General features: G+C 70.3%; 191 protein-coding genes, 2 tRNA genes, 16 pseudogenes and 1 riboswitch (1 of these 210 cut by a window edge). Of the genes and pseudogenes, 115 read left to right on the forward strand and 94 right to left on the reverse strand.

The genetic code is table 11. The features are described from left to right. Nucleotides 1-1,810: 1,810 nt before the first annotated feature. Together ACZ6ZQ_RS01710 and ACZ6ZQ_RS01715 are read right to left on the reverse strand one after the other, a co-directional pair. The gene (locus ACZ6ZQ_RS01710) at nucleotides 1,811-4,027 is read right to left on the reverse strand and encodes an OmpL47-type beta-barrel domain-containing protein (protein WP_469766547.1); all 2,217 of its coding nucleotides are present in this window, start codon (nucleotides 4,025-4,027) and stop codon (nucleotides 1,811-1,813) included. Next, nucleotides 4,024-6,540, reverse strand: a complete 2,517-nt coding sequence (locus tag ACZ6ZQ_RS01715) for a ThuA domain-containing protein (protein WP_469766548.1) — start codon at nucleotides 6,538-6,540, stop codon at nucleotides 4,024-4,026. Before ACZ6ZQ_RS01715 ends, ACZ6ZQ_RS01710 begins: the two co-directional genes overlap by 4 nt. A gap of 179 nt (nucleotides 6,541-6,719) precedes the next feature. Between ACZ6ZQ_RS01715 and ACZ6ZQ_RS01720 the strand changes: the two genes are divergently transcribed. Then, entirely contained in the window at nucleotides 6,720-7,727 is a 1,008-nt protein-coding gene (locus ACZ6ZQ_RS01720) for a multicopper oxidase domain-containing protein (protein WP_469766549.1), read from the forward strand. On the opposite strand, the gene ACZ6ZQ_RS01725 is transcribed toward ACZ6ZQ_RS01720, so the two are convergent. Then, nucleotides 7,715-8,416, reverse strand: coding sequence for a TetR/AcrR family transcriptional regulator (locus ACZ6ZQ_RS01725; RefSeq protein ID WP_469766550.1), 702 nt, complete (start codon nucleotides 8,414-8,416; stop codon nucleotides 7,715-7,717). The genes ACZ6ZQ_RS01720 and ACZ6ZQ_RS01725 overlap by 13 nt on opposite strands. Nucleotides 8,417-9,203: 787 nt before the next feature. Between ACZ6ZQ_RS01725 and ACZ6ZQ_RS01730 the strand changes: the two genes are divergently transcribed. The 3 genes from ACZ6ZQ_RS01730 (at nucleotide 9,204) to ACZ6ZQ_RS01740 (ending at nucleotide 11,811) form a co-directional block, all read left to right on the forward strand. Then, nucleotides 9,204-9,995 carry a VOC family protein gene (locus ACZ6ZQ_RS01730; RefSeq protein WP_469766551.1) on the forward strand — a complete coding sequence of 264 codons (792 nt, stop codon included), beginning with the start codon at nucleotides 9,204-9,206 and terminating at the stop codon, nucleotides 9,993-9,995. Nucleotides 9,996-10,114: 119 nt separating this feature from the next. Continuing rightward, complete coding sequence (locus ACZ6ZQ_RS01735; RefSeq protein ID WP_469766552.1) at nucleotides 10,115-10,384, forward strand: WhiB family transcriptional regulator; 270 nt, start codon at nucleotides 10,115-10,117, stop codon at nucleotides 10,382-10,384. 89 nt (nucleotides 10,385-10,473) lie between these two features. Then, nucleotides 10,474-11,811, forward strand: a complete 1,338-nt coding sequence (locus ACZ6ZQ_RS01740; RefSeq protein WP_469766553.1) for an SDR family NAD(P)-dependent oxidoreductase — start codon at nucleotides 10,474-10,476, stop codon at nucleotides 11,809-11,811. A 96-nt stretch (nucleotides 11,812-11,907) separates the two neighbouring features. Here ACZ6ZQ_RS01740 and ACZ6ZQ_RS01745 read toward each other — a convergent pair whose 3' ends face one another. The 4 genes from ACZ6ZQ_RS01745 to ACZ6ZQ_RS01760 all read right to left on the reverse strand — a co-directional run bounded on the left by ACZ6ZQ_RS01745 (nucleotide 11,908) and on the right by ACZ6ZQ_RS01760 (nucleotide 16,820). Beyond that, entirely contained in the window at nucleotides 11,908-12,828 is a 921-nt protein-coding gene (locus ACZ6ZQ_RS01745) for a chitosanase (protein WP_469766808.1), read from the reverse strand. Between the two features lie 157 nt (nucleotides 12,829-12,985). Further along, nucleotides 12,986-13,960 (reverse strand): acyl-ACP desaturase, encoded by a 975-nt coding sequence (locus tag ACZ6ZQ_RS01750; RefSeq protein ID WP_469766554.1) that lies wholly within the window; start codon nucleotides 13,958-13,960, stop codon nucleotides 12,986-12,988. Nucleotides 13,961-14,151: 191 nt separating this feature from the next. Continuing rightward, nucleotides 14,152-14,928, reverse strand: a complete 777-nt coding sequence (gene ddaH / locus ACZ6ZQ_RS01755; RefSeq protein ID WP_469766555.1) for a dimethylargininase — start codon at nucleotides 14,926-14,928, stop codon at nucleotides 14,152-14,154. 251 nt (nucleotides 14,929-15,179) lie between these two features. Then, nucleotides 15,180-16,820, reverse strand: coding sequence for an ABC-F family ATP-binding cassette domain-containing protein (locus tag ACZ6ZQ_RS01760; protein WP_469766556.1), 1,641 nt, complete (start codon nucleotides 16,818-16,820; stop codon nucleotides 15,180-15,182). Between the two features lie 392 nt (nucleotides 16,821-17,212). On the opposite strand from ACZ6ZQ_RS01760, the gene ACZ6ZQ_RS01765 reads away from it, so the two are divergent. Then, complete coding sequence (locus ACZ6ZQ_RS01765) at nucleotides 17,213-18,064, forward strand: isocitrate lyase/PEP mutase family protein (protein ID WP_469766557.1); 852 nt, start codon at nucleotides 17,213-17,215, stop codon at nucleotides 18,062-18,064. Between the two features lie 79 nt (nucleotides 18,065-18,143). Here ACZ6ZQ_RS01765 and ssgD read toward each other — a convergent pair whose 3' ends face one another. After that, nucleotides 18,144-18,560, reverse strand: coding sequence for a spore wall synthesis regulator SsgD (ssgD, locus tag ACZ6ZQ_RS01770; RefSeq protein WP_469766558.1), 417 nt, complete (start codon nucleotides 18,558-18,560; stop codon nucleotides 18,144-18,146). A 168-nt stretch (nucleotides 18,561-18,728) separates the two neighbouring features. On the opposite strand from ssgD, the gene ACZ6ZQ_RS01775 reads away from it, so the two are divergent. Continuing rightward, on the forward strand, nucleotides 18,729-19,814 hold the full coding sequence (locus ACZ6ZQ_RS01775) for a WD40/YVTN/BNR-like repeat-containing protein (RefSeq protein ID WP_469766559.1): 1,086 nt from the start codon (nucleotides 18,729-18,731) through the stop codon (nucleotides 19,812-19,814). 276 nt (nucleotides 19,815-20,090) lie between these two features. Here ACZ6ZQ_RS01775 and ACZ6ZQ_RS01780 read toward each other — a convergent pair whose 3' ends face one another. Next, nucleotides 20,091-20,393: a YciI family protein gene (locus tag ACZ6ZQ_RS01780; RefSeq protein ID WP_469766560.1), complete on the reverse strand. Its 303-nt coding sequence runs from the start codon at nucleotides 20,391-20,393 to the stop codon at nucleotides 20,091-20,093. 40 nt (nucleotides 20,394-20,433) lie between these two features. On the opposite strand from ACZ6ZQ_RS01780, the gene ACZ6ZQ_RS01785 reads away from it, so the two are divergent. After that, the gene (locus ACZ6ZQ_RS01785) at nucleotides 20,434-21,156 is read left to right on the forward strand and encodes an endonuclease V (protein WP_469766561.1); all 723 of its coding nucleotides are present in this window, start codon (nucleotides 20,434-20,436) and stop codon (nucleotides 21,154-21,156) included. Here ACZ6ZQ_RS01785 and ACZ6ZQ_RS01790 read toward each other — a convergent pair. Continuing rightward, nucleotides 21,153-22,343 carry a saccharopine dehydrogenase family protein gene (locus ACZ6ZQ_RS01790; RefSeq protein WP_469766562.1) on the reverse strand — a complete coding sequence of 397 codons (1,191 nt, stop codon included), beginning with the start codon at nucleotides 22,341-22,343 and terminating at the stop codon, nucleotides 21,153-21,155. The genes ACZ6ZQ_RS01785 and ACZ6ZQ_RS01790 overlap by 4 nt on opposite strands. Before the next feature lie 138 nt (nucleotides 22,344-22,481). On the opposite strand from ACZ6ZQ_RS01790, the pseudogene ACZ6ZQ_RS01795 reads away from it, so the two are divergent. The 6 genes and pseudogenes from ACZ6ZQ_RS01795 (at nucleotide 22,482) to ACZ6ZQ_RS01820 (ending at nucleotide 29,872) form a co-directional block, all read left to right on the forward strand. Beyond that, nucleotides 22,482-22,864: pseudogene (locus tag ACZ6ZQ_RS01795) on the forward strand (MmcQ/YjbR family DNA-binding protein). A gap of 124 nt (nucleotides 22,865-22,988) precedes the next feature. Further along, nucleotides 22,989-24,137 (forward strand): CaiB/BaiF CoA transferase family protein, encoded by a 1,149-nt coding sequence (locus tag ACZ6ZQ_RS01800; RefSeq protein ID WP_469766563.1) that lies wholly within the window; start codon nucleotides 22,989-22,991, stop codon nucleotides 24,135-24,137. Continuing rightward, entirely contained in the window at nucleotides 24,137-25,162 is a 1,026-nt protein-coding gene (locus ACZ6ZQ_RS01805) for an LLM class F420-dependent oxidoreductase (RefSeq protein WP_469766564.1), read from the forward strand. Before ACZ6ZQ_RS01800 ends, ACZ6ZQ_RS01805 begins: the two co-directional genes overlap by 1 nt. Before the next feature lie 12 nt (nucleotides 25,163-25,174). Beyond that, nucleotides 25,175-26,317: an acyl-CoA dehydrogenase family protein gene (locus tag ACZ6ZQ_RS01810; protein WP_469766565.1), complete on the forward strand. Its 1,143-nt coding sequence runs from the start codon at nucleotides 25,175-25,177 to the stop codon at nucleotides 26,315-26,317. Between the two features lie 113 nt (nucleotides 26,318-26,430). After that, nucleotides 26,431-27,645: an acetyl-CoA C-acetyltransferase gene (locus ACZ6ZQ_RS01815; protein ID WP_469766566.1), complete on the forward strand. Its 1,215-nt coding sequence runs from the start codon at nucleotides 26,431-26,433 to the stop codon at nucleotides 27,643-27,645. Nucleotides 27,646-27,688: 43 nt separating this feature from the next. Further along, nucleotides 27,689-29,872, forward strand: coding sequence for a 3-hydroxyacyl-CoA dehydrogenase NAD-binding domain-containing protein (locus ACZ6ZQ_RS01820; RefSeq protein ID WP_469766567.1), 2,184 nt, complete (start codon nucleotides 27,689-27,691; stop codon nucleotides 29,870-29,872). A gap of 222 nt (nucleotides 29,873-30,094) precedes the next feature. On the opposite strand, the gene ACZ6ZQ_RS01825 is transcribed toward ACZ6ZQ_RS01820, so the two are convergent. Then, a complete protein-coding gene (locus ACZ6ZQ_RS01825) occupies nucleotides 30,095-30,865 on the reverse strand; it encodes a MerR family transcriptional regulator (RefSeq protein ID WP_469766568.1) in 771 nt (256 codons plus the stop codon). A gap of 120 nt (nucleotides 30,866-30,985) precedes the next feature. Here ACZ6ZQ_RS01825 and ACZ6ZQ_RS01830 point away from each other — a divergent pair, with 120 nt between their 5' ends. Then, a complete protein-coding gene (locus tag ACZ6ZQ_RS01830) occupies nucleotides 30,986-31,465 on the forward strand; it encodes a macro domain-containing protein (protein WP_469766569.1) in 480 nt (159 codons plus the stop codon). Between the two features lie 79 nt (nucleotides 31,466-31,544). Next, nucleotides 31,545-32,039: a hypothetical protein gene (locus tag ACZ6ZQ_RS01835; protein ID WP_469766570.1), complete on the forward strand. Its 495-nt coding sequence runs from the start codon at nucleotides 31,545-31,547 to the stop codon at nucleotides 32,037-32,039. Nucleotides 32,040-32,187: 148 nt separating this feature from the next. On the opposite strand, the gene ACZ6ZQ_RS01840 is transcribed toward ACZ6ZQ_RS01835, so the two are convergent. The 4 genes from ACZ6ZQ_RS01840 to ACZ6ZQ_RS01855 form a co-directional block, all read right to left on the reverse strand. Beyond that, nucleotides 32,188-33,006 carry a DUF2785 domain-containing protein gene (locus ACZ6ZQ_RS01840; RefSeq protein ID WP_469766571.1) on the reverse strand — a complete coding sequence of 273 codons (819 nt, stop codon included), beginning with the start codon at nucleotides 33,004-33,006 and terminating at the stop codon, nucleotides 32,188-32,190. Between the two features lie 98 nt (nucleotides 33,007-33,104). Then, entirely contained in the window at nucleotides 33,105-34,091 is a 987-nt protein-coding gene (locus ACZ6ZQ_RS01845) for a cation diffusion facilitator family transporter (protein ID WP_469766572.1), read from the reverse strand. 148 nt (nucleotides 34,092-34,239) lie between these two features. After that, a complete protein-coding gene (gene sph, locus ACZ6ZQ_RS01850) occupies nucleotides 34,240-35,229 on the reverse strand; it encodes a sphingomyelin phosphodiesterase (RefSeq protein WP_469766573.1) in 990 nt (329 codons plus the stop codon). Between the two features lie 132 nt (nucleotides 35,230-35,361). Then, entirely contained in the window at nucleotides 35,362-36,084 is a 723-nt protein-coding gene (locus ACZ6ZQ_RS01855) for an aspartate/glutamate racemase family protein (protein WP_469766574.1), read from the reverse strand. A 121-nt stretch (nucleotides 36,085-36,205) separates the two neighbouring features. Here ACZ6ZQ_RS01855 and ACZ6ZQ_RS01860 point away from each other — a divergent pair, with 121 nt between their 5' ends. Further along, the gene (locus ACZ6ZQ_RS01860) at nucleotides 36,206-37,087 is read left to right on the forward strand and encodes an oxygenase MpaB family protein (RefSeq protein ID WP_469766575.1); all 882 of its coding nucleotides are present in this window, start codon (nucleotides 36,206-36,208) and stop codon (nucleotides 37,085-37,087) included. Here ACZ6ZQ_RS01860 and ACZ6ZQ_RS01865 read toward each other — a convergent pair. Then, a complete protein-coding gene (locus ACZ6ZQ_RS01865; protein ID WP_469766576.1) occupies nucleotides 37,050-38,090 on the reverse strand; it encodes a LacI family DNA-binding transcriptional regulator in 1,041 nt (346 codons plus the stop codon). The two genes, ACZ6ZQ_RS01860 and ACZ6ZQ_RS01865, sit on opposite strands and share 38 nt — an antisense overlap. A gap of 97 nt (nucleotides 38,091-38,187) precedes the next feature. Next, nucleotides 38,188-39,717 (reverse strand): M1 family metallopeptidase, encoded by a 1,530-nt coding sequence (locus ACZ6ZQ_RS01870; protein WP_469766577.1) that lies wholly within the window; start codon nucleotides 39,715-39,717, stop codon nucleotides 38,188-38,190. 200 nt (nucleotides 39,718-39,917) lie between these two features. Here ACZ6ZQ_RS01870 and ACZ6ZQ_RS01875 point away from each other — a divergent pair, with 200 nt between their 5' ends. The 3 genes from ACZ6ZQ_RS01875 to ACZ6ZQ_RS01885 all read left to right on the forward strand — a co-directional run bounded on the left by ACZ6ZQ_RS01875 (nucleotide 39,918) and on the right by ACZ6ZQ_RS01885 (nucleotide 44,982). Continuing rightward, complete coding sequence (locus ACZ6ZQ_RS01875) at nucleotides 39,918-41,897, forward strand: Xaa-Pro dipeptidyl-peptidase (RefSeq protein WP_469766578.1); 1,980 nt, start codon at nucleotides 39,918-39,920, stop codon at nucleotides 41,895-41,897. After that, nucleotides 41,894-43,186, forward strand: coding sequence for a M14 family metallopeptidase (locus tag ACZ6ZQ_RS01880; protein ID WP_469766579.1), 1,293 nt, complete (start codon nucleotides 41,894-41,896; stop codon nucleotides 43,184-43,186). Before ACZ6ZQ_RS01875 ends, ACZ6ZQ_RS01880 begins: the two co-directional genes overlap by 4 nt. 152 nt (nucleotides 43,187-43,338) lie before the next feature. Further along, on the forward strand, nucleotides 43,339-44,982 hold the full coding sequence (locus tag ACZ6ZQ_RS01885) for a BCCT family transporter (protein WP_469766809.1): 1,644 nt from the start codon (nucleotides 43,339-43,341) through the stop codon (nucleotides 44,980-44,982). Nucleotides 44,983-45,046: 64 nt separating this feature from the next. Here ACZ6ZQ_RS01885 and ACZ6ZQ_RS01890 read toward each other — a convergent pair whose 3' ends face one another. Further along, nucleotides 45,047-46,018: an FAD-dependent oxidoreductase gene (locus tag ACZ6ZQ_RS01890; protein WP_469766580.1), complete on the reverse strand. Its 972-nt coding sequence runs from the start codon at nucleotides 46,016-46,018 to the stop codon at nucleotides 45,047-45,049. Nucleotides 46,019-46,084: 66 nt separating this feature from the next. On the opposite strand from ACZ6ZQ_RS01890, the gene ACZ6ZQ_RS01895 reads away from it, so the two are divergent. From ACZ6ZQ_RS01895 to ACZ6ZQ_RS01905, 3 genes are all read left to right on the forward strand, one after another. After that, nucleotides 46,085-47,104, forward strand: a complete 1,020-nt coding sequence (locus ACZ6ZQ_RS01895) for an oxidoreductase (RefSeq protein WP_469766581.1) — start codon at nucleotides 46,085-46,087, stop codon at nucleotides 47,102-47,104. Nucleotides 47,105-48,149: 1,045 nt separating this feature from the next. Beyond that, the gene (abc-f, locus tag ACZ6ZQ_RS01900; protein ID WP_469766582.1) at nucleotides 48,150-49,787 is read left to right on the forward strand and encodes a ribosomal protection-like ABC-F family protein; all 1,638 of its coding nucleotides are present in this window, start codon (nucleotides 48,150-48,152) and stop codon (nucleotides 49,785-49,787) included. After that, nucleotides 49,787-50,203, forward strand: a complete 417-nt coding sequence (locus ACZ6ZQ_RS01905) for a hypothetical protein (RefSeq protein WP_469766583.1) — start codon at nucleotides 49,787-49,789, stop codon at nucleotides 50,201-50,203. Before abc-f ends, ACZ6ZQ_RS01905 begins: the two co-directional genes overlap by 1 nt. 235 nt (nucleotides 50,204-50,438) lie before the next feature. Here the strand turns inward: ACZ6ZQ_RS01905 and ACZ6ZQ_RS01910 are convergent, their stop codons facing one another. Further along, the gene (locus ACZ6ZQ_RS01910) at nucleotides 50,439-52,838 is read right to left on the reverse strand and encodes a Tex family protein (protein WP_469766584.1); all 2,400 of its coding nucleotides are present in this window, start codon (nucleotides 52,836-52,838) and stop codon (nucleotides 50,439-50,441) included. 391 nt (nucleotides 52,839-53,229) lie between these two features. Then, a complete protein-coding gene (locus ACZ6ZQ_RS01915; RefSeq protein WP_469766585.1) occupies nucleotides 53,230-54,093 on the reverse strand; it encodes an SCO6745 family protein in 864 nt (287 codons plus the stop codon). Between the two features lie 87 nt (nucleotides 54,094-54,180). Here ACZ6ZQ_RS01915 and ACZ6ZQ_RS01920 point away from each other — a divergent pair. After that, nucleotides 54,181-54,392: pseudogene (locus tag ACZ6ZQ_RS01920) on the forward strand (DJ-1/PfpI family protein); the annotation flags it as partial. A 22-nt stretch (nucleotides 54,393-54,414) separates the two neighbouring features. Here the strand turns inward: ACZ6ZQ_RS01920 and ACZ6ZQ_RS01925 are convergent. After that, nucleotides 54,415-55,185: an enoyl-CoA hydratase/isomerase family protein gene (locus ACZ6ZQ_RS01925; RefSeq protein ID WP_469766586.1), complete on the reverse strand. Its 771-nt coding sequence runs from the start codon at nucleotides 55,183-55,185 to the stop codon at nucleotides 54,415-54,417. Nucleotides 55,186-55,250: 65 nt separating this feature from the next. Here ACZ6ZQ_RS01925 and ACZ6ZQ_RS01930 point away from each other — a divergent pair, with 65 nt between their 5' ends. Together ACZ6ZQ_RS01930 and ACZ6ZQ_RS01935 are read left to right on the forward strand one after the other, a co-directional pair. Further along, nucleotides 55,251-55,862: an HdeD family acid-resistance protein gene (locus ACZ6ZQ_RS01930; protein WP_469766587.1), complete on the forward strand. Its 612-nt coding sequence runs from the start codon at nucleotides 55,251-55,253 to the stop codon at nucleotides 55,860-55,862. A 136-nt stretch (nucleotides 55,863-55,998) separates the two neighbouring features. Next, complete coding sequence (locus tag ACZ6ZQ_RS01935; protein ID WP_469766588.1) at nucleotides 55,999-56,469, forward strand: ATP-binding protein; 471 nt, start codon at nucleotides 55,999-56,001, stop codon at nucleotides 56,467-56,469. Nucleotides 56,470-56,509: 40 nt separating this feature from the next. Here the strand turns inward: ACZ6ZQ_RS01935 and idi are convergent, their stop codons facing one another. The 4 genes and pseudogenes from idi to galE form a co-directional block, all read right to left on the reverse strand. Further along, a complete protein-coding gene (gene idi / locus ACZ6ZQ_RS01940; RefSeq protein ID WP_469766589.1) occupies nucleotides 56,510-57,103 on the reverse strand; it encodes an isopentenyl-diphosphate Delta-isomerase in 594 nt (197 codons plus the stop codon). Nucleotides 57,104-57,240: 137 nt separating this feature from the next. Continuing rightward, nucleotides 57,241-58,220 (reverse strand): annotated as a pseudogene (locus ACZ6ZQ_RS01945) (class I SAM-dependent methyltransferase). Between the two features lie 186 nt (nucleotides 58,221-58,406). Then, a complete protein-coding gene (locus ACZ6ZQ_RS01950) occupies nucleotides 58,407-59,345 on the reverse strand; it encodes a cation diffusion facilitator family transporter (RefSeq protein ID WP_469766590.1) in 939 nt (312 codons plus the stop codon). Nucleotides 59,346-59,488: 143 nt separating this feature from the next. Next, complete coding sequence (gene galE / locus ACZ6ZQ_RS01955) at nucleotides 59,489-60,472, reverse strand: UDP-glucose 4-epimerase GalE (RefSeq protein WP_469766591.1); 984 nt, start codon at nucleotides 60,470-60,472, stop codon at nucleotides 59,489-59,491. 436 nt (nucleotides 60,473-60,908) lie between these two features. Between galE and ACZ6ZQ_RS01960 the strand changes: the two genes are divergently transcribed. From ACZ6ZQ_RS01960 to ACZ6ZQ_RS01990, 7 genes are all read left to right on the forward strand, one after another. Further along, a complete protein-coding gene (locus tag ACZ6ZQ_RS01960) occupies nucleotides 60,909-62,663 on the forward strand; it encodes a DUF5941 domain-containing protein (protein WP_469766810.1) in 1,755 nt (584 codons plus the stop codon). After that, on the forward strand, nucleotides 62,660-63,412 hold the full coding sequence (locus ACZ6ZQ_RS01965; RefSeq protein ID WP_469766592.1) for a phosphocholine cytidylyltransferase family protein: 753 nt from the start codon (nucleotides 62,660-62,662) through the stop codon (nucleotides 63,410-63,412). The genes ACZ6ZQ_RS01960 and ACZ6ZQ_RS01965 overlap by 4 nt, the downstream gene beginning before the upstream one ends. Continuing rightward, nucleotides 63,400-64,461 (forward strand): iron-containing alcohol dehydrogenase family protein, encoded by a 1,062-nt coding sequence (locus ACZ6ZQ_RS01970; RefSeq protein WP_469766593.1) that lies wholly within the window; start codon nucleotides 63,400-63,402, stop codon nucleotides 64,459-64,461. Before ACZ6ZQ_RS01965 ends, ACZ6ZQ_RS01970 begins: the two co-directional genes overlap by 13 nt. After that, nucleotides 64,439-65,218, forward strand: coding sequence for a CDP-alcohol phosphatidyltransferase family protein (locus tag ACZ6ZQ_RS01975; protein ID WP_469766594.1), 780 nt, complete (start codon nucleotides 64,439-64,441; stop codon nucleotides 65,216-65,218). Before ACZ6ZQ_RS01970 ends, ACZ6ZQ_RS01975 begins: the two co-directional genes overlap by 23 nt. A 13-nt stretch (nucleotides 65,219-65,231) precedes the next feature. Further along, complete coding sequence (locus ACZ6ZQ_RS01980; protein WP_469766811.1) at nucleotides 65,232-66,104, forward strand: glycosyltransferase family 2 protein; 873 nt, start codon at nucleotides 65,232-65,234, stop codon at nucleotides 66,102-66,104. Between the two features lie 92 nt (nucleotides 66,105-66,196). Further along, nucleotides 66,197-67,126 (forward strand): ABC transporter permease, encoded by a 930-nt coding sequence (locus tag ACZ6ZQ_RS01985; protein WP_469766595.1) that lies wholly within the window; start codon nucleotides 66,197-66,199, stop codon nucleotides 67,124-67,126. Then, a complete protein-coding gene (locus ACZ6ZQ_RS01990; protein ID WP_469766596.1) occupies nucleotides 67,113-67,913 on the forward strand; it encodes an ABC transporter ATP-binding protein in 801 nt (266 codons plus the stop codon). Before ACZ6ZQ_RS01985 ends, ACZ6ZQ_RS01990 begins: the two co-directional genes overlap by 14 nt. Before the next feature lie 110 nt (nucleotides 67,914-68,023). On the opposite strand, the pseudogene ACZ6ZQ_RS01995 reads toward ACZ6ZQ_RS01990, so the two are convergent. Then, a pseudogene (locus ACZ6ZQ_RS01995) lies at nucleotides 68,024-68,311 on the reverse strand (MMPL family transporter); the annotation flags it as partial. Between the two features lie 410 nt (nucleotides 68,312-68,721). Between ACZ6ZQ_RS01995 and hpnC the strand changes: the two are divergent. The 12 genes from hpnC (at nucleotide 68,722) to ACZ6ZQ_RS02055 (ending at nucleotide 81,449) form a co-directional block, all read left to right on the forward strand. After that, nucleotides 68,722-69,636, forward strand: a complete 915-nt coding sequence (gene hpnC / locus ACZ6ZQ_RS02000; RefSeq protein WP_469766597.1) for a squalene synthase HpnC — start codon at nucleotides 68,722-68,724, stop codon at nucleotides 69,634-69,636. Nucleotides 69,637-69,644: 8 nt separating this feature from the next. Continuing rightward, nucleotides 69,645-70,583, forward strand: a complete 939-nt coding sequence (gene hpnD / locus ACZ6ZQ_RS02005) for a presqualene diphosphate synthase HpnD (RefSeq protein ID WP_469766598.1) — start codon at nucleotides 69,645-69,647, stop codon at nucleotides 70,581-70,583. Then, entirely contained in the window at nucleotides 70,583-70,747 is a 165-nt protein-coding gene (locus ACZ6ZQ_RS02010) for a hypothetical protein (RefSeq protein WP_469766599.1), read from the forward strand. Before hpnD ends, ACZ6ZQ_RS02010 begins: the two co-directional genes overlap by 1 nt. Continuing rightward, the gene (hpnE, locus tag ACZ6ZQ_RS02015; RefSeq protein ID WP_469766600.1) at nucleotides 70,744-72,204 is read left to right on the forward strand and encodes a hydroxysqualene dehydroxylase HpnE; all 1,461 of its coding nucleotides are present in this window, start codon (nucleotides 70,744-70,746) and stop codon (nucleotides 72,202-72,204) included. Before ACZ6ZQ_RS02010 ends, hpnE begins: the two co-directional genes overlap by 4 nt. After that, nucleotides 72,201-73,301, forward strand: coding sequence for a polyprenyl synthetase family protein (locus ACZ6ZQ_RS02020; protein ID WP_469766601.1), 1,101 nt, complete (start codon nucleotides 72,201-72,203; stop codon nucleotides 73,299-73,301). Before hpnE ends, ACZ6ZQ_RS02020 begins: the two co-directional genes overlap by 4 nt. A gap of 169 nt (nucleotides 73,302-73,470) precedes the next feature. Further along, complete coding sequence (gene shc, locus ACZ6ZQ_RS02025) at nucleotides 73,471-75,459, forward strand: squalene--hopene cyclase (RefSeq protein WP_469766602.1); 1,989 nt, start codon at nucleotides 73,471-73,473, stop codon at nucleotides 75,457-75,459. After that, the gene (locus ACZ6ZQ_RS02030; protein WP_469766603.1) at nucleotides 75,460-76,116 is read left to right on the forward strand and encodes a phosphorylase family protein; all 657 of its coding nucleotides are present in this window, start codon (nucleotides 75,460-75,462) and stop codon (nucleotides 76,114-76,116) included. It begins immediately after the preceding gene. Between the two features lie 5 nt (nucleotides 76,117-76,121). Then, a complete protein-coding gene (gene hpnH, locus ACZ6ZQ_RS02035; protein ID WP_469766604.1) occupies nucleotides 76,122-77,144 on the forward strand; it encodes an adenosyl-hopene transferase HpnH in 1,023 nt (340 codons plus the stop codon). A 74-nt stretch (nucleotides 77,145-77,218) separates the two neighbouring features. Next, on the forward strand, nucleotides 77,219-79,117 hold the full coding sequence (gene dxs / locus ACZ6ZQ_RS02040; protein WP_469766605.1) for a 1-deoxy-D-xylulose-5-phosphate synthase: 1,899 nt from the start codon (nucleotides 77,219-77,221) through the stop codon (nucleotides 79,115-79,117). Between the two features lie 49 nt (nucleotides 79,118-79,166). After that, the gene (locus ACZ6ZQ_RS02045) at nucleotides 79,167-80,552 is read left to right on the forward strand and encodes an aspartate aminotransferase family protein (RefSeq protein WP_469766606.1); all 1,386 of its coding nucleotides are present in this window, start codon (nucleotides 79,167-79,169) and stop codon (nucleotides 80,550-80,552) included. A 61-nt stretch (nucleotides 80,553-80,613) separates the two neighbouring features. Further along, a complete protein-coding gene (locus tag ACZ6ZQ_RS02050) occupies nucleotides 80,614-81,234 on the forward strand; it encodes a helix-turn-helix domain-containing protein (RefSeq protein ID WP_469766607.1) in 621 nt (206 codons plus the stop codon). Nucleotides 81,235-81,314: 80 nt separating this feature from the next. Beyond that, entirely contained in the window at nucleotides 81,315-81,449 is a 135-nt protein-coding gene (locus tag ACZ6ZQ_RS02055; RefSeq protein ID WP_469766608.1) for a DUF6126 family protein, read from the forward strand. Between the two features lie 19 nt (nucleotides 81,450-81,468). On the opposite strand, the gene ACZ6ZQ_RS02060 is transcribed toward ACZ6ZQ_RS02055, so the two are convergent. After that, nucleotides 81,469-82,284, reverse strand: a complete 816-nt coding sequence (locus tag ACZ6ZQ_RS02060) for a tyrosine-protein phosphatase (protein WP_469766609.1) — start codon at nucleotides 82,282-82,284, stop codon at nucleotides 81,469-81,471. 104 nt (nucleotides 82,285-82,388) lie between these two features. Here ACZ6ZQ_RS02060 and ACZ6ZQ_RS02065 point away from each other — a divergent pair, with 104 nt between their 5' ends. The 4 genes from ACZ6ZQ_RS02065 to ACZ6ZQ_RS02080 all read left to right on the forward strand — a co-directional run bounded on the left by ACZ6ZQ_RS02065 (nucleotide 82,389) and on the right by ACZ6ZQ_RS02080 (nucleotide 87,363). Then, a complete protein-coding gene (locus ACZ6ZQ_RS02065) occupies nucleotides 82,389-82,631 on the forward strand; it encodes a hypothetical protein (RefSeq protein WP_469766610.1) in 243 nt (80 codons plus the stop codon). 9 nt (nucleotides 82,632-82,640) lie between these two features. Next, nucleotides 82,641-84,737, forward strand: coding sequence for an alpha-galactosidase (locus tag ACZ6ZQ_RS02070; protein ID WP_469766611.1), 2,097 nt, complete (start codon nucleotides 82,641-82,643; stop codon nucleotides 84,735-84,737). 510 nt (nucleotides 84,738-85,247) lie between these two features. Then, nucleotides 85,248-85,406, forward strand: a riboswitch (cyclic di-AMP (ydaO/yuaA leader). 4 nt (nucleotides 85,407-85,410) lie between these two features. Further along, nucleotides 85,411-86,379 carry a M23 family metallopeptidase gene (locus tag ACZ6ZQ_RS02075; RefSeq protein WP_469766612.1) on the forward strand — a complete coding sequence of 323 codons (969 nt, stop codon included), beginning with the start codon at nucleotides 85,411-85,413 and terminating at the stop codon, nucleotides 86,377-86,379. 192 nt (nucleotides 86,380-86,571) lie between these two features. Next, nucleotides 86,572-87,363: an SGNH/GDSL hydrolase family protein gene (locus ACZ6ZQ_RS02080; protein ID WP_469766613.1), complete on the forward strand. Its 792-nt coding sequence runs from the start codon at nucleotides 86,572-86,574 to the stop codon at nucleotides 87,361-87,363. Here ACZ6ZQ_RS02080 and ACZ6ZQ_RS02085 read toward each other — a convergent pair. Together ACZ6ZQ_RS02085 and ACZ6ZQ_RS02090 are read right to left on the reverse strand one after the other, a co-directional pair. Continuing rightward, nucleotides 87,324-87,722, reverse strand: a pseudogene (locus ACZ6ZQ_RS02085) (STM4011 family radical SAM protein); the annotation flags it as partial. The gene ACZ6ZQ_RS02080 and the pseudogene ACZ6ZQ_RS02085 sit on opposite strands and share 40 nt — an antisense overlap. Beyond that, complete coding sequence (locus ACZ6ZQ_RS02090; RefSeq protein ID WP_469766614.1) at nucleotides 87,644-88,888, reverse strand: helix-turn-helix domain-containing protein; 1,245 nt, start codon at nucleotides 88,886-88,888, stop codon at nucleotides 87,644-87,646. The pseudogene ACZ6ZQ_RS02085 and the gene ACZ6ZQ_RS02090, both read right to left, overlap by 79 nt. Before the next feature lie 102 nt (nucleotides 88,889-88,990). Between ACZ6ZQ_RS02090 and ACZ6ZQ_RS02095 the strand changes: the two genes are divergently transcribed. Both ACZ6ZQ_RS02095 and ACZ6ZQ_RS02100 read left to right on the forward strand, forming a co-directional pair. Beyond that, nucleotides 88,991-89,398 carry a hypothetical protein gene (locus tag ACZ6ZQ_RS02095; protein WP_469766615.1) on the forward strand — a complete coding sequence of 136 codons (408 nt, stop codon included), beginning with the start codon at nucleotides 88,991-88,993 and terminating at the stop codon, nucleotides 89,396-89,398. A gap of 8 nt (nucleotides 89,399-89,406) precedes the next feature. Further along, nucleotides 89,407-89,547, forward strand: a pseudogene (locus ACZ6ZQ_RS02100) (DUF6745 domain-containing protein); the annotation flags it as partial. Here ACZ6ZQ_RS02100 and ACZ6ZQ_RS02105 read toward each other — a convergent pair. The 5 genes from ACZ6ZQ_RS02105 to ACZ6ZQ_RS02125 form a co-directional block, all read right to left on the reverse strand. Further along, the gene (locus ACZ6ZQ_RS02105; protein ID WP_469766812.1) at nucleotides 89,538-90,416 is read right to left on the reverse strand and encodes a carbohydrate kinase family protein; all 879 of its coding nucleotides are present in this window, start codon (nucleotides 90,414-90,416) and stop codon (nucleotides 89,538-89,540) included. The pseudogene ACZ6ZQ_RS02100 and the gene ACZ6ZQ_RS02105 overlap by 10 nt on opposite strands. Before the next feature lie 167 nt (nucleotides 90,417-90,583). After that, nucleotides 90,584-91,204, reverse strand: coding sequence for a TetR/AcrR family transcriptional regulator (locus ACZ6ZQ_RS02110; protein ID WP_469766616.1), 621 nt, complete (start codon nucleotides 91,202-91,204; stop codon nucleotides 90,584-90,586). A 72-nt stretch (nucleotides 91,205-91,276) separates the two neighbouring features. After that, a complete protein-coding gene (locus ACZ6ZQ_RS02115) occupies nucleotides 91,277-92,482 on the reverse strand; it encodes an amidase family protein (RefSeq protein ID WP_469766617.1) in 1,206 nt (401 codons plus the stop codon). A 411-nt stretch (nucleotides 92,483-92,893) separates the two neighbouring features. Continuing rightward, nucleotides 92,894-94,087: a glutamate dehydrogenase gene (locus tag ACZ6ZQ_RS02120; protein WP_469766618.1), complete on the reverse strand. Its 1,194-nt coding sequence runs from the start codon at nucleotides 94,085-94,087 to the stop codon at nucleotides 92,894-92,896. Nucleotides 94,088-94,384: 297 nt separating this feature from the next. Continuing rightward, nucleotides 94,385-94,972 carry a carboxymuconolactone decarboxylase family protein gene (locus ACZ6ZQ_RS02125; protein ID WP_469766619.1) on the reverse strand — a complete coding sequence of 196 codons (588 nt, stop codon included), beginning with the start codon at nucleotides 94,970-94,972 and terminating at the stop codon, nucleotides 94,385-94,387. A gap of 280 nt (nucleotides 94,973-95,252) precedes the next feature. On the opposite strand from ACZ6ZQ_RS02125, the gene ACZ6ZQ_RS02130 reads away from it, so the two are divergent. The 6 genes from ACZ6ZQ_RS02130 to ACZ6ZQ_RS02155 all read left to right on the forward strand — a co-directional run bounded on the left by ACZ6ZQ_RS02130 (nucleotide 95,253) and on the right by ACZ6ZQ_RS02155 (nucleotide 100,958). Continuing rightward, nucleotides 95,253-96,494 (forward strand): MBL fold metallo-hydrolase, encoded by a 1,242-nt coding sequence (locus ACZ6ZQ_RS02130; RefSeq protein ID WP_469766620.1) that lies wholly within the window; start codon nucleotides 95,253-95,255, stop codon nucleotides 96,492-96,494. A 474-nt stretch (nucleotides 96,495-96,968) separates the two neighbouring features. After that, the gene (locus ACZ6ZQ_RS02135; RefSeq protein ID WP_469766621.1) at nucleotides 96,969-98,957 is read left to right on the forward strand and encodes a sensor histidine kinase; all 1,989 of its coding nucleotides are present in this window, start codon (nucleotides 96,969-96,971) and stop codon (nucleotides 98,955-98,957) included. Between the two features lie 7 nt (nucleotides 98,958-98,964). Then, a complete protein-coding gene (locus ACZ6ZQ_RS02140; protein WP_469766622.1) occupies nucleotides 98,965-99,399 on the forward strand; it encodes a roadblock/LC7 domain-containing protein in 435 nt (144 codons plus the stop codon). A 2-nt stretch (nucleotides 99,400-99,401) separates the two neighbouring features. Further along, nucleotides 99,402-99,773, forward strand: coding sequence for a DUF742 domain-containing protein (locus tag ACZ6ZQ_RS02145; protein ID WP_469766623.1), 372 nt, complete (start codon nucleotides 99,402-99,404; stop codon nucleotides 99,771-99,773). Continuing rightward, nucleotides 99,751-100,386, forward strand: coding sequence for a GTP-binding protein (locus ACZ6ZQ_RS02150; protein ID WP_469766624.1), 636 nt, complete (start codon nucleotides 99,751-99,753; stop codon nucleotides 100,384-100,386). The genes ACZ6ZQ_RS02145 and ACZ6ZQ_RS02150 overlap by 23 nt, the downstream gene beginning before the upstream one ends. Next, nucleotides 100,383-100,958, forward strand: coding sequence for a GAF domain-containing protein (locus ACZ6ZQ_RS02155; RefSeq protein ID WP_469766625.1), 576 nt, complete (start codon nucleotides 100,383-100,385; stop codon nucleotides 100,956-100,958). Before ACZ6ZQ_RS02150 ends, ACZ6ZQ_RS02155 begins: the two co-directional genes overlap by 4 nt. 200 nt (nucleotides 100,959-101,158) lie before the next feature. Here ACZ6ZQ_RS02155 and ACZ6ZQ_RS02160 read toward each other — a convergent pair whose 3' ends face one another. The 3 genes and pseudogenes from ACZ6ZQ_RS02160 to ACZ6ZQ_RS02170 form a co-directional block, all read right to left on the reverse strand. Further along, complete coding sequence (locus tag ACZ6ZQ_RS02160; RefSeq protein WP_469766813.1) at nucleotides 101,159-102,355, reverse strand: acyl-CoA dehydrogenase family protein; 1,197 nt, start codon at nucleotides 102,353-102,355, stop codon at nucleotides 101,159-101,161. 450 nt (nucleotides 102,356-102,805) lie between these two features. Further along, complete coding sequence (locus ACZ6ZQ_RS02165) at nucleotides 102,806-103,945, reverse strand: mandelate racemase/muconate lactonizing enzyme family protein (protein ID WP_469766626.1); 1,140 nt, start codon at nucleotides 103,943-103,945, stop codon at nucleotides 102,806-102,808. Between the two features lie 38 nt (nucleotides 103,946-103,983). Then, nucleotides 103,984-105,041: pseudogene (locus ACZ6ZQ_RS02170) on the reverse strand (LacI family DNA-binding transcriptional regulator). Nucleotides 105,042-105,227: 186 nt separating this feature from the next. Between ACZ6ZQ_RS02170 and ACZ6ZQ_RS02175 the strand changes: the two are divergent. The 4 genes and pseudogenes from ACZ6ZQ_RS02175 to ACZ6ZQ_RS02190 form a co-directional block, all read left to right on the forward strand. Then, nucleotides 105,228-106,076, forward strand: a complete 849-nt coding sequence (locus tag ACZ6ZQ_RS02175; protein WP_469766814.1) for an ABC transporter permease — start codon at nucleotides 105,228-105,230, stop codon at nucleotides 106,074-106,076. Nucleotides 106,077-106,148: 72 nt separating this feature from the next. Beyond that, on the forward strand, nucleotides 106,149-107,171 hold the full coding sequence (locus tag ACZ6ZQ_RS02180) for an ABC transporter substrate-binding protein (RefSeq protein WP_469766627.1): 1,023 nt from the start codon (nucleotides 106,149-106,151) through the stop codon (nucleotides 107,169-107,171). Between the two features lie 2 nt (nucleotides 107,172-107,173). Further along, on the forward strand, nucleotides 107,174-108,022 hold the full coding sequence (locus ACZ6ZQ_RS02185) for an ABC transporter ATP-binding protein (protein ID WP_469766628.1): 849 nt from the start codon (nucleotides 107,174-107,176) through the stop codon (nucleotides 108,020-108,022). Continuing rightward, nucleotides 107,992-108,218 (forward strand): annotated as a pseudogene (locus ACZ6ZQ_RS02190) (GNAT family N-acetyltransferase); the annotation flags it as partial. The gene ACZ6ZQ_RS02185 and the pseudogene ACZ6ZQ_RS02190, both read left to right, overlap by 31 nt. Before the next feature lie 124 nt (nucleotides 108,219-108,342). Here the strand turns inward: ACZ6ZQ_RS02190 and ACZ6ZQ_RS02195 are convergent. Continuing rightward, nucleotides 108,343-109,230, reverse strand: coding sequence for a sugar phosphate isomerase/epimerase family protein (locus tag ACZ6ZQ_RS02195; RefSeq protein ID WP_469766629.1), 888 nt, complete (start codon nucleotides 109,228-109,230; stop codon nucleotides 108,343-108,345). 13 nt (nucleotides 109,231-109,243) lie between these two features. Further along, complete coding sequence (locus tag ACZ6ZQ_RS02200; protein ID WP_469766630.1) at nucleotides 109,244-112,720, reverse strand: ThuA domain-containing protein; 3,477 nt, start codon at nucleotides 112,718-112,720, stop codon at nucleotides 109,244-109,246. Nucleotides 112,721-112,900: 180 nt separating this feature from the next. Between ACZ6ZQ_RS02200 and ACZ6ZQ_RS02205 the strand changes: the two genes are divergently transcribed. The 3 genes from ACZ6ZQ_RS02205 to tgmB all read left to right on the forward strand — a co-directional run bounded on the left by ACZ6ZQ_RS02205 (nucleotide 112,901) and on the right by tgmB (nucleotide 114,931). Further along, entirely contained in the window at nucleotides 112,901-113,269 is a 369-nt protein-coding gene (locus ACZ6ZQ_RS02205) for an MmcQ/YjbR family DNA-binding protein (RefSeq protein ID WP_469766631.1), read from the forward strand. 516 nt (nucleotides 113,270-113,785) lie between these two features. Next, entirely contained in the window at nucleotides 113,786-113,977 is a 192-nt protein-coding gene (gene tgmA, locus ACZ6ZQ_RS02210) for a putative ATP-grasp-modified RiPP (RefSeq protein ID WP_469766632.1), read from the forward strand. 15 nt (nucleotides 113,978-113,992) lie between these two features. Beyond that, the gene (gene tgmB / locus ACZ6ZQ_RS02215) at nucleotides 113,993-114,931 is read left to right on the forward strand and encodes an ATP-grasp ribosomal peptide maturase (RefSeq protein WP_469766633.1); all 939 of its coding nucleotides are present in this window, start codon (nucleotides 113,993-113,995) and stop codon (nucleotides 114,929-114,931) included. Nucleotides 114,932-114,951: 20 nt separating this feature from the next. Here tgmB and ACZ6ZQ_RS02220 read toward each other — a convergent pair whose 3' ends face one another. Beyond that, nucleotides 114,952-115,863, reverse strand: a complete 912-nt coding sequence (locus ACZ6ZQ_RS02220) for a transketolase family protein (protein ID WP_469766634.1) — start codon at nucleotides 115,861-115,863, stop codon at nucleotides 114,952-114,954. A 37-nt stretch (nucleotides 115,864-115,900) separates the two neighbouring features. Then, the gene (locus ACZ6ZQ_RS02225; protein WP_469766635.1) at nucleotides 115,901-116,623 is read right to left on the reverse strand and encodes a transketolase; all 723 of its coding nucleotides are present in this window, start codon (nucleotides 116,621-116,623) and stop codon (nucleotides 115,901-115,903) included. A gap of 125 nt (nucleotides 116,624-116,748) precedes the next feature. Here ACZ6ZQ_RS02225 and ACZ6ZQ_RS02230 point away from each other — a divergent pair. From ACZ6ZQ_RS02230 to ACZ6ZQ_RS02240, 3 genes and pseudogenes are all read left to right on the forward strand, one after another. Beyond that, nucleotides 116,749-116,822: transfer RNA gene (locus ACZ6ZQ_RS02230), tRNA-Pro, on the forward strand. Between the two features lie 425 nt (nucleotides 116,823-117,247). Next, on the forward strand, nucleotides 117,248-118,705 hold the full coding sequence (locus tag ACZ6ZQ_RS02235; protein WP_469766636.1) for a gluconokinase, GntK/IdnK-type: 1,458 nt from the start codon (nucleotides 117,248-117,250) through the stop codon (nucleotides 118,703-118,705). A 22-nt stretch (nucleotides 118,706-118,727) separates the two neighbouring features. Beyond that, nucleotides 118,728-118,946: pseudogene (locus ACZ6ZQ_RS02240) on the forward strand (SulP family inorganic anion transporter); the annotation flags it as partial. Between the two features lie 210 nt (nucleotides 118,947-119,156). Here the strand turns inward: ACZ6ZQ_RS02240 and ACZ6ZQ_RS02245 are convergent. The 7 genes from ACZ6ZQ_RS02245 to ACZ6ZQ_RS02275 form a co-directional block, all read right to left on the reverse strand. Then, a complete protein-coding gene (locus ACZ6ZQ_RS02245; protein WP_469766637.1) occupies nucleotides 119,157-120,227 on the reverse strand; it encodes a class I SAM-dependent methyltransferase in 1,071 nt (356 codons plus the stop codon). After that, nucleotides 120,224-121,516, reverse strand: a complete 1,293-nt coding sequence (locus tag ACZ6ZQ_RS02250; RefSeq protein WP_469766638.1) for a glycosyltransferase — start codon at nucleotides 121,514-121,516, stop codon at nucleotides 120,224-120,226. Before ACZ6ZQ_RS02250 ends, ACZ6ZQ_RS02245 begins: the two co-directional genes overlap by 4 nt. After that, nucleotides 121,513-122,466 carry an alpha/beta fold hydrolase gene (locus ACZ6ZQ_RS02255; protein ID WP_469766639.1) on the reverse strand — a complete coding sequence of 318 codons (954 nt, stop codon included), beginning with the start codon at nucleotides 122,464-122,466 and terminating at the stop codon, nucleotides 121,513-121,515. The genes ACZ6ZQ_RS02250 and ACZ6ZQ_RS02255 overlap by 4 nt, the downstream gene beginning before the upstream one ends. 3 nt (nucleotides 122,467-122,469) lie before the next feature. After that, complete coding sequence (locus ACZ6ZQ_RS02260; protein ID WP_469766640.1) at nucleotides 122,470-122,823, reverse strand: acyl carrier protein; 354 nt, start codon at nucleotides 122,821-122,823, stop codon at nucleotides 122,470-122,472. Continuing rightward, a complete protein-coding gene (locus ACZ6ZQ_RS02265; protein ID WP_469766641.1) occupies nucleotides 122,820-127,616 on the reverse strand; it encodes a beta-ketoacyl synthase N-terminal-like domain-containing protein in 4,797 nt (1,598 codons plus the stop codon). The genes ACZ6ZQ_RS02260 and ACZ6ZQ_RS02265 overlap by 4 nt, the downstream gene beginning before the upstream one ends. Before the next feature lies 1 nt (nucleotide 127,617). Further along, nucleotides 127,618-134,910, reverse strand: coding sequence for an SDR family oxidoreductase (locus ACZ6ZQ_RS02270; protein ID WP_469766642.1), 7,293 nt, complete (start codon nucleotides 134,908-134,910; stop codon nucleotides 127,618-127,620). A gap of 411 nt (nucleotides 134,911-135,321) precedes the next feature. Next, complete coding sequence (locus tag ACZ6ZQ_RS02275; RefSeq protein WP_469766643.1) at nucleotides 135,322-135,783, reverse strand: MarR family winged helix-turn-helix transcriptional regulator; 462 nt, start codon at nucleotides 135,781-135,783, stop codon at nucleotides 135,322-135,324. Between the two features lie 105 nt (nucleotides 135,784-135,888). On the opposite strand from ACZ6ZQ_RS02275, the gene ACZ6ZQ_RS02280 reads away from it, so the two are divergent. Then, nucleotides 135,889-136,728, forward strand: coding sequence for an SDR family oxidoreductase (locus tag ACZ6ZQ_RS02280; protein ID WP_469766644.1), 840 nt, complete (start codon nucleotides 135,889-135,891; stop codon nucleotides 136,726-136,728). A gap of 22 nt (nucleotides 136,729-136,750) precedes the next feature. Here the strand turns inward: ACZ6ZQ_RS02280 and ACZ6ZQ_RS02285 are convergent, their stop codons facing one another. Together ACZ6ZQ_RS02285 and ACZ6ZQ_RS02290 are read right to left on the reverse strand one after the other, a co-directional pair. After that, nucleotides 136,751-139,627, reverse strand: coding sequence for a helix-turn-helix transcriptional regulator (locus ACZ6ZQ_RS02285; RefSeq protein WP_469766645.1), 2,877 nt, complete (start codon nucleotides 139,625-139,627; stop codon nucleotides 136,751-136,753). A gap of 231 nt (nucleotides 139,628-139,858) precedes the next feature. Next, nucleotides 139,859-141,553, reverse strand: coding sequence for a S8 family peptidase (locus tag ACZ6ZQ_RS02290; protein WP_469766815.1), 1,695 nt, complete (start codon nucleotides 141,551-141,553; stop codon nucleotides 139,859-139,861). Between the two features lie 549 nt (nucleotides 141,554-142,102). On the opposite strand from ACZ6ZQ_RS02290, the gene ACZ6ZQ_RS02295 reads away from it, so the two are divergent. Then, entirely contained in the window at nucleotides 142,103-142,522 is a 420-nt protein-coding gene (locus ACZ6ZQ_RS02295; protein ID WP_469766646.1) for a DoxX family protein, read from the forward strand. A gap of 29 nt (nucleotides 142,523-142,551) precedes the next feature. Here ACZ6ZQ_RS02295 and ACZ6ZQ_RS02300 read toward each other — a convergent pair whose 3' ends face one another. Then, the gene (locus tag ACZ6ZQ_RS02300) at nucleotides 142,552-143,526 is read right to left on the reverse strand and encodes an ArsR/SmtB family transcription factor (protein ID WP_469766647.1); all 975 of its coding nucleotides are present in this window, start codon (nucleotides 143,524-143,526) and stop codon (nucleotides 142,552-142,554) included. Between the two features lie 60 nt (nucleotides 143,527-143,586). On the opposite strand from ACZ6ZQ_RS02300, the gene ACZ6ZQ_RS02305 reads away from it, so the two are divergent. Then, complete coding sequence (locus ACZ6ZQ_RS02305; protein WP_469766648.1) at nucleotides 143,587-144,792, forward strand: MFS transporter; 1,206 nt, start codon at nucleotides 143,587-143,589, stop codon at nucleotides 144,790-144,792. 35 nt (nucleotides 144,793-144,827) lie between these two features. Here ACZ6ZQ_RS02305 and ACZ6ZQ_RS02310 read toward each other — a convergent pair whose 3' ends face one another. The 3 genes from ACZ6ZQ_RS02310 to ACZ6ZQ_RS02320 all read right to left on the reverse strand — a co-directional run bounded on the left by ACZ6ZQ_RS02310 (nucleotide 144,828) and on the right by ACZ6ZQ_RS02320 (nucleotide 147,060). After that, nucleotides 144,828-146,099 carry an RNA polymerase sigma factor gene (locus tag ACZ6ZQ_RS02310; RefSeq protein ID WP_469766816.1) on the reverse strand — a complete coding sequence of 424 codons (1,272 nt, stop codon included), beginning with the start codon at nucleotides 146,097-146,099 and terminating at the stop codon, nucleotides 144,828-144,830. 3 nt (nucleotides 146,100-146,102) lie between these two features. After that, nucleotides 146,103-146,507 carry a YciI family protein gene (locus ACZ6ZQ_RS02315; protein ID WP_469766649.1) on the reverse strand — a complete coding sequence of 135 codons (405 nt, stop codon included), beginning with the start codon at nucleotides 146,505-146,507 and terminating at the stop codon, nucleotides 146,103-146,105. A gap of 121 nt (nucleotides 146,508-146,628) precedes the next feature. After that, nucleotides 146,629-147,060 (reverse strand): SRPBCC domain-containing protein, encoded by a 432-nt coding sequence (locus tag ACZ6ZQ_RS02320; RefSeq protein ID WP_469766650.1) that lies wholly within the window; start codon nucleotides 147,058-147,060, stop codon nucleotides 146,629-146,631. 247 nt (nucleotides 147,061-147,307) lie between these two features. Here ACZ6ZQ_RS02320 and ACZ6ZQ_RS02325 point away from each other — a divergent pair, with 247 nt between their 5' ends. From ACZ6ZQ_RS02325 to ACZ6ZQ_RS02340, 4 genes are read left to right on the forward strand one after another with little or no spacing between them, the layout of a single operon-like run. Beyond that, nucleotides 147,308-148,528, forward strand: coding sequence for a cytochrome P450 (locus ACZ6ZQ_RS02325; protein ID WP_469766651.1), 1,221 nt, complete (start codon nucleotides 147,308-147,310; stop codon nucleotides 148,526-148,528). A 29-nt stretch (nucleotides 148,529-148,557) separates the two neighbouring features. Further along, entirely contained in the window at nucleotides 148,558-149,292 is a 735-nt protein-coding gene (locus ACZ6ZQ_RS02330; RefSeq protein WP_469766652.1) for a (Fe-S)-binding protein, read from the forward strand. Continuing rightward, nucleotides 149,289-150,734: a LutB/LldF family L-lactate oxidation iron-sulfur protein gene (locus tag ACZ6ZQ_RS02335; RefSeq protein WP_469766653.1), complete on the forward strand. Its 1,446-nt coding sequence runs from the start codon at nucleotides 149,289-149,291 to the stop codon at nucleotides 150,732-150,734. Before ACZ6ZQ_RS02330 ends, ACZ6ZQ_RS02335 begins: the two co-directional genes overlap by 4 nt. Continuing rightward, on the forward strand, nucleotides 150,731-151,480 hold the full coding sequence (locus ACZ6ZQ_RS02340; RefSeq protein WP_469766654.1) for a LutC/YkgG family protein: 750 nt from the start codon (nucleotides 150,731-150,733) through the stop codon (nucleotides 151,478-151,480). Before ACZ6ZQ_RS02335 ends, ACZ6ZQ_RS02340 begins: the two co-directional genes overlap by 4 nt. 2 nt (nucleotides 151,481-151,482) lie before the next feature. On the opposite strand, the gene ACZ6ZQ_RS02345 is transcribed toward ACZ6ZQ_RS02340, so the two are convergent. Next, a complete protein-coding gene (locus ACZ6ZQ_RS02345; RefSeq protein WP_469766655.1) occupies nucleotides 151,483-151,974 on the reverse strand; it encodes a DUF309 domain-containing protein in 492 nt (163 codons plus the stop codon). Between the two features lie 277 nt (nucleotides 151,975-152,251). Between ACZ6ZQ_RS02345 and ACZ6ZQ_RS02350 the strand changes: the two genes are divergently transcribed. The 3 genes from ACZ6ZQ_RS02350 to ACZ6ZQ_RS02360 all read left to right on the forward strand — a co-directional run bounded on the left by ACZ6ZQ_RS02350 (nucleotide 152,252) and on the right by ACZ6ZQ_RS02360 (nucleotide 153,990). Beyond that, nucleotides 152,252-152,325, forward strand: a tRNA-Pro gene (locus tag ACZ6ZQ_RS02350). Between the two features lie 372 nt (nucleotides 152,326-152,697). Continuing rightward, on the forward strand, nucleotides 152,698-153,621 hold the full coding sequence (locus tag ACZ6ZQ_RS02355; RefSeq protein WP_469766656.1) for a pirin family protein: 924 nt from the start codon (nucleotides 152,698-152,700) through the stop codon (nucleotides 153,619-153,621). A gap of 30 nt (nucleotides 153,622-153,651) precedes the next feature. Next, on the forward strand, nucleotides 153,652-153,990 hold the full coding sequence (locus ACZ6ZQ_RS02360) for a GNAT family N-acetyltransferase (protein WP_469766657.1): 339 nt from the start codon (nucleotides 153,652-153,654) through the stop codon (nucleotides 153,988-153,990). 231 nt (nucleotides 153,991-154,221) lie between these two features. Here the strand turns inward: ACZ6ZQ_RS02360 and ACZ6ZQ_RS02365 are convergent, their stop codons facing one another. From ACZ6ZQ_RS02365 to ACZ6ZQ_RS02380, 4 genes are all read right to left on the reverse strand, one after another. After that, nucleotides 154,222-154,881 (reverse strand): 4'-phosphopantetheinyl transferase family protein, encoded by a 660-nt coding sequence (locus ACZ6ZQ_RS02365; RefSeq protein ID WP_469766658.1) that lies wholly within the window; start codon nucleotides 154,879-154,881, stop codon nucleotides 154,222-154,224. Between the two features lie 147 nt (nucleotides 154,882-155,028). Next, nucleotides 155,029-155,490, reverse strand: a complete 462-nt coding sequence (locus ACZ6ZQ_RS02370) for a Crp/Fnr family transcriptional regulator (RefSeq protein ID WP_469766659.1) — start codon at nucleotides 155,488-155,490, stop codon at nucleotides 155,029-155,031. A gap of 113 nt (nucleotides 155,491-155,603) precedes the next feature. After that, entirely contained in the window at nucleotides 155,604-156,563 is a 960-nt protein-coding gene (locus ACZ6ZQ_RS02375) for a DUF8017 domain-containing protein (protein WP_469766660.1), read from the reverse strand. Nucleotides 156,564-156,824: 261 nt separating this feature from the next. After that, a complete protein-coding gene (locus ACZ6ZQ_RS02380) occupies nucleotides 156,825-158,231 on the reverse strand; it encodes a short-chain fatty acyl-CoA regulator family protein (RefSeq protein WP_469766661.1) in 1,407 nt (468 codons plus the stop codon). Nucleotides 158,232-158,558: 327 nt separating this feature from the next. Between ACZ6ZQ_RS02380 and ACZ6ZQ_RS02385 the strand changes: the two are divergent. Further along, a pseudogene (locus tag ACZ6ZQ_RS02385) lies at nucleotides 158,559-158,789 on the forward strand (isocitrate lyase); the annotation flags it as partial. Between the two features lie 322 nt (nucleotides 158,790-159,111). Here ACZ6ZQ_RS02385 and ACZ6ZQ_RS02390 read toward each other — a convergent pair. Continuing rightward, complete coding sequence (locus ACZ6ZQ_RS02390) at nucleotides 159,112-160,002, reverse strand: LysR family transcriptional regulator (RefSeq protein WP_469766662.1); 891 nt, start codon at nucleotides 160,000-160,002, stop codon at nucleotides 159,112-159,114. A gap of 139 nt (nucleotides 160,003-160,141) precedes the next feature. Between ACZ6ZQ_RS02390 and ACZ6ZQ_RS02395 the strand changes: the two genes are divergently transcribed. Next, a complete protein-coding gene (locus ACZ6ZQ_RS02395) occupies nucleotides 160,142-161,167 on the forward strand; it encodes a DMT family transporter (protein WP_469766663.1) in 1,026 nt (341 codons plus the stop codon). Here ACZ6ZQ_RS02395 and ACZ6ZQ_RS02400 read toward each other — a convergent pair. Next, a complete protein-coding gene (locus ACZ6ZQ_RS02400) occupies nucleotides 161,145-161,576 on the reverse strand; it encodes a rho GDP-dissociation inhibitor (RefSeq protein ID WP_469766664.1) in 432 nt (143 codons plus the stop codon). The two genes, ACZ6ZQ_RS02395 and ACZ6ZQ_RS02400, sit on opposite strands and share 23 nt — an antisense overlap. Nucleotides 161,577-161,794: 218 nt before the next feature. Here ACZ6ZQ_RS02400 and ACZ6ZQ_RS02405 point away from each other — a divergent pair, with 218 nt between their 5' ends. The 3 genes from ACZ6ZQ_RS02405 to ACZ6ZQ_RS02415 all read left to right on the forward strand — a co-directional run bounded on the left by ACZ6ZQ_RS02405 (nucleotide 161,795) and on the right by ACZ6ZQ_RS02415 (nucleotide 165,772). Beyond that, nucleotides 161,795-162,190, forward strand: coding sequence for an STAS domain-containing protein (locus ACZ6ZQ_RS02405; protein ID WP_453668572.1), 396 nt, complete (start codon nucleotides 161,795-161,797; stop codon nucleotides 162,188-162,190). Nucleotides 162,191-162,192: 2 nt separating this feature from the next. Next, entirely contained in the window at nucleotides 162,193-162,705 is a 513-nt protein-coding gene (locus tag ACZ6ZQ_RS02410) for an ATP-binding protein (protein ID WP_469766665.1), read from the forward strand. Nucleotides 162,706-162,790: 85 nt separating this feature from the next. Continuing rightward, nucleotides 162,791-165,772: a hybrid sensor histidine kinase/response regulator gene (locus ACZ6ZQ_RS02415; RefSeq protein ID WP_469766666.1), complete on the forward strand. Its 2,982-nt coding sequence runs from the start codon at nucleotides 162,791-162,793 to the stop codon at nucleotides 165,770-165,772. A 147-nt stretch (nucleotides 165,773-165,919) separates the two neighbouring features. Here ACZ6ZQ_RS02415 and ACZ6ZQ_RS02420 read toward each other — a convergent pair whose 3' ends face one another. Together ACZ6ZQ_RS02420 and ACZ6ZQ_RS02425 are read right to left on the reverse strand one after the other, a co-directional pair. After that, nucleotides 165,920-168,415, reverse strand: a complete 2,496-nt coding sequence (locus ACZ6ZQ_RS02420) for a SpoIIE family protein phosphatase (protein WP_469766667.1) — start codon at nucleotides 168,413-168,415, stop codon at nucleotides 165,920-165,922. A gap of 106 nt (nucleotides 168,416-168,521) precedes the next feature. Beyond that, nucleotides 168,522-168,830, reverse strand: coding sequence for a DUF6381 family protein (locus ACZ6ZQ_RS02425; protein ID WP_469766668.1), 309 nt, complete (start codon nucleotides 168,828-168,830; stop codon nucleotides 168,522-168,524). A gap of 246 nt (nucleotides 168,831-169,076) precedes the next feature. Here ACZ6ZQ_RS02425 and ACZ6ZQ_RS02430 point away from each other — a divergent pair, with 246 nt between their 5' ends. After that, a complete protein-coding gene (locus ACZ6ZQ_RS02430; protein ID WP_469766669.1) occupies nucleotides 169,077-169,502 on the forward strand; it encodes a CBS domain-containing protein in 426 nt (141 codons plus the stop codon). A 151-nt stretch (nucleotides 169,503-169,653) separates the two neighbouring features. Here ACZ6ZQ_RS02430 and ACZ6ZQ_RS02435 read toward each other — a convergent pair whose 3' ends face one another. Then, the gene (locus ACZ6ZQ_RS02435) at nucleotides 169,654-170,004 is read right to left on the reverse strand and encodes a PRC-barrel domain containing protein (protein WP_469766670.1); all 351 of its coding nucleotides are present in this window, start codon (nucleotides 170,002-170,004) and stop codon (nucleotides 169,654-169,656) included. Nucleotides 170,005-170,085: 81 nt separating this feature from the next. Between ACZ6ZQ_RS02435 and ACZ6ZQ_RS02440 the strand changes: the two are divergent. After that, nucleotides 170,086-170,261: pseudogene (locus ACZ6ZQ_RS02440) on the forward strand (plasmid stabilization protein); the annotation flags it as partial. A gap of 187 nt (nucleotides 170,262-170,448) precedes the next feature. On the opposite strand, the gene ACZ6ZQ_RS02445 reads toward ACZ6ZQ_RS02440, so the two are convergent. The 3 genes from ACZ6ZQ_RS02445 to ACZ6ZQ_RS02455 all read right to left on the reverse strand — a co-directional run bounded on the left by ACZ6ZQ_RS02445 (nucleotide 170,449) and on the right by ACZ6ZQ_RS02455 (nucleotide 172,126). Next, nucleotides 170,449-170,643 (reverse strand): hypothetical protein, encoded by a 195-nt coding sequence (locus tag ACZ6ZQ_RS02445; RefSeq protein WP_469766671.1) that lies wholly within the window; start codon nucleotides 170,641-170,643, stop codon nucleotides 170,449-170,451. Between the two features lie 188 nt (nucleotides 170,644-170,831). Further along, the gene (locus ACZ6ZQ_RS02450) at nucleotides 170,832-171,254 is read right to left on the reverse strand and encodes a DUF350 domain-containing protein (RefSeq protein ID WP_453660524.1); all 423 of its coding nucleotides are present in this window, start codon (nucleotides 171,252-171,254) and stop codon (nucleotides 170,832-170,834) included. A gap of 194 nt (nucleotides 171,255-171,448) precedes the next feature. Then, entirely contained in the window at nucleotides 171,449-172,126 is a 678-nt protein-coding gene (locus tag ACZ6ZQ_RS02455; protein WP_469766672.1) for a helix-turn-helix transcriptional regulator, read from the reverse strand. 83 nt (nucleotides 172,127-172,209) lie between these two features. Here ACZ6ZQ_RS02455 and ACZ6ZQ_RS02460 point away from each other — a divergent pair, with 83 nt between their 5' ends. Both ACZ6ZQ_RS02460 and ACZ6ZQ_RS02465 read left to right on the forward strand, forming a co-directional pair. Continuing rightward, on the forward strand, nucleotides 172,210-172,647 hold the full coding sequence (locus ACZ6ZQ_RS02460; protein WP_469766673.1) for a hypothetical protein: 438 nt from the start codon (nucleotides 172,210-172,212) through the stop codon (nucleotides 172,645-172,647). A 132-nt stretch (nucleotides 172,648-172,779) separates the two neighbouring features. After that, a pseudogene (locus ACZ6ZQ_RS02465) lies at nucleotides 172,780-173,004 on the forward strand (trehalase-like domain-containing protein); the annotation flags it as partial. Here the strand turns inward: ACZ6ZQ_RS02465 and ACZ6ZQ_RS02470 are convergent. Next, entirely contained in the window at nucleotides 172,906-173,217 is a 312-nt protein-coding gene (locus ACZ6ZQ_RS02470) for a hypothetical protein (RefSeq protein ID WP_469766674.1), read from the reverse strand. The pseudogene ACZ6ZQ_RS02465 and the gene ACZ6ZQ_RS02470 overlap by 99 nt on opposite strands. 216 nt (nucleotides 173,218-173,433) lie before the next feature. Then, nucleotides 173,434-173,823 carry a VOC family protein gene (locus ACZ6ZQ_RS02475; protein WP_469766675.1) on the reverse strand — a complete coding sequence of 130 codons (390 nt, stop codon included), beginning with the start codon at nucleotides 173,821-173,823 and terminating at the stop codon, nucleotides 173,434-173,436. A 194-nt stretch (nucleotides 173,824-174,017) separates the two neighbouring features. Between ACZ6ZQ_RS02475 and ACZ6ZQ_RS02480 the strand changes: the two genes are divergently transcribed. Together ACZ6ZQ_RS02480 and ACZ6ZQ_RS02485 are read left to right on the forward strand one after the other, a co-directional pair. After that, nucleotides 174,018-174,905, forward strand: coding sequence for a LysR family transcriptional regulator (locus ACZ6ZQ_RS02480; RefSeq protein WP_469766676.1), 888 nt, complete (start codon nucleotides 174,018-174,020; stop codon nucleotides 174,903-174,905). Between the two features lie 410 nt (nucleotides 174,906-175,315). Beyond that, complete coding sequence (locus tag ACZ6ZQ_RS02485; RefSeq protein WP_469766677.1) at nucleotides 175,316-175,690, forward strand: VOC family protein; 375 nt, start codon at nucleotides 175,316-175,318, stop codon at nucleotides 175,688-175,690. A 205-nt stretch (nucleotides 175,691-175,895) separates the two neighbouring features. Here ACZ6ZQ_RS02485 and ACZ6ZQ_RS02490 read toward each other — a convergent pair whose 3' ends face one another. Then, nucleotides 175,896-176,396 carry a maleylpyruvate isomerase N-terminal domain-containing protein gene (locus tag ACZ6ZQ_RS02490; RefSeq protein ID WP_469766678.1) on the reverse strand — a complete coding sequence of 167 codons (501 nt, stop codon included), beginning with the start codon at nucleotides 176,394-176,396 and terminating at the stop codon, nucleotides 175,896-175,898. 994 nt (nucleotides 176,397-177,390) lie between these two features. Here ACZ6ZQ_RS02490 and ACZ6ZQ_RS02495 point away from each other — a divergent pair. Further along, the gene (locus ACZ6ZQ_RS02495) at nucleotides 177,391-177,963 is read left to right on the forward strand and encodes a GNAT family N-acetyltransferase (RefSeq protein WP_469766679.1); all 573 of its coding nucleotides are present in this window, start codon (nucleotides 177,391-177,393) and stop codon (nucleotides 177,961-177,963) included. A 280-nt stretch (nucleotides 177,964-178,243) separates the two neighbouring features. On the opposite strand, the gene crcB (ACZ6ZQ_RS02500) is transcribed toward ACZ6ZQ_RS02495, so the two are convergent. The 4 genes from crcB (ACZ6ZQ_RS02500) to ACZ6ZQ_RS02515 form a co-directional block, all read right to left on the reverse strand. Then, nucleotides 178,244-178,615: a fluoride efflux transporter CrcB gene (gene crcB, locus ACZ6ZQ_RS02500; RefSeq protein WP_469766680.1), complete on the reverse strand. Its 372-nt coding sequence runs from the start codon at nucleotides 178,613-178,615 to the stop codon at nucleotides 178,244-178,246. After that, nucleotides 178,612-178,950, reverse strand: coding sequence for a DUF190 domain-containing protein (locus tag ACZ6ZQ_RS02505; protein ID WP_469766817.1), 339 nt, complete (start codon nucleotides 178,948-178,950; stop codon nucleotides 178,612-178,614). Before ACZ6ZQ_RS02505 ends, crcB (ACZ6ZQ_RS02500) begins: the two co-directional genes overlap by 4 nt. Nucleotides 178,951-179,047: 97 nt before the next feature. Then, the gene (gene crcB, locus ACZ6ZQ_RS02510) at nucleotides 179,048-179,662 is read right to left on the reverse strand and encodes a fluoride efflux transporter CrcB (RefSeq protein ID WP_469766681.1); all 615 of its coding nucleotides are present in this window, start codon (nucleotides 179,660-179,662) and stop codon (nucleotides 179,048-179,050) included. Between the two features lie 379 nt (nucleotides 179,663-180,041). After that, nucleotides 180,042-180,392, reverse strand: a complete 351-nt coding sequence (locus tag ACZ6ZQ_RS02515; protein ID WP_469766682.1) for a DUF190 domain-containing protein — start codon at nucleotides 180,390-180,392, stop codon at nucleotides 180,042-180,044. Between the two features lie 264 nt (nucleotides 180,393-180,656). Between ACZ6ZQ_RS02515 and ACZ6ZQ_RS02520 the strand changes: the two genes are divergently transcribed. From ACZ6ZQ_RS02520 to ACZ6ZQ_RS02545, 6 genes are all read left to right on the forward strand, one after another. Then, nucleotides 180,657-180,998, forward strand: a complete 342-nt coding sequence (locus ACZ6ZQ_RS02520; RefSeq protein ID WP_469766683.1) for an ArsR/SmtB family transcription factor — start codon at nucleotides 180,657-180,659, stop codon at nucleotides 180,996-180,998. A gap of 68 nt (nucleotides 180,999-181,066) precedes the next feature. Continuing rightward, a complete protein-coding gene (locus ACZ6ZQ_RS02525) occupies nucleotides 181,067-182,728 on the forward strand; it encodes a SulP family inorganic anion transporter (protein WP_469766818.1) in 1,662 nt (553 codons plus the stop codon). Continuing rightward, the gene (locus ACZ6ZQ_RS02530) at nucleotides 182,725-183,135 is read left to right on the forward strand and encodes a pyridoxamine 5'-phosphate oxidase family protein (protein ID WP_469766684.1); all 411 of its coding nucleotides are present in this window, start codon (nucleotides 182,725-182,727) and stop codon (nucleotides 183,133-183,135) included. Before ACZ6ZQ_RS02525 ends, ACZ6ZQ_RS02530 begins: the two co-directional genes overlap by 4 nt. Further along, nucleotides 183,135-183,557 (forward strand): ATP-binding protein, encoded by a 423-nt coding sequence (locus ACZ6ZQ_RS02535; RefSeq protein ID WP_469766685.1) that lies wholly within the window; start codon nucleotides 183,135-183,137, stop codon nucleotides 183,555-183,557. Before ACZ6ZQ_RS02530 ends, ACZ6ZQ_RS02535 begins: the two co-directional genes overlap by 1 nt. A gap of 27 nt (nucleotides 183,558-183,584) precedes the next feature. Next, complete coding sequence (locus ACZ6ZQ_RS02540; RefSeq protein ID WP_469766686.1) at nucleotides 183,585-183,998, forward strand: STAS domain-containing protein; 414 nt, start codon at nucleotides 183,585-183,587, stop codon at nucleotides 183,996-183,998. Nucleotides 183,999-184,034: 36 nt separating this feature from the next. Next, on the forward strand, nucleotides 184,035-184,256 hold the full coding sequence (locus ACZ6ZQ_RS02545; protein WP_469766687.1) for an alkylphosphonate utilization protein: 222 nt from the start codon (nucleotides 184,035-184,037) through the stop codon (nucleotides 184,254-184,256). Between the two features lie 322 nt (nucleotides 184,257-184,578). Here the strand turns inward: ACZ6ZQ_RS02545 and ACZ6ZQ_RS02550 are convergent, their stop codons facing one another. Both ACZ6ZQ_RS02550 and ACZ6ZQ_RS02555 read right to left on the reverse strand, forming a co-directional pair. Then, entirely contained in the window at nucleotides 184,579-184,998 is a 420-nt protein-coding gene (locus tag ACZ6ZQ_RS02550; protein ID WP_469766688.1) for a BlaI/MecI/CopY family transcriptional regulator, read from the reverse strand. A gap of 348 nt (nucleotides 184,999-185,346) precedes the next feature. Further along, nucleotides 185,347-185,697 carry an STAS domain-containing protein gene (locus ACZ6ZQ_RS02555; RefSeq protein ID WP_469766689.1) on the reverse strand — a complete coding sequence of 117 codons (351 nt, stop codon included), beginning with the start codon at nucleotides 185,695-185,697 and terminating at the stop codon, nucleotides 185,347-185,349. Between the two features lie 404 nt (nucleotides 185,698-186,101). Between ACZ6ZQ_RS02555 and ACZ6ZQ_RS02560 the strand changes: the two genes are divergently transcribed. From ACZ6ZQ_RS02560 to ACZ6ZQ_RS02590, 7 genes are all read left to right on the forward strand, one after another. Then, on the forward strand, nucleotides 186,102-186,452 hold the full coding sequence (locus ACZ6ZQ_RS02560) for an ArsR/SmtB family transcription factor (protein ID WP_469766690.1): 351 nt from the start codon (nucleotides 186,102-186,104) through the stop codon (nucleotides 186,450-186,452). Nucleotides 186,453-186,659: 207 nt separating this feature from the next. Further along, on the forward strand, nucleotides 186,660-187,142 hold the full coding sequence (locus tag ACZ6ZQ_RS02565; protein WP_469766691.1) for an NADH-quinone oxidoreductase subunit B family protein: 483 nt from the start codon (nucleotides 186,660-186,662) through the stop codon (nucleotides 187,140-187,142). Next, entirely contained in the window at nucleotides 187,139-189,175 is a 2,037-nt protein-coding gene (locus ACZ6ZQ_RS02570) for a proton-conducting transporter transmembrane domain-containing protein (protein ID WP_469766692.1), read from the forward strand. Before ACZ6ZQ_RS02565 ends, ACZ6ZQ_RS02570 begins: the two co-directional genes overlap by 4 nt. Next, the gene (locus tag ACZ6ZQ_RS02575; RefSeq protein WP_469766693.1) at nucleotides 189,172-190,125 is read left to right on the forward strand and encodes a respiratory chain complex I subunit 1 family protein; all 954 of its coding nucleotides are present in this window, start codon (nucleotides 189,172-189,174) and stop codon (nucleotides 190,123-190,125) included. The genes ACZ6ZQ_RS02570 and ACZ6ZQ_RS02575 overlap by 4 nt, the downstream gene beginning before the upstream one ends. A 7-nt stretch (nucleotides 190,126-190,132) precedes the next feature. After that, entirely contained in the window at nucleotides 190,133-190,825 is a 693-nt protein-coding gene (locus ACZ6ZQ_RS02580) for a hypothetical protein (protein WP_469766694.1), read from the forward strand. Beyond that, entirely contained in the window at nucleotides 190,825-192,429 is a 1,605-nt protein-coding gene (locus ACZ6ZQ_RS02585; RefSeq protein WP_469766695.1) for a proton-conducting transporter transmembrane domain-containing protein, read from the forward strand. Before ACZ6ZQ_RS02580 ends, ACZ6ZQ_RS02585 begins: the two co-directional genes overlap by 1 nt. Nucleotides 192,430-192,433: 4 nt before the next feature. Continuing rightward, a complete protein-coding gene (locus tag ACZ6ZQ_RS02590; RefSeq protein ID WP_469766696.1) occupies nucleotides 192,434-193,909 on the forward strand; it encodes a hydrogenase large subunit in 1,476 nt (491 codons plus the stop codon). Between the two features lie 10 nt (nucleotides 193,910-193,919). On the opposite strand, the gene ACZ6ZQ_RS02595 is transcribed toward ACZ6ZQ_RS02590, so the two are convergent. From ACZ6ZQ_RS02595 to ACZ6ZQ_RS02620, 6 genes and pseudogenes are all read right to left on the reverse strand, one after another. Next, nucleotides 193,920-194,351: a pyridoxamine 5'-phosphate oxidase family protein gene (locus tag ACZ6ZQ_RS02595; protein ID WP_469766697.1), complete on the reverse strand. Its 432-nt coding sequence runs from the start codon at nucleotides 194,349-194,351 to the stop codon at nucleotides 193,920-193,922. A gap of 285 nt (nucleotides 194,352-194,636) precedes the next feature. After that, nucleotides 194,637-194,801 carry a DUF6126 family protein gene (locus tag ACZ6ZQ_RS02600; RefSeq protein ID WP_469766698.1) on the reverse strand — a complete coding sequence of 55 codons (165 nt, stop codon included), beginning with the start codon at nucleotides 194,799-194,801 and terminating at the stop codon, nucleotides 194,637-194,639. Then, nucleotides 194,794-195,291: an ATP-binding protein gene (locus ACZ6ZQ_RS02605; protein ID WP_469766699.1), complete on the reverse strand. Its 498-nt coding sequence runs from the start codon at nucleotides 195,289-195,291 to the stop codon at nucleotides 194,794-194,796. Before ACZ6ZQ_RS02605 ends, ACZ6ZQ_RS02600 begins: the two co-directional genes overlap by 8 nt. Further along, nucleotides 195,288-195,635: an ArsR/SmtB family transcription factor gene (locus ACZ6ZQ_RS02610; RefSeq protein WP_469766700.1), complete on the reverse strand. Its 348-nt coding sequence runs from the start codon at nucleotides 195,633-195,635 to the stop codon at nucleotides 195,288-195,290. Before ACZ6ZQ_RS02610 ends, ACZ6ZQ_RS02605 begins: the two co-directional genes overlap by 4 nt. Nucleotides 195,636-195,640: 5 nt before the next feature. Then, the gene (locus ACZ6ZQ_RS02615) at nucleotides 195,641-195,820 is read right to left on the reverse strand and encodes a hypothetical protein (protein WP_469766701.1); all 180 of its coding nucleotides are present in this window, start codon (nucleotides 195,818-195,820) and stop codon (nucleotides 195,641-195,643) included. A gap of 113 nt (nucleotides 195,821-195,933) precedes the next feature. Further along, nucleotides 195,934-196,044, reverse strand: a pseudogene (locus ACZ6ZQ_RS02620) (IS982 family transposase); the annotation flags it as partial. Nucleotides 196,045-197,054: 1,010 nt separating this feature from the next. On the opposite strand from ACZ6ZQ_RS02620, the gene ACZ6ZQ_RS02625 reads away from it, so the two are divergent. Further along, complete coding sequence (locus tag ACZ6ZQ_RS02625; protein WP_469766702.1) at nucleotides 197,055-197,897, forward strand: DUF4394 domain-containing protein; 843 nt, start codon at nucleotides 197,055-197,057, stop codon at nucleotides 197,895-197,897. A 416-nt stretch (nucleotides 197,898-198,313) separates the two neighbouring features. Here ACZ6ZQ_RS02625 and ACZ6ZQ_RS02630 read toward each other — a convergent pair. Continuing rightward, nucleotides 198,314-198,418, reverse strand: a pseudogene (locus ACZ6ZQ_RS02630) (IS5 family transposase); the annotation flags it as partial. Between the two features lie 810 nt (nucleotides 198,419-199,228). On the opposite strand from ACZ6ZQ_RS02630, the gene ACZ6ZQ_RS02635 reads away from it, so the two are divergent. The 3 genes from ACZ6ZQ_RS02635 to ACZ6ZQ_RS02645 all read left to right on the forward strand — a co-directional run bounded on the left by ACZ6ZQ_RS02635 (nucleotide 199,229) and on the right by ACZ6ZQ_RS02645 (nucleotide 202,513). Beyond that, the gene (locus ACZ6ZQ_RS02635; protein WP_469766703.1) at nucleotides 199,229-200,107 is read left to right on the forward strand and encodes an LPXTG cell wall anchor domain-containing protein; all 879 of its coding nucleotides are present in this window, start codon (nucleotides 199,229-199,231) and stop codon (nucleotides 200,105-200,107) included. A 433-nt stretch (nucleotides 200,108-200,540) separates the two neighbouring features. Continuing rightward, entirely contained in the window at nucleotides 200,541-201,623 is a 1,083-nt protein-coding gene (locus ACZ6ZQ_RS02640) for a glycosyltransferase family 4 protein (protein ID WP_469766819.1), read from the forward strand. A gap of 263 nt (nucleotides 201,624-201,886) precedes the next feature. Next, nucleotides 201,887-202,513 carry a methyltransferase domain-containing protein gene (locus ACZ6ZQ_RS02645; RefSeq protein ID WP_469766704.1) on the forward strand — a complete coding sequence of 209 codons (627 nt, stop codon included), beginning with the start codon at nucleotides 201,887-201,889 and terminating at the stop codon, nucleotides 202,511-202,513. Nucleotides 202,514-202,587: 74 nt separating this feature from the next. On the opposite strand, the gene ACZ6ZQ_RS02650 is transcribed toward ACZ6ZQ_RS02645, so the two are convergent. Together ACZ6ZQ_RS02650 and ACZ6ZQ_RS02655 are read right to left on the reverse strand one after the other, a co-directional pair. Beyond that, nucleotides 202,588-203,574, reverse strand: a complete 987-nt coding sequence (locus ACZ6ZQ_RS02650) for a glycosyltransferase (protein WP_469766705.1) — start codon at nucleotides 203,572-203,574, stop codon at nucleotides 202,588-202,590. 266 nt (nucleotides 203,575-203,840) lie between these two features. Next, nucleotides 203,841-205,025 carry a glycosyltransferase gene (locus ACZ6ZQ_RS02655; protein ID WP_469766706.1) on the reverse strand — a complete coding sequence of 395 codons (1,185 nt, stop codon included), beginning with the start codon at nucleotides 205,023-205,025 and terminating at the stop codon, nucleotides 203,841-203,843. 457 nt (nucleotides 205,026-205,482) lie between these two features. Here ACZ6ZQ_RS02655 and ACZ6ZQ_RS02660 point away from each other — a divergent pair, with 457 nt between their 5' ends. Together ACZ6ZQ_RS02660 and ACZ6ZQ_RS02665 are read left to right on the forward strand one after the other, a co-directional pair. Continuing rightward, nucleotides 205,483-206,928, forward strand: a complete 1,446-nt coding sequence (locus tag ACZ6ZQ_RS02660) for an O-antigen ligase family protein (RefSeq protein ID WP_469766707.1) — start codon at nucleotides 205,483-205,485, stop codon at nucleotides 206,926-206,928. 1,886 nt (nucleotides 206,929-208,814) lie between these two features. Then, nucleotides 208,815-210,554, forward strand: coding sequence for a DUF4012 domain-containing protein (locus ACZ6ZQ_RS02665; protein WP_469766708.1), 1,740 nt, complete (start codon nucleotides 208,815-208,817; stop codon nucleotides 210,552-210,554). Between the two features lie 13 nt (nucleotides 210,555-210,567). Here ACZ6ZQ_RS02665 and ACZ6ZQ_RS02670 read toward each other — a convergent pair whose 3' ends face one another. Genes ACZ6ZQ_RS02670 through ACZ6ZQ_RS02680 form a run of 3 tightly spaced genes read right to left on the reverse strand, consistent with a single transcriptional unit; the run spans nucleotide 210,568 to nucleotide 213,238 of the window. After that, on the reverse strand, nucleotides 210,568-211,188 hold the full coding sequence (locus tag ACZ6ZQ_RS02670; RefSeq protein ID WP_469766709.1) for an arsenate reductase/protein-tyrosine-phosphatase family protein: 621 nt from the start codon (nucleotides 211,186-211,188) through the stop codon (nucleotides 210,568-210,570). Continuing rightward, nucleotides 211,167-212,306: a glycosyltransferase gene (locus ACZ6ZQ_RS02675; protein ID WP_469766710.1), complete on the reverse strand. Its 1,140-nt coding sequence runs from the start codon at nucleotides 212,304-212,306 to the stop codon at nucleotides 211,167-211,169. Before ACZ6ZQ_RS02675 ends, ACZ6ZQ_RS02670 begins: the two co-directional genes overlap by 22 nt. Beyond that, a complete protein-coding gene (locus tag ACZ6ZQ_RS02680; protein WP_469766711.1) occupies nucleotides 212,303-213,238 on the reverse strand; it encodes an FkbM family methyltransferase in 936 nt (311 codons plus the stop codon). The genes ACZ6ZQ_RS02675 and ACZ6ZQ_RS02680 overlap by 4 nt, the downstream gene beginning before the upstream one ends. Nucleotides 213,239-213,412: 174 nt before the next feature. Here ACZ6ZQ_RS02680 and ACZ6ZQ_RS02685 point away from each other — a divergent pair, with 174 nt between their 5' ends. Together ACZ6ZQ_RS02685 and ACZ6ZQ_RS02690 are read left to right on the forward strand one after the other, a co-directional pair. Then, nucleotides 213,413-214,612 carry a glycosyltransferase gene (locus tag ACZ6ZQ_RS02685; protein WP_469766712.1) on the forward strand — a complete coding sequence of 400 codons (1,200 nt, stop codon included), beginning with the start codon at nucleotides 213,413-213,415 and terminating at the stop codon, nucleotides 214,610-214,612. Between the two features lie 6 nt (nucleotides 214,613-214,618). Next, nucleotides 214,619-215,596: an NAD-dependent epimerase/dehydratase family protein gene (locus ACZ6ZQ_RS02690; protein ID WP_469766713.1), complete on the forward strand. Its 978-nt coding sequence runs from the start codon at nucleotides 214,619-214,621 to the stop codon at nucleotides 215,594-215,596. A gap of 61 nt (nucleotides 215,597-215,657) precedes the next feature. Here the strand turns inward: ACZ6ZQ_RS02690 and ACZ6ZQ_RS02695 are convergent, their stop codons facing one another. Together ACZ6ZQ_RS02695 and ACZ6ZQ_RS02700 are read right to left on the reverse strand one after the other, a co-directional pair. Beyond that, a complete protein-coding gene (locus ACZ6ZQ_RS02695; RefSeq protein WP_469766714.1) occupies nucleotides 215,658-216,617 on the reverse strand; it encodes an MraY family glycosyltransferase in 960 nt (319 codons plus the stop codon). A gap of 41 nt (nucleotides 216,618-216,658) precedes the next feature. Further along, nucleotides 216,659-217,726, reverse strand: coding sequence for an NAD-dependent epimerase/dehydratase family protein (locus tag ACZ6ZQ_RS02700; protein WP_469766715.1), 1,068 nt, complete (start codon nucleotides 217,724-217,726; stop codon nucleotides 216,659-216,661). A 254-nt stretch (nucleotides 217,727-217,980) separates the two neighbouring features. Between ACZ6ZQ_RS02700 and ACZ6ZQ_RS02705 the strand changes: the two genes are divergently transcribed. The 5 genes and pseudogenes from ACZ6ZQ_RS02705 to ACZ6ZQ_RS02725 all read left to right on the forward strand — a co-directional run. After that, on the forward strand, nucleotides 217,981-219,252 hold the full coding sequence (locus ACZ6ZQ_RS02705) for a nucleotide sugar dehydrogenase (protein ID WP_469766820.1): 1,272 nt from the start codon (nucleotides 217,981-217,983) through the stop codon (nucleotides 219,250-219,252). Nucleotides 219,253-219,370: 118 nt separating this feature from the next. Continuing rightward, a complete protein-coding gene (locus tag ACZ6ZQ_RS02710) occupies nucleotides 219,371-220,816 on the forward strand; it encodes a tyrosine-protein kinase domain-containing protein (RefSeq protein WP_469766716.1) in 1,446 nt (481 codons plus the stop codon). Nucleotides 220,817-221,044: 228 nt separating this feature from the next. Next, entirely contained in the window at nucleotides 221,045-221,821 is a 777-nt protein-coding gene (locus ACZ6ZQ_RS02715; protein WP_469766717.1) for a glutaminyl-peptide cyclotransferase, read from the forward strand. A gap of 63 nt (nucleotides 221,822-221,884) precedes the next feature. Then, entirely contained in the window at nucleotides 221,885-222,070 is a 186-nt protein-coding gene (locus ACZ6ZQ_RS02720) for a hypothetical protein (RefSeq protein WP_469766718.1), read from the forward strand. A 184-nt stretch (nucleotides 222,071-222,254) separates the two neighbouring features. After that, a pseudogene (locus ACZ6ZQ_RS02725) lies at nucleotides 222,255-222,503 on the forward strand (hypothetical protein); the annotation flags it as partial. 153 nt (nucleotides 222,504-222,656) lie between these two features. Here the strand turns inward: ACZ6ZQ_RS02725 and ACZ6ZQ_RS02730 are convergent. The 4 genes and pseudogenes from ACZ6ZQ_RS02730 to ACZ6ZQ_RS02745 form a co-directional block, all read right to left on the reverse strand. Further along, a complete protein-coding gene (locus ACZ6ZQ_RS02730) occupies nucleotides 222,657-223,016 on the reverse strand; it encodes a MerR family transcriptional regulator (RefSeq protein WP_469766719.1) in 360 nt (119 codons plus the stop codon). 10 nt (nucleotides 223,017-223,026) lie between these two features. After that, nucleotides 223,027-223,752 carry an SDR family NAD(P)-dependent oxidoreductase gene (locus ACZ6ZQ_RS02735; RefSeq protein ID WP_469766720.1) on the reverse strand — a complete coding sequence of 242 codons (726 nt, stop codon included), beginning with the start codon at nucleotides 223,750-223,752 and terminating at the stop codon, nucleotides 223,027-223,029. 123 nt (nucleotides 223,753-223,875) lie between these two features. Continuing rightward, the gene (locus ACZ6ZQ_RS02740) at nucleotides 223,876-224,142 is read right to left on the reverse strand and encodes a hypothetical protein (RefSeq protein WP_469766824.1); all 267 of its coding nucleotides are present in this window, start codon (nucleotides 224,140-224,142) and stop codon (nucleotides 223,876-223,878) included. A gap of 210 nt (nucleotides 224,143-224,352) precedes the next feature. Beyond that, nucleotides 224,353-224,592 (reverse strand): annotated as a pseudogene (locus tag ACZ6ZQ_RS02745) (NAD-dependent epimerase/dehydratase family protein); the annotation flags it as partial. A 449-nt stretch (nucleotides 224,593-225,041) separates the two neighbouring features. Here ACZ6ZQ_RS02745 and panD point away from each other — a divergent pair. Beyond that, nucleotides 225,042-225,280, forward strand: the 5' portion of a protein-coding gene (panD, locus tag ACZ6ZQ_RS02750; protein ID WP_469766721.1) for an aspartate 1-decarboxylase. The gene runs 196 nt beyond the window's last position; 239 of the gene's 435 nt are visible here — the first part of the coding sequence; the start codon lies at nucleotides 225,042-225,044; its stop codon lies beyond the right edge, outside the window.

Consider the following 225,280-nt stretch of genomic DNA (forward strand, 5'->3'; position numbering starts at 1 on the left):
CGGAGGAACCACCACTGCTGCCACCGGTCGATCCGCCGGAGGAACCACCACTGCTGCCACCGGTCGACCCGCCCGAACTCGGGCCACCGATGACACCACCGACCAGACCACCGATCAGACCGCCATCGGCGCCGCCGGAGGAGCCGCCCGATGAACCTCCGGAGCTGGAGCCGCCAGAGTTGGAGCCGCCAGAGTCGGAGCCGCCTGACGTGTCGCCGGAGGAGCCGCCGTTGTTGCCGCCGGTTGACCCGCCAGAGCTGGAACCCCCGGGGTTGGAGCCGCCCGACGCGTCTCCGGACGAACCGCCAGTGTTGCCGCCCGATGAACCGCCCGATGAACCTCCGGAAGAACCGCCACTGCTGCCACCGGAGGCACCACCGGAGCTCGTGGCTCCGTCAGAGCCACCGCTGTTGCCCCCCGTCGAGCCGCCCGAGCTGGACCCGCCCGAGCTGGACCCACCGTCGGCGCCGCCACTGCTCCCGCCAGTGTCGCCACCAGTCGAGCCACCAGAGCCTGAACCCCCGGAGCCTGAACCCCCGGAGCCTGAACCCCCGGAAGTGGAGCCGCCCGAATCACTTCCACCGGAATCTGTCCCGCCGGAGCTCGTCCCGCCCGAACTCGTACCCCCCTCAGTGCCCCCGCTGTCGCCGCCGGTCGAACCATTCGAACTGGTCCCGCCGTTGTCCCCGCCGCCGTTGTCTCCGCCGCCGGTGCTCCCCGTGCCGCCGGTGCCCCCGGTGTCTCCACCGGTCGCACCGCCCGTTCCGCCGCCACCTGGCCCGCCGCCGCCCGTCCCGCACGACGAGTCGGTGATGTTGCAGACCGCGGTCTCGAGCCCTTCGGTGATGCGACGCGATATCCCACCGGTCACCAAGGCCAGAATGATCAATGCGACGAGCACGAGGAGTCCCACGTACTCCACAGCCGTCTGTCCCCGGTCGCGTCTCCAGAAGAGCATCGGCGAGAGGGATAACCGAGAGAGCGCCTCACGAAGGTCCCGTGTCCGCGCCGGCACCCCGAACCACCTGCGGCTCTGGGCCTGGGTGAGGAACGTCAGGATCAGGACCGGTAACAGCAGTTGGCTGAGGCCCCGGTACGACCCGGCGGCGAGGTTGAACAGGCTGCCGGCGATCAGCCACACCTGTACGGCGACCAGACCGCCCCAGACACGCCTGCCGCCTCTGGGCATATGCCACACGAGCACCCAGGCCAGGACACCCGGCGCGGCAGCGTACAGTGCAAGACCGAACAGTCCGGGAGTCATCAACTGGGTGGCGAAGGCGGAGCCGATCACCCCGAGTCCGCCGACGACCGTGAACGCGAACAACGCGTGCAGCAGAATACGCGCGGCCTTGAGCGAGGGCGGCAGTGTGCGGCGATCGCCCGTGTACGGCGTGGGCCTACCGCTGTAGGTGACGCCGGAATGCGTGCGGAGACCGAGCCCCGACAAGCTCCTCACTCAACCTCTCCCGTCTGCGCTTGAATTGACCAGCGCCCACACAAACAGAGCGTCGGGAAGAGCCCCGTCGAAACCAGGCATCAGGTCCGCCGGACTGTTCCCGCACGTTTGTGCGTCCCCCGAGAGCAATCACCCACGCTAGGTCCGTACCTGGGCCCAGAGACAGGGTCCACGGGCCTACCGCGGACCCAAGGTCCTCGGCGGGGACCGCGCCTCACCCGACCACGACCTTTCAGTACAGAAGACCTGTCGAACGCGCGCCGTGCCCGGATCACGCGCCGGCTCGCAGGTCTGCCGCACGCCACTGACTACGCCGCGTGCGGCAGACCCGGAAACCGTTGCGGTCCGGCGTTACAGCTCCTTGATGCGGATGTTCCGGTACGAGATCACGTCGGTCGTTCCGTGGACCTGGAGTCCGATGTATCCCTGCGCGTACCGCCGCCCGTCCGTACCCGGGTCGTCGGCGCGCGGCGGGACGAAGTCCTGGCCGCCGGTGTTGTCGAACTCGTTGATCAGGACACCGTTGCGGTGGACCGAGTAGTGCTGGCCGACCACGCGGATCTCGTAGTCGTTCCAGGTGCCCTTCGGAGTGACCCCGGCGCCGCCGAGGCCCACGCGGTCGAAGCCGTAGATCGACCCCGTCTTGTACATGTCGCCGTCGGGCCGGTCCAGTACCTGCACTTCATGGCCGTACTTGATCGCGACCCACTCGGGGCGCGGCTCCTCCGGGTTGTCGTGGACGTACGGGAAGCGCACGAACACACCGCTGTTCGCGTTCCCCGTTCCCGGGGCGTCGTCGCGCCACTGCAGCTTCAGCGAAAAGTCGCCGTACTGCCGCTGCGGGAACCACAGCATGCCCAGGCCGCCCTTGGTGGTGCCGCTGGTCATCGAGCCGTCGGTGTTCAGTCCGAACGAACCCCCGCCCACGTGCTGCCACTTGGCGAACGAGGCGGCCGTGCCGTCGAACAGATCGCGGTAGCCGCTGGTCTGGCCCGGTTTGCCGATGCCGGACTCCTTCGCCGCCCGGTAGATCTTCTTGTGTTCGCGCTGGTCGATGACGCCGTCCGCGAGCAGGTTGTCCAGCACCTTGTCGACGTGCTTGAGGAACAGCGCGTGGGACGTCCAGTCCTTCTCGTCCTCGATCAGCTCGTTGATGGTGCAGCGGGAGCGGGTGATCCGGTTCGGGACGCCCGTGTCGACCGTGCCGACGATGACGGTCAGGCGCTCGTCGAACTCCGGGCAGTCGGGCGCCGGCACGCCACCGCTCTCCGCGACGGTGAAGGACACCTTCTGCGCCTCCGACGTGTTGCCGGCCTTGTCGGTCGCCCGGTGCTGCACGGTGTGGAAGCCGACCCGGTCGACGATCACCGGCGTGGTGTAGGCGAGGTACGGACCGCCGTCGAGCGAGTACTCCACCTTGTCCACACCGGAGTCCGCGTCGCTCGCGGTCACCGTCACCGTGGCGCTCGTGATGAACGCGCCGTCCGAGTTCTTGGTCCCCGTCACGGTCGCCGAGGTCTCCGGCGGTGTCTTGTCCTGCGTCGGCGGGGAGACGACCGTGAAGTCGACAGCCTTCTCGGCAGCCGCGTTGCCGGCCTTGTCGGTGGCCCGGTAGCGGACCTTGTGGGTGCCCACCTCATGGACCATCACGGGCGCCGAGTACGGCTGCCAGGCGCCGTCCGCCCCGAGCGCGTACTCGATGGTGTTGACGCCGGAACCGGTGTCCGAGGCGGTGACGGTGACCGTCGCCATCCCCAGATACTGGCCCTGTTCGTTCTTCTCGCCGGTCACGGTCGCCGAGGTCTCCGGCGGTGTCCTGTCGTCCGTCGGCGGGGAGACGACCGTGAAGTCGACAGCCTTCTCGGCAGCCGCGTTGCCGGCCTTGTCGGTGGCCCGGTAGCGGACCTTGTGGGTGCCCACCTCATGGACCATCACGGGCGCCGAGTAGGGCTGCCAGTGGCCGTCCGCCCCGACCGCGTACTCGACCTTGTCCACGCCCGAGCCGGCGTCGGTCGCCGACACGGTCACCGTGGCATGACCGATGTATGCGCCGTCGGCGTTCTTCTCGCCCTCCACCTTCGCCGAGGTCTCCGGCGCGGTGGTGTCCTCGCCGCCGCCCTCGGTCACGGTGAGGATGCCCTGCATCTGCCCGTGGCCGGGAATCGTGCAGTGGAAGCGGTAGCGGCCCGGTGTGAGCGTGACCTCCACCGAATGCTTTCCGCCCTGGTCGTCATTGGGGTTCGCCAGGATGTTCAGCGGGACGTCGTTGTTGTACTCGGGGTCGGAGACGTCGAAGGTCAGCGTGTGCGGCATCCCGGTGGTGTTGCCGGTCGCCGTGCTGTTCTCGAAGACGATCGTCGTCGGCCCCGCCACCGCGGTGGTGGGGAAGGACGCATAGCGGTCGATGGCGTCGCCCGCGGTCCAGGTGAGGACCTGGGCCGCGGCCACGTCGGCCTCCCTCTCGCCCGCCCGCCCGTACGCGACGGTCGAGGTCAGCCCCAGGACCAACGCCAGCGCCCCGAGCAGCGCGGTCCACAGACGGAGTTGCCGGTGCGGTACGTGTCTCACTGGACGGCCGCCTTCCTCGCGAGCTGATCGGCGGCCGGGGTCGGCCCGCCGCCCTTGTACGTCACGCGCCACAGCGCGGACTTGGAATCGGAGGTGAAGAAGCCGCGCCCGTAGTCGAGGACGTACAACGAGCCGTCCGGTGCGAACTTCCAGTCCATGAGGTTGCGGATGCCGGTCGTCCCGGTCGGGACGATCTTCTTCAGGGACTCGGCGTGGACCGGGATCCCGCCCTTGCCGATGGTCTTCGGGTCGGTCAGCACCGCGTGACGCGGCTGGTCGCCGTCGTAGAAGTCACCGACGAACCACTTCCCGTCCCAGTACGACGGCCACTTCACCGCGGAGTCACTCGCCGCGTCGAAGCGGTACACCGGGCCGTTCATCGTCGCCTGGCCGCCGCCCTTGAGCCACGGCAGCAGCAGCTTCTGCTCCTCCACCTTGTAGCTCGGGATGCCGGCGGCGTCGCGCGGGTAGTCCGGGCCGCCGCCCTGCGGCGAGTACCAGATGGTGTTGGCGGTGATCGGCGGCAGCTTCACCAGGCCGTCGTTGTTGGGCGACTCGTTCTTCGGCGCGTCGCAGTCGTACCAGCCGAGCGGCTTGCTCGGATCGGGCAGATTGCGGTCCCGGTAGGGCTGCTTGTTGCCCATGCAGTACGGCCAGCCGTGGTTGCCCGCCTTGGTGATGGCGGCGAAGGTGTCGTACTTGGCCGGGCCCCAGGTGGTCGACGGCGAACCGGCGTCCGGGCCGACCCAGCCCGCGTACAGAATGTCGGTGCTCCTGTCGACGAAGATGCGTGCCGGGTTGCGGACCCCCATCACATAGATCTCGCCGCGCGTCCTGCCACCGCCCTCGTCGGGCTCCTTGCCGGTGAAGAGGTTGCCCTCGGGGAGGGTGTAGGTGCCGTCGTCCTCGGGGTGGATACGGAGGATCTTGCCGTTGAGGTTGTTGGTGTTGCCGGCGGTGCGGCGCGCGTCCGCGAACGAGACGCCCTTGAAGTTCGGCTCCGGGTTGTTGCCCGAGTAACCGGAGCTGAATCCGGAGGAGTTGTTGTCACCGGTCGCGATGTACAGATTGCCCTTGGAGTCCCAGGACATCCCACCGCCGGCGTGGCAGCAGCTGTGGATCTGCACCGGCCACTTCAGCAGCACCTTCTCGCTCGCCAGGTCCAGCTTGTTGGTGGCGAGGTCGAGGGTGAAGCGGGAGACGTACCGCTCGGCCATGTGCGTGTCGCGGTTGATCCGCGAGTGCGGTGTGTAGTGCAGGTACACCCAGCCGTTGGTCATGAAGTCCGGGTCGAGCTCGACGCCGAGGAGCCCCTCCTCGTTCTTGGTGAGTTCGTCGCCGCCGCCCTTGTTGCCGAAGACCGTGAGCGCGCCTGCGAGCGTCACCTGCTTCGTCTTCGGGTCGTAGACGTGGATCTCGCCCTTGCCCTTGCCGATGTCGGGGTTGTTCCAGTCGGTCACCACCGGCTGGGAGGAGTCGGCGCCGCCCCGCCCGATGTAGAGCATCCGCCCGTCGGGGGCCGCGACCAGGCCGTGCGGCTCGCCGATCTGGTCGTTCCGGCCGGGCTGGTTGGGCTGGGTGACGCGCTCCGCCGTGTAGTTGGCGGTGATGGTGGCCTTGCAGTCGGCGCGGGAGGTCCGCGAGGTCCATGCCAGCGCGCCGCGCAGATGGTCGCGGAAGTCGGTCTCGGCGTACGAGTCGACCGTGCCGCCCATTCCGGTGTAGAAGGACCGGCCGCCGTCGTAGTCACGGCACCAGGAGACGGGATGGTCCCAGCCGTTCGCGCCCTGGCCGGGCTGGTACGAGCTCTCCTTGAGCCGGGCGACCGTGTGGACGGAACCGGACGGGTTCACCGCCCAGTTGAACCACTTGTCGGGCCGCTTCCAGTTCAGCGGGAGGCTCTTGGTGGCGGGGTGCTGACGGTCGCCGACCTCGACGACCGCACGCTGCACGGTGGCGGGCGAGGTGGTGGGCCGGGCGCCGACGAGACCCGTGAACCAGTCCGAGTACGGCTCGGTGCGGGCCGCGTCATGGATGCCGACGAAGCCGCCGCCCGCCTCCATGTACGCCTCCAGTCCCGCCTCCTGCTCCGGGTCCAGCACGTCCCCGCCGCCGGTCAGAAAGACCACGGCGTTGTACCTCCCGAGCCGCTTGGCGTTGGTGAAGACGGAGGCGTCGTCGGTGGCCTCGGTACGGAAGCGGGCCGCGGCCGGTCCGGTCAGGCCGATCTGCTCGATCGCCGCGATACCGGCGTCGACGGTCGCCGACTCGTCGGTGGCCGAGGCATGGAAGACGAGCACCCGTACGTTCGCACCGCCCGGCGGTGAGGGCAGAGACAACGTTGTCGGCGCGTTCGGCGTGGTCGGCGTGTTCGCCGACGTGCTTGTCGGCGGATCCGGAGCGGGCCGGGCCGCCGCCGTCCCGCCGAGCAGGGACACGGCCAGCGATCCGGCCAGCAGTGCCGCCGCCGTCCCGCGCCGGGATCTCGACCGGTGATGTGGTGCACGGTGCATGTGGTCACCCACCCCTCATTGGTCACAGCAACAGCGGTGAAGCTAGACCCCTTTTGGCGAGTCGCCAATAGGTATGGCTGCGATCGGACGAACTTTGTCCTGGGTGTGGAGAAACGGAGCTCACCCGGTTACCGTGTGCCCGGCTCAACCCAATTTCCCGACGGCACTGGGGAGTTCGCATGGACAGACGGAGCTTCAACCGGCGTCTGCTGGCGGGAGGCGCGGTCGCGGCGACCGGTGTGACATCGTTGTCTCCTGTCGCTGTCCCGGCCGCCACCTCCGCCGACGCCACACCGGAGACTGCCCCGGCCGGAGGTCGGATACGCCATCTCAAGCTGTACGCGGAGAAACTGCCGGACGGTCAGATGGGGTACGGCCTGGAGAAGGGCAAGGCCACTGTGCCCGGGCCGATGATCGAGCTGATCGAAGGCGACACCCTGCATATCGAGTTCGAGAACACGATGGATGTGGCGGCCAGTCTCCATGTGCACGGTGTGGACTACGACATCGCCAGCGACGGCACGAGGATGAACAAGAGCCATGTCGAGCCCGGTGGCACACGTACGTACACCTGGCGCACCCATGCCCCCGGGAGCCGCAAGGACGGGACCTGGCGGCCGGGCAGCGCGGGCTACTGGCACTACCACGACCATGTCGTGGGCACGGACCACGGGACGGGCGGCATCCGCAAGGGCCTGTACGGCCCGGTGGTGGTGAGGAGGAAGGGCGACATCCTCCCGGACAAGCAGTTCACGATCGTGTTCAACGACATGACGATCAACAACAAGCCGCCGCATCAGAGCCCGAACTTCCAGGCCACGGTGGGCGACCGGGTCGAGATCGTCATGATTACTCACGGCGAGTATTACCACACGTTCCATATCCACGGTCACCGTTGGGCGGACAACAGGACCGGACTGCTCACGGGCCCGGACGACCCGTCACGCGTCATCGACAACAAGATCACAGGTCCGGCCGACTCCTTCGGCCTGCAGGTCATCGCGGGCGAGCACGTGGGCGCGGGTGCGTGGATGTACCACTGCCATGTGCAGAGCCATTCGGACATGGGAATGGCCGGGCTGTTCCTGGTGGCGAAGCCGGACGGGACGATTCCGGGGTACGAGCCGCATCATCCGGCCGCGCAGGACGCGAAGTCGTCGGACTCCTCCGGACATCACGCCCACTGACGGCGCAGGCGGTCCGCGAAGGAGCGGGCGGGTGGCTGGTCCGGGAGGACGCCCGGGTCCGTGGCCACGGCGCGCAGCAGGCGCAGAACACCGTGCGCCGCCCGGTCGTAGGCCGAGGAGTCGTCGTGCAGCACCGACTGCGCGTTCGCCGCCTCCAGCAACGCGATGATCTCGAAGGCGAGCTGCGGTACGTCCACCTCCGCGACGAGCCCGCCCGCCTTCCGCGCCGCGTCCAGCGTCCGCTGCACATAGGCCACCCAGTCCTTGCGGGCCTTCGCGATCGCGTCGTGGAGCGGGCCGCTGCGGGCGTCGAACTCCGCCGAGACGCCACAGAAGAAACACCCGCCGTCGAACACCCGGTCCGCCGAATAGGCCAGCCAGTTCCTGCAGAGCGCCCACACCCGGCCCGGCCCCGGCGGCAGCGCGCGCACCGGGGCGACGACACGGCCGACGTACACGGCGACCGCCGCCCGTACCGTCGCCAGCTGCAGTTCCTCCTTCGAACCGAACAGGGCGAAGACACCGCTCTTGCTGAGGTTCAGCTCGGTGGCGATCCGGCCGAGGGAGAGCCCCGCCAGCCCTTCCACCGACGCGATGTTCATGGTGCGGCCCAGCACCAGCCGCCGCGTCCGGTTGCCGCGCTCGACGCGTCCGTCCGTCCGTGTGCCGCTGCCCGTCGCATCCGCCACAGTGCCGAACGTACGGCCGTGCGGACATTCCCGCACGCCGTGCCGGACGGCTTCAGCGGCCGTAGTGCGCCCGGCACAGCTCGACGAGGGACGGATCCGCGACCCCGTCCGACGACGCGCACACATCGCTCATGCCGTGGTGCGATCGTGGACGGGGCGGGTGTACGGCGGGACGCGGCTTGTGCGTCCGTGGCGGCCGGACGTGATCCGCAGGAGCCGAGTCCCGTTGCTCCTTCCGGGGACGCTGCCTCGGCGCCGACGGCGGATCCACGCGGTCCGGCCGCGCACGCTTCTTCCTCTCTTCCCGCTTCCCATGCGGGCCCTGCTTCTGCGGCTGCGGTGAGTTCTCCGGTCCGGTCGTGGCGAGTTCCCCATGTGCCGGCGGCGGGACCCGCTGCTCCTGGCCGACCGATGACGGCGACCGGTCCGCTGCCGGGGCACGGCCCGGTGTCGGAGGTTCCGGCGACGCGGCGGGCACGGAGACACAGCCGGTCGTGGCGAGGAGTACGGCAAGGGTGAGAGGCCTGATCCGGTGGCGCATCCGCCCACCCTGCCGCAGTGCGCAGGTGCCTCAGGGCCGTAACGCGGCCGGACCACCGTGACGAGTGATCACACGGGACGTGGGACGACGCCGGGCATGACCTCGGTGCGCGCGGCACTGCGTGCGGCGGGCACGGATCGGTAGGAGACTCGTGGGACAGGGCGAGTCACGACGAGGCCCGACGAGGCCGACGAGGCACGACGGCGGGGACCGCACCGCGGCCCGCCCACGAAGGAGCGACGCGCCATGCTCACCACCCGCTATCTCACAGGTTCCCCGAACTGGCTCGACCTCGGTACCCCCGACATCGAGGGCGCCGGCACCTTCTACGGCGGTCTCTTCGGCTGGACCTTCCACTCGATGGGGCCCGACGCCGGCGGTTACGGGATGTTCCAGCTCGACGGTAAGACCGCGGCCGGCGGCATGACCGTGACCTCGGAGCAGGGCGCGTCCGCGTGGACCCTCTACTTCCAGTCCACCAGCGCCGACGACACGGCCAAGCGGGTGAGGGACGGCGGCGGAGCCGTCGTGTCCGAACCCATGGACGTATGGGACCTGGGCCGCATGGCGATCTTCTCCGACCCGGCCGGCGTCGGCTTCGCGACCTGGCAGCCGGGCACGAACAAGGGCCTGGACGTGGTGAACCAGACGGGCGCGCTGTGCTGGGCCGAGCTCTACACCCCGGACACGGACGCGGCTCTGGCCTTCTACCGGTCCGTCTTCGGCTGGGACGATTTCGGAGTACCGATCCCGGGCGGCGACACGTACACGACCGTCAACCCGGCGGGCGCGGGAGCGGACGCGATGTTCGCGGGCCTCGTCCCCCTGGAAGTCGATCCGGTGGAGGCGGCGGACGGACCGTACTGGCTCCCGTACTTCGAGGTCACCGACACGGATGCGACCGCGGCCCGGGCGAAGAAGCTCGGCGGGCACGTCCGGACGGAGCCGATGGACCTGGAGGACGTCGGCCGCATCGCGAAACTCGCGGACCCGTACGGGGCACGCTTCGCGGTGATCAAGAGCGCGCCGCGGTCCTAGGTCCTGACCGGGGCAGGTCCGGGGCGGATCGACAGGGCCGGGCAGGGGCAGGCGGGTCCGGTCGGGTCGTTGAGCTTTCATTGACATGGTGTTTATCGACACCGGGCACGGTGTCCACCATGCCGATCAACACCACTGTCCCCAGTACCACCGACCACGAACTCGCCTGGCAGGAAACGGCCCTGTGCGCCCAGGCCGGCCCCGAGTTCTTCTTCCCGGCCCCTGGCTCCTCCACACGCGAAGCGAAGCAGCTGTGCGGCGCGTGCGAAGGGCGGGTGGCGTGCCTGGAGTACGCGCTCGCGAATGACGAGCGGTTCGGTGTGTGGGGCGGACTGTCGGAGAAGGAGCGGGGCAGGCTGCGGCGCTCCGAGATCCAGCAACGCGGGTAGCGGCCGAACTGCTCCGCGCACATACCGCTCTCGAGCGGCAGGAAACCGGGATGCTGATGCCGCACGCCCACCACTAGGATCACCTGCGCATGGAGCAGAGGCACGCGCTGACGGACGAGGAGCTGGCCGCTTTCGGCCGCACGGTGGAGAGGCTGAGGCGGGCGCCGCTGGACGATCCCACCCGCGCGCGGGCCGAAGAACTCGCCGCCTCCTTCGCCCGGGAGAGCCGGAACAAGCGCCGCAAGGCCCGTCAGCGGACGCGTTCCGAGGCCGATGCCGCGCTCGGCGCCGCTACCGCGACCGGTGCGCTCGACCGTCGCGAGGACACCGCTCTGGAGCTCCGGCAGGGGAGCCCGGGGGAGTACCTGAAGCCCCGTCATTGCTATGTCTGCAAGTCGCTCTATCGACAGGCTGATGCGTTCTACCACCGGCTCTGCCCGGACTGCGCCCGTGACAACGCTGCCCGGCGCGCCCTGAGCACCGACCTGTCCGGCCGCCGTGCGCTGCTCACCGGCGGCCGGGTGAAGATAGGCTTCCAGCTGGCGCTCATGATGCTCCGCGACGGGGCCGACGTCCTCGTCACGAGTCGCTTCCCGCAGGACACCCTGCGGCGGTTCCGCGCGGCGAAGGGCAGCGAGGAGTGGATCGAGCGGCTGACCGTGGTCGCGATCGATCTGCGCGACCCGCGCCAGGTGCTCGGCCTGTGCGACCGGCTGCGTGCGGACGGCGAACCTCTCGACATACTCGTCAACAACGCCGCGCAGACGATCCGGAGGCCGCCCGAGTCGTATGCCCTGCTGGCCGCGGCCGAGGAGGGCGCGCGTCCGCCGGGTGTGCTCGCCGCACCGGGGTACGCGCCGATGTCCGCGACCGGCCGGCGGCCCGGTTCGCTCGACCTCGTGCTCCCCGGTGCGGACGAGGCAGGGCTGCTGCCCGACGTCTCGGCGGCCAACTCCTGGTCGGCGCGCATCGGTGAGCTCGACCCGGCCGAGCTGCTGGAGGTGCAGCTCGTCAATGCCGTCGCGCCAGCGCTGCTCTGCGACCGGCTGCTGCCGCTGCTGCTCGCGTCGCCACGCCCGCGCCGCTACATCGTCAACGTGTCGGCGGTCGAGGGCCGGTTCGCCGTGCGCAACAAGACCGGCGGACATCCGCACACCAATATGGCGAAGGCCGCGCTGAACATGCTGACCCGTACCAGCGCCCGGGAACTCGCCGCGCAGGGTGTGCACATGTGCAGTGTGGACACGGGCTGGATCACCGACGAGAACCCCGCCCCCCGCAAGGCACGGATCGCCGCAGCGGGTACCCGTACGCCGCTGGACATCGTGGACGGCGCGGCGCGCGTGTACGACCCGATCGTGCGGGGCGAGGCGGGTGCACCGGTGGCCGGTGTCTTCCTCAAGGACTACCGGGTGGCCGACTGGTGACCGACGGCCCGACGCCGGGCCGGCCGTCCGTCGGACGCCGTTCCGTTCCGTCGGGTCGCTGTCCCGTTCCGTCGGGAGGCCGTCCCGACGATCCCGTCAGGACGCCGGGATACGGAACGTCTCCCCGTACGTCTGCCACACCAGCGGCGTCGCCAGATCCATGTTCCCGTTCCGCAGGAACACCCGCTGTGCGGTGTCGATGCGCGAGGTGTCGCGCTGGGTCTTGGTGAACTTGGCCTTCGTGACGGAACGGCCCTGGTCGAGGAAGGCGTTCAGGTACGCCTTCTCGTCACCGCCCTCGGCGGCTGTCCTCGCCTGCCGCATGGCCGCCTCGCGGATCCCGTAGAAGCCGTGTTCGTCCAGGCCGGGGCCGTGCAGCACCATCGCGTCGTAGTAGATGAACTGGCCGAGCGTGCCGAGGCCGTCCATCTTCGCGAGCCGTACGGCCGGGTCGAAGTAGATCCGGTCGCGTGCCGTGTCCTGGGCCTGGCGGAAGGCGGGCTTCCGTGCCTCCGCCACCCAGGCTTCCGTGAAGCCGGGGTCCAGACCGTCATGGGCGTCGGTGCCGTCGACCTGCTTCAGCGCGGGGAGATAACGGGCGAGGCCGTTGTCCGGGTGTGCGGCGGTGTACGCCTCGACGAGCTGGAGCATGTCGTTGGTGCCGGAGCAGAAGCCGACGATTCCGGCGGTGTAGCCGTTGCCGTCGCCGAGGTCCTCGATCGTGTCGTACTGGCCGCGCCAGTCCAGCGTCGAGTACTCGGCGCTGGCCACGAGCCGAGCGGCGATCTCCTTCTTGGCGGGGTCGGCGAGGCCGGGCGGCAGCTTGGCGATCCGGGCGTCCAGTGCCTGCTGCTCCGACGCCGTGCCGGCCTTCAGAGGGTTCGGCGCGGCGCCGGGCGCCTGCTGAGTCGTCTCCGGCGGCCGGTCGGCGAGCGGGATGTCGTCCTCGCCGCCGACGCCGAGGACCAGGGACACGGCGACGGCGACCGGGGCGCCGATGAGGACGATGCGGGTCACAGGCTTCACGCGGCACAGGGTACGGCGCGCCTCACCCCGCCTTGGACGGGGCTCCCCCTGCCCGACGCATCAAGCGCCGGACGGGCCCGGAGAGAGCCTGCCCGGCGCTTGAGGAAACGGCCGAAGGCCGTACGGCGATCCGGTGCGGAGCCCCCGGTCAGTTCGCCGCGCGCGCCGCCATCCGCGCCTTGCGGGCCGCGAGCTTCTCGTCGAACTTCCGTGCCTCCGAGTCCAGCCCGCCCATGTACATCCCGAGCTCCTCCTGCGCCTTCAGGCCCTCGGGGCCGAGTCCGCCGATCTCCAGGACCTTCAGGAAGCGCAGCACCGGCTGCAGCACGTCGTCGTGGTGGATCCGCATGTTGTAGATCTCACCGATCGCCATCTGCGCCGCCGCTCGCTCGAATCCCGGTATCCCGTGCCCGGGCATCCGGAAGTTGACCACGACGTCCCGCACCGCCTGCATGGTCAGGTCCGGCGCGAACTCGAAGGCGGCGCCCAGCAGGTTCCGGTAGAAGACCATGTGCAGGTTCTCGTCGGTGGCGATACGCGCCAGCATCCGGTCGCAGACCGGGTCGCCCGACTGGTGACCGGTGTTGCGGTGCGAGATACGGGTCGCGAGCTCCTGGAACGCGACGTACGCGACGGAGTGGAGCATCGAGTGGCGGTTGTCGGACTCGAAGCCCTCCGACATGTGCGCCATGCGGAACTGCTCCAGCTTGTCCGGGTCGACGGCCCGCGACGTGAGCAGGTAGTCACGCATCACGATGCCGTGCCGTCCCTCCTCGGCGGTCCAGCGGTGCACCCAGGTGCCCCAGGCGCCGTCGCGGCCGAAGAGCGTCGCGATCTCGTGGTGGTAGCTGGGCAGGTTGTCCTCGGTCAGCAGGTTCACGATGAGGGCGGTTCTGCCGATGTCCGTGACCTTGGACTGGCCGGGCTCCCAGGCCTCGCCGTCGTCGAAGAGTCCCGGGAAGTTCCGGCCGTCCGACCACGGGACGTACTCGTGGGGCATCCAGTCCTTGGCGACCTTGAGATGGCGGTTGAGTTCCTTCTCGACCACCTCCTCCAGCGCGAACAGCAGCCGGGCGTCGGTCCACGCTTCCGAACTGCCGAGGTGGGGAGAGGTGATCGTCACGGGGGCTCCTGGGAAGGACGGGTACGGGGGACGGAACGGAGAAACGAGCGGAACCGGAGCAGCGCAGGGCAAGGCGCTGACCGAATACAGGCATACGTCTTACCTACGGCCTCGTAGGTTACGAGACCGTAGGTTAAGGGTCGGGTAAGCCGTCGGCCAAGCCCGTGACCGTCATGTTCCATAGCGTCCTGTTATGAGTGCAGGTCTCGTAGCCGCACCGAGAGACAGGTCACGCACCCTTCGAGCTTCTCGAACTCACTGATGTCCACCGGAATCGGTTCATATCCAAGATCCGTGAACAGCTCGGCCGTCTTCGGCGCGCTGGCCGCCATCAGCAGTTTTCCGCCACCGAGCAGCACCACATGCGCTCCGGACTCCTCGGGCACCGGCAGAAAGCGCGGGAACAGCGAAGGCTGCTCGACCAGCGGCTCGTAGCCGATCACGGTCCCGTCCGGCAGCGCCGTCACCGCCGACTTCAGGTGCAGCACGCGTGACACCGGGACGGGGACGACGCGCGCTCCCAGCGGCTCGAAGGCCGCGCGCAGCTGCTGCACGCCCGCCGCGTTGGTCCGTCCGCCGCGCCCCACATAGACCGTGTCGCCGATCTTGAGGACGTCGCCGCCGTCGAGGCTGCCCGGCTCCCACACCCAGTTCACCGAGCAGCCGAGCCGGGCCACGGACTCCTCGACCCCGGGAGTCTCCGGACGGCGGGACTCGGCCCCGGAACGGGCGATGAGTGCCACGTTCCGGAACATCACCACCGTGTCCTCGACGAAGACCCCGTCCGGACAGTCGTCGGCCGGCTCGGCCTCGACCGTCTCCCAGCCGTGGGCGCGCAGGGCGTCCCCGTACGCCTCCCACTGGGCGAGCGCCGCCCTCGTGTCGACAGGGCGGCGCTCCACATGTGTGACCAGGCCCTCGGCCAGGCGCGGGCTCGGGCGTCGGATCAGAGCTTTTCTGCTCGACACGGGCTCTCCAGGGGGCGGACTCGGGGGATGACGGCGCCATCATCAGCCACACCTGCCCCGTCCCGTAAGCACCCACACAGACCTACTCCTGACATCGGGCCTGTCTTCCGGATCTTGCCGGGCTGATCCAGACGACAGGCCCTGGGCCCGCCCCGGCCCGCCGACGAGGACGATTCGGGCGGGCAGGAGCGGGGAGGGGGCGCGGGGGCGGGCGCGCGCGACGCGGGCTGCGGCCTTGCCGCGACCAGGTGTCACTCCATCGCCAGCACCTCCCGTACGTCTGCCTCGGTCGTGGGGCGCAGCTCTCCGTCGAGCAGCAGCCAGCGGGTGATCCCGAGAGACTCCAGGAACCGCACGTCGTGGCTTGCCACGATCAGGGCTCCCTCGTACGCCTCCAGCGCCGCGGTCAGACTCCGCACGCTCGCCATGTCCAGATTGTTCGTCGGCTCGTCCAGCATCAGGAGCTGCGGCGCGGGCTCGGCGAGCAGCAGCGCCGCCAGCGAGGCGCGGAACCGCTCACCGCCGGACAGGGTGGCGGCCGCCCGGTCCGCGCGCGCCCCCCTGAAGAGGAATCGCGCGAGACGTGCCCGGATCGCGTTGACCGTCGCCGCAGGCGCGAAACGGGCCACGTTCTCCACCACGCTCAGCCCGTCGTCGAGCACATCGAGGCGCTGCGGAAGAAAGCGCAGCGGTACCTGCGCCTCCACCTCGCCCGCGACCGGCGTCAGTTCGCCGGCGATGGTGCGCAACAGCGTGGTCTTGCCAGCCCCGTTGCGCCCCACGAGCGCGATCCGCTCCGGTCCGCGGAGCTCGAACTCGCCCGCGATCCTGGCCCCGTAGGCCAGCTCCACGCCGGACAGCCGCAGCACACCGCGCCCCGGATGCACCTTCGTGTGGGGCAGCTCGACGCGGATCTCGTCGTCGTCCCGCACCGCCTCCACCGCCTCGGCGAGCCGCTCCTTCGCCTCGCCGAGCTTCTCCGTGTGCATGATGCGGTGCTTGCCCGCCGAGACCTGCGCCTGGCGTTTGCGCGCGCCCATCACGATCTTCGGCTCGCGCTTCTGCTCGAACATCTTCTGTCCGTAGCGCTTACGGCGAGCCAGTTTGACCTGGGCATCGGCCAGTTCACGTTTCTGCCGCTGCACATCGGCCTCCGCGACCCGGACCATGCGCTCGGCCGCCTCCTGCTCCACGGCCAGTGCCTCCTCGTACGCGGAGAAGGCGCCGCCGTACCACGTCACCTCGCCGTCCCGGAGATCGGCGATCTGGTCGACGCGCTCCAGCAGTTCGCGGTCGTGGCTGACCACGATCATCACGCCGGACCAGGCCTCCACGGCGTCGTACAGGCGCCGGCGCGCGTACAGATCGAGGTTGTTGGTCGGCTCGTCGAGCAGCAGCACATCGGGCCTGGCCAGCAGCAGCGCCGCGAGCCGCAGCAGCACGCACTCGCCGCCCGACATCTCGCCGATGGTCCGGTCGAGGCCGATGTGCGCGAGCCCGAGCTGATCGAGCGTGGCACGAGCCCGCTCCTCCACGTCCCAGTCGTCACCGACCGCCGTGAAGTGCTCCTCGCGTACGTCGCCCGACTCGATCGCGTGCAGCGCAGCGCGGGTTGTCGCGATGCCGAGCGCTTCGTCGACGCGGAGCGCCGTGTCGAGCACCAGGTTCTGCGGCAGGTAGCCGACTTCGCCCGCGATCCGCACGGCTCCCTCGACAGGGGCGAGTTCACCGGCGATCAGCCGCAGCAGCGTCGACTTGCCGGAGCCGTTGAGTCCGATCAGTCCGGTCCGGCCGGGGCCGACCGCGAGCTGGAAGTCGTCGAAGACGGGGGTTCCGTCGGGCCAGGAGAAGGACAGCGAGGAGCAGGTGACATAGGTGGGGGATGTAGACATACGGGTCTCCCTGTTGCGGTGGAAGGGGATGGGGCAACGGGTGAGACACCGGTCGGGACAGCACAAAGGCCCTGGTCCGGGAGACGGAACGGCTCGAACGCCGAGGTCGCACACGGGCACGCGGGCAGAAGCCGCGTGACACGGTGTCTCAAGACCTCAGACGAGCAACGTCCTTCTCCGATCGACGACAACAGGGCCAGGTACGAAGGTACGCCCGGACGAACCGGCCCGGCAATCGATTTATTTCCGTTCCCCGGTGGGCCCGTTCCCCGGTTGTCCCGTATCCCCCTTGTTCACGGATCCCGGCTGTTTCACGTACCCCGGCCCCTGGCGTACGTCGATGTCGGAAAGTCGCCGGACCGGACCCGCCCACGGGTGCTTGAGTGAACCGCATGACGACCCTCGCCGACCGCGCCCGCCACTTCCGTTCCCTCCATATCCCCGGCCGCCCGCTGGTCCTGCCCAACGCCTGGGACATCCCGAGCGCCCGGATCATCACCGCCGCCGGAGCCGCTGCGATCGCCACCACCAGCGCAGGAATCTCCTGGGAGCGGGGCGTGCCCGACGGCGACCGGATGGACCGGGCCGCCGCCATGGCTCAGCTCGCCACCATCGCCGCCGCCACGGACCTGCCCGTCAGCGCAGACATCGAGGGCGGCTACGAGGAGGACGAGGGAGGGGTCGCCGGTACGGTCCGCGCGGTGCTCGCAGCCGGGGCCGTCGGCATCAACATCGAGGACGGTCCCCGGCCGCCGGCGGAGCACGTCCGGCGGATCGCCGCGGCCCGCTCGGCCGCCGACACTGAAGGCGTGCCGCTCTACGTCAACGCCCGGATCGACACCTATCTCATGGGTCTGGGGGCGGAGCACGGCCGGCTGGGGGAGACCCTGGAGCGGGCCGCCGCCTGTGTGGCGGCCGGTGCGGACGGGGTCTTCGTCCCCGGTGTCGTGGACCCGGAGACCGTGCGGGCCCTGGTCAAAGGGATCGACGCACCGCTCAACGTGCTGGTCGGGCCCGGGGCGCCGGCGGTGGCGGAACTGGCGGAACTCGGCGTCGCGCGCGTCAGCGCCGGGTCCTCGATCGTCCTCGCTGCCCACGGCCTGGTGCGTGACGCGACCCGGGAGCTGCTCACGGAAGGGACCTGCGGAAAGCCGGCCGGAGGCTACGCGTACGGGGAGCTGAACGCACTCATGGGCAACGCCCCCACGGGAGCGGAGCGGCCCGTTCAGCAGGCGTCCCGATAGGGCGCCTCAGCCGACGGCGCGCAAACAGGCCTCAGTCGGCGGCGCGCAACAGGCCTCGGCAGGCGTCACGTATCAGGCCTCAGCAGGCGTCGCGCATCAGCTCGGCCAGATCCTCGTCCAGGTCGAGATAGAGATGCTCGCGCCCGGCCGGGACGAGGCCCTGGGCGCGCCTGAGGAAGCGCCGCAGCTCGGACGTGCGGATGTGCACCATCGCGGTGCCCTCCGGGGCATGGAACTCCAGCACGGTGCGGTCGTATCCGTACGGCCGCACCCGTACGTCACCGACTCCGGCCGGCGCGTCCATGCCCTGGGCAAGCAGCTCTCGCGAGAACGCCCAGGACACTTCGGTGCCCTCCAGCGTCGCCGGCGGCGGGAACTCCATGCTGACGGCGAACGGATCATGCCGGTCGTAGCGCAGGGTCGCGGGTACGGTCTCCATCTGCGGCGCGGAGGCGACCAGACGGGCCTGCACAGCCTGCTCAATGACGCTGGACAAGGCCTGCTCCCTCACTTCGCTGCGGCTCGGCCGACACGTGGCTGACTTTTCCTTGCGCTGAGGAAGACGGCGGAACAACGAAATCCGTGCATCGGGGGAGGGCGTGACCTGTGTCACCGCCGGAGGCGCTCTGGACCGCATGCTGGCGGTCGGCTACGTTCGCGCGCCATGAGACCCAAGGGGAAGTCGAGACGAATGGTGTCGGCGGTGCTGTGCGGGGTGGCGCTGGCCGCGGCCCTGGCCGCCCCGGCGCAGGCGGAGCCGCAACAGACACCGGGCAGCACACCGCACTGGGAGCTCAAACCGACGGGCACGGACGCAAGGTTCCGGGGCCTCGCCGCGGTCAGCAGGACGACGGCGTGGGCAGCGGGCTCCAAGGGCACCGTGCTGCGCACCACGGACGGCGGCCGGACCTGGCGGAACGTCTCACCGCCGGGGGCGGGCGAGCTGGAGTTCCGTGACGTCGAGGCCTTGGACAGCCGGAGGGCCGTCGTGCTGGCCATCGGCGAGGGCGAGGCGTCGCGCGTGCTGCGCACCGAGGACGGCGGAGCGACCTGGACCGAGTCGTTCCGCAACACCGACCCGAAGGCCTTCTACGACTGCATCACCTTCTTCGACCGGCAGAGCGGCCTCGCCATGAGCGACCCGGTCGACGGCAAGTACCGGATCCTTTCGACCAGCGACGGTGGAAAGTCGTGGAAGGTGCTGCCCAGCGCCGGGATGCCGGACGCGCAGCCCGGCGAGGCGGGCTTCGCGGCGAGCGGCCAGTGCCTGGTGAGCGCGGGCTCGAAGGACGTCTGGCTGGCGACCGGCGGCGGCGCCACCGCACGCGTCCTGCACTCCGCCGACCGAGGACTGCACTGGACCGCCACCGAGTCGCCGATCCCGGCCGGCGACCCGGCCCGCGGGGTCTTCGCGCTCGCCTTCCGCGACCGTACGCACGGACTCGCCGTCGGCGGCGACTACCGGTCCGGGCAGCCCTCGCCGCAGGCGGGCGCGGTCACCCGGGACGGCGGCCGGACCTGGCACGAGTCGTCGGCCCCGCCACCCGCGTACCGCTCGGGAGTCACCTGGCTGCCGCACAGCCGCTCGGCAGCGCTGGCCGTCGGCCCCACCGGCACGGACCTGACGACGGACGCCGGCCGCACCTGGCGCACCGTGGACACCGGCTCGTACGACACCGTCGACTGCACGCCGGACTTCGGATGCTGGGCGTCGGGCGAGAAGGGCCGGGTGGCCAGGCTGGAGCCCTGACCAGCCGGGCCGGATACCGGCCGGGGCCAGGCCTGGCATCCGGGCCTTGGCCGGGCCGGCCCACCGGCACTGGGCACCACTGGCAACGGGCCCCACCGGCAACGGGCACCTCTGGCAGCGGGACCCATCGGCAGTCGGAGCCGCGCCGTCGCGCGCGGCCCGGCAGACCGGCACTCCGGCGGCCCGGTAGTCGGGCAGTCGGGCAGACCGGCAGTCCGGCGGCCGGGCAGTTCGAGAGGTGGTCGGCTCCCGTCCCGCGGCCCCGCCGGCCACGGGCTACGCAGGCGGCAGCTGCTGCTTGTACGGCTCCAGCCCGGGCGCGGTCTTCGTCGCGATGAATTCCGTGATCCGGTACTCGCACACCCCGCCGGTCGTGAAGGGGTCGGTCGCCGCGATCTCCTCGATCCGCGCGCGGTCGGTCCCGACGGCCAGGATCACGCCGCCGTCACGCGGGTTCTTGCGGCCGGAGGCGATGAAGACGCCGGCCTCGTACTGCGCGTCCAGCCAGACGATGTGCGCGTCGTGGAGCTCTTCAACGCGCTCTACCGGGGCGATATAGGTCAATTCCATTACGAACATGATCGGCAGGCTATCCAAGGTGTCTAAGGTGGGGTTCACCATGACCACCATCAGGACACCTGCCGACGAGACCGAGGCCAGGGCCGTCCAGGACGAGCTGCGTGCCCGCGTCGTCCTGGACGAGCCCGGGCCGCCGCCCGGGACCGGCCTCGTCACCGGGGTCGACGTGGCCTACGACGACGAGCGCGATGTCGTCGTCGCAGCCGCGGTGGTCCTCGACGCCCGCACGCTCGCCGTCGTCGAGGAGTCCACCGCGGTCGGTCGGGTCGCCTTCCCCTACATACCGGGGCTGCTCGCCTTCCGCGAGATCCCGACCGTGCTGGCCGCGCTGGAATCGCTCGACAGCGGCCCCGGGCTCGTCGTCTGCGACGGGTACGGGCGCGCCCACCCCCGCCGCTTCGGACTGGCCAGTCACCTCGGTGTGCTCACCGGACTGCCGGTGATCGGCGTCGCCAAGAACCCGTTCACGTTCTCGTACGACCCGCCGGGCGACACCCGCGGCGACACCTCACCGCTGCGCGCGGACGACGGCGAGGAGGTCGGCCGGGCGGTGCGTACGCAGACCGGGATCAAGCCCGTGTTCGTGTCGGTCGGCCACCGGGTCTCCCTCGACAACGCATGTGCCCACGCACTCGCGCTGTCGCCGGACTTCCGCCTTCCGGAGTCGACCCGCAGGGCGGACGCCCTCTGCCGGCGTGCGCTGCGTGAGGCGACGGCGAATGTCAGCCCGTCGGGCGTCCCCCCCTTTGGCGACACTCCCTAACGCGCGTTCGCGACCCGGAAGACGATCCCCGCCGCCCGCAGCCGTTCCAGCAGCGCGTCGCCCATCGCGACCGCCGTGGTGACCTGCCCCGCCGTCGGCGGCAGATCGTCGAACGCGAGGCTGAGCGCCGACTCCGCGAGCATCTTCGCCGTCTCGCCGTAGCCCGGGTCGCCGCCCGAGACCTCGGTGAAGACCCGCCGCCCGCCGCCCTCACCGACGAAACGAACCCGGAACCAGCTGCGTTCGCGCTGCTCCGCGCTGGGGCCGCGGCCCGGCTCGTAACGGTTCATCAGCCAGGTGCGGGCGGGCGGGATCTGGGCCAGCGCCGCGAGCGCCCCGAGGGCGGTGGGAGCGCCGATCGCCATCGGGAGCGTCTTGACCGAGGCGTAGTGCCGGTACTGGAAGTCGGGGCCGTACCGCTTCAGCCCGGCAGCCGACCGCGCCACGATCTGCGGGTCCAGCGTGGGCAGCGGCAGTGCCCAGGCGCCGGTCTCCTTGCTGAACCGGGGCGCCGGCAGCGGCGCCCTGGCCCGGCGGCCCACCAGGCGCGGTTCGTGCAGCCGTCGCTCGTGGGCCGCGCGGACGGTCTGGCGCTGCCGCCCCATCGCGGTGACCGCGGAGGCGAACGTACCGCCGGAGAACATCGCTCCGCCGCGAACGAATCCGTCGACGCGCAGCGGTACGTCCTCCGGCAGCTGCAGGACAGTGAAGTACGCCCCCAGGTCGTGCGGCACCGAGTCGAAGCCGCACGCGTGCACGATCCGGGCGCCGGTCTCGCGGGCCCGCGCGTCGTGCCGTACGAACGTGGTGTCCACGAACTCCGGCTCACCCGTGAGGTCGGCGTAGTCCGTCCCGGCCTCCGCGCAGGCCGCGACCAGCGGCTCCCCGTACCAGACGTAGGGGCCCACGGTCGTCGCCACCACATGGGTGGACTCGGCGAGTTCGCGCAGCGAATCCGGGTCCGCCGCGTCGGCGACGATCACAGGCAGTCCGGCGCACGCGGGATCGATCACGGCGAGCCGCTCGCGCAGCTGCTCCAGCTTGGTGGCGCTGCGCCCGGCGACGGCCCAGCGGCAGCCCTCGGGCGCATGCGCGGCCAGGTACTCGGCAGTGAGCGTGCCGACGAAGCCGGTGGCTCCGAAGAGCACGATGTCGTACGGCCGCTCCGGCCCGTTCTGCCTGTTCACTAGCCCCTCCGCCTGGCTTGAGGTCCTGCCCGCCCGATCCCGCCGGGCTCGTCGACCGGGACAGGACCTTGCCCCGCGCCGACGTCGGTGGCCGAGGCTAGCGTGAGACAGGACAGTCCGCGCGACCGGGAGGACGGGATGGCGGCACCACCGAAGCATGCCCTGGCGAAATGGGAGAAGGTGCGGTCCTTTGCCCTGGGCCTGCCGGGCGCGGCCGAGGAGTTCCCCTGGGGTGAGACGGTCGTCAAGGTCAACAAGAAGATCTTCGTCTTCATGGGTGTGGACGACGGCAGCAGTCCGCTGGGCATCGGCGTCAAACTCAAGGACGACGCGATGCACGCGCACGCCCTGTCCTGCCCGGGTGCCGAGCGGTCGGGCTACGGCCTGGGGAAGGCGGGCTGGGTGCGGATCCCACTCGACCGGAAGGGTGCTCCTACGGCGGACATGCTCTGCGACTGGGTCGAGGAGAGTTACGGACGATCGCCACGAAGAAGCTGATCGCGGTGCTGGACGCGCGGTGAGCCTCCGCCGCCGCAGGGCTTGTGGAAAAACAAGCGCTCGCTTGTCCACAGGGCTTGTGCGGAGTGGAACCCGTTCTTAACATCACTGATGTTACATCAGTTGTGTCATAGTGCTGGGGGCTTGATGGCAGCGACAGGGAACGGTCCGCCGAGCGGTCCGCTGGCCGGGGTGCGCGTGGTCGAGCTGGCGGGCATCGGGCCCGGCCCGTTTGCCGCCATGCTGCTCGCCGACCTCGGCGCCGACGTCGTCCGTATCGACCGCCCCGGCGGGGCGGGACTCGCGATCGACCCCGCGTACGACCTCACCAATCGCAACAAAAGGTCCGTTCTGATCGACCTCAAGGCCGACGGCGGACCGGAGCAGGTGCTCGACCTCGTCGAGCGCGCCGACGTCCTCATCGAGGGCTACCGCCCGGGTGTCGCCGAGCGGCTCGGCGTCGGGCCGGAGGAGTGCCACGCCCGCAACCCCAAGCTGGTGTACGGCCGGATGACCGGCTGGGGGCAGGACGGGCCGCTCGCCCAGCGCGTCGGCCACGACATCGCGTACATCGCGATCACCGGCACCCTCGGCATGATCGGCAAACCCGACGAGCCGCCCGCCGTCCCCGCCAATCTCGTCGGTGACTACGCGGGAGGCTCGCTCTATCTCGTCATCGGCGTGCTGGCCGCACTGCAGCACGCCCGCGGCGAGGGCGGCACGGGCCAGGTCGTGGACGCGGCGATCGTCGACGGTGCCGCCCATCTGGCCACGATGATCCACGGAATGATGGCGGCCGGCGGCTGGCAGGACCGCCGGGGCGCCAATCTCCTCGACGGCGGCTGTCCCTTCTACGGAAACTATGAGACCGCCGACGGGGAGTACATGGCGGTGGGGGCCCTTGAGCAGCAGTTCTACAACGAGTTCATCGAGCTGCTCGGCATCGAGGACGAGACACCGGCCCGCAAGGACTTCGCCCGCTGGGACGAGCTGCGCGCAGCTGTCGCCGACCGCTTCCGCACGAAGACGCGCGAGGAGTGGACCGCGGTCTTCGAGGGCTCCGACGCGTGCGTCGCGCCCGTACTGTCGCTGCGCGAGGCGCCGAGGCACCCGCACCTCGCGGAGCGCGGCACCTTCACCGACCACGGCGGGATCACCCAGCCGGCCCCCGCGCCGCGGTTCTCCGCGACTCCGGGGTCCCTGCGCCGCCCGCCCGCCCAGCCAGGCGCGGACACTGAAGAGGTGGCCCGCGACTGGGGCGTACCCGGCATCCTGCACACGGAGGGAGACCGCTGATGGAACTGTCCACTCCGTTGAGCTACGCGGGCGATCCGCGCCGGGCCGCCGACGAGATCGCCGCGCTGGAGTCCGCAGGGCTGGACGCCGTCTGGGTCGCCGAGGCCTACGGCTTCGACTCGCCGACGATCATGGGCTACCTGGCAGCCCGTACCGAGCGGATGAAGATCGGCGCGGCCATCCTCAATGTCTACTCCCGCACCCCCGCGCTCCTCGCCCAGACCGGCGCCGGACTCGACGCGATCTCCGGCGGCCGGGCGATCCTCGGCCTCGGCGCCTCAGGGCCGCAGGTCGTCGAGGGCTGGCACGGCAAGCCCTACGACAAGCCGCTCGGCCGCACCCGCGAGGCGATCGAGCTGTGCCGCCGGATCTGGCGGCGCGAGGTCATCGACCATCACGGCATCACCGACATGCCGCTTCCGCCGGAGAAGGGCGGCCGGCTCGGCAAGCCGCTGAAGATCCTCACCAAGCCGGTGCGCGACACGATCCCGCTGTACGTCGCCTCGCTCGGCCCGGCCAACGTCCGGATGACCGCCGAGATCGCCGACGGCTGGCTGCCGACGCTCTTCGTGCCCGAGAAGGCCCACCAGGTCTGGGGCGGCGCCCTCGCCGAGGGCGCCGCCCGGCGCGACCCGGCACTCGGGCCCCTGCAGACCGTCGCGGGCGGCCTGCTCGCCATCGGCGACGACGCCGCTGCGGTACGTGACCTCGCGCGCCCCCAGATCGCCCTCTACGTCGGCGGCATGGGCGCACCCGGGAAGAACTTCTACAACGACCTCGCCGTCGCCTACGGCTACGAGGAAGAAGCGAAGAAGATCCAGGAGCTGTATCTCTCCGGCCGGAAGAAGGAGGCCGAGGCGGCCGTCCCCGACGAGTTCTGCGAGCTCATGTCGCTCTGCGGCCCGGAGAGTTACGTCCGTGAGCGTGTCGAGGCCTTCCGCGAGGCCGGCGTCACCATGCTCAACGTCATTCCCGTCGGCGCCGAGCCGGCCAAGTTGATCGAAACCGTCAAGGGCTGGCTGTAGGGAGACCGGAAGATGAAACGGCAGATCTTCACCACCGAGCACGACGCGTTCCGCGAGACCGTCCGCACCTTCCTCGCCAAGGAGGTGCTGCCGTACTACGAGCAGTGGGAGAAGGACGGCATCGTCTCGCGCGGGGCCTGGCTCGCGGCGGGCAGGCAGGGACTGCTCGGTCTCGCTGTCCCCGAGGAGTACGGCGGCGGGGGAAACACCGACTTCCGCTACAGCGCGGTGCTCGCCGAGGAGTTCGCCCGCGCGGGCGCCCCCGGGCTCGCGATCGGACTGCACAACGACATCATCGGCCCGTATCTCACCTCGCTCGCCGACGAGCAGCAGAAGCAGCGGTGGCTGCCGGGCTTCTGCAGCGGAGAGATCATCACGGCCATCGCGATGACCGAGCCGGGTGCCGGCTCCGACCTCCAGGGCATCCGGACCACCGCGGAGGACCGCGGCGACCACTGGCTGCTGAACGGCTCCAAGACGTTCATCTCCAACGGGATCCTCGCCGATCTGGTGATCGTCGTCGCGAAGACGACCCCGGAGGGCGGGGCGAAGGGCCTGTCGCTGCTGGTCGTCGAGCGGGGCATGGAGGGCTTCGAGCGCGGCCGCAATCTGGACAAGATCGGGCAGAAGTCCCAGGACACCGCAGAGCTGTTCTTCACCGACGTGCGGGTCCCGAAGGAGAACCTCCTGGGGAACCTGAACGGCGCGTTCGTCCATCTGATGACCAATCTCGCCCAGGAGCGGCTCAACATCGCGGTGGCCGGGGCCGCCGCCGCCGAGTATCTGCTGGAGATCACCACCCAGTACGTGAAGGAGCGCGAGGCCTTCGGACGCCCGCTCTCGAAGCTCCAGCACATCCGTTTCGAAATAGCCGAGATGGCCACCGAGTGCGCCGTCACGCGTACGTTCCTCGACCGCTGCATCGTCGACCACTCGAACGGGGAGCTCGACGCAGTGCACGCCTCGATGGCCAAGTGGTGGGCGACGGAGCTGCAGAAGCGCGTCGCGGACCGGTGCCTCCAGCTGCACGGCGGCTACGGCTACATGACCGAGTACCGGGTCGCCAAGGCTTTCACCGACGGTCGTATCCAGACGATCTACGGTGGCACCACCGAGATCATGAAGGAGATCATCGGCCGCTCGTTGCTCTCCTGACCCTTGCTCTTCCGGCCCTTGCCCGCTCGACCCTTGCCCTTCCGCCCCTTCCAGGGCTCCTGACCCTCACCCTCGACTGCGCACCCCTCATTCGTGATGCGAAAGGCTCTGTTGTGAGTACCCAAGCGTTTGTGTACGACGCGATCCGCACCCCGCGCGGCCGCGGCAAGGCCAACGGGGCCCTGCACGGCACCAAGCCGATCGACCTGGTCGTCGGCCTGATCCATGAGATCCGTTCCCGTTTCCCAAGCCTGGACCCGGCGGCGATCGACGACATCGTGCTCGGCGTCGTCGGCCCGGTCGGCGACCAGGGCTCCGACATCGCCCGGATCGCCGCCATCGCGTCCGGACTCCCCGACACCGTCGCGGGCGTCCAGGAGAACCGCTTCTGTGCCTCGGGTCTGGAAGCCGTCAACATGGCGGCGATGAAGGTCCGCTCCGGCTGGGAGGACCTGGTGCTCGCCGGCGGTGTCGAGTCGATGTCGCGGGTTCCGATGGCGTCCGACGGCGGCGCATGGTTCGCCGACCCGATGACCAACTTCGACACCAACTTCGCGCCGCAGGGCATCGGCGCCGATCTGATCGCCACCATCGAGGGTTTCTCGCGCCGCGACGTGGACGAGTACGCCGCGCTCTCGCAGGAGCGTGCCGCCGCGGCCTGGAAGGACGGCCGCTTCGACCGTTCCGTGGTCCCGGTGAAGGACCGCAACGGACTCACGGTCCTGGACCACGACGAACACATGCGTCCCGGCACCACAGCGGACTCGCTGGCCTCCCTCAAGCCGTCGTTCGCGGGCATCGGCGACATGGGCGGCTTCGACGCCGTCGCGCTGCAGACGTACCACTGGGTGGAGAAGATCGACCATGTCCACCACGCAGGCAACTCGTCGGGCATCGTGGACGGTGCCTCGCTCGTGGCCATCGGCTCCAAGGAGGTCGGCGAGCGCTACGGACTCACGCCCCGTGCCCGGATCGTCTCCGCGGCGGTCTCCGGCTCCGAGCCCACCATCATGCTCACCGGACCCGCGCCCGCCACCCGCAAGGCGCTCGCCAAGGCCGGACTGACCATCGATGACATCGATCTGGTCGAGATCAACGAGGCGTTCGCGGCGGTCGTGCTGCGCTTCGTACGGGACATGGGACTCTCCCTGGACAAGGTCAATGTGAACGGCGGCGCCATCGCCCTGGGCCACCCCCTCGGCGCCACCGGCGCGATGATCCTCGGCACGCTCATCGACGAACTGGAGCGCCAGGACAAGCGCTATGGCCTCGCCACGCTCTGCGTCGGCGGCGGCATGGGCATCGCCACGATCGTCGAGCGTCTCTGACCGTCCCGTCCCTCCCCTCCCCTTCCTTTACGGAGAAGCAGCAATGACAGCAACGCCGGTGAGTTCCACCATCCGCTGGGAGCAGGACGAGACCGGGATCGTCACCCTCGTCCTCGACGACCCCAACCAGTCCGCCAACACCATGAACCAGGCCTTCAGGGACTCCATCGCGGCGATCGCCGACCGCGCCGAGGCCGAGAAGGACAGCATCCGCGGCATCGTCTTCACCTCCGCCAAGAAGACGTTCTTCGCGGGCGGCGACCTCAAGGACATGATCAAGGTCGGCCCGGAGAACGCCCAGCAGGCCTTCGACATGGGCATGGGTATCAAGCACGCCCTGCGCCGTATCGAGACCCTCGGCAAGCCGGTCGTCGCGGCCATCAACGGCGCGGCGCTGGGCGGCGGTTACGAGATCGCCCTCGCGTGTCACCACCGCATCGCGCTCGACGCGCCCGGCTCCAAGATCGGTCTGCCCGAGGTGACACTGGGTCTCCTTCCGGCCGGCGGCGGTGTGACCCGTACCGTACGGCTCATGGGTATCGCCGACGCGCTGCTCAAGGTGCTCCTCCAGGGCACCCAGTACTCCCCGCAGCGGGCGCTGGAGAACGGTCTGATCCACGAAGTGGCCGCGACGAACGAGGAGATGCTCGCCCAGGCGCGTGCCTTCATCGAGGCGAACCCCGAGTCGCAGCAGCCCTGGGACGTCAAGGGCTACAAGATCCCCGGCGGTACGCCGTCGAGTCCGAAGTTCGCCGCGAACCTGCCCGCGTTCCCGGCGAACCTGAAGAAGCAGCTGAACGGCGCCCCGTACCCCGCGCCGCGCAACATCCTCGCGGCCGCCGTCGAGGGCTCGCAGGTCGACTTCGAGACCGCGCAGACGATCGAGGCGCGGTACTTCACCGAGCTGCTGACCGGGCAGACCGCGAAGAACATGATCCAGGCGTTCTTCTTCGATCTCCAGGCGGTCAACTCCGGTGCGAACCGTCCCAAGGGCATCGAACCGCGCCCGGTCCGCAAGGTCGCCGTGCTCGGCGCCGGAATGATGGGTGCGGGTATCGCCTACTCCTGCGCGAAGGCCGGGATCGAGGTCGTCCTCAAGGACGTCAACGCCGACGCGGCCGAGCGGGGCAAGGCGTACTCGGAGAAGCTGCTGGACAAGGCGCTCAGCCGCGGCCGTACGACCGAGGCCAAGCGCGCAGAGCTGCTCGCCCGGATCACCCCGACCGCGGACCCGGCCGACCTCGCGGGCTGCGACGCCGTCATCGAGGCGGTCTTCGAGGACCCGGCGCTCAAGCACAAGGTGTTCCAGGAGATCCAGGACATCGTCGAGCCGGACGCGCTGCTCTGCTCCAACACCTCGACCCTGCCGATCACGCTGCTCGCGGAGGGCGTCGACCGGCCCGTCGACTTCATCGGACTCCACTTCTTCTCGCCCGTCGACAAGATGCCGCTCGTCGAGATCATCAAGGGTGAGCGTTCCGGTGACGAGGCGCTGGCCCGCGCCTTCGACCTGGTCCGCCAGATCAACAAGACGCCGATCGTCGTCAACGACTCGCGCGGCTTCTTCACCTCGCGGGTCATCGGCCAGTTCATCAACGAGGGCGTGGCGATGGTCGGCGAGGGCGTCGAGCCCGCGTCGGTCGAGCAGGCCGCTGCCCAGGCCGGCTACCCGGCGAAGGTGCTCTCCCTGATGGACGAGCTCACCCTCACCCTCCCGCGGAAGATCCGGGACGAGACGAGGCGGGCCGTGGAGGAGGCGGGCGGCACCTGGAAGGGGCACCCGGCGGACGCGGTCATCGACCGGATGGTCGACGAGTTCGGCCGCACCGGCCGCAGCGGCGGCGCCGGCTTCTACGAGTACGGCGAGGACGGCAAGCGCGCCGCGCTCTGGCCGGGCCTGCGCGAGCACTTCACCCGCGCGGACGTCTCGGTCCCCTTCGAGGACATGAAGGAGCGCATGCTCTTCTCCGAGGCCCTGGACACGGTCCGCTGCCTGGAGGAGGGCGTGCTGACCTCGGTCGCCGACGCCAACATCGGCTCCATCATGGGCATCGGCTTCCCCGCGTGGACGGGTGGCGTGCTTCAGTACATCAACGGCTACGAGGGCGGTCTGCCCGGCTTCGTCGCCAGGGCCCGCGAGCTCGCGGCGGCGTACGGCGAGCGCTTCGAGCCGCCGGCGCTGCTCGTGGAGAAGGCGGAGAAGGGCGAGGTCTTCACCGACGCCTGACCCGGCCCGGTATCGCGGGGCGGACGGGCCTGCCACTGGCGCGGGCCCGTCCGCTCGGGCAGGGTCCGGCCGCGTTCCAGCAGCAGGACGATGTGCGGGTCTGCCTGGATCCGGCAGGGCATCCGTTCTGGCTGTGGCTGTGGCTGTGGCTGGGCCTAGGCCGTGTCGGACAAATCCCGCCTGGCGCCCTGCGGGCGGACGGCGCTATTTGTCAGACACGACCTAGGGGGTGTCCCCCTCGGCACAGTGCTCGTCGGCGCCGTGCTCCTCGGTGCCGAACGCGGCACGCAGCTCTTCCCTCAGCGACCGCTGGAACGCCGTCACGAGGGCCTGGATGACCATCGGCTGCATATGAGCCGACAGCGACTTCATCGTTGCGACGTGATGAGGGTCCGACTCGCGCTCCCGGTAGGGGTTCCACACCTCGTCCCGGAACAGCCGCGTCAGCTCGTGCGCCGCCGCCCGGGCGTGCTCCAGCAGGACAGCCCGGGAGGCGAGGATCGTCTCGTGCGCTATGGGTACGTCCAGCAGCTCCACCCCGAGCCGCAGCAGCCCGCCGTCGAGCCGGAACACGTCCGGCGCGCTCCCGCGGCCCAGCACACCCATCGCCGCCAGCCGGTCGACATCCTGGTCCGACAGCGGCCGCCCGGCCCGGCGCTCCAGGTCCTGGCGGCTGGTCTCCTCCGCCGACTCAGGGGCCCAGGAAGCCACGAGGGCCCGGTGGATCGCCAGTTCGTGGGCGCTCAGGTCGGCCGGCAGCTGCTCCACATAGCGTTCGATCGCGGCGAGCGTCATGCCCTGGTGCTGCAGTTCCTCGATCAGAGCCAGCCGGTACAGATGATCCGCGCCGTAGTGCCCCACCCGGCGCGGCCCGATCACGGGCGGCGGCAGCAGGCCCCGGGTGCTGTAGAAGCGGATGGTGCGGACGGTGACACCGGCGCGCGCGGCCAGTTCGTCGACGGTCAGCGTCGGCTCCTCGGTCTCGGTCGCCATGGTCTCCCTCGCCTTCTCCGTACATCCATCCGATGCAACAGTAATGCTGTCTCACCAGTGTTGTGAAAGCGCTCGGAAACTTCGAGGCGGATTGTCAGTGATGCCTCGTACGGTGGTGGCATGTCGGGGATCACGTATGTACGGGGGGACGCCACCGCGCCGCACGGCAAGGGCGTCAAGCTGATCGCGCACGTCTGCAACGACCTGGGCGGCTGGGGGAAGGGCTTCGTCGTCGCGATATCCCGCCGCTGGCCGGAGCCCGAGGCGGCGTACCGGCGCTGGCACCGCGAGCGGGCGCGAAACGACTTCGGGCTGGGCGCGGTCCAGTTCGTCCAGGTCAGCCGCTATGTGTGGGTGGCGAACATGGTGGGGCAGCGGGGCATGCGCACGGGCAGCAAGGGGGTGCCCGTGCGGTACGAGGCGATCGGCACGGCCCTCGGCGCGGTCGCCGACAAGGCGGTAGAGCTCGGTGCGTCGGTCCATATGCCACGCATCGGCTGCGGGCTGGCGGGCGGCACCTGGACGAGGGTGGAGCCACTGATAGCGGAGCGGCTCACCGCGCGGGGCATAGCGGTCACGGTGTACGACCACGACGCGTAGCCCCACGCGTGGCTTGGCGTGTACCTGGCGCTAGAGTGCGGTGCTTGTTCGATTTGCCACGCGACAAAGGGGGAGGGGCATGAGCACGCAACTGAGGGAGACCGCCACGGAGTTGGCGGAGATCCTGTGGCGCGAGCACACCGTGTACCGCGACCGGGCGGGAGGCGTGGTCATCCGGGGGGAGCACGTCCAGCGCTGGATCAGCATTGCCCCCAGGGGCGGCAGGGACGAGGTTCTCGTCCGTGCGGGCCGGATCCTCGACGGGGGGACGACTGCCCCGGCGCGCTCGGAGGTCGTCGCGAACCTCACCGCCGGGACGAGCGAACTCGCCGCGATCTGCCGTCGGCTGCTGGCCGAGGCGGCCGCGGATGTCGTGCCCGGCGCGACGCAGGCGAGCGGCCCGGCCAGGTCCGGCCGCCCGGCCGAGCGATCCAAGGGACCCAAGAGATCCAGGAGACCCAAGCGGTCCGGACGAGCCGGACGGCACACGAGCTTCGGCTCCTGGGTGGTCATCATCTGCGCGGTCGCACTCGTCGCCCTCTACGCGTACAACGTGGCCGGGGCGTACCGGTAGCCGGCCTCGCGCCCCGCCCGTCCAGTTCCGTCACCGCCACCCAGGCCCCGAGCAGCGACGGTCACGTCCGCCGGCCGACGGGGCTGTCCGGCCAGGTCACACAGCGCCGCAGCCCCGCAGCCCACGTCCGCGGCCACGCACCCGAACGTCAGGCGAGCCAGCTGTAAGGCAGGCGCAGGATCGCGGCAACCTGCGCGGCCACCACCGGAGCATGCGGTGGAACGCCTCCGTCGGCGAGGCCGCGGGTCAGGTGGAGATGAAGGGACTGAAGCGTGGCGAAGCTGTTGAAGGCCCACGGTGGGACGGGGCCGGGGCCGCCGCCTTCGAGGGCGTCCGTGACGACGCTCAACCAGGCGGTTGCCTGCTCGGCCGTCAGGCCAGGGGCGAGCAGAATCCCGCTGAGCGCGCGGGCGAGGCGCGCGTCCTCCAGCTGCTCGTAGCGGTAGTCGGCGTGTGCGGCCGTCATCCGGTGGGCGCACAGTTCCAGCAGTTCGGTGCGGCGGGCAGGCAGAGCCCGTGCGAACGCCGCGGCCGCGTCGGCGCCGTGGGCGACGGCGTGCAGCCAGCCGAGGGAGTCGTCCCAGCCGCGGGTGTCGCGCTCTGACGGGTACCAGGAAGCGAAACCGGTGTACCAGCGCTCCGCGGCCCGCTCCGGCACGGTGCCAGGAACGGCGTCCGCGCGCGTCAGAACGCACCGGAGCACGAGCGGAGCGAAGGTTCGGGCCTGAACCTCAGGATGGGTGAAACGGTCCGCGGCAGTGTCACCGAGGTCTTCCAGGACCTCGTCCAGGTGCCCTTCCCGTATCCAGCGCGCGGTCGCAGTGTAGGCATGGTCGTCACGGACCTCAGGGTCACGAGACACGAGCATGGCCGACAGCTCGTCACTGAGCCGGGAAGCCGGCACGGCATCGGGGAAGGGAAAGTCCTCGGCGGCGATCGACGACCAGTCGACAAGATCCGTACTCATCGCGTCAGCCTTCCACGCGCCTCAGGGCCCGGCAAGATCCGGAAGAGAGGCTCCAGGGCACCCCATCCACGCGGCTACGCGGCTACGCGGCTGCGCGGCTACGCGAAATGATGGGCCAGGGCCGCATGCGGGTCCTGGTCCGTCGTGTGCCCGTGGTCGACATGGACGGTCGCGCCCGCCAGCCGTGGCACGGCGTGCAACAGCGCGTGCTCGGCGGCCACGGCCACCGCATGGGCTTGGACGACCGTCAGCGCCGGGTCGACCTCGACGGAGGTCTCCGCGCGCAGGCTGTGCCCGAGCCAGCGCATCCGTACGGCTCCCACCGCCCGTACGCCCTCGACATGGGAGAGCGCGTGCTCGGCCTCGTCCACCAGCGCGGGGTCCACGGCGTCCATCAGCCGGTGCCAGATCTCCCGTGCCGCGCCCCGCAGCACGAGCAGGATCGCGCCGGTGATGACGAGTCCGATCAGCGGGTCGGCATAGCGCCATCCCAGCGCCGAGCCTGCCGCGCCCAGCAGCACGGCGAGCGAGGTGAACCCGTCGGTGCGGGCGTGCAGTCCGTCGGCGACGAGTGCGGCGGAGCCGATGCGCTTTCCGGTACGGATACGGGCCCTGGCCACCCACTCGTTGCCCGCGAAGCCCACGAGTGCGGCCGCGGCGACGGCAGGCAGGTGGCTGACGTCCTGCGGGTCCAGCAGCCGCCGGACGGCCTCATAGCCGGCGAAGGCGGCGGACGAGGCGATCACCAGCACGACGAAAACCCCGGCCAGGTCCTCCGCCCGCCCGAAGCCGTACGTGTAGCGGCGGGTGGCGGCCCGCCGGCCCAGCACGAAGGCGAGGGCGAGCGGGAGCGCGGTCAGCGCGTCGGTCGCGTTGTGGACGGTGTCGCCCAGCAGCGCGACCGATCCGGACAGTGCCGCGACGACCGCCTGGACGAGGGTGGTCGTGGCGAGGATCCCGAACGAGAACCAGAGCGTCCGCAGGCCGTCGGCGGAGGCCTCGAGCGCGGCGTCGATGCGCTCGCCGTGATGGTGGTGATGGTGGTGTCCATGCCGGTGGCTGTGACTGTGCCCATGACCCTTCATGGACACCACCATGGCAGCCGGACAGCCTTGCAGCCACTGCCGAAAAGCGGCCTCTGACCAGCTGCGAAAGGCTTGCGACTACGGTCTCGCGGCTACTGCCCCGGGCCTGCTCCCGCGAGGCTGCGGCCCTGTGCCCGCTGCCGGGCGGCTACTGCCCGGACGCGGTGACCGGGTAGTGGTCGGACAGGTTCGTGTATGTGTAGTCCGTTCCCCAGCTGGAGACCGTCCAGGGCGCGCTCTGCTCCTTGATCACGTTGTTGTTCCAGCCGGCCGGCTTGGCGTGGCCCGCCCGGTGGAGCACGTAGTCGAGGTCCTCGCGCGGGTCGTCCGGGTAGCGGTCGGCCGCGATCGAGTTGTCCTGCGTGTCGAAGGAGTACGGGTGGCCGGTGCGCGAGTCGGCGCCGGTGAGGCCGCCGTCCGCCAGCATCGTCGCGTACTCGGGCGTGCGCGAGTCCACATTGAAGTCGCCCGCGACCAGCACCTGCTCCGAGGCCGGGATGTTCTTGGCGTCGAGGAACGCGTCGATCGCCTTGAACTGGCGGCTGCGCATCTGCGCCGCCTCACCCGCGCCGCAGCCCGGGTCGGTCGACTGCGCGTGCGTGCCCACGACGTGCACCTTGGTGCCGTTCACGTCGAGCACCACGTACACGAAGCCCTTGTTGGACCACCAGTCGGCGCCGCAGGCGTCCTTGTAGACGTACTGCTCCTTGCGCAGGATCGGCCACTTGCTGAGGATCGTGACGCCGCCGTCCTCGGGGGTCGTCGCGGAGTACGAGCCACCGGTCGCGTCCCAGCCGCTCTTGCTGCGGCCCATCACCGGGGTCTGGTACGGGTACTGGGCGCGGGCGTTCTGCTGCAGCGCGTCGGAGGCGGAGTTGTCGAACGCCTCCTGGAGCACGACGACGTCATTGCCCCGGAAGAACGAGGTCTTCGGGATCTCGGCGGCTCGGTGGTCCTGGCCCCAGTTCGGGTACAGGGTCTTGCTGAACAGGAAGACGTTGTACGTCAGCACCTTCAGCGACGGCGTCGCGGCGGCCTCTGCGGCGGGCGCCGAGGGTGCGGCCACCGCGAGGGTGGCGGCGGCGAGGGTGCTGGCCAGGGCTGCGCCGGATATGCGGCGGAGCACGGATTGCGGCACTGGAACTCCCGTTTCTGATGGGGGGTATTGAACCGGCGCGCACATCAAAGCAGCGGGAGTTACCTTCGGGTAACCGTTAGGTGCCCGAATTCTTTCCGGAGGTTCACCATCCGCAGAACTTGTACGGACAACTCAGAGGGGGCCGCCGTGCCACACCGGCAACGGCCCCGTGCCGACGGCCGTTTCGAACGCCGCGCGGGCCAGCAGCCGCGTCGAATCCAGCGTCGGCAGCGGCGAGACGTCCGGCGTCACCAACAGCGGGATCTCGGTGCAGACGAGCGCGACGGCGTCGCAGCCGCGCGCCGCCAGCCGTTCGATGACACGGACGTACGCCTCGCGTGAGGCGTCCGTGAACTCGCCGTTCACCAGCTCCTCGAAGATGATCCGGTCGACGGCCGAACGGTCCTCCGCCCCCGGCACCTCGCCGACGATCCCACGACTGCCGAAGGCCCGGGGATAGACCGGACCTTCCATCAGATACCGCGTGCCGAGGACGCCGACGCGCGAGCGCCCGTCCCGTGCGGCCCGCTCCGCGACCACCTCGGCGATGTGCAGCCCGGGCAGGGCGAGGTCCTCCCCGGGCAGCTCCAGGGCCTGGTGGGCGGTGTTGTCCGGGCAGACGAAGAAGTCCGCGCCGGCGCCCGACAGCCGCCGTACGCTCTCCGCGAGCGTGGCCCGGATCGCGGCGTGGTCCCCGGAAGCCCACGCGGGCATGCTGCGCGCGAGCGCGATGCAGTCCAGGGTCACATCCGGATGGTCGTGCGGTCCCAGCTCACGGAAGCCTTCCCGGCAGAATTCGCGGAAGCACAGCGCCGCGCCTTCCGCGCTGTGCGCGAGAATCCCGAGGTGCGTCATGGGAGCTCCAGAGGTCCGGTGCCGGTGCTCCTCACACTGAACACCGGCGTGATCGCATACTGGAACGGAGAACGGGACCGGACACGGAGTCCCGCCACCGCCGACCCCTGGGAGCGCATGCATGAGCAGGCCGCCGGATCCCGTACCGCCACCGCCCGGCGGTGTGCTGTGGAGCCTCGCCGGCGACATCCGCGGACTGCTGATGCTGCCCGCCGCACTCACCATGCAGGTCGCGCACCCCGCCGTCGGCGCCGGAGTCGACGAGCACTCCGTCTTCCGCACCGACCCGTGGGGACGCGGAGAGCGCTCCCTGCGCTCGCTCCAGCTCTGGGTGTACGGCGGCGAAGCCGCGGCCGAGGAGGGCCGCCGGCTGCGGCAACTGCACAGGACCATCCAGGGCACCGACACCCGCGGCCGCCGGTACCACGCGCTCACTCCCGAGTACTACGCATGGGTCCACGCCACCGGCTTCCCCGTCTACCAGCACGCCGCCCGCTATCTGTACCGCCCGTTCACCGCGGCGCAGGAGCGCAAGCTGTACGCGGAGTGGCTGCAGGTCGGGCGGATCCTCGGCATCCACGACCGGGACATGCCGCAGACCATCGAGGAGTTCTGGCCCTACTACCGCAAGGTCCTCGCCGACGAACTGGAGGTGACTGTCGTCGTGCAGGACCTCACCGCGACCGACCGCCCCGTACCGCCACCGGACCGCGGGCCGGTGCTGCTCAGGCTGCTGCTGCGCGCTTTCTGGCCGCTGATCCTGCCGCCGCTCGCCCGGTTCCGGCGCTTCGTCACCATCGGCCTGATGCCGCCCGACGCACGCGAGGCGATAGGGCTCCCCTGGACCGACGCGCAGGAGCGCAGACTGCGGCGCCTCGGCCGAGTCGTCCGGGCCGTGGTGCCCGTCCTCCCCGAGCGGCTGCGCTATCTGCCGCTGGCGAGGCGGGCCCGCCGGGCGGCCCGGCTCACGCCGAGGCGCGGCGCACCAGCGTCGTCGGGGTGATCACCGAAGCCGGGGCGCCGGAGCCCGGTTCGCTCTCGTTCAGCACCCGCATCAGCAGCCGCACCATCAGCCGCCCGTTGCCCTCGATGTCCTGACGGACCGTCGTGAGCGGGGGGTCGGTGCTCTCGGCCACCAGGGTCATGTCGTCGAAGCCGACCAGGGCGATGTCCTCCGGCACCCGCAGCCCGCGCTCGCGCAGCACTCTCAGCGCGCCCGAAGCCATCAGGTCGTTCGATGCGAACACCGCGTCCGGCGCGGAGCCACCGTCGAGCAGCGCGGCCATCGCACGTGCGCCGCTCTCCGCCGTGAAGTCGCCCTGGGCGGTCAACGCCGGGTCGGCTTCGGGCAGTACGTCACGGTAGCCGTCGAGCCGGTCCAGCGCGGAGGTCTGGTCGCGCGGGCCCGCGATGTGCGCGACGCGGGTGCGGCCGAGGGAGACCAGATGGCGCACCGCTGCCCGGGCGCCGCCGCGGTTGTCGCAGTCGACGTACGGGACCGCGTGCTCGGAGCCGGCTCCCGGCCCGCCCGGACGGCCTCCGAACACGGCAGCCACCCCCGACCCGCGGACCACGGAGGGCAGTGCGTCGTCCTCGTGCAGGGAGAAGGCGAGCGCCCCGTCGACATGGCCGCCGCCGAGATAGCGGGCGATCCGGTCGTGGTCGTCGGGCCCCTCCACCCACAGCAGTACCAACTGCAAGTCGTTGGCGGCCAGTTCCCGGCTGATACCGCGCACCTGACGCTCGAAGAACGGATCCGAGAAGACCCGGAACTCGGGCTCGGCGATGATCACGGCAACCGCCCCGCTGCGCCGGGTGACCAGGCTCCGCGCCGCATGGTTCGGTACGTAGCCGAGCTCGGCCACCGCCTCGCGCACCCGGTCCGCCAGCGGTGTGCGGACACCTGCCCCGCCGTTGACGACGCGCGAGACCGTCGCCCGTGAGACCCCGGCGCGGGCGGCGACGGCCTCCAGAGTGGGCCGGGTTCCAGTGGTCGGATCGGGCAACAGATGCTCCTCGTCGGCGCGTCGGACCGTGTCGACACGAGGGTAACCGCAGGTGCCGCCGCCCCCGAAGGGGCGACGGCACCATCAGCACCCCACGTCAGTGGTCGTGGCCCTGCTCGTGCGCCTGGCCCCGCTCGTGGTCGTGGACCGTGTTCGTCGCGGCGATCTTCTTCCAGGACTTCGGCCGCGCCGGCCGGACGTCCGCACGGGCGGTGATCCGCTCGCCCGCCGCGGCCGGCGCAGCCGGCTTCGACGGCTCGTACAGCCAGGCGTCGAAGAGCTCCGCGAGCGGCTTGCCGGAGACCGTCTCGGCGTACTTCACGAAGTCGTCCACACTGCCGTTGCCGTTGGCGTTCACCGTCGGCCAGCCCTTGAGGATCGCGAAGAAGGCCTCGTCACCGATCTCGCCCCGCAGCGCCTGCAGGGCGAGCGCACCACGGTCGTAGACGGCGATGTCGAACTGCTTGTCCGGGCCGGGGTCACCAGGCTTCACCGTCCAGAACGGGTCCTCGGCCGGGTGCAGGGAGTAGACGTAGTCCGCCAGCTCCTGCGCCGTGCCCTCGCCCTCCCTCTCCGACCACAGCCACTGGCTGTAGCGGGCGAAGCCCTCGTTGACCCAGATGTCCTTCCAGCCCTTGACGGAGACGCTGTCCCCATACCACTGATGGGCCAGTTCATGGACGACCACCGAGGCGTTCGCGCCATTGGCGAACTGCCGCGGGCTGTAGAACGGGCGGGTCTGTGTCTCCAGCGCGAAGCCGCTCGGCACGTTCGGGACGTAGCCGCCGAGCGCGTTGAACGGATACGGCCCGAAGACCTCCTCCAGCCACTCCGCGATCTCGATCGTCCGCTCGACGCTGGCCCGCGCCGCCCCCGCGTTGTCGCCGAGGTCCTTGCTGTAGGCGTTGAGGACCGGCAGTCCCTTCGCGGTCTTGTCGGTCGTGATGTCGAACTTGCCCACCGCGAGGGTCGCGAGATACGTGGCCTGCGGCTTGTTCGACCGCCAGCTGAAACGCGTCCAGCCGAGCCGTGAAGTCTGCGACTGCAGCACGCCGTTACTGATGGCCTGGGTGCCGTCCGGCACCGAGACGGAGATGTCGTACGTCGCCTTGTCCAGCGGATGGTCGTTGGACGGGAACCACCACACCGCCGAGTCCGGCTCCTGGGCGGCGACGCCGCCGTCCGGGGTGCGCTGCCAGGCGCTCCAGCCGTCGATCTTCAGCTCGGAGGGCTTGCCGGCGTACCGGACGACCACCGAGACCGGCCGGTTCTGCTCCAGCGGCGAGGCCGGGGTGATCTCCAGCTCCCGGTCGCCGCTCTTCGCGAACGCGGCCTTCCGGCCGTTCACCCGCACCTCGCTGACGTTCAGGCCGAAGTCGAGGTTGAAGCGGGAAAGGTTCTGCGTGGTGGTGGCGAGGATCGTCGCCGTACCCTCCAGCAGATCGGTCTTGGGCTGGTATTTCAGCCGCAGGTCGTAATGCGATACGTCATAGCCGCCATTTCCGCTGGCCGGGTAGTAGGGGTCGCCAATGCCCGATGCCCCGGGCTCGAAGTCTGCGGCCGATGCCGGGATCGCCAGCAGAAGAGAAGCCGCAAGCGCGCTCGGAACGAGGATTCTGCGGTGCACGAATGCTCCAAATAGTCGGGGCGGATGCTCTCTTCGGACCCTATTCATGCGTGCGACGCCCCGTCATGTCCACGGCTCCTGTTGTCACACGATCGCCATTCGGCCGACACGACGCCCGTCGTCCCCTCAGTCGCTCCGGTCCACTCCTGGTTCTCTACTGCCCTCTGTCGCACAGGAGTTGACCGGAGTACCTTCCGCCCATGCCGATACGTGTGCGGGGCACCCGCCTTTGGAACAGATCGCTGGCCGCGGCGGCCACGGCCGCCCTGATATCCGTGCTCATACCGCCGGGCAGCGCCCAGAGCGCCCCGCCCCGCGAGAGCAGACCCGTCTACTCGTACGACAACGCGATCCGGGAATCCGTATGGGTGGACACCCGGCTCGACGGCGACGGGGACGGCAGGACCGACCGCGTTGCGGTCGACATCGTCCGGCCACGTGAAACGGCGCAACATGGCCGGAAGATACCGGTCATCATGGATGCCAGCCCGTATTACTCCTGCTGCGGGCGCGGCAACGAGAGCCAGAAGAAGACGTACGACGCGAACGGGAATCCCGTCCAGTTCCCGCTCTACTACGACAACTACTTCGTGCCGCGCGGCTACGCCTTCGTCGCCGTCGACCTCGCCGGCACCAACCGCTCCGACGGCTGTGTCGACGTCGGTGGCCGCTCCGACATCCACTCCGCCAAGGCCGTCGTCGACTGGCTGAACGGCCGCGCCCGCGCCTATACCACCCGAACCGGCGCCGAACGCGCCGCGGCCGGCTGGACCACCGGCGACGTCGGGATGATCGGCAAGAGCTGGGACGGCACCATCGCCAACGGCGTCGCCGCGACCGGGGTCGAGGGCCTCAGGACCGTCGTCCCGATCGCCGCCATCTCCTCCTGGTACGACTACTACTTCGCCCGGGGCGCGCCGCTGTACGACTCCGGCCCCGACTGGCTCTCGAACTACGTGAACAGCCCCGACGCCCGCGCCCGCTGCCAGGCCGTCCAGCAGCGGCTCGTCGACGAGGCCCCGCGCAGCGGCGACTGGACGCGGCTGTGGAGCGAACGCGACTACGTCCCGGACGCCCGTAATGTCCGGGCCAGCGTCTTCGCCGTCCATGGCATGCAGGACCTCAACGTACGCCCGAAGCACTTCGGGCAGTGGTGGGACGCACTCGGCGACCACGGTGTCGAGCGCAAGGTCTGGCTCTCCCAGACCGGACACGTCGACCCCTTCGACTTCCGCCGCGGCGAGTGGGTCACGACGCTGCATCGCTGGTTCGACCACTACCTCCTGGGCTACGACAACGGCATCGACCGCGAGCCGATGGCCGACATCGAGCGCGCTCCCGACCAGTGGTCCACCGACCGTGTCTGGCCGCCACGCTCCACCGCCACCACCACGATCCGCCCCGGCAAGGGCGCCACCCCCGGCGTCGGCACACTCGCCCTGAAGCCCGCCCCGCCCGGCGCCACGGAGACATTCACCGACGACCCGGCACTCGACGAGACCGACTGGGCCGCCGACATCGACCGCGCCACACCGGCCAAGGCCGGGTTCGTCACCCGGGCGCTCAGCCGCGACCTGCGGCTCTCCGGATCCTCCACGGTCACCGTCACCGCCACCCCGACGACCACGACCGCTCATCTCTCCGCGGTCCTCGTCGACGTCGGCCCGGACACCATCCGCGACTACGCCGCCGCCGGAGAAGGCATCACCACCCTTCCCGGGCGCACCTGCTGGGGCCCGAGCACGGCCGGTGACAGCTCCTGCTTCAAGGAGACCGCGGCCCGTACGGCCGCCGTCGGCCACACCGTCGTCAGCCGCGGCTGGGCCGATCTCGGCAACCACGCCTCGGCCGGCAAGGGCCGCCCGCTCACGCCCGGCACGGCCTACACCATCACTCTCGATCTGCACGCCACCGACCATGTCGTCCCGGCAGGTCACCGTCTGGCGCTCATCATCGGCGGCACCGACAGGGACCTCATCGATCCTCCGTCCACGAGGCCGAGCCTCACCCTCGATCTCGTCCGAACCGCCGCACGGCTGCCCTTCGTCGGAGGCGCCCCGGCCTTCGTGCGGGCCACCACAGGCGCTGTCCCGCCGGCCGCCACCGCGCGCGAGTCCCGCCTCGACGGTGTCGCAGAGCCGCGTCCGATCCGCCCGATCCCGGGAGCGAGCAACCGATGAACCGCCGTATCCGTATCCGCACCCTGGCCCTGGCCGTCTGCGCCCTCGCCGCGCCCCTGATGTCCGCGCCGGCCCAGGCGGCCCCCGCCGCGCAGAGCTTGCCGCGCACCGGATTCGAAGCCTCGGGCGGCGCGCGCTGGACCGGTCAGGCCGAGGAGTGGCAGTTCCTCGCCGCCGTCGACCGGGCCGCCGACCGGGTCTCACTGAACACCATCGGCACGACCGGGCAGGGCCGCCCGCTCCGGCTCGTCCGCATCGGCGGCGAGCGGACCACGGCGAACACCATGCTGCTGATCTGCAGTCAGCACGGCGACGAGCCGTCAGGCCGGGAAGCCTGCCTGACCACCATCCGCGACCTCGCATACGCCAAGGACGCCGGGACCCGGCGCTTCCTGGACCGCACCACCGTCCTCGTCGTCCCCACCGCCAACCCCGACGGCCGCGCCGCCGACACCCGGGAGAACGCGGACGGCGTCGACATCAACCGGGACCACATCGCCCTGAAGACCGCCGAGGGCCGCGCCCTGGCCGCCGTCATCCGTGACCGGCGCCCGGACGTGATCTACGACTTGCACGAGTACAACTCCACGCCCTCCTACTACGACAAGGAACTGCTCTCACTCTGGCCGCGCAATCTCAACACCGATCCGAGGGTCCACAAGGAAGCGCACACGCTCTCCGAGACCTATGTACGGCCCGCCGCCCACGACGCCGGGTTCAGCAGCGGCATCTACGGCATCTGGACCGATCCGGTCACCGGTGAGCCCGTGAAACAGGTCGCCGGTGACGGCCAGGAGCGCATCCTGCGCAACACCGCCGGCATCAAGCACTCCGTCGGGCTGCTCGTGGAGACCCGCGTCGACCCTCTGACCGACGCCGAGAAGGCGGACGCGGCACTCAACAACCGGCGCCGGGTCGCGACCCAACGAGCCGCGCTGGAGGGCGCGTTCGACTTCGTCGACGAGCGGCGCGGCCGGATCGAGGCCGCGACGGGAGCGGCACGCCTCGCGGGCTTCGCGGACCGTGGCCCGGTCCACGTCGGCGGCGCCGACAACGACCCGGCCACCCCCGAGGAGACCCTCCAGGATCCCCCCTGCGCTTACCGGCTCACGGCCGGACAGTACGCGGACGTGAAGGACGAACTCGCCCTGCACGGCGTCCTGTCGAAGCCCGGCAGTGACGGAGTGTACGTACCGTTGCGGCAGTCTCAGCGTGCCCTCGTACCGCTCCTGCTGGATGAGCGGGCGGCATACCATCTCACATCCGGACGTCCTGTTACCGCTTGTTGATGCGATCAGACCCGCGTCACCTGTGGTAGGAGGGCCTACGGAGAGCGAATCCAGGCTCCGTGAACCTCCGAAAGGTGCCACCTGTGCCGCACGAGGAATCGCCCGGCGAATCGCACGACGCACGGAAACCGGGCAGCCGGGGAGATCTGCCGGTGACGGCGGACCTCCCCGGCCTGTCCGGGGACTCCCGGACGGACCGCGTGGTCTTCGGCGTCACCGCGGCCCTCACGCTCGCCTTCGTGATCTGGGGTTCCGTCGCCACGGACACCCTGGAGAGCGTCTCCAGCAGCATGCTCTCCGGCCTCATCCACAACGGTGGCTGGGCGTTCGTCCTCGCCGCCTCCGGCTTCGTCGGCTTCGCGCTCTGGCTCGCCATCAGCCGCTACGGCAGGATCCCGCTCGGACAGGAGGGTGAGGAGCCCGAGTTCCGCACCGTTTCCTGGGTCGCGATGATGTTCAGCGCGGGCATGGGCATCGGCCTGATGTTCTACGGCGTCAGCGAACCTCTCGCGCATTTCACCACACCGCCGCCCGGCACCAGCCCGGCCGACGCCGCCGAGGCCATGGAGATCTCCATGGCCACCACCCTCTTCCACTGGACGCTGCACCCCTGGGGCATCTACGCCGTCGTCGGGCTCGCCATCGCGTACAGCACCTATCGGCGGCGCCGGCGCCAGACCATCAGCGCCGTGTTCGAATCACTCATCGGCAGAAAGCACGCGTACGGCACGGGCGGCCGGATCATCGACATCCTGGCCATCTTCGCCACCCTCTTCGGGTCCGCCGCCTCTCTCGGCCTCGGCACCCTCCAGATCGGCAGCGGCGTCACCGAACTGGGCTGGATGGGGAAGGTCAGCACGGCACTCCTCGTCGGCATCATCGCCGTACTGACCCTCGCGTTCGTCCTGTCCGCCGTCTCCGGCGTCGAGAAGGGCATCCAGTGGCTGTCCAACACCAACATGGTGCTGGCGCTGCTCCTCGCACTGTTCGTCTTCATCGCCGGGCCGACCATCATCGTGCTCGACCTGCTTCCGACGTCGATCGCCACCTACTTCGGGGAGCTGCCGCAGCTGGCCGGGCGCACCGAGGCCTCCAGCGGCGAGGGCGTCGGCGACTGGCTGGGCACCTGGACGGTCTTCTACTGGGCCTGGTGGATCTCCTGGACGCCGTTCGTCGGCATGTTCATCGCCCGCATCAGCCGGGGACGGACGATCCGTCAGTTCGTCGGCGGAGTAATCCTGGTGCCGAGCACGGTCAGCCTGTGCTGGTTCGCCGTCTTCGGCGGCACGGCGATGACGCTCCAGGAACGCGGGCGGCTCGGCAAGGAGACGACGCCCGAGGGACAGCTCTTCGCCGTGCTCCAGCAGTTCCCCGTCTCCACGGCGATGAGTCTGCTGGTGATGATCCTCGTCGGGATCTTCTTCGTGTCGGGCGCCGACGCCGCGTCCATCGTGATGGGCGCGCTCTCCCAGAAGGGCGCCCTGGAACCGGGCCGGTTCGTCGTCGTCTTCTGGGGCTTGGTCACCGGGGCTGTCGCGGTCGTGATGCTCCTCGTCGGCGGCGGGCAGGGCGACGCGCTCGCCGGACTGCAGAATCTGACCATCCTGGTGGCCGCGCCGTTCGTCCTGGTGATGATCGGCATGTGTGTCGCGCTGATGCGCGATCTGCGCCACGACCCGCTGATCGTGCGCGGCCGGCGAGGTGAGGAGGTGGTCGAACTCGCCGTCATCGCCGGCCATGAGAAGTACGACGACGACTTCGAGCTCCGGATCGGTCCCACCCCGCCGGGCAGCTGAGGCCGCTGCCGGTCGTCACCAAGGGTGCTCACCGGTCCAGGTCCGTTCACCGGGCGAGGTCCGTTCACCCGGCGAGGTCCGCGGCGGCCCTGGCACAGCCCCAGGCCACAGTGACGCCCGCGCCGCCGTGACCGTAGTTGTGGATCAGGCGCGTGCCGTACGGGCCCGGCGCGCCGTCCAGGCGGACCCCCGAGGCCCTGGCCGGGCGCAGGCCCACCCGGTGGCCGAGGACCCTCGCGTCCGCGATCTCCGGCCGGATCCGCGCGCACCGCTCGACGATCGCCGCGGCGGTCGCCTGGTCCGGCTCCAGGGACCAGGAGCCCTCCACCGCGGTGCCGCCGAGGATCAGCCGGCCGGGCTGCGGGAAGAAGTACGTCAGCGTGCTCAACTCCTCGTCCACTGCCGTGAACCAGGTCTCGATCCCGGGATTCTCCACGAGCACCAACTGCCCCCGGACCGGCGACATCTCCAGGTCCGGTACGAGGTCACGTGCCCCGAGCCCGGTGCAGTTGACCACCACGGCGCCCTCCGCCGCCGCCTCGTCGAGCGAGGCGATCCCGCGGGTCTCGACCGTCCCGCCCGCCGCCTCGAGCCGGGCCCGCAGCCAGCCCAGGTGCACGGGCATGTCGATCAACGGCAGCCGGGCCCGGAGCGCGGGCCCGCCACCGCCCGGCGCCTCACCGGGCGCCAGTTCCCGCAGACCGGCCACGTCCCGCGCCCACGGCCCCAGGGCGTCGAGCCGGGCCCCGGACTGCACACCGGCCACCAGCCGGACACCGGTCACGTCCGGGTCCGCGGCGAGCTCCTCGTACACCCGCAGCGTCGCGAGCGACCACGCGCCGACCAGCGCCTCGGGCTCGATCCGGTACGGCCACCACAACGCCCCCGCCACCGCGGACGTGGTCGCTTCCGCCGGCTCACGGGTCCACAGCCGCACCCGGCGGCCCTCCTCGGCGAGCACCACCGCCGTCGTCAGCCCGATGACCCCGCCGCCCACCACGATCACATCGCCCACGCCGCTCACCTCGCCGCTCATGGCCGGACCGTAGCGGAATCGAAGATGCCGTGCTCACATCACGTCACAGCTGGGGATACTCCAGACATGTCTGCCGAGTACGCGACCTTCGCCCTGGCGCCGGCGATGCGAGCCGGGGGAGTCCTGGCCGATGGTGGCTACCAGGTCCACCGGGACTTCATGGACTTCATCGTCGACGGCTGCCCGCTCCTCTTCCAGCTCTCCGACCTCGACGCGGTCTCCCCGCTCGCCTCCGACATCCCGCCCGCGATCTTCACCCGTCAGGTCCGCGCTCTGCTGCTGGAGGCCGAGGCCCCGCTTCCCGGCGGGCGTTACGTCATCTACGGCTGCCCCGAGTGCGAGGGACTCGACTGCGGCGCCGTCACCGCCGTCATCGAGCGCGACGGGGACGACATCGTCTGGCGGGACTTCGCCTGGCAGACCGACGAGGCCGCCGACCTGGAACTCAACGGCTACCACGGGATAGGGCCGTTCCGCTTCCGCGGCGGGGAGTACCGCACGGAGCTGGAACGGCTCCTCGACGACGAGGAGGGCCGGTCGCGCCGTCGCGTCCTGCTGATCGGCGCCCGTGTCGCCGTCCTCGCCAAGCTCGCCGCCGCCCTGCGCACCATCGGCATCGGCGCCGAGATCGCCCATGACGCGGCCGGAGTCCCCGCCGAGGAGCTCCGCACCTACGGGGCCGTCGCCTTCGGCCGCGCGGTCGGCGAGCCCGAACGGGCTGCGGTGCGCGCCGTCTTCGAACAGGCCGGGTTGGATGTCGCGTACGTGGACGGGCTCGCCCCGGTCATCCCGCTCCTGGTCGCCCAGATCGAACACGCCCTCGACCGCTCGTCGGCGCGCCATCGGCTGACCGGGCTGACGGCGGCCGGTGGTGAGGCGACGGTGACCGTCACCTCCACCTGCCGTGTCCACCTTGTCGCGTACCGCCTGGACCGGCTCCACCGCACCCACACGCACGACGTCTTCGACGGGATGCTGGAGCCCGGCACCCACCGAATTCCGCTGGACGCGCGGGCGGTCAAGGGGCACTCCTTCGTGGTGGCACGCGCCATGGGGGGCGTGCTGGTCGCGCCCGTGGCGCGATGACACAGCCGAGGGGCCCGGGCGAGCCGGTCGATCGCCGGCACGACATGCATCAGCCGAACCGGAGGTCCGCCTCCCCGCGCCGATGAGCGGCGCCCGGCGGAACGGTCCGTCCATCCGCACACGCACCCCGGCGGAGCTGCGCCGATCGCGCAGACCGCGTGCCCACGCCTGCTGGGACCCCCTCTACGCGGCGCTCCTGTGGCCGCTGCACGGCGCGCTGTGCTCAATATGCCGCTACCGCGGCGTGGTGGGGACACTCGCCCGCACCTGTGACGCGGTCGGCGCGTGTCCGACCGTGCCGCGCTTCCCCCGGGTGCCCGAGGCCGTGGCCCGCGGCAACACGCTGCGCAAGCCGCTCTGTACCTTCCCCCGGACTTCGTCCGGGGGACCCCCGACCGGCGATCCTCTCGGATGGCCGGCGAGGCAGCGCGAACGCGGCGTACGGATCGTGGGCGTCGGCTGTAGCGATATGCCGCTACCGCGGCGTGGGCCGACGAGACGGTGCGTCTCGCCGATCTCGCGCCGCGCGAGAGCCCACGGTCATGGTCCTCGGCCATGAGCAGGCGGCCACGCCGCGGGAGCGGCATGTCGACACAGTCCGCCCGAAGCCCTCGACCTGCCCGACGAGTGCGTGGAGATCCCGATGACCGGCGCGGGCGCCGGCCTGGACGTCGCCGTCGCCGGATCGCTCGCGCTCTAGGAACTTGCGGGCCTGCTCCGAGCCGCTCCAGGCCCTGTCCGGGCGAGCTTGTCGGGGCCGCGACGCTCCCCCCAAAGCTTCGCCTGGGTGGGGGTGCCCCCGGCGGAGCCAGGGGGAGTACCACCAGCTACGGCGCCTCGCTGCGTTGTCGGAGTCGCCCAAGTCCGACAACGCAGCGTGGGGGTACCTCCCGTGCCCGCAGGGCTACGGGGGGTGCGTGCCAGGCGTCGCGTGCCAGGGGGCTTTCGCGACAGCCCTTAGGCGGCCCCCGGCGGGCCCTGGCCGGCCCGGTCCCCACCAGCCGGGCCCGGCCCCGACCTGCGCCCCGATAGGATCGGCCCCCTCATGACTGCAACCCTCGTCGCCAAGGACCTCGCCGCCGGACACGGCGACCGCTCGCTCTTCGCCGGCCTCGACCTCGTCGTCGCGCCCGGCGATGTGATCGGCCTCGTCGGAGCCAACGGAGCCGGAAAGTCCACCCTGCTCCGCCTGCTCGCCGGCCTCGACCGGCCCGAGCAGGGGGAGCTGCGGCTCTCGCCGCCGACCGCCACCGTCGGGCACCTGCCGCAGGAGCCGGAGCGCCGCGAGGGCGAGACCGTACGGCAGTTCCTCGCCCGCCGTACCGGGGTCGCCGCGGCCCAGGCCGCGATGGACGAGGCCACTCAGGGCCTCGTCGACGGCACCCCCGGCGCCGACGACGCCTACGCGACCACACTCGAGCGCTGGCTGGCGCTCGGTGGCGCCGACCTCGACGAGCGCGCCGAGGAGGTCGCGGGCTCGCTCGGTCTCACCGTCGGCCTCGACCAGCCCATGACCTCGCTCTCCGGCGGCCAGGCCGCCCGCGCCGGGCTCGCCTCCCTGCTCCTGTCCCGCTACGACGTCTTCCTCCTCGACGAGCCGACCAACGACCTCGACCTGGACGGCCTGGAGCGGCTGGAGACCTTCGTCCAGGGGCTGCGCGCCGGCACGGTCGTCGTCAGCCACGACCGCGAGTTCCTCACCCGTACCGTCACCAAGGTCCTCGAACTCGACCTCGCCCAGCAGCAGATCACCCTTTACGGCGGCGGCTACGAGGCCTATCTGGAGGAGCGGGCGACCGCCCGGCGGCACGCGCGCGAGGAGTACGAGGAGTACGCCGACAAGAGGTCGGCGCTGGAGGGCCGGGCCCAGATGCAGCGCGCCTGGATGGACAAAGGCGTCAAGAACGCTCGCCGCAAGGCCACCGACAACGACAAGGCCGGCCGCAAGTTCCGCAGCGAGGCGAGCGAGAAGCAGGCTGCGAAGGCCCGCCAGACCCACCGGATGATCGAACGGCTCGATGTCGTCGAGGAGCCCCGCAAGGAATGGGAGCTGCGGATGGAGATCGCCTCCGCGCCCCGCTCCGGTTCGGTCGTGGCGACCCTCCGGGACGCCGAGGTGCGGCGGGGAGACTTCCGCTTCGGGCCGGTGTCGCTCCAGATCGACTGGGCCGACCGCGTCGCCATCACCGGCGCCAACGGCTCCGGCAAGTCCACGCTGCTCGCCGCTCTGCTCGGCCGCCTCCCGCTGGACGAGGGCCATGCGGTGCTCGGCTCGGGCGTCGTCGTCGGCGAGGTCGACCAGGCCCGGGGGCTCTTCCACGGCACCGACTCGCTGCTGGACGCCTTCTGCGCGGCCGTCCCCGAGACCGAACCGGCCGAGGTCCGCACCCTCCTCGCCAAGTTCGGCCTCAAGGCCGACCACGTACTGCGCCCCGCCGCCACCCTCTCACCGGGCGAGCGGACCCGCGCCGCGCTGGCCCTGCTCCAGGGCCGCGGCGTCAACCTCCTCGTCCTGGACGAGCCGACGAACCATCTCGACCTGCCGGCCATTGAACAGCTGGAGTCCGCGCTCGACTCGTACAGCGGCACGCTGCTCCTGGTCACGCACGACCGGCGGATGCTCGACGCGGTCCGTACGACCCGCCGCATCGAGGTCGCGGCAGGAAAGGTGACCGAGCTCTGATGACCGACCCCACGACCCGTCTGATCGCGCTGCTCGACGACCCCGAGGCCGATGTCGACGAGACGATCGACCTCGCCGACGAGATCGCGGCGTCCGGCGACCGCGGTCTGCTCCCGCGCCTGGAGACCGAGCTCGGCCGCTTCATCGGTGAACGGAACTTCTACGCCCGCGAGATGCTCGGCGGGGTGATCGCGGCGATCGGCGGCACCGATGTACTGCCGGTGCTGCTGCGTGCCTCGGCCGTCGACCTCGGTGACGATCAGGACGGACTGGCGACGGAGATCGTCGGTGTGGTCCAGTCGGACCCGCGGACGGCCCGCGCGCTCCTGGAGCCCCTGACCAAGGACGACGACCCGGCCGTCGCCTCCCGGGCGGAATCGGCCCTGCGCTTCCTCCCCGACGCGCCGCAGGCGTAAGGAGACGCGCCGCGTCCCGGCCCGTCGGGCGTCGAGGGGCGGGCACGCGGGCTCGTTGGACGGTTTGCCAGTCCGCTTTCCAGCCGGTCCGGCGTTTGAGGACGGACACCCCCGCCCACTCGGCGGCAAGGGGTAGCTTCCCAGCCCGTCGAGTGTCGAAGACGGACACCCCGCCCGCCCGGGCCGCCCCGCCCGCAGGGCTGGGCGGCCCGGGCGGGCGGAGCTCCCGAAAGAGTCAGCCGCGCCTGCCGCCGCCCTGCTTCGGGTCGAGCAGGCCCGCCTTGCGCAGGGCGTCCGCCATCGCGCTGTTCGCCGGGGCCGGCGCCTGTCGGCCGGTGCCACCGCCGCCACCACCGGAGCCGCGGCGGTCACGGCCGCCGCCCTGACGCTGCTGCGGCGGGCGGCCGCCCTGGCCGCGCTCACGGCGCTGACCCTGGCCGCCGCCGGACGCCTGCGTCGCCGCCTCGTCGTCCAGCCGCAGCGTCAGCGAGATCCGCTTGCGGGGGATGTCGACGTCGAGGACCTTCACCTTCACCACGTCGCCCGGCTTCACCACGTCCCGCGGGTCCTTGACGAAGGTCCGGGACATCGCGGACACATGGACGAGACCGTCCTGGTGGACGCCGATGTCGACGAACGCGCCGAACGCCGCCACGTTCGTGACGACACCTTCCAGCACCATCCCGGAGGCCAGGTCGGAGATCTTCTCGACGCCCTCCTTGAAGGTCGCCGTCTTGAACGCGGGCCGCGGGTCGCGCCCCGGCTTCTCCAGCTCGCGCAGAATGTCCGTCACCGTCGGCAGACCGAAGGTCTCGTCGACGAAGTCGTCCGCGCGCAGCGACCGCAGCACCCCGGTGTTGCCGATCAGCGACGCCACCTCACTGCCCGTGGTCTTCACCATGCGCCGCACCACCGGATACGCCTCGGGGTGCACGCTCGACGCGTCGAGCGGGTCGTCGCCGCCGCGGATCCGGAGGAAGCCCGCGCACTGCTCGTACGCCTTCGGGCCGAGCCGCGCCACGCCCTTGAGCTCCTTGCGGGAGCGGAACGGACCGTTCGCGTCGCGGTGCGCCACGATGTTCTCGGCGAGCCCCGAGCCGATGCCCGAGACGCGCGAAAGAAGCGGCGCGGAAGCGGTGTTGACGTCGACGCCGACACCGTTCACACAGTCCTCGACGACCGCGTCCAGCGAGCGCGACAGCTTCACCTCGGACAGATCGTGCTGGTACTGGCCGACGCCGATCGACTTGGGGTCGATCTTCACCAGCTCGGCGAGCGGGTCCTGCAGCCGCCGCGCGATCGACACCGCGCCGCGCAGCGACACATCGAGGCCCGGCAGCTCCTGCGAGGCGAACGCGGACGCCGAGTACACCGACGCGCCCGCCTCCGACACCATCACCTTGGTGAGCTTCAGCTCCGGGTGCCGGGTGATGAGGTCACCGGCGAGCTTGTCCGTCTCGCGCGACGCCGTGCCGTTGCCGATGGCGACCAGCTCGACCGCGTGCTCCTTCGCGAGCCGCGCCAGCTTCGCCAGCGACTCGTCCCACTTGTTCGCGGGGACGTGGGGATAGATCGTGTCGGTGGCGACGACCTTGCCGGTGGCGTCGACGACGGCCACCTTCACACCCGTACGGAAGCCGGGGTCGAGGCCCAGCGTCGCGCGCGTACCCGCCGGCGCGGCGAGCAGCAGATCCCGCAGATTGGCCGCGAAGACCCGTACCGCCTCGTCCTCGGCGGCCGTCCGGAGCCGCAGCCGCAGGTCGATCCCGAGGTGCACGAGAATCCGGGTCCGCCATGCCCAGCGCACGGTGTCCGCGAGCCACTTGTCGGCCGGACGGCCGCGGTCGGCGACGCCGAAGCGCCGGGCGACCATGGACTCGTACGTGGACGGGCCGGGCTCCTCCGACGGCTCCTCGGGCTCCAGCTCCAGCGAGAGCACGTCCTCCTTCTCGCCGCGGAGCATCGCCAGGATGCGGTGCGAGGGCAGCTCGGTGAACGGCTCGGCGAAGTCGAAGTAGTCGGCGAACTTCGCGCCCGCCTCCTCCTTGCCGTCCCGGACCTTCGCCGCGAGCCGACCGCGGGTCCACATCCGCTCCCGGAGCTCGCCGATGAGGTCGGCGTCCTCCGAGAACCGCTCGGCGAGGATCGCCCGCGCGCCCTCCAGCGCGGCCGCCGGGTCCGCGACACCCTTGTCAGCGTCGACGAACGCCGCCGCGGCCGCGAGCGGATCGACCGACGGGTCGCCCAGCAGGCCCTCGGCGAGCGGCTCCAGACCGGCCTCCCGGGCGATCTGCGCCTTGGTGCGCCGCTTGGGCTTGAAGGGCAGATAGATGTCCTCCAGGCGGGCCTTGGTGTCGGCGGCCCGGATCTGCGTCTCCAGCTCGTCCGTGAGCTTGCCCTGCTCACGTACGGACTCGAGGATCGCGGTCCGCCGCTCCTCCAGCTCCCGCAGATACCGCAGCCGCTCCTCGAGCGTGCGCAGCTGCGCGTCGTCGAGCATCTCGGTCGCTTCCTTGCGGTAGCGCGCGATGAACGGCACGGTCGACCCGCCGTCGAGCAGCTCGACGGCCGCCTTCACCTGCCGCTCCCGTACGCCGAGCTCCTCGGCGATCCTGCCTTCGATGGACGTCGTCACGGTTCCCCGACTCGCCTTCTGATGCTGGCTGTGCTTGGAGGCCCCGCGGACATGGCCCGCGGCATCGCGGTCCCTGCCCGCGCGGCCTCTTCGCCTGCATTCTGCCGGGTGGCCGGGTGCCGTGTCGCGGTGCCCCGCTAAGGGCTGTCCCGCAATACCCACCGGGCGCACGACGACAGCTACGGCACCTCGCTGCGTTGTCGAATCGTCCCGATACATCCAGTACTGGGACGACCCTCCGCCTTGCGATGTGTCCCCTGGCCCTGCGTGCACGGGGAGACCCCATGCACCGGACCCCGCTCGCCCCGCGGCGGTAGCCGCGGATGTCGCTGCCGGCCTGATCCAGAAGACAGGCCCTGGGTGCTGTCCTGCGGGTCGGGCCCAGGCGGTGTCAGCCCTTGGCGCTCAGGCCCGCGGGGAAGGCACCGGCGGCGACGGCCTTCGTCAGAAGACCGTGAGCCAGCTCAGTGAGGCGTTCGACCCCCGCCGCGCCGAGGTGCTCGTACGGGGCGACGTCGAGGCGGTCGGTGTGCTCCTCCACCTCCGCCCGCAAGGCAGAGCCCGCGGCGGTCAGCTCACCCTCGGCGTCGAGGAGTCCGCGCTCGCGGAGCCGGTCCGAAGCCGCCTCCCAGTCGGTGCGCCGCCAGCCGCGGCTGGCGAGGATCCAGCGCGGGGACATGCCCTTGCCGGTCGCGGTGTGGCTGACCAGGGCCTCCAGCGGATCGAGTGCGGCGGACAGCAGCGCGGTCAGATGGCCGTCGCCGCGGTGCTCGCGCAGCAGGGTCGCGGCATGCCAGTAGGCGAGGTGCGGCTCCTCGGGCACGGGCAGATCCGCGTGCGCCGCGTAGAGCGGACGGGCGTGCCGGGTGCAGGCCTCCGTGGCGCGCAGTGCCAGCCGGGCGGCCTCCGCCATCTCCGGCGAGGCGACCGTCTCGTCGCCGAGCAGCCGGCGCAGCGTCGCGTCGGCGGCCCGCAGCCGGGCCGTCAGCACGGTGGCCGGCGAGGCGGTGTCCCATACCGCCGGGAGGTGCCGGGCGATCAGTTCGTGGTTGAAGTTGTAGAAGGTGGCGGCCACGGTGCCCGGGCCGACCGCGCCCATGGCCGCCGCGCGCCCGGCGAAGTACGCGGCGCTCGTGTCCTCGACGCCGATCCCGGCGAGCTCCTTCGCGTAGTCGGGCGAGAAGTACAGGGTGGAGTGCAGCGGGTTGACGGCGTTGTGGCAACGGCGGCCCGCGCGCGGGGGCAGAGAGGTCATGAACCGTACGTTACCGACTGGTCGGTACGCAGGGAAGTCCGGCCACTTCCGCTGACTACTGACCGCTGGCCACTGAAAGTGACTGACATGCAGATCGCCGTCCTGCTCCACGACGAGTTCACCAGCCTCGATGCCGTCGGCCCGTACGAACTGCTCAGCCGGATGCCCGGTGCCGAGACGGCCCTCGTCGCCGAGAAAGCGGCTCCGTACGCAACGACCAGGGCAACCTGGCCCTCGTGGCCGACCGCACCCTCGCCGAAGTGACGGCCCCGGACATGACGCCGGGCCGACGACACCGTCCGGGCCGGCGGCCAGTGACCCTCACACGCTCCAGGTGAAGCGCGGCGGCCTGCGCTCCAGGAAGGCGGCGACCCCCTCCGCGGTGTCGCCGCCGGCGCGTGCCTGCTCCGCCCAGTACGCGTCCCGGTCGCTGCGGCCGGACGCGAACTCCTTCGCCGCGGCCTGCGTCAGCTGTGAGCGGGACGTCAGCACGCGCGTGAACTCGGCGACCCGCTTGCCCAGTTCGCCCTCCGGCAGCACCTCGTCCACCAGCCCGGTCCGCAGCGCGCGCTCGGTGCCGATCAACTCCCCGGAGAACAGCAGGTACTTCGCGGTCGCCGGCCCCACCAGGGACACCAGCCGCCGGGTCGAGGACGCCGGGTACACGATCCCCAGCTTCGCCGGGGTGATCCCGAAGGAGGCTCCCTCCTCGGCGAACCGCAGATCGCAGGCCGCGGCCAGCTGGCAGCCGCCGCCCACGCAGTACCCGCGCACCGCCGCCAGGGTCGGCTTGGGAAAGGCCGCGAGCGCCTCCTCGGCCTGTACGGCCAGACTCTGCGGCTCCTCCCCGGTGCCCGCCCGTTCGCGCAGCGAGGAGATGTCGGCACCGGCGCAGAACGTGCTCCCGGCGCCGGTCAGCACCAGCGCCCGTACCTCCGGGTCATGCGCCAGCCCCTCCAGCAGGACGGGCAGCGACCGCCACATCTCGGCCGTCATCGCGTTGCGCTTGGCGGAGTGACTGATGACGACGGTGGCGACCCCGTCCACGACGGTGTGCTGCACATGCGGGTCAATGCGGTCCATGCGGTCCATGCGCCGGATGCTATCCGTCCCGCCGGTACTTAAGATCAAGAAGGGGGTGCGACGAGGAGGCACTCATGACCGGTCCCACCCACGAGAGCAGGAAGCTCCGCCGGAGCTTCGGCTGGCTGGCTGCGCTCGGCGTCGTTCTCGTGCTCGCCGGACTCGTCGGACTCGTCTACGTCGGCGTCGCGACCCTGACCTCGATGCTGCTCTTCGGCTGGCTGCTGCTGATCGGCGGAATCGTCGGACTGCTCCACGCGATCGAGTCGCGCGGCACGAACTTCTTCTGGCTCGGCGTGGTGGTCGCCGCGCTCAACATCGCGGCCGGTGTGGTCGTCCTGCGGCACCCGGAGGGCAGTGCGGAGGCGCTGACCATGTTCGCCGCGCTGCTGTTCCTGACCGGTGGGCTGTTCCGGCTGGTGGGCAGCCTGGTGGTACGCGGTCCGCAGTTCGGCTGGACTCTGGTGCAGGGTGCGTTCGGACTGCTCCTCGGCATCCTTGTGCTCGCGAACTGGCCCGAGAGCAGCCGCTATGTGCTGGGGACCTTCTTCTCGCTGGCGCTGCTGTTCGACGGGCTCGGGCTGATCGCGATCGGCATCGGCGGCCGCAGGATCGTCGGTATGGTCGAGGACACCGCCGTGTCAGCGAAGCTGACAGAAGAAGATCAAGATCAGTCGAAGAACTGACGCTGTCATACCCACCCGGTCAGATTCTGTCGATAGGGGCTGACTTCTGTTCAGCAGCCCGGTCCGGACCAACACGTTCCCAACACTCGATACTCAACGGTTCCCAGCGATGTATCACGAGGGTGGGTGCGGGACTATGGAGAGCCCCGGGAGCGTCCCGGCCCGGCCACTGTCGTACGAAGGTGTCTGGCGGTTCACCGCACCCGCGCTCGATGTGTCGGTGCCGCAGGCCCGGCACGCCGTCCGCGATCTGATCCGCCGCCAGGGCGTGCCGGTCCACGACGACGTCCTGCAAGGACTCCTGCTGATCGTGTCCGAACTGGTCACGAACGCCGTACGGCACGCGGCTCTGCTGTCGCCCGAGGTCGCCGTCGAGGTGGCGATCGGGCCGGAGTGGATCCGGGTGGCTGTCGAGGACAACCACCCGTACCGGCCCAAGGCCCTGGAGAGCGACTCCGCCCAGACCGGCGGCCGCGGGCTGCTGCTCGTCAAGGAAGTCACCCGCGAAGCGGGCGGCGAGTGCGATGTGGAGCACACCGCGGGCGGCGGGAAGATCGTCTGGGCCGCACTGCCGCTCGCCCCCGTGAGCGGCGCGGCGTCGCTGTAGCCGGCGGAACCGGCTCCCGGGGGTGCGCCCCCGGTTGCGGTCACCAGCCGCCGGCGGGCCCCGTGAGCTCCTTGATCGCCGGGCGCGCCGCGTCCAGCACCGTCATGAACCACGCGGAGAAGGTGTCCCGTGCATGCCGTTCGGCCAGCTCGGCCGCGGTCACGAACGCCGTCTCCCCGACCTCCTGTGGGTCCGGGCGCAGCGGAGCCTGCACCATGCCCACGAAAAGGTGGTTGTACTCCTGCTCGACCAGGCCCGAGGCCGGGTCCGGGTGGTTGTAGCGGACCGTGCCCGCCTCGGCCATCAGCGACGGCGAGATGCCCAGCTCCTCGTGCGTACGGCGGGCGGCGGCGGTGAACGGCGCCTCACCCGGGTACGGGTGCCCGCAGCACGTGTTCGACCAGACATCGGGGGAGTGGTACTTCCCCGAGGCGCGGCGCTGGAGCAGCAGCCGCCCCTGCTCGTCGAAGAGGAACACGGAGAACGCCCGGTGCAGCCGCCCGGGTGCCTGATGGGCGGAGAGCTTCTCCGCGGTGCCGATGGTATTGCCGCTCTCGTCGACCAGTTCGAGCAAGATCGGCTGCTTGGTGCCGTTCGGCGAGCTGTTCGTCGCAGTGGCGGGTGTGGTCGGCATAGCCATCCTTCGCTTCGGTCCTCGGCCCAGCGGGGGCTCCCTCAGTCTGCCGTACAAAAGCGGCTTGTCCGCACTTCGCCGCCCTGGGCATGTCCGTGCCCCGCCGCGCGGGAGTGAGGCGGGGCACGGACGGAAGATCAGACTCCGAAAGCACCCGGGTAGTGGATCATGCCCTTCGGCAGAACCGTGGAACCGTCCTGGACCAGCGCCGTCACGGCCTCGTCGGGCATCCCGAACCCGGGCCGGATCCCCGGCCGGGAGCCCCTTCCCCCGTGGGGAACGCCCGCGGCGTCGACGGCATGCACGGCCGCGATGCCGGCGTCCGTCACCGGGGGTACCCCCCGGCGGAGCTCTGGGGGAGGGCCCGCCGGCGCGTGCCGGCCGGCCGCAGGACATAGCCGGCGTAGCCGTACTCCGCGCCGTGGTCGCGCCGCATGGCGATCTCGGCCCGGGTGGAAGCGAGCGCCGGCCCCATTCCGGGAGCCGTCGGATCGGCGGCGTCGGCCCGCTCAGCGAGCGGTCCGTAGTACTCCGCCCAGTCGCTCTCGGGCTGCCGGTACACGCCGAGGACGTGGTAGCCGGCCGCGACCGCGGCGGCTGCGTTCTCGGCCGGCGTGCGCAGCGTGCCGTGCTGGTCCCAGAAGTCGCGGGCTTCCGGGCTCGCATCGTCGCAGGTCCACTCGCACTCGGTGACGACGAGCGCGCCGCCGGGCGCGAGCAGCCGCCGCCAGCGGCGCAGGGCCGTGTCGAAACCGATCGAGTACGCCGAGCTCTCGGCCCAGACCAGGTCGAACGCCCCGTCCGGGTAGGGCAGTTCGCCCATGTCGGCGTTGACGGTACGGATCCGGTCGCCGAGCCCGCGGGCGCCGGCCGCGCGCCGTAGCTCGTCGAGGAACGGTTCGTGCAGATCCACGGCCGTCACGTCGGCTCCGGCCTCCGCGGCCAGCAGCAGCGCGGAACGGCCCGGGCCGCAGCCCAGATCGAGTACGCGTGGACGGGACGGCAGCCGGCCCGCGAGCGCCAGCAGCCGGCGAGTGGTGTCGTCGGAGCCGGGACCCTGCCGGGGCAGGCCGTGGTGAAGTGAGAAGAATGCGTCGTACTGGTCGTTGTCGGACAACGTGGGAAACCCTTTGAGTGAGCGGGCCCCGGCCGACGTACGGGATCAGGTCAGCGTACGGAATCAGGTCGACCGGGAGCCCGGAGGCCGATGACGGACCGGGCGCTGCGCACGGCAGCGACTTCTGCGACGGTCATCAACCCCAGCTCCTCTCAAGATCACGGCTTCGCACGAATGTAGCAGCCGTCAGTGACAGAAACCGGCCTCGTGCTCGGCATGGCCGGTGGGCTCCAGTTGGAACGTGCAGTGCTCGACATCGAAGTGCGACCCGAGGCAGCCCTGCAGATCGTGCAGCACCTTCTCGTGTCCGATCGCGTCCAGGAAGTCCTGCGCCACCACCACATGCGCCGAGAGCACCGGCATCCCGGAGGTGATCGTCCAGGCGTGCAGATCGTGGACGTCCTCGACGCCGGGCAGGGCCCGTATGTGCTCGCGCACCTCGGCCATGTCGACGCCCTTCGGTGCCGCCTCCAGCAGCACGTTCAGTGTCTCCCGCAGCAGCTTGACAGTGCGCGGCACGATCATCAGGCCGATGACCAGGGAGGCGATCGGGTCGGCCGCCTGCCAGCCGGTGGCCAGGATGATGCATGCCGAGACCAGGACGGTCACCGAACCGAGCGCGTCCGCCAGGACCTCCAGATACGCGCCGCGTACGTTGAGGCTCTCCTTCTGGCCCCGCATCAGCAGGGAAAGCGACACCATGTTCGCCACCAGGCCGACGAGGGCGAAGGCGATGGTGATGCCGCCCCTGGTCTCCACCGGGGTGATGAAACGCTGCACTGCCTCGTACAGCAGGAAGCCCCCGACCCCGAGCAACAGCAGACAGTTCGCGAGCGCGGCGAGGATCTCGGCCCGGGCGAAGCCGTACGTGCGACTGGCGTCGGCCGGACGGGCCGCGAAGTGGATCGCCATCAGGGCCATCGCCAGGCCGAGGCCGTCCGTGGCCATATGGGCGGCGTCGGCGATCAGGGCAAGCGAGTCCGCGACGATCCCGCCGACGATCTCCACGGTCATCACGCCCAGCGTGATGCCGAGGGCGATCCGCAACCGGCCCTTGTAGGCGGCGGTCGCGGTGCCCGTCGGCGGAGCGCCGTGCGTGTGTCCGTGGTCGTGCCCAGCCCCCATGAGGACGCCTCCCGGATCGTCTGGATGATCTGCCCGAATGGCCAGTCAACTACGGGTGGGGGGTATGGGGCAACACGAAGGTGAACACCGTTGTCATATGCTCTGACCTGCGGTTATGTACGCAGGTCAGAGCCTCGTGACGATCAGTGGGCGGCCGCCTCGGGATGCCGCAGCAGCCAGCCCTCCCACGCCGACTCGACCATCTCGCGCACCCCGCGCGAGGCCGTCCAGCCCAGCTCCTTGCCGATCCGGTCGACCGAGGCGACGGCCCGCGCGGCGTCCCCGGGCCGGCGCGGCCCGACAACCGCGGGCGTGGCGTGGCCGGTCACCTCGGCGACGAGCCCGGCGAGCTCGCGCACCGACACCCCTTCGCCCCGCCCGATGTTCACGGTCAGATCCCCGGCGCCGTTCTGGCCGGCCAGTCGGCGGGCCACCGTCAGATGCGCGTCGGCCAGATCGGCGACATGGATGTAGTCCCGGATGCAGGTGCCGTCCGGGGTGGGGTAGTCGTCGCCGAAGATCCGCGGGGCCTCACCGCGGCTGATCCGGTCGAAGAACATCGGGATGATGTTGAAGACCCCGGTGTCGGAGAGCTCCGGCCGGGCCGCGCCCGCGACGTTGAAGTACCGCAGACAGGCGGTGGCGATGCCATGCGCCCGTCCCGTCGCGCGCACCAGCCACTCGCCCGTGAGCTTTGTCTCGCCGTACGGATTGATCGGTACGGCGGGGGTGTCCTCCGTGATGAGGTCCACATCGGGCACCCCGTACACGGCGGCGGACGACGAGAAGAGGAACCGCTTCACCTCCGCGGCGGCGACGGCCTCCAGCAGCACGGTCAGTCCGTGCACGTTCTCCCGGTAGTAGTGCAGCGGCTGCTCGACGGACTCGCCGACCTGCTTCTTCGCCGCCAGATGCACGACTCCCGTGACCGCGTGCCCGGCGAGCGTACGGTCCAGCACCGCCCGGTCCAGCAGCGATCCGTGCACGAGCGGCACCCCCTCGGGCAGTCGCCCGGGAACTCCCGTCGACACGTCGTCGAGCACGACCACCCGCTCCCCGGCCCCCGCCATGGCATGCGCCACGTGCGCCCCGATGTACCCCGCTCCACCTGTGATCAGCCATGTCATGCCCGCCACCCTAGGCCCTGTCTTCCGGACCTTGCCGGGCTCGCGTGCACTGGCACGCACGCACGCTCGCGCGCACCGGACCTGCTCACTGATCCGGCCCGATCCGGAGGACAGGCTCTGGGCGCCGACCGCCGCGGTTTGTGGGGCGAGGCACTGATCGACAATGATGATCTCGCTCCGCACCCCGGCGGCCTTGCTGTGGCAGGGATGCCCAGCCGTAGCAGGAGGCCGCAGGGGTGAGCGGGAGTGTCGTCACCGGGAAACCTCGGTGAACTCGCGTTTCCGTTCATCCGATAGCCTCTGCCGACGTGCCGCCGCCCGGGTCCCGGGCCGAGCCGCCGTGCACATCCACCTGTTCAGCGCCAAGGAGTGAGTCCGTCTGTCGACCGCAATCCTCACCGGTCCGCCGGTACCCGGATCGCCGCTCGAAGGCGATCTGCGGTCGCTGGGCTTCGACGTACGCGTCGCCTCGGGAGCCGACGAGACCGCGGCGCTGCTCGCCGCGGCCCCGGCCGCCGAGCGCGTCGCCCTCGTCGACCCCCGCTTCGTCGGCCACGTCCATGCCCTCCGCCTCGGACTGACGGACCCCCGCTTCCCCGCCTCCGCGATCCCCGGCGCGGTCACGGCCCAGCCGGAGGCGCGCAGCGCGCTGCTGGCCGCGCTGGGCGCAGCCACCGGTACGCCCGTGCCGGCCGACGCGGTCGCCGAGTCGATCGATGCCGAAGGCGTCACGCCGCACCGGCCCGAGCTGGGGTCGCTCGTCGCGACCGTGCCCGGCGACGCCCAGGCCCGTGACGAGGCCCGGCAGGCCGTCGCCGCCGTCGATGACGAGGACGTACGGCTGCGCTCCGCCGTGAAGGCCCGCGACGGCTTCTTCACCACGTTCTTCATCAGCCCGTACTCGCGCTACATCGCCCGCTGGTGCGCGCGCCGCGGACTGACCCCCAACCAGGTCACCACCGCTTCGCTGATCACCGCTCTGATAGCGGCCGGCTGTGCCGCCACGGGTACCCGTGGCGGATACGTCGCCGCAGGCGTACTGCTCCTCTTCTCCTTCGTCCTGGACTGCACCGACGGGCAGCTCGCCCGCTACTCCCTGCAGTACTCGACGATGGGCGCCTGGCTCGACGCCACCTTCGACCGGGCCAAGGAGTACGCGTACTACGCAGGCCTCGCGCTCGGCGCATCCGCCGGAGGGGACGATGTCTGGGCTCTGGCCCTCGGCGCGATGGTGCTGCAGACCTGCCGCCACGTCGTGGACTTCTCCTTCAACGAGGCGAACCACGACGCGGTGTCCAACACGAGCCCCACCGCCGCCCTCTCCGACAAGCTCGACAGCGTCGGCTGGACGGTCTGGGTGCGCCGCATGATCGTGCTGCCGATCGGCGAGCGCTGGGCCATGATCGCCGTACTGACGGCCGTGGCCACGCCCCGCATCGTCTTCTACGCGCTGCTCATCGGCTGTGCCTTCGCCGCCACGTACACCACCGCGGGCCGGGTCCTGCGCTCGCTCACCCGCAAGGCTGGGGGCACCTCCCAGGCGAAGCTCTGGGGGAGGACCGACCGCGCCGCCCGGGCGCTCGCGGACCTCGCCGACTCCGGACCGCTCGCCGAGGGTTTCGCGGGAGCGTTCAAGGGCGTGGCCCGCAGGCTGCCGACGATCGCCCCCGTGGCGATCGCCGCGCTGGGCGCGGTCGCGGTCACCGCCACCGCCTGGCTCACGCCGTACGGCAGCCCCTGGCCGGTCGTCGCCGCCTTCGGTTACGCCCTGACCTCGGGCCTTGCCGTCGCCCGCCCCCTCAAGGGCTCCCTCGACTGGCTCGTGCCCCCGGTCTTCCGGGCCGCCGAATACGGAACGATCCTGCTGCTCGCCGTCCGGGCCGATGTGAACGGTGCCCTTCCAGCGGCTTTCGGGCTGGTGGCCGCGGTCGCCTACCATCACTACGACACGGTGTACCGCATCCGCGGCGGCACCGGCGCGCCCCCGCACTGGCTGGTCCGTGCGGTCGGCGGGCACGAGGGGCGGACCCTTGCGGTCGCACTGCTCGCCTCCTTGCTCGGCGCCCCGCAGTTCACGATCGCGCTGGCGGTCCTCGCGGTGGCCGTGGCACTCGTGGTGCTCGTGGAGTCCATCCGCTTCTGGGTGTCCTCCGGAGCACCCGCCGTACATGACGAAGGAGAACCCGCATGATCGGCCTCGTACTGGCAGCCGGTGCCGGACGGCGTCTGCGTCCCTACACCGACACGCTTCCGAAGGCCCTCGTGCCGGTAGGCCCTGAACAGGACGGGGCAGCCCTGTCGGTCCTCGACCTGACGCTGAAGAACTTCAGTGAGATCGGCCTCACCGAGGTCGCCGTCGTCGTCGGCTACCGCAAGGAAGCCGTGTACGCGCGCAAGGACGAGTTCGAGGCGACGTACGGCCTCAAGCTCACCCTCATCGACAACGACAAGGCCGAGGAGTGGAACAACGCCTACTCCCTGTGGTGCGCCCGTGACGTCCTCAAGCGGGGCGTGATCCTCGCCAACGGCGACACCGTCCACCCGGTCTCCGTCGAGAAGACGCTGCTCGCCGCCCGCGGCGAGGGCCGGCGGATCATCCTCGCCCTGGACGCGGTGAAGCACCTCGCCGACGAGGAGATGAAGGTGATCACCGCCGACGGCAAGGGCGTGCAGAAGATCACCAAGCTGATGGACCCGGCCACCGCCACCGGCGAGTACATCGGCGTCACCCTGATCGAGCCCGAAGCCGCCGAGGAGCTCGCCGACGCCCTGAAGGCCACCTTCGAGCGCGACCCCGACCTCTACTACGAGGACGGCTACCAGGAGCTCGTGAACCGCGGCTTCCGGATCGACGTGGCGCCGATCGGCGACGTGAAGTGGGTCGAGATCGACAATCACGACGACCTCGCCAAGGGCCGGGAGATCGCGTGCCAGTACTGACCCGGCTCATCCCGTCGCCGGTCGTCGTCGACATCCGCCCGGGCGCGCTGGACGACCTGGCCGGTCTCCTCGCCGACCAGCGGATCTCCAGCTCCGGCCGGCTCGCCTTCGCGATAAGCGGCGGCTCCGGCCAGGCGCTGCGCGAGCGGCTCGCCCCGGTCCTGTCGGGCGCCGACTGGTACGAGGTCGCCGACGGCACGATCGACTCCGCGGTCAAGCTCGCCGACGACATCAAGGGCAAGCGGTACGACGCGGTCGTCGGTCTGGGCGGCGGCAAGATCATCGACGTGACGAAGTACGCCGCGGCGCGCCTCGGCCTGCCCATGGTTGCCGTGGCCACGAACCTCGCACACGACGGGCTGTGCTCGCCGGTCGCGACGCTCGACAACGACAACGGTCGCGGTTCGTACGGCGTCCCCACGCCGATCGCCGTGGTCATCGATCTCGACGTCATCCGTGAGGCCCCGGTCCGGTTCGTCCGGGCCGGTATCGGCGACGCGATCTCCAACATCTCGGCCATCGCCGACTGGGAGCTGTCGCACCGCATCACCGGCGAGCCGGTCGACGGACTGGCCGCCGCGATGGCCCGTACCGCCGGCGAGTCCGTCCTGCGGCACCCCGGTGGCGTCGGCGACGACGGCTTCCTCACGGTGCTGGCCGAAGGGCTCGTCCTGACCGGTATCTCCATGTCGATCAGTGGCGACACCCGGCCCTCGTCCGGTGCCTGCCACGAGATCAGCCACGCCTTCGACCTGCTGTACCCCAAGCGCTGCGCGCTCCACGGCGAGCAGGTCGGAATGGGCGCCGCCTTCGCGATGCATCTGCGCGGCGCCCGCGAGGAGTCCGGGCTCTTCGCCGAAGTGCTCCGCAAGCACGGCCTGCCGGTGCTGCCCGAGGAGATCGGTTTCTCCGCGGACGAGTTCGTCAGGGCCGTGGAGTACGCGCCGCAGACCCGCCCCGGACGTTTCACCATCCTCGAGCACCTCGACCTGTCCACCGATCAGATCAGGGACGCGTACGCCGACCATGCCAAAACCATCCGTAGCTGAGCTCCGTCCGGTCGTTCACCCCGCGGGAGTGAAGGACCGGCGCAGCGGCGAGCACTGGGGCGGCCGCCTGTACATGCGCGAGATCTCCCTGCGCATCACCCGCGTCCTGGTCGGCACCAAGGTCACGCCGAACCAGCTGACCTACCTGATGACCCTGGCCGGCGTCCTGGCCTGCCCGGCCCTGCTGGTGCCGGGCATCTGGGGAGCCGTACTCGGCGTCGTGATGGTCCAGCTCTACCTGCTGCTGGACTGCGTGGACGGCGAGGTCGCCCGCTGGAAGAAGCAGTACTCCCTCTCCGGCGTCTACTTGGACCGGGTCGGTGCCTACCTGTGCGACGCGGCGGTCCTGGTCGGCTTCGGCCTGCGCGCCGCCGACCTGTGGGGCAGTGGGCAGATCGACTGGCTGTGGGCCTTCCTCGGCACCCTCGCGGCACTCGGCGCGATCCTGATCAAGGCCGAGACCGACCTGGTCGGCGTCGCCCGGCACCAGGCCGGGATGGAGCCGGTCAAGGAAGCGGCGGCCGAGCCGCGCTCGTCCGGTATGGCGCTCGCCCGCCGGGCCGCTGCCGCGCTGAAGTTCCACCGGCTGGTCCTCGGCATCGAGGCCTCCCTGCTCATCCTGGTGCTGGCGATCCTCGACCAGGTCCAGGGCGACCTGTTCTTCTCCCGCCTCGGCGTCGCGGTGCTGGCCGGTATCGCCATGCTGCAGACGGTGCTCCACCTGGTGTCCGTCCTCGCGTCCAGCAGGCTGAGGTGAGCGGATGAACACCATGAAGCTCGGCGCCGTCATCATCACCATGGGCAACCGGCCCGACGATCTGCGTGCACTGATCGACTCGGTCGCCAAGCAGGAGGGCGACCCGGTCGAGGTCGTCGTCGTCGGCAACGGCGCACCGGTCACCGGCCTCCCCGACGGAGTCCGCTCGGTGGACCTGCCGGACAATCTGGGCATCCCCGGCGGCCGCAACGTCGGCATCGAGGCCTTCGGCCCGTCCGGCACCGACGTCGACGTCCTCCTGTTCCTCGACGACGACGGTCTGCTGCCGAACTCGGACACCGCCGAACTGGTCCGCCGGGCGTTCTCGGAGGATCCCGGCCTCGGCATCGTCAGTTTCCGCATCGCCGACCCGGAGACCGGGCTCACCCAGCGGCGCCACGTCCCGCGGCTGCGGGCCTCCGACCCGATGCGCTCCTCGCGTGTGACGACCTTCCTCGGCGGTGCCAACGCGGTCCGTACGAAGGTCATCGCCCAGGTCGGCGGACTCCCGGACGAGTTCTTCTACGCGCACGAGGAGACCGATCTCGCCTGGCGTGCCCTGGACGCCGGCTGGATGATCGACTACCGCTCCGACATGGTGCTGTTCCACCCGACCATGCCGCCGTCGCGGCACGCGGTCTACCACCGCATGGTGGCCCGCAACCGGGTGTGGCTGGCACGCCGCAACCTCCCCGCGCCTCTGGTGCCGGTCTACCTCGGGGTGTGGATTCTCCTCACTCTCCTGAGGCGGCCCACCGTTCCGGCGCTCAAGGCCTGGTTCTCCGGATTCAAGGAGGGCTGGACCACTCCGTGCGGGCCCCGCCGCCCCATGAAGTGGCGTACGGTATGGCGGCTGACCCGACTGGGCCGACCGCCTGTCGTCTGACAGGCCAGGTCTGAGAGCATCGGGCGTACCCGGGTCTGGCCGCCACCTGAGCGCCCATCTGCCGCGCATCTTGAACACGAAAGTTTCAACTTGTGAGTGACACAACCCATGACGGTGCGATCGCGACGAGCGCTCCGCCATCTCCCGACGCCGGACTGACACCGGCGGAGCTGGCCGGCAAGTACGGCCTGTCGGTGAGCGGTGCCCGACCGGGGCTCATCGAGTACGTCCGGCAGCTCTGGGGCCGCCGCCACTTCATCCTGGCCTTCTCCTCGGCGAAGCTCACGGCGCAGTACAGCCAGGCCAAGCTCGGCCAGCTGTGGCAGGTGGCGACCCCGCTGCTCAATGCTTTCGTCTACTACCTGATCTTCGGCCTCATCCTCGACGCCGGACGCGGGATGTCGAAGGAGACGTACATCCCGTTCCTGGTGACGGGTGTGTTCGTCTTCACCTTCACGCAGACGTCGGTGATGGCCGGTGTGCGGGCGATCTCGGGCAACCTGGGCCTGGTGCGCGCCCTGCACTTCCCGCGTGCCTCGCTGCCGGTCTCCTTCGCGCTGCAGCAGCTTCAGCAGCTGCTGTTCTCCATGATCGTGGTGGTGCTCGTCGCGGTCGGGTTCGGAAGCTTTCCGTCGCTCAGCTGGCTGCTGGTGGTCCCGGCGCTGGCCATGCAGTTCGTCTTCAACGTCGGCCTCGCGCTGATCATGGCCCGGCTGGGCAGCAAGACCCCCGACCTCGCCCAGCTGATGCCGTTCGTCATGCGTACCTGGATGTACGGCTCCGGCGTCATGTTCTCCATCAAGGTGATGCTCGCGGACCAGCCGGCCTGGATCGCCGACGTCCTCATGTACAACCCCGCGGCCATCTACATGGATCTCATCCGCTTCGCCGTGATCGACGGGTACGACTCGTCCAACCTGCCCTCGCACGTCTGGCTGGCCGGACTGCTGTGGGCAGTGCTGCTGGGTGTGGCCGGGTTCATTTACTTCTGGAAGGCTGAGGAGCGTTATGGCCGTGGCTGACCACACCAGTGACCTGACCGATGCCCGTGTGCCCACCGTCATCGCCGACGACGTGCACATCGTCTACCGCGTCAGCGGCGGAAGCGGTGGCAAGGGCAGTGCGACCGCCGCGCTGAGCCGGATACTCAAGCGCGAGCGCGGAGAGTCCCGGGGCATCCGCAAGGTGCATGCCGTACGCGGTGTCTCCTTCACCGCCTACCGCGGCGAGGCCATCGGTCTCATCGGCACCAACGGCTCCGGCAAGTCGACCCTGCTGCGCGCCATCGCGGGCCTGCTGCCCACCGAGAGCGGCAAGGTCTACACCGACGGCCAGCCGTCCCTGCTGGGTGTCAACGCGGCGCTCATGGGTGATCTGACCGGCGAGCGCAACGTCATCCTCGGCGGCCTGGCCATGGGCATGTCCCGCGAGGAGGTCCGCGAGCGCTACCAGGAGATCGTCGACTTCTCCGGCATCAACGAGAAGGGTGACTTCATCACCCTGCCGATGCGCACGTACTCCTCCGGTATGGGTGCCAGGCTCCGGTTCGCGATCGCCGCGGCCAAGGACCACGACGTCCTCATGATCGACGAGGCGCTGGCCACCGGTGACCGCAAGTTCCAGATCCGCTCCGAGGAGCGCATCCGCGAGCTCCGGCAGCACGCGGGCACGGTCTTCCTGGTCAGCCACAGCCTGGGCTCGATCAGGGACACCTGTGACCGGGTCCTGTGGCTGGAGAAGGGCGAGCTGCTGATGGACGGCCCGACGGCCGAGGTCCTCAAGGCGTACGAGAAGGAGACCGGGAAGTAGTTCCCGCTCCCGCGGCATCCCGCGGCATCGCTCGGCATACCGCAGCAGAACACGGCCCCCGCCGGATCACTCCGGCGGGAGCCGTGGCTCTTTCGCCAGGTGCGCGGCGCTCAGACAGCGGCGGGAGTACGCGGCTGCTCCGCGGGAGACTCCCGCAGGCCCACCCGCGCATGGACCCTGCGCAGCGCCTTCGGCGCGTACCAGGCCTGGCGCCCCAGCAGCCGCATCGCGGCCGGTACGAGCACCCCGCGCACCGCCACCGCGTCGATGACGATGGCCAGGCCGCTGCCGAGGCCGAACATCTGCAGGAAGGTGATCTCGCTGGTGCCGAACGCGATGAAGCTCACCGCGAGCAGCCCGGCAGCCATGCTCACGATCCGCCCGGGGCGGGACAGCCCTTAGGGCCTGTCGTTCGGATCAGGCCCCAGCCGTGCGGCCGCCCCACGGTGTACGGCGACAGGGGCCGGGTCCCGGGTCGGACGGCCGTCCGTCCGTCGAGCATCCGTCAACTCCTGTGCCTTCTGGTGAGGTTGATCCCGTATCGCATTGTTCTCGTAATGCGCGCAGCACCCCGGGAGGGTCCAGGGCGTTGTACAACGTAAGCTGTACCGGTGCTGATTCATGGCAAGTGGGGCGATACCCCCTAGAGGAATCCCGCTCACCGGGTGGTCATGCCCTCGGGCGGACCGGCGGCGTGTCCGAAATAGGATGTATTGGGTCGGCAGTGTAGAACGGGAGATGTGACGGCAATGACGGAAAATCTCCAGCTCCGCGTGGGTAGTGCCGTCCCCGCACCGGGCAGCCCGCGGTGACGGGTACCCGGCAGGTGCGCCCCGATGCCTCCACGCGCACCACGCTCGACAAGGCCGCCGACGAGAACTTTCCGGTGGCTCCCTTCTTCCTGCCGCGCGCGTGGCGCGACGACCTCATGGCCGTCTACGGATTCGCCCGCCTCGTCGACGACATCGGCGACGGTGACCTGGCCCCCGGCGGCGCCGACGCCGGCCACCTGGGCCTGGACCCCGCACAGACCGACGACCGCCTCCTGATGCTCGACGCCTTCGAGGCCGACCTCCGGCGTGTCTTCTCCGACGGGGCCCCGCGCCACCCGCTGCTGAACGCCCTGGTACCCACCGTGCGCCGTTGCTCCCTCACCCCTGAGCCGTTCCTGGGGCTCATCGAGGCCAACCGCCAGGACCAGCACGTACGCCGCTACGAGACGTACGAGGATCTCGTCGCCTACTGCGAGCTCTCCGCCAACCCCGTCGGGCGGCTCGTCCTCGCGATCACCGGCACCGCGAACCCCGAGCGGATCCGCCGCTCGGACGCCGTCTGCACCGGGCTCCAGATCGTCGAGCACCTCCAGGACGTCGCGGAGGACCTGGAGCGCGACCGCATCTACCTCCCGGCCGAGGACATGAAGCGGTTCCACGTCACCGAGGAGGACCTCGCCGCGCCGACGGGGAGCGAACCGGTGCGCTCCCTCGTCGCGTACGAGTGCGAACGTGCGGGGGCCCTGCTGGATGAAGGCCTCCCGCTCGTGGGTAGCGTCCACGGCAGGCTGAGGGTGCTGCTCGCCGGATTCGTGGGCGGGGGGCGCGCCGCGCTCGCCGCGGTCGCGGCCGCCGGACACGACGTACTCCCCGGACCGCCCAAGCCCACCAAGCCCCAGCTGGTGCGTGAAGTAGGAGCTGTGTTGCGAAAAGCGCCGAGAGAGGGGTGAGCCGGAGCATGGAGGGACACACACAGATGTCCGCGCCGGTGCAGGCCGCGTACAGCTACTGCGAGGCCGTCACAGGACAGCAGGCGCGCAACTTCGCGTACGGCATCCGGCTGCTGCCCGCGGAAAAGCGGCAGGCGATGTCGGCGCTCTACGCGTTCTCCCGGCGGGTCGACGACATCGGCGACGGCACCCTCACCGAGAGCGCCAAGCGGGACCGGCTCGAAGCGACCCGGGAACTGCTCGGCAGGATCTGCGACGACGCGGTGGACGAGGACGACACCGACCCGGTCGCGGTGGCGCTCACGGACGCGGCGCGCCGCTTCCCGATTCCGCTCGACGGACTCGACGAGCTCATCGACGGCGTTCAGATGGACGTCCGTGGCGAGACGTACGAGACGTGGGACGATCTCAAGGCCTACTGCCGGTGTGTCGCGGGGGCCATCGGCCGGCTCTCCCTCGGCGTGTTCGGCACCCTGCCGGGCGCGCGCAGCGCTGAGCGCGCCCCCGAGTACGCCGACACCCTCGGCCTTGCCCTCCAGCTCACCAACATTCTTCGGGACGTCCGCGAGGACGCGAGCAACGGCCGTACGTACCTGCCCGCCGACGACCTCGCCAAGTTCGGCTGTTCGGTGGGCTTCCACCGCGCCGCGCCGCCGTCCGGCGCCGACTTCACCGGCCTCGTCCACTTCGAAGTGCGCCGCGCCCGGGGGCTGTTCGCGGAGGGCTACCGGCTGCTGCCCATGCTGGACCGGCGCAGCGGCGCCTGTGTCGCCGCGATGGCCGGCATCTACCGGCGCCTGCTCGACCGGATCGAGCGCGACCCCGAGGCCGTGCTGCGCGGCCGTGTCTCGCTGCCCGGCCGGGAGAAGGCGTACGTCGCCGTCCGGGGCCTGTCGGGACTCGACGCCCGGCACATCTCCCGGCAGTCCGTCAGGAGGCGCGCCTGATGGGTCACTTCGCCGAGCAGTGCACCAAGCCGCGCAACAGGCCGTACGACGAGCCTTATGACAAGCAGGACAACCCGCGCGCAACCCTCCGCCACGGCGTCGCGTCCCTGACAGCATCGGCCTCCGAAAGCGACTGCATCACACCGGCGGGGGAGGGCTCGTGACGAACGACGACAGGGAATCGCGGCACGCGGTCGTCGTCGGAGGCGGACTCGCCGGCGTCACCGCGGCGCTCCAGCTCGCCGACGCCGGACTGCAGGTCACCCTCGTCGAGAACCGCCCGCGTCTGGGCGGCCTCGCCTTCTCCTTCCGGCGCGGCGACCTGACCGTCGACAACGGGCAGCACGTGTATCTGCGCTGCTGCACCGCCTACCGCTGGTTCCTCGACCGTGTCGACGGCGCCCACCTGGCACCGCTGCAGCCCCGCCTCGACGTACCCGTACTCGACGCCGCGCATCCCCAGGGCCCGCGGCTCGGCCGGCTGCGCCGCACCGCCCTGCCCGTACCGCTGCATCTCGCGGCAAGTCTGGCCACGTACCCGCATCTCTCCCTCGCCGAGCGGGCCGGCGTGGGGCGCGCAGCCCTCGCACTCAAGGGGCTCGACCCCGCCGACCCCGCTCTCGACGGCATCGACTTCGCCACCTGGCTCGGTCGCCACGGCCAGTCGCGGCGCGCCGTCGAGGCCCTCTGGGACCTCGTCGGCCTGGCCACGCTCAACGCCACCGCGCCGAATGCGTCGATGGGCCTGGCCGCGATGGTCTTCAAGACCGGACTGCTCTCCGAGTCCGGCGCCGCCGACATCGGCTGGGCCCATGTCCCGCTCGGCGACCTCCATGACACCCTGGCCCGCAAGGCCCTCGACTCCGCCGGAGTCCGCACCGAACTGCGCACCCGCGTCAGCGCCGTCACCCGCGCCGGCGACGGCCGCTGGAACGTCACGGCGGGTGCCGAGCGGCTCGACGCGGACGCCGTCGTCCTCGCCGTACCGCAGCGCGAGACCCACGCCCTGCTGCCCGACGGCGCCATCGACGAGCCCGACCGGCTGCTCGACATCGGCACCGCGCCGATCCTCAACGTCCATGTGATCTATGACCGCACGGTGCTGCGCCGCCCGTTCTTCGCGGCGCTCGGCACCCCCGTCCAGTGGGTCTTCGACCGCACCCACGCCTCAGGGCTCCTGAGGGGCGGGCCCGAAGGGCCCTCGAGCAAGGGCGGTGGTGGGCTGGGGGTACCTCCCAGCGGTAGCTGGGGGAGGGCGGGACAGTATCTGGCCCTGTCCCAGTCGGCCGCCGACGACGAGATCGACACCCCCGTCGCCGAGCTGCGCGAGCGCTACCTCCCGGAGCTGGAGCGGCTGTTGCCCGCGGCCCGCGGCGCGGAGGTACGGGATTTCTTCGTCACCCGGGAGCGCACCGCCACGTTCGCCCCCACCCCCGGCGTCGGCAGGCTCCGGCCGGCCGCGCGCACCCGTGCACCCGGCCTGTACCTGGCCGGATCGTGGACCGCCACCGGCTGGCCCGCGACCATGGAGGGCGCCGTGCGCAGCGGTTTCAGCGCCGCAGGCGCCGCGCTCACCGCCCTCGGCCGCCCCCATGAACATCCGCTCAAGGAGGCGGCATGAGAGTCAAGCCTGGAACCAGAGGAGAGAAAGTGCCGACTGCGCCCTCGGCGAACCCGGCTGTCGACACCGCGGACGTGACCGCGCTGCTCGAGCGCGGGCGGACCATGTCCACCCCGGTGCTGCGCGCTGCCGTGGACCGGCTCGCGCCGCCCATGGACACTGTCGCCGCCTACCACTTCGGCTGGATCGACGCCCAAGGCCGCCCCGCCGACGGCGACGGCGGCAAGGCCGTACGCCCCGCGCTGGCCCTGATCTCCGCGGAGGCGGCCGGTGCCGCGCCCGAGGTCGGCATCCCCGGCGCCGTCGCGGTGGAGCTGGTGCACAACTTCTCGCTGCTCCACGACGACCTGATGGACGGCGACGAGCAGCGCCGGCACCGCGACACCGTCTGGAAGGTGCACGGCCCCGCCCAGGCCATCCTCGTCGGCGACGCGCTGTTCGCGCTGGCCAACGAGATCCTGCTGGAGCTCGGCACGGTGGAGGCGGGCCGGGCGACCCGCCGGCTCACCACCGCGACCCGCAAGCTCATCGACGGCCAGGCGCAGGACATCTCCTACGAGCACCGCGAGCGGGTCACCGTCGAGGAGTGCCTGGAGATGGAGGGCAACAAGACGGGTGCGCTGCTCGCCTGCGCCGTGTCCATCGGCGCGGTGCTCGGCGGGGCCGACGACCGCACCGCCGACGCCCTGGAGGCGTACGGATACCACCTCGGGCTCGCCTTCCAGGCCGTCGACGATCTGCTCGGCATCTGGGGCGACCCGGAGGCCACCGGCAAGCAGACCTGGAGCGATCTGCGCCAGCGCAAGAAGTCCCTGCCGGTCGTCGCCGCGCTGGCCGCGGGCGGACCGGCCTCCGAGCGCCTCGGCGAACTGCTCGCGGCCGATGCCAAGAGCAGCGAGTTCGACAGCTTCTCCGAGGCGGAGTTCGCCACCCGGGCGGCCCTGATCGAGGAGGCGGGCGGCCGCGAGTGGACCTCTCAGGAGGCCCGCAGGCAGCACGGAACGGCGATCGCGGCGCTGGACCGCGTCGAGATGCCCGAGCGCGTGCGGGCGCAGCTCGTCGCCCTTGCCGACTTCGTCGTCGTACGCAAGAGATGATCGCAGTCCTACGGGCAGATGATCACGGTTCGTACGGAACAGTTGGTCACGTGACGGAGATGATCACGATCAACCGCATATGAGCTCGCAGTCGCCGGCCGGTGCCACTCGCGGCACCGGCCGACGGCAGACCCGAAAGCAGCACATCCGACTGCACGAAGGGGAAGCCATGACAGCGACGACCGACGGAAGCGCAGGGGCTTCGGAACCCCCCGCAGCCGCGGCCAGCGAAACGACCGACACCCGTCCCGACCCGACCGACCCCCACACAGCCGCCGAACACGCGGCGCGGCGGTCCGTCGAGTATCTGCTCGGCAAACAGGACGCCGAGGGTTGGTGGAAGGCCGATCTCGAGACCAATGTCACCATGGATGCCGAGGATCTGCTGCTCCGTCAGTTCCTCGGCATCCAGGACGAGAAGACCACCCACGCGGCAGCCCTGTTCATCCGGGGCGAGCAGCGCGAGGACGGCACCTGGGCCACCTTCTACGGCGGTCCCGGGGAACTCTCCACCACCATCGAGGCATATGTCGCCCTGCGCCTCGCGGGCGACCGGCCGGACGACCCGCACATGGCGCGCGCCGCGAGCTGGATCCGCGCGCAGGGCGGCATCGCCGCCGGCCGCGTCTTCACCCGCATCTGGCTCGCGCTCTTCGGCTGGTGGAAATGGGAAGACCTGCCGGAACTTCCGCCTGAGCTGATCTATCTGCCCTCGTGGTTCCCGCTCAACATCTACGACTTCGGCTGCTGGGCGCGGCAGACCATCGTGCCGCTCACCATCGTCTCCGCCAAGCGCCCGGTCCGTCCCGCCCCGTTCCCGCTCGACGAGCTGCACACCGACCGGCACCGCCCCAACCCCCCGCGGCCCCTTGCCCCCGCGGCGAGCTGGGACGGCGTCTTCCAGCGCCTCGACAAGGCGATGCACCGCTATCACAAGGTCGCGCTGCGCCCGCTGCGCCGCGCGGCCATGAGCAGCGCGGCGCGCTGGATCATCGAGCGGCAGGAGAACGACGGCTGCTGGGGCGGGATCCAGCCCCCCGCCGTCTACTCGGTGATCGCCCTGCATCTGCTCGGCTACGACCTCCAGCACCCGGTGCTGCGCGCGGGCCTGGACTCACTGGACCGGTTCGCCGTATGGCGCGAGGACGGCGCGCGGATGATCGAGGCCTGTCAGTCACCGGTCTGGGACACCTGCCTCGCCACCATCGCGCTCGCCGACGCGGGACTGCCCGCCGACCACCCCGCGCTGGTCAAGGCCGCCGACTGGATGCTCGCCGAGGAGATCGTCCGGCCCGGCGACTGGGCCGTTCGCAAACCACGGCTCGCCCCGGGCGGCTGGGCGTTCGAGTTCCACAACGACAACTACCCCGACATCGACGACACCGCCGAGGTCATCCTGGCGCTGCGCCGGGTGAGGCACCCCGACCCGTCGCGGGTCGAGGCCGCGATCGCGCGCGGTGGCCGCTGGACCCTCGGGATGCAGTCGAAGAACGGCGCCTGGGCGGCCTTCGACGCCGACAACACCAGCCCGTTCCCCAACCGGCTGCCGTTCTGCGACTTCGGCGAGGTCATCGACCCGCCGTCCGCCGACGTCACCGCGCACGTCGTCGAGATGCTGGCCCACGAGGGCCGGGCCCACCACCCGAGCACCCGCCGCGGCATCGAGTGGCTGCTCGCCGAACAGGAACCGAACGGAGCCTGGTTCGGGCGCTGGGGCGTCAACTACATCTACGGCACGGGGTCGGTCGTTCCGGCGCTGACCGCGGCCGGGCTGCCCGCCTCGCACCCGGCGATCCGGCGCGCCGTCAGCTGGCTCGAATCCGTCCAGAACGACGACGGAGGCTGGGGCGAGGACCTGCGCTCGTACCGAGAGGCGACGTGGATCGGCCACGGTTCCTCCACCGCCTCGCAGACTGCGTGGGCGCTGCTGGCCCTGCTCGCGGCGGGGGAGCGGGACGGCAAGGCGGTCGAGCGGGGCATCGCCTTCCTCACCGGGACGCAGGGCCCGGACGGCTCGTGGGACGAGCCGTACTTCACCGGCACGGGCTTCCCGTGGGACTTCTCCATCAACTACCACCTGTACCGGCAGGTCTTCCCGCTCACCGCGCTCGGCCGCTATCTGCACGGGGAACCGTTCGCCGGCCGGAACGGGGGCTGAATGGACGCTTCCACGGAGCCGTCCGGCTCCGCGGCGCCGCCGCTGCTGATCGCCTGTGCGCTCGGCATCGAGCGTCTCGCCCTGCGCGGGGCCGGCCGCGGCGGCGCACCGGGCCCGGTGACCGTACTCCGTACGGGCATCGGCCCGAAGAACGCGCAACGTGCCCTCGAACGCATGCTCCGAGAAGAGCACACGCGCGACGCGGCGGTCGTCGCGTCCGGCTTCTGCGCCGGACTCGCCGCGGGTATGCACCCGGGCGATGTGGTCGTGGCCGACGAGACCCGAGGCCCCTGGGGCGTCTCGCCCTGCACCGGTACGGAGACGCTCGTGCGGGCGCTGGCCCTGGCAGTGCCCGGACGGACCGTCCACACCGGCCCGCTGACCGGTTCCGACCATGTCGTTCGCGGCCCGGAGCGGGCCGAGCTGGCCGCGACCGGAGCGATCGCAGTGGACATGGAGTCCGCCGCGACGCTCCACAGCGCGCTGACCGCGGGACCCCGCCCGGTTGCGGCCGTCCGGGTGGTCGTGGACGCTCCTGAGCATGAGCTGGTCCGTATCGGCACGGTGCGCGGTGGAATATCGGCTTTCCGGGTTCTCCGCGCCGTCCTTCCGGCTTTCTACGAATGGCACCGTTCTTTGCTGCTCCCCAGGAGGTGAGCTAGATGGCCATGCCGCTCCGTCAGACCATCAGGGTCGGGACCTACCTCTTTGAACAGAAGCTCCGCAGGCGTGAGAAGTTTCCGCTGATCGTGGAGCTGGAGCCGTTGTTCGCGTGCAATCTGAAGTGCGAGGGCTGCGGGAAGATCCAGCACCCGGCCGGAATCCTCAAGCAGCGCATGCCGGTCGCTCAGGCGGTCGGCGCGGTTCTGGAGTCCGGTGCCCCGATGGTCTCGATCGCGGGCGGCGAGCCGTTGATGCATCCTCAGATCGACGAGATCGTCCGGCAGTTGGTGGCGCGTAAGAAATACGTCTTTCTCTGCACCAATGCGATGCTGCTGCGGAAGAAGATGGACGATTTCACTCCGTCGCCGTTCTTCGCGTTCGCCGTCCATATCGACGGGCTGCGCGAGCGCCATGACGAGTCGGTCGCCAAGGAGGGTGTGTTCGACGAAGCGGTGGAGGCGATCAAGGAGGCCAAGCGGCGCGGCTTCCGGGTCACCACGAATTCCACCTTCTTCAACACCGACACCCCGCAGACCGTCATCGAGGTGCTGAACTACCTCAACGACGACCTCAAGGTCGACGAGATGATGATCTCGCCCGCGTACGCCTATGAGAAGGCGCCCGACCAGGAGCACTTCCTCGGCGTCGAGCAGACTCGCGAGCTGTTCAGGAAGGCCTTCGCCGGCGGCAACCGGCGGCGCTGGCGGCTGAACCACTCGCCCCTCTTCCTGGACTTCCTGGAAGGCAAGGTCGACTTCCCGTGCACCGCATGGGCGATCCCCAACTACTCGCTCTTCGGCTGGCAGCGGCCCTGCTATCTGATGAGCGACGGGTACGTGCCCACGTACAAGGAGCTCGTCGAGGAGACCGACTGGAACAAGTACGGCCGCGGAAAGGACCCGCGCTGCGCCAACTGCATGGCGCACTGCGGTTACGAGCCGACCGCAGTCCTCGCCACCATGGGCTCCCTCAAGGAGTCGCTGCGCGCGGCACGGGACACGGTCTCCGGAAACCACGGGTGAGTGGAGGCGGCGAGGACGGCCCCGTGCCCTCCCCGCCGCCATCCGGTTCAACAGATCAGAGAGGGGGCCCGAACGTGACACTTCTGGAGCACATCCGGGGGCCGCGTGATCTCAAGGCGCTGTCAGAAGCGGAACTCGACGAACTGGCCGAGGACATCAGGGACTTCCTGATCCATGCCGTGGCCAGAACCGGTGGCCATCTGGGACCCAATCTCGGGGTGGTGGAGCTCTCCATCGCCCTGCACCGGGTCTTCGACTCGCCCGTCGACCGCATCCTCTGGGACACCGGCCACCAGAGCTACGTCCACAAACTCCTCACCGGCCGGCAGGACTTCTCCAAGCTGCGCGGCAAGGGCGGTCTGTCCGGCTACCCCTCCCGCGAGGAGTCCGAGCACGACGTCATCGAGAACTCGCACGCCTCCACCGTCCTCGGCTGGGCGGACGGCCTCGCCAAGGCCAACGAGGTGCTGAGGAAGGACGACCACGTCGTCGCGGTCATCGGTGACGGCGCGCTCACCGGCGGCATGGCCTGGGAGGCCCTCAACAACATCGCCGCCGCCAAGGACCGCCCGCTGATCATCGTCGTCAACGACAACGAGCGCTCCTACGCCCCGACGATAGGGGGCCTCGCCAACCACCTCGCCACGCTCCGCACCACCGACGGCTACGAGCGCTTCCTCGCCTGGGGCAAGGACGTGCTCCAGCACACTCCCGTGGTCGGAAAGCAGCTGTACGAATCGCTGCACGGCGCCAAGAAGGGCTTCAAGGATGCTTTCGCACCGCAGGGCATGTTCGAGGACCTGGGGCTGAAGTACGTCGGCCCCATCGACGGCCATGACATCGCCGCCGTCGAGTCGGCGCTGCGCCGCGCGAAACGTTTCCACGGGCCCGTCCTGGTGCACTGCCTCACCGAGAAGGGCCGCGGCTACCAGCACGCGGAGCGGGACGAGGCCGACCGCTTCCACACCGTCGGGGTGATGGACCCGCTGACCTGCGAACCACTGACGCCGGCGGCCGGCCCGTCATGGACCTCGGTGTTCGGGGACGAGATCGCGGCGATCGGCGCCGAACGGCCCGACGTCGTGGCGATCACCGCGGCCATGCTCCACCCCGTCGGGCTGACGAAGTTCGCCGAACGCTTCCCCGACCGGGTCTGGGACGTGGGCATCGCCGAACAGCACGCGGTCGTCTCCGCCGCCGGACTCGCCACCGGCGGTCTGCACCCCGTCGTCGCCGTCTACGCCACGTTTCTCAACCGCGCCTTCGACCAGCTCCTGATGGACGTCGCCCTGCACCGGTGCGGAGTCACGTTCGTCCTGGACCGGGCCGGGGTCACCGGAGTCGACGGGCCCTCCCACAACGGGATGTGGGACATGTCCGTGCTCCAGGTCGTACCCGGGCTCAGGATCGCCGCCCCGCGCGACGCCGTCCAGCTGCGGACCCAGCTGCGCGAGGCCGTGGACGTGTCCGACGCGCCGACCGTGCTGCGCTTTCCCAAGGAGTCGGTGGGGGAGCCGCTGCCCGCCCTGGACCGCGTCGGCGGGATGGACGTACTGCACCGGAGCGACGACGCCGAGGTGCTGCTCGTCTCGGTCGGCGTGCTCGCTTCCGTCTGCCTGCAGGCCGCCGGTCTGCTGGAGGACCGCGGAGTGCGCTGCACCGTCGTCGACCCGCGCTGGGTCAAGCCGGTGGACGAGCAGCTCGCCCCGCTCGCCGAGCGGCACCGCCTGGTCGCGGTCGTCGAGGACAGCAGCCGGACCGGCGGGGTCGGTTCGGCCGTCGGCCAGGCGCTGCGGGACGCCGGAGCCGACGTACCGCTGCGGACCTTCGGCATCCCCGAGCAGTTCCTCGCCCACGCGAAGCGCGGCGAGGTGCTGGCCGACATCGGGCTGACGCCGGCGGAGATCGCGGGGCGGATCAGCGCGGCCCTGGCACGCCGCGAGGTGACCGTGCAGCCGCGGGAGCAGCTGTGAGCACGGATGCCGAGTCGCACGGACACCGAAGAGTACGGGAGCACGGACGATGAGCAAGGAGTTCGATCTCGGGCGGCTGCTCGCGGAGCGCGGCCGCGAACGGTACGAGCTGCATACGAGACATCTCAACCATCAACTGCCCCGGATGCTGCACACCATCGGCTTCGACAAGGTGTACGAGCGCGGTGAGGGCGCGTACTTCTGGGACGAGGACGGCAACGACTACCTCGACATGCTCGCCGGCTTCGGGGTGCTGGGCCTCGGCCGGCACCACCCGGTGGTCCGCAAGGCGCTGCACGACGTCCTCGACGCCTCGCTCGCCGATCTCACCCGCTTCGACTGCCCGCCGTTGCCGGGACTTCTCGCCGAGAAGCTGCTGGCTCACACCCCTCATCTGGACCGGGTGTTCTTCGGCAACAGCGGCACGGAAGCGGTGGAGACGGCGCTGAAGTTCGCCCGCTACGCGACCGGGAAACCGCGGATCGTCTACTGCAGGCACGCCTTCCACGGGCTGACCACCGGTTCGCTCTCGGTCAACGGCGAGGCGGGCTTCCGGGACGGCTTCGCCCCGCTGCTTCCCGACACCGCGATCGGGCTGGGCGATCTCGACGCGCTGGAGCGGGAGCTGAAGCGCGGCGACGTGGCGGGCTTCGTCGTGGAACCCATCCAGGGCAAGGGCGTGCACGAGGCACCGCCGGGATTCCTGTACGCGGCCCAGGAACTGCTGCACCGCCACAAGGCGCTGCTGATCGCCGACGAGGTGCAGACGGGGCTCGGCAGGACCGGCGACTTCTACGCGTACCAGCACGAGGACGGCGTCGAGCCGGACCTGGTGTGTGTCGCGAAGGCGCTGTCGGGCGGCTATGTGCCGGTCGGCGCGACCCTCGGCAAGGACTGGATCTTCAAGAAGGTCTACTCGTCGATGGACCGGGTGCTGGTGCACTCGGCGAGCTTCGGCTCCAACGCCCAGGCCATGGCGGCCGGGCTCGCCGTCCTCTCCGTGATCGAGGACGAGCAGATCGTCGCGAACGCACGGGTGACCGGAGAGCTGCTGCGGACGCGGCTCGCGGCGCTCGTCGACCGCTACGAGCTGCTGCAGGACGTCCGGGGGCGCGGACTGATGATCGGGATCGAATTCGGACGGCCGTCCTCCCTGAAGCTGCGCAGCCGCTGGACGGTGCTGCAGGCGGCCCGCAAGGGACTCTTCGCGCAGATGGTCGTCGTGCCACTGTTGCAGAGGCACCGGATCCTCACCCAGGTCTCCGGCGACCAGCTGGAAGTGATCAAGCTGATTCCGCCGCTGATCATCGGTGAGCAGGAGGTCGACCGGTTCGTCGAGGCCTTCAGTGCCGTGATGGACGATGCGCACGGCGGGAGCGGGCTGATGTGGGACTTCGGCAAGACCCTCGTCAAGCAGGCCGTGGCCAACCGCTGAGCTCTTTTGCCTCTGGGGCAAGAAATTTGCCCCAGAGGAAACATCCTGGCGCAATGGAGGCATGAGCCTTCCAGCCGGACATCCCGCCGGAGAACCTGCCGGACAGGCAGCGGACGAGCTGCCCGATGTCGCACCCCGGCTGCGCGAGCTGCGCCGCCGCCGCGGTCTCACCCTGGAGGCCGCCGCCCAGCGGGCGGGTCTTTCCCCCGCCCACCTGTCCCGGTTGGAGACGGGCAACCGGCAGCCGTCGCTGCCGACGCTGCTCGCGCTGGCCAGGATCTACGGTACGACCGTCGCCGAGCTGCTCGGCGAGATCCCGCCGGAGCGCGACGCGATCATCCGCGCGGGCCGGATGGGCCCCGCGGAGGCCGACGGCTGGACGTACCGGCAGGCCGGCGGCCGCGGGCGCGCCATGCAGGCGCTGCGGGTGCGCGTGCCGTACTCCGGCGCCCAGGGGGAACTGGTGCGGGTGCACCCGGGCGAGGAGTGGCTGTACGTCCTCGAAGGGCGGCTGCGGCTCGGCCTCGGTGACACGGTCCATGAGCTCGACCCCGGGGACAGCGCGCACTTCGACTCGCTCACACCGCACCGTATCGGCGCCGCCACGCTCGGCGGGGCCGAGCTGCTCTTCGTCCACACGCTGCTGCAGAGCCCCGACCCGCACACACACCCGCACGTCTGACAAGCACATCCGCACGTCTGATCCGCACACCGCACGTGTGCCGCCGTGACCCGTACACCCGCCCGCCTGAGGAGACCGCCATGCCCCGGAAGCCGTCATCGAGCCAGGAATCCACGTTCCCCGTCGGACTGATCGTCCGGCTCTTCGCCTATCTGGTGGCAGGCCACCTCTTCGCGGCCTTCCTTTATCTGCTGTTCACCGTGGGCGGCCAGTGACCCGCCGCCCGGCAGGGGCTCAGACCGATCCGTCCAGCAGACGGTCGCGCAGCCGCTCACGCGTCTCGGGCGTGATCCTGAGGCCCTCGGAGAGATAGCGCTCGGTGCTGCCCCAGGTCTCCTCGATCGTCTCGAACGCCGCCGCCAGATACTCGGAGCGGGCGTCGAAGAGCGGGCTGAGGAGCTCCATGACCTCCGGCGACATCCCGGAGGGCGCGTTGGCGCCGCGGCGCACCTTGTAGCGGCGGTGCGGGTCGTTCGACTTCAGGTAGTCGGCCTCGATGGCGTCCCGCTCGACTCCGACCGCCAGCAGGGAGACCGCTATCGACAGACCCGCGCGGTCCTTGCCCGCCGCACAGTGCATCAGGGCCGGGACGCTGTCCTCCGCCAGCGCGTGCAGCACCCGGCTGTGCTCGGCCGTGCGCTCCCTGATGATCACGCGGTACGACGCGACCATGCGGGCGGCCGCCTTGCCGTCGGCGAGGATCGATTTCAGCTGGTCGAGGTCGCCCTCGCGGACCATCCTCCAGAACTCGGCGCCGTCCGCCGGGTCGGTGAGCGGGATGTTGAGGTTGCGCACACCGGGCAGTTCGACGTCCGGGCCTTCCAGCTTCTGGTCCGCGGCATTGCGGAAGTCGAAGATCGTGTGGAGCCCGAGCGAGGCGAGGAAGGCGGCGTCGCTGTCGGTGGCGTGCGCGAGATGACCGCTGCGGAAGAGCCGCCCGTGCCGCACCTGGCGCCCGTCAACGGTCGGCAGTCCGCCCACGTCCCGGAAGTTGCGCACCCCGGACAGCTCGGGTTCGGTCGACGGGATCTGCGGCAGCTGCTGCGTCACGGTGGCTCCTCCGTGTCTGCGGTCGGCGCTCGCCGACAATGGCGCGTTCCTGACCATACGACATCGATTCCTCAGGCAATCATTTCGGCTCCGCCGGAAGGGCTGTGCCGCAGGCTCACCGGGTTCTGGTGCCATCGCTCATCCTGTCCAACGGCGCGCTCGCGCTGGATCAGCCGATTCCGCTTGGCGGCCTCATCGACGGTCTCGCCGAGGACCACGTGCCGATGCATGCCCAACAGCTTCTGGACCTTCGCATCGCCGTCCCTGGGCGCGCCTCAAGGCGGCTGCAAGGCCGTTGCCTCGATGATGGATCGCGCGCGATGATGTGCGGACGTGTGAGAATTTGAGGGGTCGGGATGATCGAGGCGATGGGCAGCGGTCGCATCTGGGTTCTGTCCGGCATCACGAGCAGCTATGCGCTGTTCGTCACCGACCGGGACGAGCTCCTCCATCTGCACTGGGGGCCGCGCATCCGCCCGGCCGACGCCGAGGACCTCGCCTCCCGACCGCTCCCGCCCTACTGGCCGTTCGAGTCGCCACTCGACGGGCACGAGGAGTATCCCGTCGAAGGCGGCCCCCGCTTCGTGCGGCCCGCGCTCTCGGTCCGTACGGACGAGGTCCGAGGCACCGAGTGGCGCTTCGACGACGGGCTGGTGGATGACGGCGGCGACGAGCTGCGGCTGTGCTTCAGCGACCCCGTGCACGGCCTCGCGCTGACCCTCCACTACCGGATGCGGGACGGTTCCGATGTGATCGAGCGCTGGGTCAGCGTGGCCCATGCCGGAGACGGTCCCGCACTGGAGCTGCTGCGCGCCGACGCAGCCGTCTGGACGCTGCCCCGCCGCGACCGCCGCCGGCTCTCCCAGCTGCACGGCCGCTGGGCGGCCGAGTCCCTGCTCGTACGGTCCGAGCTCACGTACGGCGAGAAGGTGCTCGGGTCGCGCCGCGGGCACACCGGGCACCAGCACCTGCCCTGGGTCGCCGTCGACGACGGGGAGGCCACGGAGGAGCACGGGGAGGTGTACGGCTGCGCGCTCGGCTGGTCGGGATCATGGCGGATCGCCGTTCAGCACCTCCCCGACGGCCAGGTGCAGATCAGCGGCGGCGCCGGCTACGACGACTCCGGACTGCTGCTCCTCGCGCCGGGTGAGTCCTACACCTCGCCCGTGTTCGCCGGGCTGTGGACCGACGGAGGATTCGGGGCTGCCAGCCGGGCCTGGCACGCCTGGCAGCGCGCCCATGTCATTCCGGACGCCAGGGCCTCCCGTCCGGTCCTCTACAACTCGTGGGAGGCCACCGGCTTCGACATCTCGGAGGAGCAGCAGCGGGCGCTGGCCCGCCGGGCCGCGGCGATGGGGGTGGAGCTCTTCGTCGTGGACGACGCCTGGTTCGGGAAGCGGACGAGCGACCGGGCCGGGCTCGGGGACTGGACGCCGAACCCGGACCGCTTCCCCAAGGGGCTGAAACCGCTCGCCGACGACGTGCACGCACTGGGCATGCGGTTCGGGATCTGGGTCGAGCCGGAGATGGTCAATGCCGACAGCGATCTGTACCGGGCGCACCCGGACTGGGTGCAGCACCACCGCGGCCGCACCCGGACCGAATTCCGCAATCAGCTGGTGCTGAATCTCGCCCGCGCGGATGTCCGGGACCACCTCTGGGAGCAGCTGGACCGGCTGCTGTCCGCGGCCCCCATCGACTATGTGAAGTGGGATTTCAACCGCTGCTTCACGGACGCGGGCTGGCCGGGGGAGCCGTACCCGCAGAAGCTGTGGGTCGAGCACGTCCACGCGCTGTACGCCCTGCTGGACCGGCTGCGGGCCGCGCACCCGGCCGTGGTCTTCGAGTCCTGCTCGGGTGGTGGCGGCCGGATCGACCTGGGGATTCTTTCCCGGACCGACCAGGTGTGGACCTCCGACAACACCGATCCGCTGGATCGTCTGGCCATCCAGTACGGCTTCGGCCAGCTGCATCCGGCCCGGGTGATGGCCGCATGGGTCACCGACAGTCCGAATGTGCAGCTCAACGGGCGGATCAGCTCGCTGAGGTTCCGTTTCGTGAGCGCCATGGCCGGGGTGCTGGGCATCGGCGGCGACCTCACCGGATGGAGCGAGGACGAGCTGACCGAGGCACGCGGCTGGGTGGAGCTCTACAAAAGGATCAGGCCGGTCGTGCAGCACGGTGATCTCTATCGGCTGCGGCCGCCGGAGGGCGGGCTGAGCGCCGTGCAGTACGTGCGTGGCGACGAGGCCGTGGTCCTGGCATGGCTGCAGGCCCAGCACTACGGTGAGCGGCCCCCGTGCCTGCGTCTGCGGGGCCTCGAACCGTCGGCGGCGTACGAGTGCCTGGACACCGGTGTCGTTCACCGGGGCTCCGTCCTGCTCCACCACGGGCTGCACACGGGTCTCCACGGTGATCTTGACGCGACGGTGATCCGGCTGCGGCGCCGCTGACCGCGCCCGGGTCCGGTCAGCACCTGGGCGGAAGCCCTGGGCGGCCGATTCGTGAACTCCCGGATTTCGCCGTGCACTTGGTGGGTGGCCTCGCAGCGTCTGCTTGCCGAGCCAGCTGCGGAGCAAAAGGGGCAATATGGGTGAGTAGGGTGAATCGCCCAACAAGGGGTGGGTGACGTACCCCTTACCCGTGTATGCAGTTGGCGCCAAACGGGCCTAATGGTCGATCTGTCCGTATTCGCCAGTTTCGGGTAACACGCCCGAGTTAAGGGGTAGATGGGCTCAGGTCCGTGAGCGGGATCATATCTGTGACGTTCTGTGGCGATGCCGGACATGTGAACTCCCTTGTTATGAAGGAAATCGAAGATCCGGGATTTACGCAGCGTGACCGGGAAATCCAGGTTGAAATCAGGCGGAAGGGTTCCCGGCGAAATTGATGGCTTGTTCGCTCCGACCCGGCTCGCTTACGGTCACCGCAATCCGGTCGGAACGCCTAATCCTGCCGCCGTCCGGAATATCGCACCCACCCACGTGTGGCAGGAGCGGGGGACCCAGGTAGTACGCCGTTCCGGGATCCCGGACGGCTCGGGGTGAAGTCGCGCGCCATGCGTGGCCGGGCATCTCCAGTCCGAACCCGACAGCTCACCTCGCAGGCGGCGGAGAGGAATTCGCCATGCCCGGTAAGGGTAAGCATCGCCGTCCGAGGACCAACCCGATCACGCGTGGATTCGTCGCCGCCGGAACGGGCGGGGCCGCCATCGCACTCCCGCTCATCGGCGCCTTCGGTGCGCACGCCGCCGAGAAGTCCGCGCCCTCCGCCGCCCCCGGGCGCATCGCAGCCGTCGCCAAGAAGTCCGTCGCCCCGCAGGCGCCGAAGGCCCCCAAGGCGCCTGCGACGTACACCGTCGTGGCCGGTGACTACCTGTCGAAGATCGCCCAGGAGCAGAGCGTCAGCGGCGGCTGGAAGAAGCTGTACGCCGACAATCGCGCCGCCGTCGGCGAGAACCCGTCGCTGATCCACCCGGGGCTCAAGCTGGCCCTCGGCGGCAAGGCGAAGGTCCAGGGCAAGGCGAAGGTCGAGAGCGAGGCGAAGCCCGAGCGGAAGGCCAAGGCTCCGGCCAAGAGCGAGAAGCCGTCCGGTTCCTCCGAGCGTGCCTCCCGTACCGCTGAGCGCCCCAAGGCTGCTCCGGCCGCCGCCGAGGCTCCCGCCACGAACGCCGCCGCGCAGACCAGTTTTTCCGGCTTCTTCGCGCCGGTCCGTGGCGGCATCAGCACCGCGTACAAGACCGCCGGTTCCATGTGGTCCAGCGGTTACCACACCGGTGTCGACTTCATCGCCGCCACCGGTACGTCCGTGAAGGCCGTCGGCCCGGGCACCGTCGTGTCGGCCGGCTGGAGCGGCGCGTACGGCAACGAGGTCGTCATCAAGCACAACGACGGCACGTACTCGCAGTACGCCCACCTCTCCCAGCTCTCCATCGCGTCCGGCGAGAGCGTCACCGGCGGGCAGCAGATCGGCCTCTCCGGCTCCACCGGCAACTCCACCGGCCCGCACCTGCACTTCGAGATCCGGACGAGCCCGAGCTACGGCTCGGACATCGACCCGCTGGCCTACCTCCGCCGGCACGGCGTCTCGATCTGACGCGACGTCCGTACCTGACACGGCGTCTCTCCGTCCGCCGGCCCCGCACCATGGGGCCGGCGGACGCGCGCGTTCCGGCCCCGGCCGGGTATTCCCGCTTTGCGGAAAACTGACCGGGTGGCCTATATCACCCCGCGTCAACCCCTCCCTACGGTGGCGTAAGTCACTTCCCGCGAGGAAAGATGTCTCGACGTGGCAGACGCTTCGCGATCAAGAACAAACAGCGCAATCGGGTCCTATGCGGCGATCGGTGACAGCTTCACCGAGGGCGTCGGCGACCCGGGACCTGAGGGACAGTTCGTCGGCTGGGCGGACCGGCTCGCGGTCCTCCTGGACGACCGGGTACCGGAACACACCTTCCGCTACGCCAACCTCGCCGTACGAGGCAGGCTCCTCGACCAGATCGTCGAGGAACAGGTCCCGCGGGCGAAGGAACTCGCCCCCGACCTGGTGACGTTCTGCGCCGGCGGCAACGACATCATCCGGCCCGGAACCGACCCCGACGACGTCGCGGAACGCTTCGAACGGGCCGTCGCCGACCTCACCGCCTCCGTCGGCACCGTCATGGTGACCACCGGCTTCGACACCCGCGGCGTACCCGTGCTCCGCCATCTGCGCGGCAAGATCGCCACGTACACCGCGCATGTCCGCGCCATCGCCGACCGCTACGACTGCCCCGTACTCGACCTCTGGTCGCTCAAGTCCGTCCAGGACAGGCGCGCCTGGGACGACGACCGGCTGCATCTCTCGCCCGAGGGCCACACGCGCGTCGCGCTCCGTGCCGCCCAGGTGCTCGGCATCGACGTGCCGGCCGACCCGGACCAGCCGTGGCCGCCACTGCCGCCGCGTGGCACGCTCGAAGTCCGCCGCGACGACATCCTCTGGGCGCGCGAGTACCTCGTACCGTGGATCGGCCGACGGCTGCGGGGCGAATCATCCGGCGATCATGTGGAGCCGAAGCGCCCGGACCTGCTTCCGCTCTGAGCGTTCCCCGCCCCCGCGGCAGTGCCTGCGACGGGGGAGCCCGTGGCGGGGGAGCCCGTGGCGGGGGAGTCCGTAGCGGGGATCCGCTCCAGCACCCCGCCCGCGAACACGTCGTACAGCGGCAGCGATTCGAGATGGACATAGCCGATGTGGCAGTCGCACACCGCGAGCGGGCAGGCACGGGGGCGCAGCGCCGCCCGGTACGAGCCGTCATAGAGATTGCCGAGCTCGGCCCGTACGAAGTGGCAGCGCCGCACCGTCCCGTCGCCGTTCACCGAGATCACGGACTCGCCCGTCCGGCACGGCAGGCCGGCCGAGCGGTGTGGACGGCGGCTGTACGGGAAGAGCGGGTCAAGGGCGTGTGGCGGCCGCGGGCGACCGTCTTCACGTGGGTGCCAGATCCTCGACCAGGCCCTCCTCCGCTGAACAACACGGTGTCCCCGCTCGCGCAGCCGAGCCGATCATCAGCATCAGGCTCGTCCACTAGGAACGACGTACGGCGCCGTCGAGGCGCTGCTGAAAAGCGGGCCCGGTCGCGCGGGTAACCATCGAGACCAGGCAGCGCAGCACGAATGCCGTCAGCAGCTTCACGCCAGTCGTGGCACGCATACGCCACACTCGCCGCCTGGAGCTGTGCCCGCGTCGGGGTGAGCCAGTACAGCCAGCCCGGACGGTCACTCTCCTCGGGGACGCGCGCAGCATGCCTGAATGCCTCGTCCGACAGACGCCGCGAGCGGTCTCGTTCGCCCACCGCGGCCGCCGCGATCGCCGCCTCATGGGCCGCCACTGCGGCTGCCCCGGAGGAAGTGCCCGGGACCCGGCGAGCAGCCTCGGCCGTCCGCAGCGCCCGCAGCGGGTCACCGCTCTGCCGACAGTAGAAGGCTCTCACACGCTGGACCCACGACGACATGTCCATGTGGTCGCCGTCAACGGCCCACCCATGGGCCACATCCAGCCAGCCGAGCGCGGAACCCACCTGGTTGTGCTGCCAAGCCACCCACGAGAGCCAGTGCGCGTGTTCGGCGGCCAGCAGCATCAGTCTGTCGGCGGCTGTGCCGGCGGTTCCCGGGATCAGTCTCGTGATGGCGTCCAGCTGGGAGCGTACGACTGCCCAGAGATCGGCTCCGCCGACCTCGTCTTCGGCGCGGCGCTGCGTCGCCAGGACCTCGCCGATCCAGTCGGCGGTGCGTAGATCGGCCCGCCCAGTTCGGTGGCCGTGGGCGATTCGCTCGCGCAGTTCCGGTGACGGCTCCCAGTTGCCGTAGGTGGTGCTCTGCCCCGCCTCGATCAGCTCTGGTGGCACCCGTAGACCTTCAGCGATCCGGGCCCTTACCGCGTCTGACTTCACCTTCCTGCGGCCGGACTCGATAGCCGAGATGTGGGGCTGCGGCATGCCGACCAAGGATTCGAGTGCTTGCTGGGTGAGGCCGGCGGCGCGCCTGTACTCGCGGAGGACAGCAGCCCAGTCACCGCGCGCCCATGCGGCGCGCAACCTGACGTCTGTCCAAGGTGCCCGACCAGCCATGCGCGAAATATACGCCCGCTGCGCGCTGGGCCGTATGAGACCGGCGGCACATCAATCCCACGATGAGGGGCGTCAGATACCGAGTTCGGGTCGGAGAGACGCATGAGTGACACACATACCCCTTTGTCGCGCTGGGCGGCTCGGCCGCCGTGCACATACTGCACGGTCTTCCCCCTGGAGGGCCTCACCGTCGCGTACACCACCCGCTCCAGCGATCGCCGCGGCCTCGGTGACATCGCCGTCGTCGCCGTCACCGACCCGGACACCGCCAGGGGCGACCATCTCTGGCGTCTGGCGCAGAGCATGTACGCCACCCCGCCCACCAGCCAGCAGCAGGCCCGATGGATCCTCACCCAGGCCACCCGCAGCCGCATGGTCAAAGCCCCCGCTTACCAGGATCTGCGCGACGCCCAGTGGACCGCCGACCTGAACCGCACCTTCCACCTCCACGACCTCTTCGCCAACCACGCCATACTGACCACGGGCCGCCTCATCCTCACCTCACAGTGAGGACCTGCGTGGTGACCACGCCGGAGCCGGACGGTACCCACAAGACGTACTGGCTGCGGGTGCCACCCACCACCCGTACCGCGAAGGAGGGCGTCGCCTGGACCTTCGGCCTCGACGCATCGGCGTACGAACCGCTTCGTCAGACCTGAGCCGCCGCCAGGTCCGCCGCACCGATCAGCGCCGAACTGCCCGTGCCCGTACAGGCGTATGCCCCGGCCACCGCGCCCAGCCGTGCGCAGTCCTCTGTGCCGCGGCCGGCCAGCCGCCCGTGGAGAAAGCCGCAGACGTACGCGTCCCCCGCGCCGTTGGAGTCCACCACCGGCGTGGGCGGCACCGTCGCGGGAACCGGACGGGGCGTGCGTCCGCCGTCGCGGGTCATCAGATACGACCCGCCCGCCCCGGCCGTCGCGATGACCGCCTCCGCCCGCCCCTCCCGCAGGATCTCCCGCATCACGGAGGCGATCCGCTCACCGGCACCGGCCGCGCTGAGGAAGACCACGTCCGAACGCAGGGCGAACTCCCTGTGGTAGTCCTCCACTCCGTCCCAGTCGTGAAGGTCGGTCGAGACGGGCACGCCGAGCTCGGCGATGTCGTCGTAGAGAAACCGGGCGAAATTCATGATCGACAGATGGACGTGCCGGGCCCGCCGCAGATGGGGCAGGTAGAAGTCGCGCGGCATCCGCAGATCGGCGGGGTCGCGGGCGTCGTAGAAGGACATTCTGCGGCCGGTCGGGTCGACGAGGTTCACCGCGCGCCGCGTACCGGAGGGGGAGATCAGATGCTCGAAGTCCACGCCGCCCTCGGCGAGCCGCTCACGGACCTGCCGGCCCGGCCGGTCGTCACCTATGAAGTCCAGGAACGTGACACCGAGCCCGAGAGCCCGGCAGCCGAGGGCCACATTGCCGCCGGTGTGGCCTGCGGACTCCACGATCGGGGGGACTCCGACCGAGTCCGCGAGGGGGACGGGGAGCGAGCCGACGCGGACCACCGTGTCGACCCCGCTTCCACCGACGACCAGCACGTCCAGTGAGTCCTGCGGGTTTTGAGCGTCCTGCGCGTCCTGCGCGTTCTGCGCGAACGGTTCGTCCTGCGCGTTCTGTCCGTTCTCGGTATCGCGTGTGTCCTGGTCCTGCTGATGCGTCCGCTGCGCCGACACCGCTTTCCCTCCCATGCGCCTTCGGTGCGCTACGCACTCTGCCGTGTCAGCGCCTCGCGGTCGAGCCCCAGTTCACGGGCGAGCGCCTCGTCCGTCCACTCCAGCATGGCAGCACGGCTGAGGGATCCCCCGTACGACGTCATCTGCACGGCCAGCCCGTCCAGTAGAGCCGTCAGCCGCCAGGCCGACGACGCGGGATCCTCACAGTGGAACTCGCCCGCCGCCGCACCCTCAGCGATGACCGCGGTCAGCTCCGCCTTCCACTGCTGGTCGAGATCGCGGGCCACCTCGCGCAGAGCGGGTTCGCGCAGGGCAGCCGCCCAGCCCTCGATCCACAGCCGCCACCCTTTGGCCTGTCCCGTCGGTGCGTACCAGCGGACCGCGGTACGCAGCCGTCGCAGTGCGGACGTCCGCCGCCCCAGGAGCTTGCGCAGATGCGCGAGATCGCCCTCGGCGGCGTAGCTGAAAGCGGCCGCGACGAGCTTCTCCTTCGTCGAGAAGTGGTACAGCACCAGGGCGTTGCTCACCCCGAGGGCCGAGGCGACATCGGCGATCCGCAACGAGGACACGCCCCGGGCCTGGATCTGCTCGACGGCAGCCCGCAGCAGTTCCTCCTGCCGCTCCGCCACACTCAACCGGACTCTCGCCACGCGGTCACCCTACACACGGCCCCGTCGAGAGGGGCCGCGTACAGGATCTTGCCCGAGCCTGTCCGTCCTGGTCTATGGCCTGTCCTGCCCCTGCCCCTGCTCCAGCTCCAGCCCCAGTTCGAGAAGTTGCCGGTCGGCACTGTGCCCCGCGACCACCGCGAAGCCGACGGGGAGTCCGTTCACCGACATCCTGGGCAGCACCAGGCAGGGAAGGCCGGCGGTGCTGGCGAGACAGGTGAGGCGGAAGGCGGCATCCCGGGCGGCGGCCTTCCGCTCCGGGGATTCGTCGATCCGCGGTGCCGGCCCGCCGGTGGCGGGCAGGAGCAGCACCGTGTCCTCGGGCAGGGCCGCTCGCAGCGCGCGGCCGGACCGGTGGACCACGAGTTCGGCGGCTGCCCGGCTCTCCGCCGTGACTGCGGACGCACGGGAGAAGCGCGCCTCCAGCCCCGGCCCGAGAGTGCCCGGGTGCGCGCTCACCCATGCGCCGTCGCACTCCCACACCTCCGCGGCCTGGGCGGTGGCGAAGGCCGCAGCCCTGGCCACCGGATCGCCTCCCAGCGACGGCACCTCCTCGATCCGCAGGGAGGCCCGTTCGGCGACCTCCGCCGCCACCCTCCCGAAGGCTTCCCGTACCTCCACGTCGGCGAGCCCGACGAGATCCATGGCCACCAGGGCTGTACGGAACGGGCGTCGGGCTGCGCCACCCCCAGCGGAGGGAAGGAGTACCTCGCCCAGCCGGGCCAGCGTCGCCGCGTCCCGGGCGAGCCAGGCGACGGTGTCGAACGAGGGCGCCAGCGGCAGCATCCCGGTGACGGGGACGGCGCCGTGGGTCGGCCGAAAGCCGTGCAGCCCGCAGTACGACGAGGGGACCCGGATGGATCCCGCGGTGTCGCTTCCGAGGCCGGCGTCGGCCTCACCGAGCGCGACCGCGGCGGCCGGGCCGCCGGAGGAGCCACCCGGGACACGGCCGGGCGCCGCCGGGTTGGGCGGAGTGCCGTAGTGCGCGTTCGTACCGTTGAGGCTGTAGGCGAACTCGTCGGTCTGCGCGATCCCGGCCACGTCGGCTCCCGCTGCCAGCAGCGCGCTCACGGCCCAGGAGTGTGCGGGCTGCGGTTCCGCCTCGGCCAGCCAGGCCGGATTCCCGGCGCCTGTCCGGTGCCCCGCGACGGCGTGCACGTCCTTCACCGCAAGCCGCAGGCCGTAAAGGGGCCCGCTGCCGGAACCGGCCACCAGCGGCTCGCCGCGCACCCGCCACACCGACATGTCCTGCGTCCCCATCGGGCCTCCCTGCGACCGGGCATCGTCGGGCTCGGGGCATCGTCGCGCCGAAGGCATCGTCGGGCTCCGGGCGGGCAACGATGCCTGACGATGGTCACATCGAAGCACTTCCCGGGCGACGCAGGCGATCTCACCACCCGGGTGGACGAAGGACGGACGTCCGTCGACCCCAGTCTGCGGGGCGTCCGTCGGCCCGGCCTGCGGGCGGACGTCCGTGGGCCCGGTCTGTGGCCGGACGGCCTCAATCCCGGTCTGCTCCGGCTCTCGGACGGCACGACGGCGCAGCCGCAGCCGCTGCCGGATGACGCAGACAGAGCCTCCGGCACCTCGCGGACGCGCGCCCGTCGCGGACGCCGGCCCCACCGGCGTCCGCCGCGCCCGCACCGCTTCGTCCGCATCGCACCGCTTCGCTCAGCCGTACCAGCCGTAACGCTCAGCGATCACCGGCAGCCGTTCGGCCACGATCGCGTGCGCGGCGGCGCGCGGCGTCGTACCGTCCGCCTCGGCCCGCGCGAGCATCCGGCCGACCAGGTCGCGCATCGAGCGGCGGGTGTACGCGAACGCCTCGTCAGCATCCGCGCCGATGTCGCCGAAGAGGGTCCACCACCACCAGGCGTTCGTTCCGGAGTTCACGACGACGTCCGGCAGTACGGTGACGCCGCGCCCGGCGAGCAGCTCCTCGGCCTCCGGCAGAACCGGCATGTTGGCGGCCTCGACGATCCAGCGTGCCCTGACCAGCGCTTGGTTGGCGGAGTCGACGGCGTACGAGACAGCCGCGGGAACCAGCACCTCCGCGTCGGCGGACAACCACGCGTCGCCGGACAGCTCGGTGTCGCCCGGTCGCAGCGCCGCGCGGTCCACCGTCCCGAACGCGTCACGCGCGGCGAGCAGGGCCTCCACGTCCAGGCCGTCCGGATTGGCGATCGTCCCCTTGATGTCGGCCACGGCGACGATCCTCAGCCCCGCCCGGGACAGGAAGCGCGCGGTCGCTCCGCCCATGGTGCCGAGGCCCTGTACGGAGACCCGGGTTCCCGCGTGGCCGACGCCCGCCCGGTCGAGCGCCGCGAGCACCGACTCGGCGACCCCGCAGCCTCCGACCAGCTCGTCGAGGCCGATGCCGTCGACCTCGACGGCGAACGCGTCGGCCAGCCGCTGCCGCGCCGCCGCCTCGTCGTCGAGCAGCGGATACACGGCCTGTACGGACGAGACGAGCCCGGCCTCCGCGACCGCCTTGTCGACGAGGTCCTGGGTGAGGCCGAGGTCCTCGCCGGTGGTCCAGACGCTCTCGATGTACGGGCGCATCGCCCGCAGATAGCGGACGAGGATGCCGTACGCCTCCGGGTCCCGCGGATCGCAGTCGATGCCGCCCTTCGCCCCGCCGAGCGGAACGTAGCGGACCGTCGGATCGTCGGCGCGGTAGTGCAGCGCCTCCTTCATCGTCATGCCCCGTGCCAGCCCGGCCACCTCGTCGAGCGTGCAGCCCTCCCGCATCCGCAGCCCGCCGCTGGACACCCCGCGCACGAGCCGGTCGACGACGAGATGGCCCTGGCGGCCGGTGACATGATCCGTCCAGGTCAGCGAAATCAGGGGGCCGGGGTGGGGCATCGTGGGTACTCCTCGGGGCTGCCGGTGCGCTCGCCGAACGCGTGGCCTCCGGACATGGCGACGAACTGAACAGTAGGTCAGTATCTGGAGGTGGTCACGCTGTGTCAACGCCGACGCCCGGGGAGGAGTACCGGCGCCCGCGGAAGAGCGCAGGCGCCCGCGGAAGAGCGCAGGCGCCCGCGGAAGAGCGCAGGCGCTCGCCCCGTCACGGTGCAGCCGCGGACCCACCAGCGACTTCGGCTCCGGGAGGAATACGGCAGCGACTCAGCGTGCTCAGGAGGAGACCGCAACCGTGATTCAGCGGGAGGCGGACCGGTCCGCCTGGCTCGCGACGTCCCGCTGGGGCAGCTCGCAGTGGTCCTTGAAGCCCTGGCTGGTGAGGCCGAGTGCGGCGTTCATCCGCGAGCGCAGGTTCTCCACCGCCACCATCGCGGTCAGCTCCACGTACGCCGCCTCGCCGAGTGCCGTGACCAGCCGCCCGGCCAGCTCGTCCGTGACCACCGGCGGATTCGCGGTCATCGCCTCCGCGTACTCCATCACGTCGCGCTCCAGCGGGGTGTAGGCGTCGCTCTCGCGCCACGCCGGCACGTCGCGCAGCTTGCGGACGTCCATGCCACGCCGCTGGTTCTCCCAGTGGCCGAAGTCCATGCACCAGCTGCAGCCGATCGAGGCGGCCGACGCCATCACGGCCAGCGCCTTGAGGTCGGCGTCCAACTGCTTCCACTTTCCGACGGCCAGCTCGAAGCGGAGGTCGGCGCGCAGCACCTTCGGGTTGTGGCCCAGCGCCTTCGCCGGATCCAGGACCTTTCCGTACGCCCGCTTCGAGTACCACTCCGTGGCGCGGTAGAAGAGCGTGCGGGGCGGGGTCAGGGAGATGCGGGCCATGACGGGCTCCTCGGTCGTCGAGTCATTGCGGTCTCGCACGCGTACGACGGACGGCAGGTGCCGGATGTGACATCCTCCGCGCGTCTTCCCGCATCCTCCTGCGCGTTCTCCCGGATCCCCCTGGGCGTTTCCCGGAATCTCCCGGGTGCTTCCCGGAACCCGCCGGCCACCCCCGGCATTTTTCTCCCGCTCCGTACGTTGCGGATGCCGTGGGGTCACGCGCCCTCACGCTCCGACGCCCTGCCCATAATGGAACGACCCGAAGTTCACAGGAGGTGCCGTGACCGGCGCTGCTTCCCCGCATCCGCTGCGCTCCAGGCTGCGATCGCTGCGACCCGCCGCCTTCGGGGCCGATCCCGCAGGGGAGCGGATGGAGCGGATCCGCCGCTCGCCGAACTTCGCCGACGGGGTGTTCCAGAACCCGCTCGGGGCCAGGACCAGGCCATCGGGGTCCACTCTCGAATTCGCGAAGATCTACTTCCAGAAGGAGGCGCGCAGGCGCCGCGCCCCCGCCGCCCCCGTACCCCTCCACACCACCACGCTCAGCGACCTCGCCAAGCCCCCGGCCTCGGGGCTGCGTCTCACCTGGATGGGACATTCCAGCGTCCTCGCCGAGATCGACGGCCGACGGGTGCTGTTCGATCCGGTCTGGGGGCAGCGCTGCTCTCCCTTCGCTTTCGTCGGGCCCAAGCGACTGCACCCGGTGCCGCTGCCGCTCGCGTCGCTCGGCCCGGTCGATGTCGTGGTGATCTCGCACGACCACTACGACCACCTCGATCTGCCCACGATCCGCGCGCTGGCCGCCACGGACACCGTCTTCGTGGTGCCGCTCGGTGTCGGTGCCCATCTGGAGCGCTGGGGCGTTTCCGAAGGACGCCTGCGCGAACTGGACTGGAACGAGTCGACGGAGCTGGGCGGGCTGCGGCTGACCGCCACTCCGGCCCGGCACTTCTGCGGCCGGGGCCTGCGCAATCAGCAGCACACGCTCTGGGCGTCCTGGGTCGTCGAAGGACCATCGGGCCACCGGGTCTACCACAGCGGGGACACGGGTTACTTCCCCGGCTTCAAGGAGATCGGCGCCGAGCATGGCCCGTTCGACGCGACCATGATCCAGATCGGCGCCTACAGCGAGTACTGGCCTGACATCCACATGACCCCGGCCGAGGGTATGAACGCGCATCTGGACCTCCAGGGCGGCCGGCCGGCCGGAGTGATGCTGCCGATCCACTGGGCCACGTTCAATCTCGCCATCCACCCCTGGGAGGAGCCGGGGGAGGGGACGATCACCGCGGCGGCCGAGGCGGGCCAGCGGATCGCGCTGCCGCGCCCCGGAGAGCCCTTCGAGCCCACGGCCGAACTGATCCCGGCCGCCCCGTGGTGGCGGGCTGTCGCCCATGCGCCCGTCGCCGGGGCTGCGGTGCCCGCTGCCGCCGCCGAAGGGCTTGTGGCCCCGGCGGCAACCGGTGCCGCGGACGCCCCGGCCGCGGACAGCGGCACCCCGGAGGCCGCGCCGACCGCGTAGCACCGGGCGCGGGGAGCGGCGCAGCCGCGTGGGCCTGCGCGGCGTCCAGCTCCGTGTACGCCCACGCCGGGAGCGTGGTCAGCCGCGACGCTCTGCTGGAGCGTCGTGCCCGTGGTGGCCAGGGCCCGCTCCAGGACGGCGGCCCGTCCGGCCCGCCGAGTGGTGCCGGCAGCCCGTCCATGAGTTCCCGGTGCCGTGATCGCGCGTCCGGCGATCCCGTGCGCGCTCGCTGAAGCAAGGATCGTGACGTACCCGGGCACTCCCCCCGCTCGTCAAGGCAGCAATTTCGGCCTGTCGTGCGAGGCCTCATACCAGAGCGGGACGCTCGATGGGCAAGTTTGTCAACTGCCCACCGGACATGAACGGTTGACGACTACCGTGTGTGGTCGGTGATCAACGGTGGGCTCATCGAACCGTCGCGCCGCTGCACACCGATCGGTACACCGAATCCTGGGCCACGTACCAAGGACGCTGATGTCTCAACTTCGCGCACCCGCCGCGCGGCCGGACCGCCGCGAGGGCGGGCGGCACGGCCGGTCAGGGGCCCGCTCCCTCTCCACCGCGGGCCGGCCGCAGTCCACGCCGCCAACTTCCGAAGCCCGTATCCGCCCCCAACTGCTGCGCACCGCAGTGCTGCCCGCCGTCGTCGTGTCACTCAGCGGTGCCGCAGCGGTGCTGTTCACGATCCGCTCCGCCTCGGTGCGGCCGTCGGCCGCCCTGTGGGTCGCGCTCGCCGGCTCCGCTGCCCTCGCCGCCGTCGCCGTGGTGGCGGCAGCACTGGGCGCCGACCGCACCACCAGATCCGTCCTCGACCGCTGCCACAGCCTGCGCCGTTCCAGCGCGCGCGGCCAGGCGGAGCTGCGTGCCGTCGTCGACGGGCTGCGGCGCGGAGAACGCCCGCCGGCCCGCGACAGTCTGCCGGTCGCCGTCTCCGGCGGGGACGAGTTCGATCTGCTCGCCCAGGAGCTGGGGCGGTCCTACGACGCCGCCGTGGCCGCCGTGGTGCAGGCCTCCCGGCTCTCCAGCAGCGTCGGGAACGAACAGAAAGTCGAAGTCTTCGTCAATCTGGCCCGCCGGCTGCAGTCCCTCGTACACCGCGAGATCCAGCTCCTCGACGAGCTGGAGAACGAGGTCGAGGACCCCGAGCTGCTCAAGGGCCTCTTCCACGTCGACCACCTCGCCACCCGCATCCGCAGGCACGCCGAGAACCTGGCGGTCCTCGGCGGCGCCATCTCCCGGCGGCAGTGGTCCAACCCGGTCACCCTGACCGAGGTCCTGCGCTCTTCGATCGCCGAGGTGGAGCAGTACCCCCGGGTCAAACTGGTGCCGCCCATCGACGGCACCCTGCGCGGACACGCCGTCGCGGACGTCATCCACCTCCTCGCCGAACTGGTGGAGAACGCCACCCTGTTCTCCGCGCCGCACACGACGGTCCTGCTGCGCGCCCAGCACGTCACGGCGGGCCTTGCCGTGGAGGTCGAGGACCGGGGCCTGGGCATGCCCATCACCGAGCAGAACAGGATGAACGCCCTGCTCGCCGACCCCGACCAGGTCAATGTGGCGCATCTGCTGCAGGACGGCCGCATCGGACTCTTCGTGGTCTCCGCCCTCGCCCGCAGGCACGGCATCGCGGTCCGCCTCCAGTCCAACATCTACGGAGGCGTCCAGGCCGTACTCGTACTGCCGCAGGGGCTGCTCGGCGCCGAACCGGACGGCCTCGCCGGGACGGAACAGGCAACGGCCCAGCGGCACGCAGGCCATCCGCCGGTCGCGGCCGCCGCCGTGGCGGGCGGAGTTGCCGGCCGGGAGCGGTCCGCGGCACCCGTGGGCGCCCCGGCCCACGCCCCGGTCGACGCCGCTTCCGACACGGCGCACACCGGCACGCAGCGCACGCTCACGTATGCGACGAGCATGCCGGGCATCCCCCAACAGCAACAGCAACAGCAACAGCAACAGCAACAGCAACAGCAACAGCCGTCGTCGGCGGACGGCAGTACCCCCGGGCCGCTCCCTGTTCGAGGCGAGCACCCCGAGCGCCCCAACCCCGCCGCCGCCCGCCCCGGCGCCGGCCACCCCCCGGCGCAAGCGGGCCCTCCGCAGCCAGGCACTCCGCAGCCAGGAGTCTCACAGCCCGGAACTCCTCAGCACGGCATCCCCTATGCGGGCGCCGAGGCCCAGGTCGTACGAGGCACCATGGGCCGCCCCCAACTGCCCAAGCGGCGCGCCCAGGAGCACCTGGTGCCCCAACTGCGCAGCGATCCCGCGCCGCGTCGGCCCGAGGAGGAGGACCAGGCGCTGCACGACCCCGGTCTGATGGCGGCCTTCCAGCGGGGCATAGGCCTCGCCGAGTCCCAGCCCCCGAGCGCTCCCACAGCGACCGACGACCCGCATCGACACGAACCGCATCAACATGAACCGCATCAACATGAACTGCATCAACTGAACGACACCCACAAGGAGTAGATGCACCATGGCGAGCGATGTGCCGACCGGCCATTCCTCGGATCTCGACTGGCTGCTGAGCGGCCTGGTCCAGCGGGTGCCATACACCCGCAACGCGGTTCTGCTCTCCTCCGACGGCCTGGTGAGGTCCGTGCACGGCCTCGACGCCGACAGCGCCGACCACATGGCCGCCCTCGCCTCCGGCCTGTACTCGCTGGGCCGCAGCGCGGGCGCCCGGTTCGGGGACGGCGGAGAGGTTCGCCAGGTCGTGGTGGAACTCGACTCCACACTGCTCTTCGTCTCCACCGCCGGCTCCGGCACCTGTCTCGCCGTGCTGGCCGGGCGCGAGGCGGACGCAGCGGTCCTCGGCTACGAGATGGCGATGCTCGTCAAGAGCGTACGGCCGTACCTGGTCACCCCGGCCAGACGGCCCGCCGGGGCGCCGAGCGTCACGGGTCACTGACCGTGCCGGCCCCGAAGGACGGGCCCTGGCTCGACGACGCGGCCGGCCGCCTCATCCGTCCGTACACGGTGAGCGGCGGCCGTACCCGTCCGACGGCCGCGCTCGATCTGCTCTCCTTGGTGATGGCCACCGGCGCGGTCCCGCAGGGGCCGCTGGGGCCGGAGCACGCTCTGGCCCTCGGCCTGTGCGACGGACCGACCTCGGTGGCGGAGATCGCGGCGCACTTACGGCTGCCGGCGGTCGTCACCAAGGTGCTCCTGTCCGATCTCGTGGACTGTGGGGCGGTCACCGCCCGGGCGCCCCGTTTCCACGACACTCCCACCGACCGTTCCTTGCTGGAGGCAGTGCTCGATGGCCTACGACGACGGCTCTGAACGCAGCCCTGTGACCCGCGATCCCTCCGACGTCTTCCCCACCGCGCTCAAGATCCTGGTCGCGGGCGGATTCGGGGTGGGCAAGACGACCCTCGTGGGCGCGGTCAGCGAGATCGAGCCACTCAGCACCGAAGAGCTGCTGACCACGGTCAGCGTCGCGACCGACAGCCTGGAGGGCGTGGAGTCCAAGACCACCACCACGGTTGCCATGGACTTCGGGCGGATCACCCTCGACGACCGGCATGTGCTGTATCTCTTCGGAACCCCGGGCCAGGAGCGTTTCTGGTTCATGTGGGACGAGCTCTCCGAAGGAGCGCTCGGCGCGGTCGTCCTCGCCGACACACGCCGCCTGGAGGCATCCTTCTCCGCCGTCGACTTCTTCGAGCGGCGCGGCATCGGATTCGTCGTCGCCGTGAACGAGTTCGACGACGCCTACCGCTACGAGCCCGAGGAGGTGCGGGCGGCGATCGACCTCAAACCGGAGGTCCCCGTCGTCGTGTGCGATGCCCGTGTCGCCGGGTCCGGGATCCAGACCCTGGTCACCCTCGTCCAGCACCTGCTCACCACCACCCCGGCACCGGCAGCGGCGCCGAGCTATGGAGCTCAGTCATGACGTACGACCCGACCGGCCATCTGCTGCTGACACCCGTCGACCGGGAGGCGCCCAGGCGGGTGCAGCGGCTGCGCCAGCTGGGGCTGGGCGACCGGCCCGACCCGGCCCTCGACGAATTCGCCCACAAGCTCGCGGAGGTCACCGGGGCGCCTTTCTCGATGGTCAACTTCATCGACGAGAACCGGCAGTTCTTCGCGGGGCTGCACACTCCGGCGGGTACCCACTCGGGCAGCTCCCTCGGCGCGGCGGCGGCCGCGACGGGCGGGGACGTGGGCCGGTTCATGGCCCGTGACCACGGCTACTGCCCGCATGTCGTGGTGCGGCGGAAGGCGCTCGTTCTGGAGGACGTCTGCGACTACCCCCGGTTCGCCGGCAATCCGGTCGTCGACGAGATCGGCATCCGCTCCTACCTCGGGGCCCCGCTGATCGACCGTACGGGCATAGCCCTGGGCACGATCTGCGTGGTGGACACCGAGCCGCGGCCTTGGGGCCGGCCGGGGCTGGAGACCATCAAGTCGCTCGCGGCGGAACTGGTCGAGCAGATCCACCGCCGTGAGGACGCCCGGATCTGACGCGGAAACGGGTGTTCCCAGGGCATCATCGGCGCTCCCCGGGGACTTCGCTGTCCCGGTCTCCGTACTGACCGGGTCGCCGTCCACCAGGGTCGGACGAGTGCTTCCGTCCACCAGGGTCGGACGAGTGCTTCCGTCCACCAGGGTCGGACGAGTGCTTCCGTCCACCAGGGTCGGACGAGCGCTTCCGTCCGCCAGGGTCAGACGAGCGCTTCCGTCCGCGTCAGGTCCGCCAGACGCTCCGACCACTGTCCCTTCGGCGTGCCGAGAGCGACCTCGGCCAGCCGCAGCAGCTGGATGTCGGAGGTGCCGGCGGGAGCGAAGATGTGGTGTGCGTCGCGCAGATACCGCTCGATGGGCCGGTCGGTGAACAGCCCGGCCGCCGCGTGGATCTCCATCGCGTTCCGTGCGGAGTCGAGCGCGGACTCGACATTGACCAACTTCGCGTTCATGAGCTCGGCGTCGCAGGCCAGCCCCTGGTCCAGCAGATGCACCGCGTGGTACGCGGCGAGCCGCGCCGTCATCAGCCGGGACTGCAGCTGCCCCAGCTTCAGTTTGATGGACGGGAGTTCGTGCAGGGGTTTGCCGTAGCGGTGGCGCTCGACGCAGAACGCCGTGGTCTCCTCCAGGATCGCCTGATGGAGTCCGAGCGAGACGGCGGTGAGGTTGGCGCGACCGTAGAGCACGCTGGAGGAGTACGCCACGGCGAGCCCGTCGCCCTCCTCGCCGAGCCGGTTGGCCACGGGCACACGGCAGTCGTCGAAGACCAGCTCGCCGAAGCCGAAGCCGTGCAGGCCCATCGTCGGCTTCTGCTCGCCGGTACGGCATCCGGACCGGTCGGACTCGACGAGGAATGCGGTGAGTCCACCGGAACCCGGTCCCGTCCGGACCACCACCCCGTGCAGATCGCCGACATGGCTGTTGCCGACATACACCTTTCGGCCATTGATGATGTACTCGTCGCCGTCACGTACGGCGGTCGCGCTCATGCCCAGTACATGGCCACCCGAATCGGCCTCGGTGACCGCGATCGTGGGCAGGCACTCGCCCGCCGCGATCGCCGGGAGCCAGGTCTTCTTCTGCTCCTCGCTTCCGAAGTGGACTATCTTGGCGGCGCCCAGCTGGGAGGCCTGCACCATGGCCCCCATCGCGCCGCTGACCCGGGAAAGTTCCTCGATGATGATGGTCTTGGCGAGGTGGCCGACCCCCATTCCGCCGTGCGCCTTGCTGATGGTCGCTCCGAGCCAGCCCTCCCGGGCGATCAGCCGGGACAGATCGCGGTGGACCGTGCGGGCCGCCTCCATGGCGGGAATCCGCGGACGGACCTCACTCTCCGCGAAGTGCCGGACCTGGTCTCGGAGCTGATGATGCAGTCGACTGGCGAAGTACCCGTCCATCGCGAGCCCTCCTCTGCGATACGCCTGCTCGTCCGTGCGTTCGAGCAGGTGGTGCATCGGCGTGGTCTCGTCCCGTGACAGGCCGACCACTTCATGGTGCTGATCGCCTACGGACGGTACACCGCCGTGGCCAACTTTGGCTGAAATTCCATCCATTGGCGTTTGATTGGACATGCGTGCTGTGTGGTAAAAGCCCGTCCGGTCCTATCCGTAGGGCATTCCCACGCGGCTTCTTTCTGCCGCATGCCATCGGTAAAGGTTTCGTGGGCATATGGCACTGAGGGACAGGAGCCCTGTCCCAGAGGCGGGCAAACAGGTTTATGAGGCACGAGAGCGCAGCCAACAGTCCTGTTGCAGCGGCCGGTTGACCGTTCCCGTCCTACCGGCGCACCGGGGTGTCAACCGGCGCACACCGTCACACCTGCGCGTCGGCGTTCAGAATGCGCCGTTTCAGGCCCGCTGCTCCAGTACGTCGACGGCCAGCCGCCGCACCACCGACTCGTCCACCTCCACCCCGAGACCGGGGGAGTCCGGCACATGCGCCAACCCCTTCTCCACCCGCACCGTGACCCCCGTATAAGGGGAGTCGATGAACTGCCGGCCATTGAGATCGACCGGGGTGCCGATGCCGAACGCGGCGAAGAGATGCAGCGAGGCGGCCAGGCCCAGATCGGAATCGGTGAGCCCCGACCCCATCAGCCGCACCCCGCAGTCCTCCGCCAGCGCGCACAGCCGGCGCGACAGGGTCAGCCCTCCGCTGCGCTGCACCTTGGCGATGGCGACGTCCACGGCCTCCAGCTTCACGAACGTCGCGAGATCGGTCGGATGGCGCAGGCTCTCGTCGAGCGCCACCGGCACCGGGGACTGCTCACGCAGCCGGCGCAGCCCCGCGATGTCGTTGGCCGGCAGCGGCTGCTCGAACGCCGTGACCCCAAGGGGTTCGAGGCGGCACGCCATCCGCAGCGCCGCGTCCACCGTGTACGCCTGGTTGGCGTCGACCCAGAGCGGGGCGGCCGGGGCGTGCTCGCGGACCGCGGCCACCACCGCAGCGTCGGTCGGCTCGTCGTGCAGACCGATCTTCACCTTGAAGGCGCGGTGGCCCGCGTCCGTGCCCTCCGCCACGCTGTCGCCCACCTCGGCCGGCGACTGACCCGAGACGACCCAGCCCAGCTCGACCGTCTCCGTGCGCCGCTGACCCCACATCACGCCGAGCGGGACGCCCGCGGCCCGGCCCAGCAGATCGTGCAATGCCACGTCCACCGCGCTCTTGGCGAGCGGGGAGCCGATCGACAGCCCCCGGTTGACAGCACGGTCGAAGGCCGTGTCCACGGCGTCGAGATTCCATGCGGGCCGGCCGGTGATAGCCGGCGCCAGATAGCGGTCGACGGTGGTGACGATGGACTCGGCGGTCTCGTACGTCCACGCGGGTATCGGGGTTGCCTCGCCCCAGCCGTGCACGCCGTCCGCGCTGACCTTCACCAGGATCCGGATCGACGGCTTTCCCGCGACGGCCACCGCGCCGCCCGAGACCCCGAAGGACCGCCGGGTGGGCAGGGCGACCGCGAAGGTCTCGACACGCTCGATGTTCATCAATGGGTCCTCTCTACAGGAAGGCAGGCGGACAGGCTCTAGGAGGCTGGTGGCGCTGTGCTGGCACGCAGGACGACCTCGCCGCCGGCCCGCAGCACACGCGAGCGACGGCCGGGCGGCTCGCGCAGCGCCAGCGCCATGGCGTCACGGCCCATGGCGGTGAGCGGCAGGGCGACCGTGGTGAGTGGCGGTGTCAGCTCCCGTACGAGCGGGATGTCGTCGAAGCCGGCGAGCGAGATGTCCTCGGGCACCCGCACCCCCGCCTCCCGGAAGGCGGCGAGCGCCCCGACCGCCATCACATCGGTCACGGCGAAGACACAGGTCGTACGGGTGGCGCCGACGCTCGACAGCAGCTCGCGGGCGGCCGCGTGCCCGCCCTCCCGGGTGAAGGCACCCCGTACGACCCGCTCGGGCCGCAGTACCACCCCGCCACCGGCGAGCCCCTCACGGAAACCGGCCAGCCGGTCGGAGACGGTGGTGAGTTCGGGCGGCCCGCTGAGCACGGCGAACTCCCGGTGGCCCAGCGTCAGCAGGGACCGGGCCAGGGACGCGGCTCCCGCGCGGTTCTCCGGCAGAACGGCGTCCACCCGCAGGCTGCGGTGCCGGCTGACGACGGCGACCCGGCCGCCGGCCCGTACGTACGGGTCGAGCTCGGCGGCCATCGCCCGCTCCCATGAACGGTTCTGGAACCCGGACCCGATCAGGAGGATGGCCCGGGCGCGCTGGGCCCGGAGCATGGAGACGTACGCGATCTCCCGCTCCGGTTCACGGAAGGTGCTGGCCAGCATGACGAGGAGGTCGTGCTCCGCGGCGGTCCGCATCACTCCGCCCGCGATGGCCGCGAAGTACGGATCGCCGACGTCATGGCAGATGACACCCACGGTGTTGTTGGAGGCGCTGGCGAGCGCCTGCGCATGGGCGTTGGGGTATGTACCCCCAGCATGTCGGCCGCGGCGCGCACCCGTTGGCGAAGCTCCTCCCGGACCCGGGTGGTGCCGTTGAGCGCTCTGGACGCCGTCGCGAGGGAGACGCCCGCTCTACGGGCGACGGTGTCCAGCGTGACGTGGGGCTGTGCCTGTCCGTGCCGTTCACTCAACCCGACCTCCCGGAAACTTCGGGACGACCTATTGACCGTGCGTGCAGGCAGTCATTAGCGTGGCGACACCTTAGCAGAAAGCGCTTTCTGAAAGCGCTTGTTCGGACACACGCGAACACAGCTCTTCATCGAAGCTCTTCGCAACTGCCCCGGATTCCTGAGGAGTTCACCGTGAGCCAGAGCGTCATGACGGCACAGTCGGCAGAGGTGAAGGGGGTTGCCGAGCGGGACAGGCCAGGGACGGGAGGGCGGTTCGCCCGCGCGCTCGAGAAGAGCTGGCGGCCGTTCGCCCTGCTGCTTGCCTGCTTCGGCGCCTGGTGGCTCATCTCCGCCGCCGAGCTCGTGGAGGCGTATCTCGTCCCCTCGCCCGGCGCGACCCTCGATGTCCTGCTGGAGAAGAGCGACTACATCTGGCACCACAGCTGGGTTACCACGTACGAGACACTCCTCGGTTTCGTGATCGCCGTCGCTGTCGGTGTGCTCGCGGCTGTGGCCATGGTCTGGTCCGCGACCGTGGAGAAGACGCTTTACCCGATCCTGCTCTTCGCCCAGGTCGTACCGAAGATCGCGATCGCTCCGCTGTTCGTCGTCTGGCTCGGCTTCGGGATCGCGCCGAAGATCCTGATCGCCGTGCTGATCGCCTTCTTCCCCGTGGTGATCTCGATGGTCACCGGCCTCAAGGCGGTCGACCCGGAGATGCTGCAACTCTCCGCCACCATGGGGGCAAGGCCGTGGCAGACCTTCGCCAAGATCCGCTTCCCGGCCTCGCTGCCGCATCTCTTCGCCGGCCTCAAGGTCGCCGTCACCCTCGCCGTGACCGGCGCCGTCGTCGGCGAGTTCGTCGGCGCGAACGAGGGGCTCGGCTATGTGATCCTCCAGGCCAACGGCAACCTCGACACGCCGATGCTCTTCGCCGGGCTCCTCGTCATGTCGCTGATCGGCGTCGTCCTCTTCGTGCTCGTCGAGATCGCCGAGAAGCTGCTGCTCCCGTGGCACGCCAGCCGCCGCGGAACCGACGTCACCACCACTTTCTGAGAGACACCACCCCCACTTCTGAGAGACGTCACCACCACTTCCTGAGACGTGAGACTTCCGAGAGGGCCAGCCATGACTGCGCGCAGACTCCTGATCGGCCTCGTACCGCTGCTCCTGGCCGCCACGGCCTGCGGTGAAGGCGATGGTTCGGACACCACCACCAGCGACTCGGGCAAGAAGCTCGACAAGGTGACGCTGACGCTCAACTGGTATCCGTACGGCGAGCACGCGCCGTTCTACTACGGCAAACAGCAGAAGATCTTCGAGAAGCACGGTATCGATCTGACGATCAACGCAGGGCAGGGCTCGCAGAAGACGGTGCAGGCGACCGCCGCCGGCCAGACCGACTTCGGCTGGGCCGACACTCCTGCCGTGCTCTCCGGAGTCGACCAGGGTGTCAAGGTCAAGAGCCTCGGCGTCTTCCTGCAGACCACACCGTCGTCCGTGCAGTCCTTCGACTCGGCCGGCATCGCATCCCCTGCCGACCTCAAGGGCAAGACCATCGCGGGCACGGCGGGCGACGCGCTCTCCAAGACCTTTCCGATCTTCCTCAAGAAGAACGGCCTGAGTGAGACCGACGTCAAGGTCCAGAACACCGACCCGGCGGGCAAGATCGCCGCGGTGATCTCCGGCAAGACTGACGGTCTGCTCGGCTACGCCAGCGACCAGGGCCCGACCATGCAGAACAAGGCCAAGAAGGACGTCTCGTACCTCCGCTTCTCCGAGAACGGGCTCAACTTCTACTCCAACGGTCTGATCGCCGGTCAGAAGACCCTCAGCGGCCGGGCGGACGTCGTCAAGCGCATGGTCCAGGCCGTCAGCGAGTCCTGGGCCGCGGCCGAGAAGGCGCCGGACCCGGCCGTCGCGGCGATGGAGGGCGCCTCGGAGCAGCTGCCGCCGAGGGAGGTCCTCGCCGAGCAGTTCAGGACGACCGTGACGCTGCTGCACACCGCGGCCACCCAGGGCAAGGCGCCCGGCGTCAACACGGAGACGGACTGGCAGCAGACCATCGACGTGTTCGCCGAAGCCGGTCTGGTGAAGAGCCCGAAGGCCGTGTCGGAGTACTGGGACAGCGCCTCGGCGCTGAAGGGGTGACGATGGCCAGGGACACGAGCCTGCGGGACGCGCCGGTGAAGACGACGGCAGGGACGGGGGGTTCCGGGGGTGCGGCAGGTGCGGCGGCGGTAGCCCTGGAGGACATCGCCGTACGCTTCCGCTCCAAGCGCCGAGATGTCACCGCACTGCACGAGGTCTCCCTCGATGTCGCCATGGGAGAGTTCGTCGCCATCGTCGGACCGTCCGGCTGCGGAAAGTCGACCCTGCTCAAGCTGGTGGCGGGGCTGCTGAAGCCGTCGGCAGGCCAGGTCAGGCTGAACGGCGAGCTGGTGAAGGGGCCGCGCCACGACATCGGTTACGTCTTCCAGCGCGCCGCCCTGCTCGAATGGCGCTCCGCCCGCCGCAACATCCTCATCCAGGCGGAGATGCGCAGGATGCCGTCCGAGCGGGCCCGGGACCGCGCCGAGCAGCTCATCACGATGACCGGGCTCACCGGCTTCGAGGACGCGTATCCGCATGAGCTGTCCGGCGGCATGCAGCAACGTGTCGCGCTCTGCCGGGCCCTGCTCCACGAGCCGCCGGTGCTGCTGATGGACGAGCCGTTCGGTGCGCTCGACGCGCTGACCCGCGAGCAGATGAACATGGAGCTCAACCGGATCTGGCGGGAGACCGGCACGACCGTGCTGCTGGTCACCCACTCCATCTCGGAGGCCGTCTATCTGGCCGACCGGGTGGTCGTCATGAGCCCGCGCCCCGGCACCGTCACCGAGATCATCGATGTCGGGCTGCCGGCCGAACGGGACTACACGGAGACCCTGGGCCGGGCCGAGTTCCGGGAGGCCACAGGCCACATCAGGGATCTGCTCGGGGCGGCCTCGGCGCACGACTGAGCCATGCGGCGGCGGCCGCCGGAGCCACCCTTCTCGTCCTGGACACCGAGACCGGCAGCCCCGCCGAGACCCTGTACCGCACAGCCGGATGGACGGCGACCGGGGTGAACCCGACTACGCCGCCGACCCGGCCGGAGAGCTGCGTCCGACGACGCTGTTCTACAAGAGCCTGGTGAAGGACCTGGCTCCGCGCTGACGTTCACCCGCCAAGACCCCCGCCGGGACCCCCGCTGGGGCCCTCTGCCGGCCCCCGTCCGAACGCCCGCTGGGCCCCCCGTCCCGGCCCCGCCGACGCGGCCGGGACGGGGGAGACACGGGCGTCAGTACCGCAACCTGGACAGGTACGTGTAGCTGTTCAGGGCGGTCGCGAACGGATCGGCCGGCGAGTCGTGCTCGACGAGCCACTGCCGTACGCCCCCGCTGCCCGCCGTGTCGAACATCGCGGCGAAGTCCAGGACACCCGACCCCACATCGGCGAAGCCGCCGTCCGGCGCCATGTCCTTCACATGGAGCGCGGGGAAGCGTCGGCGGTGGCGTACGAACAGGGACCGCGGGTCCGCCCCGCCCTTCGCCGCCCAGTACACGTCCAGCTCGAAGCCGACCAGTTCGGGATCGGTCTCGTTCAGCAGAATCTCGTACAGATTCTCGCCCTCCACGACGGCATGATCGCTGCCGTGGTTGTGGAAGAGCAGCGGCCCGAGACCGGCCTCCCGAGCGGCGAGGCCCGCCTTGTTGAACTCCCTTGCCGCTTCCCGGAATCCGGCCGGGGTGTGCATCGCACCGGGCAGACTCGGGACGACGATCCACCGTGCGCCGAGCGTATGGATGTCGTCCAGGGCCTGCGGCAGCCCGGTGCCGGTCACCGTCGGGTACCCGACGTGCTCCAGCACCGCCTTCAGCCGTGTCTCGTCGAGCAGCTGCCGGATGGCGGCGGCCGTGTTGCCGTGCCGGCCGCTCACGCCCACGGTCGCGTACCCGGTCTCCGCGAGCCGGGCGAGCGTACCCCCGAAGTCCTGCGCCAGGGACGTGCGCATGGTGTACAGGTGCATACCGAGGCCGGAGGGCGGGATGCGCCGCCGTCCACAGCTGTCCGCCGAGTCTGCCGGGGCCGCTTGGGCGGCCCCGGCGGTCGTGGCCGTGCCCAGCCCCGCCGTCGCGGCGAGACCCAGCGCCGTACCGAGGAACGCGCGTCTTGAGCCGTGCAGCATGAGAAGTCCCCTCTCAGCTCACCGTGATCCGGACAGTGCCGGTGGTCGTGTCGCCCTTGTCGTCCGTGACGGTCAGATGTGCCGTGTACGCGCCGGGCCTGGCGTATGTGTGCGCCGCGGTCGGCCCCTCCGGCGGGGCCGCCTTGCCGCCGTCGCCGAAGTCCCAGTGGTACGCGGCGATCGTGCGTCCGGACAGCGGCATGACGTTCCCGCTCAGCCGGACGGCCAGGGGCCCGGTGCCCGTCGCCGGTGCTGCGGTGACCTCGACCTTCGTCCCCGGGCGTTTCTCGACACCCCGCCCGTTGAAGTGCAGCCAGTCCACCGCGAACAGATCAGGCTTCTCGGCCGACCACTCGGAGTTGGTGAACACGGCGTACAGCTTCACCGTCCGCCCCGGGTCCTTCAGCGCGGTGGTGGGAGAGACGACATTGCCCCAGCCGCCCGTGTTCGGGACGGTCACCTGGCCCAGCAGAGGTCCGGTGGGCGAACCGGCGCGGAACTCGACCCTGCCGCCGAGCCCGGCCGACGCCGCGCCCACCGTCACCGAGTCGACGCCCCTGAGGTTCACCGGGTCGAATGAGATCCAGTCGCCGTGCTCGATCTCGGAGAGCCGCTTGCCGCCCGACGCGTCGGTCCGGCTCGCGACCACGGCGCCGCCCTGCGCGCCTCCCGTCGTCGTGAAGTGCTCGGCCTCCCGGAACGACGTGCGCAGCGTCAGCGACGCCGAACCGGTCAGCGCGGGCACGCCGCCCGGGCCGCCCCTGTCCTCGTACTGCGCGCTGATGCCGTAGTACAGATTCTGGCCCGGTCCATGGCTGTCCCCGGCGTCCGTCACGATCTCGCCCGCGCAGCCGGTGTAGTTGTCCAGCGGATGCAGATGGGAGTCGTGGCCGAGCTGCGACTGCACGACGACCCGCGAGCAGTCGATCCGGCCGGTGCTTTCGTCCTCCCGGTCCTTCACCCTCACGATGAAGGGGATGGTGTCGCCGAAGCTGAACATGCCACCGTTCGGCGGCTGCTGGACGGTCACCTCCGGCCGCGTGTTGCCGACGGTGATGTCCTGAACGGCGAGCGCGGTGAGCTCCTGTGGTCCTGTCACCGTCAGCCGGGCCGTGAACCTGCCGTTCGTGCGGTAGGTGTGCGTAGGGTTCGCCTCGGTCGAGTCCGTCGTACCGTTCCCGTCGAAGTCCCAGGCGTACGTGACCGGCTTGCCGTCCGGCAGCCCGGATCCCGCGCTGGAGAACTTCACAGTGAGCGGCCCGGGACCGTTGTCCGGGGTCGCCGTCGCCTTGGCGTCGGGCAGCCGGCCGTCGGCGACGTAGTCGATGCGGTAGATGCCCGATCCCTCGTTGCTGCCGCCGCGGCCCGTGCCGCTGCCGAGGCCGAAGTCGATGACGTACAGCGCCCCGTCGGGACCGAAGTCGGCGTCGAAGGGCTGGTTCCACGTCATGTCACCGAAGACCGTGTTGATCGACTGCAGATCGCCTGCCTTGGCGGGCGCGAACCGCGGATCGGTGAATGTCTGGTCCTTCTGCTGGATGGAGAAGGACTTGAACCACTTCCGGGTCAGCTCGTAGTTCAGCCACTTTCCCTCGAAGTACTCGGGGAATTTGGTGCGATAGGAATTCGCCGGGTCGTAGTCGTACACCGGGCCGCTCATCGGGCCGCCGCCCCCGGTGCCGAGCTCGGGGAATTCCGTGGAGGCGGAGTACGCGTACCAGACCGTGGCGGGTTGCGCGGGCGGCAGCTCCCGCAGACCGGTGTTGTTGGGGGAGTCATTCACCAGTCGCGCACAGTCGAACTTCGCTCCCGGTGTCTTGGTCGCGAAGTCGAAGTCGTTGAAAGGAGTGTTGTTGCCGATGCAGTACGGCCAGCCGAAATTCCCCGCCTTGGTGATGCGGGTGTACTCGACGGTGCCCTCGGGCCCCCGGTCGGGACTGGCCTGCCGGGCATCCGGCCCGTAGTCCGCGACCAGCAGCGCACCGCTCAGCGGATCCGTCGTGATCCGGAACGGGTTGCGCATGCCCATCGCGTAGATCTCGGGGCGGGTCTTCTCCGCGCCGGGCGCGAAGAGGTTTCCGTCGGGGACGGTGTAGGTACCGTCGTCCTGCGGGGTGATCCGGAGGATCTTGCCGCGCAGATCGTTGGTGTTGCCCGAGGTCCCCTGCGCGTCCCAGGCCCGCCGGCCCTCGCGCTCATCGATGGGGGCGAAGCCGTCGGAGGCGAACGGATCGGTGTTGTCGCCGGTCGCGACATACAGATTGCCGCTCTTGTCGAAGGCGAGTGAACCGGCCATATGGGAGTTGGCCCGGCCTTCGCCGCGCAGGGTCGGGATGGTCAGGAGCCGCTTCTCGGAGGCCGGGGCGACCGTGTTGCCGGTGACCGTGAACCGGGACAGATTGATCCGCTTCTCGGTCTTGTCCGAATGCAGCAGATACAGCCAGTGGTTGGTGGCGAAGCCGGGGTCGAGGGCGAGCCCGAGGAGACCGTCGGACTGGCTCGTCATGTCCGGCGTGTACGCGAAGTCCAGCGCCGTCGTGACCTTGAGCGTCGGCTGGTCGATGACCTTGAGCTTGCCGGTGCGCTGGATGAAGAAGACCCGGCGGTCGGGTGCCACGGCCAGCTCGAACGGGTCGGCCAGATCGCTGGTCACGAGGGGAGTGCGCTGGAAGGCGCCGGTGCGGGTGGCGGAGCAGTCACCGGGCTTGGTGCCCGCGGCCCATTCGATGCCGCCGAGCAGATGCTTCAGGAATCCCTCTTCCTGGAAGGCGGACGAGGCGTGGCCGCCGGCGGTGAACCAGGAGCGGCCGCCGTCGTAGTTCTGGCACCACGACCACGGGTGGTCGACGCCCTCGTCGAGACCGGTGATCCCGTCGCGCACCTTGATCTGGGCGAGCGTGTGGACCTTGCCGGTCGGGTTGGTGCGCCAGTTGTACCACTCCTCCGTACGCTCCCAGAGCTCGGGAAGGCCCTGGGTGGAGGGGTGGGTTCGGTCGAGGACCTTGATCCGTCCGGTCTGTACGGCGGGGTGCTTGTCGAAGATCGCGCCGACCAGGCCCTCGTACCACGGCCAGTCGCGCTCACTCGCGGAGGCCGAGTGCAGACCGACCCAGCCGCCGCCCGCGCGGATGTACTTCTGCAGGGCCGCCCGCTGGTCGGCGTCGAGGAGATCACCCTTCTCCGGCGTCGAGTTGGTGTTGTTGAAGACGATCGCCTGGAACCGGGCGAGGTTGGCGTCGGTGAAGGCCGCGGCGTCCGCGGTCGCCTCGACCTCGAAACCGTTCTCGCTGCCCAGCTTCTTGACCGCGTCGATCCCGGCGGGGATCGAGTCGTGCGCGAAGTTCGTGACCTTCGAGAAGACCAGTACGCGGAACGGCGCCGCCGCCTCGGCGCGGGGGGTGGCGGCGACCCCGAGTCCGAGGATCAGTGCCAGTAGAGCCGTGATTGCCTTGACGGTGGTGACGGGTGACATTGCTCTTCGACTACTCATGGCGCTCCCGGTGCTGGTGAGGCGGCTGCGGGTGTCGTCAGGAACAGAAAGCGCTTTCTAGGGTTCGTCGCACAGCGTAGGTTCCGGCGTCACGGGGGGTCAATGGGTCGGAAGAGGGCTCTGATGACGGCCCGTTGGCCGCGAGCGGCGATTGTCAGTGGTGCGTCGTAGGGTCGTCACATGGCCAACGCCGACGACGTACGCAGAATCGCGCTCTCGTTGCCCGGTGCGGTGGAGAAGCTCGCCTGGGGCATGCCCACGTTCAGGGCAGGGCAGGGCGGGAAGATCTTCGCCTCGCTCGACGACGACGATCAGGTGATCGGGGTCAAGTGTCCCAAGGAGGACCGTGACGAGCTGATCGCCTCCGAGCCGGACAAGTTCTTCATACGCCGGGGTCACGACGACAACTACGCCTGGCTTCGGGTGCGGCTCGCCGCGCTGGAGGACGATGACGAGCTCCGCGCGATCCTGCTCGACTCCTGGCGCCAGGCTGCCCCGCGCAAACTGCTCGACGCGTACCCGGAGCTGGGCGATGCGCCGAGGGGCTGAGGCGCTGCACTGCACGGCGGCCTGACCCAGTCGCTGCTGGGAACCGGATTCGGAATCGAGCATGCGGCCGCCGGACACGACGCCGCCGTCAGTGCCGCCGTGGACCTGTCCGTGTCACCGCACGAGTTCATCACCGCGTCGTCCCGCGCCCTGACCGCCGGCCCGGCGAAGGCGGGCGTGCCCCGCCTGATGAGGTGAAGCCGGCCGGTGAGTGGCGCCCTGCGTGCCCTTCATGTGTCCGGACGGTGACCGTTGCGATGCGCGCCGACCGGTCTCTGATGCACCGGAAGGTGCTGGTTGTGGCCGCCGCCGGCGCCGATGCCGAATAGGTCAACGCCACATTCTGTGACGCTACTTGGGAACCCGACCCGATTCCTCGCCCGTCTATTCGATGGGGTCGGGTCCGTTGTGATGACATTCACGCCCACCTCAGCCGAAAGTGACGGAACGTAATGAGTGCCCTACAACATCGGCACGTACTGTTACGTGTGCCCCGACAGTCGACGAAGGAGACTCATGCGACCGTTCGTACTCAACTACGTACTTCCGGCCGAGAGTCCAGCGGTCATCGTGTCCTACACGTACGACTCCGCTCTCCAGTTGAATGTGCTGCCGGACGGGCGGCCTGCCATCGACGACCGCGAGCTGATCCTGGCCGCCGGTACGACGACGTCCACCGCCGGTTCCAAGACGCACTTCGACGACTGACGGCCCGGCGTACCGATGACTGTGCTGATCCTGACGTCCCGGGAGGACGTCACGGCGGACATGGTGGTTGCCAAGTTGCACGACCGCGGTGTCCCCCTGGTGCGCCTCGATCCCGCCGACCTTCCCGGTGAAGCCGCGCTGTCGGCCGAGTACGTCCGCGGTGACTTCTACGGCCATCTGTCGACGGACGGGCGTCTGGTGAGCATGGGGGCCCTGCGTTCCATATGGGTGCGCAGACCCGGCGATCCGGCGGCGCACGCCCCCGAGCCTTCGGAGTGGCTGACCGCCGAGACCGAGCAGGCCCTGTACGGAATGCTGTACTCCGCTACCGTGCGCTGGATGAACCACCCCTGCGTATCCGCGCAGGCACGCTGCAAGCCGTGGCAGTTGGGTCTGGCGCACCGCAGTGGTTTCGCCGTTCCGCCCACGGTCATCACCACATTCCCGCGCGTGGCCCGTCAGTTCGCGGCGCAGTACCGGGACATCGTGGTCAAGGCCGCCTCGGGCCCGCCGTCCGGCGATACTCCGGTCGCTCTGCCCACCACCCGTATCGGCCCGGACACCGACTTCGCCGGAGTGGCGGCCGCCCCCACGCTTCTTCAGCAGTACATCCCCAAGCAGGCCGACATCCGGCTGACCGCGGTCGGCGGGCGGTTGTTCGCCGCCCGGAAGACGTCCGAGTCCGGGCAGGTGGACGGGCGTTACGGCGATTCCGGCCATCCCTGGGCGGCCGCGGACGTCCCGGAGCGCATCGCCCGGGCCGTTCGGGACTACGTGAGCCTCGCCGGACTCGCCTACGCCGCTTTCGACTTCGCCGAGGACGAGGAGGGTGTCTGGTGGTTCCTGGAGTGCAACCAGGGAGGCCAGTTCGGTTTCATCGAACTGGAGACCGGTCAGCCCATCGCGGAAGCGGTCGCTTCCTGGCTGGCCCCGCCGACGCGGGAGCAGACGTAGGGCGGGGCCGGAGCGTCGGCTCAGCGCTGGTCGGCGGGGGCCAGGAACCGTTCGATGCGCGTCCGCAGACCCGCCGGGTCCAGGCCGTGTGCCCTCAGATGCTCCTCGATCTGCCCGTACCGCCGCAGCTCCTGCCTGGCCACTCCCAGGCCGAGCACCCGGTGCGGGACATCGGCGAGGGCATCGTTCGCGGCGGCCGTCGAGGTGCCCGCGAGATACGGCTCGACGATCACCACGTCGGCCGCTCCGCCGCCGGCCGCGCGGCGCACCGTCGCCGCGTCGAAGGGGCGTACGGTCGTCGCGTAGAGCACGGTCACGTCGAGGCCCTCGGTCGCTGCCAGGACGTTGTCCAGCATGGGGCCGACGGCGATCACAGTCCCGCCACGGCCTTCCCGTACGGTCAGGAAACGGGAGCCGTCGACCGTCCGCGCGTGCTCGTTGGACTGCAGGGACAGCCGGACGTACACCCGGTCGTCCCCGGTGGCAGCGGCATGCCGCAGCAGCGTCTCCGCCTCGTCCGGATGCCCGGGCACATGGACGGTCCAGTCGTCGAGCGTGTCGAGCAGCGCCACATCGCCCGGTGACATATGGGTGAAACCGCCAGCGGGCCAGTCGTACGAGGCCCCCGCGCTCACCAGGACCCCGCCCACGCCCTGGTGCCCGAAGTCCAGCTTGACCTGCTCGAACGGCCGCTCCACCAGGAAGCTGGCGAAGGTGTGCACGATCGGTCGCAGACCGGTCAGCGCCAGCCCGCCGCCGACCCCGATCATCAGCTGCTCCCGGATCCCGACGTTGATGACCCGGTCGGGGTGCCTGCGCTCGGCCTGCAGAAAGCCGTCCCTGCTGATCTCGGCCAGGACCAGGGCGAGCCGCGGGTCCTCGTCCAGTAGGCGCGTCGTGGTCGAGATGAAGCGGTCGCGCATCGTATCCATGATCAGTATCCCCCTTTGTGGTGGTTGGCCGTGCTCGTCAGGCGTTCTTGGGCTCGACCCGGGCCACGACGGCCCGCGGCCGGCCCGGGTGCGGCGCGGTGAAGGCCGCGTACAGCGCCTCGTGGTCCCGGCCGTTCACGGTCTCGGCCGACCAGCCCGCGGCCTCGAAGCGCGAGGCGATGCCGCCGGGCCAGCCGTAGGACGCGGACGCGTTGTCGATCACCAGCGTGTGCAGCTGCTCGAGCCCCGCGGGCCCGGCGTATGCGAGGGCCTCGTGATTGCTGCCCTCGTCCAGCTCGGCGTCCCCGATCAGTACCCATACCCGTGGATCGGTGAGCCCCTGCGCCCGCAGCCCCAGCACGGTCCCGACGGCCAGCGGCAGCCCGTGGCCGAGCGACCCGCTGCCGATCTCGGCCCCGGGCACGAGCATCCGGTCGGGGTGGTGCCCGAGCGGCGAGTCGTACGAGCCGAAGCCGGTCAGCAGCTCCTCGTCGAAGAATCCCTTCGCGGCGAGGATCGCGTAGTACGCCATCGGCCCGTGCCCCTTCGAGAGCAGAAACCGGTCCCGGCCGGGCGTGCCGGCCGTCTCCGGCGTCACCTGGAGCACCCGGTCGTAGAGCACCCACAGTGCGTCGAGCGTCGAGGTCGCGGCGGGCCCGTGCTTCTCGTCGCCCGTCATCAGGCCCATGAGGCGGTGCAGATCCTGGTACCGGTGGTCGATTGTGGGAACCCGCACATCGGTGAGCGCTGTGTTCGTCATGACACCCACCGTGCAACTTCAACCGCGCTTGAGGTCAACAGGCAATCGGTTCGTGACCACCGGGCGAAGTGCGGTATGGTTCTCGTGCGCGTTCGGCCGGGGGAAACCCCAGGTCAGGCGGGCATCGGGACGTGGCGCAGCTTGGTAGCGCACTTGACTGGGGGTCAAGGGGTCGCAGGTTCAAATCCTGTCGTCCCGACTCTGCTTTCGCAGGTCGGAGGCCGTTCTCTCATGAGTGAGAGGGCGGCCTTTCGTGTGTTCCGGGCTGTGGTGATCGCAATGTGGTCGCGCGGCCGGCCCGGGGCTGGTTCGCGGGGTGGTGCTGAAGGTCCTCCTGCCCCTGTCGCCGGGGAGGGGGGCCGGGATCCCGGGGCACTCAGATCGGGATCGGGTGTACGAAGGGTTCGGTGGATCTTGCCCGGGCGCGTCCACCTCCCCGTACAGGTCCTCGTCCGGGGCGGTCCTCTTCGAGGTGCGATCAGCATCTGCGTGGCCGAGATTGGTAGTAACCGATCGCCCGCTCGCACCCTACCGGCACGTCGGCGTCCGGAGCGGTCAGGAGCGGCCTGGAGCAGTCACAGGAGCAGCCAGGGGCAGCCAGGAGCAGAAGGACGTGACACGCAGATGGAGCACGCTCCGGTGACCGGTGCCGGTCCGCCACCGCTCGTTGTGCTCCTCATCGGCGTGGCGGGATCCGGAAAGTCCACCGTGGGACGCATGCTCGCAGACCGCGTCGGCTGGTCGTTCCAGGAGGCGGACGACCTCCATTCCCCGGAGAACCGGGCCAAGATGGCGTCCGGCGTACCCCTGACCGACGCGGACCGGCGGCCGTGGCTCCACGCCGTCGCGGCCCGGCTGGACGACGACATCGCCGCGCGCCGTCCCGCGGTGGTGACGTGTTCCGCTCTCAAACGGGCCTACCGGGACGAGCTGCTCGTCGGCCGGCCCCGCGTGCGCACGGTGTACCTGAAGGGTTCCCGGGAGCTCCTACACTCCCGGCTGGCCGCTCGGCACGGGCACTTCTTCCCCGCCGAACTGCTGGACAGTCAGTTCGGCGACCTCGAGGAGCCCACCCCCGACGAACCCGTGTGGGTGGTCGGCGTGGACCGGCCGGTGGAGTCCGTCGTCGCAGCCGTCGTCGCTCAGCTGAGCGAGGTCGCTGCCTTCGCGACCGGCGCGCAGTGGGAGCTGTGCCACGGAGAGCACACCGCAGGCATCGCCGAACTGGGAAGCGCGCTCCGGCACTACGAGGTGGGCGGCCGGCCCGTGCTGGACGGCTTCGACGCCGACACTCCGGTCACCGGCGGCCGTGGCCAGCTTCTCGTGCCGTGGCCCAACCGGGTGGGAGGCGGCCGCTACACCTGGAACGGTCAGGAACTGCAACTTCCGCTGAACGAGCCGGCGAAGAACAACGCCATCCACGGGCTGCTCCGCTGGTCCGCGTGGAAGCTGCTGGAGCGCACGGACGACATGGTGCGGACGGGCATCACCCTCTTCCCCCAGCCCGGCTACCCCTTCCACCTGGATGTCTTCGCCGAGTACCGACTGGGGCCCGAGGGGCTGACCGTCACCGTCACCGCGACGAACCTCGGAGAGACCGTGGCACCGTACGGAGCGGGCCAACACCCCTATCTCACGGTGGGCACCGCCCTCGTGGACGAAGCGGTGCTCGCCGTGCCAGCACGGCACTGGCTGCGCACCGACGAGCAGGGCCTGCCGGTGGGCAGCGAACCGGTCGAGGGCACGGCATACGACTTCCGCAGACCGCGGCCTATCGGCGAGCAGGCTCTGGACACGGCCTTCGCCGGACTCGACCGGGACTCCTCCGGCCGCGTCGTCGTCCGCCTCGCTCACCCCTCCGGACGGCACGGCGTCGACGTGTGGCTCGGCGAAGGCGCCGAGTACGTGCAGGTCTACACCGGCGACACGCTTCCCGAGGCCGAACGGCGACGCAGCGTCGCCGTCGAAGCCATGTCCTGCCCACCGGACGCCTTCCGCAGCGGCACATCCGTCGCCGCGCTGGCCCCGGGCTCCCGGCACGTACTCCGCTGGGGGCTGACGCCCTGGGGGCCCACGACATGAGCCCGCGTGCGAAGCGGGGACCGTGACCCGGCCACGCCGGGCCCTGGGCGAAACGCTGCGACGGATCGAGCCCCGCCTGGCCTTCGTCAGCCCCGGACTCGCCCGGCTCCGCGGGCGCCCGGCGGGCGAACGGCGCACGGACCTGGTCGCCGGGCTCACGGTCGCCGCCGTGACCGTCCCCGCCGCGATGGGCATGGCGGAGCTGGCCGGAGTGCCGCCGGTCGTCGGCCTGTATGCCGCGACCCTGCCCCGGTATCGGTCGACCGCCTTGCCCGTCCGCTGGGTCAGGGCCTGTCGTTTGGATCAGGCCGGATCAGCGAGCGGGGTCTGGCGCGTGCAGATGCAAGGCGGAGGAGGGAGCCACTGCGGAGCATTGGCGACTGACGACAACGCAGCAGATGCGCGTGCCAGGGCACGCGAGCCCGGCAAGATCCGAACGACAGGCCCTAGGTCAGTCCCGTCGCGCCACCAGCCGGTACGCGTTGCACAGCCCCAGCCGGTGTGCGAACGGGGCGAGGGCGTGGTCCAGGAGTGTCGCCAGGAGGAGGGCCGGTACGCCCGCGAGGAGGACGGATGTGCGCAGGGCGCGGCGCGGAGCCGCGGGGCGGGTGGGGAGCCAGGGGAGGTCGTCGCGGGGGGCGGCGTTGTCGAGGGCCAGCCAGGTGGCGGCCAGCAGGTCGACCGGTTCGTGGGCCTGGGCGTGCTGCTGGGCGAGGACCGTGAAGCCGAGCCCGGACAGCGCACGGCGCAGATTGCGGACCGGGACGAGATGCAGATGCTGCGGCTGGAGCCAGGGCAGCCACCAGCGGCCGAGGAGCCGGGCGTAGTGGCTGTCCGGGTCCGGTACCTCGACGACCAGGTGCCCGCCGGGGCGGAGCGTCGTGCGGGCCGCTTCCAGTTCCCGCACCGGATCCGTGCTGTGCTCCAGGTAGTGGAACATGCTCACCACGTCGTACGACCCGGTGATCCGTGGCGCCAGTTCGGTGAAACTGCCCCGGTGGCCGCGCTCCACCCGCCCTGCGCGCTCCGCCAGTTCGGCGCCGTCGGACTGGTCGAGCCCGTCGAAGACCACATCCGGGAAGGCCGTACGCGCCACCTCGCAGAAATGCCCGTGCCCCGTGCCGACGTCGAGCCACCGCTTGGCGTCGTCCAGATACGGCGCAACGGACTCGGCACGGCGCCGGTAGGACTTGGTGCGCCCGCTGAACATGCCGCCGAGCTGCTGCTCGCCCAGCCCGTCGTAGAAGTCGCGGTAGTAGAAGGCGAGCCCGCGGCCGCTCAGACGGGGGTTCTGGAAGAGGTGCCGGCAGTCGTGGCACCGGTCGATCCGGAATGCTCCCGGCTTGTGCTGGAGCAGGTCCGGGGTGTGCAGACGACCGCCGATCCGGGCCGAGCCGCACCACGGGCAGGTGTGCCGCATCGGCTCGAAGAACGCCTGCGGGCCGTCGGCCAGTTCGGCCGTGTACCCGGGGCGCAGCGCGGCCACCGTCTCGTGACGCGGTTGCTGCGGGCGGGGCTTCATACGTCGTCCTCCTCACGAGCCAGGCGTTCCAGATGGGTCGCGGCCGCGGCGGCTCCGCCCGCCGCGCGGAATCCGGCCCCGATCGCGCGGGCAGCGGCCCGGTAACCCGGTGCGTACAGAACGGCGTCGACGGCCGCGCCGATCCGGGGCGCGGTGGCGCGCCCGAAGCGGACCCGGACGCCCGCGCCCCGGTCGGCCACCTGCGCGGCGATGACCGGCTGGTCGTCGCGGATGGGTGCGACGACCAGGGGGACGCCGTGCCACAGTGCCTCACACACCGTGTTGTGACCGGCATGGCAGACGACCGCGTCGGCGTGCTCCAGCAGGGCGAGCTGCGGAACGGTGGGGACGGCCAGCAGATCCATGTCGCTCGTGGCTCTGCCGTGGACGCCGAGGACACCCGCGGGGTCGACGACGACGGCCTGCAGCCGGGCGGCGCGCGCCCGCAGCGCCTCGGCGCACTCGGTGAGGAAACGCCCGCCGGCGTCGGTGTTCGCCGTGCCGAGAGTGACCAGCACCGTCGCCCGCCCGGGGTCGAGCCAGTCCCAGGGAAAGCCGGCGGGGGAGGGGCGGGCGGTGAGCGAGGGGCCGACCCAGCGGATACGGTCACCTCCTCGGGCAGGCCGCCCGGCCAGCTCCTCGGTGGTGAACGCCAGCACCAGATGCGGCGAGAACCGCGGATCGGCGGTGCCGCCCGGATCACCGACCCGGCGTCGCAGCTCCCGCAGCAGAGCGTCGTTCCAGGCCGCGACCTTGGGCATGGACGCCAGCACGTCGGTGAATTCGGCGGACGTGGTCGCCGACGTCGCCCACGGCACCCCGAGCCGCTCCGCGACGAGACCTCCCGCCAGCGCCTGCTGGTCGGCGACCACCACATCGGGGCGGAAGGCGGCCACCGCGTCCCGTACGCCCTCGGCCATCGCCTCGGCGAGCGGTACCAGAAACCGCTCCCACAGGAACCGCAGAGCTTCGGGACCCCGGATGTCCGGCGGCCTGATGGCGTCGGCCCCGCGCGCTCCGATGGCGTCGGCGGCCCCGCGCGCTCCGTAGGCCCTGTGCACCCCGGTGGCGATGTCCGGTCCGTTCGCCCCGGTGGCCATGTCCGCCGCGTCCCCCCAGGACGCCGGGCACGGGAAGACCCGAGCCTCGCTCCCGGCGAGCCGGCGTACCAGCTCGGGCACACCGGCCCACGCCACCCGGTGGCCCCGGGAGTCCAGTTCGGCGGCCACTCCGACCAGGGGGTTGATGTGCCCGACGAGCGGTGGGACGACGAACAAGTAGGAGCTCACGGGGTGTTCACCTCCACGGATCTTCCGGATCTCTCCGGTCTCTCCGATCTCCCGGGTGTCTCCGATCTCCTGGCTCTCGCGGATGTCTCGGCTCTCGCGGATGTCTCAGGTCTCATGGATGTCTCGGCTCTCACCGGTCCGGCCGGGACGGCGGGCTCGTGGCGGCTGCGCAGGATCCAGTCGAGAACGATGTCGCGTACCCGGCCCGGCGCCTCCACCAGCACCGAGTGCTCGTGCCCCGGCAGAAGCACGGTCCGGCACCGCGGCAGCAGCGCCCTGAGCCGAGGCGCCTGCTCCGCGAGGTCGGAGTCGCCGCCGTAGAGCGCCAGCACGGGACACCGCAGCGAGCGGATCGCGTCATCGGTCAGGACCTCGCAGGCCGGGATGTCACGGGCGATGGCGGTCTCCCGCACGAGCCGGCCCGCCGCCTTCGCCAGCCGCGCCGTGTGCCGGCCGCGGTGGGTGGCGACCCAGTCGAGAGCGTGCGTCTCGTTCGCCGTCATCTCGTGCCGGACACGGTCCAGCAACCCTGCCAGCTTGTGCGCCCAGGCAGCGGTGGCCGGTTCGGACTCGATCACCGAGATGCTCGCCACCCGGCCGGGTCTGCGGACGGCGTACCCGAAGGCGACCGTCCCGCCGAATGAGTTGCCGACCAGATGGACGGGCCCAGGGATCCCCAGCCGGTCGAGCAGCGCGTCGAGGTCGCCGACGAAGGCGTCGAGGGTGTAGCCGGAGGCCGGCCGTTCGCTACGGCCGTGTCCCCGCTGGTCGTACATCACGACATCGAGCCCTGCCGCGGCGAACGCAGGCGCGATGGTGAAGTAGTAGCTGGCCAGACTGTCGGTCAGCAGGCCGTGCAGCAGGACGGCGGTGGCCGCCGCGGGCCGCCCGTCGCGCGGACCGAGCCGCTGGACGTGCAGCCGGATGCCGCCCGTGTCGACGATCGCCATGATTCAGACCGGTCCCGCCGACGGGTACCCGGCTCGCGGTTGCGGGCCGCTCCGGAGGCAGTCGGCCACATGCTCGACCAGTCGGCCGACCGTGAGCTCGATGATCTCGTCGAGCTCCATCGAGGCCACGAACTCGGCGAAGTTGACCGTCCGTCCGTACCGTTCCTCGAGTCGCCCGGCCAGGGTGACCAGATCGATGCTCTCGAACTCCAGGTCCCGGCTGAAGCTGGTCTCCATGCCGACCTCGGTGTCGTCGAGTCCGTAGTCCTCGAGCACCAGCTCGATCATGGCGGTGATATCGCCGAGTATCGCGTCCTGGTCCGCCCTTAACGGGCCCGCCGGCTGAGTGGTGGTCACTTTCCGTCCTCCTCGTCAGATTCGTCTCCCGGCCCCACGGTCCAGGCCACGACGTACTCGCGCGTCGGCAGTCCCGGGGGATTGGCCACTCGCTCGCAGCGCACCCGGTGGATGCGGACCGGGGTCCCCGAGGCGGTACGCACCTCGACCGCCAGCAGGTCCCGTGCCGCTTCCACCACGGCGAAGTCCTTCGGGCGGCCGGCGAATCCGGTGCCTTCGGCCTTGGCCGCGGCCTCCTTGGCCGCCCAGAAGCGGGTGAACCACAGTGCCCCCGACTCGCCGGTGGCGCCGCGGCAGGACGCCAGCAAGCCGCGTTCGCCGGGGCCGAGGGCGCTCTCCACGGTGGCGGCGGCCGGCTCCGAGATCTCCTCGATGTCGATTCCGGGGCCCGGTCGTCCGCTGCCGTCCGGGCCGGGTGGCCGGGGCCGTACGATCGCCACGGCCGCCTCGGCGCGGTGGGCCAGTGACACCGCGAGCGGCGGCAGGGCCCGGCCGTGCAGTCCGGTGACGTACGGGCGGCCGTGTTCGTCGTTGTCCACCCTCAGTTCCGCCGGAAAGACCGGCCCCCCGCCCCGTCCCCAGAGCCACTGGCGGACGGCGTCCTTCGCCGCGATCCGGCCCAGGAGCCACTGTCGGCGGCCGCGCGGCGCGAGCCGTTCGTACGCGGCGCGTTCGGCACCGCCCAGCATGTTGCGCATGATGAGGTCGCGTGAGGCGAGGTCGGGCCAGCGCTCGTGGACCAGCGACCAGCCGCCGGGCCGGGCGGAGGACAGGGTGTTGCGTTCGGGAAAGCGCTCGACCGGCCGTGTCTGCGGATCGTTGTCGAAGCGGCGGTCCTGCCAGCCCGTCAGTTGAGCCCATACGCCGCCTCCGGACGTCAGCCAGGCGTCGGCTTCGAGCAGGGTGTCGCTGAGGGACGTGATACGGATCAGACACTCCAGCGGTGTGCCGGGCCGCGGCGGCGGACCGAAGAACCGCATGTGCCGCATCCGTACCGGGAAGACGACCGTCCGCTCCGTGCACATCGCCATGATCCAGTAGCCGAGGACCTGGCCGACGTTGTCCAGCAGTGCGCCCGGCGCGGGTGGTGTCGTGAGGACCGCGCGGACATGGGCGTCGCCGATGCCCGTCAGTGAGGTGACGCCTTGGTACGCCGCTCCATGGAACATCCAGCGCTCGTCGTACAACTGGGCCGCCGTATGGCCGGGAATCCTCTCCGCCGGGAACGCCTCAGGGGCGGGGGCGCGGGGCGGCGCCGGGTACCGGTCGGTGAGTTCGACGACCGCGCGGGCCTCGGGGCCGAACGAGACGGCGACGCGACCAGGCCCGTCGGGGACCGCGGTGACCGTGACCTCCACCGGCTCGGCGGCGGTCAGCCACCGGTCGAAGCGTGCGTCGTGCACCGCGACCGCCCGCATGCCGGGCGCATGCCGCTCGGCCTCCTCCATGAGGTGGTGGACGATCGTGGTGGCCGGGACGACGGGCCATCGGTCCGCGACATCGGGCCAGCCCGGCCGCTGCCGGAAGAAGCAGTGGTCCAGCAGGTACGGCATGGTGTCCAGGCCGATCCGGACAGTGGAGCGCCAGGGGGCGGCAGCGGGGCCGGGCGCCGGTGCGGGGGCCGGTGCGGGGGCCGTGTTCCGTGGCGTCGCGGACGGCGGGAGCACCCTCGGCTGCCGGCGGCGGGGCAGGACCGGCCGGTCCGCCGCGGCGATCAGCTCCGCGGCCGTCGTGGCGGTGTCCCGCATCAGCGCGGTCAGCTCAGCCATGACCGGGAAACGGTCCGGCGGTGCGTCAGGACCCGTCCGGCCCCCGGCGGCGGGTCCGGGGACCGGAGCGGGAGCGGGAGCGGAAACGGGTACGGGGGACGTGAGGGAAGCACCGGAACGGAGCGCGGCCGCGGGACGCAACTCGGCGAGGACGCCCGGGCCGAGCGAGATCAGCGCACCGCTCAGATCGAGTCGTACCGGCGGCCGCACAACGGTGTTCCCAGAGGACCGTGTTCCCGTGCCCGCGCCCGTTCCCGTTCCAGTGCCCGTGCCCGCCGTCGGACGGTCGAGCCGGTCGGGCGCCACCGTCGCGCCCTCGGTCCACAACGCCACCGCCACTCTCCGCAGCTGCGCCAGACCGGCGCGGTGCGGCGAGTTGGCCGCGACCACCAGATGGTCGCGGCCCGCGAGCGTGTCCCCGATCAACGAGCCGAGCTGACCGGTGCCCACCTGCACGAACGCGCGGAAACCGGCTTCGTACAGCGCCCGGGTCAACTGCCGGAAGCGCACCGGCTCCAGCAGGTGGCGGACGAACAGCGCCCGTACCGCGGCCTCCTCGGCGGGGAAGGGCGACGCCGTGGTCCCCGACCAGACCGGCACGTTGGGCGGATGCAACGCGAACCGTTCGGCCGCCGCCTTGAACGGCCCCAGGTGGGGCTCCAGCATCGGCGTGTGGAAGCCCGACCGGAACGGCAGCACCCGGCAGAGCACACCCTGGGCCCGGAAAGCACGCACGAACGCCTCGACCGCGTCCGGTGGCCCGCACACCATCGACTGGTTGGGCGCATTGTCGTGGGAGAGCGTCACCGACCGGTCGGCAGCGGTCTCCAGAGCGGCCAGGACCCGTTCCGCGGACGCACCCACGGCCGCGAAGGCCAGGTCCGGAACGCTCACCGCGTCCGGGTCGAGGGAGGCCATGAACTCGTCGACGGCACGCTCCGCGTACAGCCCCGCCGCCGCCATGGCCGTCCACTCGCCGACACTGTGTCCCGCCACCGCGTCCGGTACGACGCCCATCCGGCGCAGCGCGGTGTCGAGGAGCCTGCCCACGGCGACGACTCCGAGCCCGTGTCTGGCGATGTCGCCGACCTCGGCCGGTCCGTCGGCACCGAAGGACGCCGCCCCGGTCAGTCCGAAGTGCTCCGCGATGTCGTCGACCTGAGGTGCGAAGTCGCCTTCGAGACCGGGAAAGACGAAGGCGACACGTCCCGGCTGCGCGCCCCCGAGCAGTGGCTCGGGGGCGAACCAGACGTCGTTGCGTCCTCGCCAGGCACGGTCCTTCGCGACGACCCGGCGGGCGAGCGCGAGCCGTTTGGCGGTCGGGCCGACGAGCCCGAGGCGGCTGCGGCCCACGGGGCGCGACTCCGTGCCGGGACCGGCTGCGGCGCGTACGGCCGAGTCGTCCGCGTCCAGCAGGCCGGCGAGCCGCTCCGGGGTGTCGGCGGAGAGCAGCAGCACCCGTTCCGGCTCGGTCACCGAGGCGGCCGGGGCCGCCGGAGCACGGGTCGTGCCGGTGAGCGTGGGTGTGGGCACGGGCGCGGGTGGGGCGTATGCCGTGGCACCCGGCGCCTGTTCGAGGACCACATGGGCATTGATCCCGCCGAAACCGAAGGCGTTCACCGCGGCCCGGCGTACGGGGCGGCCGGGGCCGGTCTCCCACGGCGCCGCCGTCGCGAGCGGGCGGAACCGGGTGCCCGCCAGAGCGGGATGCGGCTCCTCGCAGTGCAGCGTGGGCAACAGCGTCCCGTGGTGCACGGCAAGCGCGGCCTTGACCAGTCCCGCCACTCCGGCGGCGGGCATGGCATGGCCGATCATCGACTTCACCGAGCCGATCACCGGCCGGTCTCCGCCGCGCAGGAAGGCGCCATCGCCCGCGCCGAACACGTCCCTCAGCGTGGCGAGTTCTGCGGCGTCCCCGGCCGGCGTGGCCGTGCCGTGAGCCTCCAGCAGACCGACCGACCCACGCTCGGCGGGGTCCAGCCCGGCGGCCCGCCACGCCTGCCGCACGGCACGGATCTGGCCGCCCGGGTCAGGGCTGACCAATCCGGCCGCGCGGCCGTCGCTGCTCACCGCCGTGCCCCGGATCACCGCGTAGACCCGGTCGTCGTCCCGTTCCGCGTCGGCGAGCCGCTTCAGGACCACCACACCGGTGCCCTCGCCGATCAGGATGCCGTCGGCCCCCCGGTGGAAGGGACGGCTGCGCTGACTGGGGGAGAGGGCGCGCAGCTGGGAGAACACGCTCCACAGCGTGATGTCGTGGCAGTGGTGCACGCCCCCGGCCAGCATCAGGTCGCAGCGGCCGGCCGCGAGTTCACCGACGGCCTGGTCCACGGCGACCAGCGACGACGCGCACGCGGCGTCCACGGTGTACGCGGGCCCGCGCAGATCGAGCCGGTTGGCCACCCGGGAGGCGGCGAGATTGGGGACGAGACCGATCGCCGACTCCGGCAGATCGGGCCCGAGCCGTTCCGTGAACGCCTGGCGTACCCGGGCGAGTTGTGCCGGACCCAGCTCGGGCATCAGCTCTCCGAGAGTGTGCACGAGCTGGCCCGCCGTGCGCACCCGCTGGTCCAGCCGGACCAGCCCGGGAGTCAGATAGCCGCCCCGGCCCAGCACCACGCCGATCCGCTCACGGTCGGGCAGCCGGTGCTCGCCGCCCGCGTCGGCGAGTGCGGACGCCGCCACATGCAGAGCGATCAACTGGTCCGGTTCGGTTCCCGGCACCGAGCTGGGCATGATGCCGAACCGCGTCACCTCCACGTCCGCCAGCGCGTCCACGAAGCCGCCGCGGCGGCAGTAGACACGGTCGGGTGCGGGCGGCCCGGTCACCGGCCCGGGATCGTAGTACGCGGAGTCCCAGCGTGTGTCGGGTACGTCGCTGATCGCGTCGACACCGTGCACGAGGTTGTGCCAGTACGTGGCCAGGTCCGGCGCGCCGGGCAGCAGCACGGCCATGCCGACGATCGCGACCGGTGTGGACCGCTGCTCCCGGCCCCTGTCGGCGGCCGTACCCCCGCGCGTCATCTCACCACCCCGACGCGGTGTGGACGACGGCACGGGCCGAAGCGTCCCCCCAGGCCAGCTCCCGGAGCAGGGCGAGCGGGCCCTCCTCCGGGTCGATCAGCGTGATCCCGCGGCGCGCGTACTCGCGGGCGAGTTCAGGACCGATCATTCCGGAGTGGATGCCGGCTGGCGCCCAGGGGCCCCAGTGGACGGTGAGCGCCCGGCGTCCGGTGCGCAGCCCCCAGCGTTCGCCGAGGGTTTCCAGGGCGTCGTTGGCGGCGGCGTAGTCGGCCTGTCCACGGTTGCCGAGCACGGCCGAGACGCTGCCGAACAGCACCACGAACGAGGGGCCGTCGGGCAGTTCCTCCAGCGCGGTCAGCACGGATCCGGCACCGGAGACCTTGGTGCCGTACACACGCCGGAAGGACTCCGCGGTCTTCTGCCCGATCAGCCGGTCCTCGATGACACCCGCCGCATGGACCACACCGTCCAGCCGGTCGTGCTCGGCGTGGATCTCCTTGACCGCCTGAAGCACCGCGGCGGGCTCGCGGCAGTCGGCACTGCGGTAGCGCACGCGGCTGCCCGCGGCTTCGAGCGCGGCCATGGTGGCGGCGATCTCGCGCTGGGAGAGGATCAGTTCGGCGGCCCGGTCGATCTCGGCGGGGGAGCCGTACTGTCCGCGGGACGCGAGCAGCGTACGCAGGGCCGCCTTGTCCCCGGCCGCCGCGGTTGCCGGGTCCTCGGGCCCGCTGGGGGCGGGAGTTCTGCCCAGCAGTTCGATGCGGCAGCGGGAAGCCGTGGCGAGGGCGACGGCGAACGTCGCGGTGATGCCACGGGCGCCGCCGACCAGCAGCACGACCGAGTCCCGGTCGAGGCCGACGGCTGCCGCCTCGGCGGCTCCGTCACCGGCGGGGCCGGCCCCGGTGGTGCCCAGTGGACCGAGCGGTACCTCGGTCAGTTCCAGACCGGACCGCCCGCCTGCGCTGCGCAGGACGACCGGCACGTCGCCCGGCGCGATCAGTTCCGCGAGCAGTGCGTCGGCGACCAGGGCCGGGGTGCGGAGCCCTGCTGCCCCGTCCGTGTCCAGGTCGACCACGGAGGCCGCGATCTCCGGGTGCTCGCGGGCGATCGTGCGGAAGAGTCCCGGCAGCCCGGCCGCCCGCACCTCCGCCCGGCCGCCCTCGGCGTACCGGACGGCCAGCAGCCGCCCGGGGCGGGACCGCAACGCGGCCTGGACGACCGGGAAGGCGGCGGGCAGCACCGGCGGTCCGGCCGTCGCCAGGGAGTCGAGGAACAGCACGCCGTCCAGCGGCCCGTCCTCCGCCGTGAGCAGGTGCTCCGGGCCGAAGAAGACGGCGGTGGCGCCGTGCGTGCCGAGCCTTGCCGCGAGCGTCTCGGCCGCACCGGCCAGTTCGCCGTCGCCGTCGCCGAGCAGTGCGAATCGTCTCCCGGTGAGGGCACTGGCGGGGGCATCGGCCACGGGAGCGTCCGGCAGGGGCACAGGCCGGAGCAGGAAGCGTTTGGGCGCCGCGATCGGCACAGCCGGCTCGGCGGTACCGGCGGCCCCCGGGATCACGGGGCCGGCCGGCCGGGGCAGCGCTTCGGAGGACGCAGGGGTGTTCATCGTCGCCGGTGACGCGTCGCCACCGGTCTCGGCGGCGGCCGGCTCGGGGACCACGCCGGACGGCGGTGACGCGGACGACGGCCCTGCTGCCGGTGGTTCGGCGGGCGGTGGTTCGGCGGTCGCGAGGGCCGCGAGCCGGCCGGCCAGCGCGGCCGCGGTCCTCGCCTTCGCCAGCTCTTCCGCCTCGGCGTCGTCCAGTACCGCCACGCCCGCGCCGGTGTTCGCTCCCATTCTCCGGGCCAGCTCGCCGACGATCTCGGCCCGCTTGATGGAGTCGATGCTCAGGTCCGCTTCCAGATCAAGACCGGGCTCGACCATGTCCGCCGGATAGCCCGTGCGTTCGCTGATGATCTCCACCACCATGCGCAGGACATCCTGTTCGGACAGCGACTGCGTGGACGGCGGCTGCGTGGACGGCGGCTGCGTGGACGGCGAGTGGGTGGACGGCGGCTGCATGGACGGCGCCACGTCCGCGGACACCGAGGACCACGGTCCGGGCTCGGCCACGGGTAACGAGTCCGCGGCCGGTAAGGCGGGTGCCCACGACCGCTCCGCGAGCGGCCCGGACGCCGGCCGGCCGACGCCCTCCCCGGGCTGCCCGAGCGCCTGACCGCCGAAGTAGGTGAGCAGGACATCGCGCTGCGCCGCCACCATCTCCCGGCTGGTACGCAGGAATTCGGCGATCAGCGCGTCCTGCCGGGCCACGGCCGCACCGTCGGCGGCCCCCTCGGTGTGGTTCGTCGTCACAGTCGTCTCCACGACACGTCGGGCCGGTGCCAGCGCACCGGGCAGAAGATCGCCGGACGCGGTGCGGACCAGATGCCCGTCGACCGTCCAGCCGGGCTGCCGCTGCGCGGGGGCGCGGCTCGCGTCCACCACGTCGCGTCCCCGGAACATCCAGCCGGTACGTACCGGAAGTCCCGCGACCGCCAGTTGGGCGAGCGCCCCGAGCAGCCCGGGCAGGCCGCTGTCCGGGCGCGGCTCACAGGCGACGACGCGGTGCGTGCGGTCCCCGAGGATGTCGGCGACCAGACGGGTCAGCACCCGGCCGGGACCGGCTTCGACGAAGACCCGGGCCCCGGCCTCGTACATCGCCTCGATCTGGTCCGCGAACCGGACCGGGGCGCCGATCTGGGCAGCCAGTTCCGCACGGATCGCCTCGGGCCCGTCGTCGTACGCGAGCGCTGTGCGGTTCGACCACACCGGGAACTCCGTCGTCCTTACCGGACGTTCCGCGAGGGCACGTGCGAACCGCTCGCCCGCCCCGGCCACGACAGGGCTGTGGAAGGCACAGGCGACCGGCAGGCGTTTGGCACCGTGGCCCGCCTCGCGCAGCAGGTGCACCGCCGCGTCCACGGCCGCCGAGGGACCGGAGATCACCGTCTGCCGTGGCGCGTTGTGGTTGGCGACCACGAGCCCGCTGACGGAGCCCGGGTCCGCGGTGCTCAGCGCTCGCTCGACATCCGCGGCTGACGCACCCACCGCCGCCATGGCTCCCGGATCGTCCCCGGCCGCGGCGAGGATCGCGCAGGCCCGCTCCGCACTCAGCTCCAGCAGGGTCTCCGGGTCGATCGCACCGGCGGCGCACAGGGCCACCAGCTCTCCGTAGCTGTGGCCGGCCGCCATGTCAGGCATTACCCCGGCCCGGGTGAGCAGGGTGTGGGCGGCGAGGTCCACGATCCCGAGAGCGGGCTGGGCGACCCTGGTGTCCGTGATGGCGGTACGACGGCGCTCGCGCGCGCCGTCGTCGAAGGAGGCCGGCGGATACAGTGCCGCGGCGGTGTCGCCGCCGAGTGCCAGCAGATGATGCAGCTCCGGGAAGGCCGTGAAGACGTCCGCGAACATACCGGGCCGCTGGCTTCCCTGGCCCGGGAAGAGAAAGGCGACCTTCCCCCGCGCTCCGGTGCCCCGCACCCCGTTCTCCGGATCCGCGGTGTCGGCGGTGCTCGCGGTGTTCGTGCTGACTGCGGTGTCCGCGACGTGGATGCCGGCTGCTGGATCGTGTTCACCGGCCAGGACCCGCCGCAACTGCGCGCACAGCCCGTCGGGATCGGTGGCGACGACGGCGGCCCGGACGGGACCGGTCCCCGTGTCGCTGCGGCGGGAGGCGGCCGCGGCCAGATCGCGCAGCCGCCACCGCCGGGCGCCGTTCACCTCGGCCGAGGCGAGGTCCAGCAGCTCCCGAACGGCCCGGTGCGCGGTCGCGGTGTCCGTCCCGCGGAAGGTGAACAGCTCGGCCGGCCAGGCGTCCCGGCCGTGGACCGGTGGCGCCGCGCCGCCGTGGCCGCTCAGCACCACGTGGAAATTGGTGCCGCCGAAACCGAACGCGCTCAGCCCCGCGATCCGACGCTCCGGCGGCGTCGCCCAGGGCAGGGCCTCACGGTGGAAGGCGAACGGGCTGCGCTCCTCCTGCCAGGCGGGGTTGGGCCGTTCCAGATGCAGGGTCGGCGGTCTGACCCCGGTGTGCAGGGCCATCGCGGTCTTGATCAGTCCGGCCAGTCCGGCCGCGCACTTGGTGTGCCCGATCTGCGACTTGACCGACCCCAGCACGCAGCTGCCTGGGCGCGCTCCCGCCTCCTCGAACACCTCGGTGAGGACGGTCAGCTCGGTCCGGTCGCCGACGACGGTGCCGGTTCCGTGCGCCTCGACCAGACCGACCTCGGCCGGTGACGTACCCGCGTTGCGGTACGCCCGTGACAGCGCCGCCCGCTGGCCCTCGGGCCGGGGAGCGGTCAGGCCGAGCGAGCGCCCGTCGCTCGAGCTGCCGACGCCCTTGACCACTGCGTAGATGCGGTCGCCGTCGCGCTCCGCGTCGGCCAGCCGCTTGAGGACCACGCAGGCCACCCCCTCGCCCAGGGCGATCCCGTCGGCCGAGCTGTCGAAGGCCCGGGAGCGACCGGTGGGGGAGAGGGCGTGCACCGACGTGAACAGCAGGTAGTCGTTGATGCCGTTGTGCAGATCCGCGCCCCCGCACAGGACGAGGTCGCTGGTGCCGGTGACGAGATCCTTGCAGGCGACGTCCAGCGCCGCGAGCGAGGAGGCGCAGGCCGCGTCGACGGTGAAGTTGGGCCCGCCGAGGTCGAGCCGGTTCGCGATCCGGCCGGAGATGACATTGGCGAGCATTCCGGGGAACGAGTCCTCGGTCAGCTGCGGAAGCTGCCGTTCCAGTCCCTCCGGCACCGTGCCGTAGTACGAGGGCAGGACGGCCCGCAGCGTGGCCGCGTTGGAGAGGTCGCTGCCCGGTTCCGCGCCGAACACCACACCCGTGCGGGAGCGGTCGAAGGCCCGGCCGTCGTCGCCGTACCCCGCGTCCTCAAGGGCCTGCCGGGCGGCTTCCAGGGCCAGCAGCTGTACGGGCTCGATGCTGCCGAGCGAGGCCGGTGGTATGCCGTAGCGCAGCGGGTCGAACGGCACCGGGGGCAGGAACCCGCCCCACTTGGACGCGACCGCACCACCCTGACCCGCACCACCCTGACCCGCACCAGCCTGCCCCGTGCCACCCTGCCCCGCGCCACCCGGCTCGGCCGCATAGTGCACGGCCGGATCCCACCGCTCCGGGGGAACCTCGCCGACCGCGTCGGTGCCGTCGAGGACGTTCGCCCAGAACGTGGCGAGGTCCGGGGCCTCGGGGAACATGCAGGCCATTCCGACCACGGCCACATCAAGCGGCGGGGGCGGCTCCGGCAGCTCGGAGTTCCGGCCGGTCGTGCTGCCGGTGCCGAGGCGCTCGCCCAACTCCGCGGTGCGCTCGGTGAGGAACCGTGCGGCGCCGGGGACCACCGAGGTGTGCAGCGCCGCGACGGAGGTGACCGCCGAGCGGAGCACGGCGACCTCACCGGCCATGAACATGCCGTCCGCCAGCTGGCGTTCCTCGTCCACGGAGACCAGGCCGCCGTCGCCGTCCCGCTCGACGCCCTTGGCCGCGATCCGCAGCCTGCCGACGTTGAGCCGCTCCAGCCGCTCCCAGATCTGCCGGTCGCCGAGGCCCTCCGCCCGCAGCCGTGCCTCCACCGTGCCGTAGCCGTCGCTGAACGGGCTGGGCACGCAGCGGGTGGCGTGGCCCGGCGCCGTCTCCAGCAGCGTGGTGCGCTCCGCGGCCAGTACGCGGCGCTGGAAGAGCGGCTGGACGGCGCCGCGCCCCACCGCCTCTTCGGTGAACAGGTAGGCCGTGCCCATGAGGACGCCGACGGCGCAGCCGCGTGCGGTCAGCGGCGCGGCGAGTGCCGCGGCCATCGCCGAGGACCGCTCGTCGTGGATCCCGCCGGCGAGGAACACCTCGATCCGCTCGGCGGCGGCCGGCGCCCCGGAACCGTCCGCGCCCTGCCGCGCTCCGTCGAGGAAGTCCTGCAGTACGCCGAGCTGCGCCTCCCACAGCGGGAAGCTGTTGCGCGGCCCGACATGGCCGCCGCACTCCGCGCCCTCGAAGACGAACCGCCGCGCGCCGGCGTCGAGGAACTGCCGCAGGAGGCCGGGAGAGGGTACGTGCAGAAACGTTTTGATCCCGGCGTCTTCGAGCACCCGCGCCTGCGAGGGGCGGCCGCCGGCGATGATTGCATGCGTGGGGCGGCACGCCCGTACGGCCTCCAGCTGTGCGCTTCTGGTCTCCTCCGGTGCGAAGCCCAGTACGCCGACACCCCACGGCCTGCCGTTCAGGGCTTCGCGGGCCTCGTCCAGCATCGCCCGTGCCCGCTTCCCGTCGGCGAGTGCGAGTGCGATGAACGGCAGGGCTCCGTCATCGGCTACGGCGGCGGCGAAGTCCGCGCGGTCGCTGACGCGGGTCATGGGCCCCTGGGCCACGGGGAGTCGGGTGCCGAGCGCCCGGCTCATCGGGGCTCCGGGCCGCAGTGCCCGTACGGCGGCGTTCTCCCGGACGGTGTCCTGTACGGCGGCGACGACCGCGCGGACGGCGCGGCCGGTGTCGCCCCAGCGCTCGGCGAAGCGAGCCGCGAGGAAGCCGTCCTGGCCGACGGGCAGAGCGGCTTCCGGGTCGCTGCCGGCGGGTGGAGCGGCCTTGCCGCGCCGGCGCAGGACGCGGTGGCCGTCGATCACGGTGGTCTCCGAGCCGTCCATGGTGCGCAGCGAGGCGGCCACCGGCTCCGACACCCCCGACTCGGCCAGCAGCGCCAGCTGACTGTCCAGCACCACCCCGGCCGCCCCGCCGACCACGGCGGCGGCCGCGGTTCCCGGTGCGATGCCTCCGCAGGCCCACACCGGAAGGCCGGCCGACTCCCTTGCAGCCAGAAGCTGTTGGAGCAGTACGAAGGTGCTCAGCTCCCCGACCGGCCCGCCGCACTCGCTGCCGCGGGCGATCAGTCCGTCCGCCCCGGCGCGGGCGGCCTCGCGGGCTTCGTCCAGGCCGGTGACCTCGACGAGCACCCGGGCCCGGCCGGAGGCATCGCCGATCCGCCAGGGCGCGTCGCGGGCGAGCACCACGGTGTGGGGCCCGGCCTCCGGGCCCGTGCCGAGATCCCCGGGATCAAGGCGGCAGCGTGGGCCGACCCGGACGCCGTACGGTCCCGGGGCCCACCGGCGCAGCGACGCCAGTGTGTCTCTCGTATTTCGGTCCCCGGCCCCGAGGTCGAGCACTCCGAGTCCGCCGGCGCGGGTGACCGCGGCGGCGAGCCTGGCGTCCGGCTCACCGAAGGGGGTTATTCCGATGACCAGGTCCATGACGTGCTCTGCCGACGTCATAATTCTCCGAAAATGCGTTGGCGTTGCCCGGAGGTTAAGTTTCGGTCAATCAGAGGGCGCAGGAAGTGCAGGGTCGAGCAATGCCCGGGAGAAGGAGCAATTCGGGCCATCGATGAAGCAGCCTGAAGCTAGCGCCAAAGTTACTCATCGGTCAATGCTGCGACGATTTCATCGCCCCATGGGAACCCGCGGTGAGGCGGAATGTGAACACGACGGAAACGGGCGGCGAGTGGGGAACTCGCGGCCCGCGTCCGCCCTGGGAATATGTAATGGAACCGGTGGGGGGAATTCGGCGACGCAGCCCAGTATCTTTACGTGTTCACGCAAAGGTGTCAAGATCGAAGCCAAGATTTTCTGATAGGCAGTCAGATGCCTGTCGCCGATAGCCCGACAGGATCCACCGGACAGGCCCTAGCCTTCCTTGCCGGCCTTGAGCTTCAGCCACACCGCGCTGAGCGCTTCGAGGTCCCTCTGGTCCAGGAGGTCGGTGAAGACGGGCGCGAGGCATTCGCGGCGCGTGGCGTCGGCCTCGGCGAACAGTCGGCGGCCCTCCGGCGTGAGTGCGATCTCGACGGAGCGCGCGTCGCGGGCGGACGGGGTGCGGGTGACCAGGCCCCGGTTCTGGAGTGCGTCGACGACGCGGGAGACCTGGCTGCGGCTGAGCATGGTGCTGTTGCCGAGGACGGAAGCGGGGACCGGTTCCGGGCTGGAGTCGAGCCAGAGCATGACCTCGAACCAGGAGACCGGCAGGTCGTGGGCCTTGCTGAGGGCGCGGTCGACGCGCTCCGTGAGCACGGTTCCGGCCCAGACCACGCCATAGAAGGCATGGTCGGCGACCGACATCTCCGCCTGGGTGAGCTTCCTCTTCGTCATGGTCCGAGCTTACCGGTTGCGTGTGTGTGCACGTAATGGTTATGGTGTGTGTACACGCACTGAAGCGCGGACTCGCTCGGTGTTCCCTGAACGAAAGGCCGCACCATGTCTTCCAAGGTTGTTCTGATCACGGGTACCTCCTCCGGCATCGGCCTCGCCGCCGCCGTCGCCGCCGCGCAGGCCGGCTGGCGGACCGTGGCGACCCTGCGGGACCCCCGCCGCGCCGACGCACTGCGCAAGGCCGCCGCGGACGCCGGCGTCGAGCTCGACATCCGGCAGCTCGACGTCACCGACGAGGCCTCGGTCGCCGCCGCGATCGACGGAGTGATCGCCGACCACGGCCGCCTCGACGCCGTGATCAACAACGCCGGTGCCGGGCACCTGGGCACGCTGGAGAACGAGACCGTGGACGACGTCCGCCAGGTCATGGAGGTCAACTTCTTCGGCGTGCTCCATGTCTCCAAGGCCGCCCTGCCTCATCTGCGTGCTTCCGGCGGCCGTCTGATCACCGTCACCAGCGTCGGCGGTGTCATCGGGCAGCCCTTCAACGAGGCCTACTGCGCGGCCAAGTTCGCCGTCGAGGGCTACATGGAGAGCCTGGCGCCGGTGCTGGCCAAGCTCGGTGTGTCCGTCTCCGTCGTCGAACCCGGCGCCGTGGCTACCGAGTTCGTCAACAACATCGGCGTCGACCTGGAGGCCGAGGTCGCCGCCGCCGGTCCGTACGCCGAGGCGCTGAGCAACTACCTCAACCGCACCGTCTCGCAGTTCCTCAACAGTGCCCAGACCCCGGCCGAGGCCGCCGAGGCCGTGCTGGAGGCGCTCACCGCGGACCGCCCGGCGTTCCGTATCCAGACGTCCGAGTGGGCCCGTGGCTTCACCGGCACCAAGCTGGTCGACCTGGACGGTTCGGCGGTGCTCGGCCTCACCGGCACCTGGATCGGCTGACGGCGGGCCGCTGCCGGGAGGGTCAGCCCGGTGCCGGGCCGGTGTCCGGCGAGAGCGGCGCCGTACGCCGGCCCGGCCACGAGCCCAGCGCGGTCGCCAGCTGCGCGCGTGAACGCACGTCCAGCTTCTGGTAGATGCGCGTCAGCCGGGCCTCGACCGTCTTCACGCTCAGATAGAGCCGGGCCGCCGCCTCCTGGTTGCTCGCCCCCTGACCGACCAGCTGCGCGAGATGCAGCTCCGCCTCCGTGAGGGAGGACAGGGCGCCGCTGCGGGACGGGGCGGGGTCGGCGGCCCCGGACGGGGTTTCCGTGGCCAGTGCCAGCCATGGCGCGGCACCCGCCCGCTCGAAGACCGTGGCCGCGGACTGCAGCGCGCTCTGGGCGGCCGACCGCCTGCGGCGGCGGCGCTCCACGCGGGCGAGCGCGACCAGCGCCCGGCCGCGTTCCAGGGGCAGGCCCGCTGCGCCGAAGGCCTCGGCCGTGTCCGTCAGCAGTGCCGCGGCGTCACCGTGCTTTCCGCCCGCCGCCAGATACAGCGCGAACGCCCGGTCGCAGCCGAGCAGCACGGTCGTCAGGCCGAGGCGTTCCGCGACCGGACGGACATCCGCGAGCAGGTCCGCCGCCTCCTCCGGGGCGTCGTTCGCCAGCAGCGCCTCGGCCAGCTCCTCGTGCCAGCGCAGCATGGACGGGTCGACAGCCGACTGGGCACGCTCGCTCGCCTGCACCCGGCGCAGGGTCTCCAGGGCGTTCGCCACATCACCGGTGACGAGCTGGACCCGGCCGAGCGCGTACAGGCTGCGGGAGAGAAAGACGTGGTCGCCCTCCTCCTCGGAGGCCTGGGCGCTGCGACGTGCGTAGCTGGCGGCGCGGGCGAAGCTGCCGCCCGCGGTCTCGGCGAGGGCCAGTGCGAACCAGGCGGGCCCGGGGGAGAGGCCGGCCTCCAGGGTCAGGGCGAGCGACCGCCCGGCGTGCGAGAGCGCCGCCGCGCACTGGCCCTGCCGGGCCTCGACCTCCGCGAGCGTACGGAACAGTTCGATGGAGTCCTCGACCGTGCCACGGCGCTCGACCAGTGGCAGCAGGGCGTTCAGCCGGTCGCGGGCGTCGGTGAGCCGGTCGTCGAAGAGTGAGTGACGGATCGTCAGGATCTGGGCCGCGTTACGGATCCCGAGCGGACGCTCGACCTTTTCGAGAGCCCGCGCCTCGGCGAGCACCCGATCGGCGTCCGGCGAGCCCAGAACCCGTTCCATGCGCGCCTGGACGGTCAGTGCCCTGGCCGTCGTCATCCGGTCGCCGACCGACGAGGCAAGCGCCACCGACTCGACGGCGGCGGCCCGGGACCGTACGGGATCGCCGTCGGCCAGTACGTACTTCACGGCCAGCCGGAGCTGGACGGCCGCCCGCAGCGCTGTGTCGCCCTCCGAGTCCTCCATGGCGTGCACGTAGATCTCGTCCAGGCCCGTCAGCCCCTGACCGGCCGTGTCCAGCACCGCGAGGCGCGCCCGTACCCGGTCGGCCGGTGAGGCGTCGCGGGCGAGCAGGTCGGTGGCTGCGCGCATCGCCAGATCGGCCCGGGCGGCGCGCGCGGCTTCCTCGGCGGCGTCGAGGAGGCGGGCGATCCGCTGGGCGCCGTGCCGGCCGGGCGTGGACTCGGCGGCGAGCAGGGCGAGTTCGGCGGCCAGCGCGCTGTTGCCACGGCGCCGCGCCGCTTCGGCGGCGGCCGCGACCTCGGCGGCCAGCTGCTCGTCGGGGATGTCCGTGGCCAGCGCCCGGTGCCGAACCTCTTCGACGGGGTCGTCCACGACCCGTGCCAGGGCCGCGTGACCCTCGCTGCGCTGGGTCCAGCAGGCGTCGTGCACCAGGGTCGACGGCAGCACGCCGGCCGTGAAGGCCACCGTCCCGTCCTCCGTGAGCGAGACCAGACCTGTCCGCTCGGCGGCGGCCAGGTCGGCCTCGGCGCTGGGGCGCCCCGCGCGGCGGATCAGTGACGCCGTCGGGCGCAGCGCGAGTGCCGCCAGCAGGAGGGTGCCGCGCACGGCGGGGGAGGTGACACCGAGGAGCTGACGGGCGAGATCGCGGGCGCGCCCGGACAGGGACAGCGCCTCGGCATGGTGCACCGGCGTCCGCGCGTCGGCCAGGGACCGGCCGACGGCCAGCGCGAGCCGTGGGTTTCCGCCGCTGGCCCGGTGAATGCGGCCGGCCATCCGGGACGGCAGCCGGTGGTGGATGAGGAGTTCGGCGATCTCGTCGGCGTGCAGCGGCGCCACGTTCAGGACGTCGGCCTCCGACGGCACCCACAGCGGCTCCGGGCCGACCGCGTCGGAGCCCGGCCCGTACGCCTCCGGGGTCTCCACGGCGATCACCCGCAGCGCGGGCGGCGCCAGATGCAGGGCGAACCGCAGCAGATCGGCGCTCGCGGCGTCCATCCGCTGAATGCCGTCGACGACGAGCAGGACCGGGCCGCGCGCCGCGAAGGCCCGGAGGATCTGCGCCAGGGCGAGCCGCAGGGCGATGGGGTCCCAGCCGCTCTCGGGGACCGGCGCCTCACGGCACAGCATGGCGACGGCGCTGCGCTGCGGGCCGGGCAGCGCTTCCAGGATGTCGTGCGCGCGGGAACCGTCGGACCCGCCCGGATCCCCGGCTGCGGGCCGGGGCACGCTCGCCGAGACCGACGCGACGAGCGCGGCGGCGGCGGCGCCGGGTATGCCGCGGTCGGTGGGGAGTGTGGCGAGCCGGAGCACGGTCTCACCGCGGGACTCGGCGCGGGCGGCGGCGGCCAGGGCGACCTCGGACTTCCCGACCCCGGCGGGACCGGTCAGCAGGGCGCGGCCGCGGGTGTGCAGGACCCGTTCGAGGCGGTCGAGGAGCTCGGCCCGGCCGACCGGCGCTGGGGGTCCCCCCACGCCGGCAGGGCGCAGGGGGACGTACGACGCGGACGTCACGTACCCACCACCACCTTCCGGCGTGCGCGGGCCCCCTGCCCGTTCGAGCAGAGAATACGAAGCACTCCGTCCCAGTCCAGGCCCCTTGTCCGGCATGCGGACAGGTCTGGACCGGAGCGGCAACGGGGCGCGCCCGCGGCGTATGCCTGTGGACGCGCCCCTGACCTGCGACGATGCCGATGTGCGGCTGTCTCAGAAGGTGAGACTCCAGTTGTCGATGTAGCCGGTGTCACCCGAGGCCACATCGCGGACCTGCAGCTTCCAGGTCCCGTTGGCGACCTCACTGGAGGCGTCGACCGTGTACGTCGCGAGGACGTTGTCGGCGCTGTCCGAGCCGGAGGAGGCCTTGAGGTTGCGCACGGTCCCGTCCGGGGCGATCAGGTCGATGACCAGGTCGCCGCGCCAGGTGTGCTTGATGTCCACGTCGACCTTGAGGGCGGCGGGGGCGTTGCCGGTGCGTCCGGTGACGGCGATCGAGGAGGACACGGTCGAGTTGTCGCTGATCGCGACATTCGTCCCGTTGCTGAACGTCGTCCCCCCCGGGGTGGTGCCGGTGACGGCGTTCACGGTCTTCGTCGCGTCGGCGATACCGGAGCCGCAGCCACCCGAGCAGGTGCCGGGCAGCGGACGGGCGTTGGTCTTGATCGCGGACTCGATGTCGGCCGGGGTCAGCGCCGGCTTGGCGGACTCCAGCAGCGCGGCGAGGCCGGCGATGTGCGGGGCGGCCATCGAAGTGCCCTGGTAGGGCTTGTAGTTCTCGGTGGACTGGGTGGTGGCACCGGAGTTCAGCGTGGAGAGAATGCCGTTCTCCGGCGTGGTGACGGTGCCGGGCGTGTCGGTGGCACGACGCGTCTCACCACCGGGCGCGGCGACATCGACGATGCTGCCGTAGTTCGAGTAGAACGAGCGGTTGCCCTCACGGCTGGTCGACGCCACGTTGATGATGTTGGCGCAGTTGGCCGGGGTGAAGCCGGAGGCGTTGGCGTTGCTGTTGCCCGCCGCGACGACCACCGTGGTGCCGCGCGAGACGGCGCCGTTGATGGCGTTCTGGTAGACGCTCGGGCAGGTGGAGCTCGCGCCACCGAGGCTCAGGTTGATGACCTTCGCCGGGGTCGCGTTCGCCGGGACGCCGGGGACGCTGCCGCCGGACGCCCAGGTGATCGCGTCGGCGATGTCGGCGGACGAGCCGCCGCACTTGCCGAGCACCCGCACCGGCTGGATCTTGGCGTTGTGCGCGATACCGGCGACGCCCTTGCTGTTGCCGGTCGTCGCGGCGATGGTGCCCGCGACGTGCGTTCCGTGCCAGGAGGAGTTGCTCGCCTTGGACCCGGCGCCGCACTCGCCGTCGGTGGCGTTCCAGTCGCCCTCGTCCTTGGCGTCGGCGTCACGGCCGTTGCCGTCACGGGCGTCGGCGGACGTCGAGATGAAGTCGTAGCCGGAGACGACGTTGCCGGCCAGGTCCGAGTGGGCGGCGTAGCCGGTGTCGATGACCGCGACCGTGACGCCGCTGCCGGTGGCCTTGTCCCAGGCGCCCGGCACGTTCATTCCACCGGTGGCCTCGAAGAGGTCCCACTGCTTGGTGTATTCCGTGTCGTTCGGGGTGACCGCCATCGCGTAGGCGCGGATGTCGGGCTCCACCGAGGCGACCGACGGGTCGGCGCGGAAGGCGGCCATGACGTCGGCGACGTCCTGCTTGGAGGCCTCGCCGCCCAGGTTCACCAGGGCGGCGCCGCCCGCGAGCCGGCGTTCGAACGACAGGCTCTCGCCGGTCTCGGCGCCCTTGGCCTTCGCGTCGCCCGCGGCCGCCGTGTTCGAACCGGCCTCGGCCGTCTTGGACTTGTAGGTGACGATGACCTTCTCGACCGGTGCGGCCGGCAGGGTGGTCATCGACTGCGAAGCCGGGGCGGGCTTCGGCGAGGGGTCCCCCGGGGCGGCGGCGAACGCCCCGGAAGAGGTGGCGGCGACACCGATGATGGTGGCGCTCGCAGCCACGACGGATATGAGTCTCCGTCCGGAACCGTTCAAGATGTTCCCTTTCAACTGACGGTGCGGAGCGCGGGCGGGCGGCGCTGGGAATCGCGATTTGCGATGTGGGGGGTCGCGATTCACGGCTCCCCGGGCCGGGTGAGCCCGTGCGCCGCCGCCGGCGCGACGGCCCCTGGTCAAGAGCCGCCACCGGACGAAACACAGCGTTTACATGCACCTGACATCCATGAGTCAGAGGCTGGGAATCGCCGGTGCGGCAGACAGTAGGGAACGGCGAGATGAACGCGATACGGGGAAAACCCTTGTCAGGCCCCGAGGGGGCTCCCGGGGAGGGGCCGGGGCGCCTCTTCCGCTGCCCGCGTGACCTGCGGTGAAGGCTCCCGGTAGATCATTTCCATGCCCCGGGGGAGAATGTAAGTGATTCAACCGTTCCGATTCCGGGAGGGTCGCATGGATGTCCTGGTGTTGATCGGACGCATCCTTTTCGCCGTGGTCTTCCTCGCCTCGGCCGTGGGGCACCTCACCCAGTCCAAGGAGATGGGCGCGTACGCCGCCTCGAAGGGCCTGCCGGCTCCCGTGCCCGCGACCGTACTCAGCGGGGTGCTCCTGATGCTCGGGGGACTGAGCGTCGCCCTCGGCATCTGGGCGGACCTGGGAGCGCTGCTCCTCGCCGTGTTCGTCTTCCCGACCGCGGTCCTGATGCACCCGTTCTGGAAGGAGACCGATCCCCAGACGCGCCAGCTGGAGCAGGTGATGTTCCTGAAGGACGTGGCGCTGGGCGGAGCAGCGCTGGCGCTGCTCGCGTTCTTCTCGTACGTGGGCAACGACCTCGGCCTGACCATCACCGGCCCGCTGTTCCACATCGGCTGACCGGCCTCAGCTGCATCGGCCGACCGGCCTCAGCCGCCCTCCTGGGCCTTCACCAGGGCCTCACCGGCGGCCGTGCGGTGGTACAGCACGGACCGGCCCGCCCGCCGCCGTGCGAGCAGACCGGCGTCGAGCAGGACCTTGAGATGGCGGCCCACCGACCCCAGCCCCTGGCCGGTCAGCGCCACCAGCTGCGTTGTGCTCTTCGGTGTGCCGAGGAGCACGAGGACGGCCGCCCGGCCGGGCCCGAGCAGCCGGCCCAGGGACTCGGGCACCGATGCCCGGTCCGGCTGCCCGGCCAGAGTGCCCGAGCAGGGGTACACCACCGCGTACCGGTGCGGCTGGTCCCATGCGACCCAGCCGTGGCGCGGAGTGACGGGGACGAACAGCAACTGCGCCCCGGAAATCTCCCGCGGCGGGTTGTCGTACGGATTGATCTGCAGCCGGCCCTCGCCGAGCCAGCCCATCCCCGGGCGCATGGCGTCCAGCACGGCGGCCCAGCCGCCCTGGCTCAACTGCCCTGTCCGCGCGACGACATCGGCCTCGATGATCCGCCGGCGCCGGGTCCAGTACGGCAGCACGGCCTCCGCCCACACCCACTCCAGCAGAGCCGCCGCGCGCTCCGGCAGATCGCCGCGGTGCAGCGGGCCCGGAAGCGGGCCACCCAGCGACACCTCCAGGTCCGCCCGGGCGGTCTCGGCCGGAGTGTCGCGTATCCGCACCAACTCCTCCTCGAAGGCGGGCTCGCCCTCGCCCGCCGGTGGCGGCGTGAGGAAGTCCGCCGTCCACCGGTGGCCCAGTGCCGCCCGCACGAGGAGCGCCGTGACCGGGTCGGCGGCCAACCGCTCCTGATACGCGGGCAGATGGGCATCGAGCCACGCCCGCTCGCCCGGATGCGCGGCCGAGCGCCGCTCCAGAGCCATCAGACTCGCCGTGACCTCGGCCAGTGGTGAGAGAACGAAGCGGCTGCCCGCGAGCGTGTCCGTACCGACCTGCCACCAACCCATCGTTTCGCCTCCCCGCGAAACAGTAACGCCGTCGCGCCGGGTCGCCCGAGACTTCCCGGCATGCGCACCTACCGAGAGCTGTTCCGCACACCGGAGTTCACCCCCCTGTTCCTCAACACCACCACGCAGATCGCGGCCTCGACCGTGAGCGGACTGGCCATGGGCACACTGGTCCACTCGGCGACCGGCTCGCCGCTGCTCTCCGCGCTGGCCATGTTCGGGCCCTCGCTCGCCCAGGTGGTCGGTGCGACCATGCTCCTGTCGGCGGCCGACCGGCTGCCGCCGCGCGCCGCGCTCACCGCGATGGCGCTGGTCTTCGGGCTGGGGACGGCGGTCATGGCCCTACCCGGGCTGCCGGTGTGGGCCGTCTTCGCGATCCTCTTCGGCCTCGGGACGATCGCGGCCGTCGGCGGCGGCGTACGGGGCGGACTGCTCAACGAGATCCTCACGACGGACGGCTATCTGCTGGGCCGTTCCGTCCTCAACATGTCCGTCGGCACGATGCAGATCTGTGGGTACGCGGTCGCCGGAGTGCTGGTCACCGTGCTCTCGCCGCGCGCCACGCTGCTCACGGCCGCGGCACTGTACGTCATCGCCGCCGCCGTGGCCCGGTTCGGTCTCGGCAAGCGGTCGCCACGTGCCGCCGGGCGGCCGTCGATCGCCGAGACCTGGCGGAACAACGCGCTGCTCTGGTCGTCCGGTCCGCGCCGCTATGTGTATCTCGCCCTCTGGGTGCCCAACGGGCTGATCGTCGGCTGCGAAGCCCTCTTCGTCTCCTACGCGCCGTCACACGCCGGGCTGCTGATGGCCTCGGCCTCACTCGGCATGCTGATCGGGGACATCGTGGTCGGACGTTTCGTCCCGCGGCGGTGGCGGGAGCGTCTCGGCGCTCCGCTGCGTCTGCTGCTCGCCGCTCCGTTCCTCGTCTTCGCCGCCCGCCCGGCGCTGCCGGTCGCGGTGGCCGCCGTCGTGCTCGCCTGCATCGGCTACGCGGCCAGCCTTCTGCTCCAGGAGCAACTGATGGCGCTGACACCGCACGAGCTGAGCGGACACGCCCTCGGACTGCACACCTCCGGCATGCTCACGATGCAGGGCGTCGCGGCCGTGCTCGCGGGCTCCGTCGCGCAGTTCACCTCGCCCGCTACGGCGATGTCCGTGATGGCCGCGGCATCGGTAGCGGTCACCCTGGCCCTGGCACCGGGACTGGTGCCCCGCCCGCAGCACCCCGACCGCACACCGCCGGCGCCGCGCCGGGTGCCGAGCTGAGCCCACGTCCTCGGCCGTGCCGCCCGCGCTGCCTCTCACCGCTGACCCGCACCGTTCGGGCCACCGCCGAGCCGGGCGGCGCGGATCGTCAGATAGTGCCGCTCCGGCAGGCTCGTCGTACACTTCGCGGCCGCACGGTAGTTCTCGGCCGCCGCCTCGCGCTCGCCGGCCATCTCCAGAAGATGGGCCCGCACCACGTAAAGCCGGTGATGGCCGGCCAGACGTCCACCTGCCTCCAGGGCGTCCACGATCCGCAGACCCGCCTGAGGGCCGTGCACCATGGCCGCGGCCACGGCTCGGTTGAGGGAGACGACGGGGCTGTCGGAGAGCTGCTCCAGCACCCCGTACAGCGCGAGGATCTGCGGCCAGTCGGTCTCCTCGACCGCCTTCGCCTCGTCGTGGACGGCAGCCACCGCCGCCTGGACCTGGTACGGCCCGAGCGGACCCCGCGGCAGCGCCTCGGTGACCAGCGCGACGCCCTCGGCGATGGCTTCGGCGTCCCACAGGCAGCGGTCCTGCTCCGCCAGCGGGATCAGCTCACCGCCCGGACCGGTCCGCGCCGCGCTCCGGGCGTGGCTGAGCAGCATCAGCGCCAGCAGACCGGCGACCTCACTGTCCTCGGGGAGCATCCGGTGCAGCGCCCGGGCCAGCCGGATCGCCTCCCGGGACAGCTCGACGCGCTGCAGGTCCTGGCCGGCGCTCGTCGCGTAACCCTCGTTGAAGATGAGGTACAGGACATGCAGAACGGCGTCGAGACGCCGCTGCCGGTCGTCCTCGTCGGGCATCCGGAACGGCACCCCCGATGCCTTGATGCGCTGCTTCGCCCGGCTGATCCTCTGCGCCAACGTGGCGTCCGGCACCATGAAGGCCCGCGCGATCTCCGTCGTCGTCAGTCCACCGACCGACCGCAGCGTGAGCGCGATCGCCGCCGACGGCGTCAGCGCGGGGTGGCAGCACATGAACAGCAGCGTGAGGGTGTCGTCCTCATCCACCGCCGCCTCACTGTCCGCCGCGGGCGCCGTGCGCCGGTCCAAGGGCTCACGCCGTGCGGCGAGGTCCTCCCGGCGGCGCCTCGCCTGCTCACTGCGCAGCTGCTCGGTCATACGCCGGCTCGCGACCTGGATCAGCCAGCCCCGCGGATTGTGCGGCAGCCCCTCCTGCGGCCACTGCAGCGCCGCCGCCAGCAGCGCCTCCTGCACCGCGTCCTCCGCGGCGCCGAAATCCCCGTACCGCCGCGTGAGCACGCCGACGACCTGCGGCGCAAGCTCACGCAGCAGGTCCTCGGCGGTCCGGTCGGCTCCGGTCAGCGCTCACACGTCCTCGGTCGGTGCCGACATCACCTGGCGCACCTCGATCGGCATGTTCAGCGGGGCGCCGCCCGGCCCGGGCGCGGCCGAGACGAACGCGGCCAGCTCCACCGCCCGCTCCAGGGTCTCGCAGTCGACGATCCAGTACCCGGCCAGGAACTCCTTGGTCTCCGGGAACGGCCCCTCGGTGACGACGGGCGCGCCGCCCGCGGCCCCGGCCCTGACGATCCTCGCGGCCTCCGGCATCGCCAGGCCCTGGCCTTCCACGAACTCCCCGCTGTCCACCATCTTCTTGTTCGCGTCATGCATGAACGCGATGTGGGCCTGGATCTCCTCGGGGGTCCAGGTGTCGATCCGGGGGAAGTCGACGGTCGTCTCGCTGAACTGCATCAGCAGCATGTACTTCATGGTCCGCTCCTTGTCCTGAGGGGCGCCCTCGTGACGCTCTCACGGGTAGGTAGAAGCACACGCCGCGTTTTCGACATCCCCGCGGAAATCCGAGCAAGATTTTTCCGGCCCCGTGATCCGGTCAGCCCTGCACCGGGAAGTTCAGCGGCTCCCCGGTCTCGATGAGGCTCTTCAGACTGGACAGCAGCATCGGCCAGCCCGGCTTGACGATCTTGAGGAACTCGCCCTCCGGGTCGAGTCCGCCGTGCACCACGTTCAGATGCGTGACCTCGCCCATCGGGTCGAGCTCGTAGGAGACGACGGACGGCCGGCCTCCGTTGAGGTCCGGCTGGTCCGTCTGGTGCCAGTCGTAGACGAGGTGCTGAGCGAGCACCGCCTGCTGCACGCTGCCCTGGCCGTCCGGCGAACGGGTGGTCAGCGGGGAACCTGCCTGCCAGTCGGTCTCGAAGGTCATGCCGAAACGCCAGCGCGGCACCATCGCCGGATCGGTGAGCGCGGCCCAGACCTCCTGCGGGGTGGCACGAACGTACACGTCAAAGACAAGACTCGTCATCGAGGCTCCAGCGGCGGCCCGGGTTCATCGGCGCCTCAGCGTGCCATGGCGGCCCAGGGCCGCGGCCGTCCCCGCGCGGGACATGCCGAAGCGATCACGCGACCAGGGGCGCCGCCCGGGCCACAAGCGGAGGGCCCGTATTCACTACCCGCCTGCTGCGGCGTCGCCCTTCCGCCGCCGCGGGGCCTCGGGCACCATGGCCGGACCTGCCCCGTGTCACGGATCCTTCCCGTCCAGGAGGCGCCGCGTGGAGTCGACCGACCACGACACCCTCGATGCACTGCAGCGCGAGCCCTACCCCCTGTACGCGCGGGCCCGGGAGACCGAAGGGCTCCTGTACGTCCCCGAACTGGCCTCCTGGCTGGTCGCGCGTGACGAGGACGTACGCGAAGTGCTGCTGAGGGCGGACGAGTTCTCCTCCGCGCAGGCCCTGCGACCCGACGTGATGCCCTCGCCGGCCGCGCTGGCCGTGCTCTCCAAGGGCTTCGGCAAGCGTCCCACCGTCGTCTCCACCGACGGAGCGGCGCACCGGCGTCACCGCGCGCCGCTCAACCGGGGCCTGTCCGCCGCGCGGATCGCCGCGCTCGTGCCCTACGCCGCGGAGCACGCCACGACGCTCGTCGACGGCTTCGCCGCGGACGGCCACGCCGAGCTGATGTCGGCCTACGCCCGGAAGCTGCCGGGCGCGGTCATCGGGAAGCTGATCGGACTGGACCCCGACGACGTGCCGGCCGCCGTGCACGGCGGCCACCGGGCGGAGCAGCTGCTCTTCCGGCCGCTGACGGAGGACGAGCAGGTGGCCGCCGCGGAGGACGTCGTCGCGCTGCAGCGGATGCTCGACCGTTACATACGCGCCAGGCGCGAGAGCCCGCGCGAGGACCTCTGTTCCGCGCTGGTCTCGGCGCTGGCTCCCGGCACCGGCGAGCTGTCCCTCGACCAGCGCCATGAACTCGTGTCCAACCTGCAGAACTTCCTCATCGCCGGGCATCTGACGACGACCGCCCTCATCGGCACCACGCTGCTCCATCTGCTCAGCCACCGTTCCCAGTGGGAACTGCTCTGCCGTACACCGGAACTGATACCGGCCGCCGTCGAGGAGGCGGCCCGCTACGACACCGCCGTCCAGGGCTTCCGCCGCACCACGACCCGGCCCGTCACCCTCGCCGGAACCGAACTTCCGGCCGGGGCCACCGTGTTCGTCGCGTACGGCTCCGCCAACCGCGACGAGCGGCGCCATGACCGCGCCGGCGAGTTCGACATCACCCGTACGGCCCCGAGCCGGCATGTCGCCTTCGGGCACGGAGCCCACGGCTGCCCCGGATCGCAGCTCGCCCGGGAACAGCTCCGGCTCACCGTCGAGCTGTTCAGCAGCAGGATGCCCCAGCTGCGGCCCGCGGCGGACCACCGGGTCACGATGCGCCCGACCCTGATCCACCGCTCACCGGAGACCCTTCAGCTCGTCTGGTGAGCGCCCCGGCACCGGCATATCCTCCGCCCATGCGCGTCGCACTCTTCGTCACCTGCGTCAACGACGCCGTCTATCCGTCCACAGGTGTGGCCACCGTCCGCCTCCTTGAGCGACTGGGGGTGGAGGTCGACTTCCCGGCCGGGCAGACGTGCTGCGGCCAGCCCCAGTTCAACACGGGCTACCGGCGCGAGACCGAGCCCCTGGTCCGGCGCACGGCACGCGTCTTCGAGGGGTACGAGTACGTCGTCACCCCCTCCGGATCGTGCGCCGCGATGGTCCGCCACCACTATCCGCGGCTCGGCGACGCCGCCGCGGCCTCGCTCGCGTCCCGTACGTACGAACTCACCGAATTCCTCGTCGACGTCCTCGGCGTCACCGACGTCGGCGCGTACTTCCCTCACAAGGTCACCTATCACCCCTCCTGCCACGGACTGCGGCTGCTGGGACTCGGTGAGCGGCCGCGCAGGCTTCTGGAGGCCGTCAAGGGCCTCGAACTCCTCGAACTGCCCGGTGCCGAGGAGTGCTGCGGCTTCGGCGGCACCTTCGCCGTGAAGAACGCGGACGTGTCCGCCGCGATGGGCCAGGACAAGGTGCGCAGCGCCGCATCCACCGGGGCCGAGGTGCTGTGCGGCGCCGACAACTCCTGCCTGATGCACCTCGGCGGCATCCTCGGCCGCCAGGCCGAGCCCGGGAACGGCGTACCGCTGCGCGCACTCCACATCGCCGAAATCCTCGCCGGTACCGAAGAGGAGCCTCACGTATGAGCGGGACCTTCGTCGGCATGCCGTCCTTCCCGGCGGCGGCCCGGGAAGCCGTGCACGACGTCACCCTGCGCGCGAATCTGCGGCACGCCACCCACACCATCCGCGACAAGCGCGCCAGGGCGGTCTCCGAGCTGGCCGACTGGGCACAGCTGCGCGAGGCCGGACGACGGATCAAGGACCATACGCTCCGTCATCTCGACCGCTACCTGGTGCAGTTGGAAGAGCAGGTCACAGCCGCGGGCGGCACCGTGCACTGGGCCGCCGACGCCGACGAGGCCAACCGGATCGTCGCGGACCTGGTCACGGCCACCGGCGAGCGGGAAGTCGTCAAGGTCAAGTCGATGGCCACGCAGGAGATCGGCCTCAACGAAGCCCTGGCGGCCGAGGGCATCTCCGCGTACGAGACGGACCTCGCCGAACTCATCGTGCAACTCGGCGACGACCGGCCCTCGCACATCCTCGTCCCCGCCATCCACCGCAACCGCGGCGAGATCCGCGACATCTTCCGCGACCGGATGGGCAGCTGGGGCAGGCCCGCCCCGGACGGGCTCGGCGACACCCCCGCCGAACTCGCCGAGGCGGCTCGGCTCCACCTGCGCGAGAAGTTCCTGCGCGCGAAGGTCGGTGTGTCCGGCGCCAACTTCATGGTCGCCGAGACCGGCACCCTCGTGGTGGTCGAGTCCGAGGGAAACGGCCGGATGTGCCTGACCCTCCCCGAGACGCTGATCTCCGTCGTCGGCATCGAGAAGGTCGTGCCCACATGGCGTGACCTGGAGGTGTTCCTGCAGACCCTGCCCCGCTCCTCGACCGCGGAGCGCATGAACCCGTACACGAGCATGTGGACCGGTACGACGGGCTCCGCCACGACGGACTCCGGCAGCACGAGTGACGGTCCGCGGACCTTCCACCTGGTGCTCCTCGACAACGGCCGGACGCAGGCCCTCGCCGACGAGGTCGGCCGGCAGGCGCTGCGCTGCATCCGCTGCTCGGCCTGCCTCAATGTCTGCCCGGTGTACGAACGGGCCGGCGGCCATGCGTACGGCTCCGTCTACCCCGGCCCGATCGGCGCGATCCTCAGCCCCCAGCAGCGTGGCATCGCGAGCGAGATCGACGCGTCGCTGCCGTACGCCTCGTCGCTGTGCGGGGCCTGTTACGAGGTGTGCCCGGTCGCCATCGACATCCCCGAGGTGCTCGTGCATCTGCGGGAGAAGGTCGCGGAACAGGGCGGGAAGGGCCACCGGCTGGAGAAGGCCGCGATCCGGGCGGCGGGCTGGATCCTGGACCACCCGGCGGCTCTCGGCGCGGCCGAACGCCTCGCTGCCCGGACGCGCCGTGCCCATCCCGCGAGGCCGCCCGGCGCCGCCGCCTGGACCAACAGCCGTGACCTGCCCGAACTCCCCGCGGAACCCTTCCGCGACTGGTGGAAGAAGAACCGCACATGACCCCCGCACCGGACCCGTTCCCCGCCCCCACGCCCGGCCCGGGCCCCGAGTCCGCCGGGAAAGGTCCGCAGCCCGCCGGAGCGGACTCCTCGTCACCGGCCGGCCGTACCTCCGGGCGGGGTTCCCGGGGGCTGATCCTCGCCCGGGTACGAGCCGCCCTCGACGGCGCGCCGCAGGTACCGGACGTGAGCCGCGACTATCTGGGCTCCCACACCCCCGACGACCCGGACGCGCTGCTCGACCTGCTGCACGAGAACCTCGCCGACTACCGCGCGCTCGTCCACCGGAGCGACGCCGAAGGGCTGCCCGACGTGCTGGCGAGGCTGCTCCGTTCGCGCGGGGCGCGCAGCGTGCTCGTACCGCCGGGGCTGCCGCCGCACTGGCTGGCGGCGGTGGACGCCACCCGTGTCGCGGACCGCGCCGAATCCACCGCGCAGGAGCTCGACGCCGTCGACAGCGTGGTCACGGGCTGCGCGCTCGCGATCGCCGAGACCGGCACGATCGTGCTGGACGGCGGCCCCGACCAGGGCCGCCGCCGGATCACTCTCGTCCCCGACCACCACATCTGCGTGGTCCGGGCCCCGGACCAGGTCGTCGCCTCCGTACCGCAGGCGCTGCCCCGGCTCGATCCCACCCGCCCGCTGACCTGGATCTCCGGGCCCTCCGCCACGAGCGACATCGAGCTCGACCGGGTCGAGGGCGTGCACGGCCCCCGCACCCTGGAGGTCGTGCTCGTCGTCGGCTGACGTCAGCCCGCACGCAGCCGGGGTGCCCGGGCCGCGGCGGGCACCGCGGCCCCGTCGCGCCGCAGTTCGGCGGCCAGCTGCCCCGCCCACCCGGTCAGCCCGTCGATGTCGATGCCGTACGGCGAGGCGGTCCGCGCACCGTACGGCGCGATGGCCTGCGCACCACGGGCCAGCAGGGCAGCGCCGCCCGTCGCGTTGCCCCGGGCGGCGTGGGTCAGGCCGACCGCGAGCTGGGCCAGACCCCGCCACAACTCACGCTCCGCCTGCGGCCCGGACTTCCAGGCGTCCTCCAGCACCTCGTGGGCATGGAACGGCATACCCGCGTCCAGCAGCCGCTGCGCCTCGGCCAGGGTCTCCTCCGGTGTGCGCACCACGCCTTCCGGCTGCCGCGCCACGCCCTCCTCCCCGTACGGGAGCGGGCGCCCCAGCCCGTCGCGGGGGCGCGCGCTGCGCGCCCTGCCCTCGGCGTCGCGGTCCCTCGGCGTCCTGTTCACCCCCTGATTGTCACCCGCCGGAACCGTGGCTGACCGTAGCTCTCAGAACGGTGTCCGCCACCCGCGCGGCGCAACGCCGGGCCGTGCCCGGGGAACACCGGCGAACCGCCACGCTGTTGGCGCACTGGCCCGGGCCGCCGGCCCGCCCCACCCCGACCTGGGGTATCACCACGCGGACCGGCCACGGCCGCAGGACCCGCGCGTCCATCCCGGGCCCGGAATGGGGTAATGTTCTCTTGCGCGCTCGGACGGGGCCAGGCCCCGGGGATCCGCGCATCGGGACGTGGCGCAGCTTGGTAGCGCACTTGACTGGGGGTCAAGGGGTCGCAGGTTCAAATCCTGTCGTCCCGACTTTTCGAAGTCGCAGGTCAGGGGCCGTTTCAGAGGAATCTGAAACGGCCCCTTGACCTTTTCTTGGGAACCCGTTGGGGACCAACGTGCTTGACCGTGTCTGCGGGCGACCCCGATGGGGCTCGGCAGGGAACGCGGGGCGCCAGCACGCTGAGGTGCGCATGCGGTGATACCCGCGCGTGCGGTCACGGTGATCGAGGGCCAGGACCGGCTGTTGTCCCAGGAGTTGCCGGAAGCGGGGAGTTGGCCGCGAAGGCGCTGCACGGCCCGGCCTGAGCCGCACCGGACCGCCGGACCCCCGTCGAGGCGAGAGCCGCCGCATCGATGCATAATTATTGAAAGTGGAACTATCCTGGTTCGGAGAGGTGGGGCATGAGCACTCCAGAGATCGAGGTCCTGTCCGCCCGGGACGTTCCGCTGGGCGGCCCTCGGGCGATGACCGTACGGCGCACGCTGCCGCAGCGGGCCCGGACGCTGATCGGCGCCTGGTGCTTCGCCGACCACTACGGTCCCGACGAGGTCGCCGACTCCGCAGGGATGGACGTCGCTCCCCATCCCCACACCGGTCTGCAGACGGTGAGCTGGCTGTTCAGCGGCGAGATCGAGCACCGCGACAGCCTGGGCAGCCATGCGTTCGTACGCCCCGGGGAACTGAACCTCATGACGGGCGGGTACGGCATCAGCCACTCGGAGGTCTCCACGCCCGGCACCACCGTCCTCCACGGGGTGCAGCTGTGGGTGGCGCTTCCCGAGGAGCACCGCGACACCGGCCGCGACTTCCAGCACTACGCCCCGAAGCCGGTCCGCGTGGACGGAGCGGAGACCAGGGTGTTCCTGGGGACTCTGGCCGGCGAGACCTCCCCCGTACGGACCTTCACGCCCCTGCTCGGCGCCGAACTCCTCCTCGCCCCGGGCGCCACCGTCACCCTCCCCGCCGACCCGGCCTTCGAACACGGCCTGCTCGTCGACGCGGGCGACGTCCGGTTCGCCGGGACGCTCCTCCGGCCGGCCGAGCTGGGGTACGTCGGCACCGGAATCGACACCCTGACCCTGACGAACGAGTCGGACAGCCCCGCCCGGGTGGTGCTCCTCGGCGGGACACCGTTCGAGGAGGAGATCGTCATGTGGTGGAACTTCATCGGCCGCAGCCACCAGGACATCGTCGAAGCCCGGGAAGCCTGGGAGAACGCCTCCGACCGCTTCGGCACCGTCGACGGCTACCCCGGCGGCCGTCTCCCCGCCCCGGCGCTCCCGAACGCCGCCCTCGGACCCCGCAAGAACCCCTCCCGTCACTGAACCACGACCGGAAGACCCGAAAGGCACATCATGACCCAGCAGACCACCCCCGTCGTCCGGCGCGTGGACGCCCGGCACCGTTACGAGATCCTGGTCGACGGCGAGCGCGCCGGCCTGACGGCCTACCGCGACCGCGACGGGCAGCGCGTCTTCTTCCACACCGAGATCGACGACGCCCACGCCGGTCAGGGCCTGGCCTCGATCCTCGTCCAGCAGGCCCTGACCGACGTCCGCGCCTCCGGCAAGCGGATCGTGCCCGTCTGCCCCTACGTGGCCAAGTTCCTCGAGAAGCACGACGAGTTCGCCGACATCACCGACCCGGTGACCCCCGAAGTCCAGCAGTGGCTCGACGGCGAACTGGCACGCTGACCGCCCGGGTGCGATCTCGCGAGAGTTCGGGCTCGCCGAGGCGGGTCTCCGCGGAGGCTGTGAACCGGTCGAGGACCCGCGTGGGACCCGCCCCGGCCCGGGCCGTTCGACGGCGCCCGATTGGTGCTCGGCCGGCGTGGAGAGCGGACCCGCGACCGTGCGAGCGAGAATCGCCCGCCCCGGAAACGGAGTTCGGCGAACCGCGCCTGCCGCCGGAATCGCGGGGAGCGGTCAGGGCAGAACGGCGATCGCCGTGACCATGAGTCCGGACTCGACCAGCCACCGCCCGTCGAACCCGGTCAGCCGACGGCCGGCCGCAACCGGACCCTCCACCAGCAGCCGGGCGTGGAAGGTCGCGTCGTCGGGATCGATCGTGACGACCGCTTCCTGGAAGTCCAGCCAGCGGAGGGCCAGCGGATACCACGCCTTGTAGACGCTCTCCTTGGCGCTGAACACGAGCCGGTCCCAGTGGACTTCCGGCCGCAGCACACTCAGCCTTTGCAGCGCGGCACGCTCCTCCGGCAGCGTCACCAGATTCCGCACGCCGTCGTCGGGCAGCGGCAGATGAGGCTCCGCGTCGATCCCGATCGTCACGACGTCGGAGGAACGCGCCACGGCAGCCGCCCGATAGCCCTTGCAATGCGTCATGGCACCGACCGCGCCCGACGGCCAGTGCGGTGCTCTGCCGGGCCCCGGCAGGATGGGCGCGGGTTCGAACCCGAGCTCCGCCAGTGCCGTACGGGCGCAGGCCCGTACCGTGCCGAACTCCCGCTGCCGCTCGGGCACCGCGTTGGCCACCTGCGCCTGCTCCTCGGGGAACATCGTGGACACAGGCGGATCGCGGAACACCTCAGAGACGGCGATCGGCGGAGGAAGCAGCTTGCTGATCATGCGCGGGCCCCGTTGGGCACCATCGGAAAGACCTCCACCGGGCGCCCGGGGCGTACCCGACCCCCGGCGCCACTCGTGAGGGTATCCGAGGGGCATCTCCCGATGCGGCACACCCATGGCGCCCCGACCGGGCATCCTTCCGGGTAGTCACTGTGTGAGGCCACTCCCGTACGGGGCGTACAGGTCCAGCAGACGAATGCGTGCCGAGTGCAGCCGGTGGGCGAGGACCCGGCCGACCCACTGGCCGATGGCCGATCCGAGGGTCGGATCGGCGTCCATCATCATGCGTACGCTGAGCGCGTCGAACTCCTGGGCCCGGACCGGAGTCATGGCCTCGGCACCCAGCTGCCAGACGTAGGGCGGGAACAGCCAGGACCAGCCCACGAGTTCACCGAAGCCGAGGTTCTCGATCACCGCAGGGCGCCTGCCCGGCACATGGATGTCCAGGGTGACCGTGCCGGACCGGATGATCCAGAAGCGGTCGGCGAGGCGGCCCTCCTCGAAGACGCGAGCCCCCTCGGGAAACTTGACGTCCTTGGCGATCTCCAGCAGCCGGGCACGGTGCTCGGCGGACAACGCGGCTGACATACGGATCGAAGAGTTGCTCATCGGGGGCCTCCGTTCGCCTCACAGCACATCGTCACCCGTCCGGCCGCGCGATGCACGACCGGACGGGTGACGAATTGCGCGGAATGCCGCTGAGACGGCCCGCCGCCCGCCGCTCAGGAGCCGGACGGGCCGTCGATGAGCCGTACCGTTCCGAGGATCTTCCGGACCGTCTCGTCCGGCACCTCCTCGGCCACGCCCGTGGCCCCGACGAACGTCCAGGACACGATGTCGGCCTTGGCGTTCTTGAAGGCGAACGTGGTGGCCTTGCCGTCCGTGTCGCACTTGCCCTTCTTGGCGGCGCCCGAGGACGCGGCCGTCGCCACGCTGCCTTTGAGCCCCGACGCCGTGGTGTACGACTCCACCGGACCTGCCTGGATCTTCGCCCTGTCCGGCTGCGCGTAGGCGCCGTAGACCCACAGGGACACGCTGTTGCGGGCGGCCTCCTCGGTGTTCCTCGCGCCGTCCTCCCCGCGGGAGCCGGCGGAGGCGAGGGCCGTGTCCTCCTTGGCGCCGTTCAGGTCGTCGTCGGACTGGCACCACTTCTCCTTGAGCATCGCCGGGGCCGAGAAGCCGATGAGCGGCTTGTCCTCCGGGTCCTTCTCGTCGGTGACGTAGCTCGCCCAGGTCGCCGACTTGACGGCCCACTCGGGCGGTACGTCGAAGACGATGCCGCGCTTCGGATTCGTCACGGTCTTCCAGCCCGGGACGGTGGGCCGGGGCCCCTCGGCGCCACGTGGAGTCCCGGTGGCGGTCGCGGTGGGCGAAGAGGTGGGTCTTGTGGTGTCGTCCTGGTCGCCGCCCGGGCCTCCCAGGACGAGATAACCCGTGACCCCGGCGGCGGCGACGACCGCTGCCGCCGCCACGGCGACGACCGTCGTCGTGCTGCGGCCGCCACGCGGGCCCTGGGGCAGACCCGCGGGCTGCGTCGGCGCGTCCCACGGCGCCTGGCCCGGCGGGCCGCTCGGCGGATACGGACCGGGCTGCTGCTGGTAGGGATTCGGCTGCTGCGGGTACGGGTTCCGCGGGTCCTGCCGGTTCTGTCCGCCCCCTGGCGGCTGCTGTTCTGACCACATGGGACGTCACCCTAGGGCGTGTTGCGAAAGTAGCGCCGTCCGCCCGGAGGGCGGGGCCCGCGGCGTCTGGTGCGTGCGATCGCAAGGCGGTGGGGGCACCTCCCAGGCGCAGCTCCGGGGGAGATCGTCCTCGTACTGGACGTACGTGGATGAGTCCGACAACGCAGCGTGGGGGCACCTCCCGTGCCCGAAGGGCTACGGGGGAGGGCGTGCCAGGCGTCGCGTGCCAGGCGGGACTTTCGCAACACGCCCTGGAGGGGCTCAGTCGGCCTCCATGACGGGGTACGGCACGAACGAGCTGCTGTTCTCGTCGATCAGGAGCGGCCGCCCGAGCGGCGGTACCGCCCGCTGAGGGCAGTCGAGCCGCTCGCAGACCCGGCAGCCCATGCCGATCGGCGTGGCCGTCGAGGCGTTGTCGAGATCGAGCCCGTCGGAATAGACGAGGCGCCCGGCATGCCGGATCTCACAGCCGAGACCGATCGCGTACGTCCTGCCGGGATCTCCCCAGCCGCCGTGCTGCCGGGTCACCGTACGGGCCGTCCACAGATAGCGCTGCCCGTCGGGCATCGCGGCGATCTGGACATGGATCCGGCCCGGTGCGGCGAACGCCTCGTACACGTTCCACAGCGGGCAGGTGCCGCCCGCCCGGGAGAAGTGGAAACCGGTCGCGGACTGCCGCTTGGACATGTTTCCCGCGCGGTCGACACGGACGAAGGAGAACGGCACCCCGCGCAGGCGGGGCCGCTGAAGGGTGCTCAGGCGGTGGCAGACCGTCTCGTGGCCGAGGCCGAATCGGTCGGTGAGGCGCTCGATGTCGTACCGCACCTCCTCGGCGGCGGCGTGGAAGACGGCGTACGGCAGGATCAGTGCGGCGGCGAAGTAGTTGGCGACCCCGATCCGCGCCAGACTCCAGGTGGGGGAGGAGTCCTCGAAGTCCTCGGAGGCATGCGAGGACAGGCCGTCGCCGTACTCCAGCAGCGCCACTTGGGTGGCCATACGGAAGGCCTGCTGTCCCGGGCGCAGCCGGGGACCGAGATAGAGCGTGCGGCCGCGCGGGTCGTAGTGATGCGGCCGGTCTCCGCCCGAGGCGATCCGTACACCGTGCCGGGCGGCCAGTCGGGCGGCGAGGGCCTGACGCACCTCGCCGGGCCGGATCCCGGCCTCGGCGGCGAGTTCCTCGGCCGCGGTGTCCACGGCGTGGAGATAGTTCCGGCGGCGGTAGAAGAACTCGCGGATCTCCTCGTGCGGGGTGCGCCGCCCGGCCGCGCCGGCGGATGCGTCGCGGCCCTCGGCCGCCTCGGCGAGCCGCTCGCCCAGCTCCTGGCTGCGCCGGCTGAGCCGCAGCAGTACGTCGCCGACCGTCGGCAGCCGGGACGCGAGTTCCGACAGATCGGATGCGGACACCTGGCCTGCCGCCACCTCGTCGGCCATGGCCTCGCGCAGATCGGCGACCAGCCTGGAGGTGTCGTGCTCCGAGAAGAACCCGGCGTCCACTCCGAACGCCTCGGTCAGCCGCAGCAGCACGGGCACGGTCAGGGGCCGCGAGTCGTGCTCCATCTGGTTCAGGTAGCTCGGCGAGATCGCCAGGACGCGGGCCAGTTCGGCCTGGCTCATCCGCCGCTCCTCGCGCAGTCGGCGCAGTCGCGCCCCCGCGTACGTCCTGCCCATCGCCACCCTCTTCGGCTGTCTGCTCCGGCTGTCTGCACAGTAGAGGACACCGTGACCGTTGCGGGCTTCGCAACCTTCGCAATCAAGGGCGGGAAGATTCGCAGAAGTTGGCGTCCTGCCATGGTTGATGGCACTGAGTGCCACTGTCAGAGTCTCAGTGCGGCCCGCCGGACCCATCTGAACCGGGCGCATTGCTCACCTTTCCGCACTCCGGGAAGGGCGGCGGGCCGCACTTCGGAAGGGCTGCCACGGGACTGTCACTCGGTGTCGGGCCTTTCGCACAGTTCACAAGAACGATGTGATGTCACGCGACCCCGGGAGACAGTCATGGCGCAGGCAGGGACGACGACGGCGGCGGCGGCCGAGGAGCTGGCACGCCGGTGGGCCACGGACCCCCGCTGGAACGGCATCGAGCGCACGTACACCGCCGAGGAGGTCGTCCGCCTCAGCGGCAGCGTCCGAGAGGAGCACACCCTCGCCCGCCGCGGAGCCGAGCGTCTGTGGCGCCAACTGCACACCCAGGACTACATCCACGCCCTCGGTGCACTCACCGGCGGTCCGGGCCCGGGCCCCGACCGGCCCGCGGACCCCGACCGGCCCGCGGACCCCGGCCGGCCCGCGGGAACGGGCTGCGGCCTCCCGAATGCGCGGAGGGCCGAGACGGGACTGCTGGGCCGCAGGACAGGCCGCGAATTCCCCCCTTACGACCGGAGCTGAGGGGCCCGGTGGGCATGCGGGTGGCGCCGGGCACGGGAGGGCCCGGCACCACCCGCCACTGCTGTCCCGTACCCGCCGCCCGGCCCGGCCCCGGTCGGTGGCGCACCGGCCCACCCGCCGCGGCGGGTGGTGCCCCTCCCGGCAAACATTGCCGGTCGCGGCACTACCGAGTGGCCGCGTCCCGTAGCGCGTCGAGCAGGCCGCGCAGCGCGGGCAGGGCCGGGGCCGTCTCCCGGACGGCCGCGTGGACGGCGCGCACCGGCTCGGGCCGCCGCACCTTGCGTACGACGACGCCGGGATGCGGGTTCCGCAGCCCGGTCAGCGGGATCATGCCGATGCCGAGACCGGCCGCGACGAATCCCTGCGCCGTGGCGTAGTCCTCGGCGTCGACCACGAAGTCCGGACTGAACCCGGCGGCGGCGCACGCGTCGAGCACGGCGTCGAGGCAGGGCCCCGGCCATTCGCTGCCGACCCAGGGCTCGTCGGCGAGGTCGTCCAGGTCGAGCACCCGCTTCACGGCCAGCCGATGCCCCTCGGGCAGGACCGCGCGGTACGGGTCGTCCATCAGATGTTCCAGCCGGATCCCGTCGACCGCCCGGTCGTGAGGCAGCACCACGAGAGCCATGTCGGCCCGGCCCTGCTTCACCTCCGGCAGCGGATCCTCGGGGTCGATCAGCTTCAGCTCGACCTGCACGCCCGGATGCTCGCGGCGCAGCCTGGCGAGCGCGGGAGCCACCAGGGTGGCGCCGACCGTGGCGAAGTAGCGGATGGACAGCCGGCCCGTGCGCCCCTCCCGCAGATCCGCCAGCGCCGTCTCCGCCTCGGCGACCTGCCGGCTGATCGCGTCGGCGTACTCGGTGAGCAGCAGCCCCGCGGCCGTGGGCCGTACGCCCCTGCCGACCCGCTCGAGCAGCGCCGTACCCGCTTCCTTCTCCAGGGCGGCCACCTGCTGACTCACGGCGGACGGTGTGTACCCCAGCCGCGCGGCCGCGGCCGTCACCGACCCGGTGCCGACGACCGCCCGCAGCACCTGCATACGCCGCACATCAAGCATGCAGTACAGGTTAATGGTGTGTGCAGTACTTTTCACTTGTCCTGTCGGATTGCGTGGGGGACGGTTGCGTACGAGGACGACGGTCCACCGGGCAGGGGAGACACCAGTGAAGAACGGCGGCCGAGGAACACCGATACGGATGGGCCTGCTCGCCCTGCTGTGGGGCTCGGGCTTCCTCTGGATCAAACTGGCCCTGAACCACGGCCTGACCCCGGTCCAGATCACGGTGGTCCGCTGTGTCCTGGGCGCGGTGGTCCTGCTGGCGCTCGCCGGGTACGCCCGGGAGCGCCTCCCGCGTGACCGCAGGACCTGGGGCCATCTCGTCGTGGCGGCCTTCCTCTGCAACGCCCTGCCGTTCTTCCTCTTCAGCATCGGCGAGCAGACGGTCGACTCCGGCGTGGCAGGCGTACTCAACGCGACAACTCCGCTATGGGCGTTGCTGATCGGCATCGGCACCGGCACGGACCGCGCGCTCCACCCGGTCCGGCTCGGCGGACTGGTCCTCGGCTTCGCCGGAACACTGCTGATCTTCGCGCCCTGGCAGCGGACCGGACTGATCGGCTGGGGCGCCCTCGCCCTGCTCGGAGCGGCCGTCAGCTACGCCGTCGCCTTCGCCTACATGGCCCGCACACTCACCGGCAGGGGCACCGCGCCCATCGCGCTCTCCGCCGCCCAGCTCGTCACCGCGAGCGGGCTGAGCGCCCTCGCCCTGCCCACCGGCGGAGGACTCGCACCGGGGCGCCCCGACGCGACGGCCCTGGTCGCCGTCGCCGTCCTCGGGGTCTTCGGTACCGGCCTCACCTTCTACCTCAACTACCGGCTCATCGCCGACGAAGGCGCCACCAGTGCCGCCACCGTCGGATATCTGCTGCCGGTCGTCTCGGTGGCGCTCGGTGCTGTCGTGCTCGACGAGCAACTCGGCTTCCGGGTCGTCACGGGCATGCTCGTCGTGCTCGCCGGCGTCGCCATGACGCGGCGGACCCGTGAGACGCGGCCGCCCGGCACGGGGGCGGATAATGCACCGGCACGCCGCGTCAGCGGGACCCGTGCCGTCGGTGACGCCAGTTCCGTCGGTGACGCCAGTTCCGTCCGCGATGCCGGTCCCACCGATGAGGCACGTCCCGTCAGCGAGGCACGTCCCGTCAGTGAGGCCAGTCCTTCGTGATCTCGAAACTGTGGGTCTCCCGGCCGAGGATCCGGCCCGTCGCGTCCACGAACGTGCCGGTGACCTGGTACGTGTCGCGGGCCATATGGCCGATCGGCAATCGCTCCGGGGGGAGCACGATCTCGTACGGGCCGCCGCTGCGGTAGTCGCCCAGCAGAATCTCCTGGTGTCCCACCGTCACCCCCTGCCGGGTGCGCTCGTCGATGAACCTGAGCCCTTCGAGGTCGTGCCCGGCTCCCACGCCGAACTCCAGCCGTACCCGGAACTCCGCTCCTTCCCTGAGGACCAGGGGGGTGGGCGGTGGCACGGCGTCCGGATGCTCGGCGGACGGCACGGGTACCGGCATGTCGGCGTGGCCCTCCACCTGGATCGTCACGCCCAGCAGCTCGAAGTCGCTCGGTGAGTTCATCGGATACGCCATCTTTCGCCGCTCATGGGAAGGACCGACGGGTATTTCAGCCTAGGGCCTGTCCGCGGGATCAGGCCCTGGCCACACGAACGCGTGTCGGTCGGCGGAAGGGCGTCCGGGATCCCCCGGCCATCCGGCCGACCGGAAGCGGGGAACGGGAGGGAATGCCATAGTCGGGGGTGTGTCACCGGGGGCCGGACGGACCAGGAGAACCGGGCATGGTGTCAGCACGGGACGGATGGCCGGAGCACGGCGGCGCAGGCCGGTTCACTGTCGGGACGCGGCCGGGCCCCGAGCCGGACATCGTGGTGATCGAAGTCGGCGGCGAGCTCGACCACGACACGGCCGAGCCGCTGCGCGCGGCTCTGGACGAGGGGATCGCCGGCGGCGCACGGCGGATCCTGGTCGACTGCTCCGAGCTGCTGTTCTGCGATTCCACGGGACTGAACGTGCTGCTGCGCGCACGGCTCGCGGCGCAGGAGACCGAAGCCACGGTGGAGCTGGCGGCCCTGCGTCCCCAGGTGGCCCGGATGCTCGCGATCACCGGTGCCGGGGCGGTCTTCCCCCGGTACGCGAGCCTCGGTGAGGCTCTCGCGGAGCCACGGCGGGAGTAGCCGTGAGCGCGGCCCTTCCGGCACAGGGGCAGACCCGCAGGCTCGTCCTCTCCGGGTCCCGGGGTGTGGTCGGGCGCTGCCGCGACTTCAGCCGTGCGGCGCTGGCCGACTGGGACTGGCTCCCGCCCGGCGACGCCGCGGAACCCCCGTACGGCGGCGCGTACGGCGATCCGTACGCCTGGGACGAGGCGCCGGACGGCCCGGTGGACTGGGACGCGGAGCGGCGTGCCGTCGCCGAGGACGTGCTGATGGTGGTCTCGGAGCTGGTCACCAACGCCTGCCTGCACGCCGGCGGACCGCTGGAACTGGTCCTGCACTGCACCGCCGAGCGGCTCCGGGTCGAGGTAACCGACGCCAGCCCGGTGGCGCCCCGCCCCCGTCCCCACGCCGACCCCGCCACGCCCGGCGGGCACGGACTGGTCGTGCTGGGGCGGCTCGCCCGTGCCTGGGGCTCGGTGCCGCGCGGACCGGGAAAGGCGGTGTGGGCGGAGATCGCGGCACCTCGTCGGCCGTGACGGAATCCGGGGGTGTCGCCCGGTGCGGCGCGTGCGAGAGTCGAGAGTGGACAGAGGACGCCGAACGAGCGACACGAGGTCGGCGATGGACGCATCCGGTCACTCTCGGCCGCACCCGCGGGACCGAGCCCTGGAGAACGCCCGGCCACCGGCGGCACTGAGCGAAGAAGGACTCAGGAAGCTCCTGGCCGGGCTCACGGACGTACGCGACGGAGATTTCTCCGCCCGGCTCCCCGACGACGCCGTCGGCATCATGGGCGAGATCGCCGGGGTCTACAACGGTATGGTCGACCAGCTCTCGCTGGTCACCTCGGAAGTCACCCGGGTCGCCACGGAGGTCGGCGGCGAGGGCCGGCTCGGCGGCCATGCCCGGGTCAAGGGCGTCGGTGGCGTCTGGCAGGAACTCACCACCGGCGTGAACACCATGGCCGACAACCTCACGTCCCAGGTGCGGTCGATCGCCCAGGTCGCCTCGGCGGTCGCGCGCGGCGATCTGACCCAGAAGATCCGCGTCGACGCCCGCGGCGAGATCCTGGAGCTGAAGGAGACCATCAACACGATGGTCGAACGGCTCTCCTCGTTCGCCGAGGAAGTCACCCGGGTGGCCCGCGAGGTGGGCACCGAGGGCGATCTGGGCGGGCAGGCGACCGTACGGGGCGTGTCGGGCACCTGGAAGGACCTCACCGACAACGTCAACTCCATGGCGACCAACCTGACCAACCAGGTCCGCAACATCGCCCAGGTCACCACGGCCGTCGCCCAGGGCGATCTGACCCGCAAGATCGACGTGGACGCCCGCGGGGAGATCCTGGAGCTGAAGACGACCATCAACACGATGGTCGACCAGCTGTCGTCGTTCGCCGCGGAAGTCACCCGCGTCGCCCGGGAGGTCGGCAGCGAAGGCCGGCTCGGCGGCCAGGCCGAGGTCGAAGGCGTCTCCGGCACCTGGAAGCGGCTCACCGAGAACGTCAACGAGCTGGCCGGGAACCTCACCCGCCAGGTCCGCGCGATCGCCGAGGTGACCAGCGCCGTCGCCGAGGGCGACCTGACCCGGTCCATCGCGGTCGAGGCCCCGGGAGAGGTCGGCGACCTCAAGGACAACATCAACTCCATGGTCGAGTCGCTGCGCGAAACCACCCGCGCCAACGAGGAACAGGACTGGCTCAAGACCAATCTGGCCCGGATCTCGGGCCTGATGCAGAGCAGCGGCGACCTCACCCGGGTGGCGGGGATGATCATGCGCGAGGTGCCGCCGCTGGTCTCGGCCCAGTACGGCGCGTTCTACCTGGCCGAGTACGGCGAGTACACCGAGGACGGCAACGGCCCCGAACTCGTCATGATCGCCTCGTACGGGGCGCCGGCGGATCCGGCCGGGCGCCGCCCCGTCCGCTTCCGGCTCGGCGAATCCCTGGTCGGCCAGGCCGCGCTCAGCCGCCGCACGATCGCCGTGGACGATCTGCGTCCCGGCTTTGTGACGATCTCCTCCGGACTCGGCTCCGGCGATGCCGCGGCCCTGGTCGTGCTGCCGATCCTCGTCGAGGACCAGGTGCTGGGCGTCCTGGAACTCGCCGCGCTGCGCCCCTTCAGCGGCATCCACCGGGACTTCCTCGACCAGTTCATCGAGACGGTCGGCGTCAACGTCAGCTCGTTGATCGCCCACGCCCGGACCGACGAGCTGCTGGAGCAGTCCCAGCGGCTCACCGCCGAACTCCGCGCGCGTTCCCAGGAGTTGCAGGCCCGGCAGGAAGAACTCCAGCGCTCCAACGCCGAGCTCGCGGAGAAGGCCGCCCTGCTGGCCGACCGCAACCGGGACATCGAACGGAAGAACCTGGAGATCGAGCAGGCCCGCCAGGAGCTGGAGGAGCGGGCGAAACAGCTCTCCCGCACCTCGATGTACAAGTCGGAGTTCCTCGCCAACATGAGCCATGAGCTGCGCACCCCGCTCAACAGCCTGCTCATCCTCGCCCAGTTGCTCGCCCAGAACCCCGACGGCAATCTGACGGAGAAGCAGGTCGACTACGCCGAGGTCATCCACTCCGCCGGATCCGATCTGCTCCAGCTGATCAACGACATCCTCGATCTGTCGAAGGTCGAGGCGGGCAAGATGGACATCCACCGGGAGCCGTTCTCGCTGCGCCGCCTCCTGGACCACGTCGAGGTGACCTTCCGGCCCCTGGCGAGCGAGCGGAACCTGGACTTCCGGGTGATCGCGGCGCCCGGAGTACCCGCCGAGATCACCACCGACGAGCCCCGTCTCCGCCAGGTGCTGCGCAATCTGCTCTCCAACGCCCTGAAGTTCACCGAGCGTGGCGGTGTCGAGCTACGGGTCGACAACGCCACGGACGACGAACTCCCCGCGCCGCTGCGCGGCGTACCGGTGGTCGCCTTCCGCGTACGGGACACCGGCGTCGGTATCGCGCCCGAGCACCTGGATTCCATCTTCGGAGCGTTCCAGCAGGGCGCCGTCACCATCGGCCGCCGCTACGGCGGCACCGGACTCGGCCTCTCCATCAGCCGCGAGGTCGCCCAGCTCCTCAGCGGGGTGATCGTCGCCGAGAGCCGGCTGGGTGAGGGCAGCGAGTTCACCTTCTACGTACCGGTCGGAAGCTCCCTGCCGGAGCGGCCCACTCCCGGGCTCGCCACCCGGGAGGCCCGGCCGGGCGGGGAGTCCCAGCCGGTTCACGACGCGACGCTCGCCGGGCGGGTGATCCTGATCGTCGACGACGACGCACGGAACGTGTACGCGCTCACCGAGATCCTGGAGGCGGAAGGGGCGCTGGTGCTCACGGCGGACGACGGACGGTCCGGCATCGAACTGCTCACCGCGCACCAGGAAGTGGACCTGATCGTGATGGACGTCATGATGTCCGGGATGGACGGCTACAGCGCCACCGCCGCCATCCGCAAGCTGCCGCGTTTCGCCGACGTGCCCATCATCGCCGTGACCGCCAAGGCCATGCCGGGAGACCGGACCAAGAGCCTGGAAGCCGGGGCCAACGACTACATCACCAAACCGGTCGACGCCTACGACCTGGTCGCGCGCGTACGCAGCTGGCTGAAGCGCTGACCTGCCGGTGCCCGGGCGTATCGGGTGGCAGCGCCTCACGCGGCGTCCGTGCCGTTCGCGGCGCCAGGGCCGCACCCGGCGTGGGCGCGGTATGCGGCGTGGGGGCGGTGCGCGGCCTCACGACACGCGGCCTCACGACACGCTGCCTCACGACACGCGGACGACCACCAGGCTGGTGTCGTCGTCGGTGTCCCCGGTGACCGAGCCGAGCAGGCGGTCCGTCCGCTCGTCCAGGCCGCCGGGGCCGAGCCGCTCCGCCGCACGGCGGAGATTCGCGAGGCTCTCGTCGAGCGCGGTGTGCCGGCGCTCCACCAGACCGTCCGTGTACAGCATCAGCGTGTCCCCGGGCTCGAGCGCGGTGCTCGACTCCGTGTACTCAGCCTGCGGCACCGCGCCCAGCAGGATGTTCCGCGGCGCATCCAGGAAGTCCGCCTGCCCGGCACGGAGCAGGAGCAGCGGCAGATGCCCGGCACTGGCCCAGCGCAGCGACCGGTCCGCGGGGTCGTACAGCGCACACACGGCGGTGGCCGTCGGGTGCCCGTGCGTGTGGAGCGTGACCTCGTTGAGCCAGGCCATCAGCCGCCCCGGCGCATGACCGGTGAAGGCCAGGCCGCGCAGCGCGTTGCGCAGCGCCACCATGCCCGTCACCGAGTCGATGCCGTGGCCGGCGATGTCGCCGACGGCGACCAGCACCCGGCCACTGGGCAGCGGCAGGACGTCGTACCAGTCACCGCCCACCCGGTACTCCTCGGCCGCGGGCCGGTAGCGGGCCGCGACCTGGAGGCCGGGCAGCCGATGCAGAACGGGCACTTCGGGGACGATCGCCTGCTGCAACTGGAGAACGATCTGATGACGCAGCGCGGCCTGCGTCTGTGCGGCGGTCAGCCGGTCGAAGGTCGCGCTGAGCGCGATCTCCGTGTGGTGCTGCGCCGAGACGTCCTGGTACACCCCGGTGATCCCGGTGAGGACACCGCCCGTCAGCAGCGGTTCCGCGGCGATCCTGACATGCCGCAGCCCGCCGTCCTCGCGGACCGCGCGGACCACGGTGTGCGCGCCCTCCCGGCTGCGGGTCAGCGCCGTGAGCAGCTCGGTCAGATTCCCGGCCTCGTCGCGGTGCAGATGCGGCGCGAGCCGGCCCAGCGGCACCGGGGGAGTGGCCGGGTCGAGCCCGAAGATCCGGTACGCCTGCTCGCTCCACCGGGACCTGCCGCTGATCAGGTCGTCCTCGAAGGCGGCCAGGTTCTCCAGCCGGCCCAGCACCCGCGACAGGGACATCCCGGGATCGGTGGCACCGTGCCAGAACACGACCGTCCGGCCGGGGCCGACGGGCAGCACCCGGACGTCGTGCAGCGGATCGGGGTCCCCGGCCCGGTGCTCGGCGGGCACCCTGGCCGCCCGCTGCGGGACCGCCGACTCGCGCGCCGCCTGCGCGAGTCGTACGAGATCGGCGTGCATGGCCGGGAACACCTGGGCGAGCGGGCGGCCCGCCGGGCCGTGCACCGGGCCCGCGGAGTCCAGCGCCGGCCGGTTGAGGTGTTCGACGTGCAAGGTCCCGGTGTCCGGGTCCGCGCGCAGGGCCATCGCCGGATGCGTCAGCAGATCGAGGAGCGGGGCAAGTACGGCGGGCTCCGCGGGGTCGGGCGCGCCCACGTCCAGGATCCGTGCGGCCGGGACCGCCAGACCGGTCAGCGCCCGCTGCACCGGCTCGTCCAGGGTCATGGGGCCCGGCCAGTCGGCGAGTGCCAGCCCGGTCACCAGCCCGCGTTGCCGCAACGGCAGTACGGCCCGGGCCGCGGCCGGAGCGGGCCCCGGCAGCCGCTCGCCCTCCGGCGGGCCGGACGGCAGCCACACGGGGGCGGCCTCCGTCAGCACCCGGTGCAGCGGACTGCCCGCCGCCGGCGGAATCCACCGCCAGTGCGCGGCCTCCAGCGAGTTCACTCCCGCCTGCCCGGCCAGCTCGAGACAGTCCGTCCCCGTGCGCCGGAACAACCACAGGCCACGGACGCCGAGCGGGCGCATCCCGCCGTCGAGCAGGGTCTCGGCGATCTCGTCGACCGTGCTGCCGCTCTGCGCGGCGGCCTCCGCGGCAGCCTCGATGTGACGGGCCCTGCGCGCGTCGGCCCGGTTCTCGTCGGCCCGGTTCTCGTCGGCCCGGTTCTCGTCGGCCCGGTCCGCGTCGGCCCGGTCCGCGTCGCGCCTGTCCGCATCGAGTGCTGCGTCCGCGCTGTCGACGGCGTCAAGGGCGTCGGGGGTGCCGGGGGTGCCGACGGTGCGTGGGGCGGTCGGGGCGTGCCCGGCATGCGCGCCGCTCCGTGCGTTCGTGGCCTGCTCGTCCCGCGTGGCGCTCTCGGCCTGCAGAGCGTTCTCGCCCGCCGCGCCCGCCGTCCCTGATGCGGCGTTGACGATGTCGGCGGCCAGATCCTCCGGGGGAAGACCGGTGGTCTGTGCCAGCTGGGCGAGGTGGTCGACGGCCTCGGCGGGAGTGAGGGAGAGCTGCGCGACAAGGACGCCCGAGGCCAGGTCGAGCAGATGGTGGCGCGCGACGTCGCGGCGCAGAGCCGCGAGTTCGGCGGTGAGCTGCGTGACTGCGGCGGCCAGCTGGTCCGGCCCCGGTTCGTTCCGTCCTCGATCGGGCACGGTCATGTCGTCTCCAGCGTGACGAACCGGATTCTACCCGGGCACAACGCTCCGGGCAGCGGACGGCCGCCCGTACCGGCGTGGGGTGTACGGGCGGCCGCCGAGCTGTCCGTCAGGCGCCGCGTGGCCGTTCCGGCCCTGGACGCTGTGGCCCTCGTGGGCCGTGCTGCCGCTGATGGTGGTGGTGCGTGGGCGCTCCCGGGGCGCCCGGAGTGCCGTGTGTGTCCTGCCTGTCCTGGGTGCTCGCGGAACCCGCGGCGCCGGGGCTGTCGGCGTCGTACTGCTGCCGCAGCTCCTCGGCCTTGCGGCGCAGCCGCGCCCGGTGTTCGGGGTCGTTGCAGCGGTCCGCGCCGCGGGTGAGCTCCTCGGCCATCGCCCGGAGCTGCTCCGGAGTCCTGACGGGTTCACCTGCTGTGGTCATGGCTCCTCCTTCCGTGGCCGGACGCCTGTAGGCGTCGGGCCCGGGGCCATGAGCCAGGCAAACACGACCGGGTCACCCTCGCATCCCCGCTTGTCACGCGGCGTGACGAACAGCCCTTCTACCTGGGGTGATGCCCAAGGGAAGTCCCTGTGTCCCCGGTTCGACCGGGCGCAGACCGTGCATTTCCGGATAACCGGGTCCGGCGCGGGCAGGCGCGGTATGCCGGCAGCGAAGGGAGTGAGAGCCATGACGCAGCTCGTGAAGGACGTGATGACGAACGGAGTGCTGGCACTGGCTCCCGAGGCAACGCTCGTCGAGGCCGCCAGGCTGATGCGGGACAGGGACATCGGAAACGTGATGGTCGCCGACGAGGACCGGCTGCTCGGCGTGCTGACGGACCGTGACATCGCCGTGCGTTCGGTCGCCATGGGCCACAACCCGCACATGGTGCCGGTCCGTTCCGTGTGCACCCCGGACGTGCTCACCATCGGACCGGACGTGGACACCGCGGAGGCCGTGAGGATGATGCGGGTGCACGGGGTGCGCCGGCTCGCGGTCGTCGAGGACGGCCGGCCGCTGGGTGTCGTCACGCTCGGGGACCTCGCGAGGGCCCGCGATCCGGGCTCCGCCTTGGCGCACATCAGCGCCGCGCCGCCGAACAGCGGCGCCTGAGCAGGGGCCTTCGGGTCCTGTCCGGGTCCTGTCCCGGTGGGCGGGGGACTCTTCCGGGACGGCTCCGGATCCTGGCCCGGGAACCGGACGCGACCAGGAGGCCGGGCAGCCGGGACACCCCGGGGCCTCAGGGCCTCACGGCCGCGGGGCCTCACATGTGGCGGTTCGCGTAGTACTGCTCGATGAGGCGGACGGTCATCACGTCATCGTCGTCCCGTCCGCTCTCGAAGTCCGGCGACTCCTTGATCTGCTCTTTCGAACAGTCCACGTGCACCGTCTCGTTCTCGTGGTCGATCCGCGTGACCACACCCGCCGGTACGCGGACCCGGTGGCCGAAGATCCACGGCCCGGTGTCCACGACGATGTAGGAGCGCCCGACGTCCTCGGAGTGCCTGTCGATCTTGCCGATGGCGCCGTCGGTCGCCTCGACCTTGTATCCGATCAGCTGCGCCCCCGGTGCGTGCCCCGCGGTCTCGGGGAAACCCCACATACCTGCACCCATGGCGATGTCCTTTCCTCCTGTGCTGCGGGTACCCGGTTCATGCTGCGGCTACCCGACACAGAGCCGCCGACCTGGGACGCGACGGTCAACAAGGAGCGCGCACGCAGCGGTGAGTCCAAGACAGCGAGCCGCACCTCGACCGAGGACATGTTCGTCGTCGCGGCGCGGCGGTCTGCGCTCCCACAAGGGCGCACAAGCCGACGGACGACCAGCTGTACGCAGTGGCCAAGAGCCGCAACATCGACGGCCGTTCCTCGTGCCGATGTTCCTGGGTCCGGAGTCCCCGGAAGGCCGTCCGTTGCCGCCGACCGCTCGGGCCGAGCGGCACGGACGGGCTTATTCCCTCGTGGTGTTTCCGGCGTGTGTGGCGCCGTACGTACGAAGCGTGACGAACGCCAACTGAGTGTGATTGCTGTGCTCTTGATGCGCGAGCCCACGCTCCCGTCAGGGCAGGTAGCGCTCCAGCGCCGCAGCGCCTTTCTCCTCGATCTCCTTGCGGGCACGTGCCAGATTGGCGGGGGTGGGCTCACGGCCGGACGCCATCACCAGATCCTCGGGATCGAAGGGGCGCTCCGATCCGGTGAAGTAACGCACCGGCCGCTGCCTGCTCTCCGGCTCTTCGCTCTTGTCCTGCGTCATGATGTGCCTCCGGGCGAATCCGGTGTCGAGCGACTGAATACCAGCATCACGCGGGATCCGGTGCAATGCAGCCCGGGGAGCACAAAGCGCCGGAATTCCGTCCGCCGACGCGACGGAAGGCAAGCGGAGAGCCACCCGGAGGTACCTCCGGAGAGCCACCCGGAGGCACACCCGTACCGTCCGTACCGTCAGGCGATCGACGCCGAGACGATCGCCGCCACCGCGAGATTGCACGACGCCGTCACCCACACCGCCGGGTGCGGCTCCGCCTCGACCAGCGTCGCTCCCAGCTTGCCCGGCGTCACCAGGTCCACCACCAGGAACGCCACGGCCATCAGCACGAGCCCCAGCACACCGAACGCGGCCGTCGACACCAGGCCCTTGCCGAAGTCGTCGTACGTCGTCCAGATCGACGTGAACACAATGCCGCCGATGCCCAGCAGGGCGGAGCTCAGCAGTACCGCCGCATTGCGGTTGCGCTCCTCCCAGATCTGCCGGCCGAGCTTGCCGGGCGTCAGCGCGTCCACCAGGACGATGCCGAGGATCAGCAGGACCACACCGAGGGCACCGTAGGCGGCGGCCCGGCCAAGTCCATTGACTATGTCGGTCATTGAGAAGCCAGCTCCGTGTCGAAGAATGATCGTGGTCAAGGCGCGGCAAAATGTATCGCACGGTGATCGCGCGAGGGTGAGGCAGGCAAGGCACTACCACGCCCGGGGGACGTGCAGAGCCCGCGAAGAGCCGACCCTCCGGTTCCATCAGCCGGAAGCCCAGCCATCCTCCATCTCTGCGGGGCTCGGTCTGATCAGGCGGCCGGCTGTAGTCGGACGCAGCATTGTCCGGGGCTGGGCGCCAGGCATGCCTCAAGTCCTCCCGTATCGAGCCCGCTGAGGGCGCCGCGCAGCAGGTGGAGGTTCATGCCGCACACCGTCTCGGTGTGCTCCTGGGCCAGCGTGTGGAAGGGGCAGTTGCCCAGAATGATGGCGTCCTCCTCGCGGCGTGGCTCGTAGCCGTACCGCTCCAACAGGTCGAAGACGTTCGTCGTGTTCTGCTCGCCCAGTTGCCTGCCGAGTTCTTCGGCCTTGCGGTGCAGCACCGTGCGCACGGGCTCACCCGTCGCGTCGGATTCCTCCACCGCTTGGGCGAGCAGCCGTCCGGCCAGCTCGTAGCGGCGGTCCGGCAGGTTGACGGCGACCTGCTTCGCCGAGCGACGGTAGAGCTTGGCCGGCCTTCCCGCGCCTGGCCCGGAGCGTCCGCTGCGGCGCTCGTAGACGACGTCGAGCAGAAATTCGTCGGCCAGTCGGTCCAGGTGGAACGCGGCGGTCTTCCGGGCCAGCCCGAGGGCGGCCGCCGCCTCGTCACGGCTGACCGGGCTCGGCTGGCGCACCACGTGGTCGTACAGCCTCCTGCGGGTCGGCTCGTCGAGAGCGGCGACGGCGGAGACGTCGGGGTCGCGTACTTCCTTCGGGGTGTCCACGAACACCAGTGTAAAACCTACGGCCATTGACTATAGACCGGATCGGCGCTTCTATTGCTAATGAACCTTGCCGATAGAAGGAGAGGGCCATGTCCTCCGTAACCACAAGCACCACCTCCGCCGCCCCGCGGAGGGCGGCGCTCACCGACCCCGGCTACCAGGCGTTCGTGATCCTGCGTACCGGCTTCACGGTGGCGCCGATCCTGTTCGGGCTGGACAAGTTCGCCAACCTGCTCGTGGACTGGCCCACCTACCTCGCGCCGTGGATCGACAACATCGTTCCTGGCAGCGCCCAGGCGGCCATGTACGCGGTGGGTGTGATCGAGATCGTGGCCGGCGTCACCGTGGCGCTGGCTCCGCGCTTCGGGGGCTGGCTGGTGGCGGGATGGCTGGCGGGCATCATCGTCAACCTGCTGACCATCCCGGGCCACTACGACGTTGCCCTGCGCGACTTCGGACTGCTTCTCGGCGCTGTCGCGCTGGCCCGGCTCGCCCAGCGCTACCACTCCAAGCGGCAGCAGCCGTGAACGGACGACGCGCGCACTGAACCCGTCCGGCGGGTGGAGCCTCACGGCACCACCCGCCCGACCGTGGTACCGCGTGGAATCGCGATCAGCTTCGTGCAAAGCGTGGAGCAGGCCCGATGAGATGGTGAAGTCATGGGAGCTTCTCCCAGAACCGATCGCCGTCGCCCAGTGGTTTCGCGGACCGATGGCTACGTTCCGCTGCGCGACTACGCAGTGATCGGCGACGGCCGGACCGCGGCACTGATCGCCCGCGACGGGTCAGTGGACTGGCTCGGCCTGCTGGATCTTGACTCGGCCGCGGTGTTCGGTGCCATGCTCGACGCCGACCGCGGCGGCCGGTTCCTCCTGGAACCGGCGGTGCGGTACCGGAGCGAACGCCGCTGTCTGCCTGGTACGAACGTGCAGGAGACCACGTTCGTCACCCCGCAGGGCCATCGTGCGGGTCACCGACATGCCGGCCAGGACGCGGCCCTCGGAGAGCCAGAAGACGGCCCGGACGCCTATCTCGCCGTGCCCGACCCGAAGAGTGCAGACCGTGACCCGTTCCTCGCGGTCATCCCGCTCATCCAACGCGGCTGGCGGATCGACCACCCCCGCTGGGGAGTTTTGGCAATCCAGTCCGCCGACGGGCTCGCCGGAGTGGCGTTCACCACCGGCGACCTCGATCCGGAAGCCGAGCTGACCACCCGCGACGCCCGCTGGCAGCTGTGGGCCGGCACCTCCATCGAGCGCCTCGCCTGGTACGCCACCGCCAGCACCAACACCGATGGGTCGCCGTGGGACTTCTCATGCGTCCTGCGGATACCAGCGCAGTTCCACAGTGTTGCCGTCCGGGTCCTGCACGTAGAGGGAGACTGCGGTGCCCTGGGCGCCGAAGCGCTCGTCGGGACCGTCCAGCACCGTGAAGACGCCGGAATCGATGACCTGCTGCCAGTCGAGCGGCTCGACCACCAGGCAGATGTGGTCGACGTTGGAGCCCTCCGTCCGCTCGGCGGGCGCCTTGACGAGGTCGATGATGGTGGTAGGGCTCACCCGCACGGACGGGAAGGGGGCCCTGCCGGCTCGCCACTCCTCCACCCGCACCGGCCTCAGGCCCAGAGGGCCGGTGTAGAAGGCGAGCGAACGCTCGATGTCGGCGACGGTGAGGACGAGATGGTCGAAGGCGATCACGCGCATGGGTATCTCCGCGGGGTCGGGGCGCCCAGGGCGCCGGTGGCGGTACAACGGGGCCGGCGGCTCCGGACCTCGCCGCTCCGCGGCGGATGGTCCCCGGCTGTCGTGGCCTGCCCTTGATGCGAGCATCGCCGAGCAGGCATTCATTGGTCCAACGCATGTTTGTCATCTGATCCAGCTCGTTTCACGATTGGCCAATGGATCTTCAGCAGATGCGTTACGTCCTCGCGGTGGCGGAAACCGCCAGCTTCACCCGCGCCGCCGAGCAGTGCCACATCGTCCAGTCCGCGCTCAGCCACCAAGTGGCCCGGCTGGAGAAGGAGCTGGGCGCCCGGCTGTTCGATCGGACCAGCCGCAGGGTGCGGCTGACCACAGCCGGGGAGGCGTTCCTGCCCGCTGCCCGCCAGTCCTTGGAGGCGGCCGAGCGGGCCCGGGCGGCGGTGGCGGCGGCCACCGGCGAGATACGGGGCCAACTGACCGTCGGATCGATCCCCACCGTGGCGGCCGTCGACCTCCCCGCGGTGCTTCGGGACTATCGCCTGCGCTACCCCCAGGTACGGATCAGTCTCCGGGCGGGCTCCAGCGAGCGGCTCCTCGATCAGGTGCGCGACGGCATACTGGACGCGGCATTCCTCGGCGTCCAGCCCGGCTTCCGTATGCAGGGCGTCCGTGACAAGGAACTTGCCCACGGGCGGCATGTCGCGGTGGTCGCCCCGGGCCACCCGCTGGCCACGGAACACGAGGTGGATCTCCGCTCCCTCGCCGAAGAGGTGTTTGTGGATTTCGCCGACGGCAGCGCCGCCCGCGCCCAGTCAGACCAGGCGTTCGCGGCGGTCGGCCTGCGGCGCGAGGTCGCCTTCGAGGTGTCCGGCGTCGAGCTCATGGTCCGGATGGTCCGCAATGGATTGGGCATCGCCCTGCTGCCCGCGACATTCACCGCCGAACTGCACGGGCTGCGGTGTGTGCCGATCACCAACGGGCCGGTACGGGTGGAGCGCCTCATCTGGAGCCGGTTCACCCCGTCACCTGCGGCCTCCGCTTTCCTCTCACTGCTGGGCGTCTGCATGCCGTCCCCGACGGCCTGACCGCCTCGGGGTTGCGCTGCCTCGAGTTTCGTAGAGTCCGGTGATCTTGTTTCAGGCGGACTGCGACGTGTGCTCCTGGCTTCGCCAGAATTTCCGTTCACGCCCGCGCCCGAGCGGAAGACCCACTTCGCCCCTGACTCACCCCATCCGTCAGTGCATCGCATACCCGGCCAAGGCGCCGACGAGCCACCCGCGATCGCTGTCCGATTGTCGTAGCCAGCAAGATCAAGTAAGGTCAGCCAACGTGAACACCGGACCGGCGCTACGCCACGCACAGATTGGCCACCCGGTGGAGGGCTGATCGCACAGCGGGTGCGCAGAAGGCACCCCCTCAGTTCGGCACGCGGACCTCCCAATGCTCGCGCATTGCGAGTCCGTTCTTCGTGTCCAACAACAACGAGGTCAGCTGAATGACAGTCACGTTCAACCACACCATCATCGCCGCCAAGGATCGCAACGAGTCGGCTCAGTTCTTCCGCGAGCTGTTGGAAGTCCCGGAAGCACCGTCCTGGGGCCCGTTCACCAACATCCAGCTCCCCGACGGCGTGCTGCTTCAGTTCGCCGAGCCGCCGGTGGAGATCCAGATGCAGCATTACGCGTTCCTGGTCGACGACGAGCTGTTCGACCGGGCGTATCGGCGGCTGTGTGATCGCGACATCGAGCACTGGGCCGATCCGCAGATGCGACGCCCAAGCGAGATCAACAACGGGCACGGCGGTCGAGGGGTGTACTTCAAAGACCCTGCCGGTCACGCGATTGAGCTGATCACCCGCCCGTACCTGTAGCCGAGGAAGTGCCTGGTTGGGCACCCGAAACGCGGCGCCCGACCAGGCAACCAACTGGCGAAACCCTACTGTTGCCTCAGCGGGCTGAAACGCCGCGATCGGCTCGGTGGCGCGTTCGCGGCGGGCCAGGGTGCGCATCACCGGAAGGAAGCCGTGACGAGCCACGGCGATGCGGGTGAGGCAGGCGGTTACCGCATCGGTGGCTTCAGCAGGCACCGACGGCGTGGGCGCCTCCAGACTGGCGGCGCGACAGGGCAAAGCTTGCCGGGAGGGGCACTAGATCGTCGAGGTGGGCCACGAGTTCCACGAGGCGGGTGAGCAGGCACTGATCGAGCGGGAGTACGTGTGCGAACACGCCGACAGGACGGTCGAGCGGCATGGTCGGCAGCTGCGCTGCGAGCCGGGCACGAGCAGCGTCGAGCTCCTCGGCCAGAGCCGCAGGTCCACCGGCCGCCTCCTGCTCGCCGAACGTTCGGCGAGGCTGACCTGGCCCGAGGTGACGGTCATCGCCTTGGCCCCCGCCGTCCACGCGGGCGTTGGCGACATCCGCGTCCAGAGCGCCGAAACGCTCGACCGTGGCGGCCACCGCCGCCGAGGTGGCCTCCCAGTCTGCGGCATCCGCGGTCAGCGTCAGAAGGTTCTCGGGCTGGTCGACCGAATCGGCGAGTGTACGCAGTCGTTGCGCGTTTCGGCCGGTGACGGCCACCCGGTGTCCGGAAGCCGCTCTGGAGATCCACGAGGATGGGCCAGCGGTCCAGCAGCCGCTTCATCTCATCGCGCGTGGCGAGGTACTGAACGGAGTTGTAGGGCACGATCAGGAGGCCGTCACTTTCCCTCACCTGGCCTTCATCGATGGCCAGGGGCGGTTCGTCGTCGCGACGACTGCCTTCCAGGAACGAGACTGCGATCTGGCGCATCCATCGCATCGCCGAGCCATCAGATACGTCGCTGCCCCTCAGTGCAGACGCATGTCTTTTCGTCCGTGCAGAATCCGCCCCCGAACCCGTGAACCGTCCGACAGTAGATCCTGAACAAAGCGTCATTACAGCCAGGGAGAAGGAATTCGTCGTCGGTGGGAGCGGTAGACCCGATCGGGCACGTATGCGTCGCCGGAGTGGTGACCGCTTGAGCGGTTCCGCTCATGACCAGACCGCTGAATACGAGCAACGCCGCTGTGACGACCACCCGCAGTGCTTGTGTCATACGGTGTCCATTCTCCGCGAAGTGGGGCAAAAGTTCTCGCTCAAGTTGCCCGCTCAGAGATGGGTCACTCAGCGGGTCACTCCATCGGAGTAGAAGTACACTCCATCAGCCGCTGATCGGCAGCGCTGCTGACGTTTGCGACACGCGCCCTCACCACATATGGACTGAGTCTCGGGGGACCAGAAGGAGGCCACAGGGCCGCCGCAACTGACGGCTGTCCGACGGCAAATCAGCGAACACTTGGTCGTTGTCGGCACGAAGCGAGCCCCCAAGCCTGTCGATCAACTCGCCTGAGAGGTCGTTAAGTCCGTTTCTGGTAGTGGCCTTACCCGGGTTGGGCGAGCAGTCGTGCCGTTCGCGGACCCTGAATGCCTGGTCAGGGTGCTGGTTGAAGGCGTGCACGATCTGCTGGTAGGCGGAGCCTTGGGTCGTGAGGACCGGATCGGGATCGGAAATTCGGTGCTCTGCCCGCCCCGTGAGGACCCAAGCTGGTGCGCATGACTTTGGCCACCCCCATACTGCACAGCGCTCGCCTGCGACTGCGCCCTTTCACCGACACCGACGCGGACCCCCTCTTCGCGCTGCACAGCAGCACCTACGTGATGCGCTACTGGGACTCCCCACCGTGGACCGAACGGGCCCGCGCCGAGCGCTTCATCGCGATGTGCCGGAAGATGGCGGACGAAGGCACCGGGGCACGGGTTGCCATCGACCGTGCTTCCGACGGGGCCTTCGTCGGCTGGTGCGTGCTGACCGGATGGAACCCGGACTACCGCAGCGCATCGTTGGGCTACTGCCTCGACGAGGCGATGTGGGGCCACGGCTACGCGACGGAGGCGGCGCACGCCTTGCTGCAGTGGGCATTCGACACACTGGACCTGAACCGAGTCCAGGCCGAGACCGATACGCGCAACGTGGCATCCGCCCGGGTACTGGAGAAGATCGGGTTCGTGCGTGAAGGGACGTTGCGGGAAGACTGCGTCGTGAACGGCGAGGTATCCGACTCGTGGGTGTTCGGATTGCTCAGGCGAGAATGGCGACCGGCGGCCCTGCCGATCCCAGCCCCCTGAGTCCGCTTCTGGTAGCGGCCTCGACCCGGCAGGGTGAGGAAGCGTTGACGGGTGAGGCGTCCGAGGCGGTCGGTGACGTTCACGCGGCCATCCCGAAGTCGTCGCGCCAGGCAGGAGTGGGCGTGGTGAGGCGGCGGGTCATGTTCGCGGTGGAGGCCCAGCGGGGAACAGCGGCGACAGTCGCGCTCCGGACCATGTCAGGGGCTCGGCAGGTCAGTTGCGATCCGCATACGGAGTCTTCCAACCTGGTGCTCCAAAGCCCTCGCGCCGTTGCTTGAAGTCACAGCCAAGTCAGAAGGGCATAACCGGCAGCTGCGGCGGCGAGGCCGACCAGGAGGCTGCCGATGGCGTTGAGTCCGGCCTCGGCGAGGGAGCCGTCTTCGAGGAGCCGGACGGTTTCGAAACTGAAGGTGCTGAAGGTGGTCAGGGCGCCGCACACGCCGACGCCCAGCAGCAGCATGACGTCGCTGGGCAGGCCGTGGGCCGCTACGGCGCCGGCCAGGGCACCGAGGATGAACGACCCGGCGATGTTGACGGTGAAGGTGCCGAGCGGGAAGACACTGTCGTGGCGGGCCTGGATGGCCTTGTCGGTGAGATAGCGCAGGGGCGCGCCGAGCATGCCACCGAGGAACACCAGGACTACGGCGTTCAATTGATCTGCTCCTCGGTGACGGGGGTGATTCCCGTGCTGCTCTGCGCGACGACTTGGACCGGTTCCAGTGTGATCAGTGCCTCGGGGACGACTTCACGGGCCTGGGGCATGAAGGCGCGGATGCGGTCCTCCTCGTCGATGATGACGACGGTCAGGGGGAGGTCTTCGGCGAGATCGAGCAGGCGGGTGGTGTGCACAATCGATGAGGTGCCGAAGCCCTCGAAGCCGCGGAAGACGCTGGCGCCGGAAAGCCCGGCGTGGTGGGCGCGGTGGACGATCTCGGTGTAGGCCGGCTTGTGGTGGTACTGGTCGCACTCGCCCAGGTAGATGGTCATCCGCAGGACCGGGCCGTTCAACGGCGGACGCGGCGGCCGTGGGGGAGGGTTTTCCTCGGGGTGGTGCCGGGGGAGGTGCAGGCTCATCACTGCCTCTTTACGGGACAGACCGCTTGGGTGGCGGGGTGGCCGGTCCGGCGGTCGGCGAGGGGGGTACTTGGCTGTGGCGGCTGGGGCCGCGGCGCACCGGCAGTCCAGCGGCCCGGCGGGCGGCCGCAATGCCGAGCCATACCGCGACCAGCCCGGCGAGAATGCTCGTCAGGGCGTAGGCGTCGGCCTTTGACCAGTCGCCTAGTGAGAGCAGGTGGTGTATCTCCACGGTGTAGGTGGAGAAGGTGGTGTAGCCGCCGAGGAAGCCGACGCCCAGGAAGGGCCGGACGTAGCGGTTGGGTGGCCACACCTCCAGGACGCAGACCATGAGCAGTCCCAGGGCGAAGCTTCCGGAGATGTTGGTGATGAAGGTGGCCCAGGGGAACCCGCCGGCCGGGGTGGGCCAGGCGAGGGCGAGGCCGTAGCGGGCGATGCTGCCCAGTCCGCCGCCCAGGGCGACCACCGCCAGGACGTCCGCCTGGCGGGAGCGTTTGGCTTTGGCCGGTGGCTGGGGAGGGGCCTGTGGTCCGGCGCCGACCTCGACGTCCGGGTCGACCGGCAGAACCTCCGCCGGCGGCGCTGCGTCGTCGCGGGGCCGGGCTGGGGGTTCTCCGCGTGACATCGTCCTGCTTCCTCACCGAGCTGCGCTTCTCCATGGACGGTGGACCGCGCGCCGCACTCTGCCGTCCTCGCGCTGTGCGTCGGACGCGAGGGGTGTCCGCAGGGCTGCGGCTGCTCCGGTTTGGCTGAGACGCTGTCCGGGACGGGCGGGGCATGATGTCCTCCTACCTGTGGGCGTGCCTGCGTGGCAGTCCAGGTAGGGACTGTTGTCGACCCAGGTACGCGGTCGCGGTTTCGGCGAGCCCCACCGCCATCACTGTCAGCCTACGCTGTCGACCTGGCGAGGACGAGGGGCGGAGCTGTCCCATCGGACCCGGTAGGGGACCTGCGGACAGCCGCGGTGAGCATGCGGCCGCGTGACACAGATGTCCTCATCGAGGTCAGCCCTCGCGGCTGATTCCGGTGGGCGCGACGTCGACCGGCTCCAACGTCGCCAGCATGTGCATGCCCACGCTCATGCGGTCCAGGCGGATCAAGAAGGCCTGCAGGATGACCATGTCGTCCACGAGCACGATCTCGACGGGAAGGTGCCGAACGACCGCGAACGGTCTCTCCTGCCGCAAGGTGCCGCCATCTCCGAACCCGGCGATAGCGGAGCGCACGCTCGCTCCGAGCAGGCGGCTCTCATGGGCACACAGGACGATCTGCTCGGCCGTCGGTGCCCCGTGCCGTGACGGACGCGCACCATCGAGGTAGATCGTCAGCCGACCGAACTGTGTTGGCGAGGCCACGGCTCCTCCTCAACCGACGGCGGTCGAGAGCACATCGTCCGGAGAAAACTGCCAGGCGACCGACAATCCCCGCACGCCCATCGGACCACACCTGACACAGGCCAGCAAGGATCCCCAGGCGGAGACCCTCGGTGGAGCGGCACTCCATGAATTGCGAAATTCTGCAATTCAATACATGCTGTGGGTGGCTGTGTCCGTAGGTAGCCGCGGGCACAGCACCAAGCGATACCCCTCCGTCCGAGGTTATGAGGAGAGTCCGAGACCGTGCCGGTTCCGCTGTATCAGGCCAAGGCCGAGTTCTTCCGGATGCTGGGGCACCCGGTCCGCATAAGGGTCCTGGAGCTGCTGCAGGGCGGGCCGATGCCGGTGCGGGAGCTGCTGACGGCGATCGAGGTGGAGCCGTCGGCCCTGTCACAGCAGCTGGCAGTGCTGCGCCGCTCCGGCATCGTGACGTCCACGCGGGAGGGCTCGACCGTGGTCTACGAGCTCGCCGGTGGGGACGTCACGGATCTCATGCGGGCCGCGCGGCGGATCCTCACCGAGCTGCTGGCCGGGCAGAACGAGTTGCTGGCGGAGCTGCGGGAAGCCGAGGTCGCGGCGCAGTGAGTGCGGTCTTCACCCAGGCCCTGGGCCGGGTGCGTTCCCTGTTGCCTGCGCGGGCGGACTTCGCGGTCATGGCGCGGAGCCCGCGCCGGGATCTGCTCGCGGGCCTGACGGTGGCGATCGTGGCGCTGCCGCTCGCGCTCGGCTTCGGCGTGTCCTCCGGGCTAGGGGCGGAGGCGGGACTGGCGACCGCGGTGGTCGCTGGTGCGCTCGCGGCGCTGTTCGGCGGCTCGAATCTGCAGGTGTCGGGTCCGACGGGTGCGATGACGGTGGTGCTGGTGCCGATCGTGGCCCAGTACGGCCCCGGCGGGGTGCTGATGGTCGGGCTGCTGGCTGGGCTGATGCTGATCGCGCTCGCCCTGCTGCGGGCCGGTAAGTACATGCGGTACATACCCGCACCGGTGGTGGAGGGCTTCACGCTCGGTATCGCCTGCGTGATCGGCCTTCAGCAGATCCCGAACGCGCTCGGGGTGGCCAAGCCCGAGGGCGAGAGGGTCCTGGTGGTGACCTGGCGGGCGGTGGAGGAGTTCGTACGCACCCCGAACTGGACCGCCGTCGCCCTCGCCATCGGCGTCGCGGCCGTGATGCTGCTCGGCGCGCGCCTGTGGCCCACCGTCCCGTTCTCCATCGTCGGGGTGATCGCCGCGACCGTGATTGCCATGGTGTTCCATCTGGACGCCGCAGCCCCGATCGGCGATCTGCCGTCCGGTCTGCCCGCCCCCTCGCTCGGCTTCCTCGACGTGAGCGCGGTCGGTTCACTGTTCGCCCCCGCGGTGGCGGTGGCGGCGCTGGCCGCGCTGGAGTCGCTGCTGTCAGCCACCGTCGCGGACGGGATGACGGTCGGGCAGCAGCACGACCCCGACAAGGAACTGTTCGGCCAGGGCGTCGCCAACCTGGCCGCGCCGCTGTTCGGCGGCGTCCCCGCGACGGCCGCCATCGCCCGTACCGCTGTCAACGTCCGTACCGGGGCGGGCTCGCGGCTGTCGGCGCTCACCCACGCCGGCGTCCTCGCCGTGATCGTCTTCGCCGCCGCCCCGCTGGTCTCGAAGATTCCGCTGGCTGCGCTCGCGGGGGTGCTGCTGGCTACCGCCGTCCGCATGGTCGAGGTCGGCTCGCTGCGCGCCATGGCCCGCGCGACCCGCTCCGACGGAATCGTGCTCGTCCTGACGGCGGTCGCCACCCTCGCCCTCGACCTGGTCTACGCGGTGATCATCGGGCTCGTGGTGGCGGGTGCGCTGGCGCTGCGGGCGGTTGCCAAGCAGGCCCGGATGGATCAGGTGGACTTCCGGCCGGATCTGCCCGGCGAGCACAGCGACGAGGAGCATGCGCTGCTGGCCGAGCACATCGTCGCCTTCCGGATCGACGGGCCGCTGTTCTTCGCTGCCGCGCACCGGTTCCTGCTGGAGCTGAGCGAGGTCGCCGACGTACGCGTGGTGATCCTGCGCATGTCGCGCGTCACGACCATGGACGCCACCGGCGCCCTGGTCCTCAAGGACGCGGTCGAGAAGCTCAACCGGCGCGGCATCGCCGTCATGACGTCCGGGATACGGCCCGGCCAGCGCCAGGTGCTCGACTCCGTCAGCGCTTTGGATCTGCTGCGGCTGGAGGGACGGGAGTACGCCACCACCCCGGAGGCGATCGCCGGGGCCCGCGCCCTTCTGCATCACGCCGGGGTGCTGCCAGGCGTTCCCGCGCAGTCTCCCGCCCCCGTCGCCGAGGAGGCTTCCCGATGACCGTCCCCGTCTCCCGTCGCATGGTCGAGGTGTCCGGCACCGAGGCTCTGTGGCTGCTCGAAGGCGCCGCCCAGGGGCGGCTGGTGTACGTCCAGCGCGAGAGCCCCGTGGTCCGCCCGGCCGTGCACCTCCTCCAGTACGGCCAACTGATCGTCCGCACCCCTGCCCAGGCAACAGCCCTCTCCGACAGGGCCGCGCTCACCTACCACGCCGATGAGATCCGCGTGGCCGGAGGCATCGGGTGGACGGTGACCGCCACCGGGCCGGCCGAGGTCATCACCGACCCCGACGAGGCCGCGCACTACCGCCGTACGCTGCCCGGCTGGGTCCACGGCCCGCACGACACCCTCGTACGCATCCGCCCCCAAACGGTGACCGGGTTCCGCCTGGCTCACGGGGAAGTCTGATGACCTCTCCGATGGAAGCCCTGCCTTACCGGCATGTGCTGACGCTGCCAGCCGAGGGGTCCGCCGTCCGGATCGCGCGCGAGACCACCGAACAGGTGATGCTCGAATGGGGCATCAGCCGTCGCCACCCCGCCGTGGACCCTGCCCTGCTGGTCTTGTCCGAATTGGTCACCAACTGCGTGCAGCACGCTGCCGTGCTCTCTCCGACCGTCACGGTGATCTACGCGGCCGGCCCGGACACATTCGCGTTCGCGGTCCACGACCGGCACCCCTACCAGCCCGCCTTGCTGCACGCTCATCTCGGACACCGCGGAGGCCTGGCCACAGTCGTCGAGCTCACTCTCGCGGTCGGCGGCACCGCGGTCGTCCGCGCGGACGCGGATGGCCGGGGCAAGAGCATCTGGATCACCCTCCCCCTATGAGAACCCCGTGAGATCGAGAGAGCGACAATGACCATCGAGTGGCGTTACACCACGCAGTCGGACTTCTGTGTCCTTTCGCTGTCCGGGTTTCTCGGCGCTGATGGGGTGGACCGGTTCAACGGTGCCGTGGGCTGGGCCCTGGCCCGTGGCACCGGGCCGGTCATCCTCGACCTCACCGAACTGCGCGGCTGGTCCGTCGGCGGCCAGCTCGCCGTCGCCCAGGCAGCCCGCCGACTCACCCAGGAGGGGCGGAGTCTGGAGCTCGCCGCGATACCCGCGGACGGCTCGATCGTCCCCGACGGCACCCACCCGCCGATCACCGTTCACTGCGACCTGGCCACGGCAATTGCGCCGTACCAGGACGTGAGCGGCCACACGCGTGAGTGGCACAGCGACGACTGGCCCGGCGCGCGGAATCCCGCCGCGCACGGCCAGATGTAAGAGAAGCACCGCAACGAAAGCAGGCAAGGAAAGATCATGAGCGATGTCGTGGTGAAGGACAGCAACGGCACCGTCCTGGAGGACGGCGACTCCGTGACGCTGATCAAGGACCTGAAGGTGAAGGGCACCTCCGAGACACTCAAGCGCGGCACCCTGGTGAAGAACATCCGCCTCACCAGCAAGCCCGACGAAGTCGAATGCAACACCAAGAAGGTCAAGGGCCTGGTCCTCAAAACCCAGTTCCTGAAGAAGGCGTAACCCACGATCCTCCAGAGGCGGTCTCCGTGGAGGCCGGGCTGCTGAGCGGCGCCCTTGGGCAGGAGGCGTTCGCTCCCATTGCCGCCTTCCGCGTGTTCCGGCCTTCCGACGGCCGGGGCACGTGAGCCACGGACCCGCGCCGAGAGGTGAGAGGCCGCAGGGCGTGCATGGCAGCCACCACCGGAAGCGTCCCGGCGCGTCCGGTCGTGTCAGGACGGTGAGGAGCCGGGGCCGAGGCCGCGAAGCAGGGAGTGGCTCCGACGACGGCCATGGTGGCGCTGACCGTGCCGGCGGGATGCCGGAGACGGTCGACGCCCGGACGCTAACGCCCCGCTTCTTCGGCGTCGTCGGGGGCCGGAGGGTCTTGGACGCCCTCTTGGACCTGGGGCTGAACGATGCGGATAGCGTCCTGGAGCGCCGCGCGCTGCTCCACCGACATCATGCCGAAGAAGGCGACAAGCGCCGCGGCGGGGTTGTCACTCAAGGACCAGGCTTCGTTCATCAGTGCGGCCGAGTAGGCGGCCCGGGTGGAGACCGCGGTATATCGATAGGCGCGGCCTTCGACTTCCCTGCGCACCCAGCCCTTCTGATGGAGATTGTCCATGACGGTCATGACGGTGGTGTAGGCGATGGAGCGTTCCTGCCGCAGATCTTCCAGCACTTCCCGGACCGTCACCGGCCGGTTCCACTGCCAGATGCGCGTCATGACCGCGTCTTCGAGCTCTCCCAATGGACGGGGCACGGTGCCACGATAGTGGCAGATGCCGGAACAGATGATTGGTTATCGACCTATTTCGCCTATGAATGAAGGCCATTGATCGCCGAGTGGCTGCGTCAGTTTCTGCGGGAGTCGTTTCGCAGTGCCCGTGATGACAATGAATGCCCGCCGACCATCTTCGAGGCTCTGACCGGGATCGCCATGCGTCGAACGGCCTGCCCGGTCCCGCCTACCTCGACCCGGCAGCCACCGGACCGCCGCTGGGGCAGCAGACATAGCCGTCATCCGCGAAACGGGAAGCTGTGATGTCCAGCCGCTGGTGCTGGGTGGCGCTTCGGGCTGCCCCTCCCCCTGCGACGGTCCGCGCGCGGGTCAGCCGGAGACCGGATTCTGGGCGTCGAGGGCGGAGTCCAGGTCTGCGTAGAGGGTCATCGAGCCGAGATGGTCGGCCCATGAATTCGTCACCTCCAGGCGGTCCAGACCGCACACGGCGAGGGGACGGTCACTGCTGCGCAGTCTGGTGGCTGCCTGTATGACCGCCATCTCTCCCTCGGCGCTCCACCCCAGCAGTTCGGTGAGGTCGAGGACGACGGTCCCCGTGCTGCGGGCCTGAACCCAGTCGAATCCGTCCGAGAAGCGGCCGACCGCGTTGTTGCCGAGGAACCCGGCGACACTCATGACCGCCACGCCACGCTGTTCTTCGACGCTCCAGCTGATGCTCATGGGCGGCGCCGCTCTCAGTGCTCGCCGTTGGCAGGCTTGTCGCTGCGCGCCGCGCGGGCGGTATGCCGGATCCAGCCGCGGTCGATGTCCATGCTCAGCATGCGCTGATGCCCGCAGCGCGGGCATGAGCCGTCTGGGGCGACGGCCGCGGGCAGGCACTTGAGTCGGCACGCAGGGCACTTGAGCAGAGCCCCGCCACCACGCAGTCGTGGGATTCGCACCCGAACCTCCCTCTCTGGACCTTCTGAATTGCTAATCTTAGCAATTCCAGAGGTCGTCACGTAGGTGTGAGGGCGCGAGGATGGCCCCATGGCGAAGATTCTTGGGTGGATGCGATCCACGGTGCAGGCTCGACAACGATCATCCGGCCTTACGGCAGCACGTCCGGACGCAGGGCCGGTTCGGTGAGCGCGCCGCTGTACCAACTGAAGGCGGAGTTCTTCAAGACGCTGGGACATCCGGTCCGGATCCGTGTGCTGGAACTGCTGAGCGAGCGTGAGCACGCGGTCTCCGAAATGCTGCCGGAGGTCGGCGTCGAGCCCGCTCACCTCTCGCAGCAACTGGCTGTCCTGCGTCGCGCCAATCTGGTCACAACCCGCAGGGAAGGTTCGGCCGTGTACTACTCGCTGACCAGTCCCCAGGTGGCTGAGCTGCTGAGAGTCGCGCGGTCGATCCTGTCCGGAGTGCTGGCGGGACAGGCCGAACTGCTCGCGGACCTGAAGGCGGCGGCGTCCGAGGGAGAACCGCGGACCTGAGCCATCCCAAGACCGGCGGCCGCCCTTCGGCGTACATGGACAGCGCTCTGCGCGGCGAGGGGCGGCAGCCTTCCACTTGTCGGCGAGTACGCGGACAACAAAATCCCAACAAAAATAGGCAAAGCATGAGAAAAGGGCTGTGACCGGTTTCCGGGCCGTCCGTTAGTCGACTGCGAAGAGTCCTCACCAGCACCGGGAGGGGCGTTCATGGGCCTGCTAGGCAAGATCCGCGACACCGGGCGGGTGGCCGAACCTGCCCCGCCGCCCCCGGCGGAGGAACCCCTCCCGACGGCGCGGGAACTGGGTGGTTCGGTCCAGGTGCGTTGTGTGGACGCGGGCTCGTGCAACGGGTGCGAGATCGAGATCGCGGCGGCGTTCAATCCGGTGTACGACGCCGAGCGGTACGGAGCGCGGCTGGTGGCCTCGCCCCGGCACGCCGATGTGGCGCTGGTGACCGGGCCGGTGACGCGGAACATGGCCGAGCCGCTACGACGGACCGTGGCGGCCATGCCTGAGCCGCGGCTGGTGGTCGCGATCGGGGACTGTGCGATCAGCTGCGGTGAGTTCGCCGGCGGGTACGGGGTCGAGGGCGCGGTCGCCGACGTCGTACCGGTCGGTCTTGAGGTGCCGGGGTGTCCGCCCGCGCCGGAGGACATCGTGGCAGCGCTGCGGCGGGTGACCGGCCGATGAGCCTGGTCGCGGCCGGCCTTGGCGCCGCTGTCGCCGTGGGTGGGGCAGGGGCGGCGGGGGCGGCCGTACTGCCGGTCCGGCTGCGTGTCGTGGCGGCCGGGGTGTGCACGGCCTGGGTGGGTGTGGCCGGGGGTGCGGCGGGCGTGGCAGCACTGGGCGGAGCCCGATGGTCGGCCGAGCTGCCGGGGCTGCTGCCGCTGGCCGGGGTGCGCTTGGAAGTGGACGCGCTGTCGGGTCTGTTCATGGCGGTGGCGGGGGCCGTGGTGGCGGCGGTGTCGGTGTACGGCATCGGGTACACGGCCGGGCACGGCCCGCACGGGCCGGCTTCGCGGACGGCGCAGACGGTGCTGCCGCTTTTTGCCCTGACGCTGGTGCTGGTGCCTGCGGCGGGCTCGGTGTCCACGTTCCTGGTCCTGTGGGAGCTGATGGCGCTCGGTTCGCTACTGCTGGTGCTGGCCGAGCACCGCGAGCGGCCGTCGGTGCGAGTGGCGGGCGTCTGGTACGCGGTGATGACCCACCTCGGACTGATCCTGCTGCTCGTCGCCTTTGCGTTGTTCGCCGCGCACGCCGGGGACGAATCCTTCGCGGCACTGCGGCGTGGCGCGAGCGGCATGTCGCCCACGGTCAAGGGGCTGGTGTTCGTGCTGACGGCTGCGGCGTTCACGTCCAAGGCGGGGGCGGTGCCGCTGCATGCCTGGCTGCCGCGCGCTCACCCGGAGGCGCCCAGTCCGGTCTCGGCGTTGATGAGCGCGGCCATGGTCAACCTCGGCGTCTACGGCCTCGTACGCACCGGGTTCGATCTGCTGGGCGGGGGGCCCGCGTGGTGGTGGCTGGGGCTGATCGCGCTGGGCGGGCTGTCGGCCGTGTACGGGATTCTGCAGGCCGCGATGGCCTCGGACCTGAAGAGGCTGCTGGCGTACTCGACGTCGGAGAACATGGGGCTGGTGTTGATCGGGGCCGGGGCGGCGGGCCTCTTCGCCTCCGCCGGTGACGGTGCGCTGGCCGCGCTCGCCCTGGCGGCGGCGTTGCTGCATGTTGTCAACCACGCGGCGTTCAAGTCTCTGTTGTTCTGTTCGGCCGGTTCGGTCCTGCGCGCCACCGGCGTACGGGATCTCGACCGGCTCGGCGGTCTGCGGGCCCGGATGCCGGTGACGGCCGCCCTGTTCGCGCTGGCCGCGCTGGGCGCGGTGGCGCTGCCGCCCGGCAACGGGTTCATCAGCGAGTGGCTGCTTCTGCAGGCCCTCATCCACGGACTTCAGATGCCGGGGGTGGCCGTCGCCGTGATGCTGCCCCTGGCGGTGGCGCTCATCGCGCTGTCCGCCGGGATCGCCGCGGCCGTGTTCGTCAAGGCGCTCGGGGTCTGCTTCTTCGCCCGGCCACGCAGCGAGCAGGCCGCCGACGCGCGGGAGTCACCGCCGCTGATGCTCACCGGGATGGGGCTGCTCGCGGCGGGGTGCGTGGGGCTGGCGCTGGTCCCGGGACTGCTGGGCGGCAGCCTTGACCGGGCCGTGCTCGCCGCCGGGCTCCCGGGCTCCCAGGCCGTGTCGGGCGGCGGACTGAAGCTGCGTCTTGAGGGCATCTCTGCTTCGCTCTCGCCGCTGTGGGTGGTGGCCGCGCTGACTGTGGCGCTGGCTCTCGCCGCCGGACTGCCTGCGCTGTACGCGAGACGCAGGCGGAGGCGCAGGGACGCCAAGCTGTGGGACTGCGGCGGCGGAGCGCCCACTCCGCGCATGGCCTATACAGCGACCTCGTTCGCCGAACCGCTGCAGCGCGTCTTCGACGACGTACTTGCCCCGGAGCAGGACGTGAACGTCACCCACGCGCGGGAGTCCGCGTACCTGGTCGAGCGTGTCCGCTTCCGCAACCGGGTGCCGGACCGGATCGAGCACCGGCTGTACGAACCGGTGCTGGCCTTCCTCACGAGATCCGGGCAGGCCGCACGTCGGCTGGCGGGCGGCAGCGTCCACCTCTATCTCGGCTACGGCTTCTTCGGCCTGGTCGCCCTGCTCCTGGTACTGGCGGTGGGCTGGTGAGCGCCGCCGGATACGCGGCGGTGGCGGGGCAGATCACCGTGGTCGTCGCAGGCGCTCCCCTGCTCACGGGGCTGATGCGGCAAGTCCGGGCGCGCATGGAGGGGCGGGCCGGGGCCGGTGTGCTCCAGCCGTGGCGGGATACGCGCAAACTGCTGCGCAAGGAACCGATCACCCCCATCGGGACCGGCCCGGCCTTCCGTATCGCACCGGCACTGCTGGTGGCCACCACCGCGGTGGTCGCCGCGCTGGTGCCGCTGCTCTCCACCAACACCCCGGTCGCCGGGCGCGCGGACCTGATCCTGGTGGTGGCGCTCCTCGCCCTGGGCACGGTCGCCCTGGCACTGGCCGGCCTTGACACCGGCACCGCGTTCGGCGGCATGGGCGCATCGCGGGAGATGACCATCGCGGCCCTGGTGGAGCCGACCCTGCTGATGTCGGTGTTCGCGCTGTCGATACCGGCCGGCTCCACCAACCTGCCCACCATCGTCTCCGGAGCTGTCCACGAACCGGCACGGCTGGCCTCGCCCGCGGGCCTGTTGGCCACCGCCGCGCTCGCCGTCGCCGTGCTCGCGGAGACCGGGCGGCTCCCGGTGGACAACCCGTCCACGCATCTGGAGCTGACGATGGTGCACGAGGCGATGGTGCTGGAGTACTCAGGGCCCGATCTGGCGCTGGTCGAGCTCGGCGCGCAGATGCGGCTCACCGTGCTGCTGGGGCTGCTCGCCTCGCTGTTCGCCCCGTGGGGCATCGCCACCTCCCCATCGGCGGCGGCGCTCGCCCTCGCCCTCGTCCTGCTCGTGGTCAAGGTCGCGCTGCTGGGGGCGGTCCTGGCGGCCGCCGAGGTCTTCTGGGCCAAGCTGCGGCTGTTCCGCGTGCCCGAACTGCTCGCCGGATCCTTCCTGCTGGCGCTGCTCGCGGTGACCGCCTCCTACTTCCTGAGCGGAGAGTGAGCGCCCGGTGAGCGAGAGCCTGTACACACAGCTGCTGGACCTGGCCTGCGGGGCGTTCCTGCTGGCGGCTGTGGTGATCCTTTGGCGGCGTGAACTCGGAGCAATCGTACGGACCTTCGCCCTCCAGGGCATCGCCCTGGCCGCCATCGCCGTCCTGCTGGGGCTGCACGAGGAACGCTGGGACCTCATCGCGGTGGCGGCCGGAATCGGTCTCCTGCGGGCCGGAGTGCTTCCGTACCTGATGCGCCGGGCGCTGGCCGCGTTGAGTGCCGGGCACAGCATGTACGACCCGGACGGCGCCGAGACCCGCGAGACCCAGCCGCTGGTGAACGTGGCGGCGTCCCTGCTCACCGCGGCGGCACTGACGCTGCTCGCGTATGCCGTGGCCCGGCCCCTGGCCGAGCTCGACCCCACCCCGGCCACGCAGGCCCTGCCGGTGGGTCTGGCGGTCGTCCTGATCGGGTTCTTCGTCCTGGTCACCAGGCGGCGGGCGCTCGCCCAGGTGGTGGGCTTCCTGCTGCTGGACAACGGCATCACCGCCACCGCCTTCCTCGCCACCTCCGGAGTGCCGCTGATCGTCGAACTCGGCGTCTCCTTCGACGTTCTGCTCGCCGTGCTGGTCCTTCAGCTGCTTACCGCCCGCATGCGGGCCGCGTTCGGCACCACCGACATCGACGACCTGCGGGAGCTGCACGACTGATGACTGCCGTCTCCACCGTGATGCTGCTGACCGCGCCCGTCGCCGTACCCCTTGCCGCAGCCGGCGCCTATGCGCTCACTGGTCTGCGCCCGGCTGCCGCGGAGGTACGGGAGCCGAGCAGGGAAGTGTCCCGTCAGCTTGCCCCGGTCGGCGTCACGGCCGGACCGGCGGAAGGGGCCGGGGCACCACCTCCACCGGTGGCCGACGCTTCTCGCCGGAGCGACTGGTGCGGGCTTGTTTCCCCGTTGGCGGTCATCGTGTGCGGCGCCGTACTGGCCGCTGCCCTCGGTCGCGACGAGGCAGTGACCGCGTACGGCCGGCTGCTGCGGGCCGACGCCCTGACGGTGTGGATGCTCCTGGTCGTCGGCGCCGTCGCGCTGATCGCCTGCGCCACGGCTCCCACCTATCTGGCGGGCGAACGCACCGCCGGACGGACAGATGCCCGTAGCACCGCGCTCTTCCACGTCCTCGTGCAGGCGTTCCTCGCGGCCATGTGCCTGGCCGTGCTCACCCCGAATCTCGGGGTGCTGTGGGTGGCCATCGAGTCCACCACCATCGTTACCGCCTTCCTCGTCGGCCACCGCCGCACCCGTACATCCGTCGAGGCCGCGTGGAAGTACGTCGTGATCTGCTCGGCCGGGATCGCCCTGGCCTTCCTGGGCACAGTGCTGATCTATTACGCCGCCCGACAGGCCGGCATCGCCGAGGCGTACGCCCTGGACTGGCCGACCCTCGTGGCCCGGGCCGATCGTCTGGACCCGGCCGTGACCCGACTCGGCATCATGCTCGTCATCGTCGGCTTCGGCGCCAAAGCCGGCCTCGCGCCCCTGCACGCCTGGCTGCCCGACGCCCACAGCCAGGCCCCCGCCCCCGTCTCCGCGCTGATGTCCGGGGTTCTCCTGTCCGTGGCCTTCACCGCGATCCTGCGCTACCAGAGCATCGCCGACGCCGCCCTCGGCGACGGCTATACCCGCGCCCTGCTGACCGGAATCGCGCTGCTCACGCTCGCCCTCGCAGCTGCCCTGCTGCTGGCCCAGCGCGACTACAAACGGATGCTGGCCTACTCGAGCATGGAGCACATGAGCCTGATCGCCCTCGGCGCCGCGATCGGCACCCCGCTCGCCCGTGCCGCCGTGCTCCTGCACATCGCCGGGCACGGGCTCGCCAAGGCGGTCGCCTTCTGCGCTTCCGGCCACATCCTGCACCTCACCCGGAGCACCCACATCGGGCGGGTGCGCGGTCTGCTCGCCCGGACTGCCGGGCTCGGTGGGGCCTTCGGTCTCGCGGTCGTCGCACTGCTCGGCTTCCCGCCGTTCAGTCTGTTCGCCTCCGAACTGGGCATCGTCCGCGCCGGATTCGCCGCCCGCATGGGCTGGGCCACCGCGGCAGCCCTGCTGCTCGTGCTGATCGCCTTCGCCGCACTCGCTTCCCGCACCGCGCGGATGCTGCTCGGCCCCGCACCCACATCCCGTACGAACGAGCCGCACGCCACGACAGGATGGCCGCTCGCCCTGGGCCTGCTGGCCTGCGCGGCCCTGGGTATCACGACCGGTCCGCTCACCGACCTGCTGCACGATGCCGCCCAGGCGATCGGAGCCCGCTGAAGCCATGCGCACCGTTCACGAGATCCATGCCGCCGAACTGCCCAAGCGCGCCGAGCAGCTGCTGCGTGCCGGCCGCCGCCTCGCCCTGGTCGCCGCACACCACGACGAGGACCGGATCCGCGTGGTGTACCTCTTCGTCGGCGGACCGCCCGATGCCCGTACCGAACTGCACGTACACCTCGACGCCGACCGGCCGGAGGTGCCGACCCTGGCCCACATGTCCTTCCCCGCAGGCCGGTTCGAGCGCGAAATGCGCGACCTCTTCGGCATCGTGCCGCTCGATCACCCTCTGCCGCGCCGCCTGGTGCGCCACTTCCACTGGCCGCGCGGCTGGTACCCGATGCTCACCGACGCCGGGCCCCCGCCCCCCTTCGCAGAACAGGAAGGCCCCTACCCCTTCCTGGAGGTCGAAGGCGACGGCGTCTACGAAATCCCCGTCGGACCGGTACACGCCGGGCTGATCGAGCCGGGCCACTTCCGCTTCTCCGTCGTCGGCGAGACCATCCTCAAACTCAAAGCCCGCTTGTGGTTCGTCCACAAAGGCATCGAAAAGCTCTTCCAAGGCCGCAGCACCACAGCCGGGCTGCCCCTCGCCGAACGGATCAGCGGCGACACCGCCGTCGGCCACGCCCTCGCATACTGTCTCGCCGTCGAAGAAGCCACCGGCATGACGGTCCCGCCAGAGGCCCAACACGCCCGCGCCCTCCTCCTGGAACTGGAGCGCCTGCATAACCACGTCGCCGACCTCGGCATGCTCTGCAACGACGTCGGCCATGGCATCCTCAACGCCCACGCCCAACGCGTACGCGAACAACTCCTGCGCCTCAACGCCGAGATCACCGGTCATCGGCTGCTACGCGGTGGCGTCGTGCCTGGCGGCGCCGCCCTGCACGCGCTACCCGACCCGCGGCACCTGCAGGCGATCGGCTCGGACATTCGAGAGATCGCCGGCCTCGCACTCGACCGCTCCACCGTGCGCGACCGATTCACCGGCACCGCCGTGCTCACTGCCGACGCCGCGCGGGACATCGGCTGCCTCGGCTATGTGGCCCGCGCCAGCGGCCTCACCGGCACCGATGCCCGCGTCAGCCACCCCTTCACCACATACGACACCGAGCTCGTCGTCCCCACCCACGGCACCGGCGACGTACTCGCCCGCTTTCTCATCCGCGCCCAGGAGATCGACGTCTCCCTCACCCTGATCGCCCACCTGGCCGAGGGCCTCGCGCCGGGCACGGTCCTCGCACCCTCACCCGTCCCGGGCCCGGGCGCAGGCGCAGGCATCGTCGAAGGTTGGCGCGGCACCATCACCACCCGCATCGAACTCGGCCCGGACGGCACCCTGGCCAGGGTCAAGCCCGTGGATCCATCGTTCTTCAACTGGCCTGCCCTGCCCGTCGCCCTCACCGACACGATCGTTCCGGACTTCCCGTTGACCAATAAGAGCTTCAACCTCTCCTACGCCGGCAACGATCTTTGACAGGGGCGGGTTACACGCCGGGGAGCTGACGCACCAGCCGGTATCCGGTCACGATCTCTGCTCGGATCCGGACCACGTGATCCATCTCGGAGTCCACCCAGGGCGAGAGCAGACCCTCGTAGCGGGCCAGCTCATCAGGGCGCGATACACGAGTCGCCATGCCAGTGACGACGACGCTCCAGCCGCTGCGTGTCTCGGGGTCGAGCTGGTCGGCCTCATACGCAACAACTTCGGACAGCAGCGCATGGTGCAGCAGGGCGGAGCTGGTATGGGTGCGGATCACGATGTCGCCGTCGTCCACCACATGGTTGACCGGCCGGATGGCAGGCACCGCCTGGTGGGAGAACGCGACGCGGCCCACTTGCACGCTGCCCAGCAGTTCGAGAGCCTCGGCCGGGCTCAGCTCCACCATGCGCGCCGGAGGCTCGGCGGCCGTGGTCATGACGGCCCTCCTTCGACAGCCGGTCCGCGCCCGCAGGCTGGAGAGACGTCGGCTCTATGCTGCGCCGGCGCGCGAAAACCACCGGGTACGCGGGCGGGTCCCTTCCGCTGGATGCGGAACCGGCCCCACACCGCCACCAGTCGGGAGCTGCTCTTGAGCAGGCTCTGATGGGCACACAGCACCCAGCGGAACCAAGCAACTCACGAAGTCACCGCAGACGAACAGAGCCGGACGGCCCATCTGAGGGACCATACGGCCTTGCCTACGGCGGCTGCGGCAGCACACCTACTTCTGTGCGTGCTCACCCACGTAGAACAGCAGCCAGACGAAGCCGGCGAACAGATGGGTCGCGAAGACGTACACGAAGACGCGCAGCATGACGCCGCGCTCCTTCCACCTCTCAACGTCCCTCTCTCCGCGCGTCTGTTTCCGGGACGAGCGATCACTCACTGCGGTGTTCTCCTTGTGTTCTCTGCGAAGGAATGCGGAACCGGACGAGTACGACCTTCCCGTCGTGGCCGGTGCCCGGTTCCGCACTGATGTCGCCGTCGTAGCGGGCGGCCAGCTCGGTCACCGTGCGCAGTCCCTCACCCATGCCGCCGGGGGAGAGATCCGGCATGCGCGGGTCCCCGTCCGCCACGCCGATCACCAGATGCCCCGCGCCGGCCGTGATCGTGACGTCCGTCATGGCCGACTCGTGCGCGTGCCGCGCCACATTGGCGACCAGCTCACTGACGACCAGAAGCACCGCGTCGGCGAACGCCGACCGAGGCTCGACACCCAGCCCGAGGAGGTGCTCGGCCACCGCCTGCCGTATCTCGCGAACCGACCCGGGTCCGACAGGCACGGAGATGACATGCCGCTGGACCTCCGGCCGTACGTGCTCGACCGCCGCCACCGGCAGATGCCTGCGCCACGGAGGGAAGAACCGGCCGCTCATCTCGCTGCCTCCTCTTCCTCAACCTCGCGCAGCTGCTTCAGCAGACCCTGCTGCTCGGCCAGCAGCACACTCAGAATCCGCCGCGCGGCCTGCATCAGATCGGCCACATCCCCGCCGGCCAGCTCGTACACCACGGTGGAACCCTCGCGGGTCGCCGTCACGATGCCGGAGCGGCGCAGCACCGCCAGCTGCTGCGACAGATTCGACGCCTCGACCTCGATCGCCGCCAGCAGATCCCGCACCGGCATCGGGCCGTCCTGCAGCAGCTCCAGCACGCGGATCCGCACCGGATGACCAAGCATCCGGAAGAACTCGGCCTTGGCCTGATACAGCGGAACCGGCATCCCGATCACCCCTCGTCCGTCCCCGCATCCACAGCAATGCCATGCTGCTCAGCCAGCCGCAGGGCATCCTCCAGCTCTTCCTGCGCGACGGCCACGCCGAAGGAATCCTCAGCCGCATAAGCGTCTGCCAGCGCGGCTCGTGCCTCGCGCACCCGCTCCACCACGGCCTCGACAAAACCGGCCACTGCAGCCCCGCCTCCTAGCCGACTTGTTCGACACGGCAACTTCAGAATTGAAGAACTCTTCAATTGTACGGCCTGCGTATCCACTGCCGCCCCCCTGGATGAGTCCGATGTCTTCAGTGGTCATAGGGGACTAGTGATCGTTTGATCTTGGCGTTGGTGGTCCAGTTGTGCCGGATGCCGGCGGCCAGGGCGAGGAGGCGTTGTGCGGTCCGGGCGAAGCCCCCGGCGGGGCGCGGCATCCGCCGGTACGGCGGTCAGCTGGGTGGCCTGGCCGCGTCCAGACACGGGAGCAAGAGGACGGGTAGGACTCCTGGATCTCCTGTCGCTTAGCCGGGCGGTATGGCTTGCACTGTGACGATGCTGCGGAAGCCAGTGTCGCCTTCGTGAGCCCGAAAGGCCCAGGCCGAGGGGCTGGAGGGAGTGGGCAGCCGGCAGTCGCCTGCGACTGTGGAACCCGATACGTTAACCAGGAGGGCGCCGTCCGGCTCGACGGACACCAGACGTCGAGGGCGACGACCGGGACTCCGGCCGCCGGCGCGACGGCTTCGACCGGTCGGCGCCCGTTCGGACCGTCGCCCAGACGCTGTCACGCAGGGCTCATGACCGGCGTCGCTCTCGTCCATCCGACGTCCTTCGTGCGGGGCAGATCACGGCTTCACACACGGTTACCGCGTTCGACGACGCTCCCTAGTCCAGGCCCGCATCCCGGGCGGGACGCCCGCCTGGCAATCGTCCGAGCCTCGATGCGGACGACTGAGTCGGTCACCTCCACCGACTCCACAAACACGCCATCGACTGAGAAGAACAGCAGCTCATCCAGCTGCGGCAGTACTTCGTCCACGGCGCAGCACGTCGACCACACCGCATTCCAGCCGGGCGATTTTCGGGCGACCTCAACCGACATCACATGAAGATCAACAGTCACCCTGCGTACGCGACCACAACAAGTGGGCCAGAGCCTTTCTGTGGGAGTCGTTTCGGTGTGACTTCGGGAGTCGTTTTGGGGCAAGCGTCATGATCAATGTCAGTGACTCTTGATGTCACTCGGGTGCTGTGGGGCCGCCCGCTTGTGCCTGAAGGGTGTGGTGGCTGCACAGCTGGTCACCGCCGCTCTGTGCACGGCCTGGGAATGCCGCCGTATGGCTGCGCTCGATGTGCCCAGGGGATGGTTGGCTGTTTTCGTCGTATGGGTGGCGCCCGGCTGAGCGGGCGCCTCGACTCCGTTGGAGATCTCATGCGCAAGGCAGTCCTCGCGGTGGTGCTCACCGCTGCCCTGTCCACCGCCGCTCCCGCGCTGGCCGCCGACCCGGACCCCGGTGGCGGCCGCAAAGGTCTGAAGGTGACCGGGCTGACCAGCGACCAGCGTCTGGTTCAGTTCCGCGCCAACAGACCCGGCTCGGTCACCTCGATCGGAACCGTCACCGGTCTGCAGGGCGACACGGCTCTGGTCGGCATCGATTACCGCGTCCAAAACGGCCTGCTCTACGGCGTCGGCGACGCCGGCGGCGTCTACACACTGAATACCGGCAACGCCGCGGCGACGAAGGTCTCGCAGCTGAGTATCGCGCTTCAGGGCAGCTTCTTCGGGGTGGACTTCAACCCGGCCGCCGACCGGCTGCGGATCATCAGCGACACCGGACAGAACCTGCGCCACAACGTCAACGTCGCCACCGGTGGCACCGTCGCCGACGGGACCCTCACCAACCCGACCATGCCGCCGTCCACGGCCCTCGGGGTGACCGGTGCTGCCTACACCAACAACGACCTCGACATGGCTACAGCCACCAGTCTGTTCGACATCGACACCGCCAACGACCGCGTCTCGCTGCAGTCCCCCGCCAACTCCGGCACGCTCGCCCCCACCGGAAGTCTCGGAGTCAACGCCGGCCCCAGCGCGGGCTTCGACATCTACTTCTCGTCCAAGGACGCCGGCAACCGAGGCTTTGCTGCCCTCGCCACCAACGGCTCCTACCGCTTCTACGAAGTCAACCCCCTCACAGGGGCGGCCACTGACGCCGGAGCCTTCCCCTCCAACCGCCAGGTCTTCGACGTCGCCCTCCCCCTCAACCAGAGGTAGTCCGCCCTATCGACACCGGGTGAGCCGCAACCGCACGCACGGCAACTCACCCGGTGTCCCCATTGCCTTCTTGGTGGCCCCGCAATGGGGCGCCTGACCTCCGGAGTTGGCATGATGTTTTCCCCCTGTCGAACGCATGGCCTGGGGGTGTCAACGGCTCCGGAGACATAAAGCCCACGGGAGCGCCTGCTGTTGCTCGCCAAAGAGCTGGCCCGGACGGGTGGCCATGCCCGGCACTCCGAAACCCCCGGCAAGGTCAGTGCCGTCCACCTCGGACGGCTCTTCGGACTGGAGAAGTCCCGACGAAGCGAGCACCTCGCCCAGCAGGCACTCGTCCTCGCGGACCAGGTCGGCGTTCCGATCGCGGACGACTGCTACGTGGGCACCATCAGCGGCCGCATCGGTGACCGCCCATGGCGCGAGCGCCCGACGATTTTCTTGCCGGCGTCGGTGCCCTGGCTCGAGGCGGGGATGCTGGTGGAGGTCTTGACGCTCTGCGCGTCGATCACGCAGGCCGACGGGTTCGCGTTGCGGGCTCTCCTTCTGGTCATACGTGGGGCGGCAGGCCGGGCGGGCGACGGCGTCAGCCTGCCTCTCCCAGGCCGTCCGCAGACGGCAGACCATCCTCGTGGTCTGGACCGGCGCCTGTCCCTACCTGTCACCGCGACAAACCAGCACCGATACGAACCTGACCAAGCACTACTGGCTCGGTGCTGGAAGCTGGATCCGGAGCCATCCGGCCTTCACCGACAGGCGGTACCAGTAGGACGCCGAAGGCGCGAGTGCTGATGAGCCACATGAGTGCAACCGCTGGGCCGTCCTGTGGACCACCGCGGTGAGCCTGTTTGGCCGGAGCTGCCCAGGTATACGGATCCCGTTGTTTGATTTTCGGTCAATCTTTGCTGTCCGAGTGGTGACCGAGCAGTGCGCTGAGTCGGGCGGCAGACAGTGGCATTGGCACAGAGCGTACGGCAGAGCCGACTCAGGCTAGGGAGTGATGAGCGCGATGGATGCAGAGGTGGCCCAATCGGCGTACCTGTTCAACCACGCCGCTATGCGCCTCTTGAGTACGAGAACACGGTCCGAGTACGCAATCAACGACCGAGTCGCCCTCGCACTGGGGCCACTTCAGGTGGCATTCCGCACAGCCGAAGGCCACCACGCAGGAGATCGCGGGGTCCAACCCGCCCCCTTGCGCGCTGTGGCCGCATGGGCGGTCACGTCAGGTCCACGTCCTGAGAATTTCCACGGCCTGTCACGGGGGACTTGCCTTTCCCCGCGTCGACGACAACGAACGCTCACCGATGCGCCTTCTGAAGGAGCCGAACACTATGCCCAGACGTCCTAGATGGCACGGCGCCCTGGCCGCCGCCAGTGCAGCCCTCATTGTTGCTGCTCCGCTTGTTGCCGCCGAGCCGGCATTCGCGCAGTACCCACCGGTTCCAGGTCTTACGATCGACGACACCGAGCTGACGCCCGGTGACGACATCAACCATTCCGCGACGGGCTTCCAGCCAGGTGAGACGGTTCTTGCCCGACTCGTCCTCGTCGCTCCTGGCGCTGCCGGCGCCCCCGCGGCCACGGCCGCACTGAGATCATCGCCTACCTTTCCTCTGCCTCTTGCCACGCCCACACCGAAAGGTGACAAAGGTGACGGTGATGGCGGCAACGGCGGCGGTGGGATCATCGAACTCGGCACTTTCACCGCTGACGAGAACGGCGTTGTGACGGGCAGGGTCATCATCCCCGAAGGCGTCCGCCCGGGCACGTACGACTTTCAACTCGTCGGCCAGACATCCGGGCTCACGCTGTCTGCACGGGTGACCGTGACTGGGGACGGCGACCACGGTGATGACGACGGCGACCATGGCGATGACGACGGCGACCATGGCGATGACGACGGCGACCATGGCAACGACAGGGACAACGACCGGCCTGACCATGGCAACGACAGGGACAACGACCGGCCTGACCATGGCAACGACAGGGACAACGACCGGCCCGGCCACGGCGACGAGAATGGGCGCGATCACGACTCGGATCGTGACAGCGGATCCTCCGGCCATGACGATGACTCCTCGGAGCTCGCGAAGACCGGTTCTTCCGGTGCACCGGTGGCGCTACTCGGCGCGGCAGGCGGTCTGCTGCTTCTCAGTGGCGGGTCGCTGGTGATCGCCAAGCGCCGGCGTAGGGGCACTGAACGAGGCTGAGAGTCAACGGGTGTCGTGGACCATCCCCTGACACCCGGGCAGGCGCCTTCTGTCCAGCATCACGGCCTGGTGCGAGGGAATCACCGTCGCACCAGGCCGTTGACGTGCGCGGCGGCAGCCGTGGGGAATGTGGCCACAGCGCCCTTGCCGGCACCAGCGGCGAGGGAGCGCCGCAAAACCGCAGGGGAACGCACCGCAGAATCTCGTCGGCGGGTGAGAACGGTTCAGCCGCCGCCAGCACAGAACCGGCCCGACGCGCTGCGGCGCACGAGCTCGGTAGCTGGTCCATATCAGTGAGACGTCGCGGGTGGGACCGCGAGCGTTGTGACGTCACGCAATTCTTCTTGATCCAGCGATACATTCGCCGCGCGGGGCGAGGGATGGAGCAGACACGTCGATGCATATTCTGCGGCTGAGCTACCGAGTCCCGCCGATGCCGGGCGGTCTGGAACGCCATGTGGAATGCCTGACGCGAGAGCAGGTGGACCGCGGGCACCGGGTAACCATGGTCTTCCGGCACGGAACTGCGGTGCCGTCGGGGGCCACGCGTTTGGCACTGCGAACAACCGCCCTGTCACGGGTGTTGAACCAGTTGTCCGACAGGGCGGCGTTCGCGGCTGAGGCCGCCGCGACGGTCCGGCAGCGGTTCCTGAGCACGGGTTCGCACGACGTGGACATGCTGCACCTGCACGGGGACCATGTTGAGGCCATGTGGCTGGGACCCGTGTGCCGCAGCCTCGGTATCCCCCTGTTCCTGACCGTCCATGGGAGACTCGCCGACCGACGGCGGCGACTGGCCCGATATGCGTTCCAGCACGTGGACGCGTTCATCGCACTGGGCTCTGGGACCACGGCCGACCTCGTGAAGTGCGGCGTGGATGAGCGGCACATCCTCACTATGTCCAGCGGTCTCGAGTTGTCCCGCATGCCTTCTGCCGCCGGCCCCTGCGGTCGTGAACGCGGCCTGATCGTCAGCGTTGGCGCGCTGGACCCGGTAAAGAACCACAGCCTGCTCATCGAAGCCTTCCACGAAATGGCCCGCAGGCGACCCGGGCTGCGCCTCGTCATCGTGGGTGAGGGCCCGGAGCGGGGCAGGCTCGCTCACCTCGCGACAGGTGGGCCGGGAGTGGAGTTGGCCGGTGCGCTGCACCGCCAGGAGGTCTACCGACTGGTGCGCCGTGCGGAGGTGTTCGTACTCGCCTCGCGTCGGCTGCCGGGCAAGGGAGAGGGCGTACCTACAGCCGCGCTGGAGGCTCTGGCACTGGGTACGCCCGTCGTGGTGTCGTCGGAGGCGTCGCTCGATCCGGTGGTGGCTGCCCCGGAGGCCTACCGGGTCTTCCCGTCCGGGTTGAAGACGGAACTGGTCAGCACCCTGATGGCCTTGCTCGATGATGAATCGGACCGGCGCAGGATGAGCGAACTCGGGAGACGTGCAGCTGCGGAGCTCGACTGGTCCGTGGTCGCGGGCCGCGTCGAGGAGTGGTACCGAGCGGCGCTGGGACAAGAACGCTCATGATATGACTCCGCGGCCAGGAAGGAGTCCCCAGCAATCGACCCGGCTGAGAACCGCGCGCGGCTCCACTCCACCCGGGCCCCAGGCGAGCCGCGTTCATCACGTCACTCATCCGCCCCTTTCGGAGAAGCTCTAGAGCATGTCCGAAGCCGACATACTGTAATGAGCTGTGAGAATAGGTTCCATCTCGGGTTTACGCGGGCTCCAGTAACCATCATCGTCGTCGCGCCACGCCATGTATGCGAAGCGGACAAGAAGGAGGACCGATGCGCACGATGGACATTGCCAAAGTCGACGGCGGCATGGCACTACAGAAGGCGGCCGGCATCGTTCGCACCTACCCTTCCATTTGGCACGGCACCGTCGTCGACGTCGGATGCCGCACCCGTGAGCTGGAAACTGCCTTGAGCGGCCGCCACGTGCGCTACGTGGGGGTGGACATCGACCCGTCGGCCGAGGTGGTGGCCGACCTCGGCGAGCGGCTGCCCTTCGACAGCCGGTCAGCAGACGTGGTCACCGCATTCGACGTTCTTGAACACACAGATGACTTCCATCTCGGCTTCTCCGAACTGTGCCGGGTGGCGCGTGAGCATGTCGTGATTACTCTTCCGAACGCCTATGAGGTGCGTACCCGCCTCAGGCATCTGCGTGGGAAGCCCATCTCTCAGAAGTACGGACTGCCCGCAGTACCGCCCAGGGACCGTCACCGCTGGTTCTTCTCGCTGGACGAGGCGCGCGCTTTTGTACGGGCCTCGGGGCGTGTGCACGGCTGGCAGGTGGCCGACGAGCGGGTGCTGCTCGGTCCGCAGGCGAACCGTATCGGACGCGCCGTGTGTCGCTGGCCCAACCTCCTGTGCTCGACGTATCTGGCGCTGCTCCGGCCCCGGGGATGAGGCTGCGGATCGGCGTATGGGCCCGTTGCGCGGCTCCGAGCCGCCGCGCGCCCCGGCGAACGGCGGTGCGGGCGTCAGAGCAGCGCTTCGAGCATTGCAGCCGCTCGCTGGGGTGAGAACTCCGTTCGCGCGCGCTCCCGCAGCCGCAGCCCGAGCAGGCGTCGGTCTTCGCGTGGCATCAGCATGACGGCGCGCGCGTGGTTGGCCAGCGCCTCGAGGTCACCGACATGAGCCACATACGGATAGTCGGAACCCACCACGTCGGCGGAGCCGCCCGCGTCCGTCGTCACCACAGGCGTGCCCGAGGCCATCGCCTCCAACAGCACCCGCGGAAACCCCTCTTCGTAGCTCGGCATGACGAGGCAATCCGCCGCAGCGTAGAGTTCGGGCAGGTCACGGTTGGGCATGGCGCCCAGGACCTGCATCCGGCCGCCCAGCGCGGGGTCAGCCGCCTGGTGCTGCAGCCGGGACTGCTCCGGGCCCTCACCCACGACGACGAGCCGGACATCCCGGGCCGGGTCCTCCACCGCCGGGCGAACCGCGTTGAACAGCGGCACCAGGAGACGCACCCCTCTCCGATACGACAGCCGGTGGACGTACAGCATGACAAACTCGTCCTCGGACCACCCGTGCCTCGCCCGAGCCGCTCTCCGCGCGTCCGCGGTCAACGGGGCGAATCGTTCGGCGTCGATGTCGTTGTAGAGCAGTCGCATCTTGTGACGCGGCACTCCGCACTGCCGAGCCATGACGGGGATCATGGTTTCCGGTCCGGTGACCAGACAGTGCACCGACCGTGCCGTCAGCCGGTTGATGAGGTGACGGACCCTGTGGTGCAACGACTTACGCTCGCCCGGCGCGCACAGATTGGCCGTGCCGCTGCGCCACAGGAAGATGCGATGGCGGTACACCGGACGGGTGAGGATCAGGACGGTCACGAACAGAGTGGAGTAGCGCAGGAAATAGGTCCGGTAGCCGGCGCGGGCGCAGCGGTGGACGGTCAGCGCGGTGCCCAGCACGCGACCGAGGCGACTCCGGCCCGGCACGCGCAGCAGCAGCCGCACGCCGGCAAGGCGCGCCGGCGGGTCTCCCCGCTCGATGGCAGCCGCAACGTCGACTCGCTTCCCCAGCGCCGCGAGCAGGGCCGGAATGTGCGCGAAGTGCTCTGACTCGGTCCGGGACAGATGGGGGACGACATAGACCAGCCGCGGGCGCGGCTCCGGCCCGCCGGGGACCGGTGTGCACGAGGCCCGTTGACCAGCCGCTGACGCTCGGTCCACAGCAATCTCCTCACTTGTCTCGTTCGTCGGCAGCCTCCGGGGCGTTCGGCTCAGACCGTGCCCACCGACCGGAAGAGGGCAGCCAGCGAGTCGATGTTCGTCTCGAAGCCATAGGTCGCGAGAACGTCGCTGCGGACTGAGGCCAGTTGGTCGTCGCTGGGCGGGCGTGCCAGGACCTGGCGTACCCCGCTCGCGATCGCGGCTGGGCCGGGCGTCACCAGCGTCACACTGTCCCACCGCGCCGCGGCCGCCGGAATTCCGCCGACCGAAGTGGCGACGACCGGCACGGCCGCGGCCGTGGCTTCCAGAAGAGTCCTCGGTAGGCCTTCGTCCCGTGAGGAGATGACGAAGACGTCGGTGCGGGACAGCTCCGAGCGGATGTCGTCGATGTCGCGTGCGCCCAGGAAGTCCACATGATCCAACAGAGCGAGCTGTTCGGCCTGTTCACGGAGGCGGGTCCTCATCGGTCCATCGCCCACGATCCGTAGCCGCGCCGTGGGGAGCGTCCCCACAAGCTCGGCCATCGCCAGCAGCAGCAGATCGTACCCCTTGGATGGGTGGAGTCGGCCGACCGCCAGAAGCCGAGGTGCCGCCCCCGTGGCGAGCGGGGGCCGGCAGCGCTTCAGCGGCTGTTCCCAGACGGGGAGCAGCCGCGGCGGGACGAGCACGGAAGGGATTCCGCGCCGCTCCAGGCCGTCCTGCATCGACTGGGCGACGACCCTGCAGTCGTCGGCGCGTCGGGCGAACATGACAACAGCGCGCCGCAGCACGGTCCGTCGCCAGCGGCCGAAAGCGGCGACTGGCAGCGCAAGGAGGTCACCGTGGATGTCCAACAGCCATGGACACTTCACGACACGGGCGATAAGCCAGGCGGACGGCCACCCCCATGGTTCCGCTCCGTTGACCACGACGGTGTCGCCCCTGCGCTGGGCGGCGCGCGCGAGGCGCACTCCGATCCGAGCCGATCCGGCCGCCCAGACCAGCGATCGCAGCACTCCGGGACGCCGGGGGCGCCTGAGGACGTGAAGCGATCCTCGTCGGCACTCCAGGTGCGGGCCCGCCCAGATGCACTCGGCAGCGCCGAGACGGCTGGCCAGTGCGGTCCAGGTGCGGAAGTCCGCGGAGTCGTCGACATCCGCCTGCCGGGACCCCGAGAGGGTGACCACCGTGAGCCGGGGCTGCGTCGGGGAGGGAGTGACGGGCGAAGACTCGCTGCTGTGGAGTGTGGCGCTCACGAGGGCACACCGCCCAATACGCTGCCCACGAAGGCCAGGCTGCTGCAGAGCGTCACGTCTTCCTCCAGACGAAACCGGTTGGCCGGATCAGTGCCTGTCACGATTGGCAACCAGCCGCCCGGCGTACGGCGCTGATACGGAGTCCTGTGCAGGCACCGGTCCCCATCGGCCCTCGCTTGCGGAATCTGCCCAAGCGTGGCACAGCGGAACGCGGTCGGTTCGCCGACGAGCCGATCCGGACGGCCGGTACACCCCTCCGGCGGACGTCCTGGACGGCGTCGTTCCACCCGGCGGAGTGCGGTACCGCGCGCCGGATACGCCGCTGTTCGCGGTCCGGCCATACTCACCACGGCGATATGTCCGAGGACGCCTGCTCGTTGTTCTTCCGTCGGCACCTGCGACGTCTTGGCGGGACTCACGCAAGGGGCCGTCCTGCCTGCGGTGGAGGGAGCACGTGATGCGGGTACTGTCTCGGGAAGCCGTTCCGATCCTGGGTGTCACGGTCTCGGTGGCGCTGGTCGCCCACTTTGCGGGCCCGGGCGGTCCGCTCCCCGCGGCGCTGACGGTCATGATCACGCTCTCGGCGCTGTTTCTTCCGCCCGAGATCCTGCTGGCAGCCGCCATCGTGACGGGCAGCGGTCTTGGTGTCACCGCTCTCCAGACCCCGCTCATGGGACCACTGTTGCTGAGCGATGTGCTGCTGCTCGCCTGTCTGTGCTGTCTCACCAAGCAGCGTACCGTTCATGCCGAATCCCAGAGGTCCGTCCGGGTATGTCTGGTGCTGTTCCTGGCCTGGTCACTCCTGGCCACAGTGGAGACGGGAGCCTCCGTGACCCCGCTGCTTCGGATCGCCGTCTATGGCGGGGTGTTCCTCCTCCTGTCCCGCCGTGAGACGGACCGGAGGCTGATCTACGGCATCGTCACGTGCTACGCCCTGGTCAATGTCGTGGGTGGAGTGATCCAGGAGCAGACGCGGCTGGTCGGAGGCGACATCGGCGACCCAGCGCAGACCGGTGCGCTCCTCCTGGCCGCCCTGTGCCCACTGCTGACGTCGGAATTGCGTACCCCGTGGCCGTGGCTTGTCGGCTCGGTGCTGCTGTACGGGATCTTTCTGACGCAGACCCGCAGCGTCTGGTTCGCCACCATCGTCGTCCTCGTCGTCTGGGCACAGAAAAGGCTGACGCTGTCCAGGCTCCTCGTCGTCTTCGGAGGGCTCGCCCTGCTGGGACTGCAGACCGTCGACTGGGTCACCCGTTCGTTCGGCCTCAACGCCTCCAGCGCCGACCAGCGGTGGCAGAGCATCGTCGCAGGCATGCGCCGAGGGCTCGAGAACCCCTTGTTCGGGAGCGGATGGGGGTATGCGTCGTCCCGGGACGACCTCGGAGTCGCGGTCCACGTCTACGAGGCATTCGACCAGGTTCTGCCCTACAACCTGTTCGTGTGCGTGTTCGCCTCAGTGGGTGTGCCTGGCGTGCTGCTGCTGGTGCTCTTCCTGGGGCGGCTGCTCCAGCGCCTGGTGTCGACGCGCGACGCCCCACTGCTGTTCACCGTCGCCGTACTCGCGATGTCCATGACGGAGATGACGCTCTATTCCGGGTCGATGCTGACGCTGCTGTTCTTCACCTACGCAGGGATGGGGCTCGCTCCGACAGCTGGTGAACCGCAGCCGTCGAACGGTCCGCCGACGGCGGGACAGGTGCCTGCACACCGCGAGGGTCGTGAGTTTCACGCCGAGGTTGTTCCTGCGGGTTTGCCAACCGGCGCCGTAGGCGCACCCGGACGGGGCATCGACGTGACGAGGACCCGCAGCACGAGGAACCAGCAGGCCGTGCTCAGCGCCAGCAGGCACAGGGAAGCGCACGCGAAGGCCAATGTCATGCGCGCCGGTCCCGACCAGAGCTGAGTCACGGTGGCCAGCATCCCCAGTTGGCAGATGCCCTCGGCCGTCAGGAAGGCCAGCCGGATACCCGGGAATCCCAGAGCCGACGGCAACACCTTGCCCCAGATCACCGTGCCGCGCAGCGCGGCCCCAGCCAGGAGCACCACCGTCGCCGTCGACAGCACTGTGTATTCGGCGCCGTACACCAGCCCCAGGAGCAGGCCGGTGAGGGGAGCAGCGACCGCCACCGCGAGCACTCCCATCGCTCCGGTCAGCGCACTGGAGCGGAGGACGTCGCGCATCACCGCCGTACGGTGTCCATGAGCTCCCGCCAGGGCCAGGCGGGGGTAGAGCTGTGCCGCCACAGGGCTGACGAAGCTCACGAAGAGGCGGGCCATCGAGGTGGCCACCTTCAGATACGTCACCAGCGTGGGGCCGCCGAACAGCCCGGCAAGCAGTGAGACGCCGCTCTCCGAGGCCGCGGAGACCGATCCGGTCGCCGAGGTCTTCACCAGGAAGGGCACCAGACCCGGTGGCAGCGCCATGGGACCGGGGGTGGGCGGACCGCATGCTTCACGTACGCGCCGGACGGCACAGACCATGAGTACGACCGTGGAGACCAGACCAGTGACCACGGTCGCCGCCAGGTAGCCGACCGGGCCGGCGGCCAGCAGCGCCGTCAGAGTCACCAGACAGCCGAAAACGGCGAGCACAAGACGGATCGTGCCGAGCCGGCACAGCTGATCAGTGAGCGCGAAGCCGGCCGAGGCACTGCCAGACGGTGTGGCCGCTCCCGCCCCCACCAAGGCGGGCACGAGCAGCCAGAGCAGTTCGGCGGAGATCCATCCGATGGCAGCGGCCGCCACCGCCACCATCACACCCACGATCGTGGCCAGCAGCCCCGCCGCAATGTCCAGCCCGACCAACCGGTAGTACAGCCGGGTCCCGCGGCCCGGGCCGCGCAGCCGCTCGGCCGGGACGAAGCGCTGCTGCGCATCCTCGAGGCGCGGATCCCACAGGAGGAACCAGACCGCTGCCACGGCCTGAACGAAGAGCACCTGTCCCGCGACGGCGCCGCCCACCTGCCGGACCAGTGCCGCGGTGGTGGCGAACGAGAGCGCCGCCTCCACTTGGCCGGCGACGGTGAGTGAGCCGAAGGTTCGCAGATGCCGTCGCCAGGGCCGCTGCTTGTCGTGTGGCCGCGTGTTGTTCACAGGACCTCGACGAGCGAGCGGTTGGGAGCGCGGTGATCGTCCGCGACAACCTCTACGGCGCTCGGGACCTGCCGTTCACTGCACGTGCTTCGCCGCACCGTCAGCACTCCGTAGGTTCATGAATGCGTAAATGCCAGGCCCATTGACGCATGCTCGTCCGACTCTCCCGTCTGCCTCCTGGTCTGTGTCTGTCCGGCATCACCCTTATTCAGCAACACACGCTGTGACGGCTCCGCGCGGCGGTGGCACGCCGACAGGCGACGACCCGATACGCCATCCGGTGACTTCAGGAACTCGTAGCGCCGAAGCTCGACATGGAGGTTATGTATGAAGATATCGACCAGAACCGGTCGCCTCATGCCATGGACCCGAACCACTTGAGGAGAGTGAAGAAATGACGGCCTCATCAAACGGGTGCTCCACCCTGCTCACTCTCTGTGAAGCCGCGTCAGCCCTGTCTCGCGGACACCGGTGAGGACCCGTCGTCCGTCCTCCTGGGTGGGGCGGAAGGGCTGGTGGCGCTCGGTGGCGGCCGCACATTGCCGCCCGAGGGTACATGAAGGACTGGCCGCCGCCCCCGCCATCCTGCTGCGACGCCTGCGACAGCGCCTCAGGCGGCCGGCCGGAGCGGACCCCACCGGCCCGTCCCTTCGGCGCCGGGCCGCGCCTGCCCTGTGGGCCGTCGCGTTGCTGTGCGTGGCCGGAGCGGGCTGGATCGTGATCACCGGCCTGTTCGCCCGTATCGAACTTCTGGCCGCCCAGCGGTCGCTGGACGAGCTGCGGCAATCGGTCAACGGGTCCGCCGGGAATGCCGGCCCAGCGCAAACGGCTTCCGAGCAGGCGGCGGACCCGAAGACGGCGATGCGTTCCGCGGCAGCGCACGCCGCCCGGGCGCATTACCTCACCACAGGGCCTGCCTGGTACCTCGCCGCACAGGTGCCTTTCTTCGGACGGCCCCTCAACACCGTCCGGGGCGTGGCGTACACCGCGGACCGATTGACGCATGATGTGCTTCCGCCGGTGGTGCGCATGGCCTCGGAGCACGCTGGGGACGCTCGCCAAGGCGGCCTCCAGGCGCTGCTGTCCGGGCTGGGCGGCGCGGCTCCGGATCTCGAGCGGGCAGCACAGGTGGCCGTCGACATGCGTGACGAGGCGCATGAACTCCCGCCCACCACCTGGGTCCCGGCCGCCGACCATGCACGGGTCCAGATGGCCCATCAGCTCGACCGGATCGTGCCGGCCATGTCCGACGCCACCGTGGCAGCCCGTGTACTCCCCTCAATGCTGGGCGTGCAGAGCCCGCGGCGGTATCTCGTGGTCTTCCAGAACACCGCCGAAGCGCGTGGAACGGGCGGCCTGCCCGGAGCGTTCGCCGCGCTCACCGTCCAGCAGGGGCAACTGCGCTTCGACACCTTCGCCACCGACACGATGATGGCGCAGGTCAAACCGTCGGTTGATCTGGGAGCCGAGTACACGGCCCAGTACGGACGCATGGACCCCGCAGGCACCTGGGCCAACTCCAACGTCAGCCCCCATTTCCCCTACGCTGCCCGCATCTGGTCGGCAGCCTGGCTCGAACACAGCGGCCAGCAGGTGGACGGCGCAATCGCCCTCGACCCCAGCGCCCTCGCCCGGCTGCTGCGGGCAACGGGTCCTGGGCGGATGCCCGACGGTACGGAACTCACCGCCGACAACGTACTGGACCTCGCCGAGCGCACGGGTTACGCACGCTATCCGGACAGCGTGCAGCGCAAGACGTTCCTCCTTGAAGTGGCGCGCACGGCTGCCACCACTCTCGTGGACGCCCTCGACGACCCCCGGCGGCTCCCCGGGTTGCTCAGGGCCACGTACGACGTAGTGGCCGAAGAGCGCCTGAAGGTGTGGAGCACTCGGTACGAAGAGCAACGTCTGCTGGCGACCCGTCCCCTGAGCGGTACGCTGCCGACGGAGCCCGGACCCTTCGCCGGCCTGGTGGTCAACAACGCCGCAGGCGGAAAGCTCGACTACTACCTGGAGCGGGAGCTGCACTGGATCCCGGGCCGCTGCACGCACGACGGACGTCTGGTCACCGCACGGATCACCCTCACCAACCGGGCCCCCGCATCAGGGCTTCCTCCCTACGTCACCCAGCGCGGCGACAAGCCGTCCTACCCCACCCGGCCGGGTGACAACCGACTGCTGGTCTCCTACTACGCCAGCGCGGACGCACGGTTGACCGCTATGACTGTCGACGGTCGCCCTGCCATGATGCACAGTGGTTTCGAGCGTGGTCACGCGGTCTACACGGTGGATCTGGAACTGCCCGCGCAGCAGAGCCGCACCCTGACGCTTCATCTGCTGGAACCGGTCAGTGAGCGGGCCCCCAGGCTCCTGCGCCAACCGCTCGTCACGCCGCTTCGGGCCCGCGTGGAGCCCTACCCGCCGTGCGGCGCCTGACCGGCACCACGCCTCAGCCCGCCCCCATCGCGGTGGCGATCCGCTCCACGGACTCCTCGATCCGCGTCACGCATTCCCGCAGCACCTCGGGACCCGCACCGAGCGGGTCGGCCACATCGTCATCGGCCGTGCCCGCCGGGCCGGCACCACGCCGTGCCGCCGCACCCGCGACGAGCGCGGCGAACCGGGCAGCCGGATCCGTGAGACCCGCGCCGTCCTCGGCCCTCACCAACCGGGCGAACTCGCGCAGGCTGAACGCCCGGGACAGTGCCCGTACGGGGGACAGGCGTACGGCCGCCTCCCGATGCTCCATCGCAGCTCCGAGCACCAGATCCGCATGCTCGACCAGGCCGGCCGTCAACCGACGGGCGGCCATCCCCGACGGGTCCCCGCCCCGTCCGACGGCCAGGGAAGCGGCCGTGGCCGCCATCGGCGTACCCGGGACGGCCTGTGTGCCCGCGCTGCTCACATGGATCGCCTCCCGCACCGCGGCCAGCCGCTCTCTCAACAGGCACTCAGCGAGCGGGGAGCGGTAGAGATTGCCGGTGCATACGGTGAGCACCCGGAATCCGGCGACGCACGAGGAGCCAGAGGGCGAGTCACGGTTGACCATCACACCCGCATGTCGTTCCACGGCGTCTCCGTCCGCTCCTCGCGCCTCCCGCACATCGCGGCGCCGTACAGCTCGTCGAACCACGCCGCCGTGGCCCGCACGTCCACCACTTCCGCGTCGGCGAGCGCTCCGGCGACGAGCGTGGCATGCACCTCGGGACGCATGGCCCGCAGCATGCCCTCGGCCAGCTGTCGTGGGGACCCATGCGGCACGAGAATGCCGTTGTCCCCGTCGCGTACCAGGTCGGGCACGCCGCCGACCGCCGTGGACACCACCGGTACGCCCGCAGCGATCGCCTCCATGACCACCACGGGAAGGCCCTCGTACGAGGAGGACAGCACCAGCGCGTCCGACGCGGCGACCAGTCGGTTGGCACCCGCGACCGCACCGAGGCAGTGAATGCGCTGACGCAGCCCGCGCCGGTCGATCTCGGCGCATACGTGGTCGCGCAGGGGTCCGGCCCCGGCGAGGACCAGCAGCGCGTCGCTCCGCCGGGCGAGAACCTGTTCGGCCGCCCCGATCAGCAGCATGTGGTCCTTCTGCGCGTGGAAGTTCGCCACGCACGCGAAGAGGAAGCAGTTCGCGGGGAGTCCGAACTCCGACCGCACGTGCTGGGTCCGCCGGGCCCAGGACCGCTGTGCGGCGATGTCCACGCCATGGATTCGGGTCCGTACCCGGCGCGCTCCGCGTACCGTAGGCGCATCCGCCACCTGTGGTGACACCGCCACCGTGACATCGTCGAGCCAGCGCGTTGACCGGTCGAGGAGCATGGTGAGCGGGCGGTACCACACATTGTGGACCGTGGAGACCATCAGGGGGCGGCGGCGCATCGGGCGCGTCAGCGGGCGCAGCAGTGCCGCCAGCGCGGGGGAGTGGACGTTGACGACGTGGGGGCCCTGCTTCCGCACGACACTGACCAGCTCGGCGTAGCGCAACCACCGTGGAATGGCACGCAGATCGACGACTTTCACGCCGCAGGCGCGCAGCTCATCGGCCAGCGTCTCGGTGGAAGCCTGGAGGAACACCACTGTGTAGTCGTGCTCGGATCGGGCTGCATGACGCAGCCGTTCCACCAGAAGAACCTCGGCGCCACCGACGTCGAGCGACTTGATGACTTCGCAGACGCGTGCCGTCGTCACCGTTGCGCCTGCCGTGCGCCGCGTCGATCAAGCCGAGACGTGGAGCGACCAGCTGCCTGCTCGCGGTTCGCCCGCAGCCGATCCTCGATCTCCGGGAGGCGTTCCCGGGAGACTGCGAACACATCCGGCCCGTCGCCGGCCGGCCCGGGAACGAACCGGTTCAGCCGGGGCTCGTAGTGCATGAGGTCGTATCCGCGGTCCTGGAGCCATCGGCTGACCTCGTGGAAGGACGAGCCGAACCGTGCGAGGAAGGGGTCGACGAGTTCGAGGAACCACACCGCCGGCTCGGCACGCGACAGGAGCTTCTCCGCTCCGCGCAATGCACAGTGCTCCGCGCCCTCGATGTCGAGCTTGCCCATGGCCCAGGAGCGGTCTGGCAGCGTCTCGTCGAGGCGCACGATCCGCGCGGAGACGACCTCGCCGTTGTCCTGCGCGGTCAGGATCCGAGAACCGGTCCCGCGCAGCACAAACGGAAGCGTGCCAGGGCTCTGGCCGACCGCCACTTCGTGCACCGATACCGAACGCAGCCGGTTGTTTTCCACGTTCTCACGCAGCCTGTTCGCATAGACCGGGTGGGCCTCGAAGGCATGCACCTCGCCCTGATCAGCTACGAGTTGGGCCGCCAGGAGGGTGAACATTCCCTCGTTGGCCCCCCCGTCGATGAAACCGTCACCGGAGCGGAGATAACGCTTCATGAAGGTCATGGCCCGGTAGTCCGGCAGCCCGCCGAAATAAACGAACCGACCCACCTGAGTACTGTCCGGATAAGCCCGGAACCGCATGCCGCCGTAGACCTTCAGGTCGAAGGGTCTGCCCACGAGGCGCTTGTATCCCTGCCACAGCGCCATGCCGGTGAAGGCCTTCACGCGTGCGCCCCGGTTGGCCGGGTGCTTCCAGATCAGTCTGAGCATTTCCTGCACGGTGGTCGGCATTGACTCCCGCTTCCAGATAAATGGCAGCACATTCGCCGTCCGTTGCCTGGCTCGAGAGAGACCCGACCAGGTCTGAGCCGTTTATATCCGGCGCGACCAGGTGACGCCGGGCGCCACGCGGAGCCTTTGTGCCCTTGACGGATACTGGAGTGCGTTCCGCCTAATATCTGGCCCATGTCGACCGCCACGCATCGGACACCGGCCTCCGGTGTACCTCGCCTACGCGTAATAAGAGTCATCACGCGAATGAACATCGGTGGTCCGGCTGTCCAGGTGTCGGCCCTTATGCGAGGACTGGATACCGAACGATTCGACCATTGCCTGATCACCGGGCATGTGGGACCGGGTGAAGCCGATTATCTGGATCAGTGTGCACCCGAACTCCCGGTCCGTCGGCTCAACGGGCTGGGACGGGCCGTGCGCCCCACGGACGACCTGCGCTGCATTCTCGAGCTCACGGCAGCGATGCGCCGATTCCGGCCACACATCGTCCACACCCACACAGCCAAGGCGGGAGCACTGGGGCGTGCGGCTGCCGTGTTGGCGCGTGTCCCCTCAAGGGTGCACACCTTTCACGGCCACCTCCTGCATGGCTATTTCTCCCCGGCAAAGACTCGCGTCGTGGTGCAGGCCGAGCGCAGGCTGGCAGCCCTCACCGAGCGGCTTGTCGCCGTGGGCGGCCGGGTGCGGGACGACCTCGTCGCCGCAGGCGTCGGAAAGCGGCACCAGTTCACGGTCGTGCCGCCCGGCACCAGGCTTGCCAACGCCCCGGACGCGCCGACGGCTCGACGACTGCTCGGGCTTCCGCAGGGCTGCCCCGTGGTCGCCTATGTGGGACGCATTACTGGCATCAAGCGGCCCGACCGCTTCCTCGCTGTGGCCCGCGAAGTGCGCCGCGTCGTGCCCGCTGCGCATTTCGTTGTGTGTGGAGCGGGAGACTTTCAGCCGGACCCCGAGGCCGTTGCCGTCCTCGGCGACTCACTCCACCTGCTGGGGTGGCGCACCGACGTGGAGGTCGTATACGCGGCGGCGGACGTGGTGTTGCTGACCTCGGACAACGAAGGGATGCCGGTCAGTCTGATCGAGGCCGGCCTGGCGGGGCTGCCCGTAGTGGCCACCGACGTCGGGAGCGTCGCGGAGGTCGTACTTGATGGATCAACGGGGCTACTGGCGGCACCGTCGTCCGCTGAACTTGCCCGTCACACGCTGACTCTTCTGCGCGACGGGGAACTGCGCCAGGAGATGGGAGCGCGAGCACGTTCGTTCACCACTCAGCGCTTCGGCGAGGCACGGTTGGTGGCCGACACGCAGGCTCTCTACACCTCCATTGCCATTGCCCGCGGCTGGTGGACCGCATCCCCGTTCGAAAGGTGAGCACTGTTGAACGTCCTTGTTACTGGAGGCGCCGGGTTCATCGGCGCCAACCTGTGCCGAGAGCTCGCATCACGTCCGGCTGTGGGTAAGGTCATCGCGCTTGACGACCTGAGCACAGGTTCTGCAGCCAACCTGGCGGGAGTCGATGCGGAGCTGATCGAGGGAAGCATTCTCGATCCGGATCTCCTCGAAAGCGTCGTGGCCGGTGTGGATGCGGTCGTCCACCTTGCGGCCCGCCCGTCCGTACCACGCTCTCTGGCCGACCCGGTCGCCAGCCATCATGTCAACGCGACCGGGACGGTGCATGTCCTCGAGGCATGTCGACGCGAACGTGTTCCGGTCGTCGCCGCGTCCTCCTCCTCGGTCTATGGAGCAGTCCCCGTGCTTCCGAAACACGAGGAGCTGCCGACCCGGCCGCTGAGTCCCTACGCCGCGAGCAAGCTCGCCACCGAGGCCTACGCCCTTGCCTACGGTGCCTCGTTCGACCTGCCGGTTCTTGCGTTTCGGTTCTTCAACGTCTACGGGCCCTTGCAACCGGCCGGCCACGCCTATGCCGCCGTGATCCCGGCCTTCATCGACGCCATGCTGCGCGGCACACCCGTGAGGGTCTTCGGGGACGGACTGCAGACCAGGGACTTCACCTACGTGGGAACCGTCGTCAGGGTGCTGGCCGATGCGGTCTTGCGCAAGGTGACGTTCCCCGCTCCGGTGAACCTCGCCTTCGGTACGCGTGTGCCTGTCCTCGACATCGCCCAGCAGCTCGCAGACGTCATCGGGTCGCCTGCCGACATCCGGCACGAGGCGGCGAGGACGGGAGACGTCCGCCACTCCCAAGCCGCAGACGGGTTGTTGCGCAGGCTCTTCCCCGATGTCGCCCAAGTGCCGCTGGAGCATGGACTGGCCGAGACGGTGTGCTGGTTCCGTGCTTTGCCCGAATATGCGGCGCTGCCGCCGGCCGAATCGCTTACGGTGGCGGCGAACTGACAGCCCCGCGTCGAGTGGAGCCCCGGCCGATCCGCCGGGGCTCCACTCAACGCTGGGAGTCCTACTTGTACACAGGAACTCTCAGGAGCAGGCCGCAAGCCACGGCGGTCACGGCAACAACCAGGATCAGCACAGCACTCTGAGGGACGACACCAAACATGACGAGCACTGCCGTCAGACACGTCACGGCTGCGGAGCCGCCGATCACAAGGGCCACCTGGCGAACCGTCAGGCCGAGGCGACGCAACCGATGGGCGATGTGGTCGCTACCGCCCTGCAGGACAGGTCTGCCCTCCTTGCGCCGCGCGACCATGACCAGGCCGGTGTCCGCGGTGACGACCAAGGTGATGAGTAGCACACTGGTGTACCCCGACGGTGCGTCGTTGCCCTTGTGCAGAGTCACAGTGGCCGACGACACCAGAAAGCCCACGAAGAGCGAGCCCGCGTCGCCGAGGAAGATCCGCGCGGGATACCAGTTGTGGAAGAGAAAGCCTGCACAGGCACCGGCCAGGGCGGCCATGACACAGGCGATGGCGAGGTGTCCGACCGAGAGCGCGGCACAGCAGAGGAACCCTGCGGTGACCGCGGTCACGGTGGATACCACCCCGTCCATGTTGTCCAGCAGGTTGAACGCGTTGGTGGTGAAGAGGATCCAGACGAGCGCGAGTACCACGTCGAGCCATGTACCGAAAAGCACGGGATGACCGCACCACAGAACTACGACCAGAGCTGCCGCCGCCTCCGTGCCGAGACGAAGGCGGATGCTGAGGGGACGAAGGTCGTCGGTGAGCCCGAGAACGACGACAAGGGCAGCGCAGATGAGTACGACACCCACCGTGGACTCCCTCTCCTCCACAGCGAAGATCACCACACTTGCGGAGCCCAGGGTGGCAACCGCCACTGCGATGCCGCCGAGGTAAGGGGTGGGACCAGCATGGGTTTTGCGTGCGTTCGGCTGGTCTGTGTATCCGCGCCTCAGGGCGAGGCGACGCAGGGGCTCGGTCAGCAGGGCAGCGGTCATGAGAGCGACCAGCCCTGCTACTGCTGAGACCAGCCACGGACTTAGACCGGACATGGCCCTGCCAGCACCGTCTGGTCGTTGGTGCATGCTTCCCGCTTGGGCGGGTTGTCTGCGGCGAGCCCCAGCGCTTGTCGCCTCATCTCGTCCCGGGCATCCGCGACGGCGTCCGCGAGTACGTCGTCGAGGTTCCGCTGCGGCTGCCAGCCGGTGAAGGTCCTGAGTTTCGTGGTGTCGGGAACCCGGCGCTCCATGTCCTCGAACTCCGGTCCGTAAACCTCGCTGTAGGCGAGGTAGTGCACGGGCGAACTGCTCTCGGCGCACGAGATGATGCGCCGTGCCAGATCCAGAACGCTGATCTCTTCGTCGCTTCCGATGTTGAAGACCTGACCTACGGCATCCGGAAGATCGACCAGCGACAAGAGGGCTTCGACCACGTCTGCGACGTGGATGAAGCAGCGGCTCTGCTGCCCGGTGCCATATACGGAAATGGGTTCTCCCCGAACTGCCTGGCGGGCGAATCTTGGCACGACCATGCCATAGGCGGGGCTCTGCCGAGGACCGACCGTGTTGAAGAACCGCACGACGGTGGATCGCAGTCCGTATTCCCGCCGATACAGGTCGGCAAGGATCTCATCGACCGCCTTGGCGGTGCTGTAGGACCACCGCGGGACAGAGGGGCTTCCCAGAATGCGCTCGGCTGTTTCGCTCAGTGGTCCGGACGAGTTCTTGCCGTAGATCTCCGATGTGCTGGCGACGATCACTCTTCGGTCGTAGCGGTGAGCGGACCTGATGACCGTTTCGGTGCCTTTGGTGTTGATGAGGAAGGAGTTCAGCGGCTGCTCCATGATGAGTTTCACCCCAACGGCCGCTGCCAGATGCACTACACCATCGCATTCACGCACCAACTGGTCGACGAGCGATGCATCCAGCACGGAGCCGTGGACGAATTGGAAATGACTCTGCCTGCGCGCATCTGCAAGGTTCTCCAGGCATCCCGTGCTGAGGTCGTCGAGCGCAACGACCGGCTCACCGCGCGCCAGCAATGCATCGACGAGATGGGAGCCGATGAAGCCAGCTCCTCCGGTGACCAGGTATTGCGGACGTTCCATCACTCAGTCACTCCATGTTTGCTGGTGGGGCGATTGCCGGGGGCAAGTGCACCGGCAACGCACGGTAACGATAGCCGGAGACGGTGCAAATAAAATGAACGGAACCTGTAATTAGCCCGTTTGCGCGGCTCAGGCGCCGACATGAGGCCATTCGCCGGAGGAGTGTCACCCGAGAGGTGGACAGCGAGTCGCGTCGAGCATATGTCAGGCATATTCCTACGAAAGATTCTGCGTGGCCAGCAGAGAGGAGTTCGATTGTGCCGGCGGCAACAAAAAAGGTAGTGGTGGTCGGCCAGGGATACGTGGGCCTTCCACTCGCCGTTCGTGTCGTGGAAGCCGGGCACAACGTCGTGGGTCTCGACGTTGACGAGCTGCGCGTCAAACGTCTGGCCACAGGTGAGTCGTTCGCCGAGGACGTATCCTCAGCACGCCTACTGGCCGCCATCAACTCGGGCCGGTACGTCCTGAGCACCGATTACGCGGATGCCGCGGAGTTCGACGTATGTGTCATCACGGTTCCCACGCCTCTGAAGGACGGTGCTCCCGACCTCAGTTTCGTGGAGAGCGCTGCAAAAGAAGTCGCCCAGTATCTCCGCCCGAACGCCACGGTTATCCTTGAGTCAACCACGTATCCATGCACGACGGAGCACGTCGTGTGCCCGATTCTGGAGGCGGGTAGTAAGCTCAAGGCGGGTGAGGACTTTTTCCTGGGGTACAGTCCGGAAAGAATCGACCCGGGCAACAAGAGCTGGCGGCTGGAGAACACCCCCAAGGTGGTCTCCGGCGTGAGCGACGAGTCCCTGCGGCATGTCGAGCTGTTCTACCAGGACATCGTGGACCGTACTGTCCCCGTCACTTCACCACGCACGGCCGAGCTGACCAAGCTCCTGGAGAACACGTTCCGCCATGTCAACATCGCCCTCGTCAACGAGCTCGCGATGTTCTGCAAACCACTCGGCATCGACATCTGGGAAGCAATCGACGCAGCGTCGACCAAACCTTTCGGCTTCATGCGCTTTCTGCCTGGGCCCGGAGTCGGCGGACACTGTCTACCCATTGACCCTTCCTACCTCTCGTGGCAGGTCAAACAGGCGCTGCGGCACGACTTCCGCTTCGTGGCACTGGCCAACGACATCAACAGCCATATGCCCGACCATGTGGTACTGCGCGTCGCCAGAGGGCTCAACGCGCGCCGGAAGCCAGTCAATGGCAGCCAGGTACTGGTTCTCGGGCTCGCCTACAAAAGGAACGCCGGCGACATCCGGGAGTCTCCTTCCGTCGCCGTGGCTCTCGGGCTCCGACAAATGGGCGCTCACGTCCTCGCGGTGGAACCGCATGTCGACCCTCTCCAGCTCCCTGACGACATTCTGTGCGTCGAACTCACGGAGGAACAGGTCGCGGCAGCCGATGCCGTGGTCATTGCCACCGACCATGACGACTTCGACTACGCCATGGTGGAACGTGCCGCCGACTATGTGTTCGACGCCTGCAACCGGTGCCGCGCGGAGACCGTCGAGCGTCTCTGAGGCTCCCCATGCACTCAGTTGGGTCACAAAGAATCGAGCGCGCCTGCCGTGCGCCTCAAATGTCCCGAGACGCCCCTAGGTTGATTACACACTCACTCGCTCCGACTGGGGAATGACCTTGGATTTGCGCGACTACCTACGAGTCCTTTCCCGCCGCTGGCACGTCATTGCCCTTGTGACTCTGCTCGGGACGGCAGTAGGCATCCTGGCCAACGTCGTTGCCACTCCTGAGTACCGGGCAACCACCACGCTATTCGTGTCTCTCCAAGGTGACGCCGACACATCACAGCTCAATCAGGGCAACTCGTTCGCCCAGGCGAGAGTCCAGTCCTATGCCGGTGTAGCGGCGAGCCCGGAGGTTACTCGATCGGTCGTGAAGTCCCTCAGGCTTGATATGACGCCGGTCCAGCTGGCTTCGCGTATCTCGGCCGAGGCGCCGCTGAACACGGTGCTGGTCCGTCTGACCGTCACCGACACCCGTGCGGCACGAGCCGCGCGGATCAGCAACGCGGTCGCCACTCGCTTTGCCGACGTGATCAGGAAGCTGGAGCATCCTGAAGAAAAGACGGCCCCGTCTCCGGTGAGACTCACCGTGACCCACCCTGCCACTGTGCCGTCCGCGCCCTCGTCCCCGAACACCACACTCAATATGGTGCTCGGCCTGGCGGTGGGCCTGGCTCTCGGGCTGGGGCTGGGTGTCGCACTGGAGACGGTGGACACATCGATGCGTGATTCCAAAGCCCTGGCCGAGTGCCTGGCAGGGGCTGGGGGGCCCGCCGTGTTGTCCAGCATCGTGCAGGACCCGCGCGCCGCTCGGCAACCGGTCTCCCTGCGCGACGATACGCACAGCACTCGTGCGGAGGGGTTCCGGAAGCTTCGTGTCAATCTTCAGTTCGCGGAAGTGGACCAGCGGCCGAAGGTGATCGCCGTCACCAGTCCGCTGCCCCGTGAGGGCAAGAGCAGCGTGTCGGTCAACCTTGCTGCCACATTGGCCGAGGAGGGAGCAAAGGTATGCCTGATCGACTGCGACCTGCGCCGCCCTTCTATTGCTCGAGCCCTCGGCCTGGTCAGGGACGCCGGACTCACCACAGCCCTGGTGGGCCAGGCCGAACTGCACGAGGTACTTCAGTCGGCCGGTTCCTTCTCGGTGCTCACCAGCGGGGTGATCCCGCCCAACCCGACTCAGCTCCTCGGAAGCACCCATTTCGCTTCCTTGCTGCACACTCTCGCCGAGCAGTTCGACCATGTCGTGGTGGATACCGCCCCGGTGCTCCCCTTCGCAGACACCACGGCGATGGCAACCGCCATCGACGGCTATCTGCTCGTGGCGCGGGCCGGGCGGACCAGCCGGAGCCAGATCGTCGACGCCCTGCACGTCCTCGAACGCGTCAACGTCCCCGTTCTTGGAGCCGTCCTGAACGCGGCTCCGGCACGAGGGGAAGGCGAAGCATACGGTTATGCCTACAACTACCGGCCGAAGCAGGACATGGCGACCCGGTTCACCGAGCTCGTGTCGTCGATTCTGGCGGCAGTAGTCCCCCGCCGAGGGCCGGCCTCCAGGTAGCACGGACCCAATCACATCCTCGACACGACCACAGAACCAAACGGGGTGCCGACCGGTGTTGGCGGACCGGCGGCCCGACAAGAATCCGCCGGTGGCGTTGCGCCTTGGGAGCGAACGTGTGCGAGCCGGTCCGGCGGGATGCGTTGCGCTGGTAGCCCACTGTGTCAGGGTGAGGTCATGCGTTTCGCACTGGCGGTCCGTGCCGTGGCCGTGGCCTTGGTCAGTGGGATGTTCGTCCAGGCATGTGAGACGGGTGGCGGAGCCGGGGGGCGCGGCCGGGGCACGGACGGACGGGCCCCGGCCGGGATCGAGCAACTGCGGGCCGAGGTTATCGAGACCCTGCCTCATGACCCGAAGGCATTCACCCAGGGCCTGGAGATGACCGAAGACGGTGTGCTGTACGAGAGCACAGGCGTGGTTGGGCAGTCCTCGGTCCGGGCGGGACCGCTCGGCAGCTTTCCGGAAAACCGCGCCGAGTTGCCCCCTCCGTTGTTCGGCGAGGGGATCACCGTCATCGGTCGAACTCTCTGGCAGCTCACCTGGCGCAATGGCTTGGCGGTCGAACGGGATGCAAGGACGTTGGCCGAACTACGCCGGGTTCCTTACCTCGACGAGGGCTGGGGCCTGTGCCATCAGCGGCACCCTGACCGGCTGGTGATGAGCAACGGCTCCTCCCGGCTCACTTTCCGCAACCCCGCAACATTCGGGAAGACGGGGGAACTTGTCGTCACCGCTCATGGGCGGCCCGTAAGCCGGCTGAATGAGCTGGAATGTGTCGGCGACATCGTCTACGCCAACGTGTGGTCTTCGGACCTGATCATGCGGATCGATGCGAACACGGGCAGGGTCACCGGGGAAGTCGACGCCACGAGCCTCCTCACACCACAGGAGGGTGCCCGGGCCGATGTCTTGAACGGTATCGCGGCCGTCCCCGGGACCAGTCAGTTCCTCCTCACCGGCAAGTGGTGGCCCAAGATGTTCCGGGTCGCCTTCGTTCCCAGGTAGGTCGCTGCAGGCCATGCAGTGGTGACTCGGACCAGCTGTACCCCAAGTGCGGGGCACCGACTCGTGGTCGAGCACTTGGAACTCCAGCAGATGACGATCGAGGCTACGGGCACATGCGGCACCACCGTCCGCCGCACCGCACGAGCTGCGGTCCCCGAAGAAGAGCTGAGCGGGCGTCGCCAGCAGCTGCGGCCATCGCTCCAGAACCTCGTCCACCAGGCCAAGGGCGAGTACGGACGGCTCCTGTAGGGCGAGAACGGGGACGCCTTCATGGCCCTTCAGGCCCACCCCGGTGTGGGAGGGCCAGACCGTGTACGCGGCGGGCCACGGCGTAGCCACGTCCGGAGGCCCTTTGCGAAGGATCATGGAGGTGGGGCATGGGGTCGCCGAGGCCGATCGCATATATATGGAGTTGCCCAGGGAGCACACGAAGATGACCGTCGGCGATCTCATCGACCACTTGTCCGTCTACGACCGGAGCACTCCGCTGCGGCTGGCGATGAACCCGTTCTTCCCGATGGCGCATCGCCTCGAACAGGTCATCCAGGCCGTGGACGAGACCGGGCGGCCCGTTGTCCATCTGGCCGAGGGCCGGGACGCGGACACGCAGCTCGGGCATCTGCCGCCCGAGGCCACCGTCGCCCTGGCCTGGCAACCACACGGTGCTCGCCCGCAGACTCCAGGCATACCTGCGGTGGCGCAAAGCCAACGCCCGACACCCCGATGTGCTGGCAGCCCAACGCCGCGAACGCGCCAAAGTCCGCAGCGAACGCCAGCAACGCTGGGGTCGGCCACGAAGCCAAGCCGCGTGACCGATTCCGGCGGACGTTTGCGGTCAACGCACCAGCCGCTGGGCCTGGGCCAGTACTTCGATGAGACGTGTACGGACAACGTCCAACGCGGCGATCTTCTCCTCCACGTCGGTGAGCCTCCGAGCGATGACTCGTGCGCTCGCGGGACAGACGGGACCATCGGCGATGTCTTGATCGAGACAGGGAAGCAAGGCACGGACGTCGCTGGCAGTGAGGCCGATCGAGAGCAGCAGCCTGATGTTGACCACCTGGCCGACTGCTGTCTCGTCATACTCCCGATACCCGTTCGGCGCTCGCCGGGGGTGGAGCAGGCCCTGCTGTTCGTAATAGCGCAGTGCCCGAATGGTGGTGCCGGCCTCGTTCGCCAGCTCTCCGATCAGCATCGTTCCATCTTCACCCAGCCGCGCTCAGCCCTCCGTCGACGCGGATGATCGTACCGGTGAGGTAACCGGCTTCGGGGCGCGTCGCGTTCACGATCCACCAGGCGATCTCCTTGGGCTGAGCGATACGCCCGAGCGGGATTCGGGCCCGAAGCTCCTTGCCCGCCACGGCGATCTGCTCGTCCGAGAGCCCGGATTGGCTCAGCACCGGTGTCGCCGTTATCCCGGGGGCCACCGACAGAACGCGAATGCCGCGCTGCGCGAGCTCGACTGCCCACGTGTGGGTCAGGAAGTCCAGAGCCACCTTCGTGGATCCGTATATCGAGTTGTTCGGCCAGCCGTAGTGGGGCGGGTTGGATGTGATGTTGACGATGGTGCCACCGGCCTCCAGGTGCGGCAGAGCGTGCTGGGTGAGGAACACCGGGGCGAGAAGGTTCGTGGTGAGCTGTTCCTCGGCGACCTTCCGGTCGATCGCACCGAGCGGAGCAGGACGAGTGATCGCGGCATTGTTGACCAGGACATCGATGCGGCCGAACGCTTCCACCGCAGCGGCGACGATGTCGGCGGGGGCATTGGGCTCGGCGACGTCGACCACGAACGTTCGGATGCGCGGGTGTTCTCTGGCCGTCTGCGCCAAGCGTTCGCCAGTCCGGCCGACGATAAGAACCTCGGCCCCCTCAGCGGCGAACTGCTGGGCGGCCGCACGACCGATCCCGGTGCCTCCTCCGGTGATCAGCACTGCCCGGCCGTGAAGGGTATTTGTCTCTTCCATGCGCGAGACGCTAAGCCTTGACCCTAGCGTCAAGGTCAAGGTCAAGGACGGGAGACGACATCAGGCATCCACCCCGGCGAACGTTCGTGATCAATACACCTGGCGCCGTGCGAGGGCCAGCAGGGCGCCCAGCGCCAGGACCATCCAGGCCGTCAGGTAGGCGAAGGCGGCGGTCGGAGAGACCACGGTCCACAGGACGCCAGCGACTGTGGAGGCGGCGGGATTGCCCAGCGACTGGAACGTGGCGAGCATCCCGAATGCGGAGCCGCGCAGGTCCTTCGGGGTAAGCGCCGCGACCGCGGAGTGCTGGGCAGTCTCCACCGCGCCGATGCCGGCCCCGGCCAAGATGAAGGGCACAGTGAGGAACGCAATGGCGGCACCATTGACCACAACGGTTGAGTTGGGGTAAAGGCATCTGCGGTCGGCTATGCGTCTGTGGCCCGGAGGTCTGCCGCGGCAGCGCCGCGTCGGTGGGTATGGCGGTGAGGTGGCTGATGGGGGAGGCCCAAAGCAGCGCGGCGGGGAGCACGAGCAGAACTGGTACCCACCCGGCACCAGCCGCTCCTCGTCCGAATCCTCGGCGAGCGGAACGCGTTCTCGGAGGGTGCCGTAGACGGAGTGCGAGGACGCGTACACCAGCCGTGCGCCGCCGCGCCAGCACGCGTCGGCCAGCCGGAGCGGGCCGAGGGTGTTGGTCTCGTTATCGCGGCATCGACTCGCGCTCTGCTCCGGCCGCATTCCGAACGTCCTTGACACTCGCCCCGTGCCACCACCAAGGGCCACCGGACGAGCTACAGCCATCGTCATGAGAATCGCCGGTTTTGCTGACCGGCGATCCGCTGCTATGTTGCCGCGCCGCTTCGGCCCCTTGGATTCCTTGTTGAATCATGTGTGCCTCCTTCCTTTGAGGCGGAATGGGGGGGCCTGGGCCGGCTGACCCATGGCGGTGCGCAGTCGGCTCCCGGTCGACCGCCCTCGCTCCTGACCGCCGCCCAGGCCGCCAGAGTGACGGTGATCACGGACATCCTTCGGAGGGTGCTGCGTAGGCTTGTGCAGTCGTCGCGATGGGGTCCAGGAGGGCGGGCGAAGCTCTCCCGCAAGCGCCTGACGATGCGTCAGGAAAGTCGGCAAGTGGTCAGCATGAGTCCTGAAGAACCTGGGGAACGCTGCCCGAACATGCGACTCGTTGTAGGGTAGAAAAACCGCCCTTGACCTGCAATAACGCAGGCAGGGAGCCTATGTCCAGGAGTACCTCGATGATGCGTACGATGTTCAAGTCCAAGATCCACCGGGCCACCGTGACCCAGGCCGATCTCCACTACGTCGGCTCCGTCACCGTCGATGCCGAGCTGATGGAAGCCGCGGACCTGCTCCCCGGCGAGCTCGTCCACATCGTCGACATCGACAACGGAGCGCGCCTGGAGACGTACGTCATCGAAGGCGAACGCGGCTCCGGTGTCATCGGCATCAACGGTGCTGCCGCCCACCTCGTGCA

Source organism: Streptomyces sp. NPDC053673, assembly GCF_055585225.1.

Coding starts and splice junctions, on each gene's coding strand:
- ACZ6ZQ_RS02195 (WP_469766629.1), bottom strand. CDS start 109,230: ATGCTGCACGGCTCAAGACGCGCGTTCCTCGGTACGGCGCTGGGTCTC.
- ACZ6ZQ_RS02645 (WP_469766704.1), top strand. CDS start 201,887: ATGCGCACGATGGACATTGCCAAAGTCGACGGCGGCATGGCACTACAG.
- ACZ6ZQ_RS01935 (WP_469766588.1), top strand. CDS start 55,999: ATGGAGAGCCCCGGGAGCGTCCCGGCCCGGCCACTGTCGTACGAAGGT.
- ACZ6ZQ_RS02115 (WP_469766617.1), bottom strand. CDS start 92,482: ATGGGGACGCAGGACATGTCGGTGTGGCGGGTGCGCGGCGAGCCGCTG.
- ACZ6ZQ_RS02495 (WP_469766679.1), top strand. CDS start 177,391: ATGACTTTGGCCACCCCCATACTGCACAGCGCTCGCCTGCGACTGCGC.
- ACZ6ZQ_RS02030 (WP_469766603.1), top strand. CDS start 75,460: ATGGACGCTTCCACGGAGCCGTCCGGCTCCGCGGCGCCGCCGCTGCTG.
- ACZ6ZQ_RS01735 (WP_469766552.1), top strand. CDS start 10,115: ATGCCGATCAACACCACTGTCCCCAGTACCACCGACCACGAACTCGCC.
- ACZ6ZQ_RS02280 (WP_469766644.1), top strand. CDS start 135,889: ATGTCTTCCAAGGTTGTTCTGATCACGGGTACCTCCTCCGGCATCGGC.
- ACZ6ZQ_RS02505 (WP_469766817.1), bottom strand. CDS start 178,950: ATGACCATCTACCTGGGCGAGTGCGACCAGTACCACCACAAGCCGGCC.
- ACZ6ZQ_RS01835 (WP_469766570.1), top strand. CDS start 31,545: ATGAGCACGCAACTGAGGGAGACCGCCACGGAGTTGGCGGAGATCCTG.
- ACZ6ZQ_RS02680 (WP_469766711.1), bottom strand. CDS start 213,238: ATGCCGACCACCGTGCAGGAAATGCTCAGACTGATCTGGAAGCACCCG.
- ACZ6ZQ_RS02335 (WP_469766653.1), top strand. CDS start 149,289: ATGAGCGGGACCTTCGTCGGCATGCCGTCCTTCCCGGCGGCGGCCCGG.
- ACZ6ZQ_RS02695 (WP_469766714.1), bottom strand. CDS start 216,617: ATGACCGCTGCCCTGCTGACCGAGCCCCTGCGTCGCCTCGCCCTGAGG.
- ACZ6ZQ_RS02715 (WP_469766717.1), top strand. CDS start 221,045: ATGTTCGTCCAGGCATGTGAGACGGGTGGCGGAGCCGGGGGGCGCGGC.
- crcB (WP_469766681.1), bottom strand. CDS start 179,662: ATGTCACGCGGAGAACCCCCAGCCCGGCCCCGCGACGACGCAGCGCCG.
- ACZ6ZQ_RS01740 (WP_469766553.1), top strand. CDS start 10,474: ATGGAGCAGAGGCACGCGCTGACGGACGAGGAGCTGGCCGCTTTCGGC.
- ACZ6ZQ_RS01820 (WP_469766567.1), top strand. CDS start 27,689: ATGACAGCAACGCCGGTGAGTTCCACCATCCGCTGGGAGCAGGACGAG.
- ACZ6ZQ_RS02425 (WP_469766668.1), bottom strand. CDS start 168,830: ATGACCACAGCAGGTGAACCCGTCAGGACTCCGGAGCAGCTCCGGGCG.
- ACZ6ZQ_RS02305 (WP_469766648.1), top strand. CDS start 143,587: ATGCGCACCTACCGAGAGCTGTTCCGCACACCGGAGTTCACCCCCCTG.
- idi (WP_469766589.1), bottom strand. CDS start 57,103: ATGCCGACCACACCCGCCACTGCGACGAACAGCTCGCCGAACGGCACC.
- ACZ6ZQ_RS02660 (WP_469766707.1), top strand. CDS start 205,483: ATGCGGGTACTGTCTCGGGAAGCCGTTCCGATCCTGGGTGTCACGGTC.
- ACZ6ZQ_RS02540 (WP_469766686.1), top strand. CDS start 183,585: ATGACCATCGAGTGGCGTTACACCACGCAGTCGGACTTCTGTGTCCTT.
- ACZ6ZQ_RS02255 (WP_469766639.1), bottom strand. CDS start 122,466: ATGGCGATCGTCGACACGGGCGGCATCCGGCTGCACGTCCAGCGGCTC.
- ACZ6ZQ_RS02070 (WP_469766611.1), top strand. CDS start 82,641: ATGATCGAGGCGATGGGCAGCGGTCGCATCTGGGTTCTGTCCGGCATC.
- ACZ6ZQ_RS02700 (WP_469766715.1), bottom strand. CDS start 217,726: ATGGAACGTCCGCAATACCTGGTCACCGGAGGAGCTGGCTTCATCGGC.
- ACZ6ZQ_RS01845 (WP_469766572.1), bottom strand. CDS start 34,091: ATGAAGGGTCATGGGCACAGTCACAGCCACCGGCATGGACACCACCAT.
- ACZ6ZQ_RS02180 (WP_469766627.1), top strand. CDS start 106,149: ATGACTGCGCGCAGACTCCTGATCGGCCTCGTACCGCTGCTCCTGGCC.
- ACZ6ZQ_RS02445 (WP_469766671.1), bottom strand. CDS start 170,643: ATGACGCAGGACAAGAGCGAAGAGCCGGAGAGCAGGCAGCGGCCGGTG.
- ACZ6ZQ_RS02595 (WP_469766697.1), bottom strand. CDS start 194,351: ATGACCACGGCCGCCGAGCCTCCGGCGCGCATGGTGGAGCTGAGCCCG.
- ACZ6ZQ_RS01805 (WP_469766564.1), top strand. CDS start 24,137: ATGGAACTGTCCACTCCGTTGAGCTACGCGGGCGATCCGCGCCGGGCC.
- galE (WP_469766591.1), bottom strand. CDS start 60,472: ATGACATGGCTGATCACAGGTGGAGCGGGGTACATCGGGGCGCACGTG.
- ACZ6ZQ_RS02275 (WP_469766643.1), bottom strand. CDS start 135,783: ATGACGAAGAGGAAGCTCACCCAGGCGGAGATGTCGGTCGCCGACCAT.
- ACZ6ZQ_RS02590 (WP_469766696.1), top strand. CDS start 192,434: ATGCGCACCGTTCACGAGATCCATGCCGCCGAACTGCCCAAGCGCGCC.
- ACZ6ZQ_RS02165 (WP_469766626.1), bottom strand. CDS start 103,945: ATGAACATCGAGCGTGTCGAGACCTTCGCGGTCGCCCTGCCCACCCGG.
- ACZ6ZQ_RS02340 (WP_469766654.1), top strand. CDS start 150,731: ATGACCCCCGCACCGGACCCGTTCCCCGCCCCCACGCCCGGCCCGGGC.
- ACZ6ZQ_RS01875 (WP_469766578.1), top strand. CDS start 39,918: ATGCCGATACGTGTGCGGGGCACCCGCCTTTGGAACAGATCGCTGGCC.
- ACZ6ZQ_RS02610 (WP_469766700.1), bottom strand. CDS start 195,635: ATGCCGGTTCCGCTGTATCAGGCCAAGGCCGAGTTCTTCCGGATGCTT.
- shc (WP_469766602.1), top strand. CDS start 73,471: ATGACAGCGACGACCGACGGAAGCGCAGGGGCTTCGGAACCCCCCGCA.
- abc-f (WP_469766582.1), top strand. CDS start 48,150: ATGACTGCAACCCTCGTCGCCAAGGACCTCGCCGCCGGACACGGCGAC.
- ACZ6ZQ_RS01840 (WP_469766571.1), bottom strand. CDS start 33,006: ATGAGTACGGATCTTGTCGACTGGTCGTCGATCGCCGCCGAGGACTTT.
- ACZ6ZQ_RS01785 (WP_469766561.1), top strand. CDS start 20,434: ATGACCACCATCAGGACACCTGCCGACGAGACCGAGGCCAGGGCCGTC.
- ACZ6ZQ_RS02555 (WP_469766689.1), bottom strand. CDS start 185,697: ATGAGCATCAGCTGGAGCGTCGAAGAACAGCGTGGCGTGGCGGTCATG.
- ACZ6ZQ_RS01830 (WP_469766569.1), top strand. CDS start 30,986: ATGTCGGGGATCACGTATGTACGGGGGGACGCCACCGCGCCGCACGGC.
- ACZ6ZQ_RS02640 (WP_469766819.1), top strand. CDS start 200,541: ATGCCGGGCGGTCTGGAACGCCATGTGGAATGCCTGACGCGAGAGCAG.
- ACZ6ZQ_RS02155 (WP_469766625.1), top strand. CDS start 100,383: ATGACGTACGACCCGACCGGCCATCTGCTGCTGACACCCGTCGACCGG.
- ACZ6ZQ_RS02235 (WP_469766636.1), top strand. CDS start 117,248: ATGGAGCACGCTCCGGTGACCGGTGCCGGTCCGCCACCGCTCGTTGTG.
- ACZ6ZQ_RS01975 (WP_469766594.1), top strand. CDS start 64,439: ATGCCAAAACCATCCGTAGCTGAGCTCCGTCCGGTCGTTCACCCCGCG.
- ACZ6ZQ_RS02570 (WP_469766692.1), top strand. CDS start 187,139: ATGAGCCTGGTCGCGGCCGGCCTTGGCGCCGCTGTCGCCGTGGGTGGG.
- ACZ6ZQ_RS01905 (WP_469766583.1), top strand. CDS start 49,787: ATGACCGACCCCACGACCCGTCTGATCGCGCTGCTCGACGACCCCGAG.
- ACZ6ZQ_RS02585 (WP_469766695.1), top strand. CDS start 190,825: ATGACTGCCGTCTCCACCGTGATGCTGCTGACCGCGCCCGTCGCCGTA.
- ACZ6ZQ_RS01825 (WP_469766568.1), bottom strand. CDS start 30,865: ATGGCGACCGAGACCGAGGAGCCGACGCTGACCGTCGACGAACTGGCC.
- ACZ6ZQ_RS02480 (WP_469766676.1), top strand. CDS start 174,018: ATGGATCTTCAGCAGATGCGTTACGTCCTCGCGGTGGCGGAAACCGCC.
- ACZ6ZQ_RS02120 (WP_469766618.1), bottom strand. CDS start 94,087: ATGCCCCACCCCGGCCCCCTGATTTCGCTGACCTGGACGGATCATGTC.
- ACZ6ZQ_RS01800 (WP_469766563.1), top strand. CDS start 22,989: ATGGCAGCGACAGGGAACGGTCCGCCGAGCGGTCCGCTGGCCGGGGTG.
- ACZ6ZQ_RS01720 (WP_469766549.1), top strand. CDS start 6,720: ATGGACAGACGGAGCTTCAACCGGCGTCTGCTGGCGGGAGGCGCGGTC.
- ACZ6ZQ_RS02625 (WP_469766702.1), top strand. CDS start 197,055: ATGCGCAAGGCAGTCCTCGCGGTGGTGCTCACCGCTGCCCTGTCCACC.
- ACZ6ZQ_RS02545 (WP_469766687.1), top strand. CDS start 184,035: ATGAGCGATGTCGTGGTGAAGGACAGCAACGGCACCGTCCTGGAGGAC.
- ACZ6ZQ_RS02415 (WP_469766666.1), top strand. CDS start 162,791: ATGGACGCATCCGGTCACTCTCGGCCGCACCCGCGGGACCGAGCCCTG.
- ACZ6ZQ_RS02200 (WP_469766630.1), bottom strand. CDS start 112,720: ATGAGTAGTCGAAGAGCAATGTCACCCGTCACCACCGTCAAGGCAATC.
- ACZ6ZQ_RS02605 (WP_469766699.1), bottom strand. CDS start 195,291: ATGAGCGGCCGGTTCTTCCCTCCGTGGCGCAGGCATCTGCCGGTGGCG.
- ACZ6ZQ_RS02140 (WP_469766622.1), top strand. CDS start 98,965: ATGGCGAGCGATGTGCCGACCGGCCATTCCTCGGATCTCGACTGGCTG.
- ACZ6ZQ_RS02420 (WP_469766667.1), bottom strand. CDS start 168,415: ATGACCGTGCCCGATCGAGGACGGAACGAACCGGGGCCGGACCAGCTG.
- ACZ6ZQ_RS02525 (WP_469766818.1), top strand. CDS start 181,067: ATGGCGCGGAGCCCGCGCCGGGATCTGCTCGCGGGCCTGACGGTGGCG.
- ACZ6ZQ_RS02245 (WP_469766637.1), bottom strand. CDS start 120,227: ATGAAGCCCCGCCCGCAGCAACCGCGTCACGAGACGGTGGCCGCGCTG.
- ACZ6ZQ_RS01880 (WP_469766579.1), top strand. CDS start 41,894: ATGAACCGCCGTATCCGTATCCGCACCCTGGCCCTGGCCGTCTGCGCC.
- ACZ6ZQ_RS02290 (WP_469766815.1), bottom strand. CDS start 141,553: ATGACCACCCTGCCGGCCGCACCGGTCGAGAAGGTCATCGTCACCTAC.
- ACZ6ZQ_RS01860 (WP_469766575.1), top strand. CDS start 36,206: ATGAGCAGGCCGCCGGATCCCGTACCGCCACCGCCCGGCGGTGTGCTG.
- ACZ6ZQ_RS02375 (WP_469766660.1), bottom strand. CDS start 156,563: ATGTGGTCAGAACAGCAGCCGCCAGGGGGCGGACAGAACCGGCAGGAC.
- ACZ6ZQ_RS01780 (WP_469766560.1), bottom strand. CDS start 20,393: ATGTTCGTAATGGAATTGACCTATATCGCCCCGGTAGAGCGCGTTGAA.
- ACZ6ZQ_RS01950 (WP_469766590.1), bottom strand. CDS start 59,345: ATGGGGGCTGGGCACGACCACGGACACACGCACGGCGCTCCGCCGACG.
- ACZ6ZQ_RS01855 (WP_469766574.1), bottom strand. CDS start 36,084: ATGACGCACCTCGGGATTCTCGCGCACAGCGCGGAAGGCGCGGCGCTG.
- ACZ6ZQ_RS02300 (WP_469766647.1), bottom strand. CDS start 143,526: ATGGGTTGGTGGCAGGTCGGTACGGACACGCTCGCGGGCAGCCGCTTC.
- ACZ6ZQ_RS02225 (WP_469766635.1), bottom strand. CDS start 116,623: ATGACGAACACAGCGCTCACCGATGTGCGGGTTCCCACAATCGACCAC.
- ACZ6ZQ_RS02020 (WP_469766601.1), top strand. CDS start 72,201: ATGAGAGTCAAGCCTGGAACCAGAGGAGAGAAAGTGCCGACTGCGCCC.
- ACZ6ZQ_RS01775 (WP_469766559.1), top strand. CDS start 18,729: ATGAGACCCAAGGGGAAGTCGAGACGAATGGTGTCGGCGGTGCTGTGC.
- ACZ6ZQ_RS02535 (WP_469766685.1), top strand. CDS start 183,135: ATGACCTCTCCGATGGAAGCCCTGCCTTACCGGCATGTGCTGACGCTG.
- ACZ6ZQ_RS02125 (WP_469766619.1), bottom strand. CDS start 94,972: ATGGCCCGCATCTCCCTGACCCCGCCCCGCACGCTCTTCTACCGCGCC.
- ACZ6ZQ_RS02395 (WP_469766663.1), top strand. CDS start 160,142: ATGGGCCTGCTCGCCCTGCTGTGGGGCTCGGGCTTCCTCTGGATCAAA.
- ACZ6ZQ_RS02355 (WP_469766656.1), top strand. CDS start 152,698: ATGAGCACTCCAGAGATCGAGGTCCTGTCCGCCCGGGACGTTCCGCTG.
- ACZ6ZQ_RS02450 (WP_453660524.1), bottom strand. CDS start 171,254: ATGACCGACATAGTCAATGGACTTGGCCGGGCCGCCGCCTACGGTGCC.
- ACZ6ZQ_RS01965 (WP_469766592.1), top strand. CDS start 62,660: ATGATCGGCCTCGTACTGGCAGCCGGTGCCGGACGGCGTCTGCGTCCC.
- hpnH (WP_469766604.1), top strand. CDS start 76,122: ATGGCCATGCCGCTCCGTCAGACCATCAGGGTCGGGACCTACCTCTTT.
- ACZ6ZQ_RS02635 (WP_469766703.1), top strand. CDS start 199,229: ATGCCCAGACGTCCTAGATGGCACGGCGCCCTGGCCGCCGCCAGTGCA.
- ACZ6ZQ_RS02090 (WP_469766614.1), bottom strand. CDS start 88,888: ATGGCTGGTCGGGCACCTTGGACAGACGTCAGGTTGCGCGCCGCATGG.
- ACZ6ZQ_RS02265 (WP_469766641.1), bottom strand. CDS start 127,616: ATGACGCGCGGGGGTACGGCCGCCGACAGGGGCCGGGAGCAGCGGTCC.
- ACZ6ZQ_RS02565 (WP_469766691.1), top strand. CDS start 186,660: ATGGGCCTGCTAGGCAAGATCCGCGACACCGGGCGGGTGGCCGAACCT.
- ACZ6ZQ_RS02365 (WP_469766658.1), bottom strand. CDS start 154,881: ATGATCAGCAAGCTGCTTCCTCCGCCGATCGCCGTCTCTGAGGTGTTC.
- ACZ6ZQ_RS02460 (WP_469766673.1), top strand. CDS start 172,210: ATGTCCTCCGTAACCACAAGCACCACCTCCGCCGCCCCGCGGAGGGCG.
- ACZ6ZQ_RS02320 (WP_469766650.1), bottom strand. CDS start 147,060: ATGACGAGTCTTGTCTTTGACGTGTACGTTCGTGCCACCCCGCAGGAG.
- ACZ6ZQ_RS01760 (WP_469766556.1), bottom strand. CDS start 16,820: ATGTCTACATCCCCCACCTATGTCACCTGCTCCTCGCTGTCCTTCTCC.
- ACZ6ZQ_RS01980 (WP_469766811.1), top strand. CDS start 65,232: ATGAAGCTCGGCGCCGTCATCATCACCATGGGCAACCGGCCCGACGAT.
- ACZ6ZQ_RS02075 (WP_469766612.1), top strand. CDS start 85,411: ATGCCCGGTAAGGGTAAGCATCGCCGTCCGAGGACCAACCCGATCACG.
- ACZ6ZQ_RS02330 (WP_469766652.1), top strand. CDS start 148,558: ATGCGCGTCGCACTCTTCGTCACCTGCGTCAACGACGCCGTCTATCCG.
- ACZ6ZQ_RS02435 (WP_469766670.1), bottom strand. CDS start 170,004: ATGGGTGCAGGTATGTGGGGTTTCCCCGAGACCGCGGGGCACGCACCG.
- ACZ6ZQ_RS01810 (WP_469766565.1), top strand. CDS start 25,175: ATGAAACGGCAGATCTTCACCACCGAGCACGACGCGTTCCGCGAGACC.
- ACZ6ZQ_RS02010 (WP_469766599.1), top strand. CDS start 70,583: ATGGGTCACTTCGCCGAGCAGTGCACCAAGCCGCGCAACAGGCCGTAC.
- ACZ6ZQ_RS02360 (WP_469766657.1), top strand. CDS start 153,652: ATGACCCAGCAGACCACCCCCGTCGTCCGGCGCGTGGACGCCCGGCAC.
- ACZ6ZQ_RS02400 (WP_469766664.1), bottom strand. CDS start 161,576: ATGAACTCACCGAGCGACTTCGAGCTGCTGGGCGTGACGATCCAGGTG.
- ACZ6ZQ_RS02045 (WP_469766606.1), top strand. CDS start 79,167: ATGAGCAAGGAGTTCGATCTCGGGCGGCTGCTCGCGGAGCGCGGCCGC.
- tgmA (WP_469766632.1), top strand. CDS start 113,786: ATGCGACCGTTCGTACTCAACTACGTACTTCCGGCCGAGAGTCCAGCG.
- ACZ6ZQ_RS02730 (WP_469766719.1), bottom strand. CDS start 223,016: ATGCTGATCGGAGAGCTGGCGAACGAGGCCGGCACCACCATTCGGGCA.
- ACZ6ZQ_RS02685 (WP_469766712.1), top strand. CDS start 213,413: ATGTCGACCGCCACGCATCGGACACCGGCCTCCGGTGTACCTCGCCTA.
- ACZ6ZQ_RS01915 (WP_469766585.1), bottom strand. CDS start 54,093: ATGACCTCTCTGCCCCCGCGCGCGGGCCGCCGTTGCCACAACGCCGTC.
- ACZ6ZQ_RS02055 (WP_469766608.1), top strand. CDS start 81,315: ATGCCCCGGAAGCCGTCATCGAGCCAGGAATCCACGTTCCCCGTCGGA.
- ACZ6ZQ_RS02050 (WP_469766607.1), top strand. CDS start 80,614: ATGAGCCTTCCAGCCGGACATCCCGCCGGAGAACCTGCCGGACAGGCA.
- ACZ6ZQ_RS02380 (WP_469766661.1), bottom strand. CDS start 158,231: ATGGGCAGGACGTACGCGGGGGCGCGACTGCGCCGACTGCGCGAGGAG.
- ACZ6ZQ_RS01925 (WP_469766586.1), bottom strand. CDS start 55,185: ATGGACCGCATGGACCGCATTGACCCGCATGTGCAGCACACCGTCGTG.
- ACZ6ZQ_RS02295 (WP_469766646.1), top strand. CDS start 142,103: ATGGATGTCCTGGTGTTGATCGGACGCATCCTTTTCGCCGTGGTCTTC.
- ACZ6ZQ_RS02220 (WP_469766634.1), bottom strand. CDS start 115,863: ATGGATACGATGCGCGACCGCTTCATCTCGACCACGACGCGCCTACTG.
- ACZ6ZQ_RS02475 (WP_469766675.1), bottom strand. CDS start 173,823: ATGCGCGTGATCGCCTTCGACCATCTCGTCCTCACCGTCGCCGACATC.
- ACZ6ZQ_RS02175 (WP_469766814.1), top strand. CDS start 105,228: ATGACGGCACAGTCGGCAGAGGTGAAGGGGGTTGCCGAGCGGGACAGG.
- ACZ6ZQ_RS01895 (WP_469766581.1), top strand. CDS start 46,085: ATGTCTGCCGAGTACGCGACCTTCGCCCTGGCGCCGGCGATGCGAGCC.
- ACZ6ZQ_RS02095 (WP_469766615.1), top strand. CDS start 88,991: ATGAGTGACACACATACCCCTTTGTCGCGCTGGGCGGCTCGGCCGCCG.
- ACZ6ZQ_RS01930 (WP_469766587.1), top strand. CDS start 55,251: ATGACCGGTCCCACCCACGAGAGCAGGAAGCTCCGCCGGAGCTTCGGC.
- ACZ6ZQ_RS02405 (WP_453668572.1), top strand. CDS start 161,795: ATGGTGTCAGCACGGGACGGATGGCCGGAGCACGGCGGCGCAGGCCGG.
- ACZ6ZQ_RS02205 (WP_469766631.1), top strand. CDS start 112,901: ATGGCCAACGCCGACGACGTACGCAGAATCGCGCTCTCGTTGCCCGGT.
- ACZ6ZQ_RS02530 (WP_469766684.1), top strand. CDS start 182,725: ATGACCGTCCCCGTCTCCCGTCGCATGGTCGAGGTGTCCGGCACCGAG.
- ACZ6ZQ_RS02150 (WP_469766624.1), top strand. CDS start 99,751: ATGGCCTACGACGACGGCTCTGAACGCAGCCCTGTGACCCGCGATCCC.
- ACZ6ZQ_RS02135 (WP_469766621.1), top strand. CDS start 96,969: ATGTCTCAACTTCGCGCACCCGCCGCGCGGCCGGACCGCCGCGAGGGC.
- ACZ6ZQ_RS01990 (WP_469766596.1), top strand. CDS start 67,113: ATGGCCGTGGCTGACCACACCAGTGACCTGACCGATGCCCGTGTGCCC.
- ACZ6ZQ_RS02370 (WP_469766659.1), bottom strand. CDS start 155,490: ATGAGCAACTCTTCGATCCGTATGTCAGCCGCGTTGTCCGCCGAGCAC.
- ACZ6ZQ_RS02270 (WP_469766642.1), bottom strand. CDS start 134,910: ATGACGTCGGCAGAGCACGTCATGGACCTGGTCATCGGAATAACCCCC.
- ACZ6ZQ_RS02485 (WP_469766677.1), top strand. CDS start 175,316: ATGACAGTCACGTTCAACCACACCATCATCGCCGCCAAGGATCGCAAC.
- ACZ6ZQ_RS01765 (WP_469766557.1), top strand. CDS start 17,213: ATGACGACCCTCGCCGACCGCGCCCGCCACTTCCGTTCCCTCCATATC.
- ACZ6ZQ_RS02160 (WP_469766813.1), bottom strand. CDS start 102,355: ATGGACGGGTACTTCGCCAGTCGACTGCATCATCAGCTCCGAGACCAG.
- ACZ6ZQ_RS01890 (WP_469766580.1), bottom strand. CDS start 46,018: ATGAGCGGCGAGGTGAGCGGCGTGGGCGATGTGATCGTGGTGGGCGGC.
- tgmB (WP_469766633.1), top strand. CDS start 113,993: ATGACTGTGCTGATCCTGACGTCCCGGGAGGACGTCACGGCGGACATG.
- ACZ6ZQ_RS02430 (WP_469766669.1), top strand. CDS start 169,077: ATGACGCAGCTCGTGAAGGACGTGATGACGAACGGAGTGCTGGCACTG.
- ACZ6ZQ_RS02390 (WP_469766662.1), bottom strand. CDS start 160,002: ATGCTTGATGTGCGGCGTATGCAGGTGCTGCGGGCGGTCGTCGGCACC.
- ACZ6ZQ_RS01730 (WP_469766551.1), top strand. CDS start 9,204: ATGCTCACCACCCGCTATCTCACAGGTTCCCCGAACTGGCTCGACCTC.
- hpnD (WP_469766598.1), top strand. CDS start 69,645: ATGGAGGGACACACACAGATGTCCGCGCCGGTGCAGGCCGCGTACAGC.
- ACZ6ZQ_RS02315 (WP_469766649.1), bottom strand. CDS start 146,507: ATGAAGTACATGCTGCTGATGCAGTTCAGCGAGACGACCGTCGACTTC.
- ACZ6ZQ_RS01715 (WP_469766548.1), bottom strand. CDS start 6,540: ATGCACCGTGCACCACATCACCGGTCGAGATCCCGGCGCGGGACGGCG.
- ACZ6ZQ_RS02185 (WP_469766628.1), top strand. CDS start 107,174: ATGGCCAGGGACACGAGCCTGCGGGACGCGCCGGTGAAGACGACGGCA.